General features: G+C 41.5%; 256 protein-coding genes, 1 tRNA gene, 3 riboswitches and 1 other annotated feature (2 of these 261 running past the window's edge). Of the genes, 41 read left to right on the forward strand and 216 right to left on the reverse strand.

Features of this window, described 5'->3' with window-relative positions; genetic code table 11:
• From MHB69_RS10240 to MHB69_RS10380, 29 genes are all read right to left on the reverse strand, one after another.
• Positions 1-384, reverse strand: the beginning of a protein-coding gene (locus MHB69_RS10240) for a tetratricopeptide repeat protein (protein ID WP_024428100.1). Its footprint begins 888 nt before the window's first position; only the first 384 of its 1,272 coding nucleotides appear in the window; its start codon is at positions 382-384; its stop codon lies beyond the left edge, outside the window.
• A gap of 280 nt (positions 385-664) precedes the next feature.
• Positions 665-1,951, reverse strand: a complete 1,287-nt coding sequence (gene aroA, locus MHB69_RS10245; RefSeq protein WP_070326545.1) for a 3-phosphoshikimate 1-carboxyvinyltransferase — start codon at positions 1,949-1,951, stop codon at positions 665-667.
• Positions 1,952-1,961: 10 nt separating this feature from the next.
• Positions 1,962-3,077 carry a prephenate dehydrogenase gene (locus tag MHB69_RS10250; protein WP_081124537.1) on the reverse strand — a complete coding sequence of 372 codons (1,116 nt, stop codon included), beginning with the start codon at positions 3,075-3,077 and terminating at the stop codon, positions 1,962-1,964.
• Between the two features lie 114 nt (positions 3,078-3,191).
• Positions 3,192-4,289 (reverse strand): histidinol-phosphate transaminase, encoded by a 1,098-nt coding sequence (gene hisC, locus MHB69_RS10255; protein WP_024428097.1) that lies wholly within the window; start codon positions 4,287-4,289, stop codon positions 3,192-3,194.
• Between the two features lie 11 nt (positions 4,290-4,300).
• Positions 4,301-5,104, reverse strand: coding sequence for a tryptophan synthase subunit alpha (trpA, locus tag MHB69_RS10260; RefSeq protein WP_065214687.1), 804 nt, complete (start codon positions 5,102-5,104; stop codon positions 4,301-4,303).
• Entirely contained in the window at positions 5,101-6,300 is a 1,200-nt protein-coding gene (trpB, locus tag MHB69_RS10265) for a tryptophan synthase subunit beta (RefSeq protein ID WP_034280432.1), read from the reverse strand. The genes trpA and trpB overlap by 4 nt, the downstream gene beginning before the upstream one ends.
• A complete protein-coding gene (locus MHB69_RS10270; protein ID WP_342495542.1) occupies positions 6,281-6,949 on the reverse strand; it encodes a phosphoribosylanthranilate isomerase in 669 nt (222 codons plus the stop codon). Before MHB69_RS10270 ends, trpB begins: the two co-directional genes overlap by 20 nt.
• A complete protein-coding gene (gene trpC / locus MHB69_RS10275) occupies positions 6,946-7,698 on the reverse strand; it encodes an indole-3-glycerol phosphate synthase TrpC (protein ID WP_122631042.1) in 753 nt (250 codons plus the stop codon). The genes MHB69_RS10270 and trpC overlap by 4 nt, the downstream gene beginning before the upstream one ends.
• Positions 7,691-8,713, reverse strand: a complete 1,023-nt coding sequence (gene trpD, locus MHB69_RS10280; protein ID WP_041109624.1) for an anthranilate phosphoribosyltransferase — start codon at positions 8,711-8,713, stop codon at positions 7,691-7,693. Before trpD ends, trpC begins: the two co-directional genes overlap by 8 nt.
• The gene (trpE, locus tag MHB69_RS10285) at positions 8,685-10,232 is read right to left on the reverse strand and encodes an anthranilate synthase component I (RefSeq protein ID WP_024428091.1); all 1,548 of its coding nucleotides are present in this window, start codon (positions 10,230-10,232) and stop codon (positions 8,685-8,687) included. The genes trpD and trpE overlap by 29 nt, the downstream gene beginning before the upstream one ends.
• Before the next feature lie 231 nt (positions 10,233-10,463).
• On the reverse strand, positions 10,464-10,847 hold the full coding sequence (aroH, locus tag MHB69_RS10290) for a chorismate mutase (RefSeq protein ID WP_024422804.1): 384 nt from the start codon (positions 10,845-10,847) through the stop codon (positions 10,464-10,466).
• Complete coding sequence (aroB, locus tag MHB69_RS10295) at positions 10,844-11,935, reverse strand: 3-dehydroquinate synthase (protein ID WP_342495543.1); 1,092 nt, start codon at positions 11,933-11,935, stop codon at positions 10,844-10,846. The genes aroH and aroB overlap by 4 nt, the downstream gene beginning before the upstream one ends.
• A complete protein-coding gene (gene aroC, locus MHB69_RS10300; protein ID WP_024422806.1) occupies positions 11,935-13,107 on the reverse strand; it encodes a chorismate synthase in 1,173 nt (390 codons plus the stop codon). The genes aroB and aroC overlap by 1 nt, the downstream gene beginning before the upstream one ends.
• A 73-nt stretch (positions 13,108-13,180) precedes the next feature.
• Positions 13,181-13,960, reverse strand: coding sequence for a protein-glutamate O-methyltransferase CheR (locus MHB69_RS10305; RefSeq protein ID WP_024422807.1), 780 nt, complete (start codon positions 13,958-13,960; stop codon positions 13,181-13,183).
• Between the two features lie 145 nt (positions 13,961-14,105).
• Positions 14,106-14,552 carry a nucleoside-diphosphate kinase gene (gene ndk, locus MHB69_RS10310; protein ID WP_024422808.1) on the reverse strand — a complete coding sequence of 149 codons (447 nt, stop codon included), beginning with the start codon at positions 14,550-14,552 and terminating at the stop codon, positions 14,106-14,108.
• Positions 14,553-14,681: 129 nt separating this feature from the next.
• Positions 14,682-15,644, reverse strand: coding sequence for a heptaprenyl diphosphate synthase component II (gene hepT, locus MHB69_RS10315; RefSeq protein ID WP_041085904.1), 963 nt, complete (start codon positions 15,642-15,644; stop codon positions 14,682-14,684).
• 24 nt (positions 15,645-15,668) lie between these two features.
• Positions 15,669-16,373, reverse strand: a complete 705-nt coding sequence (locus MHB69_RS10320; RefSeq protein ID WP_342495544.1) for a demethylmenaquinone methyltransferase — start codon at positions 16,371-16,373, stop codon at positions 15,669-15,671.
• 3 nt (positions 16,374-16,376) lie between these two features.
• Positions 16,377-17,144: a heptaprenyl diphosphate synthase component 1 gene (locus tag MHB69_RS10325; RefSeq protein WP_061109295.1), complete on the reverse strand. Its 768-nt coding sequence runs from the start codon at positions 17,142-17,144 to the stop codon at positions 16,377-16,379.
• A gap of 114 nt (positions 17,145-17,258) precedes the next feature.
• Complete coding sequence (gene mtrB, locus MHB69_RS10330; protein ID WP_008344541.1) at positions 17,259-17,489, reverse strand: trp RNA-binding attenuation protein MtrB; 231 nt, start codon at positions 17,487-17,489, stop codon at positions 17,259-17,261.
• A gap of 24 nt (positions 17,490-17,513) precedes the next feature.
• On the reverse strand, positions 17,514-18,083 hold the full coding sequence (gene folE / locus MHB69_RS10335; RefSeq protein WP_003215789.1) for a GTP cyclohydrolase I FolE: 570 nt from the start codon (positions 18,081-18,083) through the stop codon (positions 17,514-17,516).
• A 190-nt stretch (positions 18,084-18,273) separates the two neighbouring features.
• Positions 18,274-18,552 carry a non-specific DNA-binding protein Hbs gene (gene hbs / locus MHB69_RS10340; RefSeq protein ID WP_003215863.1) on the reverse strand — a complete coding sequence of 93 codons (279 nt, stop codon included), beginning with the start codon at positions 18,550-18,552 and terminating at the stop codon, positions 18,274-18,276.
• Between the two features lie 374 nt (positions 18,553-18,926).
• Entirely contained in the window at positions 18,927-20,405 is a 1,479-nt protein-coding gene (gene spoIVA, locus MHB69_RS10345; protein ID WP_008344534.1) for a stage IV sporulation protein A, read from the reverse strand.
• Between the two features lie 204 nt (positions 20,406-20,609).
• On the reverse strand, positions 20,610-21,335 hold the full coding sequence (locus MHB69_RS10350; RefSeq protein WP_041117833.1) for a hypothetical protein: 726 nt from the start codon (positions 21,333-21,335) through the stop codon (positions 20,610-20,612).
• A gap of 18 nt (positions 21,336-21,353) precedes the next feature.
• The gene (locus tag MHB69_RS10355) at positions 21,354-21,557 is read right to left on the reverse strand and encodes a DUF2768 domain-containing protein (RefSeq protein ID WP_041117835.1); all 204 of its coding nucleotides are present in this window, start codon (positions 21,555-21,557) and stop codon (positions 21,354-21,356) included.
• 266 nt (positions 21,558-21,823) lie between these two features.
• On the reverse strand, positions 21,824-22,861 hold the full coding sequence (locus tag MHB69_RS10360; protein WP_342495545.1) for an NAD(P)H-dependent glycerol-3-phosphate dehydrogenase: 1,038 nt from the start codon (positions 22,859-22,861) through the stop codon (positions 21,824-21,826).
• A 14-nt stretch (positions 22,862-22,875) separates the two neighbouring features.
• Positions 22,876-24,186, reverse strand: coding sequence for a ribosome biogenesis GTPase Der (der, locus tag MHB69_RS10365; protein WP_034280419.1), 1,311 nt, complete (start codon positions 24,184-24,186; stop codon positions 22,876-22,878).
• Positions 24,187-24,345: 159 nt separating this feature from the next.
• Positions 24,346-24,540: a hypothetical protein gene (locus MHB69_RS10370; protein ID WP_008344527.1), complete on the reverse strand. Its 195-nt coding sequence runs from the start codon at positions 24,538-24,540 to the stop codon at positions 24,346-24,348.
• A 6-nt stretch (positions 24,541-24,546) separates the two neighbouring features.
• Positions 24,547-25,431, reverse strand: a complete 885-nt coding sequence (locus MHB69_RS10375; RefSeq protein WP_024422816.1) for a YIEGIA family protein — start codon at positions 25,429-25,431, stop codon at positions 24,547-24,549.
• On the reverse strand, positions 25,428-25,970 hold the full coding sequence (locus MHB69_RS10380; RefSeq protein ID WP_254001354.1) for a hypothetical protein: 543 nt from the start codon (positions 25,968-25,970) through the stop codon (positions 25,428-25,430). Before MHB69_RS10380 ends, MHB69_RS10375 begins: the two co-directional genes overlap by 4 nt.
• A 180-nt stretch (positions 25,971-26,150) precedes the next feature.
• On the opposite strand from MHB69_RS10380, the gene MHB69_RS10385 reads away from it, so the two are divergent.
• Positions 26,151-26,282 (forward strand): YpzI family protein, encoded by a 132-nt coding sequence (locus MHB69_RS10385; RefSeq protein WP_064497540.1) that lies wholly within the window; start codon positions 26,151-26,153, stop codon positions 26,280-26,282.
• A 216-nt stretch (positions 26,283-26,498) separates the two neighbouring features.
• On the opposite strand, the gene fni is transcribed toward MHB69_RS10385, so the two are convergent.
• From fni to MHB69_RS10470, 17 genes are all read right to left on the reverse strand, one after another.
• Positions 26,499-27,554, reverse strand: coding sequence for a type 2 isopentenyl-diphosphate Delta-isomerase (fni, locus tag MHB69_RS10390; protein WP_120208147.1), 1,056 nt, complete (start codon positions 27,552-27,554; stop codon positions 26,499-26,501).
• 14 nt (positions 27,555-27,568) lie between these two features.
• Positions 27,569-28,720, reverse strand: coding sequence for a 30S ribosomal protein S1 (gene rpsA, locus MHB69_RS10395; RefSeq protein ID WP_024422818.1), 1,152 nt, complete (start codon positions 28,718-28,720; stop codon positions 27,569-27,571).
• Positions 28,721-28,943: 223 nt separating this feature from the next.
• Positions 28,944-29,621 carry a (d)CMP kinase gene (cmk, locus tag MHB69_RS10400; protein ID WP_024428083.1) on the reverse strand — a complete coding sequence of 226 codons (678 nt, stop codon included), beginning with the start codon at positions 29,619-29,621 and terminating at the stop codon, positions 28,944-28,946.
• Between the two features lie 71 nt (positions 29,622-29,692).
• A complete protein-coding gene (locus tag MHB69_RS10405) occupies positions 29,693-29,875 on the reverse strand; it encodes a DUF5359 family protein (protein ID WP_024422820.1) in 183 nt (60 codons plus the stop codon).
• Between the two features lie 63 nt (positions 29,876-29,938).
• The gene (locus MHB69_RS10410; protein WP_024422821.1) at positions 29,939-30,586 is read right to left on the reverse strand and encodes a flagellar brake domain-containing protein; all 648 of its coding nucleotides are present in this window, start codon (positions 30,584-30,586) and stop codon (positions 29,939-29,941) included.
• A 102-nt stretch (positions 30,587-30,688) separates the two neighbouring features.
• Entirely contained in the window at positions 30,689-32,038 is a 1,350-nt protein-coding gene (ypeB, locus tag MHB69_RS10415) for a germination protein YpeB (RefSeq protein WP_046311625.1), read from the reverse strand.
• Between the two features lie 16 nt (positions 32,039-32,054).
• On the reverse strand, positions 32,055-32,966 hold the full coding sequence (gene sleB / locus MHB69_RS10420; protein ID WP_101676905.1) for a spore cortex-lytic enzyme: 912 nt from the start codon (positions 32,964-32,966) through the stop codon (positions 32,055-32,057).
• A gap of 133 nt (positions 32,967-33,099) precedes the next feature.
• Positions 33,100-33,756, reverse strand: a complete 657-nt coding sequence (prsW, locus tag MHB69_RS10425) for a glutamic-type intramembrane protease PrsW (protein WP_024422824.1) — start codon at positions 33,754-33,756, stop codon at positions 33,100-33,102.
• 154 nt (positions 33,757-33,910) lie between these two features.
• Positions 33,911-34,882, reverse strand: coding sequence for a YpdA family putative bacillithiol disulfide reductase (locus MHB69_RS10430; protein ID WP_034280402.1), 972 nt, complete (start codon positions 34,880-34,882; stop codon positions 33,911-33,913).
• A 124-nt stretch (positions 34,883-35,006) separates the two neighbouring features.
• Complete coding sequence (locus MHB69_RS10435; RefSeq protein WP_007500982.1) at positions 35,007-36,281, reverse strand: Glu/Leu/Phe/Val dehydrogenase; 1,275 nt, start codon at positions 36,279-36,281, stop codon at positions 35,007-35,009.
• Between the two features lie 195 nt (positions 36,282-36,476).
• Complete coding sequence (locus MHB69_RS10440; protein WP_003215601.1) at positions 36,477-37,058, reverse strand: genetic competence negative regulator; 582 nt, start codon at positions 37,056-37,058, stop codon at positions 36,477-36,479.
• A gap of 165 nt (positions 37,059-37,223) precedes the next feature.
• Positions 37,224-38,012, reverse strand: a complete 789-nt coding sequence (locus tag MHB69_RS10445; RefSeq protein WP_034280400.1) for a metallophosphoesterase — start codon at positions 38,010-38,012, stop codon at positions 37,224-37,226.
• Positions 38,013-38,099: 87 nt separating this feature from the next.
• Positions 38,100-38,555 carry a DUF2663 family protein gene (locus tag MHB69_RS10450; protein WP_070326536.1) on the reverse strand — a complete coding sequence of 152 codons (456 nt, stop codon included), beginning with the start codon at positions 38,553-38,555 and terminating at the stop codon, positions 38,100-38,102.
• A 64-nt stretch (positions 38,556-38,619) separates the two neighbouring features.
• Complete coding sequence (locus MHB69_RS10455; protein WP_061109299.1) at positions 38,620-39,405, reverse strand: LysM peptidoglycan-binding domain-containing protein; 786 nt, start codon at positions 39,403-39,405, stop codon at positions 38,620-38,622.
• Positions 39,350-39,991, reverse strand: a complete 642-nt coding sequence (locus tag MHB69_RS10460) for a CPBP family intramembrane glutamic endopeptidase (protein WP_034280396.1) — start codon at positions 39,989-39,991, stop codon at positions 39,350-39,352. Before MHB69_RS10460 ends, MHB69_RS10455 begins: the two co-directional genes overlap by 56 nt.
• Positions 39,988-41,496, reverse strand: coding sequence for an ATP-dependent DNA helicase RecQ (locus tag MHB69_RS10465; protein ID WP_327827582.1), 1,509 nt, complete (start codon positions 41,494-41,496; stop codon positions 39,988-39,990). The genes MHB69_RS10460 and MHB69_RS10465 overlap by 4 nt, the downstream gene beginning before the upstream one ends.
• Positions 41,489-42,541: a helix-turn-helix domain-containing protein gene (locus MHB69_RS10470; RefSeq protein ID WP_342495546.1), complete on the reverse strand. Its 1,053-nt coding sequence runs from the start codon at positions 42,539-42,541 to the stop codon at positions 41,489-41,491. The genes MHB69_RS10465 and MHB69_RS10470 overlap by 8 nt, the downstream gene beginning before the upstream one ends.
• 267 nt (positions 42,542-42,808) lie before the next feature.
• Here MHB69_RS10470 and MHB69_RS10475 point away from each other — a divergent pair, with 267 nt between their 5' ends.
• Positions 42,809-43,057 carry a ferredoxin gene (locus MHB69_RS10475; protein WP_008361239.1) on the forward strand — a complete coding sequence of 83 codons (249 nt, stop codon included), beginning with the start codon at positions 42,809-42,811 and terminating at the stop codon, positions 43,055-43,057.
• A 232-nt stretch (positions 43,058-43,289) separates the two neighbouring features.
• Here the strand turns inward: MHB69_RS10475 and MHB69_RS10480 are convergent, their stop codons facing one another.
• Positions 43,290-43,871 carry an ECF transporter S component gene (locus MHB69_RS10480; protein WP_041109656.1) on the reverse strand — a complete coding sequence of 194 codons (582 nt, stop codon included), beginning with the start codon at positions 43,869-43,871 and terminating at the stop codon, positions 43,290-43,292.
• Positions 43,872-44,015: 144 nt separating this feature from the next.
• Positions 44,016-44,146, reverse strand: a riboswitch (FMN riboswitch).
• Positions 44,147-44,433: 287 nt separating this feature from the next.
• Between MHB69_RS10480 and serA the strand changes: the two genes are divergently transcribed.
• Entirely contained in the window at positions 44,434-46,008 is a 1,575-nt protein-coding gene (gene serA, locus MHB69_RS10485) for a phosphoglycerate dehydrogenase (RefSeq protein ID WP_342495547.1), read from the forward strand.
• 34 nt (positions 46,009-46,042) lie between these two features.
• Here the strand turns inward: serA and MHB69_RS10490 are convergent, their stop codons facing one another.
• The 15 genes from MHB69_RS10490 to MHB69_RS10560 all read right to left on the reverse strand — a co-directional run bounded on the left by MHB69_RS10490 (position 46,043) and on the right by MHB69_RS10560 (position 59,860).
• Positions 46,043-46,690, reverse strand: a complete 648-nt coding sequence (locus MHB69_RS10490; protein WP_214755536.1) for a M23 family metallopeptidase — start codon at positions 46,688-46,690, stop codon at positions 46,043-46,045.
• A 104-nt stretch (positions 46,691-46,794) separates the two neighbouring features.
• The gene (locus MHB69_RS10495) at positions 46,795-47,901 is read right to left on the reverse strand and encodes a sigma X negative regulator (RefSeq protein ID WP_327827583.1); all 1,107 of its coding nucleotides are present in this window, start codon (positions 47,899-47,901) and stop codon (positions 46,795-46,797) included.
• Positions 47,813-48,421 carry an RNA polymerase sigma factor SigX gene (gene sigX, locus MHB69_RS10500; protein ID WP_024422837.1) on the reverse strand — a complete coding sequence of 203 codons (609 nt, stop codon included), beginning with the start codon at positions 48,419-48,421 and terminating at the stop codon, positions 47,813-47,815. Before sigX ends, MHB69_RS10495 begins: the two co-directional genes overlap by 89 nt.
• Before the next feature lie 203 nt (positions 48,422-48,624).
• The gene (locus MHB69_RS10505; protein ID WP_046311653.1) at positions 48,625-50,406 is read right to left on the reverse strand and encodes an ATP-binding protein; all 1,782 of its coding nucleotides are present in this window, start codon (positions 50,404-50,406) and stop codon (positions 48,625-48,627) included.
• Positions 50,403-51,125, reverse strand: a complete 723-nt coding sequence (locus MHB69_RS10510) for a response regulator transcription factor (RefSeq protein ID WP_003215596.1) — start codon at positions 51,123-51,125, stop codon at positions 50,403-50,405. The genes MHB69_RS10505 and MHB69_RS10510 overlap by 4 nt, the downstream gene beginning before the upstream one ends.
• 85 nt (positions 51,126-51,210) lie before the next feature.
• Entirely contained in the window at positions 51,211-52,389 is a 1,179-nt protein-coding gene (ccsB, locus tag MHB69_RS10515; protein WP_024428071.1) for a c-type cytochrome biogenesis protein CcsB, read from the reverse strand.
• Positions 52,373-54,052, reverse strand: coding sequence for a cytochrome c biogenesis protein ResB (locus MHB69_RS10520; protein WP_034280384.1), 1,680 nt, complete (start codon positions 54,050-54,052; stop codon positions 52,373-52,375). The genes ccsB and MHB69_RS10520 overlap by 17 nt, the downstream gene beginning before the upstream one ends.
• A gap of 1 nt (position 54,053) precedes the next feature.
• Positions 54,054-54,584: a thiol-disulfide oxidoreductase ResA gene (locus MHB69_RS10525; RefSeq protein ID WP_041085967.1), complete on the reverse strand. Its 531-nt coding sequence runs from the start codon at positions 54,582-54,584 to the stop codon at positions 54,054-54,056.
• A 90-nt stretch (positions 54,585-54,674) separates the two neighbouring features.
• Positions 54,675-55,409, reverse strand: a complete 735-nt coding sequence (gene rluB, locus MHB69_RS10530; RefSeq protein WP_024422842.1) for a 23S rRNA pseudouridine(2605) synthase RluB — start codon at positions 55,407-55,409, stop codon at positions 54,675-54,677.
• A 135-nt stretch (positions 55,410-55,544) separates the two neighbouring features.
• Entirely contained in the window at positions 55,545-56,081 is a 537-nt protein-coding gene (locus tag MHB69_RS10535) for a spore maturation protein (RefSeq protein ID WP_024422843.1), read from the reverse strand.
• Positions 56,082-56,085: 4 nt separating this feature from the next.
• The gene (locus MHB69_RS10540) at positions 56,086-56,673 is read right to left on the reverse strand and encodes a nucleoside recognition domain-containing protein (RefSeq protein ID WP_034280382.1); all 588 of its coding nucleotides are present in this window, start codon (positions 56,671-56,673) and stop codon (positions 56,086-56,088) included.
• Complete coding sequence (locus MHB69_RS10545) at positions 56,661-57,812, reverse strand: D-alanyl-D-alanine carboxypeptidase family protein (protein ID WP_034280381.1); 1,152 nt, start codon at positions 57,810-57,812, stop codon at positions 56,661-56,663. Before MHB69_RS10545 ends, MHB69_RS10540 begins: the two co-directional genes overlap by 13 nt.
• 113 nt (positions 57,813-57,925) lie before the next feature.
• The gene (locus tag MHB69_RS10550; RefSeq protein ID WP_034280380.1) at positions 57,926-58,405 is read right to left on the reverse strand and encodes a YpuI family protein; all 480 of its coding nucleotides are present in this window, start codon (positions 58,403-58,405) and stop codon (positions 57,926-57,928) included.
• 113 nt (positions 58,406-58,518) lie between these two features.
• Positions 58,519-59,112 carry an SMC-Scp complex subunit ScpB gene (scpB, locus tag MHB69_RS10555; protein WP_342495548.1) on the reverse strand — a complete coding sequence of 198 codons (594 nt, stop codon included), beginning with the start codon at positions 59,110-59,112 and terminating at the stop codon, positions 58,519-58,521.
• Positions 59,102-59,860, reverse strand: coding sequence for a segregation/condensation protein A (locus MHB69_RS10560; protein ID WP_034280379.1), 759 nt, complete (start codon positions 59,858-59,860; stop codon positions 59,102-59,104). The genes scpB and MHB69_RS10560 overlap by 11 nt, the downstream gene beginning before the upstream one ends.
• Before the next feature lie 209 nt (positions 59,861-60,069).
• Here MHB69_RS10560 and MHB69_RS10565 point away from each other — a divergent pair, with 209 nt between their 5' ends.
• On the forward strand, positions 60,070-60,162 hold the full coding sequence (locus MHB69_RS10565; RefSeq protein ID WP_012010430.1) for a YjcZ family sporulation protein: 93 nt from the start codon (positions 60,070-60,072) through the stop codon (positions 60,160-60,162).
• A 90-nt stretch (positions 60,163-60,252) separates the two neighbouring features.
• A complete protein-coding gene (locus tag MHB69_RS10570; protein WP_024422849.1) occupies positions 60,253-60,777 on the forward strand; it encodes a DUF309 domain-containing protein in 525 nt (174 codons plus the stop codon).
• A gap of 24 nt (positions 60,778-60,801) precedes the next feature.
• Here MHB69_RS10570 and MHB69_RS10575 read toward each other — a convergent pair whose 3' ends face one another.
• The 7 genes from MHB69_RS10575 to MHB69_RS10605 form a co-directional block, all read right to left on the reverse strand.
• The gene (locus MHB69_RS10575) at positions 60,802-61,155 is read right to left on the reverse strand and encodes a GNAT family N-acetyltransferase (protein WP_211043279.1); all 354 of its coding nucleotides are present in this window, start codon (positions 61,153-61,155) and stop codon (positions 60,802-60,804) included.
• Between the two features lie 113 nt (positions 61,156-61,268).
• The gene (gene ribE, locus MHB69_RS10580) at positions 61,269-61,733 is read right to left on the reverse strand and encodes a 6,7-dimethyl-8-ribityllumazine synthase (RefSeq protein WP_029706184.1); all 465 of its coding nucleotides are present in this window, start codon (positions 61,731-61,733) and stop codon (positions 61,269-61,271) included.
• A gap of 26 nt (positions 61,734-61,759) precedes the next feature.
• Positions 61,760-62,386, reverse strand: coding sequence for a 3,4-dihydroxy-2-butanone-4-phosphate synthase (ribB, locus tag MHB69_RS10585; protein WP_080701153.1), 627 nt, complete (start codon positions 62,384-62,386; stop codon positions 61,760-61,762).
• Between the two features lie 11 nt (positions 62,387-62,397).
• Entirely contained in the window at positions 62,398-63,048 is a 651-nt protein-coding gene (ribE, locus tag MHB69_RS10590) for a riboflavin synthase (RefSeq protein WP_024422851.1), read from the reverse strand.
• Positions 63,049-63,301: 253 nt separating this feature from the next.
• Positions 63,302-63,443, reverse strand: a riboswitch (FMN riboswitch).
• A gap of 106 nt (positions 63,444-63,549) precedes the next feature.
• Positions 63,550-63,894 (reverse strand): hypothetical protein, encoded by a 345-nt coding sequence (locus MHB69_RS10595; RefSeq protein ID WP_342495549.1) that lies wholly within the window; start codon positions 63,892-63,894, stop codon positions 63,550-63,552.
• A gap of 229 nt (positions 63,895-64,123) precedes the next feature.
• Positions 64,124-64,360, reverse strand: coding sequence for a DUF2164 domain-containing protein (locus MHB69_RS10600; RefSeq protein ID WP_061109305.1), 237 nt, complete (start codon positions 64,358-64,360; stop codon positions 64,124-64,126).
• Positions 64,361-64,575: 215 nt separating this feature from the next.
• The gene (locus tag MHB69_RS10605) at positions 64,576-65,157 is read right to left on the reverse strand and encodes a TetR/AcrR family transcriptional regulator (protein WP_034280371.1); all 582 of its coding nucleotides are present in this window, start codon (positions 65,155-65,157) and stop codon (positions 64,576-64,578) included.
• A gap of 320 nt (positions 65,158-65,477) precedes the next feature.
• Here MHB69_RS10605 and MHB69_RS10610 point away from each other — a divergent pair, with 320 nt between their 5' ends.
• Positions 65,478-66,701 (forward strand): MFS transporter, encoded by a 1,224-nt coding sequence (locus tag MHB69_RS10610; RefSeq protein ID WP_342496233.1) that lies wholly within the window; start codon positions 65,478-65,480, stop codon positions 66,699-66,701.
• A gap of 30 nt (positions 66,702-66,731) precedes the next feature.
• On the opposite strand, the gene MHB69_RS10615 is transcribed toward MHB69_RS10610, so the two are convergent.
• Positions 66,732-67,169: a peptidylprolyl isomerase gene (locus tag MHB69_RS10615; RefSeq protein ID WP_008359679.1), complete on the reverse strand. Its 438-nt coding sequence runs from the start codon at positions 67,167-67,169 to the stop codon at positions 66,732-66,734.
• Between the two features lie 321 nt (positions 67,170-67,490).
• Between MHB69_RS10615 and MHB69_RS10620 the strand changes: the two genes are divergently transcribed.
• Positions 67,491-68,375 carry a DUF1002 domain-containing protein gene (locus MHB69_RS10620; protein ID WP_061109308.1) on the forward strand — a complete coding sequence of 295 codons (885 nt, stop codon included), beginning with the start codon at positions 67,491-67,493 and terminating at the stop codon, positions 68,373-68,375.
• Between the two features lie 38 nt (positions 68,376-68,413).
• On the opposite strand, the gene lysA is transcribed toward MHB69_RS10620, so the two are convergent.
• The 23 genes from lysA to MHB69_RS10735 all read right to left on the reverse strand — a co-directional run bounded on the left by lysA (position 68,414) and on the right by MHB69_RS10735 (position 86,369).
• Positions 68,414-69,739 carry a diaminopimelate decarboxylase gene (gene lysA, locus MHB69_RS10625; RefSeq protein ID WP_034280367.1) on the reverse strand — a complete coding sequence of 442 codons (1,326 nt, stop codon included), beginning with the start codon at positions 69,737-69,739 and terminating at the stop codon, positions 68,414-68,416.
• Between the two features lie 115 nt (positions 69,740-69,854).
• Positions 69,855-71,336: a spore germination protein gene (locus MHB69_RS10630; RefSeq protein WP_087975842.1), complete on the reverse strand. Its 1,482-nt coding sequence runs from the start codon at positions 71,334-71,336 to the stop codon at positions 69,855-69,857.
• Complete coding sequence (locus MHB69_RS10635; RefSeq protein WP_046311665.1) at positions 71,281-71,889, reverse strand: stage V sporulation protein AE; 609 nt, start codon at positions 71,887-71,889, stop codon at positions 71,281-71,283. Before MHB69_RS10635 ends, MHB69_RS10630 begins: the two co-directional genes overlap by 56 nt.
• Positions 71,890-71,895: 6 nt before the next feature.
• On the reverse strand, positions 71,896-72,246 hold the full coding sequence (spoVAE, locus tag MHB69_RS10640; RefSeq protein WP_024422860.1) for a stage V sporulation protein AE: 351 nt from the start codon (positions 72,244-72,246) through the stop codon (positions 71,896-71,898).
• Positions 72,246-73,262: a stage V sporulation protein AD gene (gene spoVAD, locus MHB69_RS10645; protein ID WP_034280361.1), complete on the reverse strand. Its 1,017-nt coding sequence runs from the start codon at positions 73,260-73,262 to the stop codon at positions 72,246-72,248. Before spoVAD ends, spoVAE begins: the two co-directional genes overlap by 1 nt.
• 12 nt (positions 73,263-73,274) lie before the next feature.
• Positions 73,275-73,727 carry a stage V sporulation protein AC gene (spoVAC, locus tag MHB69_RS10650; RefSeq protein WP_034280360.1) on the reverse strand — a complete coding sequence of 151 codons (453 nt, stop codon included), beginning with the start codon at positions 73,725-73,727 and terminating at the stop codon, positions 73,275-73,277.
• A gap of 20 nt (positions 73,728-73,747) precedes the next feature.
• The gene (locus MHB69_RS10655) at positions 73,748-74,164 is read right to left on the reverse strand and encodes a stage V sporulation protein AB (protein ID WP_034280358.1); all 417 of its coding nucleotides are present in this window, start codon (positions 74,162-74,164) and stop codon (positions 73,748-73,750) included.
• Complete coding sequence (locus MHB69_RS10660; protein WP_034280357.1) at positions 74,154-74,774, reverse strand: stage V sporulation protein AA; 621 nt, start codon at positions 74,772-74,774, stop codon at positions 74,154-74,156. Before MHB69_RS10660 ends, MHB69_RS10655 begins: the two co-directional genes overlap by 11 nt.
• Positions 74,775-74,888: 114 nt before the next feature.
• Positions 74,889-75,656 carry an RNA polymerase sporulation sigma factor SigF gene (gene sigF, locus MHB69_RS10665; RefSeq protein ID WP_024422864.1) on the reverse strand — a complete coding sequence of 256 codons (768 nt, stop codon included), beginning with the start codon at positions 75,654-75,656 and terminating at the stop codon, positions 74,889-74,891.
• Positions 75,657-75,669: 13 nt separating this feature from the next.
• Complete coding sequence (gene spoIIAB, locus MHB69_RS10670) at positions 75,670-76,110, reverse strand: anti-sigma F factor (RefSeq protein WP_024422865.1); 441 nt, start codon at positions 76,108-76,110, stop codon at positions 75,670-75,672.
• Positions 76,107-76,460 carry an anti-sigma F factor antagonist gene (gene spoIIAA / locus MHB69_RS10675; protein WP_024422866.1) on the reverse strand — a complete coding sequence of 118 codons (354 nt, stop codon included), beginning with the start codon at positions 76,458-76,460 and terminating at the stop codon, positions 76,107-76,109. Before spoIIAA ends, spoIIAB begins: the two co-directional genes overlap by 4 nt.
• A 161-nt stretch (positions 76,461-76,621) precedes the next feature.
• Positions 76,622-77,809, reverse strand: coding sequence for a D-alanyl-D-alanine carboxypeptidase family protein (locus MHB69_RS10680; RefSeq protein WP_034280356.1), 1,188 nt, complete (start codon positions 77,807-77,809; stop codon positions 76,622-76,624).
• Positions 77,810-77,935: 126 nt separating this feature from the next.
• The gene (locus MHB69_RS10685; RefSeq protein ID WP_342495550.1) at positions 77,936-78,748 is read right to left on the reverse strand and encodes a purine-nucleoside phosphorylase; all 813 of its coding nucleotides are present in this window, start codon (positions 78,746-78,748) and stop codon (positions 77,936-77,938) included.
• Between the two features lie 11 nt (positions 78,749-78,759).
• The gene (deoB, locus tag MHB69_RS10690) at positions 78,760-79,944 is read right to left on the reverse strand and encodes a phosphopentomutase (protein WP_041117869.1); all 1,185 of its coding nucleotides are present in this window, start codon (positions 79,942-79,944) and stop codon (positions 78,760-78,762) included.
• A 153-nt stretch (positions 79,945-80,097) separates the two neighbouring features.
• On the reverse strand, positions 80,098-80,988 hold the full coding sequence (gene xerD / locus MHB69_RS10695) for a site-specific tyrosine recombinase XerD (protein ID WP_254001359.1): 891 nt from the start codon (positions 80,986-80,988) through the stop codon (positions 80,098-80,100).
• 6 nt (positions 80,989-80,994) lie between these two features.
• Positions 80,995-81,222, reverse strand: coding sequence for a YqzK family protein (locus MHB69_RS10700; RefSeq protein WP_024428058.1), 228 nt, complete (start codon positions 81,220-81,222; stop codon positions 80,995-80,997).
• Positions 81,223-81,339: 117 nt separating this feature from the next.
• On the reverse strand, positions 81,340-81,792 hold the full coding sequence (gene fur, locus MHB69_RS10705) for a ferric iron uptake transcriptional regulator (RefSeq protein WP_003215577.1): 453 nt from the start codon (positions 81,790-81,792) through the stop codon (positions 81,340-81,342).
• 110 nt (positions 81,793-81,902) lie between these two features.
• Entirely contained in the window at positions 81,903-82,547 is a 645-nt protein-coding gene (gene spoIIM, locus MHB69_RS10710) for a stage II sporulation protein M (protein ID WP_024422873.1), read from the reverse strand.
• A 116-nt stretch (positions 82,548-82,663) separates the two neighbouring features.
• On the reverse strand, positions 82,664-83,794 hold the full coding sequence (locus MHB69_RS10715; RefSeq protein WP_081279475.1) for a S8 family peptidase: 1,131 nt from the start codon (positions 83,792-83,794) through the stop codon (positions 82,664-82,666).
• Positions 83,795-83,904: 110 nt separating this feature from the next.
• Entirely contained in the window at positions 83,905-84,126 is a 222-nt protein-coding gene (locus MHB69_RS10720) for a hypothetical protein (protein WP_034280349.1), read from the reverse strand.
• 68 nt (positions 84,127-84,194) lie between these two features.
• Positions 84,195-84,647, reverse strand: a complete 453-nt coding sequence (locus MHB69_RS10725) for a GNAT family N-acetyltransferase (RefSeq protein ID WP_305933700.1) — start codon at positions 84,645-84,647, stop codon at positions 84,195-84,197.
• Positions 84,634-85,815 carry a TIGR00375 family protein gene (locus MHB69_RS10730; RefSeq protein WP_144496201.1) on the reverse strand — a complete coding sequence of 394 codons (1,182 nt, stop codon included), beginning with the start codon at positions 85,813-85,815 and terminating at the stop codon, positions 84,634-84,636. Before MHB69_RS10730 ends, MHB69_RS10725 begins: the two co-directional genes overlap by 14 nt.
• A complete protein-coding gene (locus MHB69_RS10735) occupies positions 85,812-86,369 on the reverse strand; it encodes an NUDIX hydrolase (protein WP_070326527.1) in 558 nt (185 codons plus the stop codon). Before MHB69_RS10735 ends, MHB69_RS10730 begins: the two co-directional genes overlap by 4 nt.
• A gap of 168 nt (positions 86,370-86,537) precedes the next feature.
• Here MHB69_RS10735 and MHB69_RS10740 point away from each other — a divergent pair, with 168 nt between their 5' ends.
• Complete coding sequence (locus tag MHB69_RS10740) at positions 86,538-87,461, forward strand: aldo/keto reductase (protein WP_342495551.1); 924 nt, start codon at positions 86,538-86,540, stop codon at positions 87,459-87,461.
• A gap of 135 nt (positions 87,462-87,596) precedes the next feature.
• Here MHB69_RS10740 and MHB69_RS10745 read toward each other — a convergent pair whose 3' ends face one another.
• Positions 87,597-88,001 (reverse strand): antimicrobial peptide LCI, encoded by a 405-nt coding sequence (locus MHB69_RS10745; protein ID WP_338422732.1) that lies wholly within the window; start codon positions 87,999-88,001, stop codon positions 87,597-87,599.
• A gap of 184 nt (positions 88,002-88,185) precedes the next feature.
• Positions 88,186-88,410: a YqkE family protein gene (locus MHB69_RS10750; RefSeq protein ID WP_211043277.1), complete on the reverse strand. Its 225-nt coding sequence runs from the start codon at positions 88,408-88,410 to the stop codon at positions 88,186-88,188.
• Between the two features lie 123 nt (positions 88,411-88,533).
• Between MHB69_RS10750 and MHB69_RS10755 the strand changes: the two genes are divergently transcribed.
• Positions 88,534-89,460 (forward strand): alpha/beta hydrolase, encoded by a 927-nt coding sequence (locus MHB69_RS10755; protein WP_335371103.1) that lies wholly within the window; start codon positions 88,534-88,536, stop codon positions 89,458-89,460.
• Between the two features lie 26 nt (positions 89,461-89,486).
• Here the strand turns inward: MHB69_RS10755 and MHB69_RS10760 are convergent, their stop codons facing one another.
• From MHB69_RS10760 to MHB69_RS10780, 5 genes are all read right to left on the reverse strand, one after another.
• The gene (locus MHB69_RS10760; protein ID WP_070326525.1) at positions 89,487-90,749 is read right to left on the reverse strand and encodes a tetratricopeptide repeat protein; all 1,263 of its coding nucleotides are present in this window, start codon (positions 90,747-90,749) and stop codon (positions 89,487-89,489) included.
• A gap of 302 nt (positions 90,750-91,051) precedes the next feature.
• Positions 91,052-91,291 (reverse strand): YqkC family protein, encoded by a 240-nt coding sequence (locus tag MHB69_RS10765; RefSeq protein WP_176967015.1) that lies wholly within the window; start codon positions 91,289-91,291, stop codon positions 91,052-91,054.
• A 12-nt stretch (positions 91,292-91,303) separates the two neighbouring features.
• On the reverse strand, positions 91,304-91,630 hold the full coding sequence (locus tag MHB69_RS10770; RefSeq protein ID WP_024428050.1) for an iron-sulfur cluster biosynthesis family protein: 327 nt from the start codon (positions 91,628-91,630) through the stop codon (positions 91,304-91,306).
• Between the two features lie 79 nt (positions 91,631-91,709).
• Positions 91,710-92,684: a GNAT family N-acetyltransferase gene (locus MHB69_RS10775; RefSeq protein ID WP_034280332.1), complete on the reverse strand. Its 975-nt coding sequence runs from the start codon at positions 92,682-92,684 to the stop codon at positions 91,710-91,712.
• Positions 92,681-93,160 carry a GNAT family N-acetyltransferase gene (locus tag MHB69_RS10780; protein ID WP_176967014.1) on the reverse strand — a complete coding sequence of 160 codons (480 nt, stop codon included), beginning with the start codon at positions 93,158-93,160 and terminating at the stop codon, positions 92,681-92,683. Before MHB69_RS10780 ends, MHB69_RS10775 begins: the two co-directional genes overlap by 4 nt.
• Before the next feature lie 279 nt (positions 93,161-93,439).
• On the opposite strand from MHB69_RS10780, the gene MHB69_RS10785 reads away from it, so the two are divergent.
• The 4 genes from MHB69_RS10785 (at position 93,440) to MHB69_RS10800 (ending at position 97,070) form a co-directional block, all read left to right on the forward strand.
• Positions 93,440-93,889, forward strand: coding sequence for a YfmQ family protein (locus MHB69_RS10785; RefSeq protein ID WP_024422888.1), 450 nt, complete (start codon positions 93,440-93,442; stop codon positions 93,887-93,889).
• Between the two features lie 152 nt (positions 93,890-94,041).
• The gene (locus MHB69_RS10790) at positions 94,042-95,274 is read left to right on the forward strand and encodes a DNA polymerase IV (protein ID WP_061109317.1); all 1,233 of its coding nucleotides are present in this window, start codon (positions 94,042-94,044) and stop codon (positions 95,272-95,274) included.
• A gap of 15 nt (positions 95,275-95,289) precedes the next feature.
• Entirely contained in the window at positions 95,290-95,634 is a 345-nt protein-coding gene (locus MHB69_RS10795) for a YolD-like family protein (protein ID WP_176967013.1), read from the forward strand.
• Between the two features lie 200 nt (positions 95,635-95,834).
• Positions 95,835-97,070, forward strand: a complete 1,236-nt coding sequence (locus MHB69_RS10800; RefSeq protein WP_024428045.1) for an MFS transporter — start codon at positions 95,835-95,837, stop codon at positions 97,068-97,070.
• Positions 97,071-97,103: 33 nt separating this feature from the next.
• Here the strand turns inward: MHB69_RS10800 and coaA are convergent, their stop codons facing one another.
• Positions 97,104-98,063: a type I pantothenate kinase gene (coaA, locus tag MHB69_RS10805; RefSeq protein WP_024428044.1), complete on the reverse strand. Its 960-nt coding sequence runs from the start codon at positions 98,061-98,063 to the stop codon at positions 97,104-97,106.
• Positions 98,064-98,251: 188 nt separating this feature from the next.
• Here coaA and MHB69_RS10810 point away from each other — a divergent pair, with 188 nt between their 5' ends.
• Positions 98,252-99,580, forward strand: coding sequence for a CoA-disulfide reductase (locus MHB69_RS10810; RefSeq protein ID WP_061109319.1), 1,329 nt, complete (start codon positions 98,252-98,254; stop codon positions 99,578-99,580).
• A 63-nt stretch (positions 99,581-99,643) separates the two neighbouring features.
• Here the strand turns inward: MHB69_RS10810 and MHB69_RS10815 are convergent, their stop codons facing one another.
• Together MHB69_RS10815 and MHB69_RS10820 are read right to left on the reverse strand one after the other, a co-directional pair.
• A complete protein-coding gene (locus tag MHB69_RS10815; RefSeq protein ID WP_342495552.1) occupies positions 99,644-100,420 on the reverse strand; it encodes an SDR family oxidoreductase in 777 nt (258 codons plus the stop codon).
• Positions 100,421-100,432: 12 nt separating this feature from the next.
• A complete protein-coding gene (locus MHB69_RS10820) occupies positions 100,433-101,383 on the reverse strand; it encodes an MBL fold metallo-hydrolase (protein ID WP_211043270.1) in 951 nt (316 codons plus the stop codon).
• Positions 101,384-101,551: 168 nt separating this feature from the next.
• Positions 101,552-101,763, forward strand: a binding site (T-box leader).
• 41 nt (positions 101,764-101,804) lie between these two features.
• Here MHB69_RS10820 and proC point away from each other — a divergent pair.
• A complete protein-coding gene (proC, locus tag MHB69_RS10825; protein ID WP_065214657.1) occupies positions 101,805-102,632 on the forward strand; it encodes a pyrroline-5-carboxylate reductase in 828 nt (275 codons plus the stop codon).
• A 50-nt stretch (positions 102,633-102,682) separates the two neighbouring features.
• Here proC and MHB69_RS10830 read toward each other — a convergent pair whose 3' ends face one another.
• From MHB69_RS10830 to MHB69_RS10850, 5 genes are all read right to left on the reverse strand, one after another.
• Positions 102,683-102,826 (reverse strand): hypothetical protein, encoded by a 144-nt coding sequence (locus MHB69_RS10830; RefSeq protein ID WP_155267113.1) that lies wholly within the window; start codon positions 102,824-102,826, stop codon positions 102,683-102,685.
• Positions 102,827-102,838: 12 nt separating this feature from the next.
• A complete protein-coding gene (locus MHB69_RS10835) occupies positions 102,839-103,327 on the reverse strand; it encodes a DinB family protein (RefSeq protein ID WP_046311693.1) in 489 nt (162 codons plus the stop codon).
• Positions 103,328-103,346: 19 nt separating this feature from the next.
• On the reverse strand, positions 103,347-104,603 hold the full coding sequence (locus MHB69_RS10840) for an MFS transporter (protein ID WP_034280316.1): 1,257 nt from the start codon (positions 104,601-104,603) through the stop codon (positions 103,347-103,349).
• Positions 104,603-105,952 carry a radical SAM protein gene (locus MHB69_RS10845; protein WP_034280314.1) on the reverse strand — a complete coding sequence of 450 codons (1,350 nt, stop codon included), beginning with the start codon at positions 105,950-105,952 and terminating at the stop codon, positions 104,603-104,605. Before MHB69_RS10845 ends, MHB69_RS10840 begins: the two co-directional genes overlap by 1 nt.
• Before the next feature lie 364 nt (positions 105,953-106,316).
• Positions 106,317-107,933 (reverse strand): M20/M25/M40 family metallo-hydrolase, encoded by a 1,617-nt coding sequence (locus MHB69_RS10850; RefSeq protein WP_211043265.1) that lies wholly within the window; start codon positions 107,931-107,933, stop codon positions 106,317-106,319.
• Positions 107,934-108,073: 140 nt separating this feature from the next.
• Between MHB69_RS10850 and namA the strand changes: the two genes are divergently transcribed.
• Positions 108,074-109,090: an NADPH dehydrogenase NamA gene (gene namA / locus MHB69_RS10855; protein ID WP_081124558.1), complete on the forward strand. Its 1,017-nt coding sequence runs from the start codon at positions 108,074-108,076 to the stop codon at positions 109,088-109,090.
• Positions 109,091-109,210: 120 nt separating this feature from the next.
• A complete protein-coding gene (locus MHB69_RS10860) occupies positions 109,211-109,975 on the forward strand; it encodes an alpha/beta hydrolase (RefSeq protein ID WP_342495553.1) in 765 nt (254 codons plus the stop codon).
• A 46-nt stretch (positions 109,976-110,021) separates the two neighbouring features.
• Here the strand turns inward: MHB69_RS10860 and MHB69_RS10865 are convergent, their stop codons facing one another.
• Both MHB69_RS10865 and rnz read right to left on the reverse strand, forming a co-directional pair.
• Positions 110,022-111,329, reverse strand: a complete 1,308-nt coding sequence (locus tag MHB69_RS10865) for an aminotransferase class I/II-fold pyridoxal phosphate-dependent enzyme (RefSeq protein ID WP_342489515.1) — start codon at positions 111,327-111,329, stop codon at positions 110,022-110,024.
• A 139-nt stretch (positions 111,330-111,468) separates the two neighbouring features.
• The gene (gene rnz / locus MHB69_RS10870) at positions 111,469-112,398 is read right to left on the reverse strand and encodes a ribonuclease Z (protein ID WP_034280306.1); all 930 of its coding nucleotides are present in this window, start codon (positions 112,396-112,398) and stop codon (positions 111,469-111,471) included.
• A gap of 221 nt (positions 112,399-112,619) precedes the next feature.
• On the opposite strand from rnz, the gene zwf reads away from it, so the two are divergent.
• On the forward strand, positions 112,620-114,095 hold the full coding sequence (gene zwf, locus MHB69_RS10875; protein ID WP_034280304.1) for a glucose-6-phosphate dehydrogenase: 1,476 nt from the start codon (positions 112,620-112,622) through the stop codon (positions 114,093-114,095).
• A gap of 47 nt (positions 114,096-114,142) precedes the next feature.
• Here zwf and MHB69_RS10880 read toward each other — a convergent pair whose 3' ends face one another.
• From MHB69_RS10880 to MHB69_RS10925, 10 genes are all read right to left on the reverse strand, one after another.
• Positions 114,143-114,865: a GntR family transcriptional regulator gene (locus MHB69_RS10880; protein WP_034280302.1), complete on the reverse strand. Its 723-nt coding sequence runs from the start codon at positions 114,863-114,865 to the stop codon at positions 114,143-114,145.
• Positions 114,866-115,054: 189 nt separating this feature from the next.
• Positions 115,055-116,461: a glycoside hydrolase family 1 protein gene (locus tag MHB69_RS10885; RefSeq protein ID WP_034280300.1), complete on the reverse strand. Its 1,407-nt coding sequence runs from the start codon at positions 116,459-116,461 to the stop codon at positions 115,055-115,057.
• Positions 116,445-117,791: a PTS cellobiose transporter subunit IIC gene (gene celB, locus MHB69_RS10890; protein ID WP_034280299.1), complete on the reverse strand. Its 1,347-nt coding sequence runs from the start codon at positions 117,789-117,791 to the stop codon at positions 116,445-116,447. The genes MHB69_RS10885 and celB overlap by 17 nt, the downstream gene beginning before the upstream one ends.
• A 25-nt stretch (positions 117,792-117,816) precedes the next feature.
• Entirely contained in the window at positions 117,817-118,149 is a 333-nt protein-coding gene (locus MHB69_RS10895; protein ID WP_034280297.1) for a PTS lactose/cellobiose transporter subunit IIA, read from the reverse strand.
• Positions 118,150-118,152: 3 nt separating this feature from the next.
• Complete coding sequence (locus tag MHB69_RS10900; protein WP_024422905.1) at positions 118,153-118,464, reverse strand: PTS sugar transporter subunit IIB; 312 nt, start codon at positions 118,462-118,464, stop codon at positions 118,153-118,155.
• A 338-nt stretch (positions 118,465-118,802) separates the two neighbouring features.
• Positions 118,803-119,588: an SDR family oxidoreductase gene (locus tag MHB69_RS10905; RefSeq protein ID WP_034622353.1), complete on the reverse strand. Its 786-nt coding sequence runs from the start codon at positions 119,586-119,588 to the stop codon at positions 118,803-118,805.
• 12 nt (positions 119,589-119,600) lie between these two features.
• Entirely contained in the window at positions 119,601-120,452 is an 852-nt protein-coding gene (locus tag MHB69_RS10910; RefSeq protein WP_342496234.1) for a GRP family sugar transporter, read from the reverse strand.
• 116 nt (positions 120,453-120,568) lie between these two features.
• Complete coding sequence (gene gndA / locus MHB69_RS10915; protein WP_034280291.1) at positions 120,569-121,978, reverse strand: NADP-dependent phosphogluconate dehydrogenase; 1,410 nt, start codon at positions 121,976-121,978, stop codon at positions 120,569-120,571.
• A 98-nt stretch (positions 121,979-122,076) separates the two neighbouring features.
• Positions 122,077-123,321 (reverse strand): DNA polymerase IV, encoded by a 1,245-nt coding sequence (locus MHB69_RS10920; protein ID WP_034280775.1) that lies wholly within the window; start codon positions 123,319-123,321, stop codon positions 122,077-122,079.
• Positions 123,322-123,619: 298 nt separating this feature from the next.
• On the reverse strand, positions 123,620-124,612 hold the full coding sequence (locus tag MHB69_RS10925; protein WP_342495554.1) for a carbon-nitrogen hydrolase family protein: 993 nt from the start codon (positions 124,610-124,612) through the stop codon (positions 123,620-123,622).
• A gap of 180 nt (positions 124,613-124,792) precedes the next feature.
• Between MHB69_RS10925 and MHB69_RS10930 the strand changes: the two genes are divergently transcribed.
• Complete coding sequence (locus MHB69_RS10930) at positions 124,793-125,074, forward strand: hypothetical protein (RefSeq protein WP_024422910.1); 282 nt, start codon at positions 124,793-124,795, stop codon at positions 125,072-125,074.
• 66 nt (positions 125,075-125,140) lie between these two features.
• Entirely contained in the window at positions 125,141-125,920 is a 780-nt protein-coding gene (locus MHB69_RS10935; protein WP_046312291.1) for a membrane protein insertase YidC, read from the forward strand.
• Between the two features lie 36 nt (positions 125,921-125,956).
• On the opposite strand, the gene MHB69_RS10940 is transcribed toward MHB69_RS10935, so the two are convergent.
• From MHB69_RS10940 to mce, 4 genes are read right to left on the reverse strand one after another with little or no spacing between them, the layout of a single operon-like run.
• Positions 125,957-126,421: a chemotaxis protein CheW gene (locus MHB69_RS10940; protein WP_024422912.1), complete on the reverse strand. Its 465-nt coding sequence runs from the start codon at positions 126,419-126,421 to the stop codon at positions 125,957-125,959.
• Positions 126,422-126,435: 14 nt separating this feature from the next.
• Positions 126,436-127,557, reverse strand: coding sequence for a tripeptidase T (locus MHB69_RS10945; RefSeq protein ID WP_041117918.1), 1,122 nt, complete (start codon positions 127,555-127,557; stop codon positions 126,436-126,438).
• Positions 127,558-127,573: 16 nt separating this feature from the next.
• Positions 127,574-129,037: an acyl-CoA carboxylase subunit beta gene (locus MHB69_RS10950; RefSeq protein ID WP_342495555.1), complete on the reverse strand. Its 1,464-nt coding sequence runs from the start codon at positions 129,035-129,037 to the stop codon at positions 127,574-127,576.
• Positions 129,030-129,452 (reverse strand): methylmalonyl-CoA epimerase, encoded by a 423-nt coding sequence (mce, locus tag MHB69_RS10955; protein ID WP_342495556.1) that lies wholly within the window; start codon positions 129,450-129,452, stop codon positions 129,030-129,032. The genes MHB69_RS10950 and mce overlap by 8 nt, the downstream gene beginning before the upstream one ends.
• Before the next feature lie 101 nt (positions 129,453-129,553).
• Here mce and prli42 point away from each other — a divergent pair, with 101 nt between their 5' ends.
• Positions 129,554-129,646, forward strand: coding sequence for a stressosome-associated protein Prli42 (gene prli42, locus MHB69_RS10960; RefSeq protein WP_149126490.1), 93 nt, complete (start codon positions 129,554-129,556; stop codon positions 129,644-129,646).
• 38 nt (positions 129,647-129,684) lie between these two features.
• Here the strand turns inward: prli42 and MHB69_RS10965 are convergent, their stop codons facing one another.
• The 6 genes from MHB69_RS10965 to MHB69_RS10990 all read right to left on the reverse strand — a co-directional run bounded on the left by MHB69_RS10965 (position 129,685) and on the right by MHB69_RS10990 (position 134,203).
• A complete protein-coding gene (locus tag MHB69_RS10965) occupies positions 129,685-130,194 on the reverse strand; it encodes a L,D-transpeptidase (protein WP_342495557.1) in 510 nt (169 codons plus the stop codon).
• A gap of 52 nt (positions 130,195-130,246) precedes the next feature.
• Positions 130,247-131,200, reverse strand: a complete 954-nt coding sequence (locus MHB69_RS10970; RefSeq protein ID WP_024422917.1) for an aromatic acid exporter family protein — start codon at positions 131,198-131,200, stop codon at positions 130,247-130,249.
• Positions 131,201-131,319: 119 nt separating this feature from the next.
• The gene (locus MHB69_RS10975; RefSeq protein ID WP_041106813.1) at positions 131,320-132,042 is read right to left on the reverse strand and encodes an amino acid ABC transporter ATP-binding protein; all 723 of its coding nucleotides are present in this window, start codon (positions 132,040-132,042) and stop codon (positions 131,320-131,322) included.
• Positions 132,035-132,691, reverse strand: coding sequence for an amino acid ABC transporter permease (locus tag MHB69_RS10980; protein ID WP_024422919.1), 657 nt, complete (start codon positions 132,689-132,691; stop codon positions 132,035-132,037). Before MHB69_RS10980 ends, MHB69_RS10975 begins: the two co-directional genes overlap by 8 nt.
• A 114-nt stretch (positions 132,692-132,805) precedes the next feature.
• Positions 132,806-133,570 (reverse strand): transporter substrate-binding domain-containing protein, encoded by a 765-nt coding sequence (locus MHB69_RS10985; protein WP_024422920.1) that lies wholly within the window; start codon positions 133,568-133,570, stop codon positions 132,806-132,808.
• A 195-nt stretch (positions 133,571-133,765) separates the two neighbouring features.
• On the reverse strand, positions 133,766-134,203 hold the full coding sequence (locus MHB69_RS10990) for a BrxA/BrxB family bacilliredoxin (RefSeq protein ID WP_024428021.1): 438 nt from the start codon (positions 134,201-134,203) through the stop codon (positions 133,766-133,768).
• Between the two features lie 169 nt (positions 134,204-134,372).
• Here MHB69_RS10990 and MHB69_RS10995 point away from each other — a divergent pair, with 169 nt between their 5' ends.
• Entirely contained in the window at positions 134,373-135,266 is an 894-nt protein-coding gene (locus tag MHB69_RS10995) for a YegS/Rv2252/BmrU family lipid kinase (RefSeq protein ID WP_342495558.1), read from the forward strand.
• Positions 135,267-135,280: 14 nt separating this feature from the next.
• Here MHB69_RS10995 and MHB69_RS11000 read toward each other — a convergent pair whose 3' ends face one another.
• The 9 genes from MHB69_RS11000 to MHB69_RS11040 form a co-directional block, all read right to left on the reverse strand.
• The gene (locus MHB69_RS11000; RefSeq protein WP_024428019.1) at positions 135,281-135,574 is read right to left on the reverse strand and encodes a YesK-like family protein; all 294 of its coding nucleotides are present in this window, start codon (positions 135,572-135,574) and stop codon (positions 135,281-135,283) included.
• 66 nt (positions 135,575-135,640) lie between these two features.
• A complete protein-coding gene (locus MHB69_RS11005) occupies positions 135,641-136,897 on the reverse strand; it encodes a dihydrolipoamide acetyltransferase family protein (RefSeq protein ID WP_025093000.1) in 1,257 nt (418 codons plus the stop codon).
• Between the two features lie 19 nt (positions 136,898-136,916).
• Positions 136,917-137,900, reverse strand: a complete 984-nt coding sequence (locus tag MHB69_RS11010; RefSeq protein ID WP_024422925.1) for an alpha-ketoacid dehydrogenase subunit beta — start codon at positions 137,898-137,900, stop codon at positions 136,917-136,919.
• A gap of 12 nt (positions 137,901-137,912) precedes the next feature.
• Positions 137,913-138,905, reverse strand: a complete 993-nt coding sequence (locus MHB69_RS11015; protein ID WP_095408967.1) for a thiamine pyrophosphate-dependent dehydrogenase E1 component subunit alpha — start codon at positions 138,903-138,905, stop codon at positions 137,913-137,915.
• A 17-nt stretch (positions 138,906-138,922) separates the two neighbouring features.
• Positions 138,923-140,347, reverse strand: coding sequence for a dihydrolipoyl dehydrogenase (gene lpdA / locus MHB69_RS11020; protein WP_025092998.1), 1,425 nt, complete (start codon positions 140,345-140,347; stop codon positions 138,923-138,925).
• The gene (gene buk, locus MHB69_RS11025) at positions 140,337-141,464 is read right to left on the reverse strand and encodes a butyrate kinase (protein WP_095408968.1); all 1,128 of its coding nucleotides are present in this window, start codon (positions 141,462-141,464) and stop codon (positions 140,337-140,339) included. The genes lpdA and buk overlap by 11 nt, the downstream gene beginning before the upstream one ends.
• A gap of 27 nt (positions 141,465-141,491) precedes the next feature.
• A complete protein-coding gene (gene bcd, locus MHB69_RS11030) occupies positions 141,492-142,586 on the reverse strand; it encodes a branched-chain amino acid dehydrogenase (protein WP_003215658.1) in 1,095 nt (364 codons plus the stop codon).
• 26 nt (positions 142,587-142,612) lie between these two features.
• Positions 142,613-143,506, reverse strand: coding sequence for a phosphate butyryltransferase (yqiS, locus tag MHB69_RS11035; RefSeq protein WP_024422929.1), 894 nt, complete (start codon positions 143,504-143,506; stop codon positions 142,613-142,615).
• Between the two features lie 124 nt (positions 143,507-143,630).
• Positions 143,631-145,703: a sigma-54-dependent Fis family transcriptional regulator gene (locus MHB69_RS11040; RefSeq protein WP_024428014.1), complete on the reverse strand. Its 2,073-nt coding sequence runs from the start codon at positions 145,701-145,703 to the stop codon at positions 143,631-143,633.
• Positions 145,704-145,852: 149 nt separating this feature from the next.
• Here MHB69_RS11040 and MHB69_RS11045 point away from each other — a divergent pair, with 149 nt between their 5' ends.
• Positions 145,853-146,089 carry a DUF2627 domain-containing protein gene (locus MHB69_RS11045; protein WP_024422931.1) on the forward strand — a complete coding sequence of 79 codons (237 nt, stop codon included), beginning with the start codon at positions 145,853-145,855 and terminating at the stop codon, positions 146,087-146,089.
• A 36-nt stretch (positions 146,090-146,125) separates the two neighbouring features.
• Here MHB69_RS11045 and MHB69_RS11050 read toward each other — a convergent pair whose 3' ends face one another.
• From MHB69_RS11050 to MHB69_RS11190, 29 genes are all read right to left on the reverse strand, one after another.
• Positions 146,126-146,863 (reverse strand): glycerophosphodiester phosphodiesterase, encoded by a 738-nt coding sequence (locus tag MHB69_RS11050; RefSeq protein ID WP_024422932.1) that lies wholly within the window; start codon positions 146,861-146,863, stop codon positions 146,126-146,128.
• A 227-nt stretch (positions 146,864-147,090) separates the two neighbouring features.
• Positions 147,091-148,191 (reverse strand): Rap family tetratricopeptide repeat protein, encoded by a 1,101-nt coding sequence (locus MHB69_RS11055; protein WP_024422933.1) that lies wholly within the window; start codon positions 148,189-148,191, stop codon positions 147,091-147,093.
• Between the two features lie 456 nt (positions 148,192-148,647).
• On the reverse strand, positions 148,648-149,451 hold the full coding sequence (gene spo0A, locus MHB69_RS11060) for a sporulation transcription factor Spo0A (RefSeq protein WP_024422935.1): 804 nt from the start codon (positions 149,449-149,451) through the stop codon (positions 148,648-148,650).
• 284 nt (positions 149,452-149,735) lie between these two features.
• Positions 149,736-151,013, reverse strand: a complete 1,278-nt coding sequence (gene spoIVB / locus MHB69_RS11065) for a SpoIVB peptidase (RefSeq protein ID WP_342495559.1) — start codon at positions 151,011-151,013, stop codon at positions 149,736-149,738.
• Positions 151,014-151,213: 200 nt separating this feature from the next.
• The gene (gene recN / locus MHB69_RS11070; RefSeq protein ID WP_342495560.1) at positions 151,214-152,947 is read right to left on the reverse strand and encodes a DNA repair protein RecN; all 1,734 of its coding nucleotides are present in this window, start codon (positions 152,945-152,947) and stop codon (positions 151,214-151,216) included.
• 33 nt (positions 152,948-152,980) lie between these two features.
• Entirely contained in the window at positions 152,981-153,430 is a 450-nt protein-coding gene (gene argR / locus MHB69_RS11075) for a transcriptional regulator ArgR (protein WP_024422938.1), read from the reverse strand.
• 163 nt (positions 153,431-153,593) lie between these two features.
• Positions 153,594-154,448 carry a TlyA family RNA methyltransferase gene (locus MHB69_RS11080; RefSeq protein WP_034280266.1) on the reverse strand — a complete coding sequence of 285 codons (855 nt, stop codon included), beginning with the start codon at positions 154,446-154,448 and terminating at the stop codon, positions 153,594-153,596.
• The gene (gene dxs / locus MHB69_RS11085) at positions 154,445-156,346 is read right to left on the reverse strand and encodes a 1-deoxy-D-xylulose-5-phosphate synthase (RefSeq protein WP_034280265.1); all 1,902 of its coding nucleotides are present in this window, start codon (positions 156,344-156,346) and stop codon (positions 154,445-154,447) included. Before dxs ends, MHB69_RS11080 begins: the two co-directional genes overlap by 4 nt.
• A 150-nt stretch (positions 156,347-156,496) precedes the next feature.
• Positions 156,497-157,387: a polyprenyl synthetase family protein gene (locus MHB69_RS11090; RefSeq protein ID WP_061109341.1), complete on the reverse strand. Its 891-nt coding sequence runs from the start codon at positions 157,385-157,387 to the stop codon at positions 156,497-156,499.
• Positions 157,377-157,637, reverse strand: a complete 261-nt coding sequence (locus MHB69_RS11095; protein WP_003215880.1) for an exodeoxyribonuclease VII small subunit — start codon at positions 157,635-157,637, stop codon at positions 157,377-157,379. Before MHB69_RS11095 ends, MHB69_RS11090 begins: the two co-directional genes overlap by 11 nt.
• Positions 157,634-158,980, reverse strand: a complete 1,347-nt coding sequence (gene xseA / locus MHB69_RS11100) for an exodeoxyribonuclease VII large subunit (protein ID WP_065214641.1) — start codon at positions 158,978-158,980, stop codon at positions 157,634-157,636. The genes MHB69_RS11095 and xseA overlap by 4 nt, the downstream gene beginning before the upstream one ends.
• Positions 158,981-159,050: 70 nt before the next feature.
• A complete protein-coding gene (gene folD / locus MHB69_RS11105) occupies positions 159,051-159,902 on the reverse strand; it encodes a bifunctional methylenetetrahydrofolate dehydrogenase/methenyltetrahydrofolate cyclohydrolase FolD (RefSeq protein WP_024422943.1) in 852 nt (283 codons plus the stop codon).
• Positions 159,903-159,913: 11 nt separating this feature from the next.
• Entirely contained in the window at positions 159,914-160,309 is a 396-nt protein-coding gene (gene nusB, locus MHB69_RS11110; protein WP_012010530.1) for a transcription antitermination factor NusB, read from the reverse strand.
• 210 nt (positions 160,310-160,519) lie between these two features.
• The gene (locus MHB69_RS11115) at positions 160,520-160,927 is read right to left on the reverse strand and encodes an Asp23/Gls24 family envelope stress response protein (RefSeq protein WP_034280262.1); all 408 of its coding nucleotides are present in this window, start codon (positions 160,925-160,927) and stop codon (positions 160,520-160,522) included.
• Positions 160,928-160,952: 25 nt separating this feature from the next.
• Entirely contained in the window at positions 160,953-162,302 is a 1,350-nt protein-coding gene (accC, locus tag MHB69_RS11120; protein WP_024422945.1) for an acetyl-CoA carboxylase biotin carboxylase subunit, read from the reverse strand.
• 11 nt (positions 162,303-162,313) lie between these two features.
• Complete coding sequence (accB, locus tag MHB69_RS11125; protein ID WP_034280261.1) at positions 162,314-162,796, reverse strand: acetyl-CoA carboxylase biotin carboxyl carrier protein; 483 nt, start codon at positions 162,794-162,796, stop codon at positions 162,314-162,316.
• Positions 162,797-162,990: 194 nt separating this feature from the next.
• Complete coding sequence (locus MHB69_RS11130; protein ID WP_034280770.1) at positions 162,991-163,623, reverse strand: SpoIIIAH-like family protein; 633 nt, start codon at positions 163,621-163,623, stop codon at positions 162,991-162,993.
• Positions 163,623-164,294 carry a stage III sporulation protein AG gene (gene spoIIIAG / locus MHB69_RS11135; protein WP_034280258.1) on the reverse strand — a complete coding sequence of 224 codons (672 nt, stop codon included), beginning with the start codon at positions 164,292-164,294 and terminating at the stop codon, positions 163,623-163,625. The genes MHB69_RS11130 and spoIIIAG overlap by 1 nt, the downstream gene beginning before the upstream one ends.
• Positions 164,287-164,919, reverse strand: a complete 633-nt coding sequence (spoIIIAF, locus tag MHB69_RS11140; RefSeq protein ID WP_034280256.1) for a stage III sporulation protein AF — start codon at positions 164,917-164,919, stop codon at positions 164,287-164,289. The genes spoIIIAG and spoIIIAF overlap by 8 nt, the downstream gene beginning before the upstream one ends.
• 14 nt (positions 164,920-164,933) lie before the next feature.
• Positions 164,934-166,127, reverse strand: coding sequence for a stage III sporulation protein AE (gene spoIIIAE, locus MHB69_RS11145; RefSeq protein WP_061109344.1), 1,194 nt, complete (start codon positions 166,125-166,127; stop codon positions 164,934-164,936).
• Positions 166,128-166,146: 19 nt separating this feature from the next.
• Positions 166,147-166,560 carry a stage III sporulation protein AD gene (spoIIIAD, locus tag MHB69_RS11150; RefSeq protein ID WP_087978339.1) on the reverse strand — a complete coding sequence of 138 codons (414 nt, stop codon included), beginning with the start codon at positions 166,558-166,560 and terminating at the stop codon, positions 166,147-166,149.
• Positions 166,557-166,763: a stage III sporulation protein AC gene (gene spoIIIAC, locus MHB69_RS11155; RefSeq protein ID WP_003153142.1), complete on the reverse strand. Its 207-nt coding sequence runs from the start codon at positions 166,761-166,763 to the stop codon at positions 166,557-166,559. The genes spoIIIAD and spoIIIAC overlap by 4 nt, the downstream gene beginning before the upstream one ends.
• A gap of 19 nt (positions 166,764-166,782) precedes the next feature.
• Positions 166,783-167,298 carry a stage III sporulation protein SpoIIIAB gene (gene spoIIIAB, locus MHB69_RS11160; RefSeq protein ID WP_024428003.1) on the reverse strand — a complete coding sequence of 172 codons (516 nt, stop codon included), beginning with the start codon at positions 167,296-167,298 and terminating at the stop codon, positions 166,783-166,785.
• Positions 167,292-168,215, reverse strand: a complete 924-nt coding sequence (gene spoIIIAA / locus MHB69_RS11165; protein WP_342495561.1) for a stage III sporulation protein AA — start codon at positions 168,213-168,215, stop codon at positions 167,292-167,294. Before spoIIIAA ends, spoIIIAB begins: the two co-directional genes overlap by 7 nt.
• Before the next feature lie 66 nt (positions 168,216-168,281).
• Entirely contained in the window at positions 168,282-168,563 is a 282-nt protein-coding gene (locus tag MHB69_RS11170; protein WP_024422953.1) for a YqhV family protein, read from the reverse strand.
• A 170-nt stretch (positions 168,564-168,733) separates the two neighbouring features.
• Positions 168,734-169,291: an elongation factor P gene (gene efp / locus MHB69_RS11175; RefSeq protein WP_007501192.1), complete on the reverse strand. Its 558-nt coding sequence runs from the start codon at positions 169,289-169,291 to the stop codon at positions 168,734-168,736.
• A 25-nt stretch (positions 169,292-169,316) separates the two neighbouring features.
• Positions 169,317-170,378, reverse strand: a complete 1,062-nt coding sequence (locus MHB69_RS11180) for a Xaa-Pro peptidase family protein (RefSeq protein ID WP_342495562.1) — start codon at positions 170,376-170,378, stop codon at positions 169,317-169,319.
• Positions 170,375-170,818: a type II 3-dehydroquinate dehydratase gene (gene aroQ, locus MHB69_RS11185; RefSeq protein ID WP_034280247.1), complete on the reverse strand. Its 444-nt coding sequence runs from the start codon at positions 170,816-170,818 to the stop codon at positions 170,375-170,377. Before aroQ ends, MHB69_RS11180 begins: the two co-directional genes overlap by 4 nt.
• A 108-nt stretch (positions 170,819-170,926) precedes the next feature.
• On the reverse strand, positions 170,927-171,454 hold the full coding sequence (locus MHB69_RS11190; protein WP_034280245.1) for a YqhR family membrane protein: 528 nt from the start codon (positions 171,452-171,454) through the stop codon (positions 170,927-170,929).
• Between the two features lie 223 nt (positions 171,455-171,677).
• On the opposite strand from MHB69_RS11190, the gene MHB69_RS11195 reads away from it, so the two are divergent.
• A complete protein-coding gene (locus tag MHB69_RS11195; RefSeq protein WP_039179902.1) occupies positions 171,678-172,634 on the forward strand; it encodes a DUF1385 domain-containing protein in 957 nt (318 codons plus the stop codon).
• 38 nt (positions 172,635-172,672) lie between these two features.
• The gene (locus MHB69_RS11200; protein WP_034280242.1) at positions 172,673-173,068 is read left to right on the forward strand and encodes an SA1362 family protein; all 396 of its coding nucleotides are present in this window, start codon (positions 172,673-172,675) and stop codon (positions 173,066-173,068) included.
• On the opposite strand, the gene MHB69_RS11205 is transcribed toward MHB69_RS11200, so the two are convergent.
• The 3 genes from MHB69_RS11205 to MHB69_RS11215 all read right to left on the reverse strand — a co-directional run bounded on the left by MHB69_RS11205 (position 173,065) and on the right by MHB69_RS11215 (position 175,401).
• Positions 173,065-173,940: a patatin-like phospholipase family protein gene (locus tag MHB69_RS11205; protein WP_024422960.1), complete on the reverse strand. Its 876-nt coding sequence runs from the start codon at positions 173,938-173,940 to the stop codon at positions 173,065-173,067. The genes MHB69_RS11200 and MHB69_RS11205 overlap by 4 nt on opposite strands.
• A 104-nt stretch (positions 173,941-174,044) precedes the next feature.
• A complete protein-coding gene (mntR, locus tag MHB69_RS11210; RefSeq protein ID WP_024422961.1) occupies positions 174,045-174,479 on the reverse strand; it encodes a transcriptional regulator MntR in 435 nt (144 codons plus the stop codon).
• An 85-nt stretch (positions 174,480-174,564) separates the two neighbouring features.
• Complete coding sequence (locus tag MHB69_RS11215) at positions 174,565-175,401, reverse strand: biotin/lipoate A/B protein ligase family protein (RefSeq protein WP_065214638.1); 837 nt, start codon at positions 175,399-175,401, stop codon at positions 174,565-174,567.
• 219 nt (positions 175,402-175,620) lie between these two features.
• On the opposite strand from MHB69_RS11215, the gene MHB69_RS11220 reads away from it, so the two are divergent.
• Entirely contained in the window at positions 175,621-176,001 is a 381-nt protein-coding gene (locus MHB69_RS11220; protein ID WP_024422963.1) for a rhodanese-like domain-containing protein, read from the forward strand.
• A gap of 44 nt (positions 176,002-176,045) precedes the next feature.
• Here MHB69_RS11220 and gcvPB read toward each other — a convergent pair whose 3' ends face one another.
• The 3 genes from gcvPB to gcvT are packed head-to-tail and all read right to left on the reverse strand — an operon-like array spanning position 176,046 to position 179,959.
• On the reverse strand, positions 176,046-177,506 hold the full coding sequence (gene gcvPB, locus MHB69_RS11225) for an aminomethyl-transferring glycine dehydrogenase subunit GcvPB (RefSeq protein ID WP_034280236.1): 1,461 nt from the start codon (positions 177,504-177,506) through the stop codon (positions 176,046-176,048).
• A complete protein-coding gene (gene gcvPA / locus MHB69_RS11230; protein ID WP_061109346.1) occupies positions 177,499-178,845 on the reverse strand; it encodes an aminomethyl-transferring glycine dehydrogenase subunit GcvPA in 1,347 nt (448 codons plus the stop codon). Before gcvPA ends, gcvPB begins: the two co-directional genes overlap by 8 nt.
• A gap of 16 nt (positions 178,846-178,861) precedes the next feature.
• Entirely contained in the window at positions 178,862-179,959 is a 1,098-nt protein-coding gene (gcvT, locus tag MHB69_RS11235; protein ID WP_046311744.1) for a glycine cleavage system aminomethyltransferase GcvT, read from the reverse strand.
• Between the two features lie 201 nt (positions 179,960-180,160).
• Positions 180,161-180,267, reverse strand: a riboswitch (glycine riboswitch).
• A gap of 253 nt (positions 180,268-180,520) precedes the next feature.
• Here gcvT and MHB69_RS11240 point away from each other — a divergent pair.
• The 4 genes from MHB69_RS11240 to sinR all read left to right on the forward strand — a co-directional run bounded on the left by MHB69_RS11240 (position 180,521) and on the right by sinR (position 183,721).
• Entirely contained in the window at positions 180,521-182,191 is a 1,671-nt protein-coding gene (locus tag MHB69_RS11240; protein ID WP_034280230.1) for an SNF2-related protein, read from the forward strand.
• A gap of 14 nt (positions 182,192-182,205) precedes the next feature.
• Positions 182,206-183,003 carry a YqhG family protein gene (locus tag MHB69_RS11245; RefSeq protein WP_342495563.1) on the forward strand — a complete coding sequence of 266 codons (798 nt, stop codon included), beginning with the start codon at positions 182,206-182,208 and terminating at the stop codon, positions 183,001-183,003.
• A gap of 184 nt (positions 183,004-183,187) precedes the next feature.
• Positions 183,188-183,352, forward strand: a complete 165-nt coding sequence (locus MHB69_RS11250; protein ID WP_075623492.1) for an anti-repressor SinI family protein — start codon at positions 183,188-183,190, stop codon at positions 183,350-183,352.
• Positions 183,353-183,385: 33 nt separating this feature from the next.
• A complete protein-coding gene (gene sinR / locus MHB69_RS11255; protein ID WP_024422969.1) occupies positions 183,386-183,721 on the forward strand; it encodes a transcriptional regulator SinR in 336 nt (111 codons plus the stop codon).
• 67 nt (positions 183,722-183,788) lie between these two features.
• Here the strand turns inward: sinR and MHB69_RS11260 are convergent, their stop codons facing one another.
• The 3 genes from MHB69_RS11260 to tapA are packed head-to-tail and all read right to left on the reverse strand — an operon-like array spanning position 183,789 to position 185,799.
• Complete coding sequence (locus MHB69_RS11260; RefSeq protein ID WP_034280222.1) at positions 183,789-184,589, reverse strand: TasA family protein; 801 nt, start codon at positions 184,587-184,589, stop codon at positions 183,789-183,791.
• A gap of 57 nt (positions 184,590-184,646) precedes the next feature.
• On the reverse strand, positions 184,647-185,219 hold the full coding sequence (locus MHB69_RS11265; RefSeq protein WP_342495564.1) for a signal peptidase I: 573 nt from the start codon (positions 185,217-185,219) through the stop codon (positions 184,647-184,649).
• Positions 185,220-185,271: 52 nt separating this feature from the next.
• Complete coding sequence (gene tapA / locus MHB69_RS11270) at positions 185,272-185,799, reverse strand: amyloid fiber anchoring/assembly protein TapA (RefSeq protein WP_342495565.1); 528 nt, start codon at positions 185,797-185,799, stop codon at positions 185,272-185,274.
• Positions 185,800-186,098: 299 nt separating this feature from the next.
• On the opposite strand from tapA, the gene MHB69_RS11275 reads away from it, so the two are divergent.
• Positions 186,099-186,377, forward strand: coding sequence for a DUF3889 domain-containing protein (locus MHB69_RS11275; RefSeq protein ID WP_061109527.1), 279 nt, complete (start codon positions 186,099-186,101; stop codon positions 186,375-186,377).
• Positions 186,378-186,411: 34 nt separating this feature from the next.
• Here MHB69_RS11275 and MHB69_RS11280 read toward each other — a convergent pair whose 3' ends face one another.
• From MHB69_RS11280 to MHB69_RS11320, 9 genes are all read right to left on the reverse strand, one after another.
• Positions 186,412-186,606 (reverse strand): YqzE family protein, encoded by a 195-nt coding sequence (locus MHB69_RS11280; protein ID WP_024422974.1) that lies wholly within the window; start codon positions 186,604-186,606, stop codon positions 186,412-186,414.
• Between the two features lie 59 nt (positions 186,607-186,665).
• Positions 186,666-187,049 (reverse strand): competence type IV pilus minor pilin ComGG, encoded by a 384-nt coding sequence (comGG, locus tag MHB69_RS11285; RefSeq protein ID WP_211043251.1) that lies wholly within the window; start codon positions 187,047-187,049, stop codon positions 186,666-186,668.
• Positions 187,046-187,573 carry a competence type IV pilus minor pilin ComGF gene (comGF, locus tag MHB69_RS11290; RefSeq protein WP_342489525.1) on the reverse strand — a complete coding sequence of 176 codons (528 nt, stop codon included), beginning with the start codon at positions 187,571-187,573 and terminating at the stop codon, positions 187,046-187,048. The genes comGG and comGF overlap by 4 nt, the downstream gene beginning before the upstream one ends.
• Positions 187,485-187,799: a competence type IV pilus minor pilin ComGE gene (gene comGE, locus MHB69_RS11295; protein WP_264315972.1), complete on the reverse strand. Its 315-nt coding sequence runs from the start codon at positions 187,797-187,799 to the stop codon at positions 187,485-187,487. The genes comGF and comGE overlap by 89 nt, the downstream gene beginning before the upstream one ends.
• On the reverse strand, positions 187,783-188,229 hold the full coding sequence (gene comGD, locus MHB69_RS11300) for a competence type IV pilus minor pilin ComGD (protein ID WP_342495566.1): 447 nt from the start codon (positions 188,227-188,229) through the stop codon (positions 187,783-187,785). The genes comGE and comGD overlap by 17 nt, the downstream gene beginning before the upstream one ends.
• On the reverse strand, positions 188,222-188,515 hold the full coding sequence (gene comGC / locus MHB69_RS11305) for a competence type IV pilus major pilin ComGC (protein WP_024422977.1): 294 nt from the start codon (positions 188,513-188,515) through the stop codon (positions 188,222-188,224). Before comGC ends, comGD begins: the two co-directional genes overlap by 8 nt.
• A 16-nt stretch (positions 188,516-188,531) precedes the next feature.
• Complete coding sequence (gene comGB / locus MHB69_RS11310) at positions 188,532-189,572, reverse strand: competence type IV pilus assembly protein ComGB (protein WP_342495567.1); 1,041 nt, start codon at positions 189,570-189,572, stop codon at positions 188,532-188,534.
• Positions 189,553-190,623: a competence type IV pilus ATPase ComGA gene (gene comGA / locus MHB69_RS11315; RefSeq protein ID WP_041117979.1), complete on the reverse strand. Its 1,071-nt coding sequence runs from the start codon at positions 190,621-190,623 to the stop codon at positions 189,553-189,555. The genes comGB and comGA overlap by 20 nt, the downstream gene beginning before the upstream one ends.
• Before the next feature lie 177 nt (positions 190,624-190,800).
• Positions 190,801-191,676, reverse strand: a complete 876-nt coding sequence (locus MHB69_RS11320) for an STAS domain-containing protein (protein ID WP_024422979.1) — start codon at positions 191,674-191,676, stop codon at positions 190,801-190,803.
• A gap of 97 nt (positions 191,677-191,773) precedes the next feature.
• Here MHB69_RS11320 and MHB69_RS11325 point away from each other — a divergent pair.
• Positions 191,774-191,844: transfer RNA gene (locus MHB69_RS11325), tRNA-Gln, on the forward strand.
• Between the two features lie 55 nt (positions 191,845-191,899).
• Here the strand turns inward: MHB69_RS11325 and MHB69_RS11330 are convergent.
• Entirely contained in the window at positions 191,900-192,280 is a 381-nt protein-coding gene (locus MHB69_RS11330) for a Spx/MgsR family RNA polymerase-binding regulatory protein (RefSeq protein WP_007501232.1), read from the reverse strand.
• A 212-nt stretch (positions 192,281-192,492) separates the two neighbouring features.
• Here MHB69_RS11330 and MHB69_RS11335 point away from each other — a divergent pair, with 212 nt between their 5' ends.
• On the forward strand, positions 192,493-192,735 hold the full coding sequence (locus tag MHB69_RS11335; RefSeq protein ID WP_003217440.1) for a DUF2626 domain-containing protein: 243 nt from the start codon (positions 192,493-192,495) through the stop codon (positions 192,733-192,735).
• A 45-nt stretch (positions 192,736-192,780) separates the two neighbouring features.
• Here MHB69_RS11335 and MHB69_RS11340 read toward each other — a convergent pair whose 3' ends face one another.
• Positions 192,781-193,419, reverse strand: coding sequence for an MBL fold metallo-hydrolase (locus MHB69_RS11340; RefSeq protein ID WP_024422981.1), 639 nt, complete (start codon positions 193,417-193,419; stop codon positions 192,781-192,783).
• 157 nt (positions 193,420-193,576) lie between these two features.
• On the opposite strand from MHB69_RS11340, the gene MHB69_RS11345 reads away from it, so the two are divergent.
• Positions 193,577-193,750, forward strand: a complete 174-nt coding sequence (locus MHB69_RS11345) for a DUF2759 domain-containing protein (RefSeq protein WP_003217333.1) — start codon at positions 193,577-193,579, stop codon at positions 193,748-193,750.
• Positions 193,751-193,773: 23 nt separating this feature from the next.
• Here MHB69_RS11345 and MHB69_RS11350 read toward each other — a convergent pair whose 3' ends face one another.
• The 10 genes from MHB69_RS11350 to rpmG all read right to left on the reverse strand — a co-directional run bounded on the left by MHB69_RS11350 (position 193,774) and on the right by rpmG (position 203,413).
• Positions 193,774-194,088 (reverse strand): MTH1187 family thiamine-binding protein, encoded by a 315-nt coding sequence (locus MHB69_RS11350; protein WP_024427984.1) that lies wholly within the window; start codon positions 194,086-194,088, stop codon positions 193,774-193,776.
• A 76-nt stretch (positions 194,089-194,164) separates the two neighbouring features.
• Positions 194,165-195,418 carry an MFS transporter gene (locus MHB69_RS11355; protein ID WP_342495568.1) on the reverse strand — a complete coding sequence of 418 codons (1,254 nt, stop codon included), beginning with the start codon at positions 195,416-195,418 and terminating at the stop codon, positions 194,165-194,167.
• Between the two features lie 156 nt (positions 195,419-195,574).
• Positions 195,575-196,699, reverse strand: a complete 1,125-nt coding sequence (locus MHB69_RS11360; protein WP_065214633.1) for a M14 family zinc carboxypeptidase — start codon at positions 196,697-196,699, stop codon at positions 195,575-195,577.
• An 85-nt stretch (positions 196,700-196,784) separates the two neighbouring features.
• Positions 196,785-198,704 (reverse strand): LTA synthase family protein, encoded by a 1,920-nt coding sequence (locus tag MHB69_RS11365; RefSeq protein ID WP_342495569.1) that lies wholly within the window; start codon positions 198,702-198,704, stop codon positions 196,785-196,787.
• Positions 198,705-198,917: 213 nt separating this feature from the next.
• Complete coding sequence (locus MHB69_RS11370) at positions 198,918-199,871, reverse strand: ROK family glucokinase (RefSeq protein ID WP_342495570.1); 954 nt, start codon at positions 199,869-199,871, stop codon at positions 198,918-198,920.
• A 13-nt stretch (positions 199,872-199,884) separates the two neighbouring features.
• A complete protein-coding gene (locus tag MHB69_RS11375) occupies positions 199,885-200,088 on the reverse strand; it encodes a YqgQ family protein (RefSeq protein ID WP_008342322.1) in 204 nt (67 codons plus the stop codon).
• A gap of 70 nt (positions 200,089-200,158) precedes the next feature.
• A complete protein-coding gene (locus tag MHB69_RS11380; RefSeq protein ID WP_342495571.1) occupies positions 200,159-201,697 on the reverse strand; it encodes a rhomboid family intramembrane serine protease in 1,539 nt (512 codons plus the stop codon).
• An 86-nt stretch (positions 201,698-201,783) separates the two neighbouring features.
• Entirely contained in the window at positions 201,784-201,957 is a 174-nt protein-coding gene (locus MHB69_RS11385) for a hypothetical protein (protein WP_162176177.1), read from the reverse strand.
• A 697-nt stretch (positions 201,958-202,654) separates the two neighbouring features.
• A complete protein-coding gene (locus tag MHB69_RS11390; RefSeq protein WP_034280180.1) occupies positions 202,655-203,215 on the reverse strand; it encodes a 5-formyltetrahydrofolate cyclo-ligase in 561 nt (186 codons plus the stop codon).
• A gap of 48 nt (positions 203,216-203,263) precedes the next feature.
• Positions 203,264-203,413 carry a 50S ribosomal protein L33 gene (rpmG, locus tag MHB69_RS11395; RefSeq protein WP_008360061.1) on the reverse strand — a complete coding sequence of 50 codons (150 nt, stop codon included), beginning with the start codon at positions 203,411-203,413 and terminating at the stop codon, positions 203,264-203,266.
• A 413-nt stretch (positions 203,414-203,826) separates the two neighbouring features.
• Between rpmG and MHB69_RS11400 the strand changes: the two genes are divergently transcribed.
• Positions 203,827-204,174 (forward strand): hypothetical protein, encoded by a 348-nt coding sequence (locus tag MHB69_RS11400; RefSeq protein ID WP_024422989.1) that lies wholly within the window; start codon positions 203,827-203,829, stop codon positions 204,172-204,174.
• Positions 204,171-204,671 carry an endolytic transglycosylase MltG gene (locus tag MHB69_RS11405; RefSeq protein WP_024422990.1) on the forward strand — a complete coding sequence of 167 codons (501 nt, stop codon included), beginning with the start codon at positions 204,171-204,173 and terminating at the stop codon, positions 204,669-204,671. Before MHB69_RS11400 ends, MHB69_RS11405 begins: the two co-directional genes overlap by 4 nt.
• A 43-nt stretch (positions 204,672-204,714) precedes the next feature.
• On the opposite strand, the gene pstB (MHB69_RS11410) is transcribed toward MHB69_RS11405, so the two are convergent.
• The 9 genes from pstB (MHB69_RS11410) to MHB69_RS11450 all read right to left on the reverse strand — a co-directional run bounded on the left by pstB (MHB69_RS11410) (position 204,715) and on the right by MHB69_RS11450 (position 214,313).
• Entirely contained in the window at positions 204,715-205,497 is a 783-nt protein-coding gene (gene pstB, locus MHB69_RS11410) for a phosphate ABC transporter ATP-binding protein PstB (protein WP_034280173.1), read from the reverse strand.
• 15 nt (positions 205,498-205,512) lie between these two features.
• Positions 205,513-206,316 (reverse strand): phosphate ABC transporter ATP-binding protein PstB, encoded by an 804-nt coding sequence (gene pstB / locus MHB69_RS11415; RefSeq protein WP_170825867.1) that lies wholly within the window; start codon positions 206,314-206,316, stop codon positions 205,513-205,515.
• Between the two features lie 32 nt (positions 206,317-206,348).
• Positions 206,349-207,233, reverse strand: a complete 885-nt coding sequence (gene pstA, locus MHB69_RS11420; protein WP_046311778.1) for a phosphate ABC transporter permease PstA — start codon at positions 207,231-207,233, stop codon at positions 206,349-206,351.
• Positions 207,233-208,159, reverse strand: a complete 927-nt coding sequence (pstC, locus tag MHB69_RS11425) for a phosphate ABC transporter permease subunit PstC (RefSeq protein ID WP_024422994.1) — start codon at positions 208,157-208,159, stop codon at positions 207,233-207,235. The genes pstA and pstC overlap by 1 nt, the downstream gene beginning before the upstream one ends.
• A 79-nt stretch (positions 208,160-208,238) precedes the next feature.
• Positions 208,239-209,156 (reverse strand): phosphate ABC transporter substrate-binding protein, encoded by a 918-nt coding sequence (locus MHB69_RS11430; RefSeq protein ID WP_046311780.1) that lies wholly within the window; start codon positions 209,154-209,156, stop codon positions 208,239-208,241.
• Positions 209,157-209,369: 213 nt separating this feature from the next.
• Complete coding sequence (locus tag MHB69_RS11435) at positions 209,370-211,505, reverse strand: penicillin-binding protein 2 (RefSeq protein ID WP_024427976.1); 2,136 nt, start codon at positions 211,503-211,505, stop codon at positions 209,370-209,372.
• 122 nt (positions 211,506-211,627) lie between these two features.
• On the reverse strand, positions 211,628-212,914 hold the full coding sequence (locus MHB69_RS11440) for an MFS transporter (RefSeq protein WP_034280166.1): 1,287 nt from the start codon (positions 212,912-212,914) through the stop codon (positions 211,628-211,630).
• Between the two features lie 122 nt (positions 212,915-213,036).
• Positions 213,037-213,645 carry a superoxide dismutase SodA gene (gene sodA, locus MHB69_RS11445; protein WP_007501264.1) on the reverse strand — a complete coding sequence of 203 codons (609 nt, stop codon included), beginning with the start codon at positions 213,643-213,645 and terminating at the stop codon, positions 213,037-213,039.
• Between the two features lie 182 nt (positions 213,646-213,827).
• Complete coding sequence (locus MHB69_RS11450; protein WP_041117991.1) at positions 213,828-214,313, reverse strand: DUF456 domain-containing protein; 486 nt, start codon at positions 214,311-214,313, stop codon at positions 213,828-213,830.
• Between the two features lie 144 nt (positions 214,314-214,457).
• On the opposite strand from MHB69_RS11450, the gene MHB69_RS11455 reads away from it, so the two are divergent.
• Positions 214,458-215,216 (forward strand): DUF1189 domain-containing protein, encoded by a 759-nt coding sequence (locus MHB69_RS11455; protein WP_041117993.1) that lies wholly within the window; start codon positions 214,458-214,460, stop codon positions 215,214-215,216.
• A 72-nt stretch (positions 215,217-215,288) separates the two neighbouring features.
• On the opposite strand, the gene MHB69_RS11460 is transcribed toward MHB69_RS11455, so the two are convergent.
• Complete coding sequence (locus tag MHB69_RS11460; RefSeq protein ID WP_342495572.1) at positions 215,289-215,834, reverse strand: GNAT family protein; 546 nt, start codon at positions 215,832-215,834, stop codon at positions 215,289-215,291.
• Positions 215,835-216,034: 200 nt separating this feature from the next.
• Here MHB69_RS11460 and MHB69_RS11465 point away from each other — a divergent pair, with 200 nt between their 5' ends.
• Positions 216,035-216,337, forward strand: a complete 303-nt coding sequence (locus MHB69_RS11465; RefSeq protein WP_039180007.1) for a hypothetical protein — start codon at positions 216,035-216,037, stop codon at positions 216,335-216,337.
• 105 nt (positions 216,338-216,442) lie between these two features.
• A complete protein-coding gene (gene ispG / locus MHB69_RS11470) occupies positions 216,443-217,558 on the forward strand; it encodes a flavodoxin-dependent (E)-4-hydroxy-3-methylbut-2-enyl-diphosphate synthase (RefSeq protein ID WP_024423001.1) in 1,116 nt (371 codons plus the stop codon).
• A 43-nt stretch (positions 217,559-217,601) separates the two neighbouring features.
• On the opposite strand, the gene MHB69_RS11475 is transcribed toward ispG, so the two are convergent.
• The gene (locus tag MHB69_RS11475) at positions 217,602-217,964 is read right to left on the reverse strand and encodes a DUF308 domain-containing protein (protein ID WP_342495573.1); all 363 of its coding nucleotides are present in this window, start codon (positions 217,962-217,964) and stop codon (positions 217,602-217,604) included.
• 139 nt (positions 217,965-218,103) lie between these two features.
• On the opposite strand from MHB69_RS11475, the gene MHB69_RS11480 reads away from it, so the two are divergent.
• The gene (locus MHB69_RS11480) at positions 218,104-218,682 is read left to right on the forward strand and encodes a hypothetical protein (RefSeq protein ID WP_327827634.1); all 579 of its coding nucleotides are present in this window, start codon (positions 218,104-218,106) and stop codon (positions 218,680-218,682) included.
• A gap of 66 nt (positions 218,683-218,748) precedes the next feature.
• On the opposite strand, the gene MHB69_RS11485 is transcribed toward MHB69_RS11480, so the two are convergent.
• From MHB69_RS11485 to MHB69_RS11505, 5 genes are all read right to left on the reverse strand, one after another.
• Positions 218,749-219,666, reverse strand: a complete 918-nt coding sequence (locus MHB69_RS11485) for an ROK family protein (protein ID WP_342495574.1) — start codon at positions 219,664-219,666, stop codon at positions 218,749-218,751.
• Between the two features lie 121 nt (positions 219,667-219,787).
• Positions 219,788-220,216, reverse strand: a complete 429-nt coding sequence (locus MHB69_RS11490; protein ID WP_342495575.1) for a Fur family transcriptional regulator — start codon at positions 220,214-220,216, stop codon at positions 219,788-219,790.
• On the reverse strand, positions 220,194-221,054 hold the full coding sequence (locus MHB69_RS11495; protein WP_034280150.1) for a metal ABC transporter permease: 861 nt from the start codon (positions 221,052-221,054) through the stop codon (positions 220,194-220,196). Before MHB69_RS11495 ends, MHB69_RS11490 begins: the two co-directional genes overlap by 23 nt.
• The gene (locus MHB69_RS11500; RefSeq protein ID WP_024423006.1) at positions 221,054-221,830 is read right to left on the reverse strand and encodes a metal ABC transporter ATP-binding protein; all 777 of its coding nucleotides are present in this window, start codon (positions 221,828-221,830) and stop codon (positions 221,054-221,056) included. Before MHB69_RS11500 ends, MHB69_RS11495 begins: the two co-directional genes overlap by 1 nt.
• Positions 221,831-221,965: 135 nt before the next feature.
• On the reverse strand, positions 221,966-222,847 hold the full coding sequence (locus MHB69_RS11505; protein WP_024427967.1) for a YitT family protein: 882 nt from the start codon (positions 222,845-222,847) through the stop codon (positions 221,966-221,968).
• A gap of 140 nt (positions 222,848-222,987) precedes the next feature.
• Between MHB69_RS11505 and MHB69_RS11510 the strand changes: the two genes are divergently transcribed.
• The gene (locus MHB69_RS11510; RefSeq protein WP_024423008.1) at positions 222,988-223,242 is read left to right on the forward strand and encodes a DUF2624 domain-containing protein; all 255 of its coding nucleotides are present in this window, start codon (positions 222,988-222,990) and stop codon (positions 223,240-223,242) included.
• A 48-nt stretch (positions 223,243-223,290) separates the two neighbouring features.
• Here MHB69_RS11510 and MHB69_RS11515 read toward each other — a convergent pair whose 3' ends face one another.
• Positions 223,291-224,184: a deoxyribonuclease IV gene (locus MHB69_RS11515; RefSeq protein WP_041117997.1), complete on the reverse strand. Its 894-nt coding sequence runs from the start codon at positions 224,182-224,184 to the stop codon at positions 223,291-223,293.
• Between the two features lie 9 nt (positions 224,185-224,193).
• Positions 224,194-225,338, reverse strand: the 3' portion of a protein-coding gene (locus tag MHB69_RS11520; protein ID WP_034280145.1) for a DEAD/DEAH box helicase. The gene runs 175 nt beyond the window's last position; 1,145 of the gene's 1,320 nt are visible here — the last part of the coding sequence; the start codon falls outside the window, past its right edge; it ends in the stop codon at positions 224,194-224,196.

Consider the following 225,338-nt stretch of genomic DNA (forward strand, 5'->3'; position numbering starts at 1 on the left):
TTTCGCTTTTAAAAGCTTTTGTTCACTGACTTCAAATAGTCCTTGCATTTGATACAAATCTGCCATTAACAATAAACTCTCTGGGTACGCATCATCATCTTCAGGAATCGTTTCTAATACTGAAATCGCCTTCTCTTCTTCATCAGAGTCAATCAACAGCTCTGCATAAAAACACGTTAAACCTGTTTCCTCTGGATATAAATCATGTAAATCACTGATGAGATTCCGTGCTTTATCGATATCTCCCCAATCATAATATAATTGAGCCGCTTGCGCCTTTTCTTCATCATGCAAATGCTTCTCTGCTTGAGCAAGTGTTTGGAGTCCTTTTTCAGTCTCACCCGCCTCAACTAATTTTATTGCTTCTTGTAATGAACTATTCAAATCAAACCGTTCCTTTCTGTTTCCAAAAACCTAAACTATTGTTACTTCATATCATAATCGACAGGTACACATCCAGCAAATATGTTGCTCTTTTAAAATGAACCCATTTTTGTGTTTTAAAGACTGTTTTTCATTTCATCCTATACGAAACTGATGATTTGTAAACTGCAGACACTATTTTTATCGGACAAAATGTTTTTTTTCAAGGTTTCACCTTGAGACAAGCTATGCTATATTTCTGACAAATATGCAAAAGGAAAGAAAAAGCCTGAGGACCTCCTCAGACTGTTTTCGTTAAATATTCAATGTGTTCAAAGAAATTCGGGTATGAGACACGAACAGCATCTGTATCTTCAATCTCAATTGCTTGCTTTGTCACACATGCGGCAATTCCCAGCATCATACCGATACGGTGATCTCCGTAGCTTGAGACGACTGCGCCGCCTTGAAGCGTAGTTTTACCATGAATCTTCATACCATCATCTGTTGCTTCAATATCAGCACCGAGTTTTTTAAGTTCTGATACGACTGTATCAATTCGATTGGTTTCTTTAACTTTTAACTCAGCAGCATCTTTAATGATCGTTGTTCCTTCTGCTTGGGTCGCAAGAAGCGCAATAATCGGAATTTCATCGATGAGTCTTGAAATCATGTCACCAGAAATTTCAATCCCTTTTAATGATGAAGTAGAAATCGTTAAATCACCATACGGTTCTCCGCCTTTGGCATCTACTTCATTAATCTCAAGGTTTGCACCCATAAGTTTCAGCACATCAATAATACCTGTTCTCGTTTTGTTTAACCCGACATTTTTTAAGACAATCCGGCTGTTAGGAACGATTGATCCAGCTACAAGGAAAAATGCAGCTGAAGAGATGTCTCCTGGAACAAATATATCTGTTGCTGTTAATGTCTGGCCGCCTTCAATGGAAACACTTTGTTCATCTTCATCTAGTTTTACACCAAACATAGAGAGCATTCTTTCTGTATGATCTCTTGATTTATGAGGTTCAGTTAAAGTCGTTGTTCCCTCTGCTTGAAGTCCAGCTAAAAGGACAGCCGACTTAATTTGTGCACTTGCCACTGGAGACTCATAAGAGATTCCTTTTAAATGACCGCCACGAATAGACAGTGGTGTAAACTCGCCATTTGCTCTGCCGTCTATTTTGGCTCCTAGTTGTTTAAGCGGACCCGTCACCCGTCTCATTGGTCTTTTGGCAATACTCTCATCACCAATTAGTGTACTGTGAAACTCACAACCAGCTAATATTCCCAACATTAATCGAATGGTTGTACCAGAATTGCCAACATCGAGAATGTCAGACGGCTCCTTGAGCTCTTTCAGTCCTTTACCATGAATGACAACATCTGTCCCTTTTTGTTCAATTTCAACGCCCATCTTTCTAAAGCAATCAATCGTACTTAAACAGTCAGCTCCAGGAAGAAAGTTTTTCACTACTGTGGTCCCTTCAGCAATTGCACCAAACATCACTGATCTATGTGATATAGATTTATCACCTGGGATATGAATTTCTCCATTCATAGGAGCATTTTTATGAATTTTCATGTTTGTCACCTCAGTCAGCATAAAATGTATCGTAATTCGCTCTATTTTTTATACAGATTTCTGCACGCTTGCGGTCGTCATCTGTTTGAAAACTAATGCGTAAAATCCCATTAATGTCTTCCCGCGTCTCAATAATACGGATATTTGTAATACTAATGTTTTCACTTGCTAGATGCCCTGTAATCTCCGATATGACCCCAGGGTGATCCGGAACATCGACATACAGATCATAAAAAGCAGGAATGGCTCCTTTTTTCCTTAGAGGAAGTCCATCGCGATATTCCTTAGCATCTTGAAAATAAGAGAACAATCCTTCAGCATCTTCTTGCTCTACGAAGGTTTCAATGCGGTTAATTTCTTTTTTCCATTCATGGAATCGGTCTAAAATCTTGTGTTTATTGTGCAGCAGGATATCCCTCCACATTGCAGGATTGCTTGAAGCAATTCGTGTGATATCACGAAAGCCTCCAGCAGCAAACCGTTTAACAAGTGGGAATTGTTCTTCAAAATGATGTGCTTGATGCACAAGGCTGGCTGCAACAATATGAGGGAAATGGCTGATAACACTTGTCACAGCATCATGTTCTTCTGGTGTCATTTCGATGAAATGAGCATGTGTCCCCTTTAACAAATCCATCAACCGATCAACAGCTTGACGGTTTGTTTCCTTTGCAGGCGTTAAAATATAGAACGCATTTTCAAATAAAAAGTCTTTCGCTGCAATAACACCTGACTTATGAGAGCCTGCCATTGGATGTCCACCAATAAATTGGTACTGCTCAGGCAGCGCTTTTTCAGCAAAATGGACGACCTTTTGCTTTGTGCTGCCGACATCAGTGATTGTGAGCTCTCTTTCAATTCCAGAGTCTGCAATATCACTAAGCATCTTTATTGTTTGCTGGACAGGAGTTGCCAAAATAATGGTCGAAGATTCTTCTAAACCAGCCAAAAACGAATCAGCTGTTGCATCAATAATTCCCAGCTTTGTTGCAGCAACCATTTGTTCTTTGGAAACATCAAATCCTACAATTTTTTTATGAGGATGCTCTTTTTTAATTGAGAGTGCAATGGATCCCCCAATTAAACCGAGTCCAGCGATTAATATTGTTTCGTTTGCATCATTCATATTCATCACCTGATTTTTCGCGAAAATTAAACAACCTATTTCAACAGCTTATATGTATTGAGGTTGGTACAATGAAAGCCATATCCTGCCTTAGGATATGACTTTCTGGTTATGCTACGCACGAATGCCTTGCAGTAAATCGGCAAGTGTGCTTAGAATGTCTTCATTTTGCTCTTTTGTTCCGACGGTAATACGTAAAGAAGTCGGAAAACCAAGTGCTTTACCGGAACGAACAATGTAACCTTTTTTCAATAATGCATTGAACAATTCATCGGCATCTCTTTTAAAATCAATCAGCACAAAGTTTGTTTGAGATGGATAGATATATAGTCCAAAACGGTCAGCAAAATCTTGATATTGCTTGAGACCTGCTTCGTTTTTCTGTCTGCATGATTGTATGAAATCTTGATCTTTGATCGCTGCACGAGCAGCTGCCTGAGCGATACGGCTGGTATTAAACGGCTCTCTCGCTGGTTCAATGGCAGTAATCAGCTCTTCTGATGCAATTCCGTAGCCTACTCGAAGCGCTGCAAGTCCATATGCTTTAGAAAACGTTCGAAGTACAATGACATTTTGATAATTGTGTAATAAAGATAAACTGTTTGGAAAATCTTCCGCACGAACGTATTCAAAATACGCTTCATCTAGGACAACAAGCACGTGAGCTGGCACTTTATCTAAAAACGCCACAATCTCAGATTCTGACAAATGATTTCCTGTCGGGTTATTTGGATTACATACCCAGACAACCTTCGTGTTTTCATCGATCGCATCCAGCATGCCCTTCAGATCGTGAGCTCCTCCTTCTAAAAGAGGCACTTCTCGAATTTCAGCATGTTCAATCACTGCATTGTGACGGTATTGCGGAAAAGATGGAGATGGGATGACGGTATTTGTATGTTGGTCAAGGAATGCTCTCGCAATAATTTGCACAAGTTCATCTGAGCCATTCCCGAAAATTAATTGTTTTTCACTTACTTGAAGAAACTCAGCAAGCTCCGTTCTTAAACTTGCGCTGTATCCATCAGGATAAATCGCTAGATGTTCGAGCTCGGCTTGTATTGCCTCTCTTGCATGTACAGAACATCCAAAAGGGTTTTCATTTGAAGCCAATTTCACAATTTTGTCTAATTGATATTCTTTTTTGACCTCTTCAATTGGTTTCCCAGGTTGATACGGTTTTAGCTGTTTTAATTGATCTTTGATTTGCAAAATGTTTCACCTCATTTGAATGAATAGAGGGGACTAAATGTTTTTGCATATGTTTCAAATTCTCTTAAAGCCTCTTGACGTGTATCACTTGCCAGCAATTGTTCTTGAAGCTCTTCAATTTTTTTCACAAGTGCACTTCCGACAACAACACCGTCACTCAGTTTATTCATTGAGTCTACCTGCTCTCTTGTTGAGATGCCAAAACCGACAGCAACCGGTATGTGACTCAGCTGTTTCACTTGTTGAATAAAATCTGTAATTGACGCGTCAAAGGATTGCCTGACACCTGTTACACCAAGAGATGAAACACAATACACAAAACCTTCTGCCTGCTCTACAATGTTTACTAATCGTTCCTTGCTTGTTGGTGCAACGAGTGAAATATATGAAATGCCATGTGTTTGACAGTTCTTTTGCAGCTCGCTGCTCTCTTCAAACGGCAAGTCGGGTGTTAAGAGTCCCGAAATATGATTTTTGCGCAGTAAAGCGAAAAAGTATTCTGTGTCTAATTGTAACACAGGATTATAATACGTAAATAGAATTACAGGAATTTTTACTCCGTTTTTTTTCATCTTCCCTGCTAATTCTATCGCTTTTACGATATTCATGCCATGATTTAGAGCTCTTTTGGAGGCTCTTTGAATGACAGGACCGTCTGCTAATGGATCGGAATAAGGAACACCGAGTTCAATCGCATGTGCACCGGCTGCTTGAAGAGAGACAGCTAAATCAATCGTAATGTCTTCTGACGGATCTCCCGCTGTGATAAATGGGATAAATAATTTTTCACCTTGCTCTAATTGAAACGTGATCATTTTGTTTTTCCCTCACTTTCAAGCACGTTCATTAATGTATGCACATCCTTATCGCCTCTTCCTGACAGGCAGACAAGAACAATTTCATCTTCATTCATCGTCTTGCTTACCTCAAACGCCTTGGCTAACGCATGTGCAGTTTCAATTGCTGGAAGTATTCCTTCTTTTTCAGTCAGCAGTTTTAGGGCATCTAGTGCTTCTTGATCTGTTGCACTCACATATTGAACCCGCCCGCTCGCATGTAAATATGCGTGCTCTGGTCCAATTCCCGGATAATCTAAACCAGCGGAAATCGAATATGGCTCAATAATTTGGCCAAATTCGTCTTGGATTAAGTATGTCAAAGACCCGTGGATCACACCTTTGGTTCCTTTCGTGATGGTTGCAGCATGGAGCGGCGTATCGATTCCTTTTCCAGCTGCCTCTACACCAATGATATCTACCTCTTCATCTAAGAATGCCCGGTACATTCCAATGGCATTACTTCCGCCGCCAACACAGGCAATGACTTTATGAGGAAGCCTTCCTTCTTTTTCAAGCAGCTGCTCTTTTGCTTCATCACCAATCATCCGCTGGAACTCACTGACGATTTGAGGATACGGATGAGGGCCTACAACGGAGCCAATCATGTAAAAATGATCACTGCAGTGCTGAACCCAATAGCGGATAGCTTCGTTGGTTGCATCTTTTAGTGTGCCATTCCCGCTTGTGACAGGTATGACTTCAGCGCCAAGCAGCTTCATCCGAAAGACATTGAGTGATTGTCTTTCCACATCTTCTTTTCCCATAAATACCGTGCAGGATAACCCGAACTTTGCGGCCACCGTTGCAGCAGCTACTCCGTGCTGGCCCGCGCCTGTTTCCGCGATGATGTTTGATTTCCCCATTTTTTTCGCAAGCAGGGCCTGACCAAGCGCATTGTTAATTTTATGAGCACCCGTGTGGTTTAAATCTTCCCTTTTTAAATAGATCTTTGCGCCGCCGAGGTATGCTGATAATTGTTCAGCATATGTAAGCGCAGTTGGTCTGCCTGAATAGTTTCGAAGTAGTGATACATATTCTGCTTGAAAAGCAGGGTCTTCTTTTAATTCACGAAATGCCTGCTCGATTTCTGCAAGTGGCTGCATGAGCGTTTCCGGGACAAATTTCCCTCCGAATTCTCCGTATCTGCCAATCTCATTTGGATATGCGTACATCATTTAACATCCTTTCTTCGAGCGCTTCGATCTTAGCGCTGCTTTTCTTCCCGTTTTCTTCTATACCGCTTGAAAGATCGAGCGCTTCTGGACCATAGGCAAGGAGCTCTGCTACCGTTTCTGGTGTGATACCGCCTGCAATTATGCAAGTTTTCTCAAGCCGTTTTGCATGCTTAACGTATGCAGGCACCGCCTCCCAAGCAAAAGCTGTTCCAGAGCCGCCTCTCATCCCTTTTACTTTCGCATCAATGAGGAAGCCATCGACAACAGGCGCAAATGCCGTCATTTTTTCGAGCGTACTTGTGACATTGGGCTCGTGATGGAACACTTTCCAAACGACAACCCCTGTTTGATGTTTAATTTCTTTTGCGTCATCCAGTGTTTCATCTCCATGAAGCTGTACGATATCTAAAGGTATATGTTTTGTGATCTCACACACTTTTTCGATCTTTTCATTTACAAATACACCGGCAATTTTTTTCTCACACTTTGTTTGGATGAGCCATTGTTTCACTTGATCTGGCTGGACTTGTCTTTTACTTGGAGCAAAAATAAATCCAATGGCATCTGCGTGAGATTGCGCAATACATTCCACATCATCTTGTGATACTGCCCCGCAATATTTTACATAAGGCTTCATCCTGTTCATTCTCCAAACAATGTTTGAACGGCTTTTTCTTGTGATTGTTCTCTCATTAATGATTCTCCTACAAGAACTGCACCCGCTCCATGTTTCTTCACAAAGGCCAGATCATCAAATGTTTGAATACCGCTCTCACTCACTAGTAAAACATCTTTTGGAACAAGGGGTGCGATCTCTTTTGTTTGTTCGACTGTTGTTGTAAATGTATTTAAATTCCGGTTGTTCACTCCAATGATTTCAGGAGTGAACAACTTTAAAATATTTTCCAGTGTATCTGCTGCATGTACTTCGACAAGGACATCAAGGCCTTTCTCTTTCGCTTCAGCATAGAGCTCGTGCAGCTTTTGCGGCTCAAGTACTTCTCCAATTAATAAAATGGCATCTGCCCCTATACGTCTTGACTCTTCTACCTGTATGGAGTCAATGATGAAATCTTTTCTTAAAATTGGACGATCTACGTGTTTTTTAATGAGGGATAAGTATTCGTTTTTCCCTTGAAAGAACGGTTCATCCGTTAAAACAGATAAGCAATCAGCGTTTGATTTTTCGTAAGCTTTTGCTGTTTGTAAAGGATCAAAATTCGGTTGAATGATTCCTTTGGAAGGAGACGCTTTTTTCACCTCCGCAATTAGACCAATTGAGCGATGAGGATTCATGAGTGCTTCTTTAAATGATCGTCTTTCAAAGTGTCCATCTACTGGTAACTGCAATGTTTGGATATGTTCTTTTTTGCGGGCAATGATTTGATTAAGCATAGATCTCTTCCTCTCTCGTTTTTTGTTTTAAACGAGCCAATTGTTCTTTGGCTGCGCCGTTTTTAATCGTTTCAATCGCTTTTAATGTTCCGGCCATGAGGCTTTCTGACTTCCCTGCGACATATAAAGCGGCGCCAGCATTCAGGGCCGTAATATGAAGCGGCGCCCCTCCTGTTTGATGATTCAATATATTCTGAATCAATTTAGCACTCTCTTCCGGTGATTGGACCTGAATATCTGATAAGTATCCTTTTTGCAGCCCAAAGTCTTCTGGATTGAGTGTATATTCTGTCATGACATCTTTTTTGAGTTCAATCACATATGAATTTGCTGTAATCGTTAATTCATCCAGTCCATCTTCTCCGCAAACAAACAGCACATGTTCTGGCTCTAACGGTGCAAGGGCTTTTGCCATTAATTTTGCCTTTTCCTTTGAGTAGACACCGATGATTTGCTTTTTGGCTTGCATTGGGTGGCAAAGCGGTCCTAAGAGATTAAATACCGTCCGGAAGCCGAGCTGCTTGCGGACTGCGGCTACTTGTTTCATAGATGAATGATACAATGGTGCAAATAAAAAGCCCATGTTTTTCTCTTGTATTTGTCTTCTTGTTTCTTCTGGTGTGGATTGAATATGAATCCCAAGACACTCTAGTACATCGGCACTCCCGCTTTTAGAAGAAACTGATCGATTTCCGTGTTTGGCGATTTTGGCTCCAGCAGCGGAAGCGACAATGGCAGCGGCAGTTGATATATTAAAGGTGGAGAGTCCATCGCCTCCTGTGCCGCAAGTATCTACAACATCAAGCGCTCGTTCCATTGGTGCTGCATTTTGCCTCATGGCTTTCACGAAGCCTGTCATTTCTTCAGCCGTTTCTCCTCTATGCGCTAAAATCGAGAGACTTGCAGCGACTTCAGCATCTGTTAAAAAGCCGCTCATCATATCATGCATGAGTTTATTTGCTTCATTTTCTGATAGAAAGCCTCCATTAACAAGAGCTGATAGTCGGTGATTCATCCTGCACACTCTCCTTTTCTGAGAAAATATGTTCCGCAAGCTGAATGGCTTTCAGAAGTGCTCCTGCCTTATTACAAGTCTCTTCCCATTCATTTTCCGGGACAGAATCAGCCACAATGCCGGCGCCTGCTTGTATAGAAGCGGTCTGATTTTTGACGCTCATCGTACGAATCGTAATACAGGAGTCGATATTGCCGTCGAATCCAATATAAGCAATACAGCCGCCATACGTTTCCCTTGGCTCAGGCTCCATTTCATTTAATAATTGCATCGCTCTTATTTTCGGGGCACCTGTTAATGTGCCTGCTGGGAATGCGGACATGAGCGCATCAACTGGATGTGTATCCCGCTTTAGCTTTCCTGTCACAATGGAGATGATGTGCATGACATGTGAAAAATTCACTACTTTTGTAAAGGTAGGTACGGATACACTGCCGTATTCTGCCACACGGCCTACATCATTTCTGGCAAGATCCACTAACATGTAATGCTCGGCTTTTTCCTTTTCATCTTCAAGCAGCTCTCTTGCTAGTTCAGCATCCTCTTCTCTTGTTGTTCCTCGTTTTCTTGTGCCAGCAATAGGATGAATTTCTAAATGCCCATTTTTGGCATGGATTAATCGTTCTGGCGAGCTGCCGACTAAATCACGATCTTTTAATTTCATAAAATACATATAAGGCGATGGATTCACAATCCGAAGCACGCGGTATAACTCAAATGAACTCACTGATACAGGGATATCAAATCGCTGCGAGAGTACGCCTTGAAAAATGTCACCCGCTCGAATGTATTCTTTGATTTTTTCTACATCCTTTAAAAATTGCGCTTTTTCATAGGTTGACGTCACATGTTCAAAGGATGGCGGCTCATTCATATTCCCTGATAAAATCAGTTCTTTCATATCAACCTTTGAATGGAGCTTGTGAATCATCTGTTCAAGCTGTTTTTGATTTTCTTTGTAAGCTCGAATTTTTTCGTCTTCTGTTTCATGTCCGGCCAGCTGAGTGTATTGGATAAAATGAACATGATTTGTTTCATGGTCAAAGGCAATCATCGTTTGGCAGACAAATAATGTGCAATTTTCTGCCAGCGATGCGCTGCGGTGAGGCCTGACAGAAGGTTCAATGTTTGGGATCAGATCGTAGCTTAAGTACCCAACAGCCCCGCCTGTAAATGGGATATCAATATCTGGCGTTTTGATTTGATATTGCTCTTTCATCCAATCCAGCAGTTCTTTCAGCTCTTGCTTTTGCATGACTTCCTGCCCCGCAGCGTCACGTGCAACGTATTTGTTTTGGTCATCATGTAAGGTTAAAAATGGGTGCAATCCAATGAAGGAATATCTCGACCAGCTAGAAGACTCATCTTTGCTTTCTAGCAAATACACAATATCTTGTTTGAGTTTTTCAACAATTTGAATCGGTGAGAGCGTATCGACTGTAATGGTTTCAACAATTGGGATCGTTTTGTAGGACTCACTGTCCTTTAAAAATTGGGTCAGGTTTGATTGGGAATTCATAAGCACACTCCTTAAATGGGATTAAGGAGAATGAGGGGACATATAGAGGGTTTGTATGAGTATACGAAATAAGCCTAAAAGAGGGTTGCTCTTTTAGGCAGTATGATTAAATAGAAGTATCGTATCTCTGCTCAACTCTACTCATCTCAACTACCCTAGTCTCATTCTCATCTTCTCTAAGCTTGCAATGCCGTTTACACCTGTGTGTAAACTTCGGCTGTTCATATCGTATTATAATTCCTTGTTTTTTGTCAACTGTAAATCAGGGCGAAGCGTCACAGCTTCTTCCAAGTATACATGCTGTATGTCTTCCTGCTTTGTATCTGTCTGGACAGTCATTAAGACACGAATACATTGCTTTAAACCGCCATCAATGTCCAGTTCCTGCATGCAAGTAACCGGTACATATGTCCATCCTTCAAACTGACGAAGTGCTTTTGCCGGAAAAACGGAGTGAATATCTTGTGTAGCTGAAATCAAGATCTGCACGACACGTTCTGGATCTACTTGGTTTCTTGAAATGATCGCTTCTAACAGCTGTTTCGTTTTGTTTAACACTTCTGTTTCTGTATCTTCTATCACAGTTGTAGCCCCACGTATCCCGCGAAACATCATAGACATCCCTCCTCCCGTTTCCATTCTTCGAGCCAGTAGTGCAGCTCATCTTTTGTGAAAGACTGCAAGGTGACGTCTCCAACCTGTTTTAATAAAACAAATTGAACACTGCCGCCTCTTGCCTTTTTATCTCCAATCATCCGGTCAACAAAAGTTTTCGTGGAAATATCTTGTGTGACTTGTACAGGGAATCCAAGCTCTTTCATCCACTCTTTTAGTTCCAAACGATTAAGGCTGAGCCCCAGCTGCTTTTCGCTCACATACAGCGCAAACTGCATGCCGATTGCAATGGCATCTCCGTGCGTGATGGCGCCATATCCATACTCTGCTTCAATGGCATGCCCCAGTGTATGGCCTAAATTCAAAAATGCACGCACACCTTGTTCTTTTTCATCTTCTTGAACGATTGACGCTTTGACTTGAATGCCTTGATACAGCATATGTGCCAGCTCGCTTTTTGATAAATCCGTCAAAGAACGAATGGACATGAGTTCTGATAAAAATTCTTCACTTGAAATCAGTGCATGTTTGATGACTTCTGCAAAACCTGATCTTCGTTCAATTTGAGATAGTGTCTCAAGCATACTAGTATCATAGATTACAGCTTTCGGCTGATGAAACGCACCGATTAAATTTTTACCGAGCGGATGGTTGATCCCTGTTTTCCCGCCAACTGCACTATCATGTGCCAGCAGCGTCGTCGGCACTTGGATAAAATCAATGCCTCTCATATAAGTGGCAGCAGCAAAGCCAGCCAAATCTCCAATCACGCCGCCTCCCAGCGCAATGATGCAGGAGGAACGATCAAGCTGAAATTGAATGGCTTTCGTATGAATATGCTCAAATTCGGCAAAGGATTTCGACTGCTCTCCGCTCGGCACAACCACTTTGTTCACTGGCCACTTCTGCTGAAGTAAGTGAACCATCTCATCACCATAAATGGCATCAACAGCTGCATCTGTGACGATTAAGAGCTTCGTATAGGAATGCCCAGTGGAAGTTATCAAGTCGACGATATTGCGTTTAATCCCATCACCGATAAATACAGGATAAGTGGCTGAAGACGTCTTAACTTCCAGTGTTTTCATTAAAATTCCCTCTGAAGCTGGCGCATTTTCTCAACATTTTCTTTAATGCGGTCGATTTGGTCAAGGCCAAACTGCTCCACAACTGCATTGGCAATTTCCCATGCAACGACTGCTTCTGCAACAACACTTGCAGCAGGAACAGCACAGCTGTCAGATCGTTCAATACTTGCAGAGAAAGGTTCTTTTGTTTCAATGTCAACGCTTTGAAGCGGCTTATAAAGCGTTGGGATTGGTTTCATAACCCCTCTTACGACAATTGGCATACCCGTTGACATTCCGCCTTCAAGACCACCTAGGCGATTTGTTTTTCTCGTATAGCCCTTTTCTTCATCCCAGATGATTTCATCATGGACCTCACTGCCATTTTTAGAGGCTGCCTCGAAGCCAATACCGAATTCAACCCCTTTAAAAGCGTTGATACTAAGTACAGCGCCAGCAAGCTTGCTGTCCAATTTACGGTCGTAATGAACATAGCTGCCAACCCCAACGGGCATCCCTTCAACGATGACTTCAACAATTCCGCCAATTGAATCGCCGTTTTTCTTCGCTTCATCAATTGCATCCATCATTTTCTGACCTGCTTCACTGTCATAGCAGCGAACAGGTGATTCTTCTGTTACCTTCTGCAAATCTTCAATAGACTCATATGCTGTATGAGCTGCTTTTACTCCGCCAATTTCAAGAACGTGGCCAGCTACTTTAATCCCTAGATGCGCCAAGATTTGTTTGGCAACTGCGCCTGCTGCTACTCGAACAGTTGTTTCGCGGGCTGATGAGCGCTCTAATACGTTTCTCATATCACGGTGTCCATATTTGATCGCCCCATTTAAATCCGCATGTCCTGGTCTTGGACGGGAGATTTGACGTTTCATTTCACTTTCTTCTTCTTCCGTGATCGGCTCTGCCCCCATCACCTTTGTCCAATGCTTCCAGTCGTTGTTTTCAACAACAAGTGCGATTGGGGAACCTAATGTTCTCCCGTGGCGAACACCACTTAACACTTTCGCCTGGTCTTTTTCAATCTGCATTCTTCTTCCGCGGCCATGACCTTTTTGTCTTCTAGCCAATTCATAATTGATGTCATCCTGCTCTATGTAAAGTCCCGCTGGAACTCCTTCAATAATTGTGGTCAGTTGTGGACCATGTGATTCACCTGCTGTTAAGTACCTCATGACTCAATCTCCCTTCATCGCATTAACGCTTTTAAGTAAAAATATAATAACACACTTGCTACTAAAAAGTCAGCTACATACCCTTCTTTTGATAAAAGAAAGTATCAGCAGATGTCAGTCCAAACTTTTCTGGATGAAAAATTTGCTCTGTAGAACCAACAAATAATACGCCATTTTGTTTTAAACTGCTGCTCATTTTTAAGTAAATTTCTTCTTTTGCCTCTTCAGTAAAGTAAATCAGTACATTTCGGCAGACGATGAGGTCAAGCTGTTTTTCATATGGATCTGCTAAAAGGTTGTGCTTCTTAAATTGAATATGCTTTCGAACCTCATCCTTCACAGTGTAAAATGAAGAATCTTCTTTTGTGAAATATTTTTGCTTGATATGATCTGGCACCTCTTGCAGAGAGCGTTCATGATATCTGCCTTTTTGAGCTGACTGCAGAACTTTATCATCAATATCAGTTGCAATAATTTGGAAGTCTTTCACAAGAGGATGGCTTGACAGCAGCATGGAGAGTGTATATGGCTCCTCTCCTGTCGAACATGCTGCACTCCAAATCTTTAAGGTGCCGCCATTTTTCGAAAGCAGCGGCAGGATTTTTTGATCAAGTACTTCCCAGCGCTGATAGTTTCGGTAAAATTCTGACACATTAATCGTCATGCGGTCCATCGTCTCATCTAATAATGCTCTATCCTTTTCAAGCGCGGCCGCGAATGCTTCAAAATCTTTATATCCTTTTTTATCATAAAGTGATGTTAATCTCCGTTTCATTTGTGCTTCTTTATATAAATTTAGATCAACTCCGGTTAGTTTTTTCCATTTTCCAACAAATACTTGATATGGATCCATCAATGTCCTCTCCTGTCTCATCTATCTTTGTCCTAGTATAGCTGTTTTTATCGAAAATTTGTATCTTCTCATGCGAAATTTCGTGTAGAAAGTTCAATATAAAAAAAGCCAAAGTGCTCATTAGATGAACACCTTGGCTTGAATCTTAATAAATCCAGCTTGAGATGGTTTGATCCCAGCTTGTGAGTTCTTCTTGTTTGAAGAATAAGTTAATTTCTCTTTCAGCACTTTCTGGTGAGTCTGACCCATGGATAATGTTTTTCCCAACAGTCAATCCATAGTCTCCTCTTATTGTGCCTGGAAGCGCTTCCTTTGGATTTGTTTTGCCGATAATCTGTCTTGTCACGTCTACTACCTGTTCACCTTGCCATACCATTGCAAATACAGGTCCTGACGTAATAAAGTCAACCAATTCCCCGAAAAACGGTTTTTCTTTATGCTCTCCGTAATGGGTTTCTGCTACTTCCTTTGGAATACTCATTAGTTTTGCACCAACAAGCTGAAGCCCCTTTTTTTCGAATCTTGACACAATGTCACCGATTAATTGTCTTTCCACACCATCAGGTTTGACCATAAGAAATGTTTTGTCCATATACGTTTTCCACCCCGTCGTTATGTATGTATAGGCTTACATTGTTACAAAGTGATCGTATCATTTTTTTTTATAATAATCAATTTTTGACAAAAAATTTCACAAAAAAACCAATCAACATCACGTTGATTAGAATTTTCGTTTCCCAATATATTTTGCAATGGAGGCGAGTGACGTTCTCGCACGTCCTCGAGGAAGTTTGTCGAGCTGTTCAAAAGCTTTTTTCAAATACATTTCACTCACTCGAATCGAGCGGTCGATCGCATCTGTTTGTTTGAGGCTTTCAATGACAGGCTTCAGCTGCTTCTCCGTCGTTTCACTATTGATCAGCTTCAATTGACCTTCTAGTGTCGGATTTTTCAGTGCATATAAGACTGGGAGTGTGACATTCCCTTGTAAAAGGTCTCCTCCGACAGGCTTGCCCAGCTCTTCTTCAGTTGATGTGAAATCAAGGACATCATCAATGATTTGATAAGACATGCCGACATAGTATCCAAACCAATAGAGGGCTTTATGTGTTTTTTCATCTGTACCTGCTGCAATGGCGCCTAATTGACAGCTACCTGCAATGAGCAAGGCTGTTTTTCGTTTGATTCTTCTTAAATATGTACGGAGGTTTTGTTCCATATTATATTTATCTTTCACTTGCTCTATCTCACCAAGACAAAGCTCGACGACCATTTTTGACAAAATTTCATGTGCCATTGGGTGATTGATTTTTGTCATGTATTCAAGTGATCTCGCAAACATATAATCCCCTGTGTACATGGCAATTCTGTTATCCCATTTTGCCTTTATCGTTGGTTTTCCTCTTCTCAGCTCTGCATCATCAATAACATCATCGTGAACAAGTGATGCCATATGAATCAGCTCGAGGGCAACAGCAACATATTTAATTTTATTAATGTCATAGTCACCAAACATGCCTGAAAGGAGAACAAAAACGGGGCGGATTCGTTTTCCGCCCGCTTGCAGCAAATGAAGACCTGCTTCACTTAATAATGCATAATCAGAGCGAACGGTTTGTTCAAGCTCTTTTTCAATTATATCGATATCATGATTTAAAAAAGAGATCATTGCTTTTAATTTCATTATCTTCACCCAAATATCGTTTATTCAAAGCTTCTTTCCGATATGTGTTGCTGCTACACCGCCTGTAAATGGATGATACGAGACATCAGACAACCCGGCCTCTTCGAATAGAGCCGCCAGCTCTTTCATACCAGGGAACGTTTTGGCTGATTCTTGAAGCCATGAATACTCCTGATAACTTTTGGCAAACAGTTTACCAAAGAGCGGCATAATGTATTTGAAATAGATGTAGTAGCCCTGTTTAAAACCGATCATCTCAGGCTGTGAAGTCTCAAGACAGACGACCATTCCGCCAGGCTTCACTACTCTTGTCATTTCCTTTAACACCGTTAAATAATCAGGAACGTTTCTAAGTCCAAAACCAATGGTGACATAATCAAATGAGTTATCCTCAAAAGGAAGCTCCATCGCATTGCCATGAATCAATTCAATTTGTTTGTAGCCCCCAGTCTTCACCTTCGTTTCTCCAACACTCAGCATGTTTTTACTAAAATCAAGGCCTTTGACCTCGCCTTTTTCCCCAACAGCATCTGCAAGCGCAATTGTCCAATCGGCTGTCCCGCAGCATACATCTAATGCTTTAGACCCTTTTTGCACATTCATAAGTTTCATTGTTTTATCGCGCCATTTTTTATGCTGTTTAAAGCTGATGACAGAGTTCATTTGATCATAGTTTTTATAAATTTTTTCAAATACACCGTGTACTCGCTGTTCTTTTGATTGCTGCATGACTTACCCTTCTTCCACTTTCTGATGGTACGCAGGCTCATTTTTCATATGATCCAAGCGATTTAATAGCTCTTTTTGAACGACCGGAGATGACACAAGATGCTCCTTGATCGGTCGTTTGGCCTTTTCATAGCCTTCATTCTCAAAATTGTCAAAACATGAATAGGCGTCCGTATAACGATCGTTCAAAAAAAGTTTTAAATGTTTGTCATTTTCTGCTTGTTTCATGAAGCGTTTATAAACAAGAAAACGACTTGCAATCTCATTCCAATGCGTTAATTGAAAGTGCTCAGAAATCCTTTGGAAAAGCGCAGATTCAACTGTAGCTACACTTTTGTAAAAGTGCGCTGCATCTTGAATGGACCGGTCATACAGTCTAATTTTATGTTCATTGATCTCTTTGATCGCCGTAGCGAGCGTGCGGATCATATAAATGTCTTTCATGTCAGAGAGAAGAGAATAATAGAGACCACTGAAATAGTCTCCTGCCAGGATGGTCAGCTGACGATTTTTGAATTCGTCTTGCTTGATGGCTGCAGCAGTTGTGACTTCGTCATGGGTATCAAGGGCAATTTGCACAAGCATCGCCGTTAAAATATAATTTTCTTTTTTCTCTGCATCAATTTGAGCTTCTTCAAACATTGCATGAAAAAGAAGGAGCTTATCTTCATCGATGAGTGGTGCGCGTAAATGCTTCGCCAAATAAGGATGAGAAAGCTTTTTATTTAATTTTATATTTAGATTAGATAAAATTCCGTAGATGTCTTGCAAAGATATCACCCTTGTCCCAAAAATTACAGTTTCATATGTAGACCTGCACATTGTATAGAGATTTATTATACCATATCAGCTCTCACTTTTATGCTATCAAGTGCTACAAGTTCTTTATTTCTTTGCTTCGCTTTGAATTTCGCCGAAGCTTGTTTGAATGACAGCATCGCCTCTTACTTTGATCGCTGACGTATGCTCAGTAAATTGTGCAATGATCACTTCACCTTTATCGAGTTTCTCGGAATGGTGAAATCTTGTATCAGAGCCTCTTGTTAGGCCGATGACGTTTACACCATTATCAATGGCTTTAATCACCACAAAATCAGATGCTTTATTTTCACTCATTTTGTTCACCTTCCATCTATTGAATTAGTCGTTTTTAATAAAGGAAAGCACTTCTGCTCTTGCGGCTGCATCATTTGCAAATGTGCCGCGGACGGCTGAGGTCACTGTTTTAGCGCCTGGCTTTTTCACTCCGCGCATCGTCATACACATATGCTCTGCTTCAACGACAATCATCACGCCATGCGGATTAAGTGTTTCCACCATACTATCTGCAATCGTTGATGTAATGCGTTCCTGAAGCTGCGGGCGTTTTGCCACGGCTTCTACAGCTCTTGCCAGCTTACTAAGTCCCGTTACTTTTCCTCCGCGCGGAATATAAGCGACATGGGCTTTCCCGTAGAAAGGCACAAGGTGGTGTTCACACATTGAATGGAAAGCAATATCTTTTACAAGGACGAGTTCTTCGTGGTCTTCGCCAAAAATGGTTTTAAAATGTTCTTTTGGATCTTCATTTAATCCCGAGAACACTTCTTCATACATTTTTGCAACTCGTTTTGGGGTATCAAGAAGTCCTTCACGATCCGGATCTTCTCCGATTGCTTTTAATATATCGCGTACTGCGTGTTCGATTAATTCTTTATTTATTTCACTCATGTATTATATCCTCCAAAGGCGATTACATTTCATTCAGATTCTAGCACACTTCAGATCCTAAAAGCAAAGGAGAGCGTTCTAAAAGAACCTTTTGATTCAAAAGGAAAAGCCCCTTATGAAAGGGGCTTTTCTAGACCAGTGTGAAACTGTATATGTATAACTCCTTCAACAGGATCATTACACATAACGATTATTTACCTGCCACCGCGTCTTTAAGTGCTTTACCTGGTTTGAAAGCAGGTACTTTGCTTGCAGGGATTTCGATCTCTGCACCAGTTTGTGGGTTACGTCCTTTACGAGCTGAACGCTCACGTACTTCAAAGTTACCAAAACCAATAAGTTGGATTTTGTCACCATTTTTAAGTGCATCTAAAATTGTATCAAAAACAGAATCAACTGCTTTTGTCGCGTCTTTTTTAGATAACTCGCTTGCTTCAGCAACCGCGTTAATAAGTTCTGTCTTGTTCATGCCTTTCACCTCCTCCCAAAAATATGCATTCAGTAGATTGTTATCATTTCTTCACAATTCATCTTCTTTCTATACCCTTTTTCAGAAAAAAAGAGCGTCTAGAAAGCGTTATACATGGCTTTTCATTAGAAAACATCTCTTTGAAGGAATGTTTGTCCAACAAAGTGAAGATTTTCTGTAAGTAGATTAACACATATGAAATACCATATCAAGCATTTTAAAGGGAAGAATCCTTATTCGTCAAGGATTAAGGGCACTTTTGCGAACGAATATTCCTAATTTCAGCCTGAATCTGACTAATCTTTATACAATTGTCTTTTTATGACTCATTCTACACGCAAAAAAAAGACCCCATCAATGAGAGGTCTCACTTGCTATAAAATAATCGCGATCAAACCGCCTGATCCTTCGTTAATGATTCTTTCAAGCGTTTCCTTCAGCTTATATCTTGCGTTTTCCGGCATAAGAGACAGCTTCGCTTGAATGCCTTCTCTGACAAGGGAGCTGAGGGAGCGGCCAAATATATCTGAATTCCAAATCGAAAGCGGATCATCTTCAAAATCTTGCATTAAGTAGCGGACGAGCTCTTCACTTTGTTTTTCTGTTCCGATAATCGGTGCAAATTCACTCTCTACATCTACTTTGATCATATGAATAGATGGAGCGACCGCTTTTAATCTCACACCGAATCTTGATCCCTGCCTAATGATTTCTGGCTCATCTAAACTCATATCGGACAACGCTGGCGCTGCAATCCCGTAACCAGTCTGCTTCACCATTTTCAATGCGTCTGATACTTGATCATATTCTGTCTTAGCATGAGCAAAATCTTGCATCAGCTCTAGAAGATGGTCTTTTCCTCTAATTTCTACACCAACCACTTCTTTTAAAATATGATCATATAGATCATCTGGCGCATACAGGTCAATCTCTGCAATCCCCTGACCCATTTCAATTCCTGCTAAACCCGCTCTTTCGATAAAATCAAATTCACTGAATTGACCAACGACACGGTCGACATCTCTTAATCTTTTAATATCCTTTACAGTTTCCTTTACTGAATCCTGATAGCTTTCTCTCAGCCAGTGATCTTCTTTTAGCACCATCACCCAGCTTGGCAGGTTCACATTCACCTCTAGGACTGGGAATTCATATAATGCTTCACGAAGAACGCTGAGTACGTCTTGCTCTCTCATACTCTCTACGCTCATGGCGAGTACTGGAATATCATACTTTTGGCTAAGTTCCTGCCGGAGCGCTTCTGTTTCAGGATGATATGGCCTCACAGAGTTGATGACCATAATAAACGGCTTTCCAACCTCTTTGAGTTCATCAATCACACGTTCTTCAGATTCAATATAATCATGTCTTGGAATTTCTCCAATGGAACCATCTGTTGTAATCACTACACCTATTGTTGAATGCTCTTGAATGACCTTGCGTGTACCAATTTCCGCTGCTTCATGAAACGGAATTGGCTCTTCATACCACGGCGTATTGATCATTCTTGGGCCATTTTCATCTTCATACCCGCGCGCACCAGGGACAGTATATCCCACACAATCGACAAGTCTGATGTTGACATCAAGGCCGTCACTCACGTGAATTGATGCGGCTTGATTCGGTACAAATTTTGGCTCTGTGGTCATAATGGTTTTTCCTGCTGCGCTTTGCGGCAATTCATCCTGTGCTCTTGCACGATCTGCCTCATTATTGATATTCGGGAGCACCACGAGCTCCATAAACTTTTTAATAAACGTAGATTTCCCTGTACGAACAGCGCCAACGACTCCTAAATATATATCGCCTCCTGTTCGTTCAGCGATATCCTTGAAAATATCGACTTTTTCCAAGTGATCCCCTCCCGGACTTGCTATCCTCGTTTTCAAATGAAATACTCTATTCTTCAATCAAACTGTGCTTGAAAGGTGTCTGGACAATATATGTGTATGACGTTGTCCTATTTGAATATGACACCTTTTTGTTTTGAGAGTAAGTTTAGCCATAAAAAAACCTTTCTCCTCATTTATATGCAGAGGAAAAAGGTTCATTCTTGTTTATGACGTCTTTTTTTCTAAAAAGGCAGGCTCACCTTTTTTGTTGATGGTATATGGGACAGAAAACGCGGGTACAAACGGGGTTTCCTGCCAATATACATCCTGAATGTTTTCACCTGGTTTCAGCTTTTGCTTCGTATTCTTCAAAATATGAGCAAAATCACTGCGGTAGTCCACATAGATGTCACCGTTTGATGAAATCAGTAATGGGAGGGAATTCCCTGTCACAGGACTTATCACCGCAGGCGGCGATTTTAATCCTAGTTTTTTTTCATTTAACGTATATAAATTGGCTGATACGACTTTGCCGTATGGCGGATATGTATGTTCATCTTGATACACCTTGATTCTAAGCCGTAATTCATTGATGGTCTGCGTCATTTTGACATCAAGCAGTTTCACAGTGGGTTTCTTTTCGACGTCTGTGAGGACATAAATATATTCGCCCCCGCCTTCATAAGATGTAGACGGTACATCGTGTAAATATCTTGGTGACAAGCGCTTAAAGTCGATGACATATTTCTGATAAACCGGCGTGTCTGCTTCTTTTGTTTCTATAGGCAGAAGACCATTTGTTGCTTTTTGAAATTCCTCAATCGCTGTCTGTACACTTTGCAGCTGCTCTTCGTATGGCACCCGGTTCTCAGCTTTGCGATTTTCTGGATACAGACATCCTGTTAATAAAATAAGTGCTAACAGCGTGACACTGACTTTTGCTTTGATCATCACATTCTTCCTTTTTCTTTATTCATTAACCGGTCCGCTAATGACAACTAAAAACACAATGATACCTGATATCAGCATCAAGCTGTACGCAACGGTCGAGGCCGTTATTTTAAGAAATTTGCTTTTCAGCTTAAACCTGCTGAAATAAATGGTTACTACGGCTAAAAACATGAGCCCCATTGAACCAAGCGCAAACCACATCTTGATTAAAGCAAAACTCATCGTGCCTGTCCCCCTTCAAAACGAACGAATTGTAAGCGTTTATATTTCATTTTAAACCAAAAATAAGGTAAATATCAATCATTTTTCCAATCATTCAGAAAAAAGCGCATAAAAAAACTGAAGCAAAGAGGGGGACTCTGCTTCAGTCATTGGATCGACTATTTTCCTCATTCTGTAGAGGCAAAGCTCTATTCAAACTTCATTGCTATGTTATGCAAGTCTTCCCCTTCTTGCATCCTCTACATGCCTAAGTTCAGTCTTTCCTTTTATTTTGTTTGGTTTTCAAACATGTTCACAAGGTCTTCCATCTCATGTGTTTTCACACGTGCCATCAATGATTCTACAGCATCGTCAACCTTTTTCCCTTCAAACAGGACGCCGTAAAGAGCCTCTGTAATCGGCATGCTGACCTTGTATTCTTTTGAGAGCTGATAAGCGCCTTTTGTTGTGCGGACGCCTTCGACAACCATGCCCATTTTTTCAAGCACTTCTTCGAGCTTGTATCCTTTACCGAGTAAATTCCCGCAGCGCCAGTTACGCGAATGAACACTTGTACATGTCACGATCAAATCACCAATGCCTGTTAATCCGGCAAATGTAAGGGGATTCCCTCCCATTTTTGTGCCAAGACGTGCGATTTCAGCAAGTCCTCTAGTGATAAGCGCCGCTTTTGCATTGTCACCATATCCAAGTCCGTCTGTGATACCAGCCGCAAGAGCAATGATATTTTTCAATGCGCCGCCAATTTCCACCCCAATCACATCAGGGTTGGTGTACACTCTAAAATGATTGTTCATGAACAAATCTTGAACAAATTGAGCTGCTTCAATGTTTTCTGACGAGACAGTGACAGTTGTCGGATGACGCAGACCTACTTCTTCTGCATGACTCGGCCCTGATAGGACAACGACAGCCTCTCTTTTCTCAGATGGAACTTCTTGTTCAATCATTTGAGAAATTCTAAGAAGTGTATCTGGTTCAATTCCCTTACTGACATGGACAAATGGCACCTTCGATGAGATCAGCTCATTTGCCTGCTTCAATACCTCACGAATGGCCTTTGTTGGCACAGCGACAATTACCGCCTCTGTCCCCTCTAAAGCCTGCTTCATATCGGTTGTCGCCTGAATAGACGCTGGCAGTTCGACATTTGGCAAGTAATCATGATTTTCATGTTTCTCATTGATTTGATCAATGAGCTCTTGTCTATGTCCCCACATGTGTACATCATGATGATTATCAGCTAATACAAGCGCAAGTGCTGTTCCCCAGCTGCCTGCTCCAAGTACTGAAATTTTCTTCATCCTTCTCACCCTTTTTATTTTCTCGCTCTCGCAAATATTTTAATTGGTGTTCCTTCAAAACCAAATGCATCTCGAATGCGGTTTTCTAGGAAACGCTCATAAGAAAAGTGCATAAGCTCTGGATCGTTGACAAACACAACGAAGGACGGAGGCTTAATGGCCACCTGTGTTGCATAGTAAATCTTTAGGCGCTGTCCGTTATGGGTCGGCGTTGGATTCATCGCCACCGCATCCATGATGATATCATTTAAAATATTGGTTTGAACGCGCATTGCATGGTTTTCGCTTGCTGTGATAATGGACGGCATTAATGTATGAATTCTCTTTTTCGTAAGAGCTGACATAAACAAGACAGGTGCATAATCAAGGAATTGAAAATGTTCGCGGATGTTTTGCTCAAATTCCTTCATCGTGCGCTCATCTTTTTCAACAGCATCCCATTTGTTCACAATGATGACAACAGCTTTACCAGCTTCGTGTGCATAGCCCGCAATTCGTTTATCCTGCTCAATAATGCCTTCCTCGCCGTCAAGTACAACAGCGACAACATCAGAGCGGTCAATGGCTTTTAATGCACGAAGTACACTGTATTTCTCTGTTGTTTCATATACTTTCCCTTTTTTCCTCATACCTGCTGTATCGACAATGACAAAGTCACGCTGATTGTACGTAAACATCGTATCGACAGCATCTCTTGTTGTACCAGCAATGTTGCTGACAATGACGCGGTCTTCTCCGAGCATCGCATTCACTAAAGAAGATTTCCCTACATTCGGGCGGCCAATTAAGCAAAACTGAACAACTTCTTCAGCATATTGCGTATCCGGTAAGTTCTTAAAGTGTTCTGCCACTGCATCAAGCAGATCACCAAGACCTAATCCGTGCGTTCCAGAAATCGGAAACGGCTCGCCAAATCCGAGTGCATAAAAGTCATACACATCGCTTCTCATTTCAGGGTTGTCCAGTTTATTGACAGCAAGTACAACTGGCTTTTTCGTACGATATAAAATTTTTGCGACTTCTTCATCCGCAGATGTCACGCCATCTCGACCATTCACCATAAAGATAATGACATCCGCTTCATCCATTGCGATTTCTGCCTGATGGCGAATTTGCGCCAAGAATGGCTCATCTCCAATATCAATTCCACCAGTATCTATTAAATTAAAGTCATAATTTAACCATTCAGCAGAGCTATAGATTCGATCTCTTGTTACACCAGGTGTGTCTTCTACAATCGATATTCTTTCGCCTGCGATTCGATTAAAAATTGTAGATTTTCCAACGTTGGGCCTTCCAACAATGGCTACGACAGGTTTACCCATAGTACCCTTCCTTTCAATCCAGCCGCGATTCAATATGTTCATCATCATGTTTCAACCGGGATTTATAATTTTCATTCAGATTTATGAAATAAACCCTTCAAACATGAAGGGTTCAACTTATATATTATATCAATTTTTAATCAGACCACAATGAATAACTTAAAAATGTTTGACAATCAAGTAAAGATCTTCTCCAATGCCGTGTGCAATTCCATCTAAAATGGCCTCTAAATTCATGGCATACATGTCGAGCTCTTCTTTATTTTCACAGAAAAAAACCGCTGTTCCGCCAATGACCCGCTCTTTATTAGTTGTTGCCACAGCCAATATAAATTGTTCAATGGTGTTCGCCATGCCCTATTACCTCACTTTCTTTTTAATGAAATCTGTCGGCATTCTTATGGCATTTTCTAAAATAGGCACCTCTTCTAATACACGTACAGCCAAATCTTCACGCTGCCATTGCGGTAAAATGAACACACCAAGTGTACCGGTATTCAGATCACGTTTTGCGAGCGGACAGAGCGATGGTTCACCAGAATCGCGGTACACGCCAAGCACGTTTGATAAATCAAATAAAATGGCTTGCCGCTGTCCAAGGTTGGCAATCGTTGTAGCAGAGTTGAAATTTTTCGGCGTCAAAATAAAGCCCATCCCATGCTCTAAAATGAGTTTTTGCTTTTCAGGCAGCCCGATATTCATAATGTATATATCATTCACATAAAGCCCTGCCCCATCAAAGCGAAGTTCCCCTTTTTGAATGCTGACGATATCCTTTAATTGACTGCCTGACATTAATAGCTTTGCCATGAAAAAACAAAGAATACCGACTACTGTTCCAACAACAAGCGAGAAGAAAATACAGGCTGTCGTTGTAATAAGTGCAGTGAGAATGGCAATATAATTTCGACTTTCAAAGGCAATAGCAATGCCTTCTATATATGTACTGCCTCGTGAGACAAGCTCATACGAATCCATTTGGGTTAACGTATTTCTTTCCATATTTCGGACATCTCGAAATTGTGTGGCTGCCAAAGTGAGAAAGGTAATCGCTGTAAATTCCTCCTGAATTAGTGCAGGCATAATGATCGCACCTAATCCTGACGCAATAAAACCAAGTGCAATGTGAATCACTTGTCCATGAATATACGTTGGGTATTGCCGGTAATCCGTTCTTAACATGTAAAGTCTGGCCGCCATCCCAAAGATGACACCAATAATCACAGGAAACGTATAGTCTGTCATGTTGATTTTGCAGCCCCTTTTACTGATTTTCTTGATGAACGGGCGTTTAAGAGCTTTTCAAGCTGATCGACACCTAATAGGAAGACCGCTCCTTGTACAACGAAGGAAAGAAAAGAGAGATCTCCTAGGACAATTGATGATGTGAGGCGGTGAATCGTCAGCGCATAAAGGGCTTCGCCGAGACATACTGACATCATCCATAAGGTGATTCTTTCCGTTAACGGCTGTCCATATGTCATACACATTAAGATCAGCAGGATAAATACGACCCAATCCACCTTTATTATCGTGAACCAAACAGGGTCATATAATGCAAACATCATAAAAAAGGCATACGCGCTCACCATCGAGCCCAATTGCATGATTCTCATCATTCGGTAACTAGGCCTATATATGACGAAAGCAGCACATGCATATAAAAAAGTCATCAAGAATCCCGCATTGATGCTCATATCTAAAACGGATATCATGATATGACTGAATATAATATGGACAAGTACACAGATGCCCAGCACGCTGCGCCACAAACTTTTTTCCATGATAAATGTCACCATAATCCAAACGAACCATATAGACCAATAATAGTACAAAGCCTCCAACGCCTCATCACCTCAATTACATTATGGGAAAATCTCCAATTTTTAAACATGCGGATCGTTACCGGCTCTGTATGAAATAAACAAGAGGTGACACCCTAATAACCTGAGGAGGGATACATGATGGGAAAAGATAGACAGGAAAAACGTTTAAAGGCGTCAAAAAGAGTGGAATCTGACCGCGATCAATCCATTCATCATAAAGGTGCAACAGCATTAGAAGGTCCAGAAAGCGCTCGAAAAAGAAATCAATAAAAAAAGGCATGTGATGATCACATGCCTTAGATTTGTTGACAAAGGGCTAAAATGTTCTTTATTTTGGATCTTTGTCTTCTTTTCAGCGTGATAGAAAACCTTTGCAGCCCTAGGAAGGGCGAGTACCGGGGCGGAGCGAATTTGACATTCGTGAGCACCGGCACGCAGAATTGACACCGAATGCGAGGGTTTGTCTACGCGCTAAGGCATGTGATATCACATGCCTCTCTGACTATAGTACGTTGTGTCAACGCCTCTTTCTTTGAGCCAATGACTTGTTTCCCCTGAGATCACAACTTGAGCCTGTCTCAGTTCTTCAATCGTCTTCACGCCAAGCACTGTCATCATCATCTTGATATCTTCTTGAAGTTCCATGATATCTTCGATGAGGCCGCTTTCTCCTCCACTGGTCAATGATTTTAAGAAAAATCCAGCTAGACCAGCAGCAGATGCGCCAAGAGCCATTGATTTGGTTACATCAAGAGCATCTTGAATACCTCCGGAGGCTAAAATCGTTTGACTCTGAAAGGCTGTATGTACTTCAGCAAGACTCGCTGCAGTTGGAATTCCCCATTGATCAAAATAACGAAGTGCTTTTTGGCGTCGGAGATTTTCAATCTTGGAGAAGTTCGTTCCACCAAATCCGCCTACATCAACGGCTGCAACCCCAGCATGAAATAACTTTCCTGCCGTCTCCTTGCTCATGCCAAACCCGACTTCTTTTACAACAACAGGCACACCAACAGATTCAACGATCGCTGCAATCCGCTCAAGTGCCCCCCTGAAATCGCGATCGCCTTCAGGCATGACAATCTCTTGGATGACATTCAGATGAATTTGGAGCATATTCGCCTCGAGCATGTTGACTGCTTCTTGAGCTTGCTTCATTGTCGCTTCACTGCCTAAATTCGCAAATACAATTCCATCCGGATTGACTTTACGAACGACTTCATATGTTCGTCTTTCTTCTTTATCTTTCAGTGCAGCCATTTGTGATCCAACTGCTACTGGGATATTGGTCTCCTTCGCTGCGATCGATAAAGAGCGGTTGATCTCATAGGTGGATTCTCCGCCTCCGCCAGTCATTGCATTGATAAAAATTGGCGAACCGAAAGTCAGTCCGCCAATTGTCGTTTGTGTATCAATTTGTGATGTCGCAAGATCTGGTAAACTGGCGTGAACGAAGGAAACATCATCTAAACCTGTTGCTGCATGCTGGCCAGTGGACAACGCATGCTCAATATGCTGCTTCTTTCTTTCTGCTCGCGTCAATTTTGATCACCAAATTATTTTAGTTTATTGAGTTTATCGCCGATCAGGTCACCAAGCTGGAATCCGCTTGTGTTTTCTTCTTTCGCCTGATATTGACGATAATCTTCTTCGATTTGTTTTTCAGGATTTTCTTCTAAATCACGGATGCTTAGTGAAATGCGCTCTTCGTCTTCATTCACATCAAGCACTTTCACTTTCACAGTCTGCCCTTCTTCAAGGACTTCTTGCGGCGTGCCGATATGTTTATGAGAGATTTGGGAAATATGCACAAGTCCTTCTACACCTGGCAGAATTTCAACAAATGCACCAAAGCTCACAAGACGTTGAACGGTTCCTTCAAGCACATCACCTTGTTTTACCTTTTCACCAATTTGGCTCCAAGGTCCTGGTAATGTTTCTTTAATAGATAGTGAGATACGTTCGTTATCACGATCAACAGCAAGTACTTTGACCTTGACTTCCTGTCCTTCTTCTACTACGTCAGATGGCTTTTCAACATGCGCATGGGATAGTTGAGAAATGTGAACTAATCCGTCAATGCCGCCAATGTCAACAAATGCACCAAAATCAGTAAGCCGCTGCACTTTACCATCAATCACACTGCCTACTTCAAGCTTTTGCAGGAAGTCTTGCTTTTTGTCTAATTGCTCTTGCTCAACGACTGCACGGTGTGAGAGAATCACGCGGTTTTTTTCGCGGTCAAGTTCTACCACGACAAGTGAGAGTGTTTTCCCTTTGTAATCTGTGAAGTCTTCTACATAGTGTGCTTCTACAAGAGATGCAGGAATAAATCCGCGCACACCAATGTCAACGACAAGACCACCTTTTACAACGTCTTTTACTTCAGCTTCAAATACTTCTTTTGTTTCAAACTTTTTCTCTAGGTCTTCCCAAGCGCGGTCTGCATCAACAGCACGTTTAGATAAAATCAAAGCATCGTCTTCGACCTTTGTTACTTTAAGCTCTAACTCGTCGCCATCTTTCACGACATCTGATGCTTTTTCAACGTGAAGACTTGATAATTCACTGATTGGGATGATACCAGGTTGTTTCACATTGACGATATCTACATTAACATGCTTGTCCTCAACTTTAGAAACAATCCCTTTCACTACATCTCCAACCTCTGGTACCTGAACATCGATTTGATTCATTTCCTCTGTCATTTCGATAACCTCCTTGGTCCAAACCTACACAGCTTAGTTAAAACGACTGGGCGAATATGTGTCTTAAGCATGATGATTGCCAGCCGAATATGTATTATAGAAACATTCAAATCAATATAATTGCTTGAATGATCAATAAAAATAGTATTAGTATAAACTTCTAATAAAAGACCTTGTTTGTCAAGAGATAAACCTCTAACTTATAAAAGTTTTCTAAAATTTCTTACTGTTTCTCCACGCGGTCTGCTGCATCTAAAATTTTCCCTGCCACCTCTTGAATAGAAAGGGAAGTGGTGTCAATTTCAATGGCGTCATCCGCTTTCTTCAAAGGTGAAACTTCGCGCTCAGAATCAAGCTTATCGCGTCTTGCAATCTCTTCGATCAGCTGATCGTAATTGACATCGTAGCCTTTTTTCTGATTCTCTTCAAAGCGGCGTTTTGCTCTTTCTTCTACTGATGCAAGCAAGAAAATTTTCACTTCAGCATCTGGAAGTACATGAGTACCTATGTCTCTTCCGTCCATAACGACGCCGCCTCGTTTGCCAAGCTCTTGCTGCCTGCGGACCATTTCTTCCCGAACAGCTCTGTGCTTTGCAACAACCGATACCTGGTTGCTTACGCGGTCTGTGCGAATATCCTCTGTGACATCCGTATTGTTTAGATGGACTTTTTGACCCTCGTCTGTTGTTACTAGTTCAATGACCGTTTTTTTCAGTAATGAATCAAGTGCCTGTTCGTCTTCAAGGTCTACACCTTGATTGAGTGCCGCAAGTGTAATCGCGCGGTACATAGCACCTGTATCAATATAAATATATGATTTTTTGGCTGCGACAATTTTTGCCACAGTGCTTTTGCCTGCTGCTGCAGGACCGTCAATTGCTATAGATAATTTCTTTTTCATAATACCTCTCCTTGATTGAATCTCCCTTATGAATTGTAACACGATCACCGCTCAAACGGGGGAATTTTCTATCAATCCTTCTGCTTAAACGTTTCAATCCATTCTTCAATACTCATGTTATTCACACCCTCATACTGCACGACTTTTGACAAAAAAAGCTCTCCTTTCGTCAAATGAAGTGTAATCTGAACAGTTAGCAATAAAACAAGCTGAATGAGCACCACTTTCAATAACCATCTTTCCATTGTCTTCATACAAAAAGCCTCCACGCTAGATTCTTTCCTCTCTAGTATGGAAGCTTTTTACACCCTTTATTCTTATGCTTTTTTCACACGTGTTAAAAGCTGCTGCTGGAAGCAGTATTTCATGATGTGCTGCTGGTGATCATTTGTGATCTCTGAAAACTCCATGATCGCTCTTGTTTTGCCAGACTGTTCATCTTGATATACTCGATTCATCTCTGCAACCGCTTTTATTTTCACGGGCTCTTTTAGGGGAAGTTCAAACTCTGTGACCACTTCTCCATATTCTTTCAATGACACGCCCTCAGGAACAGAGATTGCTACGCCGCCAGCACTCATATTCACAATAAACGTTTCAAAGGCCTCTTCATCCGTTTGCATAATGGTGGCTTTGACCATCGTATCCACTCTCAGATATTCTCTTCGCTGAAGCCGAATCATTTCTTCTTTTGGCGGAATGGAAATAACAATCATCGGGATATCTTCTTTTCTTTTTCCGATGACTTCGCTTGTACATTTGTATGGAATTTGGTTTTCGTCAAAAAAGAAGACGGTGATTTCTGTTTGCTGGTTTAAGTAGATGGTGCGTCCCGTTTCTTTATCAGCTGGATAATTAATGCAAATATCATCGTTATTATTTTCCAAAACCTTCGATTTTGCTGTTTTCACTTCTTTGTTCTCATTGACATATTCAATTGTGATTGCATCCCCTATTTGTAACATTCCTCATCACTCTTTTCATCTGTGAAATCGTATCCTCTCCTATATTAAACCATGTCTAAAACAAAAGGAAAAGACTTATTAGCCTTTTCCTTGTTTCCTTTTCTATAGGTCTTTATATATAGGTTCTGCGTTTTTTAGTTTATCTACTCGTTCTTCTTTTCCAGTATCTGCATTAATGAACATGCGATACGTATCGTTTTTTATCGTTCCAAGGAACTCATAGCACAGAACTTCCTCTGACATATCATTTTGCACAATCGCTAAATGAGTATCTTCGATCTTTACATGCTGATTTAATGTTTTCTTCGCTTCTTTTTGCGAGATTTTAGGTGATTTAATGTCACGTGTTTTATGATTCGTTAAATAATCCTTCGCTGAAAACCCAACAACCTCACCATCGTCCAATGCGACTTTCATGCGTATGCTATCTGGATAAAGCAGAACATTTTTCTGAAGAGGAACATAGGTAAATACACCGATATTATCAAATTGTGCACTTTCATCTAAATGGAACGATTCTGTATCAAACCCTTGCTTCTTTAAAAAGCTGAGTGCTTTTTCTGATGCATCATTTAAACTGATTTTCTGTTTTTTCACGTCACGATTCTGAAGAAGGTAAACTGGGTGTCCTCCTTTTTCAGTTAAGTCTAAATAAAAGTTTGCATGGCTGTCTGGATCAGACATCGATAAGCTGTACACGTCGCGATTGGTTTTGCTGCCGCTTTTTCTCACTTTAAAATGTTGATTATGGTCAGGTGTGAATTGCTGTGCAATGCGGATCGCTTCTTTTTTTGAAATCTTATCGCCTTTTAAATGATTGTATCCTTGTGTTTCTTTTTCTGTGGACACATTTGTAGGACCAAGATCGACATCTGCAAATGCATCTGCATTTCTCTCGACTGTTTTCAGCCCGTCAATGATGGTGTTGTCGTTCTTTCGATCGCCGTCAGCGAGCGCCATTTCAACATCCATCCATTTTAAGTTTTTATTAAGTACGAGGTGCTGCACTTGTCTAAGTTCGTTTTGGATATCTGACGCTTGATTATATAGAGCTGTAATGGTTTTGTGTGTATCTTTATTTAATGGTTCATCTGATAAAGATTTGACTGATGATTTGTAGCTAAAGTCTCCGACATTCGCCAGAAATTCTTCCGTTTTATTAAAAGGCATCAATGTAAGCGGGAGCTGGCTGACATTGTTATGCGCTTCTGATGACATTCTCCATACATCTGCAAGTGCTGGTGAGATGGATGTTTGGCTGTTCATCGCAAGTGTTGCGCCCAGTTTGTCATGCAGCTGATCCACCTGATACGTTAAATCGTGGAAGGCTCTTTGGTAGTTGTTCTCAGCATGAAGCAGGACGGCGTCTTTTTCTTGATGTTCTTTATAGCCCCAGTAACCTGTTGAGATGACAGCAATTCCTAAAATAGCAATCAATATTCCTCTGATCATTTATTTACACCCCTTTTTATTCGCAGAATATATGTTTCCCGATTCGTTTAATTTGTGGTCTTCCCCAAATCCATGGACTTGTTGCTGTATCAGGATTAAAGTAATAGATGGCGCTTTCAGATGGATCCCAGCCATTGATTGCATCAAATACAGCTTTTTTTGCCGTTTCATCTGGCGTCATATAAAATTGCCCATCTGCTACAGCAGTAAACGCAAGCGGTTCAAAAATGACTCCTGCGATCGTATTTGGAAAGGTCGGATTGTTCAAGCGGTTTAAGATAACGGACGCGATGGCCACCTGTCCTTCATACGGCTCACCTCTTGCTTCACTGTAAACAGCTTGCGACAAGAGCTGAATGTCATTACTAGAAAAACCACCAGGCATGTTGGCTGCTGTTTGTTTTGGTGTTTGATTTCCCTGCTGGCTGCCTGACTGATTGCCGGACTTCCCAGATGATCCACTTTGACTTTTTTGATTTTCTTTTGTACCTTGGGCTGTCTTTTTTTGCGAGCTTTTTTGCGCAGGAGCCTTTGTTTGCTGATCAAGAGGCTTTCCGCCATAATGGGTAAACTGGTTCCCTTGCTGCAGCTGTTTTTGAACAAACTCTTTGTAGTATTTCGTCTTTTGAACTAATAAGTTTTTTGTTTTCTCACCTACAAGTCCATCGACCTTCTTCATGCCAAATTGGCTTTGAAAGTTGCGAACGGCCCAGTACGTCCCCCAGCCATAGACGCCATCGATTTTGCCATTGTAAAACCCATTGTATTGGAGCCGCGCTTGCAGCTCGACTACATCTTCTCCTGTTGCCCCGCGCTGGATGACTTGGCCGGTGAATGCTTCACTTTTACTGGCTGTCAAAAGTGAAGACGCAAGAAGAACGATTGAGAAGATAAGAACAATTTGTTTCATGAAACGAGCTTTATCCATATTTGATCCTCCTGTACTTTTGATGTTTGAATATATGTTTCTTCCGATCCCTATTTTTATACATTCAACACAGGAGAGAATTGGATGGAAAAGACAAAAAAACGCCCTATAAACAAATAGGACGTTTTCCAAATTAAATTTGCACCATTTTTACCGCACGGGCTTTTTTTGCTTTCCTTAAACCAAACCACCATAAAAAAATCATGAACGGCACCATGATATATCCCCAGTTTTTCATCCCTAATAGAATGAAATCATACAGGCCGTGAAACAGTACAGGGAGCGTTAAAGAAAGGATCAGCCATTTGCGCTGCTCTTTTTTATCAGAGAAGCGGGCTTTTCCGATATAAAATCCCATCACAACACCAAATAATGCGTGACTTGATACAGGTAATAAAGCACGGGTAAACGCATATTCGACCCCGTGGCCGACTAAGTAAAGGATATTTTCAAGTGTTGCAAAACCAAGTGAGACACTCGTTCCATACACAATTCCGTCATAGTGTTCGTCAAACTGGGCATGTGCATAAACGCTGACCATTAAAATAAACCATTTTAATGATTCTTCTAAAAAGCCCGACGTCACAAATGAAATCAAGATAGGATTTGTTGCAATATTTTCCTCTTGAAGGACATATTGAATAAACATGGTTGGAAACACAAGTATGACACCTAGCATAAAAGATCTGATGACCATGTGAACCGGCTCATTGTCGTACTGATCTTTCAAATAAAAATAACTTAAAAGTGCGATGCCGGGAGCTAAACCTGCTGAGATGATTGCGATCATAACCAGACCTCTTTCCCTACATTATCCTTCATTATCGTACCATGATTTACCCTTTTTTTATATGACTCGGGCCCATTTTTCTAAAAATACCTTTCTATATAATCCCAATTTATAAAAAAAGAACCGAACCCCTTTGAAGGATTCAGTTCTTTTTTTATCCGTTAATTCTTTTTTTGATTTCTTCTGCAATGAGTCCGCCATGAAATCTTCCATTTTCGATAAAAATTTCATTGGCATTATTTCCAGCTGCAATGACTCCTGCAATGAAAATGCCTTCAACATTCGTTTCCATCGTCTCTTCATCAAATGCTGGACGGCCTGATTCTTGGTCAATCGTGACACCCATTTTTTCTAAGAAAGAATGATCTGGGTGATAGCCAGTCATGGCAAATACATAGTCACTTTTCACTCGATCCGTTTGATTTTGCTGGTTTGTGAAGATCACATCTTCTTCTGTGATTTCTTTCACCTGCGCACCAAACTCCATTCGAATCGTTCCATTACGGACAAGCGCTTCAAACTCTGGTAAAATCCAAGGCTTGATGCTGGATGAATATTCAGTTCCTCTATACAGCACAGTGACTCTGCTTCCGCATTTCACAAGTTCTAACGCAGCATCAACACTGGAGTTCTTCCCGCCGATCACCGTCACATCTTTATCAAAATATGGATGTCCTTCTTTAAAATAGTGATATACGTGGGGAAGGTCTTCTCCTTTGACGTTCATATAGTTTGGATGATCATAGTAGCCAGTCGCAATGACGACGTAATCACATGCATAGTCGTCTTTTGATGTATTCACCGTAAAACGGCCATCTTGTTTCGTCACGGCGTTTACTTTTTCAAAAGCATGCACACGCAGTTTTTTTCGTCTGACGACCTCTCGGTAATAGGAAAGCGCCTGAATACGAACGGGCTTACGGTTTTCAGTAATAAAAGCAACATCACCGATTTCAAGCTTTTCACTTGTACTAAAAAAGGTTTGATGTGTTGGGTAATGATAAATACTGTTCACGACATTCCCCTTTTCAATCACAAGTGCATCAATCCCAATTTGCTTGAATGCAATGGCAGCTGATAACCCGCATGGGCCGCCTCCTATTATGATCGCTTTTTCTTGTTTCATTTGTTCCACTCCTGTCATTTCACTGCAATAACAATTGCTGGGCTGTTTGATTCTTTGTTCCATTCCATAAAAAAATCTCCTATTTAAGGATAGGAGATTTTAAGGCGCGATGCAAATCAGCCGCTTAAATCCAGCCTCTGAATCGAGAAGCTTCAGCCATTTTACGTACACCGACCATATATGCAGCAAGACGCATATCAATTCGGCGGTTTTGCGCCATTTCATAAATATTATTAAATGATTTCACCATCATATCTTCTAAACGAGTTTCAACTTCTTCTTCTGTCCAGTAGAACCCTTGGTTATTCTGAACCCATTCAAAGTAAGAAACAGTTACACCACCCGCACTCGCAAGTACGTCTGGAACAAGCAGTACACCACGATCTGAAAGAATTTTGGTTCCTTCCAGTGTCGTTGGGCCATTTGCTGCTTCTACGACAATTTTGGCTTTAATGTTTGCCGCATTATCTTCTGTGATTTGGTTTTCAATGGCTGCAGGTACTAGGATATCACAATCCAGCTCAAGCAGCTCTTGGTTTGTAATTGTATCGTTAAATAGTTTAGTGACGGTTCCAAAGCTGTCACGTCGGTCAAGCAAGTAGTCAATGTCTAGACCATCTTCATCGTATAATCCGCCGTACGCATCTGAAATTCCTACGATTTTTGCTCCAGCATCATACATGAATTTAGCTAAATAGCTTCCTGCATTTCCGAATCCCTGTACGACAACACGAGCCCCGTTAATGTCAATTCCTTTTTTCTTCGCCGCTTCTTTGATGCAGATCGTCACACCTTTTGCTGTTGCCGTATCACGTCCGTGTGATCCTCCAAGAACAATTGGTTTTCCTGTAATAAATCCCGGCGAGTTAAACTCATCAATTCTAGAATATTCATCCATCATCCATGCCATAATTTGAGAGTTCGTAAACACGTCTGGTGCTGGAACATCTTTTGTTGGTCCAACGATTTGACTGATGGCGCGAACATACCCGCGGCTTAGTTTTTCAAGCTCTCTGAATGACATTTCTCTTGGATCACAGATAATACCGCCTTTTCCTCCGCCATAAGGAAGATCCACAATTCCACATTTTAAACTCATCCAAATTGAAAGCGCTTTTACTTCTTTTTCCGTAACGTTCGGGTGGAAACGGATTCCGCCTTTTGTTGGACCGACAGCATCATTGTGCTGTGCGCGGTAACCAGTGAAAATTTTCACCGATCCATCATCCATACGTACTGGAATTTTGACCGTTAATAGACGAATTGGCTCCTTCAGCAATTCATACACTTCCTGCGGATACCCTAATTTGTCTAGCGCTTTATGTATGACGGTTTGAGTTGACTTTAAAACATCTAGCTTATCTTCTGCGTTATGAGCGGCGTTTTGATCGGCTGCCATTAAAATAAACCCCCTAGAAATCTTTCATGATCTACTGCTCCCTTTCAAGCAATAGTATACACCTTCGTACTGGTAAAGCAAAGGTAAAAAACGTTTTTTATCAAAATAAAATATCAGCGTTTATAAATATAAAAAGGATATAAAAAAATACTGTTGTTTCATCACAACAGTATTAAATATAATAGAAAAAAGTGATTAAAAATACATTTGGATCGTTTTCACTGCATCATCTTGCATGATCACTTTTCCGTATTCTTTTAGCCGATGGATCGTTAATGTCGTAGGAGAACCGAACTCCGCTAAAATGGAAATGACGGTATCAGCTGATAGTTCTTCAAAATCATCTAGGCTGAGAAAATATTGACCTTCATAATGGTAAACTGTACCCCCTAAAAGTCCAATACGACTTAAACTATGGGACAGTTGAATCACATCTTCAAATGAGGCAAATTGATAGAGTACATGATGACTCTCGTCGAGCTTGACTTGCATCTCAATGTAATCTTCATCAAACTCATCATCATCAGCATCATCTTGCTGACTCTTTGTGACAATGACGACCATCCCCTGCGCCTGAAGTGAAAATACTTCAACAGCAATCGGTCCACTCGCTTCAAAACCGAGCTCTTGATTCGCTTCGTTCATCATGTCTTTAAACAGCTGATGGACTTTGAACGAATCTTTCCAAAGGTCTTCTTTCGTAAGACCCCGGTCTGTCAGGTCATCTAGTGTGAGAAAAATTTTGATTTTATTATAATTCAGACGCTCCAGTCGCATAACGTTCCCTCCTGCCTCTTCTAAACACACATCATACTGTAGTATATGAGATGATGAGTCATAGGTTCTTAATTTTGTATTCAGTTTACACTGTGTCAAGACGGAAGACAAGCACGAAGCTACGCTTACGGTGACTTTTATGGAAAATATTGAGGGTGCCGCAAGTTAACGCGTTTTTAGAGGCATTAAATAGATCAGATGGGTTTCTGGTTCTGCTCCGAGACGCAAGGGAATTTTTGTTGTTCCGTAGCCATTACTAATGAGAAAGAACGCACCTTTGACCTGGCCTGTTCTTCCTTTTTCATACGGCCCAAATTTCCCAATTCGGATCTGTCCCCCATGCGTATGACCGCTCAGGACAAGATCGATTCCTTCTTCTTCACTCATCAAATGATGTACATCTGGATTGTGTGATAAGAGAATATTGACATCATCTTTCACAAACTCAGGCCGTATCGCTTCATAATCTGCTTTTTCAAGCCGAATATCATCAATTCCTCCGATTTTGATTCGCTGCCCTTCGAAATTCCATACAGCCGTTTCATTTTGCAAAGTCGTGACATCGTATGCATGAAGAATCTCTTTAAACCTTTGCTGGTGCAGCTCATGATCATTATTTCCCCAAACAAAATAAACCGGCGCAATTCTTGATAAACGTTTCACATTTTCTTCAATCCTTGCATAGGGTACACCTTTTTCTGCTAAATCTCCGCCAATCATAATCACATCTGGCTCTTCCTGTCTGATTTCTGCTAATAAAGTGTCACTGATGAGACGTCTGTGTGTATCAGAAATAAAGAAAATGACAGCAGGCCGGTCTGATTGAAGTGCTTCTATTGTAAAGTAATGCTTTTTGATGTTGTTTTGTTTTGCCGTTTTCACCATTTTTGCCGTTACACACACACCTGTTGTAACAGCCGCAATGGCGGCAGTAAATCCGATGGCATATTTCATCACAAATGGCTCCCTTACATATCTTTCTTTCATAAGACGCTTGAATGAAAAAAGACGTTTCAACTGTTAAACGTCTTTTTTTCTCATTTATTTACTTTCATAATAGAGATTAATGTCGTATTGCTTCTGCATATAGTGAAAAACCGTCTCGCGCTCTTTCCACTGATTTGATTGCGGCCATAAATCTGTGCTTTTTTGTATAATTTCACATCGAAGCCGATGATATTCATCCTCAGCCTTTTCTTCTTTTTTCTTGTAGTAATAAGAGGCGTAAAAAGCAAAGACTTCAGCCATGATCCAAAACAGAAAAACTTCATGACCAAGCAGTGTGGCAATCATGGCTTCCGGCTGAAGCGAGCCGCCTCCCGCATTTGCCGTGATCACAAAATAAAACAAAAGAATGGCCAGCGATAGAAGGGCTGTCCATTGCCATCTTTTGCACTGCTTGGCAAAGCCCTCATATTTATGCTTTCTTTTGATCAATGTTTCCATCATTTTCCGTGTCGGCTGATCCATATATCGGCTGATTGCGTGCAATGTCATCACATACACCCTGTCCCTTTTTTCTACATATGTATGTGCGTGCTTCTTCATTCATGTCAGGTGATTAGTTTTCTAGTGGAATATTCAGCACTTGACCACTATACACGCTGTTACCTTTCAAATGATTATAGGCTCTAATTTTCTCTTCACCCGAACGGTTTTTGTAATACTTCATTGAAATTCGATACAGGTTTTCCTCTGGACCAACGGTGTGCTGCACGACACGAACTGGTTTTTCTTCCTGCTTCTTTTTCTCTTCGGCCTCTTTTCGTTTTTTCTCTTCCTGTTGCTTTTGCAAGGCTAGCTGCTGCTGTTCACGCTTTTTGGCAGCTTCGGCTCTCGCGCGTTCTTTTTCTTTCGCTGCTTGTTCACGCTCTTCTTTCTCTTTAGCAGCTTTTTCTTTTTTCTGCTGTTCAGCTTTTTCTTTCGACCGCTGTTTTTCTTTCTCTTTCTTTTGCTTCTCATCATCAGACGCATCCGCTTTATCAACGCTTGAGTCATTTTTCGTTTCGACAAGTGCTGACGGGACTGGGTCTGTGTCAGCACTTGATGTAGAATCAATATTATATACATCTTGATTATTATTATGGTTGATTTCCTTTGATGTGTAGTAGATCAAAAGGAAGAACACTGTGACGACGATAATAGGAAAGATAATAGCAAGTGTTGTAAACAATGGATTACGCACCTTTTTCGTGCGCTGCTTTTTATATTCATGAAAATCTTCTCGTGTAGGAAAGTGAGAGTCATCTGAAGGCTGCACTTCTTCTTCAAAAATTTTCTCTGCATCATCGTCATGGATGTTTGTCAGCTGCTCCTTCTTTCTCTTCATTCTCGACATTTCTTCCATGTTCATCCCTCCCCCTATATTTCAAACGAATTTGACAAGCAAAGACTAAGTCAATGACAAAATGGGTCATGACAGGAACAAATAAATTCCCAGTCCACTCGTATAAAAGTCCTAAAAAAATACTAATAGAAACCACAAGGATAAACAAGAGTATTTTTGATAAGTAGCGAAAGTGAAGGAGCGCAAACACAATACTGGCAATCTCCAATCCAAATTGCTGCTGAACGATCCCTCGGAATAGAATTTCCTCTGAAAAGGCGATGAGCAGTGTTAACCAAACAATATGCGGGATGCTGCGATTTTTGAACATTTTTTCATTTAATCCGCCATCATCATACATATGAGCAGGAAACACCTTCATAACAATCGCATCCACAATAATCACAACCGCAGCGCCGCCAATTCCATAAGTCAGTATCCGCGCATCTTGGATCTCCCAAAGGGATGTAAAATCTGTCCAATGATTGAACATAAATATACCTAGTAAAAAAGAAATGATCAGCATCAGCAGCTGCGTGAAATACAGCTGTTCTACAACTTGTCGATCGGTTAATTTTTCGATGATTCGGCGATGTTGTTCAATCAATGCTGCGCCTCTTTTGTCAGATGAAACATATGGTCCAGCACGGTCTTCCAGTGTTTCATTTCATTCAGCTCCAATGGTTGATCTTTTTTTTCATAATCAGACAGGTCAAGTCCGCAAGAAGAGCAGCAGCTGCCAGAGGATGCGCTCTCCGTTTGATCAAGCTGTTCGTAAAAGTATGATAACAGAGATTGTCTAAAGCAGCTATGATCTGTGATCCGCTCCTTAAATTGCCACACTTTTCTCAGTTTTTCAGTTTGTCTGTCCTGCAATTTCTCTTTCAGTTTCATCAGGAGCACACGAGGCTCGTCAGACTGATACATCCTGTAATAATGGATCAGCATTCTTGCACGTGTCTCCTGAAGCCCTGATTCCATCAATTGTTCACGTAGTTTCTTTTCATCATTTGTCTGCATTTGTGTCAGCCTGGCTAAGAAAAAATCAATTTCTGGATCATCAAAGCCCTCTGCTTGTATTAAATGCTGTTGAATATCCGCGTCCTCTTCTGTATATAAAAGAATGCTCACACTATTTTTCCCGTCCCGTCCTGCTCTTCCAATTTCCTGCATAAATGCTTCAATAGACTGCGGCGGGCTCATATGAATAACAAATCGTATATCTGCTTTGTCAATTCCCATTCCAAAAGCACTTGTACAACAAATGAGGTCAAGCTGTCCGCTGATAAATTGCTGCTGAATAAGCATGCGGTCTCCTGCATCCATTCCGCCATGGTAATACTCTACACGCTGATGGGTTTTTTGTTTCATTATGAGCGCCATATCTTCTGTCATTTGCCGGGTCGGGCAATAAATCAGGCCAGGGCCTTGCAGGAATTCCACAAGCTCAATGGCCCGTTTCTCTTTTGCTTCTTTCGTTTCATGCGCTTCTTTGACTAATGCGATGTTTGGCCGGTTGACAGAATGGATATGAAAGTCTGGATGCTGCAATCTTAACGTTTGCACGGTATCTTTTAGCGTTTGTTTTGTTGCAGTTGCCGTGAGTGCTAAGGCGACAGGATGACCTAACGCTTCTCTCCATTCTCCCAGCTTGGAATATTCCGGACGGAAATCATGCCCCCATTCGGATATACAATGGGCTTCATCGACGACGAACAGACCAATATGCATCGATTTGAGCTGTTCTAGCAGCACCTCTGACATTAATGCCTCAGGCGCGACGAATAAAAATTTATATGATGGCAAATGCCGAATGATATGCCGTCTCTCCTGAAAAGATAATGTGCTGTTCAGTGCCGCCACTCGTTTTTCTCCGCGCATTTTCATTCGTTCGACTTGGTCCTCCATAAGCGATAACAGCGGCGAAATAATGAGAACTAATCCTTCAGTCATATAGCCGGGAATTTGATAGCAGATGGATTTCCCTCCGCCAGTAGGCAGCATGGCAACCGTATCTTTCTGATTCAGTACACTTTGAATAATGTCCTCTTGACCTGCTTTAAATGAGTCGTAACCAAAATATCGCATGAGCGTCTGATGAAGCTTATCCATTTGCTTTCACCATCCTTGTCAGAGCCAATCTTATTTGAAAATAAGTAAATGGATGTTCGAGTTTTTCTTTAATCAGCTTCATTTTATTTGTTTGAAGCTCCCTGGCTACTGCATGAATGGCCTGCTGCTCTTCTTCGCTCACATACGGCTCTATTGAGAAGCTCGGTTCATGTATGGACAGCTCGACAATATGGTCTTCGATCGTTGCCTTTTTTAATGAACGAATGTGAGCAATCTGATCAATATCATAGCCTTTTTGCACAAGCTCGAGCGTTTTATGGGTAGAGGTTGTTAGCACGCGTTTGAATTCAAGGTCACCTATGAGCTGCTGCATGACCTGCGCTTCACCTTTTTGGGCAGCATGAATAAAATAATGGAGGACATTCCAAAAAAGCAGGTACACATACCACACATCTTCTTTTAGCCACTCTGCCATTTGCTGATACGTACGCCCAATTCTTTCATTTGAGGTCAATGAATAAACAAATATCAGCGCCTCTTGATCACTTATACGGCTAAGGAGCTTTTCGAGTTCATGATGCAGCTCTTCCGAAAGCTTATTCTTCTCGTGATGCTGTTTTAAGAAGGATTTCGTCCAGCTTTGTACAGATACATCTCTTTGTATTGGGACATATTGATGCGATCCAGCCAGATGGTGAGACAGCACTTGTACAAGTAACGAGAGCCTCATCCATAGCACCTTTGCTTTATCATGATATTTGGCACCATGAAAATAAGCGGGCATCGGTTTTTCTGAGAAATACTGGTTTAGCATATGCTGTCCTGCATCTGTAACAGTGAATGTCTCCCCTGTTTTTTTGATGTAGTGCTTTTCGTCAAGTTTTATAGTAGAGCGATTCAGCTGATTCCTCGTAAACCCCGGGTAACAGCCGAAATACTTTGAAAGCTGAAACAAACTGGCATCCTGTATGGTTTGTGATGATTTTTTTCCTTTAAAAAGATGGTAGACAGCACTTATGGAGCGTTCGCCGTTCAATTTATATACGCTGTCCATTAACATGACATCCAAATAATGAAGAGTCATTCGCCAAAGCACCTGTCTTCCTGACAAAATTCGAATATTTTCTCCCTTTATTTTAACAGATTTCATAGAAGAAGAAATGTTTAAACTCAATTTGTGGGGGAAAGTTATGAACAAACCCTTATGTGATAAGCATTCTCAATCACTTTACAGTTGAAATGTGAAATTAAAATCATTACAATAAGGTTTGAGGAAATTGTTTTTTATCGGTGAAACTAAAAAGGTTAGACCATTTGTTCCATCGAACAATCTGGGAGGTATTTTTTTAACATGGCAAAATATACAATTGTAGACAAAGACACATGTATTGCTTGCGGCGCATGCGGTGCAGCTGCTCCAGACATTTATGATTATGATGATGAAGGCATTGCATTTGTTACGCTTGATGACAACCAAGGGACTGTAGAAGTTCCAGAAGTGCTTGAAGAAGATATGCTTGATGCATTTGAAGGATGTCCAACAGATTCAATCAAAGTTGCGGACGAATCTTTCGATGGTGACCCGCTTAAGCACGAATAGTATAAAAGCCCCTTATGCAGGGGCTTTCAGCATGTAAACAAACCCTCGCATTCGGTGTCAGGTCTGCGCTCCAGTGCTCACGAATATTCAATTCGCTCCGCTCCGGTACTCGTCCTTCCTAGACTGCAAAGGTTTTCTATCACGCTGAAATGAAGACAAAGAGCTAAAATAAAGATCATTTTAGCTCTTTGTCAACAATCTAAAAGCCCCTTATGCAGGGGCTTTTTTTATATTAACTATTTTGAAGTCGGCGTTTATTTTCAAACCAAGGACGCATTTTCACAAAAATGAGGCTAAACACGATGGTAATGATGATTCCTTTAATAAAGTTAAATGGTAAGATCCCTGCTGTAATGGTCGTCTTGAGCGCATGATCGGATAGTTCTGGCGCGTTTAAGAACCATGTGTAAGCTGGCAGGAATAAGAAGTAATTTAAAATACTCATCATCACAGTCATAAGCAATGTACCCGCGATCATAGACCATGCCATCCCTTTTGCTGATTTGATTTTTTTGAACATAAAGGCGACTGGCAAGATAAATAATGTGCCTGCAATGAAGTTCGCTACTTGCCCAACAGGAACACCGGACATACTGCCTTGAATGAGGTAATGCAGTACATTTTTTAATGCCTCAACAGCAATCCCTGCACCCGGTCCATAAATTAAAATCGCAATAATCGCCGGGATATCACTGAAATCAATTTTCAAATACGCTGGAAGACCCGGGAAAGGAAAATCCAATAAAATTAACACAAACGAAATACTGCTGAGCATACTGGTAACAACTAAACGCTTTACTTTACTTTGATTCAATATTCTCTCTCCTTTTCGATCAAATCTTTCGAAAAGAGGATTGTTCCATTTTAGCCACAAAAAAACCGCCCTTGAAAACAGGAGCGGGGAAATTGGGCTAGACAAATAAACGTGTGAACATCAATGTTTTCAACGTTTACGAACCTCCATCTTCTCCCATCCAGACTATACTGTCGGCTTCGGAATCACACCGAATCCTGCCAAAAAGGCTCGCGGGCTTAGAGACTATGCTCATCACCGCCGGTAGGGAATTACACCCTGCCCCGAAGATTGATCATTATTCAATTCGACATCATTATATATGATATATGAGCATTTGTACAGATAAAAATCCTGAGCAAATTCATCAGTTTTAAGAAATCGTAAAAAACACAAAAATTATAATGACAAATGCGCAAAAATTGGTTATCTTTTGTTTAAAGGTGTTCATTCTTTATAAAGACACAAAGAAATGTTCGTGTTTTCTTTTTCACTTTACTGCTTTAATTTGATTGACACAGTGAAAAGGAATATGGTAAATTATCAGATATTTATGACGTTTATTTTAGGAGGAAATCTTACGATGTTTCGAGTATTAGTCTCAGATAAGATGAGCAATGATGGTCTTCTACCACTTTTAGAATCAGATTTTGTTGAAATTGTCCAAAAAAATGTAGCAGAAGCAGAAGATGAATTACACACGTTTGATGCCTTACTTGTCAGAAGTGCCACGAAAGTAACGAAAGAGCTTTATGAAAAAATGACTTCATTAAAAATTGTCGGCCGTGCCGGTGTGGGAGTAGACAATATTGACATTGATGAAGCGACCAAGCATGGCGTCATTGTAATCAATGCACCAAACGGTAATACGATCTCGACAGCTGAGCATACGTTTGCTATGATTTCATCACTTATGCGTCATATTCCGCAGGCCAATATTTCTGTCAAATCAAAAGAATGGAACAGAGGTGCTTATGTTGGTGCTGAGCTTTACGGAAAAGCTCTTGGGATTGTCGGCTTAGGCAGAATCGGAAGTGAAATCGCCCAGCGTGCAAGAGCATTTGGCATGACAGTCAACGTGTTTGACCCATTTCTCACAAAGGAACGTGCAGAAAAAATTGGCGTCAATGCGAAATCACTTGATGAAGTACTCGAAGTATCAGATATTATTACTGTACATACGCCATTAACAAAAGAAACACGAGGACTTCTCAATAAAGAAACGATTGCAAAAACGAAAAAAGGTGTTCGCCTTGTAAACTGTGCGCGCGGCGGCATTATTGACGAAGCTGACCTTCTTGAGGCACTTGAAAGCGGCCATGTGGCAGGAGCTGCACTCGATGTATTCGAGGTAGAACCGCCAACTGATAATCCGCTTGTGGATCATCCACACGTCATTGCAACTCCGCATCTTGGTGCCTCTACAAAAGAAGCACAATTAAATGTAGCGGCGCAAGTATCTGAAGAAGTCCTTCAATTTGCAAAAGGCCTTCCTGTCATGTCATCTATTAATCTACCAGCGATGACAAAAGACGAGTTCAAAAAGATTCAGCCTTATCATCAATTTGCAGGAAAACTTGGACGTCTTGTCTCTCAATCCATGAGAGAACCTGTAAAAGAAGTAGGCATTTCTTATGAAGGCTCTATTTCAAAACTCGAAACATCCTTTATCACAAAAAGTCTTCTGTCAGGCTTTTTAAAAGAGCGTGTTGATTCGACTGTGAATGAAGTAAATGCTGGAATGGTCGCAAAAGAACGAGGCATTAGCTTTAGTGAAAAAATTTCTTCCAGCGAATCTGGTTACGAAAACAGTATTTCTATTGAAGTCAAAGGTGATCTTTCAACCTTTACTCTAAAAGCGACTTACATCCCGCATCTAGGGGAGCGCGTTGTTTCTATTAATGGTTTTAATATTGATTTTTATCCAGATGGACACCTTGTCTATATCCAGCATACAGATGCACCTGGTGTGATTGGAAAGGTTGGACAGATTTTAGGCGACCATGATGTCAACATCGCCACAATGCAGGTGGGACGTAAAGAAAAAGGCGGCGAAGCCATTATGATGCTTTCTTTCGACAAGCATCTAGAGGACGAAATTGTGAAAAAATTAACTGAAGTGCAGGATATTCTTTCTGTCCGCCTGATTGATCTATAAAAACAGTGATAAACCTCATGCAAAAGCATGAGGTTTATTTTGTTGAAACCATTAAACGGTCTCCTGTTCGAATGAGATGAGTCGTCAGCTCATTGATCTTTTTCAATTGTTCCACAGTCATTTCATGCGCCTTTGCTATCGACCAAAGGGTATCCCCTTGTTTAATGACATATGTATTTTTTTCATGTCCATTTACATGAAGAGCCGGCTCTTGGAAACGTTCCACAGCAATCATTTTGAGCGGATCTACCGCATCCTTTTTGCTGACTGACCAATTGCCACGATGTACTTCAAAATGCAAATGAGTGCCTCTGGAGGCTCCTGTGTTGCCAATTATGCCAATCGGCTGTCCCGCTTGTACATGGTCACCCTTTTTCACAAAACGCTCGTGTAAATGAGCATAGACGGTTTCGTATCCATTTGGATGCTGAATAAATACAACTTCTCCATATGTAGCCGATACATATGAACGCGTGACCACACCTTCACTTGCAGCAAAAATGGATTCTCCTTCTGGCGCAGCTATATCTAATCCCTTATGCGAGCCGCCCCTTGTCCCAAACAAGTCAGTGACTTCTCCTTTCACTGGTTCCACCCATTCGTTTGTCCTCTGCGCATGGGCAAATGGCGCTAAGATCAAGAGCAAAAAACAGCTGGCACCTATGAAGCAATACCTTTTCATCAGTGACTCCCCTTTTTTGAGGTTCTTTTCATGACAGCTTAGTATACAGCAAGAAGACCCTTTTCTATACATCAAAAAAGAACGCAATGAAATGCTTGCGTCCTTTAACGATCTTTTATGACAACTGGATTCGGCAGGGCCGGTACCTCTATTGGTTCATTTAATTCATATGGTCCTACTTGATCTGTTCCTTCATATTGAATGGTGACATCTGTAAAACCAAAATCTTTCGCTGTGAGCAGCAGACCTTCAATGAGTAGAGTATGATCAATTGAGTCCGATAATTGTGCTGATGCTCCAAACGTGATGGTTACATGCTTACCTTTTGATGTCACTTCTTTAATGGGTTCTTCTTTAATTAATGGTTCAAGTCCAGAATCACTCGTGCGTTTCATGGCCTCTACAGCTTCTTCATAAGAAGAATAATGTGTTTTGGAGGGCACCAAAAAAGTCCCGCTCTTATTTTCTAACACGTAATAAGCTTTCTTCGTTTGTTTATCAATTGATATTGCGCCAATGCTGCTAGCCCCTAATTGAAGATGAGAGCCTTTGACTGATTTGACTTCCACTTGTTTATACCTGCTCCATTTGAGCGTTTCTTTTACCATATCTTTAAATCGATTGGCTTCCTTTATCGTATCAAGGGACAAATCATTTTTTAACTGAAAAACAAGTGTATTCCCATTTTCACGAAGGTCCACCATCTCAAGATAAGATTGAAGTGGCTTTGTCATTTCAGGCAGCTGCACCTGTTCATATGTGTTCATCATTTCCTGCAAATGGTCATGTTCATTCTCTTTTTCAATACTAATGGGAACCACTTGAGACGTCGATTCATCTATGTATGCAACCGTCATATACTTTTGCTTGTCTTCATGAGAAACAACGTGTGTGGTACCATTTGCCTGTTTGACGGGCTCTAATGTGGCATTTGCCTGTCCTTTGTCAGCACTTGAGTCCATTTTTATCTGTTTATGCTGTTCTTGAGCAGCCGGCTGAAATAAATGAGGAGAAATTAAAAACGCCATAAATAAAACCACAACGGTTGCCACCGCTGGACCGATCCATTTGACACTTTTCTTTTTCTTCCCGCTTGCCATCAGCACCTGCTGGTATATCTGCTTAGATGAACGGTTGTCCTCCACCTTTGGAAGCTGACTTAGTAACACCTTGATTCGTTCTTCGCTCCAATCGGACCTGTTCGTTTTCATTCACTAGCTCCTCCTTCAAAAGCTCCATATGTTTTCGGAGCACTTTCAGGCCTCGGTGCTGCGTTGTTTTGACTTTGCTTTCCGAGAACTTTAGCGCCTTTGCCGTCTCCATGATTGAGTAGCCCTGGATAAACCTTAAAATGATGACAGCTCTTTGATCAATCGTGCAGTGATCAAGCGCGGCATAAATTTCTTTAGTATTTTCATCCTGTACAGCCAGTTCGTCTGGGAGCAAGTCTGGGTCTTTTACATCCTGCTTATCCCAATCAAACGTGCCGAGTACCCGTTGTCTAATGGTTTGCTGCTTGCGAAACCAGTCAATCGCCACATGCCTTGCAATTGAAAACAGCCATGTTTTCTCGCTGCTTCTTCCTTCAAAAGTTTTATATGAGTGAAGTACCCGAATGTAAACCTCCTGTACGAGATCCTCTGCCTGATTTTTATCTTTAACCATATAAAATAAAAACTGGTACAAATCTTGATGGTACGAATCATATATTTTTTGAAAGGTTTCATGCATAGGAAACCCCTCCGTTCACTTATTTTTGTCGAGTGACTCTTATAAAACGTTACATTACAACTTTATGACAAATATATTACAAGTTCGACAGTTTGGAAAGGGCTTTTTGTTTAACTTCTCCTTAAAAATTTTAAAATAGAAAAAACACTTCATTTTCTTTACGAAAAGAAGTGTTTCTCATGTAACAAGATTCTTCGTCAAGATTAGACGAGTTCCTGCTTTTTTCTCGGAATATAGAATGTGAAGTGTGTACCTGCCCCCGCTTTGCTGTGAGCATGTATAGAGCCTTGATGCGCCTCGATGATGTTCTTCACAATCGCAAGGCCAAGTCCAGTACCAGAACGCCCTCTCGTCCTTGCTTTATCGGCTTTATAAAAGCGTTCGAAAATAAAGGGCAGATCCTCTTCCGGAATTCCGCTCCCCGAATCTTTTACATCCATTTTCAGTCCGTTCTCCACCGATTGAACCGAGAAGTGAACCTCGCCGCCCTCTGGTGTATGACGAATAGCATTATCAATGAGATTCGTAAACACTTGCTCAATCTTATCTGGATCGAATACAAAGTGCGGTTCATCCACTTGAATATCATACGTAAGGTCGATTTGTTTTTCTTTCGCAATCCCGAGAAACTTACGGAAGATCTTCTCTGTCAGCTCTTCCGTATCTGTTGATTCAAGATTCAGTGTAATATGACCTGCTTCCATTCTCGCTAGATCTAGAAGGTCATTCACAAGACGTCCCATTCGAAGTGATTCATCATAGATAATTTGCGCAATCTCTTTCTTTTCCTCTTCTGATCCCGCAATATCATCTACAATTGCCTCACTGTACCCTTGCAGCATGGCAATTGGTGTACGAAGTTCATGACTGACATTGGCAATGAAGTCTTTTCTCAGTTTATCAAGTCTTCGTTCCTCCGTCATATCACGAAGGACTGCAACTGCTCCCCTGACATCCTGCTGATTATACAGCGGAGACATAAGAAGAACCCAGGTACGCCCTTGCAGCGTAACTTCGATCATTTGCTCTTTTTCTGTGCTGACAGCTGTATGAAATAGCTCGCGCGCTTCTGGCGGCAGTTCATCTCCATCCTTGATCTTCATATTTTGCTCGTAATACCATGCCTGCAAAAATCGTTCTGCGGGAGGATTTGTCATCAAAATCGTTCCATCAATATTGATGGTGATGACGCCATCAGCCATACTGCTTAAAATATTAGATAAATGTTCTTTTTCTTGATTTAAGGCTGTGATATGGAATTTAAGCTGCTTCCCCATTTGATTAAAGGCGATTGCCAGTTCTCCAATTTCATCTTGCGTTAAAATAGGAATCTTTGTATCAAATTTCCCTTTCGCCAAATCTTGTGCACCCTCTCTCATCTTTCTGAGAGGATAGGTGACACGTGTTGACAAGAAGAAAGCGAATATAGTGGTCAGTACAATCGCAATGCCGGCGGCTAAAAAGATGTAGCGTGTCGTATGTTTCGTTGTTTGTTCTACAGCGAGGAGTGATTGAGAAAGAAAGACCATGCCTTTTTTTCCGTTCGCCTCATATGGAACACCGACTACAATCCGTTCATCTTTTCGATTGCCTGCATCAGGTTCTGCACGTTTACTGATTTTTTTACGATCTTTCAGTGCTTGATTTAAATCGTTGTCCGCTTCAATTTGTTTCTTTGTAATTGCAGGAAGCTTCCCGTCTTTTTCAGACGAATACCACTCTAGCCCGTCCTCTTGGATGATCGCAATACTCGTCAATTTGTCAGCGAGTTCTGATGTAATCGACCTCGCAAGCGATTGATCCTCATGGCTTTCTAAAATGACCGCTACTTTGTTTGCCATTTGTGTTAAATCAGATTTTGCTTCTTCTACATGATAATTCTCAATGAACTCTAAAAGAAGCACAGTTAAAATAGATAAAACGATCAAGACGAGGAAAAGAATGGTTAACCATAGCTTTCCTACAACACTTTTCCACAGTTTCATTCAGCGCCGACCTCAAATTTGTACCCGACACCCCATACAGTTACGATTTTTTTCGCTGCTTCTGGTGACACTTTATTCAGTTTTTCACGAAGTCGTTTGACATGAGTATCAACTGTTCGTAAGTCTCCAAAGAATTCATATTGCCATACTTCTTTTAGCAGCTTTTCTCTGTCATAGACCTTATCTGGTGTTTTTGCAAGGAAATATAAAAGCTCATATTCCTTCGGCGTGAGGCTGACTTCTTTGCCATCAGCCGTCACTCTATGTGCATCATGGTCAATAGAAAGATGAGAAAACACAAGAACATCCTTTGTTGTTGTCCCAGTATTCAAATAAGACGTTTGAGACGATCTTCTGAGCAATGCCTTTACGCGTAAAACCACTTCACGCGGGCTGAAAGGTTTGACGATGTAGTCATCCGTTCCTGCCTCAAATCCTTGAACACGGTTGGCTTCTTCTCCTTTTGCCGTCAGCATAATGATTGGAGTCGCTTTTTTATCTCGAATTTGATTACACACTTCGATTCCATCTGTACCAGGCATCATTAAATCGAGCAAAATGAGGTCGTAATCGGTTTGAAGCCCTTTTTGAATCGCTTCATCTCCATTTTCCGCTTCATCGATTTCATAATTTTCACGTTCTAAATACATTTTTAAAAGGCGGCGAATTCTTGCCTCATCATCTACGACTAATATTTTCGTTTGAGTTGTGTGTTCCATTAGACAGTCCTCCTGCTTTCTCCGTTGTTACATTCATTTTAACAAAAAGCCGAATTGAATCATAAAAGTTGGCTTTTCCTTGTGATTATGCGTAAGAATGAAGCCCCGCAATGACAAGGTTAACAAAGATGAGATTAAACATAATAATGGCGAAGCCGATCACAGCAAGCCATGCGGACTTTTCACCATGCCAGCCTCGCGACAAGCGAAGATGAAGATAGGCAGCATAAAAGAGAAACGTAATCAATGCCCATACTTCCTTCGGGTCCCAGCCCCAAAACCTAGTCCATGCAATTTGCGCCCAGATCATGGCAAAGATCAGCCCGCCTAACGCAAATACAGGGAAACCAATCGAAACAGCCCTATACCCAATTTCATCGACTAAATCTAGGTTCACCTGTTTCACTAACGGTTGAAGCAGTGCGCTCAGTCGTTTGCGAATGATCAATCGAATGAGTCCGTATATAATCAGCCCTACGCCAAATGACCATAACACTGTATTGACCTTTCTACCTGAAAAAACAGGCGGCAGCTCAACAAACGGTTCCAAACGATCTTCCGTCACAAGCTCCCCTTTATGAGGTCCGACAAGAGCTGGGAGCTCATAGACCATCTCACTTTTTTCTTTATTTTTATCAATCCAATTAAATGTTGCTTCATATCCTGTCATTCTAAAGATAGACGTAACAGCGATAAATGCAAGTGTGACCACAATCATAAACATGACAAGCTCTAAACCAAACGTCTTCTTCCCTGGCTTTGTTTGATCCACATGCTTTAGTAGAAAGATGACACCTGCCACAAAGCTGATGGCTAAAATGGCTTGGCCAAGTGCTGCTGTTGTCACGTGAATATAAAGCCAATTACTTTGAAGTGAAGGAATCAGCGGTGAAATATCTGATGGGAACATACTTGCATAGGCAATAATCAATAAAGCGATTGGAAGTGTAAATAAACCAAGTACAGACACTTGATACACAAAATATAAAATGATGAATGCAAGCACCAGCATCATGCCAAAAGCCGTTGTGAACTCAAACAAATTACTGACAGGTGCATGACCAGATGCGATCCATCTTGAAATAAAATAGCCCAACTGGCTCAAAAAACCGATGATGGTAAGCGTAATGCCAATGAGTGCCGCCTTATTTCTGCGCGGTCCTTCTTCTTTCTTTTTTCCCTTAATGGCACCACCAAAAAAAGGAACTGCCGCTAAATAAAATAGAAAAGCTGCAAATAACAGATTTTCACTGACTGCCGCCATCTAATCCTTCCCCCTTGCTTTTGCTGATACTTGTTGTATCAGGCAGTTCTTTTTGATCAACTGGCTGTTTGATGCCACTGCCGTGCAGTAACACACCAAGATCGGACTTTAAGCCGAACCAGTTTTTGTTTGTATGTCCTGCCACCAATACTTTTCCATCCTTTGCCGACAGCCAGATTCTTCTATGCTGCCAATACATCCCCTGCACGACACCGATCATGAAGATGATTCCGCCTACTATGAGCACGCCAAGTGTTAAATCCTTTCTCACTGTTAACCCTGTGACGTTTTTCGTTTCGACCCGATCAAACTTCATTTTATATAGATTGTTATCAGAACCCTCTACTGTCTCTTGAATGGCGACAAAGCTTTTTTCACCTTTAGGTTTTTCAGGAGAAATCATTTCAAACACGAAAGCAGGATTATTCGGATTCCTTGTTTTCGTACTTGGCGTTCCATCATCGTCAAAATAAAAATCAGGCAGATAGCTCATCACCTTGACTTTGTAACCGCTACCAAGATCATATTCTGACTTAGGCTCCAGCAGATTAATCTTCACTGTACCGAAAGATTTTTCTGTATCTTTACGAATCAGCTGAAAGACCATTTGATCGAGTTCATTTTGTTTAAAATCCACTTGATATAATGAGAAATTGTCAAACTTGAGCGGTTCATTCACTTTGATATCGTGTTCTGTTACCTGCTTCAGCTTGGGCTTTTCACCAAATACAACTTCTCCTTCACGTTTGTATAAAATGGCATCCGTTTTATAGCTTTTCACCACTTGACCATCGCCAGCTTTTTCAATGGCATTCTCAAACACTTCTTTTTCATTTCCAGTTTCATAGCGATCAATTGAAAACGCATTATTTTTCAAGAAGTATTGACCATCCGTACCTGGAATTGGTGCAGTTTCCCCTTCTCTGACCCAAAGCGTTTCATCCACGTACATGCCCGGGACAAACCGGAGCATCGCTCCAATGAGAAAGATGATTAGTCCAATGTGATTGACGTAAGGTCCCCAGCGTGAAAAACGTCCTTTTTCGGCTAAAATATGCCCATTTTCTTCTCGCACGCGGTAACGCTTTTGTTTCATTGCTCTTATGATGCCTTCATATGTATGCTGATCTAATGTTTTGTCTGTCTCGCTAAACAGACGCTGTCTTCTCATAAAGCCTTCTTTTTTGATAACCCCTTGGTTTTTGAGTGCACGATAAAGAGGAATAACGCGATCGAGACTGCAAATGACAAGGGAGATTCCGATTGATGCGACAAGAGCTAAAAACCACCAAGAATTATAAAGATCATGGAATCCAAGTGTGTAATACAGCTTGCCAAACGATCCATATTGCTCTTCATAATACGTGGAAGCAGATGCACCTGGCGGAATAAATCGCTCCTGCGGAAAAATCGTTCCAAGCGAAGAAGCGAGCAGTGTAATGACAATCAGCCACACACCCACTTTAACGGAAGAAAAAAAGTTCCATACTTTATCAACAATCGTTTTGTTGTATGTTTGCGAGCGTCTTGCACTGCCGTCATATCTCATATCAAGCAGCTTTGAAGAGTTTTTCTCTTTAGCCGCAATGGGATTCCCGCATGATTCACATAGAACAGTACCGATTGGATTAATATGTCCACACTCGCACTTTACCTCTTTCATTCTATGACCCCTTTGGTTTAATCAAATTCATATATTCATAGACATTACGTTCTGTCATCGTTCCCTTTATGACTTTGATTACCTTGCCTTCAGGATTGATTAAAAATGTGGTTGGCAGCGGCGTAATATCATATGCCTCTGTCACTTGACGATCTTTGTCCATGGCAACAGGAAAATTCACGCCATAGGATTCCATAAAATTTTTCACGGCAATCTTGGATTCCGCAACATTGACTGCAACAATTTCCACACCGCGATCCTTGAACACTTCATATTGATTCGCCATATAAGGAAATTCTTGTTTACACGGTCCACACCATGTACCCCAAAAATTAAGAAAGACACCTTTGCCTTTTAAGTCCTTTAACTCAATCCGATCCCCATCGACAGATTGAAGGACAAAGTTTGGCGCAATAGATCCTTCTTTGACTCGATCCTGTTTGGCAAATACTGAGTTATACATTGTATAACATAGTGCCGCAAGCATCACGAGGAGAATGCCCGTCCGTATGAAAAACCGTCTTTTTTTCATCTGAAGTACCCCTTCCCCATAGACATTCAGGTAAATTATAGCATTCTCCTTCTTTTGATGCTTCTTCATTTTTTGAAGTTTATGTGAAAATTAAAAAGCGCTTTTCCCATGATCGGCAATTGCTCTCAGGCGCTTTACTTCATGCGGAGACAATTCTCTGCGGTCTCCTGGTCTCATACCTTCAATATGAAGGAACGAATATTGCTCCCTTTTTAGCTTTAACACATCATGTCCAATCGCTTCAAACATGCGGCGCACCTGTCTGTTTCTGCCTTCGTGAATGGTTAATTGAACAATACAAGTTTGCTTTCGTTTATCAATAGAAAGCATTTTCGCACGAGCAGGTGCTGTTTTTTTATGATCTAACATGATCCCTTTTTCTAGCTTTCTAAGCAGTTCCTTTGAAGGAATGCCTTTTAGCTTCGCTGCATACGTTTTATCAATTTCGTATTTCGGGTGCATGAGCTTATGGGCAAATTCCCCATCATTTGTAATCAAAATCAAACCGCTCGTATCATAATCTAACCGGCCGATTGGATAAAGACGCTGCGGGACATCATCAAAGAAATCTGTGACGACCTTGCGTCCTTTATCATCCTCGGCAGCCGAAATGACGCCGCGCGGTTTATAAAGCATAAAGTAAACCGGTTCTTCTCTTTCAAGCTTTAATCCATTGACTTCAATTTTATCTGAAGAGCCCACCTTCACTCCGAGCTCTGTCACTGTTTGACCATTAACGGTAACTCGTCCTTCTTTAATTAATTCTTCAGCCTTTCGTCTTGAAGCGACGCCGGCATGTGCAATTACTTTCTGTAAACGTTCCATTTGTCTTTCACCTCATGTACTATCTTACTTGCTTGACTTAAAACAAACAAGCATTCGTGGAAAAATAAGCGTTTCGTCTGTCTAATTTCAGCTAAAAAGCGATTTTCCATCCATGAAATACAAAAAAGCGCCTGATTAGGCGCCGCTAAATAACAAACTGACGATAATGACAGATGCAATGACACCAATGAGATCTGCTAACAAACCTACTTTCAGCGCATCTCCCATTTTTTTAATCCCAACTGCTCCAAAATAGACCGTTAAAATGTAAAGGGTGGTGTCTGTTGACCCTTGCATGACAGCTGCAAGCTGGCCAATAAAAGAATCTGGACCATATGTCGCTATCAAGTCTGATGTCATTCCAAGTGCAGCCGTTCCTGATATCGGACGAATAAACGCAAGCGGCACCACTTCTGGCGGGAAACCAATCGCTGTAAAGACTGGTTTTAATAGTCCCATAACAAAATCAAGCGCACCTGACGCACGGAATATCGTAATGGCTACAAGCATACCGACTAAATAGGGAATGATTGAAAAGGCAATTTGAATGCCCTCTTTTCCTCCCTCCACAAATGTTTCATAGGTTGGTACCTTTTTAATGGTTCCAGCAATCAAAATTCCTGCGATGATCAGTGGTATCAAAGCAAGTGACAGCCAGTTAATAAATGCCACAAGATCACCCCCGCCTGCTTCTGCGATAGTGGAAATAACGATCGATGATAATTGCACCGATTCCTGAAATGAGTGTTGCTAAAATGGTTGGCCCTACAATGTCTGTTGGCTGATCTGCCCCATAGGTCATTCTTATTGCAATGACGGTTGTTGGCACAAGTGTGATAGAGGATGTGTTGACCGCTAGAAATGTAATCATAGAACGGCTTGCTTCATTTTTCCCGCCGTTTAATGATTTCATCTGCTCCATCGCCTTAATTCCAAGCGGTGTAGCGGCATTCCCGAGACCAAAGAAATTCGCCATGAGATTGGACAAAATATACCCCATTGCAGGATGATTAGGCGGAATATCCGGGAATAGCTTTGAAATAAAGGGCCGGCACAATTTACTAAAGAAATTTAACAGCCCTGCCTCTTCGGCAATCTTCATAAGCCCGAGCCAAAAAACGAGGACACTAATTAAACCAATTGAAATAGTAACCGCTTCTTTTGAGCCTTTAAATACAGCCTCGTTCACTTCCTGCATCGTTCCATTAAACATCGCATAGACAAGACCGATGACAGTGAGAAATACCCAAATTAGATTGACCATGAAGATCCGCCTATAGATGTCTGAAAGACAGACTTAAACATTTCTTGGAAACTTTTTTGAGGCATGCGGTTTCGTTTATTTTCATAAAAAATCGGTAATTGCTCGATCACCTGTCCATCTAATAAAATCGTCATTTTTCCGACAACATCTGGGATGGTTTCGGCGTTTTTTTTCCATTTCTTTTTTGGAGCGAGCATTTCCGTTTCAATTTTCACAAGTTTTTTTTCATCTTCATTTAAAAAATAGTCCACATCACGCTTGATAAACGCTTTTTTTTCGTAAAAGGTCCCTTTTAACGAAGCAAGCCTTCCTTTTTCAGCAAGCACATACGTTTTATAGTGATCAAATGCATATTCAAACATAGAGATATGATCCTTCCAGTCGTCCGGCGCATTAATGGTCACAGCGATCAGCTCGGCATCACCTTTTGCAGCGGTGGAGACAAGTGTTCGTTTTGCAAGCTTTGTATATCCTGTTTTCCCTCCAGTGGAATATTCGTATAAACCGGTGAGCAGCTTGTTTTTATTTTTCCAATAGCCTTCCATTGTCTTCGCTTTATAGAAAGTTGTACCGGCAATTTTTTGATATTGTTTATGCTTCATTGCGTATTTTGTTAGGATCGCCATGTCATAGGCTGATGAATAATGATTTTTATGATCATCGAGTCCGTGCGGATTTTGAAAATTCGTATTCTCCATTCCTAGTTCAGCCGCCTTTTGATTCATCATAAAAATAAAGCCTTCTAAGCTGCCGCCAACATGCTCTGCAATGGCAACAGCTGCATCATTTCCAGAACGCAGCATGAGCCCGTATGTCAAATCTTCTAAGCTCACCTTCTGCCCTTCCTTTAAATAAATGGATGACCCCTCTGCCCCAATCGCACGTTTTGATACTTTAACGGTATCTTTCATTTTTCCTGATTCAATGGCTAATACAGCCGTCATGATTTTTGTAATACTGGCGATTCTTCTTTTTTCGTGCTCGTCCTTTCCAAATAGGACTCTGCCTGACTGTCCATCTATTAAAATGGCGCTTCTTGCACTCACTGATAATGAAATGTCTGCTTTGGCATGTGAAGAAAAAGGCAGTAAGAGTGTAAATAGAAGAAGGACTGCTGTTCCAATTTTTAAATAGGGCATGTTCATTCACGTCCTTGTCCGTTTTGTACAAGTGTATGCTCAGCTGAAAAAGTTATGATGCCTCGTCCATAAAAAAAAGCGCCTCTACATGTAGAGGCGCTTCTTCAAGTTGCTTATACCATTTTCACTTGCTGATGAGATGCCGTATATTCCAGCTCTTCTCTCATCGCTAAAAAGTCTTTTTCTAATGAAGAAAATAATTGTTTCATATCAGCGGATACTTCATGGTGAAAGACAATGCTGCTTTTTCCTGTATAGGCCGATCGGCTGTCTTCATACCATGTATCCTTTTTTGGCGTGAAAAATTCTTCAATGCATTGATGATAAATACGGTGAAGCATCTGCTGTGCGGCCTGCTGCGGGAATGTCTGCTGCTGGCCCATTTTCCTGCAAACTGCTGCTGCATCCTCGCTGTACACTGCAAGCTTCCGTAATGTACTCAATATGTCACAATAATAGGCTTCCGCTTCGGGGTTTAATCGTTTCAAGCTTGATAAGGTGGCTTCGTTCAGAAAACCATTCATTTCAATTGCAACCTTTGATAAAAAGACGCCTGCTTGATCAACTTGAGCCTTTACATTCATATGTGCCATTTGTTTCGTGTTTACCTTCCCCTCATGGCTTTGACACCATTTTATCTGTCATCAAAAGATTTTAGACCTAAAATCTTTTTTATATTTTATCATACATTTTTCCTTCTTTTGAACTATTTTATGTCTTCAAATGTTTGATTGAAGTTTTCAAAAAATAGATCAGCCTCTTCTTGTACCCCGTCTGCTTCCACATTTTCTGGAAGCGGCGGTAATTCATCTAAGGCTTTTAAGCCAAATTGCTCTAAAAAGGTAGGGGTTGTCCCATAAAGAATCGCTCGTCCCGGACCATCGGCACGTCCTACTTCACAGAGCAGTGCTTTGGCTACTAAGCTATGAAGTACCCGCTCTGATTTGACTCCTCTAATCTCCTCTACCTCACTGCGTGTAATCGGCTGTTTATAAGAAACAATGGCAAGCACCTCCAGCGCTGCCTGCGACAAACCCTTGGATGGTGTCTCGACTAATTTTTTTAAATACATGCTGTATTCTTTTTTCGTCAGCAGCATATATGAATCTGCATATTCAATGAGCTCAATCCCTCGTTCTTGTTTTTGATATTCTTCCTTTACGGAAGACATAATGTCGAGTAATACCGACTCATCTACTTCAAGAACAGACATGAGCTGTTTTCTTGTTAAGCCTTCGTCACCTGCTACATACAGCAGCGCTTCTAAGATGGCTTTCCAATTCACGATATCAAGCGTCATGAATCGTTTCACTCCCTATGATATAAATGTCTTCAAAGTTCCCTTCCTGCTCTAGCAAGATTTGATGACTTTTCATCAATTCGAGAACAGCAAGAAACGTCACGACAAGGTGCTCCTTTTGATCATGTTGAAATAGAGTCATGAAATTGGTCCGCTTTTTTGTTTTTCTTAAATGGTTCATAATCTCATTCATTTTGTCTTCAATCGGGATTTCTTGTCTTGTAATCTTTGATGGTGCTGGTTTCGTTATTTTCTTTCGATTTAATACCTTTTGGAACGCACCTAACATATCATACACCGTTACGTGTAAATTTGTGTCCTTCGCTTCTGATTCTTTTGCAAATTCGCTTAAATCACTCGGTGGTTTTGTAAAGGCATTTTGCCTTTCTTCTTCGCGTTCCTTTAGTTCTTGTGCTGCATTTTTATACTTGCGGTATTCAATCAATTTGCCAATCAGCTCTTCTCGAGGATCTTCTTCCTCTTCGAGCAGGTCTTCATCAAACAGCTCTTCCTCTTGTTTTGGAAGAAGCATTCTGCTTTTAATACTCAGGAGGGTTGCAGCCATGACCAAATATTCGCTCGCAACATCGAGCTCAAGCTCCCTCATCGTATGGACATATAATAAATACTGCTCCGTAATTTTAGCGACGGGAATATCATAAATATCAATTTCCAACCGGTTAATTAAATGTAAAAGCAAGTCCAAAGGACCCTCGAACGAATCTATTTTCACCTGATATTCCAGCATCTTTTTCTCACCATTTCTACTGTCTTCTAAGTACCGTTTCACCGGCTAACCTTTAGTATAAGACAGGATAAAGCTCTCGTCCAATATAATTTCGGCCATAATGCCTTAGGCAAATCAAGAAAAACAGTGGATCCGCCCATACCAATAAGGGCATTTATACATAGAATACCATTGTAATCAGAACTGATGAAAAAGGAGGCCGTATCATTATGGGAGATGGCTATAACTTCGGTGGAGGATTCGCGCTTATTGTCGTGCTTTTCATCTTGCTGATCATCGTTGGCGCGGCTTGGGTTTATTAAAGAAACAGAGCGTCCTTTTCACTAAAGGGACGCTCTTTCTTCTTTTCTTTTCGATATGTTAGACTGAGAGTGGAAAAGGAGATGACCGCTGTGTATCCTGAAGCGTACGTGGCTTTTTTACACGAATTTCATACGACAAGAGATTATTTTGAGTGTCATGAAATTTTGGAAGAATATTGGAAAGAAGATCCCCCTGAGCAGCGCAAAGAATATTGGGTCGGGCTCATTCAGCTCGCTGTTGCCTTGTATCATCAAAGACGGGGAAATGGAAAAGGAGCAAAACGGCTCATTTCTAACAGTCTTCATTTGTTAGAAGCAAACCGTTCAGTATTATCGAATCTCGGTCTGGATGATGAGGCATTTCTGATGCTTCTGAGAACGCTGAAAAAGAAAATGGATGAAGATATGCCCTATGAGAGTGTGATGCTGCCGATCAAAGATGAAGCACTTCTTTCTTTATGCCAAGAAATGGCCCAAAAAGAAGGACTGCTCTTTGGACAGGAAAGCAACTTATCCCATACATTTTTAATCGAAAAACATAGACTCCGTGACCGGACAGAAGTTTTGCTTGAACGAAAAAAGCAGATTGAACGTAAAAAAAGCAGAGGACTGTAGCCTCTGCTTTTACATGTGTGATATTTAATTTGATTCGCTGTGACACTTATGAAAGAAGCCTTGCGTTAATTCATTTGGAATGAGTGTTTTGGTTTTAAATATTTCTTCCACGGCTAAAACCATTTCCTTGCCGATTCCTTGATCACGATGGGATGGATTCACACTAATATGCTCAATTTTTACTTGGTCGTCTGTTTTGAGCACACCAATAGCACCTACAATATCCTCGCCATCTTTCCATAGGAACAGCTGCCGATCTTCATCCATTTCATATGACTTCATCGTCTGCTGAAGCTGTTTGACGTCTTTCTCACCCGGCATAAAGGACAGAAGTCCCATGGCAATTTTTTCAAAAGACCTCTTGTAACGAATTAACATATATACCCCTCAATATTCAAATTATCCTAATTTCCAGCAAATGTCTTATGATTCATTTGCTCATCACACATTATAAACATTTTTATACCGTTTTTAAACTCTTTTTCACTAAATTAAGAGAACGTTCGATTGAGATTCGCCATTTCAATAGCAGCAGCAGCCGATTCGCTGCCTTTATTTCCTGCTTTTGTACCAGCTCTTTCAATGGCTTGTTCAATAGATTCTGTTGTGAGTACACCAAAGATAATCGGTACCCCTGTTGACATAGCACTCTGAGCAATTCCTTTAGCAGCTTCATTACAAACGTAATCATAGTGAGTCGTTGCGCCTCTGATCACGGTTCCAAGTGTGATGACTGCATCATATTTTTTGGTTTCTGCTAATTTTTTTGCCATGTACGGGATTTCAAAAGCGCCTGGTACCCACACAACATCGATATCATCACCATTTGCTCCGTGTCTGAGTAATGTATCTTCTGCTCCATCTAACAGTTTACTTGTAATAAAATCATTGAATCTCGCTACAACGATTGCAAATTTTAGTCCTTCTGCTACTACATGACCTTGTATTGTATTCATATGTTGATCATCCTTTTTTGTGATTTTTATTTTGTTTCAATAGCGGCTGTTCGATTGTTGTTTAAATATGTCTGTAATGCTTCGATTGTCAGCATCTTTAAATCATGCTGTTTTTGGATCTCCTTTAGTTCAGGGACGCGCGCCATTGATCCATCTGCATTCATAATTTCACATATGACACCCGCTGGCTCTGAGCCTGCCAGTTTAGCAAGATCAACCGCCGCCTCTGTATGACCCGGTCTTTCTAGTACGCCGCCCTCTTTTGCAATAAGCGGAAAAACATGTCCTGGACGGGCAAATTCGTCTGGTTTTGCGTCTTTATTTAACATGGCCAGCATGGTCGTGGAGCGCTCAAAAGCACTAATACCAGTTGTCGTTGTCACATGGTCGATGCTTACTGTAAATGCTGTATGGTGTGCATCCGTATTATGTTCAACCATTGGATGCAGATTCAGGTGTTTTGCGATCGACGCATGGACTGGCGTACAAATGAGGCCTCTTCCATGTAAAGCCATGAAGTTAATCACCTCAGGTGTGGCATGCTCAGCAAGTGCCACAAAGTCTCCTTCATTTTCTCTGTCTTCATCATCCACTACGATAATGATTTCTCCTTGTTTAAGGGCATTTACTGCCTCATCAACGGAATGATACATACAATCGCCTCCTAGAATCCGTGCTCTTTTAGAAATGATGGGGTCAATCGAGATGGCTGTTTTTCGCTCTGCTCTTTTGTTAAAAAGCGATAAATGTATTTACCGATCATGTCACACTCTATATTCACGATATCCCCCATAGATTTAGTCGGGAAAATAGTTCCTTCAAGCGTGTGAGGAATAATAGAGACTGTGACATGTGAATCTCGCAAATCGAAAATGGTCAAGCTGACACCATCTATTGCGATCGAACCCTTTTGGGTGAGCATATCTGTGAGGGTCTTGTTCATCTTTAAATCATAGTAAATGGCATTACTCTTCTTTTCTATCCGGGTAATGACAGCCGTTCCATCAACATGGCCTGAGACAAAGTGGCCGCCAAATCGTCCATTTGAGGACATGGCTCGCTCTAAATTTACTGGACTGCCTTTTGTCAGCTGATCCAGCGATGTGGCTTTGACCGTCTCTGGCATCACATCTGCCGCGAACTGTTCTTTTGTGAAGCTAGTGACTGTGAGACATACTCCATTAATGGCGATACTGTCTCCGAGGTGAACATCTTCCAGCACACGGCTGCATGTAATGACAATTTCCATGGCATCTGCTGACTTTTTACTTAATGACTGAACGGTGCCAACTTCTTCAATTATCCCCGTAAACATGTGATCCTCCCTTTCGTTTCATTTGTATTTCTCACTTTTAAAAAAAGCGATGTTAGGGACATGTGATCGATTGAGCACCTTCGTCGCTTTTTATGGTCCATACAAGGTAGATGAGGGATCACCTAATAAACACTGCATGCAGTCTATTAACGACAAAATCATACAGAAAGCCCCGGAAAAAATTCCGGGGCTGTGGTTTTTTTGCATCAGAAATAAGACTATGATCAACAAATATTTTTCGTTCATAGCTTTCTTTATCCTTCTCCCATCCAGACTTTCACTGTCGGCTTCAGCTTTTCACTGAATCAACCGTTAATAAATTAACGGGTCACGGGCTGTAAAGCATTTGCTTTATTACCGTCGGTCGGGATTTTCACCCTGCCCCGAAGGATACAATCGATATTTAGCTGTCCTTAGGGGCTATTATAGCGATCCTTGTTGTCAAATGCAACAATCAAGATTTCTTCACAAAAAAAGCCTCCTTATAGGAAAGGAGACATGTTAATTGACGACTTTTACAACTTTTATCAGCCCATCTATTCTTTTTTCATTACTAAAGTAGGCTTTAATACGATCTCCTTTTTTCAGAACGGCCACATCATCTTCAAATTTCTTACCATTAAAAATGATTTTTGTGCCATTCTTCGCTTGACCGTAATATTCATCTCCATCAATTTTCGTAATGGTATATTCATAGATGGTGTAATCTTTATCATTATTTGTTAAGCTTTCGCCAATAGCTGTTGGCACATCTTCAATTTTCATGCCATTCATGTATAAATAACCTGCGCCTAAACAAAGCAGTAAAACAAATAAGATCGCAATTTTTAATTTAATTTTCCCCATATTTAGAACCTCCATCATCTGCACTTCGCCTATTTGTATGTTTTATTCCTTCTTTTATTGAAATAAAACCAAAAAAGCTGATTTTCATTAATGGTTACTTATATAACGATTCAGATGGCCCTTTGGTTCCACCTCTTAATCATTACATATGATACGAATATGCGTTCTTTATTAAGGGGGTCTTTTTCCTATTTATTAGTTCGTAACACACCATACTGCAAGCTTTTCATTATATTCTTTTTTCGAGTGCGAATAAGTCTTCCTCTAACAATTGTGACCGCTGAACAGCGATGCTGCGGCTGTCGCGAACCCCTTGATTATAGTAGTAGCTTCCAAGGTTTTTTGTGATAAATTCTAGTATATTAATGGCTGCTAATTCACCAATCTCTTCTTCTCGTTCTTCGGCAAAATAACGCTGAATAGCCATCGTCATTTGATTTCTCTCTTCTTTTGTGAGTGGTTTCAAAGTCTCCCCTTCTTTCTTTTCGCTTTCTACATTTGCATTCTGGATGTGCTGGAGCCCGCGCGAATACGAATGTTTGTTCTCTTATCATATCATAAAAACATATTCTGTGCATGACTGCCCTATAAGAAAAAGCGTATTTTGATGTAATGGATCAAATACGCTTTCACTATGCTGTATGATTTTTTCACGGAAGCTGTCATAGCGTGTTGTCCATTTTATTTTAAAATGGATAGGATCGTCGCTACAGAATGATCTACAAATGAACGCTCTGGACGTGACTTCATGAGGACGGTAAGCCCGATGAAAGAAACGACCAGCGTCTGTGCTAAGGCTTTAGCATTCAAGCTGCTTTCAAGCTCACCCGAGCGAATACCTTGCACAATCTTTTCTTCAAATATGACCGAAAGATACATCTGATGCTCTCTTGTCAGAATTTCAAATTTCTCTTCGTGTGGAGCAAGTTCCACTATCGTATTAATGCAAAAACAGCCTTTACTCGGGCCATCCCTGTATTCCTCTTCCACTACATCTGTAAATAATGTATGAAATGCTTCCTTTACAGATTGATTGTTTTGAAGTTTTGTTCGAATACGGGCTGCATGCTGCTTTGTATATTTGCGTAAGGCAGCCTCAAATAACTCCTCTTTATCTCCAAAGGCTGAGTATAAGCTTGGCCGCTGTATTCCCATTTTTGCAGTCAAATCGCTTAACGTTGTAGCTCTATATCCCTTTTCCCAAAAAAGCACCATTGCATCATCCAACGCTTTTTCCTCATCAAACTCACGCTGTCGAACCATCATCAATTCCTCTTTTCAATAATAAAATCATTTCACCAAAACAATTATTCATTTATTTATTTGTAAGGATATCATTTTCTTTTTTATTACCAATCAGTACATTATAATTTTATTTTATTCATGTAAAATTGTCAAAATACCTTTTTACTTTCAAAATTAACTTAGAATAACTGGATTAAACTCTTGACTTTAAAACATTTTGTTGGTTATCCTTAACAGAAATCAATTTATACTTATCGGTATATTATACTTCTTAGTATAAAAAGGAGAGGATGCAATGAATGGTTAAAGATAAAATGACTCCAAGAGATCATCCTGATATGAAAACGGCTCATTTTCGAATAAAGCCTGGATCAAAAATGACTCACTATATGGCACTACTTTTTGCAGCATCGTGCGGGATGGCTGTTGCAAACATATACTTCGCACAACCGTTATTAGATTCACTGGCAGACGAGTTCGGTATCACGTATTCATCCATCGGTATTGTCATTACGATTACTCAGCTTTGTTATGCAGCGGGGCTGCTACTGATAGTACCACTTGGTGATCTGTTGAATCGACGCCGGCTCATCATTGGTCAGATGCTTTTATCTGTGCTTGCCCTCATTCTAGTCGGCATTGCTCCTATCATCGCCGTCCTATTTCTAGGATTAGCAGTGGTCGGACTGCTCGCTGTAGTCACTCAGGTACTCATTGCGTTTGCAGCAAGTTGGGCTGCTCCAGAAGAGCGCGGCCGGATAGTCGGCTTGGTGCAAAGTGGAATTGTAATCGGTATTCTTCTCGCCCGGACCTTTGCCGGTGTATTAACCGATTTTGCTGGCTGGAGGTTTGTTTATCTTGTTTCTGCCGTCATCATGCTTATCCTGACTGGCGTATTGTTCCGAGTGCTCCCGCATGATGACAGCAAAAGAGAATCATTATCCTATGCTGATCTGCTTCGTTCAATGTTTACATTGTTTATACAAGAACGAATTCTCCGCATCCGTGGGATTCTGGCTCTTCTGATTTTTATTGTCTTTGGTACGTTATGGACTTCACTCGTGCTGCCTCTCAGTACAGCGCCATACTCTCTTTCACATACTGCTATTGGCGCATTTGGTCTTGCTGGGGCAGCCGGAGCGTTAGGAGCTGCTCGGGCTGGCAGCCTTGCTGATCGAGGTTTTGGACAGTTCACAACCGGTATAGCCCTTGTCCTCTTATTCATTTCATGGTTTTTCATCAGTTTGACTGAATATTCACTTATTGCATTAGTCATTGGCATTATTATTCTTGACCTATCTGTGCAGGCAGTACATGTGACCAATCAGAGTATGATTTTTACAGTACGGCCTGAGGCGAGAAGCCGGCTTACTGCCGCTTACATGATTTTTTACTCCATCGGAAGTGCGACCGGTTCAATTGTTTCAACCAGCATATACGCAGCCTATGGCTGGAGCGGAGTATGTCTTTTTGGTGCCTCTATCAGCGCTTTAGCCATTTTGTATTGGCTCATCACCTACCGCATAACGAAACAAATCACGGTAGAATCAGAAACAAAATAAAAAAACACCGCAATTAAGCGGTGTTTTAGATTAAGCATCTACAACTTCAACTTTTTCCATGCCTTGGCCTTGCTCCATATCAAGTACAGCCTCGATACCAGATGTTACCTTGCCAAAAACAGTGTGAACACCGTTTAAGTGCGGCTGCGGGTCATGTACGATAAAGAATTGGCTGCCGCCTGTGTCTTTACCAGCATGCGCCATTGATAATGAACCTCTTTCGTGCTGATGTGGATTTCCTTCTGTTTCACATTTAATTGTGTAACCAGGACCACCCGTTCCATTACCGTTTGGGTCGCCGCCTTGGCTGACGAAACCTGGAATCACGCGGTGGAATTTCAATCCATCGTAGAAGCCTTCATTCGCTAATTTTTCAAAGTTTGCTACTGTACCTGGAGCAGCCTCTGGGTAAAGTTCAAACTCAATTTTCTTTCCATTCGTTAATTGTATGTATCCTTTTTTCGCCATTTTTCACATTCTCCTTTCAGGTTAAACAACGCTCATTATAGCACATTTTCGGTGATGTTAAACATCCCCTGCTCTTCGATTGTCATTTACCTCTTAACTGATGATTGATAAAATAGGGTTGCTTGATTCTTTTTTCCTAATAAAATGATATTTGACTAAATGACATGTCTTCATTTATTGGAAAAGGAACACATCTTAAAAAGAAAATTGAAACGTCGAGCCAATTTGTTACGTCTATATGATGGAGTGCACTTCATCACGTGTACTCAAAAGATGAGTTTCTCTTGAAAGAGGAACGCTTTCGACTTGAAGGAGGTCAACATGTTTAAAAAAATGATGCTTGGTATGATGGCAGCGCTCCTTTTCCTAATTGGTGCGCCAAAAGTCAGCTTAGCGGATGCAGCTGTCGGCGATGTCATCGTCACACTCGGGCAAGACCTAACACCGGCTGATCGCCAGAAGGTGCTTGACGAGTTGAACCCACCTGAAAATGCGACAAAAATTGAAGTAACCAATAAAGAAGAGCACGAATATTTAGGAAAGTATATCCCTCGTTCTTCTATCGGGACGAGAGCATTATCATCTTCATCGATCACCATTGAAAAATCAGGTACTGGTCTGACTGTGGATACACACAACATCAAGACCATTACAGATGAGATGTATTTAAATGCTTTAATGACAGCAGGTGTCAAAGATGCCAAGGTTGTCGTGACTGCTCCATTTGAAGTATCTGGTACAGCCGCACTGACGGGCTTACTAAAAGCGTATGAGGTGTCAAGCGACAAAGCCATTCCAGAAGATGTGAAGCAGGTGGCAAACGAAGAGCTTGTGACAACTTCTAAATTGGGTGACTCTATCGGAAAAGACAACGCTTCTGCCCTTATTGCAAAAATCAAAGATGACATTGCAAAAAATGGTGTTCCTAAAACCACAAAAGAAGTAGAAGAAAAAGTGGATCAGGCTGCTTCTGAATTGAACTTAAATCTGACGCAGGATCAAAAAGATCAGCTTGTCTCGCTATTTGATAAAATGAAAAACATCAATATCGATTGGAATCAAGTAGGATCTCAAATTGATAAAGCAAAAGACAAGATTACTAAATTCATAGAATCGGATGAAGGGAAAAACCTTCTTCAAAAGATTTGGGATTTCTTTGTCTCCATTTGGAACGCGATCGTTTCTGTATTCACTGGAGGAAAATAATTCATGAAAAAAAGCTGCCTGAACACCAGGCGGCTTTTTTAAGTAGATGATTTCACTTTTGATTGATACGGTAAATCAAGTTTGACAATGTCCTCATATGTTTCACGCTCAACCACAAGCTGCGCTTCCCCGTCTTCTACAAACACAACAGCTGGGCGCGGGATACGGTTATAGTTGTTTGACATACTATAGCCGTAAGCTCCGGTACAAAAGACAGCTAATAAATCCCCTTGTGATAATTCTGGCAGATCGATATCCCAAATGAGCATATCTCCACTTTCACAGCATTTACCGGCAATTGAAACCGTTTGATCATGCGTTTGGCTCATTTTGTTGGCACTTGCGGCTTCATATTTCGCTTGATATAAAGCTGGACGAATGTTATCACTCATTCCGCCATCTATCGCCACATAATCGCGGATGCCAGGTACATGTTTTGATGATCCGATCGTATAAAGAGTCGTCCCTGCATCTCCAACAAGAGAACGGCCTGGTTCTATCCAAATCTCTGGCATATCAAACTCATAGCGGGCAACGTTCTCTTTCACAGCTTGGATAATTTTCTCGACATATTCTGTTGCAGGAAGTGGTTCATCCTCTTCTGTATAACGAATCCCAAAACCGCCGCCTAAGTTTAATACTGTAGAAATAAAACCAAATGATTCTCTCCATTCATCCAGCTTCAAAAAGATTTTATCTGCTGCAAGGACAAAACCAGCCGTATCAAAAATTTGTGAACCGATATGACAATGAACACCTAAAAGCTCGATCACTTCTGAACCAAGCACTTGTTTCACCGCTTCATCTGCTTGTCCATTGTGAAGATCAAAGCCAAATTTTGAATCCTCTTGACCTGTCGTAATGTAATCATGCGTATGCGCTTCGACACCAGGCGTGATGCGGAGCAATACTTTGACTTTTTTTGACAGCTCTTGACCAAGCTGTTCAATGAGCTTCATTTCATAGAAATTATCCACAACAATACAGCCGATCCCATGCTCTAAAGCCATTTTTAATTCTTCTCTGCTTTTATTATTGCCATGGAAATGAATTTTTTCTACTGGGAATCCAGCGCAAATGGCTGTGTGAAGCTCACCGCCTGATACGACATCAAGAGATAATCCTTCTTCTTTGGCAAGCTGAAACATGGCGATGGAGGAAAATGCTTTACTCGCATATGCTACCTGCGCCGTTAATTCTTCTTCTATAAACGCTTTTTGAAAGCTTTTTGCGCGCTCCCGTATTAAAGCCACATCATATACATAAAGTGGTGTCCCATACGTTTCAGCTAAAGAAACAGCATCAACACCACCAATTTCTAAATGACCGAGTTCATTTTGTCTGCAAGTGCCGTGTAAATACAATGTCATTCCCTCTTTCTCCGCTTCGGCTGAAAAAAGGCAGCTGCGTGAGCTGCCTTTTGCCGTGTCTCAAAGTTAAAAATACAATATCACAATCTTCAGCCACTTTCAATGAGCGTTAAGAATTTGGCGGAATTTTTGATCTGTTTTGAGGGTGAACGATGCTCGGCCTTACTTTTGAGCCAGGAACAGACGTCCGAATTAGCACTTGCCACAAAGCCTTTCCATTAAAAGGAATGAACGGCCACATATAAGGCGTCTGCAATGAACGAATGGATGTTAAATAAATGATTAACAACGTAAAACCAATGATGAGTCCATTCAGCTTAAAGATCGCTACTAGTGCTAGGATGATGAGCCTTACAATCTTATTGGCGACACTCAGTTCATAGCTTGGCGTTGTAAAGGTACCGATCGCTGCCAGCGAGACGTATAAGATGACCTCTGGTGTAAATAAACCAACATCAATGGCGATTTGTCCAATTAAAACAGCCGCGATCAGCCCCATGGCGGTCGACAATGCGGTTGGCGTATGAATCGCAGCCATCCTTAAAAATTCCACCCCGAAATCAGCAAGAAATACTTGGAGAATCACAGGGATATGAGAAGGTTTGTTAAATCCAATATAGCTTAAATTGTCTGGCAGGAGATTTGGTTCGAGGATAAAAAGAAACCAAATCGGCAAAAGAAAGGTAGAACATAAAATGCCTAAAAAGCGTACCCATCTTAAGAATGTACCAACGGCAGGTGCCTGGCGGTATTCTTCTGCATGCTGAACGTGGTGAAAAATAGTGGTTGGTGTAATGATGACACTAGGGGATGTATCCGTAATGATGATGACATGCCCTTCTAATATGTGGTTAGCGGCGACATCTGGACGCTCGGTGTAACGCACTAGCGGAAAGGGATTATATCCTTGCTTAATAATAAATTCTTCAATCGTTTTATCAGACATCGTCAGCCCATCGACTTTGATTCCTGATACTTCTTTTTCTATAATATCTACTAAGTCAGGGTCTGCAATATCTTCAATATAGCAAACACAGACATCCGCTTTTGAACGTTCGCCTACTTTGAGCATTTTGTATCGCAGCTTTTCATCCCGTACTCTTCTTCGAATCAGCGCTGTGTTTACAATAATGTTTTCAACAAATCCGTCCCTTGCTCCCCGGACCACCTTTTCTGTATCCGGCTCCTCAGGCATTCTGCCAGGATAGCTTCTAACATCAATGATAAAGGCGTAGTTTTCACCTTCTACAACGACTGCTACAAGCCCAGACAGTACTTGATCCACTGCTTCATCCAGCGTTTCTACCTTGGACACCTGCTGATTGACAAGGCGGTTCTCGACTACATGTGCAAGATCATCTGATTCAGGTTCGTTGTCATTGATTTCGATTAGCTCTTTTAATAAGTAGATGACATACTGTGTATCACACAATCCGTTTACATAGTAAAGCTGGATTTCCTGATCGTGTATATAAATTTTCCGAACACCAAGGTCGAAGCTGAGACCCATCCCGACATTTTCCTTGAAGTAATCTTCATTTTTCTTCGGGTCTCGGTACACGTTTACCTTGTCTTTCTTCATGGTAACCACTCCTTTCTAGTATTAATTCCACTGCTTTCATCGTGATTGGAGATCCCTTGCTCAGATCATCTTTTCGTCCCATCTTGCCAATATCTCCAATCCCGACAACTAACGGAAGGTTGAGGGAATCAAGGCAATACACTGTATCCCCGCTCATTTTATGGGGCTCCATTTCGGGAAGACCGTGTTTGTCGACACCATATTCTGTCAGTTCACCTTCCCGGTCAATCGAGACATGAACCTTTGTCCATTCTGCTTGATGCGTCTTGGATGCAACTGCGATCGCACCAATAACTTCGATTTCAGGGTGGCGCGCCACATGTTTCATCGCCGTCTCCCCTGTTCCTTCACCTGTCAGACCAGAATCATCAAACATCACAAAGACTGGATCATACGGCGTTTTTAAAATCATCTGAACAAGTTCAGGTCCTGTCCGTTTGCTTGGATTTCCTTTTGAACTGGAAATACATCGTCCGCCGACGTTTTTAGCAGCAAGCTCTATGGTTTTGGCAGCATATATATCTCCGTCTGTCACTAAAATGACTTTCCGTCTTTGCCCCATATTCGGTTATCCTTTCGGTTTAAAGATAAGTGCGACAATAAATGAGAATAAAATCGCAGCTGATATTCCAGCAGAGGTTAATTCAAAAATACCGATACCGATGCCGATGAATCCATGTACATCTGCCTGATGCATTGCCCCATGAAGCAAGCTATGACCAAAGCTGACGATTGGTACGGTTGCACCCGCACCTGCAAATTCAATAAATTTATCATAAATACCGAATCCATCTAAAATGGTACCCGCTACAACAAAAGTAGTCATGACATGTGCAGGCGTGAGTTTAAGTACGTCTAGTAAAAGCTGGCCAATGACGCAAATAAGTCCGCCTGCCACAAAAGCGATAAGATAATCCATTAGCTCTCTCCTCCTGCACGCTCAAATACGACACCGTGCGCAATGGTTGGAATGGTCTCTTTTTGCTGAACCATCATCGGGCTGAGTAACGCCCCGGTTGCCACAACAAGTACTCTTTGCAAATTCCCTGCTTTCATTTCTTGAAAAATATGACTAAATGTCACAATAGCTGAACAAGCACAGCCGCTGCCTCCAGCGAATACGTTTTGGTCGGGTGTATAGATAATTAAACCGCAATCATCGTGCTTTCGCCCAAGCTGAATGCCGTCTTCTTTCAGAAGATCCTTTAAGATCGGTGAACCAATGCCTGATAAATCACCAGTTAAAATCAGATCGTAATCATCTACTGTTCTTCCTAAGTCTTCTAAATGCTGCTTGATGGTGTCTGCCGCTGCCGGTGCCATGGCCGATCCCATATCAAATGGATCTGTAATGCCAAGATCCATGACCCTGCCTACTGTTGCGCTTGTAATTTGAATGTCAGAGATTTCTTGGCTGATAATAACGGCTCCGCTTCCTGTCACTGTACTTGTTGCTGTATCGGGCTTTTGTCCGCCGTATTCTGTCGGATTACGAAATTGGCGTTCTGCCGTCGCATTATGGCTGCTTGTCGCTGCAATGGCTCTATTTGCAAAACCGCCATCAATGAGCGCTGACGCAATGGCAACCGATTCCATTGAAGTCGAGCATGCCCCAAACAAGCAAAGAAACGGGATCTTCAGCTCTCTTGCCACATAGTTTGCAGTGACGTTCTGATTGAGTAAATCTCCAGCCAGCAACAGGTCAATATCGCTTTTTTGCAAATTTGCTTTTGATAAAGCGGTTGATATCGCATCATCCATGAGCTTCCTTTCAGCCATTTCCCAATTCTTTTGATCACAGTGCATTTCATCGTACGTTTTATCAATTAAATGGCCAATCGGGCCTTCTTTTTCTTTCGGTCCTGCAGCAGTTCCTTCTGCATTGACATAAAGCTTGTGCTCAAATACCCAAGATTGTTTACCTGTTAGTTTCACCTTTCATTCCTCCTACGAAAACATCTTTTCAAAGACGTATCGAATGATCCCTACGACATATGCGGAAACGACACCAAACACAATGACGTTCCCAGCGAGTTTAAACATATTTGTGGCAACACCTAAAACAAGCCCTTCACTTTTATGCTCAAGGGCAGCACTTGTCATACTGTTAGCAAAACCTGTCACTGGTACGGCCGATCCGGCTCCAGCAAACTGGCCGATTCTATCGTAAATACCGATACCCGTTAATAGAGAAGAAATTAAAATGAGGGTTGCCACCGTCGGATTCCCTGCTGTCTTTTCGTTAAAATCAAAAAAATGGATATAGAAATTTTGCAGCCCCTCACCTATCAGACAGATTAAGCCGCCAACTAAAAACGCCTTGATGCAGTTGATGACATAAGGAGGTTTGGGCTGATACGTTTTTACCTTAGATGGATAGTTCTCTTTTAAACTCGACACGTGTTGTTCCCTCCAATTTCTTAAATATAAATAAGCCAATGAAATAGTGAACCAAATACCTTTCCTAAGACGATGGCCATGAGCAGCAAAACAATTTTCCCGTCCATTCCAATTCTTTTCGTTAATATAGGAAGTACATTTAATACTTCAGTGAGTGCAGCTGCAAGCATGCCGACAAAGATACCTGATAAAAGACCGACCGGCAGTGCCAGCCATTTGGTTAAATGCAGATGTATTTGACTTAAGGTGGCCCAGCCGCCAACGACTGCACCGCTAATGACAGCCGCCTCGTACCCTTGTATGAAGCGCTGCGTTTTGGTTAATTGCATTAAGCGGGGAATGATGCCAAGCACTGTAAGAAATGCCACAAATCCTGCTCCAACCGTTAAACCGCCGCCAAGTCCAACGAGTACGACAAAAAGCCATTTACCGATCATGGATATCTTTCAATGTTTCTTTATTTTCGTTGAGTGCGACGTAATGATCGAGATCAAGCTGATATTTAAACATTTCCACCTCGAGCGGACTTGGTTCTTCATTTAAACGCTTTTTAAATACATGATTGAAAAACAAAATCATGCCAAAGCCGAGTCCAAAGCTATATGGAATTTGTAATAAATACGGATGCTCAACCGTTTTTCCAGTGATCATTTCATATAGACGGATATGAACGAGCCTCATACTGACATCCTCGTGGAAATTCATAATGGCAAGGGCCGCTCCGACAAATAATAAGAGCCATACAAACACAAATAAAACGGGAGAAAGCTGGCGTTTGCCTGTATCAATTTCAACAATAGCTTCAGAGCCGCCGACGGTTTGAATGTCGATATCCGGCCACGTTTTTTTGATCGTTTTGACGACATGCATGATATCAAGTACGACGATGTGACGATCCTTTTTGCTGACATGATACACCGGCATTTTGCTAAGCTTTTGCACAGCAAACTCATCACCAGTGATTTGGGCGATATCCTCTAAATAAATGAGCTGATCAATACCAGTTTTGATTCGATGGCGCAGCCGAATAAAGATTTGTCCGTCCATCCAAGTCACTTCCTATACGATGGGTTAAAAATAGTATGTGGTGAAAAATGGTTCTCATACTGATAGAACTTGATTTACCGGTAATTACCACACAAAAAAAGCCAGCCGAATTGGCTAGCTGTCTTTTTGATCCATTTGCATTTGGATTTGTTTTAAAATTTTCTTTTCAAGCCGTGAGACTTGTACTTGTGAAATGCCAAGTCTTTCTGCAACCTCAGATTGTGTCTGATCTTTATAATACCTTAAATACACAATGAGTTTTTCCCGTTCTTCTAATTCCTTGATCGCTTCTTTCAGTGCGATTTTGTCAAACCATCTTTCCTCAGAATGATCAGCAATTTGATCAAGCAATGTAATCGGATCCCCATCATTTTCATACACCGTTTCATGAATGGATGATGGGGAGCGCACCGCTTCTTGGGCGAGGACGACATCCTCTGGTGTGATATCAAGATATTCAGCAATTTCCTGAACGGTCGGCATTCTTCCATGAGACTTAGACAATTCATCCCTTGCCCGCCGAATTTTATTTCCGAGTTCCTTTAGTGACCGGCTGACTTTGACCGTTCCATCATCCCGAATGAATCGTTGAATTTCACCAATGATCATGGGAACGGCGTACGTTGAAAACTTTACATCATATGACAAATCAAATTTATCAACAGATTTCAGCAGTCCAATACAGCCAATCTGAAACAGATCATCTGGTTCATATCCCCTATTTAAAAAGCGCTGAACAACGGACCAAACAAGACGCATGTTTTTTTCTACGAGGAGGTCTCTTGCTTGCTGATCACCGTCTTGGCTTTTTTTGATGAGCTCTTTGACTTCATCATTTGACAGCTGGGCTTTTTTAGCTTGCTTTTTTACCTCCACATCCATATGAGCAGCTCCTTTAATTACAAAGCGCTTTGCTTTTTGATAGATGCTTTGTTAAACGAATGGTCGTGCCCATTTCTGGTGATGAGTCCACCATGACATCATCCATAAAATTCTCCATGATGGTAAAGCCCATTCCAGAGCGCTCTAAGTCTGGTTTTGTTGTAAAAAGCGGCTGTCTTGCTTCCTCAAGATCTGTAATACCCATACCTTCGTCACGGATGGTGAGGTAAACGACATGGTCATCAAGTGTGACATGAATATGCACCTTGCCATCTGGATTCCCATCATAGCCATGGATGATGGAGTTTGTCACTGCCTCAGATACAACGGTCTTGATTTCTGTTAATTCATCTAAAGTCGGATCAAGCTGGGCGATAAATGCCGCGACTGTCACCCTCGCAAACGATTCATTTTGGCTTAATGCCGAAAAAGTCAGGTTCATTTCATTTCTCATGATGCCACCCCCAATGTTTGCAAAGCCGTTTGCTCAGAAGGCTCCATCCGAATGATTTTAAACAAACCAGACATATCAAATAACCGGTTCACCGCTGGCGAGATGGCACAGACGACCATTTCCCCGCCAAGCTGCTTAATTTCTTTATATCTTCCTAAAATCACTCCGAGTCCAGAGCTGTCCATAAACGATAAATCAGCCAGATTCAGCACAATGTGGCGAATGTCCTCTGTTTCCAAATAATTCGTCACCTTTTGTCTCAATGTTTCTGCGGAGTGATGATCGAGCTCTCCTGTTAACCGAATGCAAAGTACGCTCTCTTTTACTTGAAAATCAATACCAAGGCTCATTTTTTTATTCCTCCTTGCTCTAATTTCGGATAAAGAATGTTTCTCTTTTATATGAAGTAAATCCTTCACCATGACAAAACTAGTGACCATTCGTCACATTTAGATGTTCTTTTCTTTTCCTCATAGCAAAAAGACTGCCAATTACAGCAGCCTTTCGCCTTTTATTTCCATTTCACAAAATCAGCCATTGCTCGTTTGAAGAAAGTCCAAACGCCTGCCTTTTCCATTCCTTCTTTTGCTTCTACAGGGCTTTCATGCAGCACTTTTCCGTCTTTTTTCAAGACGATCGTACCAAGTTCCGTTCCTTTTGAAAATGGAGCTTTGACATCATGAGACAATTTGATTTCTTTTTTGATCTGATCCACATTTTCGCCTTTTTTCGTTAAAAGGGATATCGGTTCAGAAGTAACGAGCTGAATGTTTTTCTTTTTCCCTTTGCTCACTTTGACCTCCGCCACATCTTGCCCTCTTTTGTAAAGCGGATGAGTCGTATATTGACTAAATGCGTAATCTAACATTTTGACTACCTGAGCATTTCTGTCTTTCGGAGTGCTTGCGCCGAAGACAACCGCAATGACGCGCATGTTGCCTTTTTTAGCAGATGCAGTTAAACAGTATTTCGCTTCACCTGTAAAACCGGTTTTCACCCCATCGACCCCTGGATAAAATTTAATCAGACGGTTTGTGTTGACAAGCCAGAATTTTTTATCTGTGTTTTGCCGTAAATAGTCTTCGTAGACACCTGTGAATTTGGTGATTTGTTCATATTTCAACAGCTCTTTTGCCATTTTTGCCATATCGTGAGCTGTGCTGTAATGGTCTTTTTCAGGAAGTCCTGTTGGGTTTTGAAAGACCGTTGAGGTGAGGCCAAGCTCTTTCGCCCTTTTGTTCATCTGCTCAACGAACTGTTCTTCAGATCCTGCAATATGCTCTGCCATGGCAACTGAAGCATCATTTCCTGACGCAATCGCAATGCCTTTCAGCATTTCTTTCACGGTCATTTCTTCTCCTGGTTCAAGGAAGATTTGTGAGCCTCCCATGGACGCTGCATAGTCGCTCGTTCTGACCTTGTCTGTCATTTTTAGTTTACCCTGATCAATGGCTTCCATGATGAGAAGCATCGTCATGATTTTGGTCATACTTGCGGGTGCAAGCTTTTCATCGCTGTTTTTATTGTAAAGCACCTTTCCAGTGTCTCGTTCTATTAAGATCGCTGATTTGGCTTCGTGTGCCAATTCTGATGTTTGTTTTTCTCCTGGTTTTTCAATCTTTTCTTTTGCTATCGCTGATGGTGAAACCATTGAGATAAGGATCATTAAAATAAACAATGCACATATATGACGTTTCAAGTGGCAGACCTCCATTATCGTAATCCTTTCTATTTTTTCCTCATACAGGCTGTTTTATTCAGAGATCGTATGATTGCAAATAAAAAAAGCCTTCTGCTTGGGTAGCAGAAGGCTTCTGGACACATGCTATGAAAGTTGTTTGACAATGTCTTTTACTAAATCAAGAAAACTTGCTTTCACTTTTTCCGTTACTTCGATCACTTCATCATGAGACAGCGGCTGATCCAAAATACCAGATGCCGCATTGGAAATGCATGAAATGCCAAGTACTTTGATTCCTGCATGACGCGCAACAATGACTTCTGGAACAGTCGACATTCCGACCGCATCTGCTCCAAGTGTTCTTAAGAAACGAACTTCAGCAGGTGTTTCATATGAAGGCCCTGTCATCCCTGCATAAACCCCTTGCTGTACAGATATACCTAAACACTTGGCTGTTTCTTCTGCAAGTGCCAATAGTTCTTTATCGTACGGTGCAGACATATCAGGGAAGCGAACGCCTTGACTGTCATTTGGGCCAATTAATGGATTGGTTCCCATCATATTGATATGATCTGTGATCAGCATGAGATCTCCTGGGCGGAATGACGTATTCACACCGCCGGCTGCATTTGTGACAATGCATGTGTCAATGCCAATTTCTTTCATCACACGGACAGGAAACGTCACTTGCTTCATATCATATCCTTCATAGAAATGAAAACGTCCTTGCATAGCGCAAACGACAGTGCCTTTCAGCGTTCCGATCACGAGCTGCCCTGCATGTCCCTCTACTGTTGAAACAGGGAATCCAGGAATATCTTCATATTTTATTTTGATTGGATTTTCAATCTCATCTGCTAAAATGCCAAGTCCTGATCCTAAAATGAGCCCAACTGTTGGTACATATGTCGATGCTTGTTTAATGTATGCCGCCGCTTCTGAAAACTGTGCTCCCACGAAATTTCCCCCTATTTGAGTTTAGATAAAAAGCTTGTTCCGTATTTTGGCATCGTTGTCTTGAAATTATCTGCAACGGTTGCCCCAAGATCAGCAAACGTTTTTGCTGTTGGCAGTTCATTTGCTTCCTGATGCTTTTTGCTGTAAGCAATGAGCGGAACATATTCTCTTGTATGATCTGTTCCGTGATGAACTGGGTCATTACCATGATCTGCTGTGATCACAAGAAGGTCATCCTCTTTCAACAGGTCAAACACTTCAGGAAGACGTGCATCAAATTCCTCTAGTGCTTTTCCATAACCCTCTGGATCTCTTCTATGTCCGTAAAGAGCGTCAAAATCAACAAGGTTTAAAAAGCTGAGTCCTGTAAAGTCTGTTTTAAGTGTATCGACCAGCTTGTCCATTCCATCCATGTTTGATTTTGTTCTAAGAGATGATGTGATACCCTCGCCGTCATAAATATCAGAGATTTTTCCGATCGCAATGACATCGAGTCCATCATCTTTCAGTTCATTCATGACTGTACGGTCAAATGGTTTTAACGCATAGTCATGACGGTTTGGCGTTCTAACAAATGCGCCAGGCTCTCCGACAAACGGACGAGCGATAATCCGTCCAACCATATATTTTTCATCTAATGTAAGTTCACGGGCAATTTCACAAATACGGTAAAGCTCATCTAATGGCACAACTTCTTCGTGCGCAGCAATTTGCAGCACAGAATCCGCAGATGTATAAACGATTAAATCACCTGTTTTCATGTGCTCTTCGCCAAGCTCATCTAAAATTTCCGTACCAGACGCAGGTTTATTTCCAATAATACCTCGGCCTGTTTTTTCTTTTAGTTCATTTAATAGTTCATCTGGGAATCCTTCTGGAAAGACTTTGAACGGTGTGTCTATGTAAAGACCCATGATTTCCCAGTGTCCTGTCATTGTGTCTTTACCGTTTGATGCTTCTTGCATTTTTCCATAATACGCAAGCGGTTTTTCATCCGCTGGAATTCCTTTGATTTCTTTAATATGACTCAGCCCAAGCTTCGCCATATTCGGCATATGAAGCCCGTTCATTTTTTCAGCAATATGTCCAAGTGTATCTGCACCTACATCATTAAAATCAGCAGCATCTGGTGCTTCCCCAATTCCTACTGAATCCATGACGACGAGGAAAATGCGTTTATACTGATAATCAGGCATTAAAAAGCGCCTCCTTCAATATTCTTGTCTTTTGACCTTACAAACAGTGAGAGGTCAGACATCTCAAGTATAAACCGTTTACAAGCCAGTTGACAACCATAAACGGTGTAAACATGAAAAAGCATGACACCCGTTCACTGTGTCATGCTTTACTTATGCCCTTGGATGGAATTTGTGATACACATCTTTCAGTCTTGTTTTCGTCACATGTGTATAAATTTGTGTTGTTGAGATATCGGCATGTCCGAGCATTTCCTGTACAGCTCTTAAGTCCGCACCGTTTTCAAGCAGGTGTGTAGCAAATGAATGTCTGAGCGTATGAGGCGTCAGTTCCTTTTGAATCCCTGCTTCGATGGCTCGTTTTTTCAAGTTCTTCCAGAAGCCTTGACGCGACATTTTTTTCCCATGATGATTGAGAAATAGGGCATCGGACGGCTGTTTTTTTAACAGCTTGCTTCTTCCCTTTTCGATATATTCTTCAATTGCGCTTGCAGCAGCTTCACCTATTGGCACAATACGCTCTTTTCTTCCTTTTCCAAAACAGCGGACAAAGCCCATTGTGAGGTGAACATCGGCAAGGGTCAGATCCAGCATTTCACTGACGCGAATCCCCGTTGCATATAAGAGCTCAAGCATTGCTTTGTCTCGGTAGTCAAAGGGAGTGTGCTGATTTGGTGTATCAAGCAGCTTTTCGACCTCCCCTAATGATAAAACTTTCGGTAAAGTCCGCTCTGTTTTTTGCGTTTCAATGTTCCATGACGGGTCATTCGTTGTCACTTTTTCCCGAAGCAGAAATTGATGAAAGGAACGGATCGATGATAGATGCCGTACAGACGTTTTACTCGATTTCCCTTCCTCTTTTAGCTGCTTTAAATAATGAATGATATGCAGACGCGTGACATCGCGAATATCCGTCAGCTGTTCATGTGTCATTAAAAAAGACAAGTAGTTCTGTAAATCTCTTTTATAAGAAACAATGGTATTTTCAGAGAGTCCTCTCTCTACGGTCATAAAATGAATAAAGTCGGATAATTGATCGTTCAATGATTTCTACTCCCCGTTTTGATAAAAATAAATCAATCGGTCTTGCCAATTGTCTTGGTTCGGCTGATCCATTTCCATCACTTTAATTGCTGCACCCTCTGGTTTATCATAACGATGGTAGCTTTCATATTCTGAATTTATCCATATCATAGCATAATAGAACAGGACGGTAAAACCAGTGAACAAGATAAATACTTTGATCACTTCACCTGTTGTTTTGAGCCATTTTCGCATAAACTTCAAGTCCTTTCTCACCTTCTCATTACTTCAGCATATGCCAGGTGGGACAAGGAATATACAGCGAAAATGCAAAAAACCTCTTCATCTTAAATGAAAAGGTTCCAATTCGGATTATTTGCCGGATTCATCATCATGACACCGGTGGCAAATACCATGGAATGTCAATCTATGATCCTTAATTTTAAATTTCCAGTCACGTTCAATAATCTCTTCGACATCTTCTAATAAATCATCTTCTATCTCATCGACTGTTCCGCATTCCATGCAGACAAGATGATGATGGAAGTGAGCGGCTCCTTCTTTGCGAAGATCATATCGCGAAACGCCGTCTCCAAAGTTAATTTTATCAACAACTTTCAGTTCAGTGAGCAATTCTAACGTCCGATAAACAGTAGCAAGACCAATTTCAGGAGACTTCTCTTTTACGAGGAGGTATACATCTTCTGCACTTAAATGGTCTTCTTCATTCTCAAGCAGTACTCTTACTGTGGCTTCACGCTGTGGCGTGAGCTTGTAGCTGGAAGAATGAAGCTGTTTCTTAATTCGATCAATCCTATTTTCCATTGACTTTCCCTCCTACGCCACATTACTTGATCATTATATCAAATGATGTGCTGAGAGCCAACTATAATCATTTTAAATTGATAAATAAATTGATTATTAATTAATAACAATTATAAAAGAACACCTGCCAGCTTTTTCATCAGCATGAATGATATGTACGATTCAAAAAAAGACGACAGTGCAGCAAGCGCTAAAATCATCAGCAGAACAGATGCATACCGGCCAAACCACTGGACGGGTGCTTGACTGATGGTTTTTTTCATGAAGAGCTGTCCAATGAGACGGATGGAAAACGCAATTGCACAAGTGCCAATCACTAAATAGGCTGGAATGAGCAAAATGTTTTGCGGAAGCACCGATACAAACGAGAGAAAAAATCCACTCAGCCCCATTTGATTCACGAGAAAACCAACAGTAAACCCAACAACAATTCCTTTTAAAAAGATCATAAGAAAGATAAGCGGCAGACCAACGATGGAGATTCCCAGAATCCACATAAGGCCTAAATATTTCATATGATGCAGAAAGCTTTGTAAAAACATTTCTTTTGATTCTGCTGCTTTCTCATTTGTCAGCTGACCAAAAAATTGATTTAAATAATAGAATAAATCCTCTTTCTGGCTGAATGTCATGCTATTGACAATGATGGCCCCGAAAATCACACCCATTAAAAAGAGTACAGAGACAAATAAATAAATCGAGAGATGATCTTTTACGTGCTGAAGAAGATGCTCCTTCCAAGACTTTTTCCGCATGTGTCTTCCTCCCAAATAGTAAGGTTACTAGATTCTATGAGAGAGATTACGAAACATGACAGTTTTATCGAAAGAAAAAAGAGAAAGCAGCCTGCTCACTGCTTTCTCTTTTTCATTTATCGTGCGGCTTTTTGTACGTTCACAAGCCCGGCACCGTAATAAAAAGGTTCTCCAAGCTTTGTCGCCGTTTTTGACAGTCTCTCGCGTACTTCATCGTTTGTCAGATTCGGATGTTTTGATAGAATGACAGCCGCAGCGCCCGCTACATGCGGTGATGCCATTGACGTTCCGCTCATGTAGCCATATTCGTTATGAGGAATGGTGCTCAGCGTTGAAACGCCTGGTGCTGAGACTTCCAGTTCTTCGCCAACAGATGAATCAAAAGCTCTTTGCTTTTTTTGGTCAACAGAGGCAACCGCCATCACGGAGCTGTATTTAGCCGGATAGTCAATCGTATTGAGAGAGCCATAGCTTCCTTCATTCCCTGCAGAAGCCACAATGAGAATCCCTTTATCATACGCTCGATCTACCGCTTCTTTCAGCGCCTCAGATTCACTTGCTCCCCCCATACTAATATTGATGACATCCATGTCATTCTCAATGGCCCATTCAATCCCTTTTATGATCCAGCTATAGTAGCCGTCACCATTTTCATCTGCCACCTTGACAGCATAGATAGAAGCTTTTGGTGCAACACCCACGACACCTACCTTATTATCTAATGCTGCAATTGTGCCTGCCACATGCGTTCCATGTTTATGCGGATCAACAAACGGATCAGACTCTGCCGGTACAAAGCTCACCCCGCCGGTGACATGTAAATCCTCATGTTTGCCGTCGATGCCGCTGTCAAGAACGGCTACTTTGACATTCTGTCCAGCGTATCCATGTTTATGTACCTTTTGTGCTTTGATGCTTTTGACGCCGTATGGAATCGTTTGAGCGCTTGTTTTTGCTTTTTGGTCTTCCTCGATAAAGGTCACTTCTTTTGCTTCATTCAGTTTCTTTTTCGAAGTCTCATTCAGCGACACTTTCATCATATCTATTTGCTCTATTGATTCTTTCACATGCCCGCCAGCTTCTTCTACAAGCTGTTTTTGTGTTTTGTCTTGAACGGAAGAAGAAAAGCCGATCATGTACTCTTTTTTTGTTTGCTCCTTTGCAGAAATATCTGACGCGCCAAACATGACGGATGTCACAAGCACACTTGCCATACAAAGCCCTGCTCCAAATGACTTGACGTTCACGATACTCACTCTCCCTTTCGTTTCTTTTTGTCATTTAACTACATATTTAGACAAAAAGAAACGACCGTTTGTCCTATTTTTTAAATTTTTCCATTTATTTGATCTAGTTGTCACAAAAAAGCAAAATAAAAATGCTTATGATCCTCTTGATAGTGATCATAAGCATTTCGTCCTTTATGTTTCTTCATCATATGCTGCAAGGCTTCCTGTTTTGTTTTTGTCTTCCTTTCGTGTGTGCTAAAATGCGGCATGTTTCCTCTCGACAGTTCTGGATTTCGGCTCTGCTGCCTTTGGATATGCTCTCGTTTTTTCTTTGCTTTGCTTTTTCCCATTTGGCAAAACCCCTTTCGTTGACGTTATGATACACGATGTTACATAAAAAAGATAGACGTAAAAACGTCTATCTTTCTGTTTTCACCATATCAAGATGCGGAATCCCATCTTCATCATAAACATCTGAGACAGCCTTGAAACCAAATGATTCGTAAAATGACTTCAGGTAGCCTTGCGCCTGTATTTTGACACTTGTTTCACCTAGTTCACTAAGCTTTTCCAAAGCCTTGATGAGCAGCAGCTTTCCATAGCCTTTTTTCCGCCCGGCCTGCGTCACAAGCACGCGGCCGATGGACGCCTCCTTGTACATGATCCCGTTTTGGAAAATTCGGCAATAAGCCACAATCGTGCCGTTCTCTTTTGCGATGAGATGAAGCGCATCTTGGTCCCGGTGATCAATTTCAGGGTAAGGGCATGTTTGTTCTACAACAAACACGTTGACTCTTTCCATAAGAATCAAGTAAAGATCCTCTTTTGACAATTGTTCAAACGTTTGACATGTCCATTTAATGTGACTCATGATTGATATCCACCTTACCGTACACTCCGCCTCCACCAGCGATCAGTTCGACTTCGCCCTTCCTTGCTTTGATGATGTAGCCCGCTGTCTTTTCTGGCAGAACGGCTTTTAGTTCTTGTTCTGTTGCTTGATGTAGAATATTCATCTCTGTGTGAAACACGGCTTTTAGCTTCTCCAGCGTTTTAGGTCCAACACCCGGAATAAACTGAAGCGGGAGCTGATGAACATAAGGAGGTCTCGTTCCTTTTTCACTTTCTTGGTCAGCAAGCTCTTTTAAACGTTCACTTACTCCTTTTGTCATCCGTGTATGTCCGCATACATGGCACTTTTCTTGATCTGGTGCGTGAGGTCTAACCCCGCATTTCTCGCAGGTCGTATGATAATACTTCCCAAGCCGCGGAGCAAGTCCATAATTTCCTGTGACGGCTCTGCCATCTTTTTCTTCAAGGGCTAGCTTGAATTCGGCAAAAGAGGCATGATCCATTTTGATTTTTGTATATTCCCGCGCGATTTTTCCTAAAGAATGAGCATCTGAATTCGTTAAAAAAGGATAACGGTTCAGCTCACTCAGCTGGGACGCCATTGACGTATCGCAGCTAAGACCAAGCTCAACAGCATCAATAAGGTCAGGATCAAATACTTCCGTTAAAGAAGTGTTGACCCCTTTGCCGTATAGACTTTTATGAGGCGTGAATATATGAGCAGGAATAAACAATCCTCCCAGCTCCTTAACCTTGCGCTGAAGTGTTTTCCCATCAACATAGAGGCGCTGTGAACTCAAATGCACATTTTTCATATGAAGCGAAAGCCATGCGGAAAACTCAGACATTTTGTGTAGTGTGGGCATAAATGCCAGCACATGAATCGGACCCTTTGAATGGTCATCATTGATTTCTAATTCACTGCCTAAAAGCAGCACTGTCTGTCCAAATGATAAACCGCCGTCATTTAGTTCCGTGTACCTGCCTTCCTCTACACCTTCTATTAATTCTTCTAGGACTTCTGGAGATTGTGCATCAATCACACCAATCATCCCCATCCCTTTACTTTCTGCTGCTTCAATAAGAATTTGGTCAATTGTCAGTGACCTTGCACCTGTAATTTTGACAGCTCTGCCTGTTCTTGTTCTGCCAATATGGATATGGATGTCTGCAAAAAATTCCTTCATTTTGTTGACTCAAGTACCTCTTGCAGTTGTAAGTACTGAATGGCATAGGCTGTTTTTGCATCATAAATATGCTGCTTTTCAATGAGGTGCAGAGCTTCTTCTAATGAAACTTCCATTACTTCGACAAATTCATCTTCATCCAGCTCTCTTTTTTCTTCAAGCGGAACTAGCTGATCTGCTAGATAGATGTGAACAATTTCATCTGCAAAACCAGGTGATGTATAAAAGGCCGTCAGCTTTTGAAGCTGCTGGGTTGTATATCCTGTTTCTTCTTCCAATTCTCTTAATGCTGTATGTGCCGGCTCTTCCCCTTTTTCTAGTTTTCCGGCCGGAATTTCAACGATGGCTCTCTCTAGTGCTTTACGGTATTGTTTGACCAAGATGATTTTATTTTCGTCTGTACGTGCAATGACGGCTACTGCACCAGGATGTTTAATGATTTCGCGTTTGCCTTGTTTTCCGTTAGGCAATTCTACATCTTCAATAACCAAATCAATGATTTTTCCGTTGTATAATTCTTTCGACGATAATGTTTTTTCTTCAAAGTCCTTCAATTTTGTCAGCTCCTCGTTCTACTTTCACTTTTTACTTCATTTATTTTAACATAGATGATTTAAGAGAAGCGAAAAGCGAAACGCTTGCTTCAATACGCCATTTGAAATCACCTAGCTTGAATTCCTGATTTTTTTCACTTAATGTGAAGGGATAGGAGTGTGATGGAATTGAAAAAAAGACGAATTGGCACCTCAGATCTCTTAGTGAGCGAGGCGGCACTAGGATGCATGTCTCTTGGGACGGAAAAAGAAAAAGCGCTCTCTTTATTAGATGAGGCCATTGATCTCGGAATTAACTATCTGGATACAGCCGATTTATATGATTTTGGGACAAATGAGGAAATTGTCGGGGAAGCCATTAAAAACAGACGTCAGGATTTGATTTTGGCGACAAAAGGCGGCAACCGCTTTGAAAAAGGCAAACCAGGCTGGGACTGGGACCCTTCAAAAGCGTACATAAAGGAAGCAGTAAAACAAAGCCTCAAGCGGCTTCAAACAGATTATATTGATTTATATCAATTGCACGGAGGCACGATTGATGACCCCATTGATGAAACGATTGAGGCTTTTGAAGAATTGGTAGAGGAAGGCGTAATTCGCTATTATGGCATTTCATCTATCCGTCCAAATGTCATTAAAGAATATGCCAAAAAGTCCAATATCGTAAGCGTGATGATGCAATATAGTTTACTCGACCGCCGCCCAGAAGAATGGTTCTCTCTACTTGAAGAACAAAGCATTAGTGTCGTCGCAAGAGGTCCTTTAGCGAAAGGATTATTAACTGAAAAGCCACTTTCTCAAGCAAGTGCAGCGATTCAAAAAAACGGCTATCTTCAATATTCATTTGAAGAGCTTCAGCAGATCATTCCTTCTTTAAAGAAAGTCGCTTATGACCTATCACTCACTGAACTGTCCATTCAGTATATACTAAAACATTCTACGGTCAGTTCCGTTGTATTTGGTGCAAGCTCAGTGGATCAGTTAAAAGAAAATATAGCAGCAGCAAATGCACGTACATTAAGTGACCAAGAAGTCAAAGCATTAACTTACTATACAAAACCATCTGTGTATGAAACGCACCGGTTCAAATAACAAAAAAGATCACATGATGTGATCTCTCAGATTGTAGAAAAACTCATGTTTTTCTACAATCTTTTTATTTTAGCGTATGTATGATGCTAGTGTTTCTCTATTAAAAATGAAGAGGGGCTAAAAGCCCCGTTGTCCTTATCTTGCACTTTCATAATATGCATAATTTCCAGATTTGCCTTTAAGATAAAATGTAGTACCAAAGCGACTGAAACTATTTGCAAAAGAACCATTATCTGAATACATACATAGTCGATTACTTGCGCCTTTAAAAGGGGTTACAGAACAATCAACAATTGAAGTAGCCTTTGTACTTAAATCCGCATTCGTTAAATCATTTGTAGCAAGAGCTTGTCCAGAAACAGGTAAAAGCAATCCTAAAGATAAAGCGACTCCAGCCATTGTTTTTCTCAATTTCATGTGAATCATCTCCATTCCCAAATTTTGTAATACACCTTCATTATAAGGAGAATGATCCTCTATCAAAAGGGTATTAATAACCATATTTTCAATAAAAAGGAATTTAAATAATTCAATACTCACCTTTTTACTTCTATCTTAAACACAAGTTATGGGATTTCGTTTCGTTTGACTGTAAATATCATACTGTCACGATTCTGAAATGAAGTGATGTGAAGGGGGAAGAAGTGCTTTTCTTTTTAAACACTTCTATGTTTCTGCTGTGGATCTATCTTAAGAAAAAAAGAGAGCATCATCGCCCTCTTTTTTAGCTTTTATACTTTCTCCAGTCTAAATGGCTTTCATCTAGCAGCTCTGAAAAACTTTTGTTTTTTTCTTTTTCTTTCTGCTGCCGAAGGAGGTCTTTTCGTTTTTGTTCTTCTCTTTTTTCTGTCTCGACGGCAAGGTTTTTCTTCATTTGAAGAAGCTGCTGTTTGACATCATCGTTTATGCCGTCCTTTAATTTTGCTTGATCTTGTTTGGTCTTTTTCATTGTGCCTCTCTCCTTTTGACTTAGTGTATCATCCGTTTTATTTTCTGAGCAAGAGGCACGCCAATCTCCCAAGATGTGGTATGATCGTCATAGAAAAAACTCCGGAAAGGAAGAATCGGCTAGATGAAGAAATGGATCGCTATATTTGCCTTCATATTATGTCCACTCGCTGCAATTGGTATTTTTTTCACCAATAAAATGATGTATATTCGAAAATTAACGGATAAAGAGCTCATCAAACGAGAATCAGATGGAGGCCATTATCACCACGAGGAATTTCAACAGCTTAAAAAAGAGAAAGTGTGTATTCCTTCAGCATTTGGTTATGATCTCCATGGCTATTTTGTGCCGTATCCCCATACAACACGAACAATCGTCCTTTGCCACGGTGTTACAGTCAGTTTGATTAACTCCGTTAAGTATATGAAATTATTCCAAAAGCTCGGATGGAATGTGATGCTTTATGATCATAGAAGACATGGAATGAGCGGCGGGAAAACCACAAGTTATGGATATTATGAAAAAGAAGATCTAGCAAAGATCGTAAAGTGGCTCAGACAAAAACTCGGAGAAAGTGCCATCATTGGGATACACGGAGAATCAATGGGTGCAGTCACGACCTTGTTATATGCTGCAAAGCCGGAAGCAAACGCCAATTTTTACATAACAGACTGCCCTTTTGCTTCTTTTGAGGACCAGCTTCTTTATCGATTAAAAACAGATTTTCGCCTTTCAGGAAAATGGATTCTTCCACTAAGTGATCAAGTGTTAAAATGGCGGGACGGATACCGCATCCGGCAAGTTTCCCCTCTTGATGTGATCGATCAGGTGAAAGAACCTGTACTTTTTATTCATAGCCGCCATGACGACTATATCCCCTGTGAGCAAAGTCAGCAGTTATATACTCGAAAAAAGGGTGACAAACAGTTATTTATTGCGCCACACGGTGCGCATGCAATGTCTTTTAGCGAAAATAAGGAAGCTTATGAGCAAGAAATTCAAGCATTTCTTCAAAGATTTGAATTGAATGAAAATAAAAGAGGAGAATGAACAGCAGTTCGTCCCCTCTTTTTGAGCTAACTTATGCGATAGTCACCACTGTTGTATGGTGTCTGCCCGCAAGCTCCATATGGCTCTCTTCCGATTGCTGCTGACTCATGACCGATAATCCTGCAGTTGCTGCCAATAAAAGAACTATCAAACTCGTTTTCATATAAATGACCCCCATTTTGGATTTTTGATATGGCTTGAATTTTCCTTTCGTAAAACCGGGTAGATACTTCAAACAGTCCAAGCTCATTGTAATAATGAGCCGCATCAAGTGCCAATTCCTCAATATCTGGGTATAAGCGCTTGTCCTCGAGCAGGTCTAATGTATCGTCTATGATTGTTATGTCTGCATCAACGTACAATGCTTTTAAGAATTGAAATTTGCAGATGTAAATTTCATCTTCTAATTCACAGGCCTTTATAATACCTTGTTGATAGAGGGTTAATGACTCTTCTATTTGTTTTTGTTTAAACAGGATTTGTGTCAGCATAAATAGTGGGTCTAGAGAGCGATTAAGATGGGTTAAATTCTCCTTTTCAAACACTTCAATAGAGTCTTTCAGATAACGCCTTGCTTCCGCAAGATCGTTCATTTGATAATAACAGTTACCTAAGTTGAAAAGGGCCGAACCTATGACTCGAGGGTTTCCAATTGAGCGTGCTCGCTTTAGAGCATTTTTAAAGTAGGGCAATGCATGTTCATAGCATTTCAAATCATCATAGTTTGCACCAATGACAAATTCACAGTGGATGATTCTCAGCGTGTACGTTCTGTAGGCAGAATACGTATCTAACGCTTGCAAGGCATAGTGCATCGAAAAGTGGGTTTGTTTCATGTGGTAGTAAATTTCTGCTAATTTAAAGTAAAATTCTGCTCTTTCTATATCATCTGATATGAGATTGAGCTTTTTTTCTGCTGAGCGGTAATAAGCAATGGCACTTAAATAGTTTCTCTGTTCAAATTCAAACATTCCTGTGAAAAAATGAACATAGTATTCAAGCATATCCGTTAATTTCGTTTGTGAATGTTCAATCGTTTCTAGCAAATTCTTAATCTCTTCATCATTCGAGGCTTTCTTTGCCGGTTCAAAATATTCAAGCATCACCTTGTGGCGAAAATCCATCAGCTGGTAAAACAATAACAAGTTTTGATCCTGCTCCATCTCCAGGATTTCCTGCTCGATCTCCGCCTTCAGCTTCTCTGCTTTCATCACATGAAATCCGCAAATCTGCCTATACCATTCGTTTATTTTGATTCCAACCTGAGGCGATGACAGCTTGAGCTTCAATTCACTTTAGCACCTCCCTTCTCATATACGATACATGTTGTATTCTATCACATTTCCTCGAATGGAAGAAATATGAAATGTCATTTTTCGCAAAGTTTTCGGTATCCCGCAATTAACGCTGCAAATGCCTATTTTTCGGCATTTACAGCCATTATTTTTTTATTTCCAGCTTGCTCATTTTGTCGAATTGTTTGTTAAAAAACGGCTTTTTCCGTTCCCAAAAGCTCATTTTCCGGATTAGACAGCCATGCGGTGTGATGAGATGATGAACGCACGAAAAAAACCCTTCCGAAAAAGGGCTTTTATAATATATCTGTTACTTGGTCCATATTCTCTTTGATCCAATTGACAGCTAAATCGAGCGTTGGAAATTCTTCTGTTTCAAATGTGACTTCATCTTGAAGAAGCCAAACGTCCTTTTTCACCGAATCCATTCCACCTATTGACCAGTGCAAAAGGCTATAGGGATGATTGTTATTTAAAAACGACACCCATGTTTTATTTTGTGCCGTATTTTGTATTGCTTTTAGCTTTTGATCCACTACATTTCCACCTTACTTTACAAGTATACCCATTCTCGGGCTGAGTATTTGTTGAGGACTTTTCAACATGAGTGTGTTGGCTTTTTCGTTAAAATCAATCGTCATTTCCTCGTCAAAAAAGACCTTTTGTGCTGTGTGTATGTACAGCTTAAAGAGCTGATTATGCTTGAGTTCTTCCCATTCGCCTGTTCTTTCGCCTGTGAGCCAAATCATTGGGACACCGCTTACCGCACAGCCGCACCCATCTGAATCATATCGAAGGAGCAGTTCTTTTGTTTCATGCCCTGCTTGTTGTTTTGTAAGGAACGCTGCTGCTGGTTCTGTTATATGAATATACATGCCGAACATCCTTTTTTCGTTGATTGTTACATTGTAACATATCAGTCATCAATTAAACATGTTCACGCCCTGTCAGCTCTTATGTCTGATCATTTGTCTTTAACTGGTCTGACCAATTGTACGCTTCTTGTTCAATTTCTTTAATGAGCTCATCTTTTCCTTTGATATAACTTGCCATATCTTCAGGATAGGCTTTTGCCAATTGACGCTTTTTATCTGCATAGACTTTGGCACGGTCAGGTGCAGCTTTTAAATAATCTCGGAACACCAAATGCCTTTTTACATCATCATGTCCGGCTTCATAGGCGTGAACGTGATGTGTTCGGTTCAAGCCGCCTTTTCTAAAAAAACGTCTTCCCTTGAGTCCATTTTCTCCGAGCGGTTCATATCCAAGCTGGCGAAACAGATGGTTACACTCATCTAAGCTGCTGATATGCTTCACCTCTAGCAAGATATCAATAATTGGCTTAGCCGCCATTCCTATGACTGACGTACTGCCAATATGGTGGCCATATACCCAGTTGTCGCCAACTATCTTTTTCAGCTTGTCATGCTCATCTTGAAATTGTTTTGGCCAGCTCGATTGGTATTCAATCACTTCCACCTTTCGAAGCATCAAACGTTCCATCTTTGTTAACATCAGATTGTTTTCCACCTGCAAACGGGCCTTCTGTTTAAACCCTAATTTTTCATAAAGCTTGATTGCTGGTGTATTTGCCTCTGCTGTTGTGAGCTCGATTGTTTTTTGATGCTGGATAATGGATTGCAGGAGCGCTGTCCCGATTCCTTGATTGACATGATGTGGGTGCACAGCTAACCGGCTGAGGATGATCCGATCGTCATGTAGTTCATATGAAGCGATCCCTAACAAATGCCCCTCTTTTTCAAATCCTATGAAAATCTCATCTGTTTCTATTATGTCTTTAACCGTTTCTTTTAAGGGCGGTAAATCTTGATAGCCAATTTGTTCTGCCTCCCGCTGATATGCGGCTAATTGTATATGTAACAGCTCTTTTGCTATTTCTTTATTTTTTTGATCCAGTCTGATGATCATGCTTTCGCCTCCAGCTTTTTCACAAATAGCACCCGGTCTTCATGAATGCCGTCGTAATCTGAAAAAACTGAAATGCCATCCACTGTTTTATCTCCCTTTTCTATCTGAAAACCGAGCTTTGTATGGTAAGCAATCGAGACTTTATTGACAGGAGCTGTGATGGCCTTAATCGTCGTTCTTCCTTCCTTTTCAGCCGCTTCATAAAACGCTTGATAGAGAATTTTGCCAATCTTTAATTTCCGGTGGTCTGGATGTACCCCGACAAAGTGAATATACGCTTCATCTGAATGTGATTGCGATAAAAAACCGACTAAAAAGCCGATCAGTTCACCTTTTTCAACAACAACAAAACTTGTTTGCTGAAAATGTTCGAAAAATAGCTTTGGCAATTTTGCGCGCAAATCTCTGCCTCCCCACCAGCTTTGAATGACGGATGTGACCGCATAAAAATCTGACAGCTTTACTTGACGTATCATGATGACCTCGCCCCTTTTCATTTTTAGCTGTACCGCTCTTTTTTCACAAAAAATCAACTGTTTCAATAGTCTACCTATCTGATCAATTGTTTGTAAAGGTGATGTATCAGCCTTTTTTCCTTTCAGCTTTGTTGGTTCTTCGTTCTTTCGCTGTCATCTCCTTTTAAATCTTCACACTTATTTCAAAAAGTTCACTTTTTGTGCGAAAGTTTTATTCTTTTGTTATGTTAAGATGAATCATATAGGAAATGGAACAAACGTTTATTGGAGATGATGATATTGGTTTGGATTGTTACTTCACTTGTTGTGTTTAGTCTTTTAAAGCTGCTTGTCACTTCGCTGCCTTCGGGTGTTGTTGAACGCCTTTTTAGTCGTTATGCGGTGCATGCAAAAGTAACAAGTGATCAAACAACGATGACGTTTCAAGGACGTCCACTCGATGATCAGCAAACATCTGAAATTATTCAACATTTTAATGATGCGATCTTTATTGAACGCTACTATATTTACCCTGGTGACGAAGAGCGTTTTCTTCATCCACAGGAAGGACCGGCGCCGCTTACCATGCAAACAAAGCTTGGCAAGCATGATGTAACCCTTTATCTGTATCATTACGATGACCACGTGGATGTGGTGCGGCAGTTTACCCATAAGCCTAAGAAAAAACTAACGGCCTATCGTTTGCGTTCTGAGCCGCTCCAAACATCCAACAACTTGGCACATGCTTAAAATGACTCATTTTACCCAGATGAGACGAAGTGGAGACACTTCGTCTTTTTTGTATGGATTTACACTCTTCTCTTTGAATGATTTACCAGTATCAATTTCACCTTCTGGCGGTTAAAATGTATACAGAACATACGTTCTAAGAGGTGAAAATCATGAATGAACGAGCCATTCTGCTTGTGGATATGCAGTCGTTTTATGCGTCAGTCGAAAAAGTGGAGGCTCCCCATTTGAAGGATGTGCCGCTCATCGTTTCAGGAGATCCCGAGCGGCGGAGCGGGGTCGTACTTGCGGCCTGCCCGCTCGCTAAAAAACGGGGCGTACAAAATGCATCAAGATTATGGGAAGCAAAGGAGAAATGCCCTGAAGCCGTCGTTGTACGTCCACGTATGCAGCGCTACCTTGATGTCTCTGTCATGATGACAGAACTGCTTGAACAATACACAGATCTTGTCGAACCCTATTCAATTGATGAACAGTTTCTCGATATTACGGGGAGTGTGACACTACTCGGTTCACCCCGCGAGATCGCTCAAAATATACAAACGACCATTATGAACCAGACGGGCATTTACGCACGTGTTGGTATTGGTCCTAATAAAGTGCTCGCTAAAATGGCCTGTGACCATTTTGCTAAAAAAAACACATCTGGCATCTATGAACTTCGTGCAGACCGGGTTGCGGCTGATTTATGGCCGCTTCCGATTGGAAAATTATTTGGTGTCGGCAAACGGATGGAGCACCACTTAAAACGAATGGGCATCAGTACCATCGGGACACTTGCTGCTTATCCGTTAGACCGGCTAAAAAAACGCTGGGGAATCAACGGGGAGCTTCTGCAGCGAACTGCTTTAGGCCACGACCCTTCCCCGGTCACTCTTCACACACATGATCAGCAAAAAGCGGTTGGGCATCATATGACCCTTCCCCATGATTATGCGTCCTTTGAGGACATCAAAGTCGCCCTTCTTGAATTGAGTGAAGAAGTGGCAAGACGTGCGCGCTTTAAGCATTATGTTGGGCAAACGGTGTCTGTTGGCGTAAGAGGTGCTGATTTTTCTCATCCGACTGGATTTCATAGACAAATCAAGCTCCATTCACCCACACAGTATGGGACAGATATTGCAGAAGCAGCTATTCAGCTATGCCAGCAGCACTGGGACGGCCAGCCCATTCGCAGTGTAGGTATTACTCTCTCGCAGCTGCAGCCTGACAGCCAATATCAGCTGAGTTTATTTGATCACCATTTTAAAAAAGACAGACTCAGCAAAGTATTTGATGCGATCCATATGAAGTATGGACCTGCTGCACTCTTGCACGCCTCGTCACTAACAAGCGCAGGGCAGGCGTATCACCGCGCCGAAAAAATTGGTGGACATTACAAATAACGGAGGCGAACAGCCATGAATCCCAATAAATTAACACCTGGATACAACCTCATGTGGGAATCAAGCCGAATGATGCTCCCAGAGCACCGTGAACAGCTGCTTGCTCAAAAACGGAAGAAAAAAGAATACACGCCTCCTCCGCTGAGTACTGATCAGCTAGAGGAAATGAATTTTTTGATCACACAGTCGATTACAGAGGACCAAGCGATTTGCGTGACATATGCCGCAGCAGGTATGAAACAGCAGTTTTGGGGCTGGGTGAAAACCATTCATTATGAAACCCAGCGCATAAAAATCGTCAATGATGAAGATGTTCTCCACCTGTCCTTGCAGCAAATTGTCGCGATTGATCTTGATTAAATGGTCTTTAAGTGACCATACGAATCAGAAGATCTAAAAGACATAGAAGCATCGGCAGAAAAAAACATGCTCTCCAAATTTGCGAGCTATTTGGGGCTCCTCTGTCCTATGGCGGATGTCTCCTCCATCAAATTGTGTATTTAATTTGCACAATTTTTCATGTATGATTGGAACATCTTAACACTCAGGGGAGAAACAGCATGAAAAATAACTTACGTACTTTACATCCACTTAGTTGGACGATCATCATCGGCACCATATTCGGCCGAATGGCGACGTCCATGAGCATTCCTTTTTTGGCCGTTTATTTGACACAAGTCAAAGGGGCTTCAGCTTCTTCAGCTGGGTTAATCATTGCCGTCAGCTCCCTTATTGGGATCGTGGCGAGTTTTTACGGCGGCTATGTTTCTGACCGAATCGGCAGGAAAAAGGTCATGCTTCTATCCATCTTCGGCTGGACACTTGTCTTTGTTGGCTTTGCGTTTGCAGATGCCATTTGGGTCTTCTTTCTCATGAACGCTTTAAATGGACTGTGCCGGGCACTGTTTGAACCGACGTCTAAGGCACTCTTATCCGATGTCACCCCATCAAGTATTCGGTTGTTTGTTTTTAATTTACGGTATACGGCCATTAATATCGGGGTGATCTTCGGCCCGCTGCTTGGCTTATATCTAGGATCATCGAAAACAACATTTCCATTTCTTGTCGCTGCCTTCATTTATTTGTTATATGGATTAACACTGGCCTGGCAATTTCAGAAGCATCCAGTTGCTGCTCCAGAAAGTACGAAACAAATCAGCGTCAAAAAAGCCCTTTCCATTATCCAAAAAGATACGGTCTTTAGCATCATCCTCATCGGCGTTACCTTATGTTCGTTCGGGTATTCGCATTTAAGCTCAACGCTGCCTCAATACTTATCAGCGTCACCTATGATTGAGGATGGTCCTAAACTGTTTGGATATCTTTTATCTTTAAATGCAGTGGTTGTCATTGTTGTACAATATCCGCTCATCATGATTGCGAAGCGCTACTCCACCATTTTGTCGCTGACCACCGGGAATATTCTTCTTGCCGGCAGTTTGTTTGCCATTGCTTTTTCACAGAGTCTCGGCATGCTTGCTTTCATCATTGTCGTGTTTACGATTGGGGAGGTTCTGCTGTTTGCGATGATGGATCTTTTTGTAGACAATATTGCAAAGCCTGAAGTGAAGGGATCGTACTTTGGGGCGATGGGATTTTCTCAGCTCGGCAGCGTCATCGGACCATTTGTCGGCGGACTGTGCATTGACTATTTTGGCGCAGCCCATCCCCTCTCCATTTTTACGGTCTTGTCAATGATCACCATCGCAGGCGTTCCATTTTTACTCATTGGATATTACCGTCTAAAAAAGCGATCGGCAGCAGCCATAGCTGTTAAAGTAAGTGGAGATCATTAAAAAAACCGCTCTTTCGTTTGAGCGGTTTTTTCTTTATACCCGGCGGATGGCGATCTCTTCCACCTTGTGCTGATCCCCTTTTTTCAAAATGAGATCAGCCCGATATTTTGTCGGTAAAATATTTTGATATAAATTTGGGCGGTTCACGGTATTCCAAATGGTGCTTGCCATTTGATCTGCCTCTTCATCCGTCAAATCTTTATATTGATGAAAGAAGGATTCAGGGTCTTGGAAGGCTGTTTCCCTGAGCAAACGAAATCGTTCTTTATACCATGATTGAATTTGCGTTTCAGCGGCGTCTACATAAATCGAAAAATCAAAGAAATCTGATACAAACACACGCGGTTCATCCTTCAGATCATCCAGCGCTGGTGATTGGAGCACATTGATTCCTTCAATAATGACAATATCCGCATCCTCTACTGTTTCATACACCCCTTCTAGCCGGTCATAGGTCAGATGCGAATATACCGGGGCATGCACAGTTTGTTTACCTGATTTTAATTCATTCAAAAAAGACAGCAGGGCTTTGACATCATAGCTTTCCGGGAAGCCCTTCTTTTCCATCAGCCCTCGATCCTTTAATTCTTTTTGAGGATATAAAAAGCCATCTGTTGTCACAAGACTCACCTTCAGCCCATCTCCAAGCCTCGATAAAAGCGTTTCAATGATACGAGCCGTTGTGCTTTTCCCGACAGCTACACTTCCAGCAATCCCAATTAAAAAGGGAATTTTGGCATGGTGCGGGTAGTTTAAAAAGGCATTCACATGCTGGTTTTTTTGTTTTTCTGCAAAGACATGTAATGTCAAAAAACGAATAAGCGGTATGTAAATATCTCGAACTTCTTCCAGCGATAAATAGTCATTTAACCCTTGCAGCGCTCTCGCTTCCTCTTCTGAAACAGATACCGGCATATATTCTCCAAGAGCTGCCCAAGCCTCTCTCGTATGGCGCGTGTATAGCGTATTAAAATCTAGTCTCGTGTCACTCAAAGTCTTTCCCACCAATCTTCACTAAACTCGTAACCCAAAAAGACGATAATCCGATTGTAGCTTAAAATGAAGGCGCTGTCTTTATTTTTCAACGAAAGTTTACTTCTTTTGCAAAAAAAAGCATTAAAAAAAGGAATATGAGGGTAAATAAGAGTATTCAGTACGATAGATAGAAGGGAGCAAACCAAATGAAATATGTGATGATTGGCGGAGACGCAGCAGGAATGAGCTGCGCTATGCAAATATATAGAGAGGATCCAGATGCACACATTGTTGCTTTTGAAAAAGGAGAGATTTTCTCATATGGACAGTGCGGACTCCCCTATTTGATCGGCGGTCTCATTGATCATCACAGAAAGCTGATCGCACGCAGTGCTGAAACCTTTCGCGAGAAATATGGAATTGACGCCAGATGCTTACACGAAGTGACCTCTATTGACCCAGAGCAAAAAACAGTGTCGGGTCATCATACGAAAACAAAAGAACCCTTTACAGAAAGCTATGACCGCCTCTTAATTGCGACAGGAGCAAGCCCTGTCACACTGGATTTAGACAGTCAGCCATTAGAAGGCGTACACGTATTAAAAACCATCCCGCATGCGCTGTCCATTTTAGACCATTTAAAAAAGGACGTCACACATGTCACGATCATTGGCGGTGGATATATCGGTCTTGAAATGGCTGAAAATTTAAAAGCGCTCGGAAAAAACGTACATATCATTCAGCGGGGAGCAGCACTCGGCCCGGGCTTTGACTCCGATATGGCAAAACACCTTAAAGAAGAGGCTGACGCCAAGGGCATTCACGTATCGCTCGGAGAAACGGTACAGCAATTAGAAGGCAAGTCACATGTCACAGCTGTTATCACAGACAAACAAACCATTCAAACAGATATGGTCATCATGGCCATCGGTGTCACTCCGCAAACCTCCTTTTTACATCATACCGGAATCAAGCGTCTTCAAAATGGCGCTATTGCAGTAAATGAATACATGCAAACCAATATAAAAGACATTTATGCTGCCGGTGATTGCGCAGCAACCTATCACCGCATCAAAAAATCACTGGATTATATTCCGCTTGGCACAACTGCGAATAAACAAGGGAGAATCGCAGGATTTCATATGACAGGAACAAACCGGGCATTTCAAGGCGTGACTGGAACAGCCGTCATGAAATTTATGGACGTGACAGCGGGACGAACAGGCTTATCAGAAAAAGAAGCAAAAGAGGCAGACATTCCTTTCTCCGTCATCACCATTGATAGTACAGATCACGCGAAGTATTACCCAGAAGCGCAGAAAATGAAAGTGAAACTGATTTACAGAAGCGATGACCATACCTTGCTTGGTGCCCAAATCATCGGCAGAAACGGTGTAGATAAACGGATCGATATCGTGGCGGCTGCCCTTTACCAAGAGCTGACCATAACAGATCTTGAAGATTTAGATATTAGCTATGCACCGCCTTTTAACAGTGTATGGGACCCGCTTCAGCAAGCGGCAAGACGGATATAGAAAGTGTCACAATGAAGCCTTACCTCAAAAAAAGAAACCAGTTCAAAACCGGTTTCTTTTTTGTTACTTTTTCATCATCGCTTTTCGTGCTGCTTTTTCAAATAAAAATGGGAATAACTGATACAATTTGCTGCCAGCGTTCATCCAGCCGGGCAGATTAATCTCTCTCTTTTTCGTCATCATGGCAGATACGACCTTCCCTGCCACCTTGTCCGCACTCAGCATCATAAAATCAACGTTCTTCACATATTCACCGCTGCGGTCAGCGATGGTAAAGAAGTCTGTGGCAATTGGTCCTGGGTTGACTGTCGTCACGTGAATGCCTGAGTCTGCCAGCTCCATTCTGAGGCTGTTTGAAAATCCAAGAACGGCATGCTTTGATGCGGAATAAATAGCTGATTTGGGTGTCGCAATCTTTCCTGCCTGGGACGCGATATTGATAATATGTCCCTGCCCTCTTTGCTTCATCTCAGGGATGACCTTTTTCGTGCAGGCGATTAAGCCAAACACATTCACCTCAAACATCGACACCATTTCCTCTATGGAGGCATCTTCGACAAGATCGAATACGCCGAAGCCGGCATTGTTGACCAAAATATCGACCGGCCCCACTTCTTCATACACGCGATCAATGTCCTCAAGCTGGCTGACATCAAGCTGAGCGATGTGACACACCCCGCCAGCACTCATAATTTTTTCTTTCACACTAGTAAGCTTTTCCACTCGTCTTGCTGAAATAATGACCTCTGCGCCTTCTTCTGCTGCCAAGTACGCCATTTTTTCACCAATGCCCCCAGATGCGCCAGTAATCCAAATCCTTTTTCCTGTCAATCGCCCCATGCATTTCACTCCTTAGTTTGCTCTGTAATAGACGATTCCGTCTTTTTGCATTTCTTTAATTTGCCCAGCCTCTAAGAGCACATCCAGCTGACCGACTGTCTCAGACATCGTTAAAAACAAGGCCTCTTCATACATCACAGGAAATAGCTTGCGGCAAAGATGAAAGGCCGTCATTTCTTTTTGTTTAAGCAGCTGATACATCGTATTTGCTCGTTTCTCTTGTTTCTTAAATCTTTCTTCAATCAACTCATGGTGGGACGTGATGAGCTGACCGTGTCCTGGATAAATCGTCTTGATTGGCAGACGCAATAACCGATTGAGTGATGCTTTATATTGAAGCAGTGATTTTTGACGTTCCTCGCCTTCATACGGTGCTTCCATTAACGGATTTGAAGAAATGGTTGTCAAAAGCAGGTCGCCGCCAATAAAATTCCCCGTTCTTTCATCTAAAAAAGAAAGATGAGATTGTGCGTGTCCGGGTGTTTCCATCACAAAGAAGTGTTCATGCCCGCTTAAACGATCACCTTCTTTTATGACCTCATCTACATGTGAAGTACAAGAATATGTATAAGATTGCTTCACCATTTTTTCACACTCATTTTGCCGAAGCGGGACACCTAACTGCTGAAAAAAAGGAATCATAAAGTCCACTTGGCGCTGCTTAAACACTGGATCCTGACTAATATACGGCTCATTTAGCTGGTGTCCGATCACACGGACATGAGGTTTCATCAGATTTAACAGACCGACATGATCTGCATGATGATGGGTCAGCACCACTTGATCAATATCGTCTATCGATAAACGATGTTCCTTTAATTGCGTGACAAAAGCATGCTCTGCCTCTTCTGTCATCGGACCGCAATCTACTAAGGTGACGGCCTCTCCTTTTAATACATATGCATGCACATCCCCAACGGCAAACGGCGTCGGGATGGATAATTGAATGATGTTTTCTTTCACTTTTATACGTCATCTCCTGCTTTTTGACTCATGATTGTGGGTACTTAAGCCTTCATACTTCATTGTATCTTGCAAAAGGCAGACTGTCATGCGGTTTAGATGGGCAATTTTTTAAACTGCCCTATTGACATAAACTTGTCCATCGTTGCATAATGAACAACAAATATATGATGCGCGATGATAAGGATTAGTAAGCAAAATAACGATGCAAGAGAGTGAGGTCCGCCGGCTGAAAGACTTCACCATCCTCTTATTTGCTGAACCTGCCCTTTGAGCTGTTAGGCAAACCTAAACGTTTCCCGCGTTAAGGGACTAGAGCTGAGTATGCAGGTTTGCATGCTAATTGAGGGTGGTACCGCGAAAAACCTTTCGTCCTTTTCAGGCGAGAGGTTTTTTTATTTTCTACAAGGAGGAGCAGCTTATGAGTAAAATTGGATTTATCGGTGCAGGCTCAATGGCAGAGTCTATGATCAAAGGTTTATTAAAAAGCGGAATGATGTCGAATGAAGATATCATTGTTACAAACAAAACGAATGAAAAACGATTAGAAGAATTACAGGTACGTTATGGGGTCAAAACGGATTTCGCTCGGTCCTTTATTTATGAAGAAGCGGATATTCTCGTTTTTGCCTTAAAACCGAAGGATGCAGAAAGCGGAATTTCTGAAGTCCAGCCTCATTTACATGGACAGCTGATCATTTCTATTTTAGCTGGTATTTCCATTGAAACGATTCAACACTATGCTGGCGGAAAGACAGCAGTCGTTCGTGCGATGCCAAATACATCAGCGGCGATTCAGCAGTCAGCAACAGGTATTGCCGTAAGTCATGAAGTGACAGAGGAGCAAAAGAAAAAAGCAGTCGAGCTGTTTGAAACAATCGGGCATGTCACAGTATTAGATGAATCGCAGCTAAATGCTGTGACAGCCATCGCAGGCAGCGGCCCAGCCTTCATTTATCATTTGATTGAAGGAATGGAGCGAGGAGCTTCGGAACTTGGAATGGACCAAGCAACTGCGAAATTACTCATTTGCCAAATGATTGCAGGCGCCGCCAATATGCTTCAAGACAGCGGAAAAGAGCCTGCCCAACTGCGCAAAGAAATTACAAGTGAAGGCGGTACAACAGAAGCCGGCCTGAACACACTGGCTGCCTATCAATTTGAAGAGGCCGTTGTCGATTGTGTCAAAACAGCCACTAAACGTGCAGCAGAATTAAACGAAATGTTTTCAGCAAGCACGTATAAATGAAATTGAAAAGCACCTGTTTTGATGACAGGTGCTTTTTCACATATGACCCTCTATTTTTTCTCGCTGGCCACTGGGTGTGAATTGCGTGATTCACACTTCGGTTCTTTCTGTTCTTTACTAGAAATGGCTTGTTCTAATAAAGAATCACGTGCCTGATAAAAATTCACATCAACTAATAATTCTTGATGCTTCACTTTAGCACCTCCTCATGTAGATGATTCACTCATTGACATGATGGCTTTGATTTGATCCAGATGATGTTGTTCATGTAAAGCGATAGTTTCAGCTAATATTTGGACGGTCATCACTCCTTCTTCCGGATGCAGGCCTGATTGTTCCCAAATATCTTTTTCTAATAGCCGAAGAGTGTTGTTTCTTCTCTCTTTCATCCGTTTGATCAATGCTTTGATATCGTCAGCGTTATACCATTCATACGCTCTTTCTTTCACGTATATTTCAGGATCATACGATTGAAAGGGCGTGTGATCATCTGATATCGCTTGCTCTATCCGCTCTGACCAGACTTCTTCTGTGTCATACAAATGCCCGGCGAGCTGCTTAATTGACCACTTCCCCTCCCCCAAAGATTGATCCAGTGTGTAATCATCACAAGCCTTCACTATTTTCTCTAGTTCACTCATACTTTCCTGAAGCGATGTGATGATGTCTGTTTTTGTTAATTTCCCAGTTTCCATTACGCAATCAACGTCTCCTTTACAGTGAATGCATTTCTACTTTTGATTTATCTTGATGCTTTCCTTTTAGTAGCAGTAAGCTGTTCATCAAACCTGCTACTATCACAAGCCCTGCCATCCCTATAGCGATGACATGTATAGGAATCAAATCTCCGATAAATGCCATGAGGATAAACCCACTAATATAAAATATGCGTGATAATGCAAGACCTGCTGAAAACACACGGGCTCTTAAATGACTGCTTGCATATGTCATAATATTAGTAGAATACAAAACTTCGATTGGGCTATATAATAGATTGGCTAATAAAACAACAATCAAAAATCCAATAAAAGTCGTTTGTTGATACGACAATGCATGTAATATCGCAAGCAATATAACCGCTAATGTAGACCACCTTTTATAAAATTGAAAGGAGAATTTCACTTTTTTGAAGTACGCTGCAAGTGTAAGTCCACCGATAATTTGCCCTAGTCCACTAATTGTATGACCAAGCCCCAAGCCAAAATTCCCTTCTCTTGCCACTTCTAAAATATACAGACTAAATAAAACATAAACGATGCTTAAAGCAAACTCTCTTGACATCAATATCCATATGGCGCTTTGAATTTTGGGTGATCCCTTGATTTCTTTAATTCCTTCTTTAAAACTTTGAACATATGACACATACTCTTTTTTTTCAGACGCTTCTTTCGCTTTAATTGGAATTAACAGCATAGCTGATAATAAAAATGTCAGCGCATCTACTAAATAAATTGTGGAAATTGACCAAATTTCTGTCACCAACCCGCCTAATCCTGTCGCAATGAGCATCGATGCGCTAAAAGATGTGGCCAGTATACTATTCCCCTTAGAAAGCTGCTCCTTATCAAGGATTTCAGGTATCATAGATGAACGAGCAGGCAGATATATACCAGAGAAAGCACCATTTAACGCTAATAATAAATAAAGGATAAACGGTGTAACATTCATTGTGACAACTAAAACAAACCCCAGTCCAATGATAAAACGTGCCACATCTGCGAATATCACAACTTTTTTGTAAGAAAACTTATCTATAATTGGGCTCAAAAGCATGGATGTTAAAATGAGAGGGAGCATGGAACAAATAAATAGAATGCTTAGATGGGTCGCTTTCCCAGTAAGTTCATAAATTAAACCAATCGTCGCTATCGTTCTAAACCAATCTCCAAAAGCAGATAAGTTTTGCCCAATAAAGAAACAGACAAAATTTTGATCTTTGAATAGCGATGTCGTTTCTTTCTTTGAAATCATTAGAGGAGCACCTCAGTCGACTCGTACCAACCTAACTCTTTTTGCATAAACTCCACGGCTTGATCATAATTTTCTCTCTCTTTTTCTGGGATAAGATCAACTAAGATCGCTGGATACCATGGCTTCGCTTCTTCTTTGATTACAAAATATTGCTCCGCTTCTTCAACTACTCCTTTCATTATGAGCAGTTGTAGTTTACGATAGATTTCCTCACGCTTTGGCATTCGATTGAGATGCGTTTTTTCTATTTTCATTGTTTTAGGGAAGAAGACGAGTCTTCTATCAAAAGCATGATATTCTCTAGATTTAACAATAGGTAATTCTTGATTCGTCAGGCTTTCGATATACTTTTGCGTATTTCCTTCATTTGACCATATCATGCCTTGCATGTAGGAGATCGCTCCTGTTCCCAAACCAATATATTGATCTTCATATCCCCCGTAAATCACTTCGCCATATTGAAAACGTTTATTCTGATGCTCTGGAGCCATAAACGTATACACATAATTTTGATGCCAGCCATTCTTTTTTAAATGACGATATAATGTATCACTAAACTCAAATTTTTCTTTAGGATTTGGCGGCATTGGCACCTTGCCTTTGTTAATTTTTGATAACCATCCCTTCGAACAAGCAATATATTCTAGTGGATACGTATCAATACTTGTGCTTCCTAATGACATCACTCCATTTATGTCCTCTATCATCTCTTCTTTCGTTTGTCCAGGCAGCTGATAAAGCAAATCAATGTTATAAGATTGGAAATGACGTTTCATTAAGTCCACAGTCTGAGAGATTTGATCAAAACTAGCCGTTAAGTTGAACATTTTCCGATAGTGTTCATTTAATGTTTGGACACCAAAGCTCCCTCTGTTGGCTCCACCTTCAGCCATAGCAGCCACTCTTTCTGGTGTAGCTGTTTTTGCTTCACATTCAAATGTCCATTCATAATCAGCAGATAATGAGAAATTTTCTTTTATAGCGGTCGAAAGTCGATAGATTAGTTCTGGGGGCATTATGGAAGGAGTACCTCCACCAACGAACACCACATCAAACGTCATTTTTTGGATATTAGGGGATTGGGATAAGATACGCATCTCATTGATTAAAGCATCTATATACTTTCCGATAATGGGCTCATATTTCGTAGATTTAATAAAAGGACAAAACGAACAGATCGTATCGCAGAAAGGGATATGTAAATATAAAGCGTTTTTCCCTTTTTGAAATGTTCGTTCTTTCTGAATGAATTCTGTCACACGAGATTGTGCTCCTTCTTGGCTCGCTTGGCCAAAAAAAGGATAAAGAAAATTCCATAAAGACGGATGCTCATCATAATAACTTTTCATATTTGACAATTCTCTCACCCAACTCTCGTCTATTTTTATCCCACATACAAATTCACAGAGAAGCTAAGAAAATCACTTCTCTGTGAAACACTCTTTACAGTAAGTATTGATTCTATTCATTAGATTGCAATCCACTCGTTACGCTTCATTTTCATCACCTCCTTTCAATTAGATAAATTGTAACTTAATTACATAATTGATTATAATAGACTTTTCTGAATATTTCAATCATTTTCACTATTTTTTGTAAGGACTATTGTTTTATATACAATTTACGTATGAAACTTTTGGTATAACCATGAAAATATAGACTGAACATTCACAACCAAAAGCCCTATCATTAAGATAGGGCTCTTCATTACATCTACTTACTTTTCTCTAATAAAGCATGAATCGTTGATTCTAATAATTCTGGCAAAATGCCAAAAGAGAACGGGACGTGCAGCCGCTCTGTCCATTTGTGCGGGTCCTTTCCTAGTGGACCTACGTTGATGACTGGAACGTAAAGGGCTTCCTTTTCTCCTTGCGGTAAAGAATAGCCTTTTTGGTAAAGCGGCATATTGGTTGTATAATGACCTACTTCCTGCTTTTCGAGCTGTAAGTAACTTAAATCAGACAATCCCGGGAAATATTTCACTTCCTCTACTTCAAGTCCATATACCTCTTTTGCCTCTTTTTGAATCTTCTTGAATGTCTTCTGAATATGCGTATCTTCTGTTGAGGACACCGAAGGGTAAAATGGCGGACTATAAAATAGAACAATCAGCGGTCCTTCTTCCTTACATAGTGTCGTCAGCTCCGAGACAATTTTCGTTGAAAAATCACGATCTCCAAGTTCACCTCGGTTGGCGAATGCATAGTTGACAATGCGCTCGACTTCCTGTTCACCAGAGCGATCTGCGGCTTTTTGATACAGCTCGTGATATGTGAGAACCGTCACCTGAGTGTCTATTGGTGTAAAGTGTTTAAAGCGCCGAAAGTCAGCTGTTTTCTGCCGAAGATTTGCCTCGATTTGGTCTGCTGCTTGTTTCGCAGTTTCATAGAGAAGTCCGTGCAGTTCTTCACTTGAACGTTTCATCATGAGCACATTAAATAAAGATACGGCTGTGTGAGGTGTTTGAACGGAATAGGCTTCTTTCAAATCCTTTTGCATTAAGTTCGTTGGAGGCGGCGTTACTTCACCATCTACTTCCTCACAATAGTCACTATTGAGCTCTAACAGCCGGTTTAGTTCAGATACCATAAAATTCGCATTTAAGCCTGAGAAAGGCTCTCCTACATGCGTTTCGATCCCTTTACAGAAAAATCCGGCTAATACCTTTCCTATACTGCCTGTATACATATAATGATGTTCATCCCCTGGATACTTTTCAAACATCGGCTCACTGTTTAAACACGCGGTATAGTCAAGATCATATTTTTCTTTAAGCTCTTTTAGCTTCGGCACAGCCTCAAGCATTCCTTGTGAATTTACTTCCTCATCAGGAACTGTGACGAGCAGGACATTTCCATCAAATGTTTCTGTCATCGCTCTTTCCAGCATAGAAAGCTGTACGGTGAGACCTGCTTTCATATCCATGGCCCCTCTTCCAAACAGCCAGTCGCCTGAAGCAAGGTCCTCTCTTGCCCTCTTTGGAAGAAGCTCACTTTTTTGCGAAAAGGAAGTCATTAACTCTTCAGGCTTGCATGCCATGTTTTGAAATTCGCCGTAATCTTCTGTATCGACTACATCAAAGTGACTAAGAAGCAGCACGGTACGCTGCAGCGTACTTCGCTTCACAAGTGCCGTTAAATAATACCGGCCATCTTTCATCGGATGCAAAGCCAAATGATCAGGGTTCTGCTCAAAATAAGGCCGCTCCCTCAGCAAATAATATAAATATTCCGCTAACGCGACTTCTCCTGTTGTACCTGATATGCTTTCATACTGCATAAGAGCTGTCAGGAGCTCCTTTAGTTCACTCTCTTTTTGCCATTTCATCCGTTCTCCCCCTTTGATGTCTCTATCTCTCCATTATACAAAAACGTGTATAAAAGCTATATTCTTTGAGCACCTTTTATGACGAAAGTTTGAATGGCTGTTATAATCGGCTATACAATTCCATGAGGAGGCGAAGGTATTTGGAAACAAAACTCTTTTCACCTTGGACATTAAAAGGTGTTACACTGAAAAACCGCATCGTGATGTCCCCGATGTGTATGTATTCATCCTATGACCGTGATGGGAAATTACAGCCTTTCCACTTCACACATTATATTTCCCGTGCACAAGGTCAGGCTGGTCTCATCATGGTGGAAGCCAGTGCTGTATCTCCCGAGGGAAGAATTAGTGATCAAGACCTCGGGATTTGGAGCGATGAGCACATTGAAGGTTTCGCTTCATTAAACGAACAAATCAAAGCATACGGAACGAAGACAGCCATCCAGCTAGCCCATGCAGGACGTAAGGCTGAACTTGATGGAGACATTCTTGCACCATCAAGCATCCCATTTGATGAAACATCTAAAACCCCTGTCGAGATGTCTGTTGACCAAATCAAAGATACCGTTCAGGCGTTTCAGGATGCAGCTGTACGGGCAAAAAAAGCGGGTTTTGACATCATTGAAATTCATGGTGCACATGGCTATTTGATCAATGAATTTCTTTCACCGCTGGCGAACCACCGAACAGACGACTATGGCGGTTCACCAGAGAACCGTTATCGTTTCTTAAGAGAAGTCGTAGATGCAGTCAATACCGTATGGGACGGACCTTTATTTGTCCGTGTGTCGGCTTCTGATTACACGACAAAAGGACTTGATATTGCAGATTATATTGGGATTGCCACTTGGCTCAAAGAGCAAGGTGTCGACTTAATCGATGTCAGCTCAGGTGCTGTCGTACAGGCGAAAATCAATACATTCCCCGGCTACCAAGTCACATTCGCAGAGAAAATAAAAGAAGGTGCCGGCATTCAAACAGCTGCTGTCGGTCTCATCACATCTGGTGTACAGGCAGAGGAGATTTTACAAAATCAGCGTGCGGATTTGATCTTTATTGGCAGAGAGTTTTTACGGGATCCATACTTCCCAAAAACAGCTGCTCAAGAACTCCGTACATCCATCGAAAGCCCGCGTCAATATGATCGCGCTTGGTAAAAGCTCTTAGGAAAAAAGGTGTCTATTTTTCGAAATAGGCATCTTTTTTGTTTTTAAGAGAAACATATCTGCCTTTTGTGCCGTCTTTTAGCTAAAGAACTGCTTAGAGGAGATGGAAGAATGAATTCGGTAATGATTGAAAAAATGTATCATATAGATGGACACCACTTTTATACAAAACATCGTCAAGGCAAAAGGCAAGCCACGATTATCTTTGAAGCAGGCTACGGCATTTCTAGTGATACGTGGTCGAATTTGGCACGTGATATTGACCCAGAGCTTGGGGTTTTCTTATACGACCGTTTAGGAACTGGAAAGAGCAGTGAGAGTGGTGAAGGAAGAACCTTGCATGACCTCGCTGATGATTTAGATGCGCTGCTGAAAGAAGCCAATATTCAGCCGCCATTTCTTATTGTCGCTCACTCATTTGGCTCTCTTGTCAGCCGGTTATGGGCAAGCCGCAGAGGAGATGATGTCATTGGCATGGTGCTGTTAGACCCAGCAAGCGAGGAGCAAGAGCAGATGATCCTGCCGCTTTTATCAAAGGAAGAACGCACTTCATATATGGCGCAGTTTACAGCAGAATGTACGCATGAGGACTTTCAGCAAATGTTAAGCACAATGAAAGAGGAGCAAACTCATTTTGGAATGATGCCGCTTCTTGTCATTTCATCAGGTAAGAGCCGATTGTTTCACCCAGCTCATGAAGCTTGGCTCAGACTTCATAAACGCATGCTGTCTTTGTCATCCCAAAGCGGATGGATTCAGGCGCAAAACAGCTCGCACTATATTCATCATGATGAACCGCATATTGTACAGCTTGCTATCTATGATGTATGGTGCGCAGCCAAACAACCTGTCTCCTATTACCAAACTGCTAATTAAAATAAAAAACTCCTTGACCCGTTATGAGTCAAGGAGTTTCTTCTATTTATGCCGTTGGAGCAGATTGACTTTTTTGAGAAAGCAGCTTTTCAATGCTGACAAGCTGAACACATAATGTAAAGATGTCAATCGCTTGCTCTAGTTCTTCAAGAGCCGGGAATGTTGGTGCAATGCGAATGTTGCGATCAAGCGGATCTTTTCCATATGGATATGTTGCACCTGCACCTGTCATTGTGACACCTGCTTCTTTTGCTTTTTGCACAACAGCTTTTGCACAATGATCAAGTGTATTTAAACTAATGAAATATCCGCCATTTGGCTTGTGCCATTCAGCGATGTCTTTCCCGCCAAGTTTTTCGTCAAGAATGGAAAGAACGAGGTCAAATTTTGGCTTAATGATCGCCGCATGCTTTTTCATATGTTCCTTCAAACCTTCTGGATTTTGGAAGAAACGAAGATGTCTTAGTTGATTGATTTTGTCTGGTCCGATCGTTTGAATCGATAATTGCTTTTGAGTGAAGCTCACATTGTCAGGGCTAGACGCCATCAGTGCAACACCTGAGCCTGGGAATGTAATTTTAGACGTAGACGCAAACATAAACACACGGTTCGGGTATCCTGCCTCTTCAATTGCTTGAAAAATATCTTTTAACGTATCAGGTGTATCCGTTAGATGGTGGACTGCATATGCATCATCCCAAAAAATGCGGAAGTCGTCTGCTTTTGTTTTCATTGAAGCTAGGCGGTCAACGACTTCATCTGAATACGTAATGCCGTCTGGATTGCTATATTTCGGTACACACCAAATGCCTTTAATCGCTTCATCTTCTGCGACCAATTTTTCTACCTGATCCATATCAGGTCCATCAGCCTTCATATCGACCGTGATCATCTCTATGTTAAATAGCTCACAAATGGCAAAATGACGGTCATACCCTGGGCTTGGTGCAAGGAATTTTACCTTTGGCAGCTCTCCCCAAGGAGTTTTGCTGTCACATACGCCGTGAGTCATCGCACGTGCAATGGTATCATGCATCATATTCAGGCTAGAATTACCGCCGATGATGATTTGTTCTGGCTTTAAATTGAGTACTTCTGCAAAAAATGTCTTCGTTTCAGGAAGGCCTGTCAAGCCGCCATAGTTTCGCACATCTGTGCCATCTTCAGCTGTCATTGCATCCTTTGATGTCACAACATCGAGCATGCCCATAGACAAATCGAGCTGTTTTGGTGAAGGCTTCCCTCTAGACATGTCTAAGTGCAAGTTTTTACTTTTGTAAGTTTCATACTCATTTTGTAGTGCCACATATAGGTCATTCAATTCTGCTTCACTTAATGCTGTAAAACCGCTCATCTTTGATTGTGCCTCCCGTATTCTTCATAGTTTAATTCGTCATTTGTTTTTTCTTCACCATTTTACCACTACCTGAAAAAGAGCGTCATCATAAATATCAAAAAAATCACACAACTTTTTTTGACGATTCATCCAATTTTTACAGGGTGCGTTCAATGGGGAAAGAAGAGAAATCATGTGCAGCTTCTGTCAGCGGGAATATATCGCGGGCTTCTTTCAACAGTTGTTTCAGTGCCTCTTCTCCTTGGTAACGTGCACTTATATGGGTCAAAATGAGCCTTTTTGCGCCCGCTTCCTGTGCTGTTTTCGCTGCTTGTTCTGTTGTACTGTGATAATAATTGTAGGCTAAATCTGCATCTTCTTTACCGAATGTTGCTTCATGGACTAACACGTCCGCATTTTTGGCAAGCCTTGTTATATTCTCGCACAAACGGGTATCTCCTGAAAATGCAACGATTCTCCCTTTTTTAGGGGGTTCCAAATAATCGGTTCCATCAATGGTTCTTCCATCTTCGAGTGTCACGGTTTCCCCATTTTTCAACTTCTGATACAAAGGTCCAGGTTTTACACCGATTTCTTTTAGGTCTTCGGCTTTTAATGAACCAGGCATATCTTTTTCCACAACCCGATAGCCGTAAGCTGGAATCCCGTGAGAGACTCTTCTTGCTTCTACTTGAAAGGTATCATCTTCAAAGACGATCCCTTCATCTATTTCTATGATATGCAGCGGATATGTCAAATGCGTTTGTGTAGCTGAAAGTGCTGCATTCACAAAGGCCTTGATGCCCTTTGGTCCATAGATCGTCAATTCATCCTCCCCGCCTTGAAAGGATCTGCTGCCAAGGAGTCCCGGAAGACCATATACATGATCACCGTGCATATGTGTGATAAATATTTTCTCGATCTTTCTCGGTTTAATCGTTGTATGTAAGATTTGATGCTGCGTTGCTTCTCCGCAATCAAAAAGCCACACTGCATTTCTTTCTTCTAAAAGCTTTAGCGCTGTGCAAGTGACGTTTCTTGTTTTTGCAGGTATGCCTGCACCTGTTCCTAAAAAGAGCAGTTCCATTACTTTTCCTCCTAAAGCCGGTATACAATATCTTCATTCATATAGAATACATGAAGACAAGGTAAATGTGAATTCAGCGGAATTATTGAAAAAAGTGAAACGAGAGCAGAAAAAGTCGAATCAAATGTTTGCTTTACGAACAATGAAGCTTTAAAATAAAGAAAATGTACATACATTCTCGGTTTTTACAACAATGCTACGAATAAAGTGAGGTACTTCTCGTGAATACAGAAACTAACAACCCTAAAGCAGTCATTGTCATTTTTGGCGCAACAGGAGACCTTGCCAAACGCAAGCTCTACCCTTCTATACATAGACTTTACCATAGCGGAAAGCTAGGTGATCAATTCGCTGTTGTCGGAGTTGGACGCCGCCCGTGGTCTCATGAGGACCTCAGAGCTGTGGTAAAGGAATCTGTTTCTTCTGATGATGCAGAAGCGAAAACAGAGGAATTCATTTCACATTTCTATTATCACGATTTTGACGTATCAAGCCCTGCTTCCTATCAATCGCTAAACACGCTTTTAACAGGCCTTGAAGATACGTACAGTATCCCAAATAACCGCATGTTCTATTTAGCTATGGCACCAGAATTTTTCGGAACGATTGCGAAGTTCCTAAAGAGTGAGGGCGTATCAGAAACAACCGGCTGGTCACGACTTGTCATTGAAAAGCCATTTGGGCACGATCTGCCAAGTGCCAAAACATTAAATGAAGAAATTCGTGATGCATTCACAGAAGATCAAATTTATCGTATTGACCACTACCTTGGTAAACAAATGGTTCAAAACATTGAAGTCATCCGCTTTGCAAATGCCATCTTTGAACCACTTTGGACAAACCGCTATATTTCAAACATTCAAATTACATCCAGTGAATCCTTAGGGGTTGAAGACCGGGCTCGATATTACGAAAATTCTGGTGCACTAAGAGATATGGTCCAAAACCATATGCTTCAAATGGTTGCCCTTTTAGCAATGGAGCCGCCAATTAAACTGAATACAGAGGAAATCCGCAGCGAAAAACGGAAAGCACTGCGCGCTCTTCGTCCTTTCTCTAAAGATGAGGTCGATCAATTCTTTGTCCGCGGTCAGTATGATACTGGTACGATGAATGGCAATGTCGTTCCTTCTTATCTGGAAGAGCAAAATGTTGACCCGAACTCAAACACAGAAACATTTGTGGCAGGGAAACTGCTGATTGATAACTTTAGATGGGCCGGGGTGCCATTTTACATTCGAACAGGAAAACGGTTAGAAAAGAAATCTACTCAAATCGTGGTTCAATTTAAAGACATTCCAATGAACCTGTACTATGGAAACGGAAATGCCATGCATCCAAACTTACTCGTCATTCATATTCAGCCAGATGAAGGCATCACCCTTCACTTAAATGCTCGCAAGCTGGATGGCGGCACATATGCGAAACCGATTAAGCTTGACTACCAAACAAACTATAACGACATCATGAATACACCAGAAGCATATGAAAAGCTGATTCATGACTGCTTGCTAGGCGATGCGACAAACTTTGCTCACTGGGACGAGGTGGCACTTTCTTGGAACTTTGTTGATCCGATTTCTGAGAAATGGGCAGAAAGCAAAACATTAAAACCAAACTATCCTGCTGGTTCTATGGGACCGAAAGAAGCTGATGAGCTTCTAGAAAAAGATGGATACCATTGGTGGAATATATAAAATCATATGAAAAAAGAGCAGTCTCCCTTGGGGGTTCTGCTCTTTTTTTAACGTCCTGTTTTTGTTATTTCAACCGTTGAAAAGTCAAATTTATCATAGCGATGATGGCTAAATGAATATTCAAACGGCTGCCCTGCGTTTAAATAAGCAACCTGCTCGACTTCAAGCACAGGATCTGTGGGGTCACACCCTAAATACTGCTGATCCAGCTGATCTGATTTAGCCGCTCTAATTTTCTTGTGCGCTCCTGCTATTTTTAAATGAAGCTGATTTGAAATGTAGCCATAGATAGAACCCAGTAGAACTTTTTCATCTATGCCCTTAATGAGATTAACAGGCATAAACGTTTTTTCTAATACATAAGGCTCTTCATCCACAAGACGGAGCCGGATGATATCATAAATAGGTGTGGTTGAGTCAATAGATAAGTGGGCTGCCACCTCTTCGCTTGGAAAATGGACATCAAAATGAATGATTTGAGTCGTGACGTTTTTATCTGCCATGACCTTTGTGAACCCTTTATTTTCATGGCCTGATACATTGATTGCCCCTTGATTGAGCGCTGCCTTTACAATAAATGTACCGTGGCCTCTTTTTCTAAAGAGCAGGCCTTCTGCAACGAGAAGATCGAGCGCACGTTTCATTGTCATTCTGCTGCATTGAAATTCGGCGGCAAGCGAGTTTTCATCTGGAATGGGTTGATCTTCTGGATAATATGCTGTTCCTATTCGTTTTCTGATTTCTTCTGAAATGAGTTCATACTTCTTCATCTCACACCACCAACTGACTTGTTTTTTCATAGCGCTTTATTCTAGAAGGAAATATGGCGTTTTTTAGCCTTCCTCTCATTTTACACTAAGGGATGTGAGCTTAAAAGGTGCCAGCCATTTTTGTTTCATCCACTTCCCGTCACATAAGAAAAATACCTGCTCTTTTCAAGGAAAGAGCAAGTATTTTGATTAAAAACCGTTATTCTTTGAAACGGATTGAAACCAGTATCCGCTTTTCTTAATCGTTCGTTTCCCGTCTTTTTGAAGATCGACTGAGACAAATCCATAACGATTTTTATATGCATTCGACCAGGACCAGTTGTCCATAAAGGTCCATAGATGATAGCCTTTCACATTGCTTCCTTCTTGAATAGCTCGATGAACCCATTTGAGATGCTCAGAAATAAAGTCAATGCGGTAATCGTCATGAATCATTCCTTCTTCATCCTTAAACCGCTCTTCTCCTTCGACACCCATGCCATTTTCAGAAATAAAACATTCAATATTATCATAGTCTGTTTGGACTTTTTTCAATATGTCATAAATGCCCTTTTCATAGATTTCCCAGCCTCGATACACATTCATTTTTCTTCCCGGCATCTCAAAAGAATCAAAATAATGGTTCGGCATAAATGGTGCTTGAGGGTGCGGCATATGCTCTTTCGCTTTCACTCTTCTTGGCTGATAATAGTTGATGCCAAGAAGATCAATCGTATTCTCTCGAATGAGCTCAAGGTCCCCTTCTTCCATACTTGGCATAAAGCCTTCTTTCTTTAAGACTTCTACTAGCTTTTCCGGGAAATGCCCCTTCACCGCAGGATCTAAGAAGGAACGGTTAAAGAAAGCATCGGCCATCTCTGCTGCTTCTACATCGCGCGGATGCTGGCTTCGCGGGTACGAAGGAGTCAGGTTTAGGATGATGCCAATCTTACCGCCTTGCTGCAGCTTTTTATAAGCCGCAATCGCCTTCGCATTTGATAAAAGTTCATGAAAACCGACCTGTACAGCCTTTTGGAAATCGACTTCGTTTGGATAATGAAAGCTATACATATATCCGCCTTCTACAGGCACAATCGGTTCGTTATGGGTAAACCATTTTTTCACCCGGTCACCAAATAATTGGAAGCATAATGCCGCATAGCTGACATAGTCGTCGACCACCTGTCTGTTCACCCAGCCGCCCTTCTCCTGAAGCGCCATTGGCATATCGAAATGGTATAGGTTCACAAATGGCTCGATATCATGTGCAATGAGTTCATTGATCACATCATTGTAAAAAGACACCGCTTCTTCATTGACGGCACCTGTTCCTTCAGGTAAGAGGCGTGACCATGAAATCGACAGCCGAAATGAATTGTGGCCAATTTCTTTCATGAGACGGATATCCTCTTTATATTTTCGATAAAATTGAGATGTCACGTCCGGCCCTACGCCATCAAAAAAACGAGTCGGCTCTTGTTCAAACCAATGATCCCAAATGTTCGGTCCCTTTCCATCGCCGGGGACGCTCCCTTCTGTTTGCGTCGCAGAAGCAGAAGATCCCCACCAGAAACCTTCTGGGAATGTATATGATTGCTTGTTAGTTTCCATCGACATGTATTGAGTCTCCTTCGCCTTTGATATTTGCTGCCTTCGTTTTTTCTGTTGTCGTTATTTTTTCATTTTTCACATTCATACGGTCAATAAATTTCAGGAACGGGAACCAAATGACAAACACAATCATCAGGTTAAACAGCTGAAGCAGACCGCCCGCTAGTGAATTTGTTGCCATCATTCCGCTAATAAAGATCGGTACTGTCCATGGGATATTCACGCCTGTCGGCGGCGGTACAATGCCTGATGCCATCGCAAAATAAGTAATACATGTAATGACCATTGGCGCCAAAATCCACGGAATGAGAATAAGCGGATTCATGACAATCGGTAAACCGAAGATAATCGGTTCATTGACGTTAAATAATCCTGGTCCTAAGCCAAGCTTGGCTACTTGTTTTAATTGCTTACTTTTCAGGAAAATTAAAATCGTAAACACAACAGCAAGCGTCATACCGGTTCCACCCATTCCAACCGTATAAATTTCAATAAACTGCTTGCTGATGATATTAGGAACCTCACCTGTTTTTGTATAGCTTTCTAGGTTTTGTATGGACAATGTATTCCAAATCGGATCCATGACAGAGTTGATAATAATTTGGCCATGGAGCCCAAAGAACCAAAGAATTTGTATAAAGAAAACAGCGATCAACGTCGGAATGATACCGCTTCCAAGACCGACAAGCGGCGCCTGAATGGCATGATAAATCAAATCATGCATATTTGTTTTGAAGCCTTGTGTAATGATGATATTAATGAACAAAAAGGTTGTAAGTGTCAAAGTAGCCGGGATCAGTGCAGCAAAAGACTTGGAAACAGCTGGCGGAACCCCTTGCGGCATATTGATCACAAATTTCTTCTGGACAAAATAACGATAAATTTCAGCAGACAAAAAGCCTGTGATCATTCCTAGGAACATTCCCTTTGCACCTAAACGATCAACTGGGATAACGCCTGCAATCGTTGCACCGCCTTCTTGTTCTAGTAAAAACGGAGTTAGAAGCAAGAAAGAGGCTAAAGCAATCACGCCGCCAAAGACAGCTTCTACATCATAGCTTTTTGATAAATAGTAGCCGATCCCAAATACAACAAACACACTCATAATGCTGATGGTCGCACTCGGTGCGATATTCAGTGCAGACTGGACGCCTTCCAGTACGGTTTTACTCATGATTTTATCTAAAAATGGCAAATTCATCAGCACAACCATAATGGAACCAAAGATGGTGAGCGGGAACGCAAGCATAAAGGCATCACGTAAAACGCCTAAATAGCGGTTGTTGTTCAATCTCCCAGCAATCGGAACCAAAATGGCACTTATTTTATCAAACATTGGTTTCCCCCCTTGTTTACACCCTTTATTGTTTAAGCGATTGGAATATCGGCAGGAGCTCTCCCACAAGCTCCTTGATGGTAATGGTCGACATTAAGTGATCTTCAGCGTGCATGAGCAGTAAGGAAAAGGATGCCCTTTCTCCGCCTGCCTCTTTCTGCACGAGTTGAAAATGGATGTCATGTGCAAGCCGTAAATCTTCTTCCGCTTCTTTCATAAGATCAAAAGCTTCTTCTTCTAGACCTTCTCGATATTGTTTTAGAGCCTGAAGCAATTTGCTGCGTGCATTCCCGCTGTGTAAGATCAATTGAAAGCTCACTTGTTCCTCCGTGAGCCCTTCGAGTGTTTTCTTTTCCATCCTTTAAGATTCCCCCATCAATGTAAGTGCCTGTTCATACGCTTTTTGTCCATCGGCAAGCCCGTATGCCTGCATATCAATGACCTCTACCTCAATCCCGTATTTTGTTGCTTCTTTTTGGAGGTCTCCTTTTAAAAAGCTCATTTGCGGTCCGATTAACACAACATCTGCATTCGCCATTTCTTTTTTTGCTTGATCTTGACCAACTGCCCAAATTTCTGCTTCGTCCCCAATTGAATCGGCATGTGCTTTCATCTTTGTCACTAGTAAACTCGTAGACATTCCCGAACTGCATGCTAATAAAATACGTTTCATTTCTCTCACCCCATTGTTGTAATAAAAGCGCTTCCAATTAATATTATATATTTTTATTTTTAAATGTCTAGACATTTAATTTCATTTGTCTGTATTTAATATAAAAAAAGAGCGTATTGTACGCTCGTTCAGATTGTTGACAAAGGGCTAAAATGCTTGATTTTAGCCCTTTGTCTTCTTTTCAGCCTGATAGAAAACCTTTGCAGCCCTAGGAAGGACGAGCACAGGAGCGGAGCGAATTTGACATTCGTGAGCACCGGAGCGCAGACCTGACACCGAATGCGAGGGTTTGTCTACACGCTGAAAGAGCGTATTTTACGCTCTTTGTCTTCATTGTCTTATCCTTTTCCTGCCTGGAACCCAGGATACTTTGTCATGCCGCCGTCTACATATAACGTCAGGCCTGTGACATAGCTCGCCTCTTTTGATGCCAGCCAGACAGCACATGCTGCCACTTCTTCTGGCTTTCCAATATAACCGATTGGAATCAGCTCAATCACGCCTTTTTTCAATGCTGGATCATCGAATTTCTCCGCATTAATCGGGGTATCAATGGCGCCAGGTGCAATGCTGTTTACACGGATTTTTTTAGGGGCATATTCAAGCGCCAATGTTTCTGTCAAAAGCTTTGCCCCTCCTTTACTGGCTGCATAATGCACGAAATGAGGCCAAGGAATTTGCTGATGAACCGACGACATATTAATGATCGAACCTTCTATCCCATGATCTGTCATATACTTCAGTGCATCACGGCACCCTAGAAACATGCCTGTTAAATTGGTAGACATCACTTTGTTCCAATTATCCAGCGTCATTTCGGTAGAAGGTACTTCATTTTCAATGCCTGCGTTATTGATCATCACATCAAGACTGCCAAATGTATCAACAGCTTTATCAATCATCGCCTGCATATCCTCTTCCTTTGATACGTCTCCCTTGATTTTCACAGCCTGTCCGCCATGTTTTTGAATTTCTGCAATGGTATCATCCGGATTTTCTTTATCGGAGAAGTAATTGATCACCACATTGGCTTTTTCTTGTCCAAATCGGCGGGCCATCGCTTGACCAATCCCTGTACCTGCACCTGTAATCAGAACTGTTTTTCCTTCTAAATCTGGATACATTCGTGTAACCTCCTATTTTGTAAAGCCTAGCAGTACACCGCCTGCAATAATCATCAAGCAGCCTGCAATGACAAAGCTTTTTCTAGATGCTTTCTCTTTTAATAAGTAAATGCCGCCTAGTGTTGAGATAACAATCCCTGTTTGTGACATCGAAAAGCTTACGGCTACGCCGATTAATGGAATGGCCAAAAGCAGACCAAGATTTCCTGTTGACCAAACAAGACCGGCAATGATATTTCTAAACGTATATTTACTAAATGGGTCCTGCTTTAAACTAATCGCTAAGGATGAAAGCAGCATGCCGACGGATTGCGGGACAAGTGCAGACCAGCCATCAATATCAAACCATCTTAAAATGACGACATATCCGACGTAGCCAACGGTTGAGATGAGCAGAATAATAATCCCTTTTTTAAAATTGCCTCTGCCATCCCCCCCGCCGCCATTCTTTTTTTGACCGAGCGATGTCATCACAACACCTGCAATAATCAGTAAAATGGCGCAAGAACCAATGAGTATGACCGTCATCGTCTGCCATTCTTTGAAGACCATGACACCAAATAGCGTTGTGCTCACAAGCTGCATGCCCGTTGATAAAGGAACCGCTTTAGATACACCGAGAAAAGCAACACTTGAAAGCTGATTCATTTGTCCAATACTCCAGAAGATGCCTGAAATGACGGAAACCGCAAAAATAAGCGGTGTCAGCTCTGGCATTTTGATGAGAAACGCTGCAATCGAAAATAAAAATGCGCCGAGCGTAATGCCGAGGGTTTGCTGATACGCATTCCCGCCTAGTTTGACACTGATGAGAACAATACTTCCCCAAAATATCGCTGGGAGAAGTGCATATAAAATGCCCACTTCTATCCCTACTTTCTTGTCTTTTTTACATAGCATCCCTCTTTTTCACATTTTTAGCCGAAAAGATACAAACAAAAAAACCTTACCAAAGGTAAGGTTTTTCAGTCGTTCTCTATTTATTTCATCCATTCAGTATGGAATACGCCTTCTTTATCTGTGCGCTCATACGTATGTGCACCGAAATAGTCACGCTGTGCTTGAATTAAATTCGCTGGAAGGACAGCTGTGCGATAGCTATCAAAGTAAGCAAGTGCACTTGAGAATGAAGGAACAGGAACTCCTTGTTCCACTGCAAGTGAAATGACTTTACGAAGTGATGACTGATAGTTTTGAGCAATATCCTTAAAGTATGGATCAAGCAATAGGTTTTTCAGTTCAGGATTACGGTCATATGCTTCTTTAATTTGTTGTAAGAAGGCTGCACGAATGATACATCCGCCGCGGAAGATCATCGCAATTTCACCGTATTTTAAATCCCAGTTATATTCATCAGACGCTGCTTTCATTTGCGCAAAGCCTTGTGCGTAAGAGCAGATTTTACTCATGAATAGGGCTTTTCTAACCGCTTCGATCAGCTCTTGTTTATTCTCAGCTGATTGCGCTGGCTCAGGACCTTCGATCAATTGACTTGCTTCCACACGCTCATCTTTCATTGCAGAAATGTAGCGCGCAAAAACAGACTCAGTAATGATTGGAAGCGGGACACCTAGATCAAGTGAGCTTTTGCTTGTCCATTTTCCAGTTCCTTTTTGACCAGCTTTATCTAAGATCACATCCACAAGCGGCTGGTTTGTTTCTTCATCCACTTTTGTGAAAATGTCAGCTGTAATTTCGATTAAATAGCTGTCAAGCTCGCCCTTATTCCACTCTGAGAATACTTCATGAAGCTCCGCTGCTGACAAACCAGCAACATGCTTCAAGATAAAGTATGATTCAGAGATCAATTGCATATCTCCGTACTCGATACCGTTATGAACCATTTTGACATAATGTCCTGCTCCATCTGGGCCGATATACGTTGTACAAGGCTCGCCATCTACTTTCGCAGAGATCGCTTCTAAGATTGGTTTCACTAGCTCATGCGCTTCTTTTTGACCGCCTGGCATGATGGAAGGGCCTTTTAGCGCGCCTTCTTCACCGCCGGAAACACCTGTACCAATGAAGTGAATACCACTCTCTGCAAGCTCTTGGTTACGTCTTTGTGTATCCTTGTAATATGTATTTCCACCATCAATTAAAATGTCACCTTTCTCTAGGTGAGGAAGTAATGATTGAATGGTTGCATCTGTTGCTGCACCAGCTTTTACCATTAAAAGAATTTTACGCGGTGTTTCAAGCGACTGAACAAATTCTTCGATGCTGTATGTGCCAACAACGTTTTTTCCTTCTGCTTCTTGAAGAAACTCTTCTGTTTTGCTGCTAGATCTGTTATAAACGGATACGGAGAAACCGCGGCTTTCAATATTGAGGGCAAGGTTTTTCCCCATAACGGCTAGTCCAACCACACCGATTTGTTGTTTTGACATAATTCTGACGTCCCTTCTAACACACTATATTGATTACTGCTGAAATGATGTACCCTTTGAAATTACCACAACATCACCTCTTTTATCAAGTTTTCAGGCTAGTCATTTCCTCTTTCGTCCTGAAAAAAATCTTTATTAAAACTTGTCCCGCTTGTTTTGCTCTCTTTTTCCTTAATGGTGATCCCTCTTTGCACCAATGACTTTCCATATTTTTCTTTCAGTCCATCTAAAATGGTTTGGAGGGGCTCTTCTTTTGCATCTTCTGTATATGAAAATAAATCAAGCTGTTTAACAGCTGCTTTTCGTTCGACAAGGTCTGTCCCCGTCACACCTAAGAGCCTCACTGGCTGGTCATTCCAATGTTTAAGGAATAACTGCTTTGCCGCTTCAAATATATCTTCCTTTCGATCCGTTGGATTCGTGAGCATGACACTTCGCGTGATATTTTTCCAGCTTGCATACCGAATCATGATGAGCAGACGATTTGCCATCACTTCTTTTCTCCTTAACCTTGCACTCACAGATTGTGACAGCTTATCAATTAACGTGACAAGTTCATCTGAATCATCCGAATCATGAGGCAGAGTGGATGAATTGCCGACGGATTTAAATTCGTATATTCTTTCTGGGTCCACGATGCCGTCATGTTCACCATTCGCCTTTTGCTTTAATCTCGGTCCATTAATGCCAAGCAATTCTTTTAGCGTATACTCATTCGCTTTCGCTAAGTCTTCAATAGTATGAATTCCGATTTTTTTTAATTTATCTGCCGTTTTTTGTCCAACCCCATGCATGTCACCAGCAGGGAGCGGCCAGAGCATATTCGGAACATCTCGTTTACGCAATATGGTGATGCCCATTGGCTTTTTCCAATTAGACGCCATTTTCGCTAAAAATTTATTCGGTGCAATGCCGATACTTGAAGGTAGCATCAGCTCCTCTACAAGCCTTGTTTGAATATCATGAGCCGTTTTTACCGCATGCTCGGCATATGGTGTATGCGTTAAATCAATATAGCCCTCATCAATCGATACAGGTTCAACTAAATCACTGTATTCTCTTAGTATTGTAAACATCTCTTGTGAGGAGCTGCGGTATCGGTCAAAGTTCGGTGTGCGGACAATGAGTCCCGGACATAGCCGCTTCGCCTCCCATAAGGGCATCGGGGGCTTCACACCTAGTGCTCTTGCCTCGTAGCTGCACGTCACAACAATCCCTTTACGCTCTTTTGCATTTCCGCTGATGGCTAAAGGTTTCCCCCGCAAAGAAGGATCATACGCCATTTCTACATTGGCATAAAAAGCATTCATGTCTATATGAAAAATAATATTTGACATTGGCATAACCCCATTTTCTTGTCTACCTGTATTTTGATCAGCTGTTTCCTCATATATCAAACATGATGGATCCCTTTTATGCTCAATTATACATTGATTTATTTCATCTTTCCTCAAAAAAACCTTCTCTAAAAAAGAGAAGGTTCCAGATTGTTGACAAAGGGCTAAATTGATCTTGATTTTAGCCCTTTGTCTTCTTTTCAGCGTGATCAAAAACCTTGGCAGCCCTAGGAAGGACGAGCATCGGAGCGCAGGACTGACACCGAATGCGAGGGTTTGTCTGCGCGCTGGGTTTCACGTTCATTTACACTTTTTCTTCAAGTATACCATGTTGATATTGAATGTCCTCATATGTGAATACTTCATTTTTTTGATGATATAATTGTTTCACAACCGGAGTGGGCTGTTGATTAAAATTCATACTCAAACTTTGATTGGAGTAGTGTCCAGCCGGATCAATATAATACTTGTAATCAATGACTCTTTCTACATCAATTTCAGCGTAAGCAATTCCCTCTGTTTCAGCTGGAACCATATCACTGATCGGTTCCCCATCCGGCCCGTAAATGCACGTATGCCCGCTCTTAAATGTTTCAAAGTAATCTCTTTGCTCCTGCGTTAAGCAAATCATCTCTTTCATTTCTTCCGTATATATAGATGAAGTCATCAGCACAAATGTCTGTGTCGCGATGGCATAATATCTGCTTGAAATTTCATCGTCAAAATAACCTGGCCAAGAGGCTACATGTACCTGCTCATTTTGGGCATTCATCGCCATAAGATCAAGTGGAACTTGATGCTCCCAGCACATTAATCCGCCAAGGTTTCCAATGTCAGTTTGAAACACCGGCATCATACTTCCACTTCCGTCCCCCCAAATGAGTCTTTCTGCTACAGAAGCTCTCATTTTCCGATGTTTTCCAATTAAATCCCCATTCGGATTAAACCAAAGCTGAGCTAAATAGAGAGAGCCGCCATCTTTTTCACTGCATGATATACAAACGTACGTTTCATTTCTTTTTGCTGCCTCACTGATTTTTTGAATGGCTAAGCTAGGGATTTCAACTGCATTTTTATATAATTCATGATAGAACTTTCTCGTGTATTCTGGATGACCAATAAAAGCAAACCAAGGATAACCAGGTAAAAATGCTTCTGGGAATGCCACAAGCTTTGCACCATTTGAAGCTGCCTCGTCGATCAGATCACATGATTTCTCAACGGTTGCTTCCAAATTTAAATAGACAGGTGCTGCTTGTACCGCAGCTGCTCGAAACTTTGGGTAAATACTTGTCATATTCAAAACCTCCATTTCTTTTCATCCCCCTCATTATAGGATAGGAAATATGAAGTTTGGATGACATTTACTATTTTATACAAAATAAGGAATTTTATTTAATATAGAAAACACGTGGTTCTGTTAGACATTTAACCATGTGTATAGTACACTGTGAGTAATGAAATGGATGTGATAATCATGATTATTGATACATTCAATGAAGTCTTTTTCCTTGTTGAATTCTTTACGATTATTCTTCCAGCGCTGACGGCCATCGGCATTGCGTTTTTACTAAAAGACTGCCGTATGAACGAACACCTTGGTGGACATCGTTTGGAAGAGTTGGACGCATCTTGCTTGAATCGAACAGACTTTCTGTTTATCATATATGATCGCATTACAACTTGGATTAGTAAAGTCATTCGAATGAAAAGATCATCTAATGATGATGAAGACCATTCGCTTCCTCTCACTAATTAAATTTTTTAATCATGAGGAGGAAACGAATTGAAACGTTTATTGACTGTTTTTACGACTTTATGTTTGATGATGATTGCGTCACCTGCATTTGCAGCGAGTGCGCAAACGAATACGAGCTCTGATGGGTTTTTCCATCATTATTTTGTTCAGCCTTTTTCTGAGCTGATCATTTGGCTTGCGAACTTTTTCCATGATGATTATGGTTTATCCATTATGTTTGTCACCTTGATTGTCCGCCTGCTGATTTTCCCGCTTTTTGCGAATCAATTTAAGAAGCAAAGAGTCATGCAGGAAAAAATGGCACTGGTGAAACCTCAGATTGACCAAATACAAAGCAAATTGAAGAAAACGAAAGATCCTGAAAAACAAAAAGAACTGCAAATGGAAATGATGAAAGTATATAAAGAGAACAATGTGAACCCGCTGGCAATGGGCTGTCTGCCTATGCTGATTCAAATTCCAATTGTTCTTGGCTTTTACTCAGCAATCCGCTCAACACCTGAGATCGCAACTCATACGTTCTTATGGTTTAACTTAGGACAAACCGATTTATTGGTGGCAGTCTTTGCAGGGGCTATGTATTTCTTGCAATTTTATGTCACGCAAAAATATGCGAAGCAATCAGGCACCCAGACAGAGGCTGCGCTGAAGCAAGCGAAAGTAATGGGCATGATTTTCCCAATCATGATGCTGTTTCTTTCAATTAATGCACCCGCTGCTCTTCCTTTATACTGGATGACAAGCGGACTACTACTCACGATACAAACAATTATTTTAAATGTCATGTACCAAAAATCAAAAACGAAAGCTGCGGCTAACGAACAAGCCAAACCAGCTGCTGAATAAAAATAAACCCCTTATCTTTAGATAAGGGGCTTTTCATTATGCCAACTCTTCTTTCAACCGGTCTGGCAATTGATCGAGGTCCTCAATTTTCCCAAGGAACTTATTTGGGTCCACTTGTAAAATCATTTTGTTTTCTCTCTCCACAACGCCGAAGAAATATTCAGAGGCCTTCGTGTTCATATGAAATGGCTTGATCTCGCTCTGCTCGATATCGATGATATCTTTTGCATCTGAGACAAGACAGCCAATCATTTGATCGTTAACTTCAAATAACAGCACCTTTGACTGCTCGTTCACATCAAGAGGCTTTCCGTGAAGCATCACGCCTGTATCACTGACAGGAATGACCTCTCCTCTTAATGACATCAGGCCTTTAATTTCTTTTGGAAGATTCGATACTTCTTGTAAGTAAGGGACCTTTTCAATCGAACGAATATGCTCTACACTGATGCCAAACTCCTCTTGTCCCACCTGAAAAATAATAATCTTTTGCGTGCTCACAGAGTCTCCTGCCTTTACGATGGATTTGTCGTTTCTTCGATAATGGCGAGAACCATTTCAGCTGTTTTGACTAATTCTTCAATCGGCATTTTCTCATTTTTCGTATGAATATCTTCATATCCAACAGCTAGGTTGACAGTTGGGACGCCGTTGCCTGCAATGACGTTTGCATCACTGCCTCCGCCGCTCGTCTGCAGTTCTGAAGGACGGCCAATTTTTGCTGCCGCTTTTTTCGCCACTTCTACGACTTGATCGCCGTGTGAGAATTTGAAGCCTGGATACATGATGTCAATTTGTACATCGGCACTTCCGCCCATTTCTTTAGCGGTTTTTTCAAAGGCTTCTTTCATCTTCGCTACTTGAGCTTCCATTTTTGCTGGTTCTAAAGAGCGTGCTTCCGCCAAAATATCGACTTGATCGCACACAATATTCGTTTGTGTTCCGCCTTCAAAACGGCCGATATTCGCCGTTGTTTCTTCATCAATACGGCCAAGCGGCATGCTGGCAATTGCTTTTGATGCAATGGTAATCGCAGACACACCTTTTTCCGGCGCGACACCTGCGTGAGCAGTTTTTCCGTAAATCGTTGCGCGTACTTTTGCCTGTGTTGGTGCAGCTACGATAATCGTACCAACCTTGCCATCTGAATCAAGGGCATAGCCGTATTTCGCTGTCATCAAATTCGGATCTAACGCTTTTGCTCCAACAAGTCCTGATTCTTCACCTGCTGTGATCACAAATTCAATTGTTCCATGCGGTAAATTTTTCTCTTTCAGCACGCGGATCGCCTCAAACATAGCAGCAAGTCCTGTTTTATCGTCAGCGCCAAGAATGGTTGTTCCATCTGTTTTCACATAGCCGTCCTCAATGACTGGTTTTACGCCATTCCCCGGTACAACTGTATCCATATGAGAAGTGAAATAAATCGTATCTGCCTCTTGATTTCCTTCTAATGTGCAGACAAGGTTGCCTGCGCCGTGGCCTGTTACCGCTTTTGAATCGTCTTCAACCACTTTTAGACCAAGCTGCGAGAATTTTTCTTTTAGGACTTCAACAATTTTCTCTTCGTGTTTTGTTTCTGAATCAATCTGAACTAATTCTAAAAATTCGTCTAGTAAGCGTTTTTCATTGATCATAATGATGCTCCTCCTCTTATAGCGGCATGTTGCCATGCTTTTTTAACGGTCTATCTTCTTCCTTACTGCGAAGCACATCAAATGAGCGGATCAATCGCTCTCTCGTTTCAGCCGGCATGAAAATATCGTCTATCAGACCTGCCTGAGCCGCTTTCCATACACTTGGTTTGTTCTCAGTCTCGCGCGAAGCAGGATGAACGATTTCGTCTGCGAACGTTTTCCCCATGACATCAATTTCGGCCTCTGGCCATGCATAAACAAAGTCAGCGCCTAAGCCCTTGCTATTCATCGCGACATATGCACCGCCAAACGCCTTTCTTAAAATCACAGTGATTTTTGGAACGGTTGCTTCAGCGTACGCATATAAAAGCTTTGCACCGTGGCGGATAATTCCCGCATGCTCGGCTTTCTCCCCTGGTAAAAAACCAGGAACGTCCACAAGGGTTAAGATCGGAATATGAAATGCATCGCAAAATCGAATAAACCTGGCCGCTTTATCGGCCGCGTCAAGATCAAGGCTGCCTGCCAGCACCTTTGGCTGATTGGCAACAACACCAATGGAAGCTCCTTGTAGTCTGGCAAAACCAGTGACAATATTTTTTGAGAAACAAGGCTGCGTTTCAAAGAATGAGTCTGGATCGGTTATCGCTGTCACCACTTGTTTGACATCATAGGTGCGTGATGGATCCTTTGGCAAAATGCTGCCTGGATCAGCGGTATCTTGCTTTCGTGCTTCAGCCTGCATGACAGCCTGTTGTTTCGTTGGTATGTACGTTAAAAGAGTTCGAACCGCTTTTAACACGTCCTTCTCATCTTCCCCAGTATAGTGCACATTTCCGCTTGTCTGATGCTGAACACTTGCACCGCCAAGACGGTCAGGACAGACCGTTTCTCCTGTTGCCTTTTCTATTACTTTCGGACCAGTTAAAAACATATGAGCTGTTTGCTCTGTCATGAAGACAAAATCAGTCAATGCAGGAGAATAGACTGCACCTCCAGCACATGAACCTAAAATAACAGATATTTGCGGGATTAGACCAGAGTACAGCACATTCCGTTTAAAAATCTGTCCGTATCCTTCTAATGATACCACACCCTCTTGAATTCTCGCACCACCTGAGTCTTTTAGACCGATGACCGGCATCTGATTTTTAGCTGCCAGATCCATTAAAGAGGCTATTTTTTTCGCATGCATTTCGCCTAAAGAGCCCCCATATACGGTTGCATCTTGTGCATAAACACAGACAGGCTTACCATGAATGAGTCCCGTTCCAATGACGACACCGTCACCAACATGCTCTGACAGACCGCCTGTTGCAAATGACTGAATTTCCATCAGGCTGCCCTCGTCAAGAAGTTCATGCAGCCGCTCTCGAACCGTCAGCTTTCCTTTGCTTCTGTGAGCGGCTGCTCGTTTTTCGCCGCCGCCCATTAACGCTTTATTCCGCCATTCAGTCAAGTCATTGAACGATTCATTCATCGCAATGTTTCTCTCCTTTCAAGGACCCGCACAATTCAAATAACACACCTGACGTTTCTTTAGGTGAAATAAAGGCAATCTGCTTTCCGCCGGCGCCCATCTGTGCTGTTTTTTGGAGAAGCTGCACGCCAAGGTGATCGAGACGGCTAAGATCCATTTGAATGTCATCTGACTTTAACGCAATATGATGGAGCCCCTCTCCTCTTTTTGTTAAAAAGGTATGTAGTTTACTGCGGGCTGAGATGGGCTCAATTAATTCAATGTGCAGATCATCAAGTAAAGCGAAGGACGCTTTAATCTCCTGCTCAGGAATCTCTTGTATGTCTGAAAAATGCCAGTTAAATAGCTGATGAAGCGTTTGAGATGTTTCTTTAATAGAAAAGACGGCAATGGCAATATGATCGATTTGGTTCATCCGTTCACTTCCTTTGCTGATCACTTGTCGCATATGAAAAAACCAGATAAAATAAAGACAAGTGCGCTTGTCGCAAAAATCTTCGGTTATAGGGGTGCGATATGTCTCAAAAATTCATGAAATTTATGGTATTGCTTATGATTAGCCTGCTGTTAGTTTCTTCACTTTTAGCAGGAGCAGCAGCCTTTTTATAAGGTTTGAATAAAAGCAGACAAGCAGGTGATTCGCGATATCAACGAATGGCCTGTTTGTCTTTGGCAAGCTTTTCAAAAGAATCGCTTGAGGTTGTAATCCATACCTTTGTACCAATTGGAAGCTGATCAAACAATCGCTCTACATCTTGATTATGAAGCCTTACACAGCCTGCTGTGATAAATTTCCCAATCGAAGTTTCGTCACTCGTTCCGTGAATTCCGTAGGTTCTGCCATCTGTTCCTCGTGCATCGAATCCAATCCATCTTCGCCCAAGAGGATTATTTTTTGCACCCCCTTCAATATTCTTTCTTCTATAATAGGGGTCTTTCGCTTTGATCATAATCGTGAATTCACCTTCTGGCGTTAAATCCGCTGTTTTTCCTGTTGAAGCAGAATATACTTTTTGGATTTCTCCTTGATTAATGAAGGCAAGTTCATTCGTTTGTTTATTAATAATGACAAACGGGTCACCTGGCAGCGGGTTTTGTCCAAGCGGCCAGATTGGTGAAAGGGACATGGTCAGTACGGTATAAAATAAAAGACGCATAGGCTCCTCCTTTTTCATTAGATTGACCAATGAAGGAGGAACTCATGCGTCTCTATTCTTTCATCCCTTTAAAATAGCTTTTCAGCACTAAATATTGTTCCATTTCACCGAGGAAATGAAAGAGTGCCGCTCTTGCCTCAAATTCTTCTCTTGTTTGCGGGAGCGGAAGTGCATCGAACTCTTCTTTCATATCAATGAGACGTCTTAAAAACTTATGCGCTGTGTTCCCTGGGTGAATATGTTCGCGTAAGTCTCTAATGTATTCTGCAATGATTTGTCCATGCTCCGTTGTGACGGAAATCGACGTAATTTTAGGCAGCACACGCTCAATGATTTCAAATTGCTTTTGTCTCATGTTGAAGTAATGGTAATACAGGTTTTCATGTCTTAATACATGGTTTTCAACATCACGATATGCAAGAGCTTTCGCTTCTTTGATCAATTGATGTGTCTCTGGTATTTCTTTTCCTGTCCAGTCTTGTTTCCCTGTCATTAAGTATTGCTCGATTTCCTCAAAGATTTTAGCAAAGTTGGCTTCAATTTGTTCGCTGTAGCGTTTGAGCTTTTTATCAACACTTGGCATATAGAGGTTCATAATCAGCGCTACCCCTACACCAATGGTAATCAGCAGCAGTTCATTCCAAATGAGATGCAGGGTAATCCCGCCAGACATGTATAAATGGAGGATAATGACTGAACTTGTGACAATCCCTTCTTTAATTCGAAGCAGAACCGTTGTCGGAATAAAGACAAGCAGCATCAAACCGATCACAAAAGGATGATACCCAATCAGATCGAAAAATAAATAAGAAAATAAAATAGCAAGACTGCATGCTGCAAAGCGGGCTCCCGATGCTAACAGGGATCTTTTCTTTGTCACCTGAATACACAGGATCGTAATAATCCCGGCAGCTGAATAATTTTGCAAGCCAAGCAATTGTGCAATATAAATAGCGATCGCTGTTCCTAATGCTGTTTTCAGCGTTCGGTAGCCGATTTTAAACATGATGTGATTCACTCTTTTCTGTCTTGTTTCCATTCACTTTTGTGAAATGATGAACTTTTTTTACTTTCCCCATTATAATCAAAAAAAGAAGGAGATGTTAAGTCTCCTTCTCTTTTTCTTTATAATATTTTTTGTAAGAAGTCTTGCGCACGCTGTGAAGACGGTGATTCAAAAAATTGTACAGGGTTTGCATCCTCTACAATTTTCCCATCATCCATAAAGATCACGCGGTCAGCCACTTCTTTTGCAAAGCCCATTTCATGTGTGACGATGACGAGTGTCATTCCAGATTGAGCCAGTTCTTTCATGACCTCTAATACTTCCTTGACCATTTCTGGATCTAGGGCTGACGTTGGTTCGTCAAACAGCATAATGTCTGGTGTCATCGCAAGCGCACGCGCAATCGCTACACGCTGCTTTTGACCGCCTGACAGACGGTTCGGGAAATCATCTTTTTTCTCTAAAAGCCCTACCTTTTTGAGCAGGTCTTCAGCTTGTTTGATGCTGTCTTCCTTCGATTGATTCTTCACATTCATTGGCGCATACGTGATATTTTCCAGCACCGTTTTATGCGGGAAGAGATGGAAATGCTGAAACACCATTCCGATGTTCTCACGCACTTTTAGTGCATTCGTTTTTGGATTGGTGATTTCGGTGTCCTTAATCGTAATGACACCAGAAGTCGGCTTTTCAAGTAAATTCATGCAGCGGAGGAACGTCGATTTTCCTGAACCAGATGGTCCAATAACCGCAACAACTTCCCCTTCTTTAATGGTGGTGTCGATCCCCTTTAAAACTTCGTTTTTACCAAAAGATTTTGTGAGTTTCTCTATTTTAATCATTTGATTTTAACTTCCTTTCCACCGATTTGCCGACAAAGGTGAGAACAAGCACGATGACATAATAGATAAGACCCGCAAAAATAAGCGGTTCAAGATAATTATACGTGACGGCCCCTGCTTGATAGGCTCGTCTCATGACATCACCCAGTCCGATGACTGTTACAATCGCTGATTCTTTTGTCAGTGTAATCGTCTCATTCACAAGTGCAGGTGAAATATTTTTAAACGCCTGCGGAAGCAATAAGTCCTTCATCATTTTAGCATAAGGGATGCCTAAAGCAACGGCTGCTTCTTTTTGACCTTTATCAATGGCATTAATACCCGCACGAATAATTTCAGATACGTATGCCGCCGAGTTGAGTGAAAATGCCGCTACAGCAGCCCAGTATTGGTCGATTTGAAACCCAAGAAGCTGAGGCAGACCAAAATAAATAATGAGCAATTGAAGCACAAGCGGTGTGCCTCGGAAAATTGACGTATAAAAATCTGCAAGCCAAATGAGCGGTTTAAACACACTAATTTTACAAAGCGTTAATAAAATTCCTAAGATAAATCCAAGTAAAAGGGATACCACTACTATAGAAAGCGTGACCTTAAGTCCTTCTAGAATAAAGGGCATCTGAGGTATTACATCTTTAAAATCAAACATGACATTCTCCTTTTTTCTGCCTTCATACAAAACAGGAAAAAAGTTCAACATGAGTTGAACTTTTCAGCGCTTTTCTACTTGATTTTCTGGAATGACGCTGATCCTTTTCCTGACTTACTTTTCATCAGCAAACCATTTTTTAATTAATTTATCAAGTTCGCCATTATCTTTCATTTCTTTTAATGATTTATTAAATTTCGCTGTTAAGTCGCTGTTTTTCTTGAATGCAATGGCTGAACCTTCGTTTGAGCTGTTCAATCCAAATGCTTGGAAGTCTTTTTCCTTTTTTAAGTAACCAGCAGCTACTTTATCTTCAATAATTGCTGCATCAAAACGGCCTGCTTTAATCTCTTGAATGATATCAGAAATTTTATTACGGTCTTCAACTGTTAGGTTATATTTCTTTTGCAGTCCATTCGCTTCATCCTGTTGAATAGAACCTAATTGAACGCCGACTGTTTTGTCTTTTAAATCTTTCTCTGCCTTAATACCGCTAGATTTCTTTGATACAACCAAGTTTTTAGCATTGTAATAAACATCAGAGAAATCAACTTGCTTTTTACGTTTTTCTGTAGGTGTCATTCCTGCAAGGACAATATCAGCTTTGTTTGTTTTAAGAGCTGATACAAGGCTAGCAAAGTCCATATCTTGAATTTCTAGCTTGTAGCCGTTCTTTTTCGCTAGTGCTGTTGCAAGATCTACATCAAAACCGACAATTTTATCTCCGTCTTTTGATTCAAATGGCGGATAATCTGCTGATGTCGCCATCACGAGTGTCTTGTCATCTCCTGATGCGTTTGAATTATTAGAAGAAGTTCCGCATGCTGCGAGTGCAGCTGCAAGACCAGCTGTCATAAGTAATAATAACCACTTTTTCATATGATGATGCCTCCCAGTATTTAAAATCATGTATTGATTTGAATATTTATTCACTATAATGTATTTTAAACACTTTCTTTTTAAGATGCAATAGTATTTTGCTAAAATTATTTTGATTCTATTGTCTTATAAAACAAAAAGCAGACCGATCTAAAGACCGGACTGCTTTATATTTATTCATTCAAACGTCATATGTTAGATTTCTTCGCAATGCTCATCAAAAGCGGCTTGTAGTTTTGAAACGACTTCCATTGGCTCGTGCCCTTCAATTTCATGACGCTCGACCATTTTGATGATTTTTCCATCTTTTAATAAGGCGAAAGATGGTGAAGATGGCGGGAAGCCTTCAAAGTATTCACGCGCTCTTGCTGTTGCCTCTTTGTCCTGCCCAGCAAACACTGTCAGCAATTGATCTGGACGCTTATCGTAATGAACAGAATAGCCGGCAGCTGGTCTTGCAATACCGCCTGCACAGCCGCATACTGAATTCACCATGACAAGTGCCGTTCCTTTTTTAGTCAGTGCTTCGTCTACTTCTTCAGCTGATGTGAGCTCAGTGTAGCCTGCCTGCTTAATTTCTTCTCTCGCTTGTTTCACAATATCATTCATAAATAAATTAAAATCAATATTCATGTTCGTCCACTCCTTTTGCGTACCAAAACCATTTTAACTCCATCATATCAAGGAAAACGCCTGCGGGCAAATGTGTTGTCTTTTCCTCCGCCTCTTTTTCCAAACATCGTTTATGAGCTTTCAAATTGGGGAAAAGTGATGATAAAGAGATGAAAGGGAGAACTGCGTGATGGCACAATTCAAAAAAGCGATGCTCATTTATAATGGAAATGCCGGACAAAAAAACATGGAAAAAACACTCGGTCAAACAGTGCCTCTTCTTTCTCTACATATTGATGAACTCATTTTGAAACCAACAAAGCAGCCAAATGATGCTTATGATTTCTGCCGTCAAATTGATGAAACGGTGGAATTGCTCATCATATTAGGCGGAGACGGTACCGTGCATGAATGCATGAACGGTATTGGAGGTTTAGAAAAAAGGCCCGCTGTAGCGATATTACCAGGCGGGACATGCAACGATTTTTCTAGAACACTAGGTATTCCTCAACAAATGCAGAAAGCCGCTCAAATGATTGTAGACGGCAAAGAGAAAAAGGTCGACTTAATCAAAGCAGAAGATCGATACGTGTTAAACTTTTGGGGAATTGGGCTGATCGCAGACACGTCCAACAATATTAACGACAAGGAAAAAGCCGTACTCGGCAAAATCAGCTACTTCACAAGTGCGCTGCGCACCTTGCAGCAAACAGATCCTTTTCACGTACGTATTGAGACAGAAGAGGAAAGCTGGGATGAGGAAGCTGTCATCGTTCTTGTCATGAATGGACATTTTATCGGTACAAATAGAATTGATTTGCCTCATGCAGCCATTGATGATGGAAAAGCAGAAATCTTAATTTGCAGAAATACGAGTTTCTCTGCTTTAAAAGAAATCTTCTCAATGAACCGGGAAGAGCTGGAGGATTTCACCGGCGATCTGTCTCTCATTCAAGCGTCCTGTATTCATATCCACACAAAAGAGGAAATGGATGCTGATACAGATGGTGAGGTTTATATGACGGCCCCTTCTTCTTTAGAAGTGTTAAAACAGCATTTGACCTTTATTGTTCCAGAAGAATAAAAAAATGCCCGACATCATTTTGATTCGGGCGTTTTTTTGATATATCGTCTGTATAAATATTCAAGTGCATATCCGAGAAGCGTCCCGGCGAGAAGTGATATTCCTAAAAAGCTATTGGCTGCTCCTTTAAATCCGCCGACAATCAGCAGACAGTACACGATTTGAATGATTGAAACGATCGATATGATAAGCAGTAATCGTTCAGGATGATTGCGTGATTTAGAAATGTACCGCAGAAAAGCGAAGGCAATCGCTGTGATAAACATGAGACCAATCGTTAGAAAAGCAAAAAAATCTAGTCCAGACATATCATCGCTCCTTTCTCCTAGATGTGGAAATCCCCCTCTCATGCCGGGAGGGGGAAAATTGTTGTTTTAATAAACAGATGTCTGCTCGTCAATGCCTTCAAGGATTTGTTTAATTCGCTGAAGGAATCTGCCGCATACAAGCCCATCTAGTACTCTGTGATCTAATGAAAGACAAAGATTGACCATGTCTCTTGCCGCAATCATTCCGTTTACTATCATTGGACGCTTCACGATCGATTCTACTTGTAAAATCGCCGCTTGCGGATAATTAATGATTCCCATTGATTGTACCGAACCAAATGATCCCGTGTTGTTGACAGTGAAGGTACCGCCTTCCATATCACTTTGCTTAAGCGTTCCTTGTCTCACCTTAGACGCCAGCTCATGAATTTCTTTGGCGATGCCCTTAATGGTCTTTTCATCCGCATCCTTAATGACTGGAACAAAAAGCGCGTCATCTGTAGCGACAGCAATCGAAACATTGATTGCTTTCTTTTGCACAATTTTATCTCCGGCCCACATGCTGTTCATTTCAGGGAATTCCTTTAAGGCCTGAGCCACTGCTTTGACAAAGAATGCAAAGAACGTCAAGTTAAAGCCTTCTTTTGCTTTAAACTGATCCTTCAGCTGATTTCTTCTTGTCACTAGATTTGTCACATCGACTTCCATCATCGTCCATGCATGCGGAATTTCATGTTTGCTTCTCAGCATATTGGCCGCAATTGCCTGACGGATCGGCGTGACTGGCAGCTCAACATCACCAGGCATAGAAGGGACGGCAGGTGCCGCTTTTGCTTGAGATGGCTGCGCAGGCTCCGGTTGAACGGCACGTTCATTGACAGGTGCTGTCTTCTCTTTAACGCCGCCGTTTTCAATGAGCTGCAGCAAATCTTTTCTAGTGATTCGGCCGCCTGCTCCTGTACCTTGAACAGCGGCTAAATCAATGCTATGCTCATCTGCTAAACGAAGAACGGCTGGAGAATAACGTTTCTTTTGACTTTGATTCTCATTTGTTTGATCTGCTTCAGGCGCTTCGCTTTGCTCAGGTGCTGCTTCTTCTTTCTCGCTCTGCTGCTCGCTTCCTTCTATCTCAATTTCACAGAACACTTCTCCTACTTGCAGCGTTTCGCCTTCCTCAGCCGATAGCTTTGTAATCGTTCCTGTAAAAGATGACGGAACTTCTGCATTCACTTTATCTGTCATGACTTCCGCAATCGGATCGTATTTATTCACATGATCGCCAGGTGAAACGAGCCATTTGCTAATGGTTCCTTCTGTTACACTTTCACCTAGCTGAGGCATTTTCATTTGTTCAATTGCCACTTTGAAACCCTCCTCTTTCTTAAAACGCCGCCAGCTCTCTCATTTCAGCTTCTACCTTATCCGGATTGACCATGAAGAATTTCTCCATTGTCGGCGCATAAGGCATTGCTGGAATATCTGGTCCAGCAAGACGTTTGATTGGTGCGTCTAAATCAAATAAGCAATGCTCCGAAATGATCGCTGCAACCTCACTCATGATGCTGCCTTCTTTTGTATCTTCCGTTAAGAGAAGCACTTTCCCTGTTTTAGAAGCCGCTTCTATAATCGCTTCCTGATCAAGCGGGTACACTGTTCTCAAATCGAGAATATGAGCGGAAATGCCGTCTTTTGCAAGGCGGTCTGCTGCTTGCAGCGCAAAATGGACACAAAGGCCATATGTAATGACCGTGATATCATCGCCTTCACGCTTCACATCTGCTTTTCCAATCGGAAGAGTGTAATCCTCTTCAGGCACTTCTCCTTTAATAAGGCGGTATGCACGTTTATGTTCAAAGAACAATACAGGATCTGGATCACGCACTGCAGCCTTTAAAAGACCTTTGACATCATAAGGTGTAGAAGGCATCACAATCTTCAAACCAGGCTGGTTAGCAAAAATAGCTTCGACCGATTGTGAATGATAAAGTGCCCCGTGTACTCCGCCCCCATAAGGTGCGCGGATGACCATTGGACAGCTCCAATCATTATTTGAACGGTATCTAATTTTTGCAGCCTCTGAAATGATTTGGTTGATTGCAGGCATAATGAAATCCGCAAATTGCATTTCTGCAATTGGGCGCATTCCATACATCGCTGCCCCAATACCTACACCCGCAATGGCTGATTCTGCAAGAGGTGTATCCATGACGCGCGCTTCTCCAAATTGCTCGTAAAGACCCGCTGTCGCTTTAAATACGCCGCCTTTTTTCCCGACATCCTCTCCGAGCACAAACACTTTCGGATCTCGTTCCATTTCTTCTTTCATCGCCAGTGTAATAGCGTCTATATATGACATAACAGGCATTTTTCTTCCCCCTTACTCCGCATACACGTAACGAAGTGCGCTTTCTGCCTCAGCATAAGCTGCGTTTTCCGCTTCATCAGTAGCTTCGTTTACGATTTGCATGATTTCTTTTGTCATCTCTTCTTTCATTTCAGAAGTCATGACGTTTCCTTCGGTTAAATACGTTTCATATTGGATGAGCGGATCTTTCTTTCTTGCTTCGAGCACTTCTTCTTTTTCTCGATAGCTTGAATCATCGTCATCACTTGAATGCGCAGTTAAACGGTAAGAGATTGTTTCAATCAATGTCGGGCCTTCGCCTCTAGCCGCACGGTCTCTTGCTTCTTTGACAGCGGCATATACTTCAAGCGGATCATTTCCATCTACAGTGACACCAGGCATCCCATATCCAACCGCACGATCTGAAATGCGTTCACAGGCTACTTGTTTGTCATATGGCACGGAAATCGCATACTTATTGTTTTCACACATGAAAATAACAGGCAGTTTATGAACAGCAGCAAAGTTTGCGCCTTCGTGGAAATCACCTTGGTTTGATGAGCCTTCACCGAACGTGACAAAGCTGACAAAGTTTTTCTGCTCTAATCGTCCAGCAAGGGCAATTCCCACCGCGTGAGGAACCTGCGTTGTTACAGGTGAAGATCCGGTCACAATTCGATTTGCTCTTTGCCCAAAATGCCCCGGCATTTGTCTTCCGCCTGAGTTTGGATCGTCTTGTTTTGCGAAACCAGACATCATTAAATCTTTTGCTGTCATCCCAAAAGCAAGGACAACCCCCATATCACGATAGTAAGGTAAGACGTAATCTTCTTCTCTATTAAGAGCAAATGCAGCGCCGACTTGCTGCGCTTCCTGCCCTTGACAAGAAATAACGAATGGAATTTTCCCGGAACGGTTTAAAAGCCACATCCGTTCATCGATTTTTCTTGCTAGAAGCATTGTTCTGTATATATCAATTGCTTGTTCATCTGATAATCCTAATTCCTGATGACGCATGTTACTCATCATGTTTCCCTCCTTGATTAAAAATGGATCGCCTTCCCGTCAACAGCAAGGGCTGCCTCGCCAATCGCCTCTGATAAGGTCGGATGCGGGTGTATCGTCTGCCCCACTTCCCACGGGGTTGCATCAAGTACTTTGGCTAATCCAGCTTCAGATATCATATCTGTTACATGAGGACCAATCATATGAATTCCTAAAATATCATCTGTCTTTTGATCGGCAATGATTTTGACGAATCCATCAGACTCCCCGTACACAAGTGCTTTTCCAATTGCCATAAATGGAAATTTCCCTATTTTGACTTCAAAGCCCTGCTCTTTTGCCGCCTGTTCAGTGAGTCCAACACTAGCGGTTTCTGGGTGAGAGTAAACACATTTAGATACGAGCGTTTCATCGAGCGGCTTTGGATCTTTCCCAGCCATATGTTCTACAGCAATCATCCCTTCGTGAGAAGCGACATGTGCCAGTTGAAGCCCGCCAATGACATCTCCTATTGCGTAAATATGTGATTCTTTCGTTTGATAATGTTCATTTACGACAATGCCTTGTTTTTCGGTTTGGATGTCCGTGTTTTCAAGACCTATGCCTTCGATATTAGGTACTCTGCCGACTGAAAGAAGGAGTTTTTCCGCTTCAAAGGTCTGAATGTCTCCATCCTTTTCCGCTTGAATTGTCACGAGATTTTCCTGCTTTTCTACGCTATCTGGCAGTACCTTCGCATTAGTCACAAAAGTGATGCCTTTTTTAGATAATAGCTTTTCCATTTCTTTAGAAATGTCATGATCCTCTGTTGGCAAAATGCGGTCTGCAAACTCAAGCACAGTGACGTTCACACCAAAATCATTGAGCATGGAAGCCCACTCGATTCCGATCACTCCGCCCCCCACAATTAGCATTGACTGCGGAAGCTCTGGCAGTTCAAGTGCATCATCTGAAGTGAGGATGTGTGTTCCATCTGCTTCAAGCCCTGGCAGCACACGCGGTCTTGATCCTGTCGCGATGATGACCTGCTTTGGAATGAGCATTTCATTTTCCTCTCCATTTGCCATTTCTACGGAGATCGTTCCTGGCATTGGCGAAAAGATAGATGGGCCAAGAATACGGCCGATTCCTTCATATACATCAATTTTTCCTTGTTTCATTAAATGTTTGACGCCGCCTGCTAGTTTTTCGACGATCTCTGTTTTTCTTTTCTGCACGTTGGCAAATTGCAAGGCAACGCCTCCTGCCTCAACACCAAAATCAGCTGCGCGTTTGACGGTTTGATAAACTTCTGCACTTCTGAGCAGCGCTTTAGACGGGATGCAGCCTTTATGAAGACATGTTCCGCCGAGCTTTTCTTTTTCTACAACTGCTGTTTTCAATCCAAGCTGTGAGGCACGGATGGCCGCTACATAGCCGCCTGTGCCTCCACCAAGAATGACGAGGTCATATTCAGTTGCCATGACTTGTCACTCCTTTCTTTTCCTGTTGATCATTTGGGTATTCTTTCGGTGATTCTTCTTCTTTTAAAATACGAAGGGCACCTTCTGCTAACGATTGCAGCTCATTTTCACCTGGAAACACGACAACATCTGAAATCCAGTCAATATAGCCGCGAATACTTGACGTAATTTGTTTGCTGTATGCAAGTCCGCCTGTTAATACAATGACGTCAACTGCTCCTTTTAAGACAGCGCTAGCCGCACCAATTTCCTTGGCAATCTGATAGCACATTGCTTCATAAATGAGCGCCGCCCGCTCATCACCCGCTTCAATCATGCGTTCCACTTTCACAGCGTCTGTCGTGCCAAGATAGCCCGCAAGCCCGCCTTCACCAATAATGCGTTTGAGCATTTCTTCTTGGGTATACTCCCCCGAAAAACAAAGATTCACAAGATCACCTGTCGGCAAGGTTCCCGCACGCTCTGGGCTGAAAGGACCTTCGCCATGCAGACCGTTATTCACATCGATGACTTTTCCTTTTTCATGAACACCAATGGTGATACCGCCGCCCATATGAGTAATAATCATGTTCAAATCTTCGTAACTTTCTCCAAAAGAAGCCGCTGTTTTTCTTGCGACCGCTTTTTGATTTAATGCATGAAAAATGCTTTTTCTTTCGATCGTTGGCAGCCCTGAAATACGAGCAATTGGTTTTAGTTCATCCACTACAACTGGATCGACAATAAAAGCCGGGATATTCAGGCCAAGTGCAATTTCTCTCGCGATGATTCCACCGAGATTGGATGCGTGCTGGCCGGCATATCCTTCTTTCAGGTCTTCCACCATTTGCTCATTGACTTCATATGTGCCTCCTTCAATCGGACGAAGGAGACCGCCGCGCGCACAGACTGCATCAAACTTTGAGATATTCATCCCCTGTTCATGCAGTGTTTTCAAAATGGTTTCTTTACGGAATGAAAATTGATCAATGATATGAGGAAACTGCTTTAATTCCTCATCTGTATGTCTAAGTGTCGTTTCAAAAATAGAACGTTCATTATGAAACACACCGATTTTTGTTGAAGTAGAGCCAGGATTAATCGTGAGAATACGCCATTCTTTTGTCAGCAAAAACAAAACCTCCGTTTCAACTCATTCTTCAAATTAGCGACGGCTTAAAATATGTTGACCATTTTGCAAGAATTGACTTCTTGATTTGCGCATTCTTTCAATTCGCTCTTCAGCCAATCGGTCTGCCGCTTTATAAGTTGGAATGGCATCACGGTTTGAAATTTCAATCACACGTTCAATATTTTGATAAATGCCTTCGACTTTTTTCATCGCACGATCTGCATTATAGCCATAAAGCTCATCAGCCACGTTAATCACACCGCCTGCATTGATCACATAGTCAGGAGCATATACAATTCCCATCTCATGGATAAGGTCTCCGTGATGCGTTTCTCTTAGCTGGTTATTTGCAGCACCTGCAATCACCTTTGCTTTTAACTTAGGAATGGTCACATCGTTAATGGTTGCACCAAGTGCGCACGGTGCATAAATATCACATGCTTGATCGTAAATATCGTCAGGGTCGACTGCTTTTGCCCCAAAGTCTTCAACAGCACGTTTGACAGAGTCTTTGTTGATATCTGTGACAATGAGCTGCGCGCCTTCTTCATGCAGATGTTTACACAAGTTGTAAGCGACATTTCCTACGCCTTGGACGGCAATTGTTTTTCCTTCTAATGAATCGGTCCCAAATGCAGCTTTGGCAGCGGCTTTCATCCCTTTGTATACACCGTAAGCTGTGACGGGAGACGGATTTCCAGAAGAACCAAATGCAGGAGAGATCCCTGTGACAAAATCGGTTTCTTCATGAATGAGATCCATGTCTTCTACCGTTGTACCGACATCTTCTGCTGTAATATAGCGGCCATTCAGCCCTTGAATATAACGTCCAAATGCACGGAACATTTCTTCATTTTTGTCTTTTCTCGGATCACCGATGATGACCGTTTTTCCGCCGCCAAGATTAAGTCCTGCTGCCGCGTTTTTATAAGTCATTCCTCTAGCTAGACGCAGTGCATCCTCAATGGCTGCTTCTTCGTTTTCATACGTCCACATTCTCGTTCCGCCTAGTGCCGGCCCAAGTGTTGTATCATGAATCGCAATAATGGCTTTTAAGCCAGACTGCTCATCCTGACAAAATACAAGCTGTTCATAATCGTATCGTTCCATATATTTAAAAAGTTCCATCGTGTTATTCCTCCTATTACTTCCGCTTAATTTGATGTACAGATGGCAAGCGCAATTGAATAAAGCTTACTTTCGGCTGAATCAGACCGGCTTGTTAAAGCAATCGGCGCCTTCGCTCCTGCCACCACAGCTCCCACCTTCGCATGTGCAAAGTAGATGAGAGATTTATAAAGAATGTTTCCTGCCTCAATTGTTGGCACAAGCAAAATATCTGCATGGCCGGCTACATCACTTGTAATATTTTTATGAGAAGCTGCCGTTTGAGAAATGGCATTATCTAAAGCAAGAGGCCCATCAATCAGGCATCCAGAAATTTGCCCCCGCCGATTCATTTGCGCAAGACTTGCCGCAGTCAAAGTTGAATCCATTGCCGGATTCACGACCTCGACCGCAGAGAGCACTGCAACCTTTGGCATGTCGTTTCCGACAGCTTGTGCTACTTGAACAGAGTTGATCGTAATCTCTTTCAGCATATTTAAATCGGGCGCGATGTTCATCGCAGAATCCGTGACATAAATAAAGCGGTCAAAGCCCGGTACTTCAAATGCCGCAACATGTGATAGGACACTTGTCGTCCTGAGCCCATATTCTTTATTCAGTACCGCTTTTAAAAGAACGGCTGTCGGGACATGCCCCTTCATCAAAATATCTGCATGCTTCTCGCTCACTGCCTGAACGGCAATTTTGGCAGATTCTTCGGGAGAATCTGAATGAATAATATCTATCCAGTCCTCATTGATTTCATGCTGCTTCACTAGCTCCTTCAGGTTGCGTTTGTTCCCAACCAGGAGAAAGCGAGCGACCTTTCGCTTAATTGCCATCTTGATGGCATGAAGCACTTCTTCGTCTTCTGCATGAGCCACAGCCGCCGTTTTGTTCTGCAGCTGGGCGGCTTTCATAATCAGATCGTCAAGCTTCATATATGCCCACCTTTCCTTGTGCTCGGTTCATGTTTTATATGCAAGTTCCGTGCCAGTTTGAAATGCAGTGAATATGAGGCAATTCGCATGACATTCGTGCAATCTTTTGCAGGTTACATGCATTTTATTGCATGCTATCTTTTGCAAGTTGATATTTGTCCATTTTATAGTAAAGGTTCCGAATGCTGATCCCTAACGTTTTCGCTGTTTTCGTGCGATTGAATTGATGCTTTTCAAGGGTTTGTTTAATCAGCTGCGCTTCAAATGCCTCAACAGCATCCGAAAGCGTCTCTCCCTCAAATTGACTGACAGTCAGTTCCTGCTGCTCTTTTTCTTCCTGATCTTCTGACTCCATGAAAGAAATATGCCCTTCATCAATCCATTCTTCTTGCGGGTTCAAAAAGATCATGGCTCGTCCAAGTACATTTTCAAGCTCTCTTACGTTTCCTGGCCACTTATATGATCGCAGTCTATTAAGTGCCTGTTCCGTTAACCCGCTCACGTTCCGTCCATAGTCTAAATTGATCTTTTGGATGAGACGTTTGCTTAACGAGTCAATATCCTCAAGGCGCTGCCTTAGCGGCGGGATGGAGATCGGGTATCTGTTCATTCGATAATATAAATCTTCTCTGAACTTTCCTTCCGCCATCGCTTTTTCAATATTGACATTTGTCGCCGTGATCACACGAACATCGACCGGTATAGCCTTTGTTCCGCCTACCCTTACTATTTCTTTCTCCTGCATCACACGAAGCAGCTTCGCCTGTGTACTTGGCGTCATTTCGCCAATTTCATCTAAAAAAATGCTGCCTTGATTCGCCTCTTCAAACAGCCCTTTTTTCCCGCCTCGCCTTGCACCAGAAAATGCTCCTTCTTCATAGCCAAAAAGCTCTGACTCTAAAAGGGTCTCAGATAAGGCTGCACAGTTGACCCGTACAAAGCGATTATATTTCCGGTCACTTTCATTATGAATGGCGTGCGCAAACAGCTCTTTTCCAGTACCTGATTCTCCCCGGAGTAAAATGGTGGCTGGCGTTTTCGCCCCTAGCTTCGCCTGCTCTAGCGCCACAAGCATTTGCTCACTCTCTCCAATGATATCTTCAAATGTGTACTTTGCTTCAAGTGTACGGATGAGCTGCCTTGCTTTATTTAATTCATTTGTGAGTGATTGAATTTCTGATACGTCATGAATGACCCCAACACTGCCTTTTAAAATGCCATCAACAATGACTGGCGCTACGTTGACAATCACATCTTTTTTATTCGGTCCGACTTTCATTCTGACGCCTCGAACGGGTCTCCTTGTTTCAAGTACCTTCAAATGCATGCTTTCTCCTTCAGAAATATCTGCACCTGCTGGTTTCCCCACAACTTCCTTATCTGTTAATCCAGTCATTTTCGTATAAGCCCGGTTGATTAAGATGCCTTTTCCCTGCTCATCAACAACTGATATGGCTTCATCCGACGATTGAATGATCGCCTCCAGCATCGTTCGCACTTCTTTAAGATTGGTTACTTCCTCCGCAAGCTCAACGGCATCTGTAATATCTTTAAAGATGGATAAAGCACCTAGCATTCTCCCCGCGTCATCAATAATTGGCAAACGCGTTGTAACAATTTGTATTTGCTGATTCAAAAATTGTTTTTGATTAAATTCTGGCTCTCTCGATCTTAAAATGTCGGGAAGCTTTGTATTTGGGATCACTTCTCGTATATGACGGCCAATCGCATCTTTTTGCGAACATCCAACCATTTTGGCCGCTGATCGATTAAACAGGACGACTTCTTCATTCATGTTTATAAAAATCATCCCGTCGTTCGTTGCATTAAAAATGCGGTCATGCTTATAGGTTTGTTCCTTTAATATTTGGATCAGCTGCTGTTTTTCTGACATTAATTCTGATATCACGTAAGCCATTGAACTTGGAACAATGACTGCGTGCTCTGGCTTTTTTTCAATCAGTTCTTTCAGCACTGCTGAACTGCCTGTTGTTTCAATGATGATATCAATGTCATCTTTTATGTATTCTTTCCAATCCGTTGTCGTGTCAATTCCATTCTTTTTCGCTTCTACCATCCCCGGTGCCTCAAGATCAAGGTCGGCGATCGCAATGATTTGAATCATATTTGTTTTCAGCAATGTTTCAAGCAATGCTGATCCACCCTGTCCTGCACCGACAATCAAGACTCTCTGCATCCCGTTACCCCTTTATATGAAAAAATTTGCACACCATATTTTTCCGTTGCAAAAAATTGCACAACTCTTATATTACCACGTTTTCCTTTCTTGACAAAATATTTTTTGAATTAGACAATGGAAGTAAATGACGTTTAAGGGGACATTTAATGGGGAGAATACTTGCACTAGTGATTATTTTAATACCTGGCGCGCTTGCAGCACTTGGGATTAAGCTGCTGCGTGACACTGTTTTCGGCATCATCATTGCACCATTTCCATATTTATGGCTGCAAGGAATTGCAGGGTTGTTATTTTTAGGGGGAGGTCTTTATGTAGTGGCTGGCTTTATTTTATATAGAGACCGTAAACGAAATAAAGTGACTGCTCGCTTTAAGCAGAGATAAAACGTGAAAAAAGACCCGCTGATTTTGAGCAGGTCTTTATTTCATTTCTTCTCTTATTTTCACGGCTCGGTCAGGAAAATCAGTAAAAATGCCATCGACACCTAAGGAAAACATGTTTTTCATTTGCTTTTCACTATTTACTGTAAACGGCCTGATCACTTGCTGAGATGCATGGAGAGCTGCCACAACCTCTTTGGTCACGCCGGCACCCTTGATATTTGGATGGTAGCCCCTTGCTGGTACTGTTTTTATATACATCTCCGGCTGATGAATCACATCCATTGTGAGAACCGCAAGTTCAACATGCGGCATCAGTTTGTGAAAAAGAGCTAAACTGCCGTGATGAAACGATGAAACAAGTACACGGTCTTCTATTTGAAAATGCTCGATTTGTTTTTTTACTTTCTCTTCGATACCCGGATATCGATAAATGGAGTTTTTTAGTTCAATATTGATGATCAATGATGATTGCTGCGTCACTAGCTCTAATACTTCCTCCAAAAGAGGAATGGATACAGCACCGGTTTCTTCGTAGAAAGAATGACTCGCATCTCCCGCTTTTAATTCTTCATATGTATGGTCTTTCACTAAACCTTTCATGTTCGTTGTTCTGTTCAGTTTCTCATCGTGAATGACAGCAAGTCTGCCGTCTTTCGTCAGCTGAACATCCAGCTCAATTCCGTCAGCTCCCGAATGGAGTGCATGCTCGAAGGCTATCATGGTGTTTTCAGGATAAATGCCTTTAAAGCCTCTGTGTGCAAAAATTTTCGTCATAGGTCACCTCTAAATATGATGCTTCCTTACATTATGACGTGTCTTTTTTCGTTTTTCCAGTTTTGAGCGCATAAAAAAACCTCTTCTGATTCATACGAAGAGGTTGACAGATAAATTCGATCACGTAATCGCTCTGATGGCTTGCTCTGTCGTCTCTGCGTCAAGAGCAAAAAGGGAAGAAACAACTGCGACTGCTGTAACAACGGTTACACCTAACAACAACTTTTTCATAAGATAACCTCCACTTTCTTTTGAAGTATTTGTGCATCGAATTTCTTTTCAAGAAAACGAATGGCATTTTGATAATCATTTCGTTCCTTGAAGTATTTCGATATTTGTTCAGACAAATCCTCAAGCTCCACATATAATCTATTTTTTTCTATGTAGTCTAATTTTTCTGAGAATACGTCTGCTGCCCCACTATTCTCGCACATCAAATCTAAAATTTCAAATTTTACTATATATTCATTATTTTGGATATCGCAACTATACAAAATACCCTCTTTAATATATTCCCTCGCCTCTTGATCTCCTAAATGAACCAAAGCATTGGCCAGAACATATAAAGATTGGATGTAATAATGGCTATTGTCACGGTGAATTTGAATGCCCATTCCTTTTTTGGCATAATGTGCGCTTTTTTCATAATCATGCTTTGCATAATAAAGAACCGCTAAATTGTGATAGCATTTCCCAATCAGCACTTCATTGTTAATGCGCTTACTTTTCTCAAGTGCTTCTTTATACTTTTTCTCTGCTTCATCGAATTGGAACAAATCAATGCAATTACTTGCATGTAAAATTAAGCTGTCAATCGCCTGCGCTGTGTACTCTTCATGCGCTTTGAATGTATCGATGGCTTTTTTAATATGATTAATGGATATGAAATTTTGTTTCAGTTCGTAATAGATCGAAGCAACCTTATGGTGAAAAGTTCCTACTTCCAGGTCTTCATTCACACGTTTTAGCCGCTGTTCTGCAATTTTGTAAAAGCTAATGGCTTCATCATACTTTTTCACATATGCAGCATATTGGCCTTTGTAAAAGTAAAAATAAAAATTAATAATGTCATCTGCCTTCTCATCGAGCGTTCCGACACTTTTCATAATTTGATTGGCTTTTTCTATATTTCCAAGTAACATTTCATGTCTGCCGTCAACAAGCTGATAATAAAGGAGAACTTCACGGTCTTCATCTGTATTTTTTAGCAAATTCTGAATTTTCTCTTTATAGACAGCAGATTTTTCTAAGTCATTCTGAGAAATGACCCTCGTCCACTTGCTAATTTCGTTCGCTACCTCAGCAGAGTGGATTTTCAGCTTTCCCATAACCTCACCCTCTTCTTTTCATTATTATAGCATAGTAAAAGAATGTGAAAATTATTAAATTCGACAATGGGAATATTCAGTTCAAATGGCACAATCTCTAAGAAGCCAGTGACTTTAAAACGCCAACCAATCAGGTCAATAGAAATAGAACTTTCGATCTCGTTTGCTTAAATTACCAAATCCATAAGACCTTTTCCTCTCATCCTTTTTCTTACGAATGAGCGTTTTCTTCTTCTATTTTGAAGAATTCATGATCGATTGGCGCAGCTGATTACCACTACTTTATGTCTTTTTTATTTTTTTCATGCTTTATTTTTCATTTTATTCTGAAAATAAAGCAGCCCGTTTGTCCAATTTAAACATTAAGATGATTTTATCAACCTAACCAATTTTTGACAACATGTTTCAAAATAAAAAAACGTCTCAATGAAGAAACGTTTTTTCATGAAAAAGATACTAGCTTGCTCTATGCTCTAAACGCAGACGATCAGCTACCATGGCAATAAATTCTGAATTGGTTGGTTTTGCTTTTGACATGCTGACAGTATAACCAAAGAGTGAGGAAATGGAATCAATGTTTCCTCTGCTCCATGCGACTTCAATGGCATGACGAATCGCTCGTTCTACCCTGCTGGCAGTCGTGTTAAATTTCTTTGCAATGTCTGGGTACAACACTTTAGTGATGCTTCCGAGAAGCTCAATGTCATTGTACACCATAGAAATTGCTTCTCTTAAGTATAAATAGCCTTTAATATGAGCGGGCACGCCAATCTCATGAATAATGGTCGTAATGCTCGCATCTAAGTTTTTACGTTTCGGTTCAGGTTTGTTACGAAGAACACTGTTTTGGATTGATGAAGAGCGATGGGTAACTTGTGTGCCGTTTCCACTGACTTGACGAATATGACCTACTAGGTTTTCCATATCAAATGGCTTTAAAATGAAATAGGATGCGCCCAAATCAACTGCTTTTTTCGTGACATCTTCTTGTCCAAATGCCGTTAGCATAATCACACTTGGCTGTTTTGTCATTTCATTGTTTTCACGGAGGCGTTCTAGTACAGCAAGACCGTCTAAATGAGGCATAATAATGTCTAAGAGGAGAACGTCGGGCTCTTTATCTTTAAATAATGTCAGGCATTCCTGACCATTATACGCCACGCCAAGTACTTCCATATCTTCCTGTCCCTCAATATACTCTGTCAAAAGGCCAACAAGCTCTCGATTGTCATCAGCTACACACACTTTAATTTTCTCCACGTTCTTTCCTCCCCAATGTCGATTCCTTTAGTCTTTTGCATTTCTCTTCTGAGTGTTCAATTCGACAAAACCATGCTATCCCCTTTAAAAAACTTTAATTTTCCGAATAATAGAGCATTATCTAGCTTTTTCTACGTTTTTCTTAACGAATCGACGATTATTGCAATTTGACAACATGCTTTTTTCCATTTTGTCGAAAAATCTCTTTTTCCTTATTTTATAACATGATGGAAGAGAAAGAAAGGGTAGAAAAAAACTGCCGGAAGATTCGCGGCAGTTTTTGATCAGCTTGCTTTTTTGTTTTTTTGATAAAGGTCGATTCCTGCTTCTGACAGCATCCATTCAATGTGTACGCCGTACCCGCTAGTCGGATCATTGACGAATACGTGTGTGACAGCTCCAATGACTTTGCCATTTTGGATGATGGGGCTTCCGCTCATTCCTTGGACGATTCCGCCCGTTTTGCTTAAGAGCCTCTCATCTGTTACCTTCAATACCATTCCTTTAGTTGCTGGGAATTTCTGCGGTGTTGTGCTGACGATTTTAATATCAAACTTCTCCACTTTATCATGATCCACAACGGTTAAAATTTCTGCTGGGCCTTCTTTTACTTCATTTGATAAAGCGACTGGAAGTGGTTTATCTGCTACATGATTTTCAAGCTTTTCGGTTAACGTACCAAAGATACCAAAAGGGCTGTTGCGGGAGATATCTCCTATTGTTTTTCTTTCGGAAGAGAATCTCGCCAATTTTTCTCCAGGATTGCCTCCTGTGCCTTTTTCAATCGATGTCACGGTTGATCTAACAATTTCACCATTGTCGACAACAATTGGTTTTTTTGTATCCATGTCAGAAATCACATGCCCAAGGGCACCATATTTTTTAGATGAAGGTTCAAAAAAGGTCATCGTGCCGATTCCTGCTGCAGAATCACGAATGTAAAGACCAATTCGATAGATGTCTTCACTTGCATCTTTTGCGGGTGTTAATGTTGTTTGAAAGGTTTTATGATCTCTCTTTATGAGCAAACGAAGCGTTTCACCCGTTTTCCCTGCTTTCTGAATAAATGGGGTGAGGTCATTCATTTTCTCCATTTTTTGACCATTGATTTCAATGATCATATCCCCTGATTGAATGCCTGCGGCTTCACCTGGTGATTTTTTGCCGTCTGCTGTTGTGATTTGATGAAAACCTACAACGAGAACTCCTACAGAGTGGAGCTTGACGCCAATGGATTGACCTCCAGGAATGACTTTTAATTCAGGGAGAACGTCAACTTTTGTTTTCTTAATAGGAAATCCTTTAAAATCATAAACAATTTCGGCTTTTCCCGCCTTTTGTCCTGTAATATCCAGCTGATTCTTTTTCTCTGAAAGGCTAAAGGCTGGTGAAGAAGCATTGGCTGACGCTTCAATCGATGTGTCAATTGAGTGCTTCTGTTTTTCAAATACAGCAACATTTGTTGGAATGCTGATGTATTCCTTCACTATGCTCATAAACCCTGTACTTATTAAAGAAACAAGGAGAATCACACCAATGGCTTTTCTCATCTTTTCGGGCATTCATTTTTCACTCTCCTCGCTCCTTACCCACACCAGAACACTCATGTTTTGGCTACATCTTTACTTTTGCCTTCTTCGAGAGGATTTATAACCGGCAGCTTTAGAAAATGATTGGATAAATTGATAAAAGAAAAAGACGATTTTATGGGTATATACGCCGGCTTTTACACAACATATAAAAAAGGCAGCTGATGATTCAGCTACCCTGTTGTTTTGACATCATTTGCTTGGTGCAATAGTTCTTTTGCATGCTGTTTTGTCAGCTCAGTCACTTCCACACCGGCAATCATCCGGCCAATTTCACTCACTTTTTCTTCATGACTTAATGGTTTGACACTCGTCAGTGTTCTGCCCGCTTTCGAGCGTTTCGAAATGAAGAGATGTGTGTCAGCCATTGCGGCTACTTGAGGCAGATGTGTAATACAGAGCACTTGTGATCCAGACGCAACTTTGTAAATTTTCTCAGCAATGGCTTGTGCCACTCTGCCGCTGACGCCTGTATCAACTTCATCGAAAATAATGGATGTGACGTCTTGTTTAGCTGAGAAAATACTCTTCACAGCGAGCATGACACGTGAAATTTCTCCACCTGAGGCTACTTTCGATAAAGATTTCATCGGTTCGCCTGTATTTGTAGAAATGACAAATTGTGCTTGGTCGATTCCATTTTTCCCGAGCTGCACAGGTTTTCCGTCTAATAGCGGACAATCGGTGCTGCCAAATGGCGCATATCGAACAGAAAAAGCTGTGTCAAATGATGACTTCTCCATATACAAATCCTTGAGCTCTGTTTGGATTTGCTTCGCTAGCTTTTTGGCCCATTTTTTACGCAGCTCCGAAACATTAAGTGCTTCGAGCAGGGCGTCACGGCTCATCGCATCTAATTTATTTTTGAGCGTCTGCAGATGGCTGTCTCGATTTTGGATTTGATCTATTTCTTCTTCAATCTTCGCCGCATACTCCAAAATTTCCTCAACGGTTGTGCCGTATTTTCGTTTTAGCTGCTTCATTTCATTCAGCCTGGATTCAATAAAATCAAGACGAGCCGGATCGAATTCTAATTGATCCAGCATGCTTCGCATTTGGAAGGTTGAATCCTCTAATATGTAGTAGGAGTTCGACACTTGTTCAGATAGCTTTTTCAAATCATCGTTGATCTCAGACACCTGCTCAAGCTCACTTGAGGACATACCAACCCAATCTAGTCCTCCTTGCTCATTACGCAGAGCGTTATACGCGTTTTGGAGTGAGGAATAGATTTTTTCGTAGTTGCTGATTTGATGACGCTCTTCCTGAAGCTTCTCATCTTCTCCCGGCTCTAATTGTGCCGCCTCAATCTCCTCTAGCTGAAATTGCAGTAAATCTAAGCGGTGCACCATTTCCTGCTCATTCTCAGACAGCTGCCTTAGCTTTTGGGCCGTCTTCATATATTGATCATATGCTTCTTGATACTGCATGAGAGCCGGTGCAATGTCTTCTGCTCCAAATTGATCGAGCAAATGCAGATGATTTTCATCTTCCATGAGCAGCTGATTATCGTGCTGTCCATGTATATCAAGCAAAAGCCGGCCTACTTCCCGTAAAAGTGAGATGGTGACAAGCTTTCCATTAATCCGGCAAATGCTTTTCCCGCTGTTATTAATATCACGGCGGAGGATCATCATTTCATCTGATGCGTCAATTCCCTGCTCTTCGCATAGAGCAAATACAGGGTGATCGGCTGGTACAAGAAAAAGCCCTTCCAGCTCTGCCTTTTTTTCACCGTAGCGGACAAATTCAGAGGACCCTCTTCCTCCCACGAGAAGTGAGACAGCGTCAATCATGATGGATTTTCCGGCACCTGTTTCCCCCGTTAGAACCGTGAGTCCTTTTTCAAATGAAACCGTTAACTCTTCAATGATTGCAAAGTTTTTAATGGTTAGTTCTGCTAACACTCATTTGACACCTCTTTTAGTAAACCTGATTCTTTATAGAAGCTCTAAAATTTTGCTCGAAACTGTCTCTGTATCATCTGGGGTGCGGCAAATGATTAAAATCGTATCATCCCCGCAAATCGTTCCCATAATTTCTTCCCAATCTAAATTATCCATTAAAGCACCAATCGCCTGAGCATTACCCGGCATTGTTTTCAGAACAATCAAATGACTGGCAGCATCCATTTTAATAAATGCATCCATTAGGGACCGCTTCAGCTTTGACAGCGGATTAAACCGCTGATCCGCAGGAAGACTGTATTTATATGTTCCATTGTTCGTCGGAACTTTCACTAAATGTAATTCTTTAATATCTCTAGAAACGGTCGCTTGTGTGATGTTATATCCATCGGCTTTCAAAATATCGACCAATTCATCTTGTGTTTCGATTTCTTGGCTCGCAATGATTTCTCTAATTTTAATATGCCTTTGACCTTTATTCATATTTGACCCCCCTAGGCGTTTTATTCTCAGTTTGTCTTTACGTTCTATGTTATATGATGCACAGTTCAAAAAACAAGCATTACGTGAGATACGGCCAATTCTTGTCTTTTGACCATGTAAAAAGGAATAATAGCGAGCTATTATTCCTTTTGTTTCAATGATTTCATGTGTCAGCCGGCTCAGGGCTGTTTTTCTTTTCTTTCAATACAGAATGGGCTTCCTTCACGACCTTCTCAAGTTGTGAAGCAGGAAGTGCCGCATTTTCTTCTTGATCAGGATGAAGCACTAAATGAAGCAGAAATTCAATATTTCCATCTCCACCAGTGATAGGCGAAAATGATACATCCTTTACATCATAACCTTCTTTTGCAGCAAATTGATTCATCTCTTCTAGTACACCAAGGTGGACAGAGGGCTCACGCACGATGCCTTTTTTCCCAACAAGCTCTCTGCCTGCTTCAAATTGAGGCTTGACGAGCGCAATACAGTCACCACCCGGCACAAGAATATGCTTTAAAGCCGGCAGAATGAGTTTGAGTGAGATAAAAGATACATCAATCGATGCCACTTCTGGCAACCCTTCAGTAAAATCAGCTGGGACGGAATGGCGGAAATTGGTGCGCTCCATGACGATGACCCTGTCATCCTGCCTTAATTTCCACGCAAGCTGATTGTAGCCAACGTCTACAGCATATGATTTGACTGCTCCATTTTGAAGAGCACAATCTGTAAATCCGCCTGTTGATGAGCCAATATCAATCAGCAATTTCCCTTCAACTGTCAGATCAAATTCTTTTAGCGCTTTTTCAAGTTTTAACCCGCCGCGGCTTACGTATTTGAGAGGGTTCCCCTTCACTGTAAGCGGCGTATCACGAGCAATTTTCTCTCCTGGTTTATCCAAACGGTTTTCATTTGAGTAAACGATCCCTGCCATGATGGCACGCTTTGCTTTCTCTCTTGTTTCCATTAGTCCTTGTTCGACTAATAAAACGTCAAGTCGTTCTTTCTTTGATGTCATGATCCAATTCCTTTTCTTGGTGCTGCTGGAAGCAGGTCACGTAAAGTCTCAGCAACATGTGCTTTCGTCAGTCCAATTTCTTCAAGCAGGGCATCAACACTTCCATGCTCAATAAATTGATCTGGGATACCCATGCGTTCTACTTTGATATGTGATGCTTTCTTGTCGTGTAGATATTCTAATACGCTGCTGCCAAACCCGCCTTGGAGCACAGCTTCTTCAATCGTTAAAATCGGAATCCCTTCAGAAAGAATGTCGTTTAGCATCGCTTCATCAAGCGGTTTAATAAACCGAGCGTTGACGACACGAATTGATTTCCCTTCTTTTTGAAGTTCCTCAGCTGCTTGCAGCGCCATTTTAATCGTCGTACCGAATGTTAAGATGACGGCATCCTTCCCTGGGCGAAGAACCTCCCAAGATCCAATCGGAATGGTTTTGAGCTGTTCATCCATTTTCACACCAAGCCCATTTCCGCGCGGGAAACGCATGGCAATTGGACCGTCATCATACTGAATGGCTGTATTGACCATGTGCTGGCCTTCATTTTCATCCTTCGGCATCATGAGCACCATATTCGGCATATGACGCATGAAGGCAATATCAAACACACCTTGATGCGTTTCTCCATCAGCACCGACAAGACCCGCACGGTCAATTCCGATAAAAACATTGAGGTTTTGGCGGCAAATATCATGCAGCACTTGATCATAAGCTCTTTGCAGGAACGTTGAATAAATCGCTAAAAATGGCTTCATATCCTGCGTCGCAAGCCCAGCTGCCATTGTGGCTGCATGCTGCTCAGCGATCCCTACATCAAACATTCGCTCAGGAAATTCCTTTGCAAAGCCTTCAAGTTTTGAGCCAACAGGCATCGCAGGCGTGATGGCAACAATACGCTCATCTTTCCGCGCCAGCTTTCTGACTGTTTCACTGACGAGACCACTCCATGACGGTGCAGCAGCTGCTGGTTTTACAAAATCACCTGTATCAATTTTGTATGGACCTGTGCCGTGCCATGTCCCAATTTTATCGGATTCTGCCGGCTGATAGCCTTTTCCTTTTTTCGTGATGACATGCAGCAGAACAGGACCTTTTGTTTTCTTTGCATATTCAAGGTTTTCAAAAAGATCTTCATAAGAATGTCCATCAACAGGACCTAAGTATGTGAATCCCATTTCCTCAAAAAACATGCCAGACACTAGTAAATACTTGAGGCTGTCTTTAATACGCTCTGCTGTGGCAGCAAGCTTTCCGCCTACAGCTGGGATCCGCTTGAATAAATATTCGAGCTCGTCCTTTACCCATTGGTACTTGCCTGCTGTGCGCAGTCTGCCAAGCATGGTGTGAATTGCACCGACGTTTGGTGCAATACTCATTTCATTATCGTTTAAGATGACGATCATATCTTTCTTTTCATCACCGATATGATTCAGAGCTTCAAGCGCCATACCTCCGGTTAATGCACCGTCTCCGATAATCGGCAGGATATATTCATCTGTCCCTTTAATATCCCGCGCCGCCGCCATCCCCATCGCGCCAGATAATGATGTTGAGCTGTGGCCTGTTTCCCAAACATCATGCTCACTTTCATTTCGTTTAGGAAAACCGCAAAGTCCTTTATATTGACGAAGTGTATCAAACTCCGCCCCTCTACCAGTTAACAGCTTGTGAACATAAGACTGATGTCCAACATCCCAAAGGAATTTGTCTTTCGGGCTGTCAAATACTTTATGAAGGGCAACCGTGAGTTCAACGACACCCAGGTTCGGACCGATATGCCCGCCAGAGTTAGCCAAGGACTCAATTAAAAACATGCGAATGTCAGCACTAAGCTCCTCTAATTCTGCATTTGACATTCCTTTTAGAAACGTTGGATTTTTTATTGATAAAAGATCCAATCAGGATCAACTCGCTTTCAACAAAATTTCTATCTACATATATAATGCCTTATTCCTATGAAAACCAAGCGGGAATAAGAGTTGTCTCATCATGATAAACTGTTTACAGTTTACCACAATTGCTCGAAGACCCTCAAATCTAGGCTGTTTTTAATGATCTCTTGAGGCGATCAGATCACATAACTCATGCAGCAATTGCTGCTCTAATTCAAGATTTGAGACAATTTCTTTTGCACGTGTGATGTGCTCGTGCAGCTTTTCTTTTGCTCCTGAAAGCGTTAATAAAGAAGGATATGTCGACTTTTCATTCGCTGTATCAGAGCCGACCCGTTTTCCTATTTTTTCTTCGCTACCTTCGAGGTCTAAAATGTCATCACGGATTTGAAAAGCAATGCCAATATGATAGCTGAACTCTCTTAGTTTTTCGATATCGTCATCTGATGCTCCTGCCAGCATTGCACCTGCTGTGACGCTGAATGTGAGAAGCTTTCCTGTTTTCCGGGCATGAATGGATTCTAGTTCAGCAAGCGGGACTTGTTTTTGCTCTGCTTCCATGTCATCAAATTGACCGCCAACCATTCCTAGTGCACCTGCTGACCGCACAAGCTCATCTACGATTCTGAGCTTTTGGTCAGGAGAGACGCTGCTAGATAGCTGAGATGTAATCAGGCGAAAGCTTTCCGTTAAAAGTGCATCACCAGCGAGAACCGCGGTTGCTTCCCCGTATACTTTATGGTTGGTCGGCTTTCCTCTGCGAAGGTCATCATCGTCCATGCAAGGAAGGTCGTCATGTATCAATGAATACGTATGAATCATTTCTACAGCACAGCCAACCGGTATGCCATCTTCTTCGTTTTTTCCGTAAGCATGTAATAAAGCAAGAACGAGAACAGGGCGAAGTCTTTTCCCTCCAGCTTCAAGAGAGTAAAGCATCGAAGATTTTAGTTCTTCTGGAATCTTCAATTCCTGAACATATGTAAATAAATACTCTTCAATGGCCTGTTTTCGTGTTGTTAAAAAATCCTGCAAATTACTTGTCACCAGCATCTGCCTCCTTCACCGAGAAAGGAGCCAGCTCACCGTCCTCTTTTAAAATGAAATCCATCTGCTTTTCAACGTGCTGTAATTTTTCATGACAAAGCTTTGAAAGTGTCATGCCTTCTTGAAAATAATGAATGGCTTGCTCAAGTGGTACATCTCCTTCTTCGAGCTTTCCAACGATCTCCTCAAGACCTTTCATCGCTTCTTCAAATGTCATTTGTTCTTCTTTTTGTTTATTTGATTCTGTCATGATGATTGCCCCTCCTTCTCAATAACCTCACAAATCAGCCGTCCATCTTTCATGGTGATAGCCAGCTGATCTTTCGTATCGACTTGGTTTACACTTTTAATCAGTTCATCGTCTTTATAAGCTAAACTATAGCCTCTTTCCATCACTTGAAGTGGATTTAATGCATTTAGTTTACCAAGAACAGATTGGAACTGCGAATGAATTGTTTTCATTTGCACATTCATGCTGCGGATGAGCTGTTCTGTTTCATTGGCGTGGCGTTTTTTCGCCTGAAGCAGCTGCTCTTTTGGATGAAGCGGCTTCAGCCTGTATGTCTGGCGGTCTAGTTGACTGCGTTTTTGTTCAATTTGTCTCGTCAGCTGTTTTTGAAAACGGTCAAATACCAAATCGAATTGCTGCTCTTTTTGCTCCTGCAAACGTTTTGGAAAACGGAAGGCATAAGAGGATTGCAGCGCCACAAGACGGTCTTTCGCTTGTGAAGTTCGATTCTTTACGGCCCTTGTAAGCCGAATATCGATGGATTTGATTCGTTCTATTAAATCGGCTGTGCTTGGAACAGCGAGCTCGGCTGCTCCTGTTGGTGTTGGTGCTCTCATGTCTGCAGTGAAATCACTGATCGTAAAGTCCGTTTCGTGCCCTACTGCAGAAATGATTGGAATGTCTGATGCGAAGATCGCTCTTGCGACAGCTTCTTCATTAAAGGCCCAAAGTTCTTCGATCGAACCGCCTCCTCTTCCGACAATCAAGACATCACAGAGCTGTTTTTCATTTGCTTCCTTGATCCGCTCTACGATTGAACGAATGGCATTTTCACCTTGAACAAGCGCCGGAAGCACAATGATTTTCGCCTGCTGATAGCGCCGGTTAATCGTTGTGATGACATCTCGAACAGCCGCTCCTGTTGGTGATGTAATGACACCAACAACCTCTGGATATTCAGGAATTGATTTTTTATAGCGCGCATCAAATAAGCCTTCACTTGCCAGCTTTTTCTTCAGCTCTTCATAAGCGAGATGAAGAGCACCAACACCATCAGGCTGCATTTCTTTTGCATATAATTGATAGTTGCCGCTTGGTTCATAGACTTGAATCCCGCCGCGTACAAACACTTTCATTCCGCTCTTTGGTGAAAAAGGCAGCTTTGCTGCGGAACGCTGAAACATGACAGCTTGCATGCGTGCGTTTTCGTCTTTTAAGGTGAAGTAAACATGACCTCTTGAATGAATCTTCACATTGGATAACTCACCTTTGATCCAAATATCTTCTAAATGCGGATCAACATCAAATTTTCTTTTTATGTATTTTGTAAGGGCTGTGACCGTCACAAAGGCTTTTTCACTCATGACGTATTCCTCCTCTTCAAAAACGCACATTCATCCACCGGCAGCATGCAGGTGGATGAATGGATAAAGCTTATGCTAATGTACGTTTTGCTGATTTAACCGTATTGTGTGCAAGCATGGTAATCGTCATTGGACCGACTCCGCCAGGGACTGGTGTGATATAAGAAGCTTTTTCTTTCGCTTCTTCAAAATCAACATCCCCAACAAGCTTCCCAGTATCTAAACGATTGACTCCTACATCGATGACAATTGCGCCTTCTTTGATTTGGTCAGCTTTAATAAAGTTTGCTCGACCGACGGCAACAACTAAAATGTCCGCTTTTAACGTATGTTCTGAAATATTCGCCGTTCTTGAATGGCAGTAAGTAACCGTTGCATTTTCGTTTAACAGCAATTGTCCAACTGGTTTGCCGACAATATTGCTGCGCCCTACAACAACCACTTCTTTTCCAGAAAGACTGACACCCGTTTTGTTCAGTAATTCAACAATGCCTGCTGGTGTACAAGGTAGGAATGTATCTTCTCCAAGCAGCATTTTCCCGATATTTAATGGATGGAAACCATCTACATCTTTCTCAGGTGAAATACGTTCAATGACGGCTTTTTCAGAAATATGTTTTGGCAGTGGAAGTTGAACAAGAATCCCGTGGAATTGATCGTTCGCATTGTACTGATCAATCAGCTGAAGCAATTCTTCTTCTGTTAAAGAAGCATCTAAATGATCAAGCTGAAAGTGCATGCCCATTGCTTCTGCTGCTTTTTTCTTCCCGCGTACGTAAGAAAGTGAGGCCGGATCATCACCGATTAGAATAACGGCAAGACCAGGTGTGACTCCTTTTTGTTTTAGCTCTTCTACTTCTTTTGCTAATTGTTCACGTTTTTCTTTTGCTGTTTCTTTCCCATCGATGATTGTTGCTGTCATGTCGAATCCTCCTATTGCTGCTTTAGGTCGTTTTTAATGTTCGAAAGTACACCATTTACAAATTTCGGTGCTTTATCATCGCCGAATAATTTGGCGAGTTCAATCGCTTCATTCATTGAGACACTAACTGGGATGTCTTCTTGATACACCATCTCGTACACAGACAGCCTTAAAATGGCTCTGTCTACGTTTGCAATACGGTCGAGTTTCCAATTCACTAGATGCTGTGAGATCATGTCATCAAGCTTGTCCTTTTGTTCAAGCACACCGAAAACCAGTTCCTCGAAAAAAGGATCTGATTCTTGTTCATCCAGCGCATGTGTAATGGCCTCTTTCGGATCAATATTGCTCACATCAATTTGAAATAATGTTTGTAGCGCCTTTTCTCTTGCAGTTCTTCTTTTCATTATTTACTCCTTTAACCACTTTATCCGCTTGTCGTTAAGCCATACAGAGATCATAACATATTTTGACCGTGGTCGCACCAAGATCCATGCGAGCTGTGACGAAAAACGAATCAAACAACGTGTGACGTTATCAATATTCGGAAATTACTCAAAAATGGGCTTTAAAAAACCAAAGAGGCAATGCCTCCTTGGTTTCACTTGAACCCTTTTTTACATTTCTTGATCTACTTCAGCCTCAGGTGCTTTTGTATCAAATTGAATGCCAACGACATGAATGTTAATTTCATTAATTGTTAAGGCAGTCATGTTCAAAAGGGTTTGACGGATATTTTCTTGTACAGCAGTGGATACCTTTGGAATGGATAGGCCAAATTCAACCACACAATACACATCGATTGTGATGCCTTCATCAGAGACATCTACTTTTACACCTTTACGGTGATTTTTCTTACCAAAGCGTTCTGCTACATCAGCAGCGAAATTGCCGCGCATTTCGGCAATTCCTTCGACTTCTGAAGCGGCGATCCCAGCAATGACTTCAATCACTTCTGGTGCAATTTGCACTTTTCCCAATTGATCTTCATCAAGGTTCATTTCAAGCAAATTGTTTTCTGACACGATCATTCACCTCCGAAAGCTGTGATTATTTCATGATTTGGTATGTTTCTAAAAACTTCGTATTAAAGTTACCGCTCACAAATGTTTCATGCTCGAGCAATCTAAGGTGGAATGGAATCGTTGTGTAGACTCCTTCAATGACGAATTCTTGAAGCGCCCGTTTCATTTTTGCAATCGCTTCTTCTCTTGTCTTACCATATGTGATCACTTTTGCAATCATGCTGTCATAATATGGCGGAATCACATAGCCCGGATAAGCGGCAGAATCAACTCGTACACCTAAACCGCCTGGCGGAAGATACATTTTAATTTCTCCAGCTGAAGGCATGAAGTTTTTCTCTGGGTTCTCTGCATTGATGCGGCATTCGATCGCCCAGCCTTCATATACGACATCTTCTTGTGTAAGTGAAAGCTTCTCACCTGATGCAACCTTGATCTGTTCTTTGATCAAGTCTACACCTGTGACCATTTCTGTCACAGGATGCTCTACTTGAATACGAGTATTCATTTCCATGAAGTAGAACTTCTCTTCATTATAATCATAAATGAATTCGACTGTTCCAGCACCTGTATATTCAACAGCTTCTGCTGCTTTTACGGCTGCTTCACCCATTTGCTCACGGATGTCTGCATTTAGTGCTGGTGATGGCGTTTCTTCAAGAAGCTTTTGCATTCTTCTTTGGATCGAGCAATCACGCTCTCCTAAATGAATCGTATTGCCATGCTGATCTGCAAGCACTTGAATTTCCACATGTCTAAAGTCTTCAATGAACTTTTCTAAATAGACACCAGGGTTCCCAAAGTTTTGCGCCGCTTCCTGCTGCGTGATGGTGACTCCGTTAATAAGCTCTTCTTCTGTACGAGCCACGCGGATTCCTTTACCGCCTCCGCCTGCAGTTGCTTTAATAATCACAGGATACCCAATACTAGCTGCTGTTGAAACAGCATCATCAAGATCTTTTACAATTCCTTGAGAACCAGGGACGATCGGAACGCCTGCATTCTTCATTGTTTCTCGCGCGACATCTTTCGTTCCCATTTTGGAAATCGCTGACGCAGTTGGTCCAACAAAGATCACATTACATTCCTCGCAAAGCTCTGCAAAGTCTGCATTTTCTGCTAAAAAGCCGTATCCTGGATGGATGGCATCTGTTCCTGTTAATTTTGCTACGCTGACAATATTTGTGACATTTAAATAACTATCTTTAGAAGCAGTCGGTCCGATGCAATATGCTTCATCAGCCATTTGTACATGCAGCGCATCACGATCCGCTTCAGAAAATACCGCAACAGTTTCAATTCCAAGCTCTTTACAAGCGCGGATAATTCTAACTGCGATTTCTCCTCTGTTTGCAATTAATAGCTTTTTAATCATGATCGTACTCCTTACTCTGCTTTCACTAGAAAGAGGGGTTGTCCGAATTCTACAAGCTGACCGTTTTCAGCTAATACTTCGACGATTTCACCTTTTACTTCTGCTTCGATTTCATTAAACAGTTTCATCGCTTCCACGATACATACAACAGTGTTTTCCTTCACCTTGGAACCTGTTGTCACGTATGGATCTGCTTCTGGTGAAGAGGAAGCATAAAATGTGCCAACCATTGGGGATGTGATTTTATGCAGATTTTCAGACGCAGCTGCCTCTTGTGCAGGGGCTTCGGTCTGAGCTGGAGCTTGTGCTGTAGGAGCTTGTTGAGCTGGAGCTGCTTGGACAGGAGCCACTGGTGCTTGTGCCGCAACTTGCTGAACGACTTCTTTATTTTTCTTCAGTTTGATTTTTGCACCTTCGTTTTCGTACGTAAACTCATCGATAGTAGAGTCGTCAATTAATTTAATCAGTTCATGAATTTCTTCGATTTTTAACATGGATTTGCACCCCTATGTATGGATTTATCTTTTTATTATAGGCTAGTACTAAAAGTACATACTATAACCATCTTACAGGAGGATTTCGATGAATTCAACTACTATTGTGGCGAAGCGCCTCGCGAAAGCACCTTGGAGAGGGCGTCAAGCCGCATCAAAAAACGCCCTTTTCCGCAAAGGGCGCCAGTTCTTTTTTATTGATTAGTGGGCTCAAAAGTGACAGCTACGTTATCAAGACCTCTCATTTCTTTTGTGACCATATCAATAATATCGGCCGCTTGAGATTTTGATTTTTTATCAGAACGAACCGTGATACTCACTTTATCTCCTTCAGCACTTACGAGCGCGTCTTTATAGCCTTTTGTTTTGATCAAGGTCTCAAGCTGACGCTCAGTTCCTTCTGCTTCACTGAGCGCTGTCATTTGATCGTATGCTTCACTTTTTTCTTGGGCTGTTGCATCGTCACTGGAGACAATTTCGTTGTATTCTTCGCGCTGCTTGCTTCGTTTATCTTCAAGCTCTAGTCTGTATGTTGTAAAAAGCTCATCGTCTGTTTGCTCTGACACAGCCTTTCCTTCTTCACCGCTTGTTTCGATATCCTCTTGTTTGCCGTTTGTTTCTTTGTCAGTGGATTTCTTATCAGCACCTTTTTCCGTTCCTTTATCCGTCCCTTTTTCTGTTTCAACCTTTTTCTCTTCAGTGCCTTTTGATTTCGTATCTTCTACTGTCACTGCATTTTCACCCTGTGGAGACATGATATAGTACACACTTAATACGACAACTAAACTTAGCATCGTTAATAGCCAAACCGTTTGTTTTTTTAACATCATTCCGAATCCTCCTTGATTTTTTTAGGGGCAACAGCCACTCTATGGCTCGGTACATCAAGCACTCGTGTAACCGCTTCAATGATGGTTTTCTTTATTTGAACGTTGTCTACTCCTTGAGCAACAACGAGGACACCTCGGATTTCTGGTTTTTTCGTTTGAACAACGACTGGTGTTTCTTCATTGCCATTTTTAATGATGACGACTTCTTCTTCCTTTGTTTGATCGGTGACACTTCGCACGCCGCCTTCTTTATCTGTTTCCTCGGTCGTTGTACTTTTATTGGATTTGTTTTTTTCAAACACTTTTAAAGACGTTGCATCTACATTGACCACGATTGATACATCCTCAACGCCGATAATGGTCTCTAAAATTTCTTTCAGCTGATTTTCGTATTCTCGCTCCACGTCCTCAATTGAATTCTTTGGTTTACCTGAGGACGCCGGTTTGAATACCTCCTGCTCTTCTGAGGATGTTTTTTTAGAAGCAGGAACCGCAGCTTGTTGTTTGCTTGATGGCGGTGACAAGATCTGACTGACTAACATGAAAGATACGCCGATAATGAATACAAGCAGCAAGTAATGGTGCTTCGTTAATTTGGGTTTCCCTTCACCTTTTTCAGGCGGCTGGAAGAATGATTTCAGCTTTTGTTTCCAGTCCTTGTTATTCATGATCTGCTGCGTCACCTCCCTCAATGTTCAGCGCGATGTGCTCAGGACTCGTATTCCAAACATCAGCAAGTGTCTCTTTCACCCTCGTGATCTCTTTGCTAGAAGATCCAGCGCTTTCCTCCTTTTGCTTGGAGAGATCAATGTCCACCTTTGCCACCGTTTCTACAGCATCACCTGTGAGCGGGGAAAGAACTGCTTTGATGCGAAATTGATCCGCCTCCATATTCTGATCCAGATGCTCCTCATCAGCCAGCACTTCTACGTGTTTCATTTCATAGCTCTCCTTCTCCAGTGGCTCCTTTGCGCTTTTTTCTAGTTGGACAGCCATTTGCTTTAAAATATATGCACGCTGAGAGGCTTGTATTTCTTTTTTTTCTAAATTCATCTGATTTTTTATTTCTTCTGACTGCGCTTCTTCCTTCCCTTTCATCAATTCTGAAAAAATTTGATCAGGATCTGCTCGAAATAAAGCAAAAATCGGATTGAGCATGACCACGATGAGCAGCAGGCTGACGACCATTTTTGCATACTTTTGCATGCTCGAATTGGGAAGCAGAAGATCAATAACAATCGCAAATAAGATAAAGAGAATAATACTTGTGATCCATTCCGTGAGAAAACTCAAAAGGTGTCCCCTCCTTACTTCATCATCATGGTCAGGTTACCCGCAGTAATGATGACGGTAATGCTTAAAAAGAACATGAGCGACACAACAGCAAGTGCGGCAAATATATACAGCACACTTTTTGAAATGACATCAAGACAGCTGATGATGGGTCCGCCTCCTAACGGCTGAAGGATGGCAGCAGCAAGCTTATAGATAAGGGCTAACGAAAGTACTTTAATCGCCGGGAAAGCGGCAATTGAAATCAAAATGGCAACTCCAACTAGTCCGACTGTATTTTTGAGTAAAACAGAGGCGCTGATCACGGTATCGGTCGCATCTGTAAACATTCTGCCTAGGACAGGGATGAAGTTTCCGGTAATGAATTTGGCTGTACGAAGAGCGATTCCATCCGTAACGGCCGCAGATGCACCCTGAACGGAAATGACGCCGAGAAAAACGGTTAAAAAAACGGCAAGCCCGCCAATTGCCACATTTCTTAACAGCTGGGCAAGCTGGGTGACCTTGTATTGTTCGGTCAGCGTACTGATAATGCTCAATATTGCAGATAAAAAGATCAGCGGGAGAACGACATACTGAATGAAAACACCGCTCGTGTTCATTAAAAATAAAATAACGGGATGAAAGAATCCGGCTGAGACAAGCCCGCCTGATGAAGCAATAAGCGCTAGTAAAAGAGGAATAAGAGCAAGAATAAAACTGGTCATCGTTTGAATGGCTTCTGTGGCATAAGAAATCGCCACATGAAAGCTGTTTAGTGCAATAATAATCAGCACCATATAAACAAGAGCATATGCGACTTTGCTGACGGTGCTTTGTTCAAAGGCATTTTGTAAAAGCTGCAAAAGCGAACAAAAGATGGTGAGTAAAATCAGAGTACCTAGGAGCTTTCCGTTTGCAATGACCTCGTGAAACAGATAATGTACAAAGGCTTTCAGCCATGTTTGGGGAGACAGCTCTTTATCGCCGTCAATCATTTCCTTCACTGTGCCCTTTTGGCTTTCTGGCAAAAAGCCGCCATACTCGTCCAAAATGGTTTCCCAAAAGTCACTGATGGAATGAAGCTCAAGTGCATCAGCCTGTCCATTCGCCACTTCCTGTGCTGCTGGCTGTTCATTAGATAAAGGTTCTTTTTCTTCTGCTCCTGCATGCGGAGCAATCAGCCAAAAGAAAAGCATCAATCCCATTACAGCGGTCACCTGCTTCATTGTCATCACCTCTTTTCATTTACGTCATGGACGGGATCATTCCTAAGATCGTCTCAATGATGACAGTTAAAATCGGGACTGCCATCACCAAGATGAGGATCTTGCCGCCTAGCTCTATTTTGGATGCAATGGCGCCTTGTCCAGCATCCTTTGTCAGCTGAGCGCCAAATTCCGCAATATAGGCAATGCCAATAATCTTCAATATGGTTTCAACATACTTCATATTGACGCCCGCACTTGCTGCAATTTTTTCAATCATCGAGATAATGGCATAGATTTGATCAATTAAATAAAGAAAAATCACACATCCGGTAAACACAACAAGCATAAAGGCGAAGGTTGGCTTTTGTTCTTTGACGATTAATGCTAAAAAAGTAGCGATTAAACCAAGTCCAACAATTTGTATGATTTCGATTTGTAAGCCCTCCCCTATCCTTGAAATAGAAATACGGCTTTAATCTTTTTAAACAAATCGTCTACAATGGTTGCCACCATAAACAAAATGTAGATAAACCCAAGCAGCGTCACCCATTGAGCGTACTCTTTCTTCCCCATTTGGTCTAAAATCGTATGGAGAAAGGCCACGACGATGCCTACTCCGGCAATTTGAAAAATGACGTTTACATCAACGCCCATGCTCTCGACTCCCTTCCTCTCACATCAATAAAAGAATCAGTAGTAATCCGCTTAAAAATCCGAGGCTTCTGACCATTTTTTCATTTTTCGCTTGGGCGATTTCAGCTTCTTTCTCCTCTGATTCCAAATGACCTAAAGCAAGCTTGATATACTTTTGCTGAGAAGTGACATCATGCTGGCCAAGTGTTTCTCCAAAGTGTTTCAGCGCCTCATATTCGCCTTTTTTCAATACGGTTTTTTTCCAAACATCCTCAAGACTTTCGTTCCACGCATGACGTGCAGAAAAGGTCCCCACTTTCAGCTTTTCTGCAAATTGTTCAAACAGCTGATTCACAGGTGGACCTACCTGCGCTGCAATTTGCTCTGCCGCCCGTGCTAAAGGGGTTTGACCATACATAATTTCAGCTTCAAGAGACTGGAGAGCAAACCGCAGCTGCCGAATTTGTTTAGGTCTGTCGCTATATCGTTTGGCAAACTCGAATCCTCCCCATGTCGTGGCCGCGACAATGAAAATAGCGCCAATGAGCTTTAACATACGTCCACTCCCCGCCTCCATTTCATCTCTTTGCCGTCCCCGGCGTACATCCGCCCGATCGTGCCAGGCCCATTGTTTCGATTTAATTCAACATATCGTTCAAACACACGAAGCTCCCATAACGGTTTAAATGAAGGTCGTTTATATACATCTTCAAGTGAATAGCCATGAGCTGAGACGATGATGCTGACTCCGGCATGAATCGCTTCTAAAAGTGCCTCTACATCCTCACTTTTTCCGATTTCATCGACAATCATGACCTCTGGGCTCATAGACCGAATCATCATCATCAACCCTTCAGCCTTTGGACACGCATCGAGTACATCAATCCGGTGGCCAAAATGGTGCTGCGGCACCCCTCTGATACATCCAGCGATTTCAGAACGCTCATCAATAATGCCTGTTTTTCTAGGAGGGATTGTCTTTGTGCCGGTACTAGCAAGACGTGCTATATCCCGGAGCAGTGTGGTTTTCCCCGTTTGCGGGGGACCGATGATGAGTGTATTGTGCCAGTGCTCTTCATATAAATAAGGAAGAAAAGGAAGCGCAATTCCGATTTTTTCTTTGGCAATGCGGATATTAAATGAAGAGATATCTCTTAACCCTTTGACGAATCCGTTTTCAACGATCACCTTTCCTGCAAGTCCCACCCGGTGTCCGCCAGATATGGTGATATAGCCCTGTTTTAGCTCTTCCTCAAGTGTGTACATGCTGTAATTGCTCAGCCTGCCTAATAGCTGAGACGCATCTTCCCAGGTGGTGTGATAAGAAAGGAAACGTGGTTTTCCTCCCTGCATCAATTCGATAGGACGATCCGTGCGAATGCGGATTTCTTCTATTTGCGCCCATTCTGCCTCTTTCAGCAGCCTGAGTTCTTGTCCAATCGAGTGCGGGAGAATATCCAACAAACTCCGCAACGAATTCCCCTCCTTTTTTTCTTCTCTAAAATGTATGATGTGAGCCGTTAATTATGCCAAGCCGTTTCACTTATAGATCCCAACAAGAATAAACACGACACCAATGAAAATGAACACGAGCTTTGCATAGGATAGCTGCCCGGCAATTTGATAGATTCCAATCGTCATCGTGATAATAAAAATGAGCGGCCCGATGATTGCCAATATACTATTGATGACTACCGCTTTCCGTACATCATTTGTGATTAAAATAAGGATGGCTGCCGTCAGTTCAATGGCGGCGGATAAGAATCTCATGCCTGCCATTGCAGCGACTGACGGGTGTAGACCTGGGAGAAATTGTTTCATATAGAACCTCCAGCTTTTTTTACACTATATGCTTGACCAGCTGGAAGTAGTCTTGTTTTTCAGGAAGGAAGAGAGATGAATGAGAGAATTGAGAGAAGGCCTGTCTTGAGGAGTCATTTTTCCAATAAAAAAAGACTGTAAACACGAGGTTTACAGTCTTTTTTCGTTCATTACGCTCTTGAAACGTATGAGCCGTCAGATGTATTAATCACTAGTTTATCTCCTTGGTTCACAAAGAAAGGAACGTTGACGATTAAACCAGTTTCAGTTTTTGCAGGTTTTGAGCCGCCTGATGTTGTGTCACCTTTAATACCAGGCTCTGTTTCTACTACTTCTAGTTCTACTGTGTTTGGAAGTTCTACTCCAAGTGTTTCATCACCGTACATCACGATTTGAACAGACATATTTTCAAGCAAATATTTCAGCTCATCTTTAATTTGTGCTTCACTTAGTTCAAGCTGTTCATAAGAACTTGTATCCATGAAGACGTGCTGATCGCCATTTGCATACAAGTATTGCATTGTTTTTGTTTCGATTTGTGCTTTCGCTACTTTTTCGCCTGCGCGGAATGTTTTTTCTTGAATGGCACCTGTACGCAGGTTACGCAGTTTCGAACGAACAAACGCTGCGCCTTTCCCTGGTTTTACGTGCTGAAAATCCACTACTCTCCAAATACCGCCGTCCACTTCAATTGTCAGGCCAGTACGAAAATCGTTTACTGAAATCATTTTGTCATCCTCCTACATTTCACCATCATAATATGATAAGTTCTTTCGGTGAGTGGGTCAATCGTTTATTGCCGTCAGCTGTCAGGACAATATCATCCTCAATTCTCACGCCGCCGACATCTGGCAAGTAAATCCCCGGCTCAACTGTGACGACCATTCCCTCTTCTAAGACGACCTCTGATCGTGAGGAAAGGCCTGGCGCTTCATGTACTTCCATACCTAGCCCGTGCCCGGTTGAATGCCCGAAGTATTGACCATAGCCATACTTTTCAATGATGTCTCGTGTGATGCGATCAGCTTCTTTTCCTGTTAAGCCTGGCTTGATTCTATCCACACCAACGTTTTCTGCTTCTAATACGATATGATAAATTTCCTTTAGCTTGTCGCTTGGTGTTCCGACTGCAATCGTTCTTGTCATATCAGAACAATAGCCTTTATAGTAAGCACCGAAATCGAGTGTCACTAAATCACCAGATTCAATCACCTTTTCACTCGCTCTTCCGTGAGGCAGGCTTGAACGAACACCTGAGGCTACTATCATATCGAATGAAGATCCTTCAGCACCTTCTTTTCTCATGAAAAATTCAAGCTCGTTCATGACAGCAATTTCCGTCAGGCCCGGCTTGATGTAAGTGAGAATATGATCAAAGGCGTGATCTGCAATCTTCGCAGCTTCCTCTAATATCTTAATCTCTTCACTAGACTTAATCAAGCGCAACTTTTCAACTGATTCAGAGACTGGAACAAGCTCTATACCGCCTGCTTTGGCTGCGTACTGCTGGTACGTGGCAAATGTCATATGGTTTTGTTCGAACCCAAGGCGTTTCACTCCAAATTCCTTTGCCGTTTGAGCAGCCGTTTCCACAATGTTTCCTTTATGTTCAATGATGTCATAGCCTTTGACTTGATCCTTCGCTTGCTCTGTATAGCGGAAGTCCGTGATAAAAGCTGCCCGGTCCTTTGAAACGACAGCAAGACCGGCTGATCCGGTAAAGCTGGTCATATATTGTAAATTAAAACTGCTTGTAATGACAAGGCCATCGATCTCTAATTCACTTAAAAGTGTTCTTAGTTTTTCAAGTTTCATGATACTGCTCCCCCTTCACTGACTAAATAACGAATCGCCAATTTATACCCTTCTAAGCCAAGCCCAACGATTTGCCCTTGGCATACTGGAGCAAGTACAGAATGATGACGGAATTCCTCTCTCTTATGAACATTTGAGATATGTACTTCAATGACTGATAAAGAAATACTTGCAATGGCATCTCTCAGCGCATAGCTGTAGTGGGTAAATGCACCCGGGTTAAACACGACACCATCGTACTGATCTTCTGCTTCATGGAGCGCATCAATCAAATCCCCTTCGTGATTTGATTGAAAGAACGTTAATTGGATGTTTGCTCGTTCTGCAAACTGGAACAAATCCGTCTCTAAATCTGTCAGCGTCTTACTTCCATAAACAGCAGGCTCTCTTTTGCCAAGCCTATTTAAATTGGGTCCATTTAGTACAAGAAAATGAGGCATATGACCACTCCTTCACCCTAATTCAATCTATATCAAGATCTGTTTCTTTTTCCTTAGAAACCTTTCGTTTCCAAAAATATTTTATCATATGAATAGGTGATTTACACTTTATTCTGTCTTTTTCCCGAGTGCCCTCGCAAGCTTCTGACTCGTCAATTCATTATATTCAAACGAAATGCTGTACCCGACAAACATGCCGTATAAAATATATAGGCAAAATGTCGTGACAATGGTGCTTTGCTGCAACTCTTGTACTTGCTTTACATCTGGGAAAATGGGATTAAATACGTAAAAAACGAGCAGCCATAAAAGCCCGCCATATACTAAACCCATCCAAAAGCCTTTGATCCTTTTTAAAAGCCCAAAATAAATAAAGGCGGCTCCAATCGATAAAATTCCTAACAGCACAATACTGATAAAAGTACCAAGTCCTCCCTTTTTCCATTCTCCAAGTACAAATGGCTGAAGCAGCATATTGGGACTCACCTCTGAAAAATGAAACACATGGGTCAGAAACCCGATAAAGCCCCAAAAAACACCGCCGACAAAGCCTGTAGCAGCCGCTCTTGCCACAAGTGATGTCGTTTGCACGGACTGATTTTTTTCTTCTTGGTTTTTCTTTTCATCACGTTTCATTTGTGAACACCTCCAGCAAGTAGTATGTCCAAAATGTCATGAAAAAAAAGGATTTCCATGCGTGAGTGTAAAATTTTTAAAACAGGGTATACTGGCTAAAAAGAGGTAGATAGAATTCTAGTAGATAATCGACCTGTGAGCTAGTGATTTCCCCTCATTTCCTGTACAATAAAGGTATAAGGAAATGCATGTAAATTACAGGAAACAGGCAGGTTGATGAAATATGTCCAATCAAACAAAACCTCCAGCTTATGGAGGGCAGGCAGTTGTCGAAGGTGTCATGTTCGGTGGTAAGAAGAACTATGTGACAGCGATTCGGCGAAAGGACCAGTCCATTGAGTTTTTGAAGCTTCCCCGGACCTCCAATAAACGAACCGCCTTTCTCAAGAAAATCCCCTTTGTCAGGGGTGTTGCTGCACTTGTTGAAGCAAGCGCAAACGGCAGTAAGCACTTAAACTTCTCCAGTGAGCGATATGACTTAGATCCTTCTGAAGATCATACTCTTGAAAAAGAACAAAAAGGCTCGAAATTATCCATGATCTTCGGCATTGCTGTGATCGGAGTTCTCTCTCTACTCTTTAGTAAATTTGTCTTTACCCTGGTACCTGTCTTTTTAGCAGAGCTTGTGCGCCCCATCTTTTCAGGGAATTTCGCACAAATCGCAGTGGAAACATTCTTCAAATTGGTCCTTTTATTAGGCTATATTTACTTTATTTCCATGACCCCTTTAATTAAAAGAGTATTTCAATATCATGGGGCAGAACATAAAGTCATAAACTGCTATGAACAGAACCTTGACATCACAGTGGAAAATGTCCAAAAGCAATCCCGCCTGCATTATCGATGCGGCAGCAGCTTTATTTTATTCACTGTCATTGTCGGGATGTTCGTCTATTTACTCGTACCGACAGATCCTTTATGGGTGAGAGTTCTGAACCGCTTGGCACTTATTCCGGTTGTTCTGGGCATTTCATTTGAAGTGCTTCAGCTCACGAACAAACTCCGAGAAGTGCCTGTGCTTAAAGTGCTTGGCTATCCTGGCCTTTGGCTGCAATTGCTCACAACAAAAGAACCTTCTGACGATCAAGTCGAGGTAGCCATTGCAAGTTTTAATGAACTTCTTCGTTTAGAGGAAGCGTCACTGAAACAAGCGTCAGATTCTGCTCATCAAGTGATCTAACTTATAAATCCGGTAAATTCCTTCGGAGGTGGACAGTTATGAATCGCCGAGTACATCCTGCTTTTACCATTATTTTCGCTTTAGGTGTTTTGGGGTTTGTGTACTTACTCACAACGAACCCAGGCAGACTTTTTACCATGCTGCTGTCTGTTGTGATCGTTGGAGCGGCTCTATTTTTCCTATTTAGATGGCTGATGAATCGAAGAACTGGAACAGAGGGTAATCTTTATCGTAAAGCAGTCAAACAATCAAAACGTCGCTACCAGCAGCCTAAACCAAAAACGAAAAGCCAGATGAAAAATCGGGTCACTCATCTGCGAAGCGTGCCGACTGACCACAAGTCTAAGCCCGTCCTTCTCAAAAAGAAAAGCCAAACACATTTGACTGTGATTGAAGGCAAGAAAAACAAAAAGAAGAATCGCGCCTTATTTTAAAATGTCCAGCTTTTTAAAAATTGCTCGGCCTTCTGTCTGCCTAGATCGACGAGCGCCTTTTTCTTTTCTGTCATGAGTTGAAAATCAGTGGCAATGACGTGTTCTACAGGAATAAAAATAATATGACGTTCGTGTTTTGTGGCGATATGTCTTTCGTCATGAGCACCACGCATCGTTTCAAAAAGAGCGCCAAACAGTTCAAACGCATTGCGGATGGAGTGTTGAGGGCGTTCTTTTTCGTTTGGCGTTAATGTGACACCGACGAACGGTCTTTTTTTCTCTTCAGCAAACAGCCAAATTGGAAAATTGCTCAGCACTCCTCCATCTACAATGGTACAAATGCCTTTTGAAGACTTCAGTTTGACAGGTTCGAAAAAATACGGCAGGCTGCAGCTCATTCGAATGGCCCTCGCAACGGAAAACCGCTCTGGATTTAAGCCGTATGAAGGAAGGTCGTCTGGCAGCACAAGGATTTTTCCATTCGTTAAATCGGACGCAACGATTTTCAGCGAATCTTTTTTGAGGTCTCCAAACACGGTGACCCCTTTTCGTTTTAGCACATCGGTCAGCCATTTTTCCAGCCGGTCTCCTTTATAAAGACCGAGACGCCAGTAAATGGATACCCACCTGAGCATTTTAAACGGGATGAATTGACATCTCCTATCAAGCAATTGATGCTCATCCATTTCGTCTAAAAGCGTGCGAATTTCCTGGCTTGTAAAACCTGCTGCGATGAGTGAAGCAATGATTGCTCCAGCACTTGTACCAGCAAGACGGACAAATTGAAATCCTCTCGCTTCAAGCGCTTCATAGGCACCTGCAAGCGCTGCCCCCTTAATGCCTCCACCTGAGAACACACCATCTATCTTCATCAAGGAGCCCCCTTTGATTTCACGCTAATAATAGTGTAGGAGCTTTTGCTTTCAATTAGAACTTTAATCAAAAAGGACACCCATGCTGAGGGTGTCCTTTTTGATTAAGATTCTTGATTTGTTTGTTCGTTTTTCTTTTGAATCGCTTTCAGCTGAACAGATCGCTCATCGTTTTCTTCAAAAAATTGAACGAGATCGCCGATGCGGTCAATGCTGTTCCAGCTGAGATGATGTTCAATGCCTTCTACATCATCATAAATTTTCTCTTCATCTACACCAATGATTCTTAAAAATTGCTCTAGCAGTTCATGTCTGTATACGAGACGTTTTCCAATTTTTTTGCCTTTCGGGGTTAAAATTAGACCACGATACTTCTCATAAATGAGGTATTCATCTTTATCTAGCTTCTGAACCATTTTTGTTACAGAGGAGGGATGGACAGCGAGTGCTTCTGCAATATCAGAGACTCTGGCATATCCTTTATCTTCTATCAGCATATAAATTTGTTCAATGTAATCTTCCATACTAGGTGTAGTCATAAAACCCCTCCATAATGCACCTTTACTTAATAATCAACCCAATTCTACACCATCGTTCATTAAAAAACAAGGAGTGTCCTTCGGCTTAACGCTTGTAATTCCAATCATCTGAGGCATATTTCGTTTTTGCGAGATGATGGACAAACGCTAATTCTTCATCTGTCAGCTCATAAGGTTCAAGCTCAATATTTAATCCTTTTTCAAACCCTCTTTTAAACGCAGCACGCGCATCGTCTATTGTACATGTTCGGCCTGAGATTTCATTGATGGCAACCGCTTTGTTTTTAAAGCTTCGCTGCATCCGCTCTCTCACCCGGTCGTTTGGATAAAGGAACAAATCGAACAATTTGTCCTCATCAAGATCAATTAAAATAGATCCATGCTGGAGAATGACACCTTTTTGTCTCGTCTGAGCACTGCCCGCTACCTTTCTGCCTTCTACAACAAGCTCGTACCAAGAAGGGGCATCAAAGCATACAGATGATCTTGGGTTCTTTAAGCTTTCCTTTTCTTTATCTGTACGAGGAATGGCAAAATACGCATCGAGTCCCAGCTCTTTAAAGCCCTCTAAAATGCCTTCTGAAATAACGCGGTACGCCTCTGTCACCGTCGCTGGCATTTCTGGATGTTCCTCTGACACAATCACGCTGTAGGTCAGCTCCTGGTCATGAAGTACTCCCCGTCCTCCGGTTGGTCTGCGGACAAATCCAAGACCATATCGCTTGACGGCTTCTAGGTTGATTTCTTTTTCAACGTTCTGAAAATACCCAACAGATAATGTCGCCGGATCCCATCCATAAAAGCGGATAACAGGCGGGATGAGCTTCTCGCTATGCCAATAAAGCAAGGCTTCGTCCATTGCCATGTTAAAGGCAGGGTCTTGGTTTCCTGAATCAATGAAACACCATTTCTCTTTTTGCATATAAAATCCCTTCTCTTTTACGTAGTCAATGTTAGATGATGGTGGTGACCACCGGTTTTCTCTCTTCATCAGTCTATCAAATAGGGACGGAATTGAAAATAATTCTTACCATTTATGATGACAAGTTTCTTATGCTTTACTATAATAGTATTTGTCTAAAACGTACCATCAGACAGGCTACTGTGCTGATGCTCAAGAAGGAGTCGAGTTGTATTGTCAATATTCAACTATATCGTCCTCTCACTTTGTGGACTTTTCGTTCTTTATTCCATCGGCAGCTACATTTATCAGCAGCGCATTATGAAAACGCTGACGGAAGAAGAATTTATTAAAGGTTACCGCAAAGCCCAGCTCATTGATGTGAGAGAGCCAAATGAGTTTGAAGGCGGACATATTTTAGGGGCAAGAAATATCCCCCTTTCCCAGCTAAAGCAGCGCAAAAACGAAATACGTCCTGACAAGCCTGTTTATCTCTATTGTCAAAATAATTTCAGAAGCGGAAAAGCAGCCCAAACTTTACGTAAAAATGGCTGCCGTGAGATTTATAATTTAAAAGGCGGCTTTAAAAAATGGGGCGGCCGCATTAAAACGAAGAACTAACTAAAAAGACTCTGGGAGCATGATTCCCCCTGAGTCTTTTTTCTTTATTTTCTTTCAAAAACGAGAACTGGATTCCGTGCGGCCTTTGTTTCATCCATACGTTTGACAACCGTTGTATGCGGCGCTTCCTGCACCACTTCAGGATTCTCTTCTGCTTCTTTCGCTATCTGAATCATTGCTTCGATGAATGCATCAAGTGTTTCTTTTGATTCTGTTTCAGTCGGTTCAATCATGATACATTCCTCTACATTGAGCGGGAAGTAGATCGTTGGCGGATGATAGCCGAAATCAAGTAATCGTTTGGCAATATCCAGTGTCCGCACACCTAATTTTTTCTGACGTTTACCTGAAAGAACAAATTCATGCTTACAGTGACGATCAAACGGCAAATCATAATGAGCACTTAAGCGGCGCATCATATAGTTCGCATTTAACACGGCATTATCGGTTACAGCCTTTAAACCGTCTGGCCCCATAGAGCGGATGTACGCATAAGCTCTGACGTTAATGCCAAAGTTGCCATAGAATGGCTTCACGCGCCCAATTGATTCTGGACGGTCATGATCAAAGTAAAAACGGCCTTCCTTCTTCACAAGCACTGGCTTTGGCAAATAAGGAATTAATTCCTTTTTAACGCCAACAGGACCTGAGCCAGGACCTCCGCCTCCGTGCGGGCCTGTAAAGGTTTTATGAAGATTTAAGTGGACAACATCAAATCCCATATCTCCTGGTCTTGCTCTGCTTAAAACAGCGTTCAAGTTGGCTCCGTCATAATAAAGCTTACCGCCAGCTCCGTGAACGATTTCAGCCATTTCTAAAATATTTTCTTCAAAGAGGCCGAGTGTATTCGGGTTTGTAAGCATTAAAGCAGCTGTTTCTTCATTAACAACGCGGCGTAAATCTTCTAAATCAACAAGCCCGTTTTCGTCAGATGCGACGGTAATGGTTTCAAATCCAGCGACTGTCGCAGATGCCGGGTTCGTTCCATGAGCAGAATCAGGCACAATGACTTTTGTACGCTGATGATCTCCCCTTGCTTCATGATACGCACGGATCATCATGAGTCCCGTCCACTCGCCATGTGCTCCTGCCGCAGGCTGTAATGTCACAGCGTCCATTCCCGTAATTTCTTCAAGATGTTCACCTAGATCGTATAGTAATTCTAATGCACCTTGCACAGTGTCTGCCTCTTGTAGCGGATGAACCTGTGAGAACCCTGCAAGCCGTGCAACCTTTTCATTAATCTTTGGATTATATTTCATCGTGCATGAGCCAAGAGGATAAAATCCGGAATCGACCCCATGATTGCGTCTTGATAATGCTGTATAATGACGCATAATATCAAGCTCAGATACTTCAGGAAGCTCAGCTTCCTCATCACGGATGTACGTCTCATCAAATAAAGACGGGATCTCCTGTTCAGGTACATCTAAATCAGGCAGGCTGTACCCAATTCTTCCTTCTTTAGATAATTCAAAAATAAGCGGCTGATCTTGTTTATTCATGGCGATCCCCCAATTCCTTGATAAACGTATCAATTTCTTCTTTTGTTCTTAGCTCTGTCACGGCTACAAGCATGTGCTGCTGAAGCTCTGGGTAGTCTAGCCCCAAGTCGTAGCCGCCGATGATTCCTTTTTCAAGCAATCGTTTATTGGCTTCTTTCACAGGCTCCTGTAGCTTGATCACAAATTCATTAAAATGAGCTCCTTCTACATCCGCCTGCAGTCCATATTTTTCTGCCTGCGTCTTGGCATAATGGGCTTTTTGCACGTTTTGATAGGCGATATCTTTTATGCCTGTTTTCCCTAGTGCCGTCATGGCAACAGAAGCAGCTAATGCATTTAATGCTTGGTTTGAGCAAATATTTGACGTCGCTTTATCTCTTCGAATGTGCTGTTCACGCGCTTGAAGAGTCAGGACAAATCCACGAACACCATTTTCATCTTCTGTCTGCCCGACTAAACGACCTGGCACTTTTCTCATCAACTTTTTCGTCACGGCGAAATATCCGCAGTGAGGTCCGCCAAATGCAGCCGGGATGCCGAACGGCTGCGCATCACCAACGACAATATCTGCCCCGAGTTTTCCAGGAGGCGTCAATAGTCCGAGTGCGAGGGGATTGCTAGAGACAATGAACAGGCTTTTTCCTTTATGTGCAATGGGTTCAATGTCTTTTAACGGCTCGACTACACCAAAAAAGTTTGGATATTGCACGAGAACTGCTGCTGTATCATCGCAGACCGTCTTTTCCAATGCAGCTAGATCTGTCTGCCCTTTTTTCGCAGGCACTTCAACAACTTCAATGTTTTGTCCTTTGGCGTATGTTTTCAGCACCGCTCTTGATTCAGGGTGAACCGTTTCAGAAACAATCACTTTTTTCTTCTTTGTATGTCCCGCAGCGAGCATTGCCGCTTCAGCAAGTGCCGTCCCGCCATCATACATCGAGGAGTTGGCAAGATCCATACCGGTCAGCTCAGCAATCATTGTTTGAAATTCAAAGATCGCTTGCAATTCACCTTGCGAAATCTCCGGCTGATAAGGTGTATACGCTGTATAAAATTCAGAGCGTGAGATCACATGATCGACAATGACAGGCTGGTAATGATCATATACACCTGCACCAAGAAACGATGCATAGGAAACTGTATCCTTATTCTTTGCAGCTAGTCGGGATAATTCCCTGACAAGCGCTGTTTCAGATGCGGCTTCTTTGATGTTGTATGCTCCTTTGAATCTAACTTTCTCTGGGATATCTGAAAAAAGCTCATCAATCGACTGAACGCCGATGACATCCAGCATTTCTTTTTGATCTTGCTCTGTTTGCGGCAAATACCTGTGCTTCATCCTCTATTCCCCCTCGTTATTTGGCTCTTTTATAAAATGGTGTTGCGACGATTTTGGCTTTTAGACGTTTTTTGCGAACTTGTACTTCCACCTCTGCCCCAAGCTCTGCCACTGAGGTTTCGATCAAAGCAAGCCCGACATTTTTCTTTAATGTTGGGGATTGAGTGCCCGTTGTCACAATCCCAACCTGCTTTTCTCCTGAAAAGACTGGATAATCTGTACGCGGTATCCCTTTATCGATCATTTCAATGCCGACAAGCTTTCGTTTCAGCCCCTCTTCTTTTTGTTTTTTAAGTGCAGCTTTTCCGATAAAATCAGCTTCTTTATCCGTTTTGACAGCAAAACCAATGCCGCCTTCTAATGGAGAGATATCCTTTGTCAGCTCCTGGCCGTAAAGCGGAAGTCTTGCTTCAAATCTCAAGGTGTCACGTGCACCGAGTCCGCATGGAATGAGTCCTTTTGGCTGCCCCGCTTCTAATAAAGCTGACCAAAGGTGGACCGCATCTTCTGACTGGCAGTAGATTTCAAAGCCGTCTTCCCCTGTGTAGCCTGTTCTGGAAACGAGCACTTCTTTATTTGCGACCTCAGCTTTTGATAAAAACGTAAATGGCTTAAGCGATGTCACCTCTTCATCTGCCACCTCTTTGATGATGTCAGCTGCAAGAGGTCCTTGAAGCGCTAGCAAGGCGGTTTGATCAGAAATATTTTTGATCAATACATCATCCTTCTCTTGGTGCTTCAATAGCCAATCCACATCTTTATCGATATTTGATGCATTGATGACAAGTAAATAGTGATTCTTTTCTTTTTGGTAGACGAGCAGGTCATCTACCGTTCCGCCATCTTCATAACACATGGCTGTATATAGTGCCTTACCGTCTGTCAGCTTAGACACATCATTGGTTAATAACCTTTGTAAAAATGGAAGGGCATCTTGACCTTTGACGTCCACCTCACCCATGTGAGACACATCAAAAAGCCCTGCTTTTGTTCGAACAGCTTCATGTTCTTCTTTAATGGAAGAAAATTGGACAGGTAATTCCCAGCCCCCGAAGTCAATGGTTTTTGCGCCAAACGTTTCATACGCATGAAAAAGCGGTGTTCGTTTCAACATCAATCGTTTCCCCCTTTTTTCTTACAGTGCAAATGCAAGCTGAATTTTCAGAAAAAAATCACAGCAAAAAAGGACAGAGCGCTCCCTTTTATCAAAAAGAAGTCTCTGTCCTTGCACCTGAAAGTTTACAGCACAATATCCTTGTGCGTTTTCCCCTTTGGTGGTTTGCTAAAACTCTTAAGCAAACACTCTCCAGAGTTGCGTCCGGTAAGAGTACTTTTGCCTGAGAGATTCACTGAATCATTCAGCTTGCTCCTTCGGCGCCTGCCAGTGCAAAATAACCGCCAAGTCTCTCCCCATACCATCATCCGCTCATATTTTTCACATTTATTGGACATACTATCAAAATGGGTGACTTATTTTCTAGATCACTTATCAACATCCTACCATTAGAAATGGATGAAGAGCAACAGAAAAATCATTAACATTTTTAAAACAACCTTTCGATATCGTTCGCTTTTATTCATATATCTAGTCTTTTAGAGACCTCTTAAAAAATGAAGCGTTTAAAAACAGAACAATTTTATCAGACCCTACTAGAAAGAAAGGCAGGCGACCACATTGAATATTCAAACGATTTTTGATCAGGAATGGGCAAATGAATTTCAGCAGCGGCTTTCAGCAGACGGCCCCTGGGCGAACTGGGATATGTATCGTTTAGCGACGCAGGTTCAAAAAGTCACAGCCATTGATTCATTCGAGGGGCTGCAAGCTCCCGCGCACCTGCCTGCATTCACACCTTTAAAGCACCAGCTCGAAGTAGCCAGAAGAGTCGTAGAAGAAATGAATGGGAAAGCCATTCTAGCAGATGAAGTGGGACTTGGAAAAACCGTAGAAGCAGGACTCATTATCAAAGAATACATGATTCGTGGACTTGCCAAAAAGATTCTCATTCTCGTCCCCGCCTCCCTTGTGTCTCAGTGGGTACAGGAGCTGCGGACGAAATTTTATATTGATGCTGTTGAACAAAAAAAGAGCTATGTGTGGGAGCAGTGTGACGTTGTGGTTTCCTCCATTGACACCGCCAAAAGACAGCCGCATCGAGACACGATTTTATCGATTGCGTACGATATGGTCATTATCGATGAAGCACACAAACTGAAAAACAATAAAACGAAAAACTATGAATTTGTGAGAAACCTGAATAAGAAGTTCTGCCTGCTGCTGACAGCGACACCTATTCAAAACCGGATCGGAGAAATATTTAATCTCGTTTCCCTTCTGAAGCCAGGCCACCTAGGAAATGAACATCAATTTAAAGATCTCTTTGCCAAAAAGGACTTGCAGCTTGAAGACCATGACCGATTAAAACAGCTCGTCAATAAAGTGATGATTCGAAACCGAAGACAAGACACAGGCATCGAGTGGACAAAACGGCATGTCAAAACGATTTCCATTGATTTCTCTCCGACAGAACAAGCATTGTATGATGAAATCTGCAAGCTGAAAGAGAATCCGTCTTATACAAAGCATATGTTTTCCATTATGACCTTGGAACGAGAATGCTGTTCAAGCCGTGAAGCGGTTTATATGACGATTAAAAAAATGCAGGAAGAAGAAAAGCATATTCTCGGATCTTCTGCTATAACGCAAATTATGGAGAAAATCAATCAAGTGGAGCAAAACTCAAAGGCGCTTGAAGTGGTCAAACTCATTCAGCAGTTAAATGAGAAGGTCATTATTTTCACCGAATACCGCGCCACACAAATTTATTTACAATGGTTTCTACAGCAAAATGGCATCAGCTCTGTGCCATTTCGGGGCGGCTTTAAGCGGGGCAAAAAAGATTGGATGAAAGATTTATTCAGAGAACGGGCGCAAGTGTTAATTGCGACAGAAGCTGGCGGCGAAGGGATCAACCTTCAGTTTTGTAACCAAATCATCAACTACGACCTCCCGTGGAACCCGATGCGTTTAGAACAGAGAATTGGACGTATCCACCGCCTTGGCCAAGAGCGGGATGTGCACATTTACAATATGTCAACAAACGGAACAGTTGAAGAGCATATTTTAAAGCTTTTATATGAGAAAATTCAGCTGTTTGAAAACGTCATAGGCGATTTAGATGATATTTTAACGAGAATTGATATTGAAGATGTCGAAACAAAGTTGCATCAAATCCTCTTCCAGCATGAATCAGGCGGAGACATGAAAAAGAAATTAACCCAGTTTGCTTCTTATTTAACTGAAGCACAAACACCACTTTTAGAAAAAAGACAGCAGGGCTCATAAAGGAGAGTTGATCAATGGAGCAGCATGACATTCACACCTTTCTTCTCCGTTTTTTCAAGGCGAATCAATGCAGCATATTAGAAGAAAGTGCAGGACATATGACCGTACAGCTGACAATCGAAATGGATAAATTAATTATGAACCGTCCTTTTTATTGGCACTGGCTTGAAAAAACTGGCGGTGTACCTGAACCGCGGCAGTTGACATTCATCACAGATCAAAAAAAAGCGGGTGATACGACCAGTGGTGAATTTATCCATTTCGGCTCCCCACGGTTATTTCAAATATTTGAGGCGGTCAAAGAGCAGGGCCGTTTTATCCGGCTTTATGAACGAGTCAGCCCGCTCACGAACAACCAGATCGCCCTTGAGCCATGGCTTGGTCTCAATGTAAAAATCTCTTATCTGGCAGACCGGAAGAAGGATAAGCTTTTATCATTAGGCCTTCATCTCATTCGCGGAGAAGTCATTGAACAATTTCAAGAGAAGCTGGAAGCTCGTGAGCTGTCATCTCAAATTCCCGATTATTGCTTTACGATGAGTACAATGATTAAGCCAGAAAGCGGAATCAAACGGCTCTACAGCCTCATGGAGCGTTATGCCCATGAAGAGCCAGATGACTGGGCAGTGCGAGCCGTTCAAAAATGGAAGGAAGACTCCGAACTTTTAAACCAATTTTATGAAGGGACTTCAGACAAATCTGTAGAATATGAAATAGAAAGACAAGCACTTAAAACTTTATATGAACCAAAAATCAGTCTTACGATTGAAAATGGCGGACTTTTTTACTTACAGCAAAAAAGAGGAGGTTGACTCATGGTCCCCCTCCCCTTTTATGTGACATACAATTTTCGATCAGTCTAAAGCAAAGTTTGTCTGTTTGTATTGGGCGGAAACATGACGCAAGCAAACTATGAGGTCTTACCACCTATGTCTTTCCATTTCATGCGTTAAGTGCCTGAAATACATGATTCAGTATTTTAGGAGGGGTATTTGTATGGAAAAGAAAACGAACAAATTAGACAGTGAATGGATTCAATTATTACGCGAAGCTCGCAAGGCAGGACTAACAGTTGAAGAAGTCCGTCATTTCCTCAAATCAAATGAAAAGTCCTCTGAGTCTCCCCCTCTGGTAAGAAGTCATTCTATCAAACCTTTCTGAATGTGCTATAATATCGAAAGGAAGGTGATGACATTGATTGGCCAGCGTATTAAACAATACCGCAATGAAAAAGGCTACTCACTATCAGAACTGGCCGAAAAGGCTGGGGTAGCGAAGTCTTATTTAAGCTCAATAGAAAGAAACTTGCAAACAAACCCCTCCATTCAATTTCTTGAAAAAGTCTCCGCTGTTCTGGACGTCTCGGTTCATACACTTTTAAACGAAAAAGATGAAACCGAATACGATGGTCAATTAGATAGTGAATGGGAAAAACTAGTTCGAGATGCAATGACATCAGGGGTTTCGAAAAAGCAATTTCGTGAATTTTTAGATTATCAAATCTGGAGAAAAAAGCAAGAAGAGGAGTAAAGCGCACGTTTTAGCGCATACTCCTCCAATTGCTATGCAGACCTTGATATCAGCCTAAAGACTGGCTTTATTTTTTATCTTCGCTGTGTGCTTTTTCGTTTTCTTTCACGTAGCCTTTTTCATCCGTATGCTTTTTTGGATTGATCGTTAAACCATTCCACTGAGTCGCTTCGAAGGAAAGATCAATTTGAATCGCATCGCCTTGGTATTTATTTTGGATATAGTGACCAGCTTTATCCTTCGTCTGGTCATTGATAAATTCAATGATCATTTCCACTTTATCGTAATCAAACGGATTCTTTGGAATGCCGTCATACTCTGGAGCCACTGTTCCATCAACAGTTGCTACATTAATTTTCCCACTTTCATGTAAAAACTTCTCATCGACGGCATGACGAAGCTTTTCAAATGCGGTCTGATCCTGTTTTGACGTTAATTGATGCAAGTCAAGCAGGTTTGCATGGTCTAAAATAATATTTTTCGGATAACCATTTCCACCTTCGGCTCCAACCGTAAGAACACTCACCTGAAACTGGCTGAGAAATTCTTCAGCTGTATTTTTACCGCCATTCTTCGCGGAAGATCCATCTGTAAACTGGCTATAATCAAGACTCATCAGCACTTGGTTTATCGCTAATGATCCCTTATTATCAAAATGAAATTCTTTCTTGATCCGATCACCAGGTTTTAAGTTCGCAAGGTTGATGGCGCCGGAGTTCTCTTTAGCAGATAAATCCAGCTCTCCTGTTGAGTAGACCGCGTTTGCCTTTTCAATATCATTAAACGCCGCCCATGTTCCCCCGCCAATTAATGCAAGACCTAAAGCCCCTGATAATACACCTAAACGAATTGATTTCTTCATTGCCATGAATAATAAACCCCCTAATTTATTGTTTTATTGAAACCTGATTAGGTTACAAACGATTTAAGCTTGTTCCTCTTTCATATGTACATCAGCCGTGTGTCTACGATGTTTCGCTGCGCCCACAAAATGAATGGTTGAATAAACGAGCAGCATGACACCTGGTATGATAAGGAGTAAAGCAGTTCCAGCAGATGTCCCTGCATATGAAAGAAGCTTACCCGCATAAGGAATGTTCACTCCCATATACTGCGCAGTTACCTGATCCGCTTTTACCAGCGTGCCGTCCTGAGACATATTGTTGTCACCCTTCGTCTCAAACGCTTTATATGCACCCTTTCCCTTCACCCCAACAATTCGGTGGGTCACAAAGGACTGATCCTGCTTTGTTTGAAACGTAATAATATCTCCTTTTTTGAGCGTCTCAGGTGAGGCGACCTGTTTTACGACAATTAGAGACCCAGCTGAAAATTCTGGTTCCATCGAACCTGATAATACTTGCTTCAATTGATAACCGAAGATCTGAGGTTCTCCTCCTGTTGTTCTTGATGACAACACGACAATAATAGAGGCTATCATCACCGTGAACACCATCACATAAAGAATACTCCCAGACATCTTCATCCATTTTTTCATAACCCCTTCTCCCCTTCGCCTATCATTTTTTCCCTTTAAAAGACAGCTCCATTCAGGACGCCTTTTCTTGACACTTTGAGAGCACCATCGGTTTCGACCAAAAGTACGCCTGATCAGATGCGTCAAACCCTTTAGGATAATAGATTTTAAATGCATAGCTTCCATTTGTTTTTGCTTTATCTGTCGTGACAGTCGCTGTTTCTTGCGACAACAGGGACTTTATGGAGCCCTTTTCAAGAATATGACCATCTTGTAATGGCTTCTGATCATTTCCTATTTTATGTAATTCCCACTTCCATTCAGAGTACGCAATAGGCTGTCCACTATTTTTTAGTGTCATGCTCAGTTTTTGAGGTGCGCAGACTGTTCCTTCGATCATCGTTTGATCGATAAGCTCCAATTGACTTTGATCCCATTTTTTAGGCTGACAATGCTGATCTGTCTGTTCAAAATTTCCACATGTTTTCATGACAAAGTTTTTGTGCTCGACATCGTTAAAAGAAGCATTTGTTGGTGTCATGATGGAAGACGTCAAAATCAAACAAATGGCACAAAAGAGTACAAAGAGCGACTGTTTCATTCATTCCTTCAACTCCTTGAACTTTTGTTCTTTAAAAAGAACGATTATATACAGTATAAGGAAATACCTATAAAACCCAAAACGTCAAATTAGTCCATTTTGTTCTTAAACAAGAACCATTACGAGAAAATTCTCCCATTTTCTCATTTTTTCACCATATTCAATATTTTTTTGTGTGACATTTGTACTTCTTAAAACTTACATAAAAATGTAGGATTTGGTCAGGATATGAAGAGGTGAGGTGATGTTAAGTGCAATATGGAAAAATCATAATCATGCTCAGTTTACTGCTGAGTCCTATGATGCTAGAGTTCAAACCCGTTGATGCGAGAGGTTTGACTGCCGCCGCAGATCAATGGGAAACGCGGGCAGTCAAAGAAGCAAAAAAAAGATACCCGCTAACGCAAGTATTATTTAAACAAAAAGTATGGGACCGCCACCGCGATAAGGAATCTGTGAAGCAGTATCATATTACGTTAAAAGACCATACAAAGGAATTTGGGGTGTTTGTCACCATTTCCTATAATCCTTACTCAAATAAGGTGAATAAAGTGATTGTTGTGGAGGAATACAGCTAAAACGGCATAGAAAAACCGCCTGCTGGGCGGCTTTTTACTTTCGTCGATGGCGCTGGCGTTTTTTAAGCATCATGGATAAGCCAAACGGCAGAACCCCAAATAAACGCTGTGAAAACGGCGGTTTCGTTTCTATTTTTTCTTGTTTGTGTTCCTTCCGTTCGTCACGTGGTGTATTCATATATTTAATGATTTCCTGCGTCATATATTTTACATAGTCATTTGTTTTCAAGCACTTTCACCTCTTCTTCCTTCAAGTCTTACCAGGAAGAGGATGATTTTATACACTGGCTAATCAGGATTTGCCCATCTCATGATTTCACCGGTCTTCCAATCCAGCATCAGTTCACGCTCATCGGATAAACCATCTTTTGTTTTCACCTTCACCAAAACAAGGACAAGCTTTTTCTTAAGATCGCATTTCATCCGCTTCAATGTCACACGGCCTTCTTCAGTATCAATATGGGTTTTCTGTTTCGCACAAATACGTTCTACTGTGCTGGCAGCTTCACTCACACCCACCCTAAAAAGCTGCTGTTTTTTATAAAAAGAAATCGTCAGCTCTGCACTTTTCAGTTCTTTTTGAAACCCCATCGTTATCGACCCTAGGATCAAGAGAAAAAATAAAATCGCCGAAAGTACATGCGGATAGATAAACCCTTCCTCTCTTTTCACGATTTACGAACCACTCCTTTATATGTGAAAAAAACGGCTTCATACACTTTACCAGATCCATCTGTGACTTTAAGAATCGCTCTATGCTGACTCGTTCTCACGTGAAATTGTTTCACCTTGTGCAATAAAGGAAGATGTCCAGCCTGATCCGTTCGTTTTCGAAGCATTTCTTGGTATGGCTCAATTGTTACCACTCGCCCTTGATCGGAAATATACTCTAACACTTTTCCTCCTTTCACTGATTTCACAGCATCGGCACGACTTAATTCCTCTTCTAATTGCAGGACAGTCTGTTTCCACTCCATTTGGGAAAATCCGTTGATGTCTTCAAATGGACGAGCTTTCTCAGCTGCTGAAAAGATCAGCCCACAGCCAAAAGAAAGAAATAGAAATAGCTGCAGCTGCCACAAAGCTTGTAAAAGGGTAAAAGCTTTGTCATCGCTCCACATGCCGAAAGCATATGGTCTCTTTTTTTTGTACTTTGTATGAAACACATCCCTTCTGTTTACGCCAATTGAAAACATATATGATCTCGCCTCTCTTCTTTTTGATGGAAGATGTTGTCCCATTTATGAACGCTTCATTCATCTGTTCATGTAAAACCTGATATGCATCAAGCTTGGCTCTCACTTCCTTTTTCCCCATCATGAGTTTTTCATAGGCTGGCATGAGCACTAGGGCAGCAAATAGAAAGAGATGACAGGCAAACAGCGTCTCAAACGTACTAAATCCTCTATTGTTTTTGAACATGAATTCGCCCGCTTCCTAAATAAATCGTCAGTTTATACGATTGACTGCCAAATTCGACAATGAGAGATCCACCGCTGCTTGGATGTCCCTTTGCATTAAAATAGATACCTTGCGAGAATGTAGAAGTTTTGATGCTGCCCTTTTTATGCTGATAAGAAGCAATGACTTCGTTACTCTTTTGATCTATTACCTGATAAGATACATGCGGCGGATGAATCCCAACATGTACACGTGTTTTTTTGATAAATGCAGTATATGATGCCAATTGAAGATCTTGTTTCATGAGGTTTACTTGTCTTTTGGCTTCAGCGCTCTCTATTATATTTGGGATTTTCCCTCCCATAATCGACAATACAATCGATAAAACAAGTAAGATCATCAGCTGTTCAATCAGGGTAAAACCCTTCTCATGTAAAAATAATTTATTCATGCTTCACGTTGCCGTTTTGAATGACAATCGCTTTTCCATTAGGACAAGTTAATCCTTTTTTGACATAACCTTCTTTTTCTAATTCAGCTAAAGATGGCGTCTTCCCATCATGCTCCAATTCATATGCCATCACTTGTGTGCTGACCATTGATTTAAGCCCTTCACAGCCCTTTGCCTGAATAGCTTGGTGATGACGTGTAATATTCGGTATGGTAATGAGTAAAAGAATGGATATTACAAGCATGACTATTAACATTTCTAACAGGGTAAATCCTTTATCATTCATGACTCTGTCCTCCTTCTTACACTTGCTCCATTAGTTGATACATTGGTAAAAGAATAGATAAATACACGATGAGTATAAGAAGTGCTGTTACCCCATAAATAACCGGCTGCAGCCAAGAAATCCATTTTTCAATTTTTAGCTCTGCATTCTCTAATAGAAATTGGCTGTACGTGTACATTTCTCTCGCAAGCATTCCACTGGCTTCACCATGCTTGATGATGGCTGCAAAATGTTTTTCGAAGAAAGGAGACACGCTTACTTGATGGGCCATGCTTTCTCCTTTTCTTAACTCTTCCATCATTTGTTCACCTATTTCTTGAAGAAAAGGCAGGTAGCTTTGCTGTTTAAAAGCTTGCAAACCTTCGTACATCGATAACCCAGCCTGAAGCAGTCCGCTGAGCTGAAGAGAAAAAAGGTACGTATGCATCAGCTGCATCCCTTTATATAAAAAAGGCAGCTTGCTCATCACCCTCAATTTCTCAAGGGTCGACTTTTTCCTAAAAAAAACAGCATAATATCCAATAAGACAGATACACAGACAACTAGTGATGAGCAGAAAAGCATGAAGGAATTGAAATAGTCCAAACATCCCTTGAATCAGCCAAGACATGCGGGTATCCATCGATGAGTACAAAACAGAAAATTGAGGAATGATCATTTGCTGAACGAGTACCAGCACGACCAAAACCGTGAAGATGAGGAAAAGCGGGTAACGTAACATACGTTTAAACATGTCTAACTGTTTGATTTTTTTCTCTAAAAAACGGGCGCTTTGTTCTAAAGCACGGGCTAGACTGCCATGCTTCTCAGAAAAACATAGTATAGCGATGACTTCCCTCTGAAAATGGAGTCTCTCCAGCACTACATAAAAAGGCTCGCCTTCGTGCAGCCACTGAATACCTAGCTTTAATTGCTGCCGCTGTTGTTTTGATAACTGGATATTCACCATCACCAATGCCTCAATCAATGTATATCCAGCCTGAATTAATTGAGCCAGTTTTGATAGGCATTCAGCTTGATCCTTTTTAGACCATACTTTAGAGGCTCGCTTCTTCATAAACCCAGCGATGGTAAGTGTTTTTTGATAAATAGCCGAGTGCCACTCCTTTACGAATTAATCTTTGCAGTGTTTCATATGACGAGTGAGCATATTCTCCTTTAGCCTCCTTGATACACTCACCAAGCTCTTTTCCGAACAGCAGCTCAAATACATTTGTTCGTCTGATCGGTCGATTTAATTTACAGTAAAGCTGACATCTTTCTCCGCAAAAAGGACAGGTGAGCTCGATTAATCGCTGGGCAGCAATCGCAACCATTGTTTGTTCAAGTTCATTCATCGTCACACCAAATTCAAGCATACGATAAAGGGCTCCTTTTGCATTTTTTGCATGGAGCGTACTCAATACTAAATGGCCTGTCAGTGCTGCTCTAATCGCCGTTCTGGCCGTTTCAGCATCTCTTATTTCTCCTAGCACAATCACATCTGGATCATGTCTTAAAATAGCGCGTAATCCAGCGGCATACGTGATGCCGGCTTTTTCATTCACTTGAACCTGCAGCACTTCTTCATTCCTTGTTTCGACAGGATCTTCAAGGGTAATAATATTTCGGTTAAAATTCTTTTTTGCAAACTGAATCAATGAATATAGTGTTGTTGTTTTCCCTGAATTTGTTGGCCCAGTAAATAAAATGAGTCCATGCGAGTGGTTTAAAAAGGATAATAATCTGGCTGAGGCTTTCGGAAATAATGATAGATGTTTTATTTTCGGAACATGATCCTGCGGTAAAATTCTAATCACTAAGCTCTCATCATTCACTGTCGGCAAGGTAGACATCCGAATAAACACTTGACCGTTTCTTAGCATCACAGCTAGTGAGCCATTTTGCGGCCTCCTTTTTTCCCCGATATCCATAGAAGATAAAAACTTAAAATGTGCAATAAGCCTCTCTCCGCTTTTTTTATCAATGGTTCGCTGCTGGATTAAATCTGAATCAACACGAAATGACACCGAAGCTTCCTTTTCTTTTGGCACAATATGCACATCAGAAGCCCTCATGCGGCATGCTTCTTCTAGCAGCTCTTGCCTTAAATATTCAATCCCATACAAGTGGATCACTCCTTTCTCTGATCACATTGTAGAATGGCGGAACGTGAATGACAAAAGAGCAATTTATGATTTTCATGACTAATCAATGATGAAAACCCTCAACTCACGATGCATTACATCATTTTTTAGAAAAGAGCATATAAAAAAACCTGACTTTTACAAGTACAGGTTTTTTGGTCATGATGTGGCTTCTTGCGGCTGCTCTTCAAAGATACGAAATCCTCTTTTTTCTAACGCTTTTGCAAGGCTATGCTCAGTATTTACTTTTGAGAAATCAATGCCCAGTTTCACTACAGTTTGAGCGATCTCTGGGCGGATGCCTGAAATAATCGTCTCAATTCCTAGCAGCTTCGCACTATCGACCACTTTAAACAGCTGATAAGCCACCATCGTATCAACAACGGGAACACCAGAAATATCAATAAATAAGTGTGTTAGACGCAGTCTTGAAGCCTGTTCTAGTACGGACTCCAGAATGATTTTGGCCCGGTACGTATCGATTTCCCCAATCAGCGGCAAAATCCCAATTTCCTTTGATACTGGAATAACTGGGGCACTTAGCTCTTGAATCATTTCTCTTTGTGCATTCAGCTGACTAAGTGTCACGCGGTCATATTCTTCTGATAAACGCTCAATCATGTCATCAAATGTGGCGTGAAAGTGCTGATTCCACTGACACACATCTTGCAGCGTCACTTCAAGCTCTGTTTCTTGGGTGAATGTCTCAATTCTCGAACAGAAAATGTGGCGGAAAATCTTAAACTGTCCAATGATTTCATATAACGGCACCTCGTGCACTGCTCGATCACGTGCAATATCAACAGACCACTTTTTCAAATGGTTTTCTACTTTGTCAGACAGTGTCACAAGCGTGGCTGCAATGGTTTGAATAAACGCTGTGTTCTGTTCCTTCAGCTTCTTTTCCGTTTCCTCTGAAGCATGTTTAGAATATAATGAGCCTTCTTCTGTTCTTGTTTTTAGCCATTCTTCGGTCATGACAGGGGCTTCTTTTAGTATAAATTCGTATAATTGCTTTGATTTTTCATTTTTCATTTATTTCTTTCGCTCCTTTTTCACTAAAACTCGTGACATACAACTTTTATGTATAAATGACCGCAGATGGTGAACAATAACATTACACGTTTGATATTGGGCTATAGCCAAGTGGTAAGGCAATGGACTTTGACTCCGTGATCGTTGGTTCGAACCCAGCTAGCCCAGTTCAGCACAAAAACGAAGACGGCTGAAGCTTGTTTCAGCTGATCTTCGTTTTTTATTAGGATACCGATTGATGAATCGCTTTCTTCTTTGATATTTTCATGAGTTCTCCGGGATTATAGCCGACCACTAATTTATTCCCATCAATGATGATTGGTCTCCGGAGCAGCTTTGGTTTTTCAATGAGAAGCTGTAAGACCTCGTTTACTTTTAAGTCATTAATATTTAAATTTAAGCTTTTAAAAGCCTGACTTCGTGTGGCTAAAATTTCATCCATTCCCTCTGTTGTTAAAGAAAGAATCTTTTTTAATTCATCTAGTGTTGGCGTTTCTCTGAAAAGGTGACGCTCTTTAAAATCAATTTGATTCGCCTTTAACCAATGTTTTGTTTTGCGGCAAGACGTGCAGCTCGGGTATGAATAAAAAGTAATGTCACTCATTAGTCTTCCTCCTTAGGTCGTTAACCTTTTCTCTTATGGAGTAAGTACCCTCATGTTTTTCGGCATAAACACTTTTTCATCATTTTTTCAAAAAAATTTTTTCTGCATTCAAAATAAATTGTTCACATGATGTCAAAAATGTAAATGTTTACATAACAAGTGATGATCAGCTATAATATGAATCAAAGGGGTTTTTAAGGGGAGGGAAAGAAATGAATCGCATGTTCCGCGTTCTTGGCTTTTGGACGGGTATTTTTGCTGTCATGTTCTATTTAGGACATATGAAAGATGCATCGCTGCTATTCTTCGGTCAAACCGTTCTTTTTGTATTTTTATCCTACTTGAATTTATCCGAAAGAATGTATATTTACATTTTCGGAGCGTACTTGACGATTTTCTTTGCCGGATTTACATATTATTCGATTTTCATCATGGTTCCCGGTACCGGACATTAATTGAAAAAAGCATCTCTATAAAAAGAGATGCTTTTTTTCATACGTTTAAAGAGAAAATCCATTAATAAACGGATTTTGCTCCTGCTCCGTCAGCACAGTCGTTTCCCCGCCATGTCCGCTTAAAACAAGAGTTGATTCTGGCAATGACAATAATTTTTGATGGATTGATTGTAGCAGCACTTCCTGACTGCCGCCTACTAAATCTGTTCTCCCGATGCCGCCTTCAAATAGCGTGTCACCAGAAATAACAAAGCCCTCTTCCGCCGAATAGTAAGACACACTGCCTGGTGAATGCCCTGGTGTATGGAACATTTCTAATGTAAACGACCCAATTTGAAGCGTTCCTTCTGACGTAATCAATTTTTCAGCTTCTTTGACCGTAATTCCATTCCCAATCAATCGAGCTGAACCGTTTAATTCAGCGTTCGTGAGCCATTCTTTTTCATTTTCGTGTACATACAGCGGCACTCCCCACTCTTCGCGCACCTCATCTGCCGCGCCAATATGATCAAAATGAGCATGTGTCAATAAGACAGCAAGCGGTGTGAGCTGTTTTTCTTTTACATAGGAAATCAGTTTTTGCGCTTCACCGCCTGGATCAAAAATTAAGCATTCTCCCTGTTCATTTTTCCAAATATATGCGTTCGCTTGTACATAGCCTAGTGGCATTCTTCTCCAATTCATTTTCATCACCTACTTTATTCATTCTTTTTTATTATGAAGGCTATTCAATAAAAATTCAAACAATCGTCAACTGGAATCTACTCGACAAGCTTTATGAAAACGGTTAAAATGAAAAGAAAGGAAATCAAGGGGATTGATGACAAAGGGGGACTTTCACATGATGCTCGTCATTATTTTTGGTCTAGTCACGATTTTAGCTGCGCTCGGCATCTATCGCTCACTAAAAAAAGTGAACGTACTTGCCATCGCTTTTGCAGGCGCTACATTTTTGGTTTTTGGATGGTTCACTGTCATGACCATCATCTATAGCGGTTATCCAACTGCACATTAAAAGCCTGCTTATAGCAGGCTTTTTTATTGATTTAAATGCTTATTCACGCTTTCTAATTTGCTTGTAAGTGTTGTGGTTTGATCCCGTCTGTCATCGATGCGAATATTGGTCGCTACTCGGTGCAATCCCTTTTCAAAAGGGGCTTCATGAATGCGCTGAATGACCTCAAATAAAACGGATAATTCGCCTTCAATTAACGTATTCATCGGTGTTAATTGATATTTGATTTTCCCTTCTTGTTGAAAGCCTTCTAAAATTCTTTGTACATCTGCTACATAAGCACTGACACTTGGTGTTTCAGTGCCTATCGGAATGATGGTGACGTCTGCTATAGCCATCGTTTTTCCCCTTTCAATTAAATTCTCATGTTTTCTCGTCCTCATTGTAACCTATCCTCATTCAATCATGCCATGCTTACGTTGCGTTTACGGCAGGTTTGTCTCGTTCTATCGTCAAATCCGCTCTCTCTACCTTCCCGATCTTTGTAAACAGAAGCAGGCATATACCTGAAGCAGCTTCAATGATGCCGCCGGCCGCAATGACATACCCAGATCCAAATATTGTTGCCATATAGCCGCCAAGGAGGGCGCCTAACGGAATCATTAAGTAGGAAATCATGTTGATGATCGCATACACTTGCGGCTGATCCTCTGCCTTTACTGACAATTGAATCATCGTATGTTCGGGTACGTTAACTGCACTAATTGCTGCTCCTAAAGCAAAAGCTGATATAAACACAAGAGGCAACAATGCGTTCATACCTGTGATGAAGAAGGCGATTCCATCAACGATCCCAGCGCCTATAAACAGCAATCCATACCGATTCACTTTTATCTTTGTCAAAACAAACCCCATCAAAAATGCGCCTAGTGCAGTTGTGACTTTGATGAATGAATAGACGACCGGTCCACTATGTAAGTCTTCTGTTAAATAAATAACAGACAATGCTTCCCATGGTGCCGCAGCAAAGTTTGAGCAGACACAAAAAATCGCTAATGGAAACAAAATATGGTGGCTTCTAACAAGTGAAAAACCTCGAATTAATCTTTTGCCGTAAGATAATCCTTTTTTGGCTTTATCGATGATGACGTCTGTTTGATATGAAATCAAGAACACCAATAAAGCGGACAAAAGGTAAAGAGGAATGATCACAAGCATTGTATAACCTACGCCTGCAAATGCAATCATGACACCACAAATCGTGACCGTCACAAGTCTTACTACATGACTTGCTGATTGGATGGTTGCATTCGCTTTTTGTATGAGGTCCTCATGGACAAGCTTTGGAATAATCGATACAGATGCCGGTTCATAGGAACCTCCTGTCGCCGAATGCAGCAGCATACAGCCAATGATGAGGACTAATGGTGTGAAACCATAAAAGTAACTAACCACAATTACAAGGATAATCGCTGCTCTTGTTAAATCAGCAAAGCACATCCAGAATTTCAATTGATGCGGCTTCATCATGGGCGTAATAAATGGCCCAACAATCGCTTGAGGGACAAAGCTGACCGCAATAAAAAAAGCTGTCCCTATGGCCCCTTTCCCTCCTAGTACTAAAAGCCACAAGATGGTGTTGAAAGATAAACTATCAGCCGTAATTTTGCACATTTTAGAAACAAATAAATAAGTAAAATTTCTTTTCCACAGGCTTTGCGCACTCAATAGTCGACATCTCCCTAAATCATATCCTTTTTTTTACATCCATATCTTTCACAATAGCTTACAAGGAGACCTTCGTCAATTGCTTCAACATTGTTTTTATTGACCATAAGCAATTGATTGTTTCTCAGAATATGAAAAAGCACCAGACAGGTGCTTTTAACACTTACACGCTTCCCACAAAAGCCGCTTTGTTTTTTCATAGATCGAATCAAATTGAACCATGGAAAGAGGATTTTTCCCTAGACCAAGCTCGACTGTATAGCCCTCATTATGAAATTGATAAATAAACCAATCGCGATAACCTGCATAGCTGTCGAGATATTGGATCGGTTTGTAGCCGCTCACTTGTTCGAATCGTTTGACCGTTTCTTTTGAGATGGCTGGCTCATGGCCAAGAAAACCCCAATAGATCTCTTCTCCTTGTGTATGAAGGGCGATCAGCCGGTCAAATCGTTTTCGCAACGCAAGATTTGCCATCGCTTTCGCTTCTGGTTCTGTTAATGGCTCGCGCCCAGGATAATCCCGGTAGGACGGTGCTTTCGCCTGATGACGATAGTACTCGATCTCCCAATAAGCAGGGAACTGATTGTTTAAATCCACCCCTCGAATATTTGCTTTCCATTCCCGGTAATCGGAATATCCACCGTTTAGCAGAGTGAATTCTTCACGATGAAGACCTAGTGACTCCGGTCCATTACGTACCAAATCGACTCCATCTGGATTAACCATTGGCACGATGGATAAAGCGGTGGTCTGCAGGATATGAACCGCTTCATAATGTCTTGCCTGCACTGGGTCAGACGCTGCTAAGCAAAGCGATTTCAGCCATTTTAATAAAACAGACGTCGTGATCCATTCATTTGCATGAAATGAGGCATTGAGATGAATAGAATGTAAATGCTGAACAGGCTCTGTTCGGATCTCATAAATAGGTGTATCAAGCACTGAATGGCCAATAACGCTAATATGAAGAAAAGGAAATACGGCTTTCAAGCGGCTCAGCTCTTCTTCTAATTGAGCGCTATCATATTCAAATGTTCCATTGATCCAATCATCGGATTGCTGCAGTCTGTAAGGTGCAATAAATCTCTGCACATCACCTATCGAATCAAATACATGGACTCCTTCTGGAAGTCTATATCCTGGTAAAAGAAGCTCATCAGTGCTTGTTTGATTTGATAAATGAAAAGCCGCTTTTCCTATGCCAAGCTGCTTTGCCACAGCATCCCTCCCCGCTTCATCCAGCTGCCATTCAATTTTTCCAAACGACGTTGTCTTCATTTACATCCCTCCTCTCATACTATATGAGCCGGAAGGCAAAAAAAGAAAACCCCTGCTTCTAAAATAGCAGAGGTTTTTTCATCTATTAGGACGCCTTTTTCAGCTCCGTTTCACCTTCTTTTTTGGATGGTGAATGGTCCGGGCTGTTTCGATCATAAAATCTAAGGAGATCCCCGTAGATGATTTGATCAGAGAACTGAAGCTCCTGCTTCGCCTTCTCTTCATAAGACTGACACACGTTTTTATCATCTACTGGCTCGCCTGTTTCTTTATTGTAGCAAACACCATCTGTAAAAATGCTGTCCTTCGTAATAAAGCTTCCATCACGGAGTACTGTAAAGTCATTCTTATCTTTCGATAAAAGGTCATGACCAAATTGAATTTGTTTACTTGTATCAATCCCTAGAAGATTGAGTACAGTTGGACGGATATCGACCTGACCGCCTACCGTATCAATTTCTTTTGGATGTTGATCCGTCACCCCTGGAATGTGTACAACAAACGGGACTTTTTGAAGCTGTACTTCTTCAAATGGCGTAATCTCTTTATTTAAAAATTGTCCCATGGCTTCGTTATGGTTTTCAGAAATTCCGTAGTGATCCCCATACAAAACAAAAATGGAGTTATCGTATAACCCAGCTTCCTTCATCTTTTTAAAGAAAAGCTTAAGGGCTTCATCTTGATAACGCACTGTAGGGAAGTACTTGTTCAGCGTTTTGCTCTTTGAATCATATTCATCAATGAGCTTATCTTCTTCATCTAAATCAAAAGGGAAATGGTTCGTTAATGTAATCAATCTCGTATAGAAAGGCTGCGGGATCGATTTCATTAATTCAGCGGACTGCTCAAAGAACGGACCATCTTTCAGTCCCCAGCCAACTGAGTTTTCTTCATTCACATCAAATGATTTAATATCAAAGAACTTATCGTAGCCAAAGCTATCGTAGATAAGGTCACGGTTCCAGAAGCTTTTGTTATTCGCATGAATAACAGAAGAGTGGTAGCCCTCATCCTTTAACAGCTCAGGTGTCGCTGTAAACTCATTGCTTGGATTTGTGAAGAACACAGCCCCTCTTCCAAGTGGATAAAGAGAATTATCTACAATAAACTCTGAATCAGATGTTTTCCCTTGACCTGTTTGGTGATAGAAATTAGTAAAGTTATAGCTCTTCTTGATCAATTTGTTTAAAAACGGAGTAATTTCTTTCCCGTTTAATTTTTCATTGATCACGAAACTCTGTGTAGATTCAAGTGATACAAGAATGACATTTCGTCCTTTTGCTTGACCAAATGTCTTTTCATTACGGTCCGTTTGATTTGCGCTTACATAGTTTTCAATTTCAGTTAAGCTATTACTGTCAGCAAGAGCTCGTTGGGCGGACTGCTTCGATTGCAATACCCCATCATAAATATGGAAGTTATATAAGCTGATATTTTTCACCAGCATCTCACGGTCAAATGAGCGAGTAAGGAGTTCTGGTCGTTCTGTTTCAGCTAAACCAAGGTTAAAGAAGAATGTAGCTGCCACAAATAAGTAATAGGCCGCTCGTTCTTTTCGTGAAATTGTGACATCTGTTCTAAAGGAAGGCTGTTTTTTATAGAGCCAAATTAAAATGATGATATCAACAAACATCAGTAAATCGACTGGTTCAATTAATGAGGTAATACTTGACCCGAGGTCACCCATATTGTTTGTTTGAAATAGGACGGGGATGGTTAGAAAATCACTATAGAATCGATAAAACACAATGTTGGCTAACAAAACGAATGTTAGGATAAAGCTTGTCACGATGATATATCGATTGCGGTTTTTTTCTTTGAAAAATAAACCGATACCGAAGATAAACAAGAGAAAGCTAAGCGGATTAATAAACAGGATAAACTCCTGCATGAAATTTTCAATTTTAATATTGAAGCTAGATTTATAGATAACATAGGTTTTGACCCACATCAGCAATGTCGCAATCAGTAAAAATGAAATCGCCTTTAATCTATTCTTTCGCATTGTAACCTCCTTATGCTAAGCGCGCACCCAGGCTCTGGATATACCCTAATTATTGGTGCTTCTAGAAAAATAACTAAAGTATATCTTATCCTGTATATGATGGAAAATCAATGTCTTTTTCCTCATGACAAACTTATGAATATGCTAAACATCCAATTTCATGCCTATCTATCGCTTTTTTTAATAAAAATGACATCATTATGACTTTTTTGTTCAAGACAGCCATTTGGTTTTTGCCATCCATGCCCCGCCGATAACACCCGCATCGTTTCCGAGGGATGCAATTACCACTTCAACATCGTCAGCGCAAGGCGGGAAAGCATGTTGTTTCACAATGCGCTCTACTTTACTGCGAAGAAGCTCACCTGCTTTTGAAACACCGCCGCCAATCACAATTTTTGTTGGGTTTAAAGCACTAGCAAGATTCGCTAGGACAAGTCCAAGATGTGTCGTCACTTCTTCTACGACACGCATTGCAAGATCATCTCCGTTTTCTGCCGCTTCAAATACATTCTTTGCCGATAGCGAAGCGAGCTTGCCAAGTGAAGATGTATGCTGCTCGGTTTCTAATTTATCCTTTGCAATCCGGACGATGCCAGTTGCAGATGCGATCGTTTCAATACAGCCTGTTCTTCCGCAATTACACTGTGCACCTTGAAATGGAACAGCACAAATATGGCCAATTTCTCCGCCAGCTCCTGTTTCCCCTTGAACAACTTCACCGTTGACGATGATGCCGCCGCCAACCCCTGTTCCAAGTGTGACCATCAGGATATTTTTTGCGCCATCGCCTGCCCCCTTCCACATTTCACCGAGTGCAGCAATATTCGCATCATTTTCAATGACAGATGGAAGTCCCGTCTCTGCCTCTAGGTGATCTTTCAAGGGGTAGTTTGTCCAGCCCAGATTCGTTGTTTTATAGACGATGCCAGATACTTTATCTACAGGTCCAGGCGCACCCATTCCGATCCCAATAAGTGCTGATTTCGGCATACTGATCTCAACCAGTTTATGGTCAATTGATTTGGCAATATCGACTGTGATCGTCTGCCCGGATTTATCCGTAGGAATCTCCCACTTATGCTGAATTTCACCATATAGATTAATGAACGCAAGCTTAATTGTCGTACCGCCAAGATCAATACCTACAAACCAATCCCCTGTCATATGCCCTCCACCTTCACATTGTTTTTCGATTTAATTTGGCTAGCTCCATTTGAAGAATCGTCATTGCGTTTGACCATTCGGTCCGGTCAATGATGCCTGATGTATACATTTCCTTCAATTCGTCTGCCATAAATTCTAATTCTACTTCACGATCTCCGAAATACACATAATTTCCAAATCTCATAAGCAGCTGCTGTACATCATATAACGTTTTCATTGTTTCCACCATTTCTTCTCATTAACAGTTAGGATAAGCGTATTCATAAATGCGCTTTCAGTCAAGTCATTCAACGTGTTTGACTATTTTCGATATATTGTTTCAGCTTTAAAAATTGATCATTTTGAGGATCTTGTTTTAACGCTTTCGCTAATAGATCCTCTGCTTTCGCTGTCTCTCCTTTTTCTACGTATAAAAGCGATAAATGATACAGTTTATTTGGATCATCTGGATCTTTTTCAAGCGACTTTTGTAAAAATTGAATAGCCTTATCAAGTCGGCCCTGCTGCGCTTCCGATAGTGCATAGATATGAAGTGCCTCAGCTGATGCATCTTTATTGTGCACATATTCCTCTAGTCGTTCACTTGCTTCGCTGTACTTTTTCTCATCAAATAAACTCGCTGCCTCACTTGCTGCCGCTGCTTCCTTTTGATTGTCAGAATGAAACCCTGTATACAATCCAAAACCGCCAATAAAGAGCAGAGCAGCACTCGCAAGAAGCATTTTGACAGGCTGGATCTGTTTAGGCAGACGGACAGCTAATGCGGTGAAAAAACCGCCAACCAGGCCGCCAAGATGCCCTGCGTTATCAATACCTGATACAGTGAAGCCTATTCCTAGGTTAATGAGGATAATGACAATAATATTTGTCCCCATCGTCCGAAAGAAAAGCTTTCGATTTGAGATGGCTAAATATAACAGTGCGCCTAAGCAGCCAAAGATCGCGCCGGATGCGCCGGCTGCAATTGCCGTATTAAACACAAAGCTCGCTATGGAGCCAAAAATGCCGGAAATGAAATAGATGAGCAAAAATCTTCCCGATCCATAAATTCTCTCAACAGCCGCTCCAACGGACCAAAGAGCAAAAGTATTAAAGAGTAAGTGCGTCAAGCCAATATGTAAAAACATTGGTGTCATCAGGCGCCACCATTCACCCTCTAAGATCAGCACATTATTTTTAGCACCAAATGCTGTTAAAGTTGCGGTATTGGTACTTCCGCCTGACAGCTCAAGTAAAAGAAACATCACCACTTGGACAGCGATCAGCAAGTAGGTAAAAATGGGTCTGCCATTTTGAAACACGGCCCGTTCTCGTTCTCGCTGCTTTTCCTGATCATCAAATGCCTGAAGCACGTTCCTTTTCAGCTGCATGGCATCCTCAGCTGTGTCTTTCTTCGCTTCTTCTACATTTACTGCAAGCGATGTATTCAGCCATTTTTGCAGTTCGTTTACATCGTTTTGAAGCGTGTCTGCATTGAGTAACACAGGAGTAACTGTCACCTTATTCTCTTTTTGCGGCTGACCGTTTAGGTCTTCCCAATCATCTACTGGAACATCAGTTGTAAATTGCAGCTGCAGGAGATGAAGAGATCGTTTACGCATAGCTTCTCTCAGCTGATTGATCCGATATGTTTGCTCCTCGATATCTCGAACGATCTCCTGCCTGAAATTCACATCTTTTCTATATAGACGGATGAGATCATAACCTGAGTTTCGTGGTGCTTCAAAAAATATTTCATCTTCTGGGTACGGACTTTGAATCATCTCGTATCCTTTTTGTCTTAGTTCATCAACAACTCGCCAAAATAAACTATCTATGACATTCATACATTCGCGCTCCATTTTTTACATTATTATAGCAAGAATCGTTCTTATCCGCATTTCTAAACAAAAAAATCCCGGCTTTTGCGGGATTAGAATGCTTGGCGAATAAATTTCGTCCGAAAATATGGGATTTTCATCAGCCATTTAATCAAAAAGTGCCGGACTTGATTTTGGCCTAAAACCAAATTCATGAGCCGATAACGATTTTGCACGAGAACGAATGCAAATAGTGTGAACACAATGCTCCAAATCATTTTATTCATCCATATTCCCTCCTATGTTCGTATCGTGGCTTAAATAGTATTTGTTTATGCATGAACCATCGTTTTTATCGCTTAAAAGGTTCATTTCATAAGCAGGCCTTCACAATCTAATCCCTTGCTCTTTTGATTGAATATAATAGACCTCTCCGCACTCTGATTGATCATAAGAAACGTCAAATTGATGAAGGTCGATTAGTCCCCATGAAAGTATGAGGCAGCTTACAATTCTGCTCTAACTCCTCCACCTTGTGCGGAAAGTAACTGTCGTATGAATTTGGTGTATAAACATATACAGCGTCTAAACAGGGTCATGTTCGTGAATACAAATCCAAGTTTGGTATGGCTTTTCAAAGCCTTCTAGCTGTTTTAGCAGCCTATAATATAAAGCGATATGAGCTTTGATATGCTCTCTTCTTATTTTTAAGCTATTTCCCCCGACTCCAAAAAAATCAAGGTGCGTATGCCAAAAATAAAACCATGAATCACGATCAAGTTTTAAGTCACAAGTATTTACTTCCTCCCACATATGACTTGAAGTATCTTTTCTTTCCGCGAAATTTTTTCAAAACATATCCCCCGTCAGCTAAAATGCCTTTTAATGAAGAATGTTGATCGCTATCTTTCTTGTGACTTTTGATCACAAACAAGACCTTCGCTCAACACAAAAAGCCCGTTCTTACGTATAAGCAGCGGACTTTTATTTTGGATATATGGTACCTTTCTCACTGACCATGATTGAGACCGGGATGTCGTGCGTTTCAGCCGGAATATGCTCAGTTTGCTGTACTGTCAAGCAAAGGGCAAGCGTTTCGCCGTGATAGTCAGCTAAGTAGCGGTCATAATAGCCGCCCCCATATCCGATACGGTAGCCTTGTCGATCGAAGCACACACCAGGCACAATGATCAAATCGATTGATTCTTTAGATGCAGCAGCCGACGCCAGAGGGTCTGGCTCTATTAGCCCAAAGTAACGGGATATCATTTTCGTTTCCGGTGTATATTCATAAAACGTCATCTCTTTTGTTTCCGGAAAACAGGTGGGTACACATACTGTTTTCCCCTCCTGCCATGCTTTTTCAATTAGAGGCATTGTTGGTACCTCTTTTCCTCTAGACATGGTGAGTGCAATCGTATCCGCTTGTTTCCATGCTGACAGTTGAAACAAGTGCTCATGAAGTAAAGCGGTGCTTCGCTTGAATTCCTCGGCACTCATCTGGTCCAGCTTGGCTAATGTTTGAAGACGAAGCTCTTTTTTCACACAGATCATCTCCCATCATAAAAAAACAGCAGGAAAATTCCCTGCTGCTTACTTTGTTTCACGATGTAAAGTTTGTTTTTTATCACGTGAGCAATACTTTTTGAATTCAACGCGATCTGGATTGTTTCGCTTATTCTTTTTAGTAATATAGTTACGCTCACCGCATTCAGTGCAAGCTAGAGTAATATTTACGCGCATGTTTTTCCCTCCAAACTAAAATCAATTCACATTCAGACCTAACTATAATACCACTTCTAGCTTAGGAATGCTAGAATGTTTTTTCACCAATTTGAATTTCAGTCAATCCCGTCCGCGTTCTGATCCATATCACAAGGTCATTTCATGAAAAATGGCCTGCTCCCCTATAAAACCTCAATCTTTGTCGTACTGTATACATGAGGAACCCTCTTTTATTTTGACAGCGAGCAAGATTTTCATACTCGTTTTTCATATAAAAAGAAAAAAGATGAAAAAAAGGTGATTTTTTCAGCAATTCCTTTTGAAACTAGCTTTTTTATGGTATAAAAAAGAAGGGTCAAAAACTGTCTGAAACAATCATGAAAGCCTTTTATGGCTTTCAGCATTAAAATATGAATAAAAGGTGATGAAACATGGAAATTGCAATTATCGGATTGCTTGTTGTCAGTATCGTACTGATCGCATTCTCATATTTTCAAAGAGAGCCGATTAAAGAAGTCGAGCAGGAACTTGAAACACTTCAACTATCTGCAATGCAAGAAATCTATAAACTGAAAAAGAAAATGAAGGTTCTTGAAGAAGAATTGCTTGAAACAAACATTGTCGTCCGCAAACATTCAGAAATTGATCCATCTATCGCAAGACAAATCATTTCAAAGCATCAAAACGGCATGTCTCCTGAGGCCATTGCGCGCGCTGAGCATGTATCTGTAGATGAGGTCAACATGATCATTAAAGACAACGAGAAGGTGCTTGTATGACGAAAAAAAGCATCCAAACGTTTGCGGCAGGTATGATTCTTGCAACTGGTGTTCTGGCGATCGTTTTTTTCCTCACTGGAAAAGATGAAGCGGCGGCTGATACAACCACAAAAGAAACGCTCGCAGCGAAAGTAACAGACACTGATGTGAAAAACTATTTAGACTCTAAAAAAGAAGTCTCCGTCAGCCGTGAAACATATCAGCAGCTTCTTGATTATAAAGAAAAAGCACTGAAGGCAAATGAAGACGGCGATTCTAAAAATGATAAAGAAACATCAGACAAGCCTAAAGGCAAATCGGTCAAATTTGTTATTAAAAACGGGATGAGCACAAGTGATGTTTCAGACATGCTTGAAAAGGACGGAATCATCAACTCGTCTAAAGATTTTAATGATTACGTGATTGACGCCGGCTACCATAAAGAAATTCGTGCAGGCAAGTTCAATTTAAAAACAGGGATGACGTTTAAACAAATCGTCAAAGCCTTAACAAAATAACAACAAAAACCCCCTGGCGGCGCTGACCTCCAGGGGGTTTTTGTTATCCAAATCGACCAGATATATAATCATTTGTTCTTTGATCATTTGGCTCAGAGAACATCACATTCGTATCATTGACCTCAACAAGCTCTCCCATTAAAAAGAAGGCTGTTCTATCTGATACCCTCGCCGCTTGCTGCATGTTATGCGTCACAATGGCAATCGTGTATTTCTCTTTTAATTTCATAATCAATTCTTCAATCTTTAATGTTGAGACAGGATCAAGCGCTGATGTTGGTTCATCCATTAGTAAAATATCTGGGCTTGTGGCAATAGCTCTTGCGATACAAAGACGCTGCTGCTGACCGCCGGAAAGACCTAATGCAGGCGCACTTAAACGATCTTTCACTTCATCCCAAAGGGCAACATCACGAAGCGCTTTTTCAGCGATTTCTTTCAATTGCTGCTTGCTCTTCACGCCATGAATTCTTGGTCCGTAGACGACATTATCAAAGATTGACTGAGGGAATGGGTTCCCTTTTTGAAAGACCATCCCGACGTTTTTACGCAGTTCCACTAGATCAACGCGGCCTTTTAAAATATTGTCGCCGTTATACATCATATCTCCAGTGATTTTCACACCTGGCACTGTTTTGACCATAAGATTTAAGGTCTTGATAAACGTTGACTTCCCGCAGCCGGACGGACCGATAATTGCTGTGACTTCATGCTCTCTAATGTCTAAATCAATATGCTTCAGTGCGTGATGCTGTCCGTACCAAAGGTTCATATCATTCACACGAAACACTTCTTTTTTGGCTGTTTCAGTAGCTATTGCATTCATCAAAATCCACCCGCCTTATCCAAATCGACCATTGATATAGTCTTCTGTTTTTTGCTGCGCAGGACGTGTAAAGATACGTTCAGTGGCATCATATTCTACTAGATCACCGTTCAGGAAAAAAGCTGTATGATCAGATACACGCAACGCTTGCTGCATGTTGTGTGTCACAATGACGATCGAATAATCATTTTTCAACTCTGATAATAACTCTTCAATTTTTGCATTTGAAATCGGGTCTAGGGCAGAAGCGGGTTCATCTAATAAAAGAACGCTGGGCTTCATCGCAAGTGTACGCGCAATACAAAGGCGCTGCTGCTGACCACCGGATAATGACAAAGCCGAGCGGTGCAGACGATCTTTGACCTCATCCCAAAGCGCTGCTTTTGTTAAGCTTTCCTCTACCGCATCATCAAGCACTGATTTTCTTTTTTCCCCCGCATACTTTAACGCATGGGTAATGTTATTGTAGATCGATTTAGGAAATGGGTTTGGTTTTTGGAAAACCATGCCGATTTCTCTTCGTAAATTCACCACATTAATGCGGTCATCCAAAATATTGAGCCCTTCGTACATGATCGCCCCTTCACTTCTCGCACCTGGGATCAAGTCGTTCATGCGGTTAATGCTGCGTAAAAAGGTTGATTTCCCGCAGCCAGATGGGCCGATTAATGCGGTAATTGCGTTCTTCTCAATTTCAAATGAAATGTGATTGACTGCTCTTTTTTCACCATAATAAATGCTTAAATCCTGCACCTGTAAAATCTGTTCCGCTTGAAGTGGAGCCTTTTTTGCTGCAATCTCTTTTTTTTCTGCTAGCATTTGAACCATATCCCCTTCACACCTCTCTCACATTATTTTGACGTAAGCTTTTTATGAATAAATGAACCAAGCCATCTAGCTGCTAAGTTGAATACTAAAACTGAAAGCACAAGTACGGCTGATGCACCATTTGCAATGGCCTCTGCATCTGGAATGATTCCTTGTGTATTGACGTTCCATATATGAACGGCTAATGTTTCTGCCGGTCTAAAAACATTCAGCGGTGACGTATCAGAAAATGGACTCCAGTTTGTAAAATCAAGACGCGGTGTGGTGAGGCCTGCTGTGAAAAGAAGCGCTGCTGCCTCCCCGAAGACTCTTCCTGATGCTAAAATCGCACCGGTAATAATAGAAGGAATCGCTCCTGGAATCAGGACCGTCTTCACTGTATGCCATTTCGTCACACCAAGCGCTAGTGATGCTTCCTTTTGATCCTTCGGTACAGAGCGAAGCGCGTCTTCTGTCACCCTCACCATCACTGGCAGGTTAAACACCGTGAGCGCAAGAGCTCCTCCGATGATCGTATAGCCCCAGCCTGTTAAATTGACAAACATGAGTAAACCAAACATACCAATGACAATAGAAGGAAGTGAAGACAGCACTTCAATACATGTGCGAATAAAATCAGTGACTTTGTTTTGAGGCGCATATTCAGCCATGTACACTCCGCCGCCGACACCAAGTGGTACTGTGATCAGCATTGTAATAAACAAAATGTAAAACGAGTTAAACAGCTGATCCCTAATACCGCCGCCAGAGCCAATTGCACTTGAGCGGGTTGTCAAAAAGTCGAAATTTAATTCTTTTGCACCGTTGAAGATGATATAAGAAAACAAACCAACTAGGATCGCCGTAATAATGGCAGCACATAATCCAAAAACAAACGTGGCAAAACGATCGGTCATTTTGCTATTCATTAAATCTTCCTCCTAGACGACAAGTATCTGATAATGAGTATGAACATAAACGATACAACTAGAAGGACAAGCCCCATTGACCAAAGTGTATTGTTTTCAACACTTCCATACGTTGTGTGACCCATGTTTAACGTAATAATGGTTGTTAATGTACCAGCTGTATCCATAATGCTCTCTGGTAAATTACGCGTGTTTCCAATGACCATCTGAACGGCAAGGGCTTCTCCAAATGCTCTTGCCATCCCAAGAACGACTGCTGTCATTAATGTTGGAAGAGCTGCCGGTACAAGTACACGTCTAATCGTTTGCCATCTTGTAGCGCCAAGTGCATACGATCCCTCACGTAAGCTTTTTGGAAGGGAAGCCATAGCATCAGTTGCAATGGATGTAACGGTTGGCAGAATCATAATAGACAGGACAATCGTTCCTGCTAACACGCTATGCCCTGAGCCGCTTGACTTGAAATGTCCGATAAACGGCACCAATACTGTAAGACCTATGAATCCGTAAACAACGGATGGAATCCCTACAAGCAATTCAATGACTGGCTGGAGAATTTTCCGGCCCCATGCAGGTGCAATTTCTGTCATAAAGATCGCTCCTGCGATGCCTAGCGGCGCTGCAATAAGTGCCGATAGAAGCGTGACGGCGATCGATCCAAAAATAAAAGGAAATGCGCCGTACTCCGGGTTTTCTGCTGTTGGGTTCCAATTGATACTGGTTAAGAACTCAATTGGGCTTACACCATTTACGATGAAAGATTGTAAACCCTTAATGCCAAGGAAGATGGTGATGGCGATGGATACTGCAATCATTAAGAATGCGCAGAATTTCACCAAAATACTTCCTCTTACTTCATCCATTTGCCTATTTTTCTTCGAGCTGATCAGCCGATCGCTCGCTTCTGTATGTTCTATCTGCTTCATCTTTTTCTACACTCCTATGAATGTCATAAAAGGAAAAGTGAAATGCTCCACTTTTCCTTCATCAGCAATTCAAGACCTCTTACTTATCTGATTGTTTGCCTGTTGCGTCTCTTTCTACTTTCATATTAGAGACTGAGATGTAGCCTTGGTCTTTGACGATTTCTTTTTGTACTTCGTCACTCATAAGGTAATCTAAGAATTGTTTTGTTAGACCTTCCGGCTCACCTTTTGTATAAGAGTGCTCGTATGCCCAAATTGTATATTTACCGCTTTCTACATTGCTTTCTTCTGGTTTCACACCATCAATGCTGAGCGGTGTAATTTTGTCATCTGTTAAATAAGAGAATGCTAGGTATCCAATCGCACCTGGTGTTTCTGCAATCAGCTTTTTCACTGTGTTTGAAGAATCTTCTGTGATTCCTTCTGCAGGTGTTGCACCATCAAGTGCATATTTCACAAATGTGGCACGAGTTCCTGAAGAATCAGGTCTGTTGACAAGCGTGATTTTTTGGTCTTTCCCGCCAAGCTCTTTCCAGTTTTTGATTTTACCAGTGAAGATTTTTTTCAATTCGTCCTTTGTGATGTCTTTGACACCCACTTCAGGGTTTACAGCTGCGGCCATTCCAACAACTGCTACTTTGTGGTCTTTTAAAGCTTTTGCGTCGATTCCGTCTTTCTCTTCAGCGAATACATCTGAGTTCCCAATTTGCACAGATCCTTCTGAAACTTGAGAAAGTCCTGTTCCTGAACCGCCGGCTTGTACTTGAATATCGGCTTTTGGATGTTTATCCATGAATTTTTCTGCTGCCGCAAGAACTAAAGGCTGCATCGCAGATGATCCTGAGATGGTAATGGAACCTGATGCCTCATCTTTGTTTGAAGCATTTCCTTTACTGTCTTTTGAATCTCCGCTTGAGCTGCTGTTTCCGCATGCTGTGACGAATGCTAACAATGCGATAGTAAGGAAAGTAAGCAGCCATAATTTGTTCTTTTTCATTTCAAGAATACCCCCTGAATAATTTGTCCTACGAGTAATACATTAAAGGTTCTTTATTAATTTCGTTTAAATGGAATGTTAAGGTTTTGTAAATGTCGAAGTTTTGTAGAGAAATTGCGGCGTTTTTATGAATTTTGTCAATTTATATCGAAATTTTTGAAGAAAACGTAAAAAAACGCCCACAAAAAGTGAGCGTTTTTACCTATGAAAGGTCTAGTTATTTGTTTCTGCTTCATTTTCAATTTTGTTTTTGTTTTTCGCCTGTGTATCATTGCTTTCCTGTTTTGATTTCAGTTCAAAGTACTTATCTAATACTTGTTCACCAATATCATTTGTAATTGGATAGCGCTGGTTGTAGTCTTGATACACCCATGGCACGACAACGGAAATGGCCACTTCTGGATTGTCAGCAGGCGCATACGCAACAAGAGTTGTGTTATACGTCGGTGTACCGCGCTTGCTTTTAATTGGACCGTCATAGAATGATTGAGCGGTTCCTGTTTTGCCAGCTGGATTATACTTTTTGTTGCCAAAGTTTGAATAGGCTGTCCCTCTTGGGTTCTGCATCACAAGCTTGAAGCCTTGCTGGACACGCTTGATTTCATCACTTGTCATGTCTAGCTTATTCAATACATCCGGTTTGACGGATTCCGTTACAGCTCCAATGCCTCGCTGCGGATCTGGCTCTCTCACTTCTTTAACAAGCTGCGGACGTAAACGGTACCCGCCATTTGCAATGGTTGAAACGTATTGCGCCATTTGCAGCGGTGTAAACGTATCATACTGTCCAATCGCATAGTCAAGTAAGAGCCCCGATTGTGTAGACGTTCCTCTGTAGCCCGTTGCTTCGTTTGGCAGGTCAATACCTGTTTTGACGCCAAGACCAAATTTACTGAAATTGTAGCGGAACGTATCAAATGCTTTCGGATCAATTGGGAGCGCCTGATTCTTACGATATTCGCTTTTCCCAATGGCGATTGCGGTTTTGAACATATATACGTTTGATGAACGCTCTAGTGCTGTTAAATCATTAATGAGTCCCATATTTTGATAGGATTTCTTTGGCGGCGACTGGGCGATATAGAGAGGTTCATCGTATTGGGTACTTCCAATATGAATAGCACCTGTTTTATATCCAGTCAGTACAGTGGCCCCTTTTACGGCTGATCCCATCGCATATGAGGATGTCATTGTTCCTAATGCGTAGTCATCGAATTTGTATTTTCCGTTTTTGTTTGAAATCTGCTTACCCGCAACAGAGAGAACCTCTCCATTTCTCGGGTCCATCATGACAACAAATGCGCGGTCAAGAAGCTCAGTTCCCCCTCTTTGTTTCGCACTTCTCAAGTTCTTTTCAATAATTTTTTCAACCGCTTTTTGCAGCTGAATATCAATTGTAAGCACAAGGTCTTTCCCGCTCTTACCTTCTGTTAACACTTTAGAGCTTGTGACATTGCCCTGTTTATCAGTTGTACTCTGTTCTTTTTCCTTTTGGCCCTGCAGGACATCTTCATATTGATATTCGAGATAGCTTTTTCCTACACGGTCATTTCGGCTGTAGCCGAGTGATAGATAATGCTCAAGAAGTGACTGCGGAAGACCTTCATCACTCGAAGACACACTGCCGAGCATACTGCGGAGCAGTCCTTTATACGGATAGCTGCGTGACCAGTCTGTCGTCACATCAACACCTGGCAGCTCGTCCAAATGCTCAGAGACGTAAGCAATTTCGCTTGGCTTTACATCTTCATTTTTAATAAATTGAGGTGTAAGTGCATAGCCTCCATCCATCTGCCTTTTAATGGCAAGCACTTGTAAATCTTTTTTCGTCAGTTGATTTAATTCCTTGTCTGTGATGCGTTTTAGCTGAAGCTCATATAGTTTATCATCAGAGACCTTATCGTCACCCTTTAATTCTGATTCTTTTTGAACAAGCTTTTTCGCTTCATTCGGATGCGTTAAGATCCAGAAATCTTTTTTGTCACGATCTGTGATTTTTTTCGTACTCACATGAATCATATCCGCTAATTTTGATGCCACTTTGAGCCGCTCTTCTTGTGAAGTCGTCGAGGTTCTCGTATATGTAATGGCATTCAGCGCTTTATTGCTGACAATCGTATTGTAGTTTCGATCATAAATTTTTCCGCGCGGAGCAGATGAGCTGACATTCACATCCTCTTGTTTTTCTGCCTGCTTTTTATAATCTTCTCCATTGACAATTTGCACAAACCCGAGTCTAACGACAACGCCGGTAAAAATAATAAAGGCAGCTAAAAATAATAAATTCAGCCGGATCGGAAGTGTTTTGCGCCCTTCCTTCGCGTCTTTTTTGTTTTTCTTGTTTCTCATCACATCACCTTTTCTATCAAGAAAGAAATGGCACCCCTTTTTGTGTATAAAAGGTGCCATCATCATTTTAGCGGTTTTTCTATCATTTATCTAGAAATTTGATGTTCCATTGGTAAGAAATTTTACCTTTCTCCCTTAATAAGGTTCGTTTGAGAAACTGGCTTTTGACCGTCAGCCTCTTTCATATCAGCTGTTTTTTCTTTCAAATGAATATCTTTTACAAAGTAATAAATGAGGGTGTGCCCCGCTCCGAGCACAACAAGTGATGCAGGGATTCCGAGCTCATCACCTAGTAAGGTGACAGACAGCAGGAACAAAACAATCGAACAAATACGGCCGGCATTTAAAAATAGCTCTCTGACCACAATATATTCAATTCGGGCCTTTCTGGCGTACCTTGCATGGCCGATGACATCATATGTTAAGGATACATAAGGAACAAGCAGGAGCGGATATCCTATTGCAATGGCTACCGCATACATCAGAAGTGATACATAGGACAAGTGGAAAACGATTAAAAACAAGGCGCCGTATAAAATCAGCCCGCCAAGCATGATGGCCTTCTTCCGCCACTTTTTCTTAATCAAACGTGTAGCGAAGAAATAAGTAAAAAAGGCAACACCTGAATTCACTAAACCAAACGTCCCGAGAGCAAGCTCACTGTTTGTTGCAATAAACACAAAGACACTGATTAAGAAGACAAAGACCCCTTCACGAAGCCCTTGAAAAAAGTGAGCTGTTGTAATCCTACGCCAATTCTCATCTGCATGACGTTCTTTCCAAATTTGTTTGATCATAAATTTGCCTTTTGACTGCCTTCTTTTGAGGAAAAAGCTCATCACAACCGCTAGTGAAAACAAAAAGAGCGATAATGTGAAAATGACGGTGTAGCCTGTATCATCCGTTAACTGAGAAATGACAATTCCCGCAATGAGCGGACCGATCATGCCGGCAGTTGAGGAAAGCACCCCAAGAAATCCATTAAAGAAATCTCTTGTTTCAGGCTCAGTGATCTCAAAGGTGAGTACGTTAAAAGCAAGCCAGTAAAAACCATAGCCGATCCCAAGGACACTTCCCAATAAAACTAGCCGTGCGGCCGCTTGTTCTCCTGCCATTAAGACAATTAAATAAAAAGCGGCTAAAAAGATGACACCGAAACGAAGGACAAACGCCCGGTCTATTTTTTTTGCGAGCCGGCCAGCGAATAAAAATGTAATGGGCTGAAGCACCACAATGGCCAAATTATAAATCGCAAGATCTGTGAATTTCCCGGACTGTTTCCATAAGTACACATTTACAAACGTATTCGAAAGCGCAATGGCAAGTGCGTATAACCCGCCAATCGTGAGGAGGAGCAATAAATCTTTTGTAACATCCATGTCCCCGAACATTTTCTTTAATCTGCTCATACCATTCATTCTCCTTTTCTACACAATAGTCTGTCTCATCAAAAGGCAGATATGTAAAAAAAGGAGGGAAAATATAAAAAGACCTGCTTCTCTAAAGAGCAGGTCTTTTCAAATCAAATGATTTATTTAGCTTCGCTGTAAAGGCGAGCTACTTCATCCCAGTTCACAACATTCCAGAATGCTGAAATGTAATCAGGACGACGGTTTTGGTAGTTTAGGTAGTAAGCATGCTCCCAAACGTCTAGTCCTAGAATTGGCGTTTTTCCTTCAGTTAAAGGAGAATCTTGGTTTGGCGTGCTTGTGATTTCAAGTTTTCCGTTGTTCACAACAAGCCATGCCCAACCAGAACCAAAGCGTCCTGCAGCTGCTGCAGCGAAATCAGATTTGAATTTTTCAAATCCGCCTAATTCTTTTTCGATTGCATCTGCAAGTTCACCAGTTGGTGCGCCGCCACCGTTTGGTGAAAGAAGCGTCCAGAATAATGAGTGGTTCGCATGTCCTCCGCCATTGTTACGTACAGCTGTACGAATGTTTTCAGGCACTGAGTTTAAGTTAGCCACTAGCTCTTCAATTGATTGATCTTCAAGAGCTGATACACCTTCGATTGCTTTGTTTAAGTTTGTTACGTATGTGTTGTGGTGTTTAGTGTGGTGAATCGTCATTGTTTCCTTGTCGATATGTGGTTCTAATGCATCGTAAGCATATGGTAATTCTGGAAGTTTAAAAGCCATGGTTAAATTCCTCCTTAAAATGTATGTACTGAAATGCTTCCTTTGTAAGTCAGCAATTCACCCTACTCAAAGAGTATCAAAAGAAACAGCTTGTTTCAACGTTATTGCTCATGTTCTGAAACATTTCAGTGTTTATTTTGTATTTAGCCCTTTTGAAAAAGTTTTAAACACCCTTTTTCAACTTAGCGAAGGACATAAAATAAAAAGATGCCAAGCATCAGCGCTTGAATCAATCCTTTTGCAAAAACACCTGATACAAATCCAATTAATGAGCCTAATCCGACTTTCACACTCGTCTTCAGATCTTTTTGATGAACAAGGAGCTCTGCAACGACACTCCCGAGAAATGGACCAATAATAATTCCTGCAATGGGTATCACAAAAGGACCAGCTAATAACCCAATGGTGCTTCCCCAAATAGCTGCCTTGCTGCCGCCAAAGCGCTTTACCCCAATCAGGTTTGAGACATAATCTGCCGCAAATAAGACGGCAGTAAACATGGCTTGAATAAGCCAGAACGTCAGTGTAAGCGGCTCGAAGCTAAAGAAGAAACCATATAGAATAAATCCGAGAACCATAAAGACTACACTCGGGATAATTGGATAAACCAGTCCAACAAACGCAATGATAAATGCACAGCCAATCAGTATCCAATACAAAATGTCCAAGACCCTGCCGCCTCCTTTTATATGCTGTATACATTATGCCTCATTCCTTCTATCTTAACCAGTGATAAAGGCCATACTTGTACTTGATGGATAGACATTGATACAATATGAGAAATAGAAAAGAATGTAGGAAGTGAATGGGTATTGAACGTATTTAATCTATTGTTAAAAGGAATTTATTCACCAAAAGATATTGCTAAAGCACGCTTTACAGGGATCGGTAAAGCAATTTTATTCATTTTTATCCTTTCAATCATCGCAGCAGTTCCTCAGGGCTATCATATGAGCCAAGAGATCTCGAATGCGATGTCAGGATTTCAGCATGTGATCAAAAAAGATTTACCCGACTTTTCAATTGAAAAAGGAAAACTTCAAGCGGATCAAAGTGCACCAATAGAAAAAGAAGAAAACGGCATCACGATCATCTTTGATCCTGCTGAAAAAATAAAAGCAAGTGAGCTTGAATCAAAGCAAACGGCCATCGCTTTATTAAAGGAAAAAGCAGTGATTGCCATTGATGGGCAAATGACAGATATCCCCTACCAGCTTCTTGGCGGAACGCTGACAAAAGATGAACTCGCCCGCGTCACAAATCAGAACCAAGCGATTATCATCCCTGTGATCTGTGTACTGCTATATCTATCAACTGCGGCTCTCATGTTTATCAGCGCAACATTCCTTGCGATGCTTGGTACATTTATTAAACGAATGCAGCAAAAAGAGCTGTCCTTCCAAATGCTTTGGAAGCTCTCCGCTTATTCACTCACATTAACAACGGTCTTTTTCGCCATTATGAGTGCATTAAACACGCCTGTTGCAAACTCATTTTTATTAAATTGGGTCATTAACTTTATCTTTTTATATCTTGTTGTTAAAGAAATTCCTGCAAAAAAAAGCAAATGATCCACCCAACAAGGATTTGTCTACACAATGAAAGCTCCCCCGTCTTGGAGGAGCTTTTTATGTATGTTCATGCTAGGACTCATCTGGATGGATGATCGCAAACAAATAGTGATCCTCCCATATTCCATTAATCTTTACTTTTTTACGATTTAGTCCCTCATGTTCAAAACCTGTCTTTTCAAGTACACGAATGGAACCCTTATTACTCGGCTTTACTCCAGCCTCAATACGATGGAGATTCAACTCAAAAAAGGCATAGTCAATGATTAAGCGAATGGCTTCTGTCATATATCCATTTCCGCCCTGCCTTTGATCGAGTACATACCCGAGCCAAGCTCCTTCTATCGGACCTCTTACGACAGAACTTAATGAGATCGTCCCAATTAAAGCATCGGTTTCATTTAAGAAAATACCGTGCATGTAAGATTCATCTTGTACACTTCTTTGCCTACTCCGCTGAATTCGCTCAATTTGGCGAGTTAACGTGAAGAAATCATCTTTGACCAAAGGTGTAAATTCCTGAAAATATGAGCGGTTCTCAAGCTCTAATGTTAACAGTGATTCTGCATCATTTTCTGTTAGTGTTCTCACATATATATGCTGACTAACCTTCTTCATAAAATCCCCCCATTATTATTTTATCATACTGGCCATATGAGGTTGCTCTCCTATTTACTACACCAACGACCCAAGAAGTTTTTATTACAAGACATACTAGGACTAACTAGAACCATCCTTTCCAGCTTTTCTCCTCTTTTTGGTTCTATCATTTCAGGACATGCATAGACTGAAGTAAACTCTTAAAAGCGGTGAGTAAAATGCGGCGAATTCTTTTTTTACTAATCAGTTTGTTTGTCCTCTTTATTATCTTTTTTGATTTGAAAAATGGAACCATTCCTGTTGAGGAAAACCCAGCCGTTCCAGCAAGTGCCCTTCAAACAGCTGAGAAAAAGACATATAAGAACGTCACTGTAAAACAAGGTGAAACGGTCCTCTCCATCGTACATACAAGCAAGCCGCTTGATGACGTCATTAAAGATTTCGAGGAGCTGAATCAAGGTGTGAAAGCGAACGAAATCAGGGCAGGCAGCACATATAAGTTTCCTGTCTACAAGAGATAAAACGTTAATTCCTTGTCATTCATACAAAGAGACTGTTACAATATGAACTGTAAAACACGACGTACACGGCAAAGGATTGCTTGTACACTAAGGAGCGATTGACAAGTGAGTGAAGTCACACATCGTACTAAAACGCGTCCCGTCAAAGTGGGACCTTTAACTATAGGTGGAAATAATGAGGTTGTCATTCAAAGTATGGCAACAACCAAAACACATGATGTCGAAGCGACAGTCGCTGAAATTAAACGTTTAGAAGAGGCAGGCTGTCAAATCGTGCGTGTCGCATGTCCAGATGAGCGTGCAGCAAATGCAATTGCGGACATTAAAAAGCAAATTAACATCCCGCTTGTTGTGGATATTCATTTTGACTATAAGCTTGCCCTGAAAGCGATTGAAGCAGGCGCAGACAAAATCCGAATCAATCCAGGAAACATCGGAAGAAGAGAAAAAGTCGAAGCGGTTGTCAAAGCAGCAAAAGAAAAAGGCATTCCAATCCGTATTGGCGTAAACGCTGGTTCATTAGAGAAAAAAATTCTTGATAAATACGGCTACCCAACAGCAGATGGTATGGTCGAAAGTGCACTGCATCACATTAAAATTTTAGAAGACCTAGACTTTCATGACATCATCGTCAGTATGAAAGCATCTGATGTAAACCTTGCAATTGAAGCATACGAAAAAGCCGCTAAAGCCTTTGATTATCCTCTTCACCTTGGGATTACAGAATCAGGTACGTTATTTGCAGGTACAGTCAAAAGTGCAGCTGGACTTGGCGCTATTTTGAATATGGGAATTGGGAACACACTCCGCATTTCATTAAGTGCTGACCCAGTTGAAGAAGTAAAAGTAGCACGTGAATTGTTGAAATCATTTGGTCTTGCATCAAATGCAGCAACACTGATCTCCTGCCCAACTTGTGGACGAATTGAAATTGACCTCATCAGCATTGCAAATGAAGTCGAAGAATATATTTCTAAAATCAAAGCACCGATTAAAGTAGCAGTTCTCGGCTGCGCTGTTAACGGTCCAGGTGAAGCACGTGAAGCGGACATCGGAATCGCAGGCGCTAGAGGCGAAGGCTTATTGTTCCGTAAAGGTGAAATTGTTCGTAAAGTACCGGAAGAAACAATGGTCGAAGAACTGAAAAAAGAAATTGATAAAATCGCTGAAGAACATTATGCGAAAATGGAAGCTGAAAAAGAAAAACAAGCGAATGCCTAACAAAAAACGCCTGACTGTGACGTCAGGCGTTTTTCTGTTCTTGTTAAAAGAACGGGGTGATAAATATGCCTAGGATGACGGAAACAATTCCGATCCCAATTGACCACGCGCCAAGCGCATGTGCTCCTTTTCTTCGTGCAATATAACCAACGACGATTGCCGCTACCCCTAATAGCACCGGCAAGACAAATAATGAGATAATCGCAATCGCGAGTGCTGTATAGCCTATCCCTTTACTGCCTGAATTGTCACCTGCATGGTCACGTCCTCGTCTATCTTCTCGATCTCTTGAAGCTTGATATGGCTCTGCAATTTCAGCAGCTGTTTCCTCTAAATAGCCATCATCATTACTAAAGTGTGTGTCGATTTCACGATCATTTCTTCTGAAATCCTCGTCTCTTTCCATGATCAATTCCCCCTTTTGGTTAATAGAAAGGAGCTTTTTTAGTATGAGCAAAAATGTCTGTTTCATGATTGCTAAAACTTGCTGGAATTGTGAATTGATTATGTTACACTTTAAGAGTATAAAAATGAGGAGTGTGGGCATGTTACGTTTAGGAATTGATATTGATGGTACAGTGACGGCGCAGGACACCTTTGTTCCCTACTTAAATGAGTCGTTCCAATGTGCCATGACACTAGAAGATATGACAGAGTATGATTTGACGAAGCTTTTAAAGATTTCTCAAGAAGAATTTTGGGGCTGGATGGATCAGCACGAGCCTCTTATTTATAAACAGGCAGAGCCTGCTGAGGGTGCAAAAGAGATCCTCGAACAAATGAAGCAGCAGCACAGATTGATTTATATTACCGCAAGAAGGCAGCAGCATTCGGATATCACCTACAAGTGGTTTCAAGAACATGACGTACACTATGATGCTATTGAGCTGGTTGGCGGTCATCATAAGCTGGAAGCCGTTCAAAAGCACAAAATTGATGTATTTTTTGAAGACCATCATGGCAATGCCACAATGATTGCAAAAGAAGCTGACATCCCGGTTATCCTTTTTAACTCCCCTTATAATCAAATGCCCGTTGACGACAGGATTATTCGCGTGAACAACTGGCAGGAAGCGTCTCAATGGATCAAACAATACGAACAGCGTCTGCAAACTGCTTATTAATGTAACTGAGCGAGCACCGAAGCGGAACAAACACGAGGATTTGTCTACACGCTGAAGCCGATACATTTAATGTATCGGCTTTTTTAATGGAGCAAGCTGCCCTTCTTTCATGAGGAAATGGTAAAGTGCCCCCTTCATGCCTGCCTGATTCAAGTAGCAGCAAGTTTCCAGCTTCACCTGAATGTTCTTCCATGCATGCAGTGTATGTAAATGTTTTTCAATGTTTTGTAATAAATCTGGTCTTGCACTTACGCCTCCGCCAATGAGGATTTTCTCCGGGTTAAGAACAGTCGCTACATTGTAAACGCCAATGGCTATTCGCTTGTACCATTGATCCACCAGCTTCTCAATGGCCGGATCATGCTTCGCCTTTTCAAAAATTTCTTGACCGTCTATTTGAGTACTTTGCGGTATTCCTTGCTTTTCTTTATAGCTCCGAATTAATCCAGCCGTTGAAGCGCTGCTGTTAAGAGTTGTAAACTGGCCATTTTCTGTCTCTGTCAGCATCATGCCGAATTCACCACCGCGGAATGATGCACCGCGCACAAGCTGACCATTAGCAAAAATACCCCCGCCGACACCAGTGCCAATTGTCATACAAATAAAGCTGTCACAATCTTTCGCATGACCGCTGTATTTTTCTGCGAGAGCTGCACAGTTCGCATCATTTTCCACTTCTACACGAAGAGACGTTTTCTCTTCTAAAAGTGCTTTTACATTTTGACCATTTAAGGCGATGATGGCACCTGCAAATTCTGTATAACCTGAATCACTGTCCACAAAGCCTGGTAGACTGATGGCGATACCGCTGACATTCGTCATCCTTTGATATTCCTTGACCACATCTGCCATGGCTTCTAAAAACGGTTCAAGCTGCCGGCAGTTCGTCTGATAGTCACCGCTAGAGACCAGCTTTCCATCCTGATCCATTAATCCATGTTTCGTTCTCGTCCCGCCTACATCAAACACGACATAATAGGCCACACTTTTACCCCTCCCTTTACTTCAAAATGTAGTACCTTGATCTCATTTTAATGAAACAGCCTCCCTTTGTAAAACGTTTTCAAAAGAGAAAACAAAAAAGCCAGCTCCATGGCTGGCTTCCTCATGAGTGAACTTCCTTCGGTTCGCAGGAAGGACACATTCCATATATTTCAAACTTATGTCCGCTAATATGATAATCCTCTAAATCGGCGTCGAGCTTGTCCATAGGGCAGGCATCAATCTCTTTTGTTTTCCCGCATGTAAGACAAATAAAGTGATGGTGATGATGGGAAAATGAACATTTAAAACGGAATAGTTTCTCCCCTGACAATTCTGTTGTTTCTAATATTCCAAGGTCTTCATATAGTGACAAATTTCGATAAATCGTATCAAAGCTGAGACCAGGGTAGTCTTCACTTAGTGCCGTCAGCACATTTTTAGCCGTCAAGTATTTATCAGAATCAGAAAACAATTGAAGCATGTCTTCACGTTTGCTTGTATATTTGTAGCCTTTTTCCTTTAATAAATCAAGCGCTTCTTGTACGTTCATGTTGATTCCCCCTTCTGAATTTCCCAATACTAATACACCCGATTAAAATCAAGATAGACAGCATCACAATGGTTCCGCCTGGCGCTAAATCAAGATAATAGCTTAAAATCAATCCGGCCAATACAGACAATTCACCAAATAAGATCGAAAGGAAAATTGCCTGTTTGAATCCTTTGGCAATGCGGATACTTGCCGCAACAGGAAGCGTCATGAGCGCCGACACAAGCAGTGTACCGACGATACGCATCGATGCCGCAATGACAAGTGCAACGACTAAGATAAAAATAAAATGAATCCATTTTGCTGAAATACCAGAAGCCTTTGCATGCTCTTCATCAAAAGAAAGCAGAAACAATTCTTTATATAAAAGCACAACAACTAACACAACAACGAGTGAGATCCCTACAATAATCCAAAGATCAAGTCTTGAAACCGCACTGACACTTCCGAATAAATAACTAAACAAATCTGTATTAAAGCCATTCGCTAGTGAAATGAAGATGACGGAGATCCCAATACCCCCTGATAAAATAATAGGAATGGCAAGCTCCTGATAATGCTTATACACTGAGCGCAGGCGTTCAATAAACAATGAACCCGCAACAGAAAAAGCCATCCCTAAGTAGAGCGGGCTTACCCCTGTCAAAAGGCCAAACTTTTTATCAAGAAATAGACTTGCGGCAATACCGGCAAGTGATACGTGACTGAGGGCATCTGCAATAAGCGAGAGCCTTCTTACGACAATAAATACACCAAGTAAGGGCGCAATAAAACCAATCAGTATACCTGCGATAAACGCATTTTGTAAAAATTCATAATGAAAAAATGGAAATAGCATTATTCATGTCCCCCATGATGGTGATGGTCGTGATGAATCACTTGAATGTCATGCCCGTAAAATTGCGATAGCGCCTGATCATCCATTGAATCAAACGCTTCTGCATCCCCGTGGAAATGCAGTGTCTGATTTAAACAAGCCACATGGGTGACTTTATCAGAAACGGTGCCAACGTCGTGTGTGACGAGAATTAAAGACATTCCTTTTTCTTTGTTCAATGTTTCGAGCAGCTGATAAAAGCCTTCTACTGTCCGCTGGTCTACTCCAACCGTGGGCTCATCCAAAATGAGCAGCTTCGGCTGGCTGACAAGCGCACGGGCAATAAATGCACGCTGCTGCTGTCCGCCAGAAAGCTCACCGATGTTTTGATGCTTTAAATCTTGTATGCCAACTGAGCGAATGGCATCTTCTACTTGCCATTTATCCTGCTTGCTCATTCGTTTAAACAAACCAATTTTCGCGGTCAGTCCGCTTGCGACGACCTCATATACAGAAGCAGGGAAACCCGTATTAAAGCTATTCGCCTTTTGAGAAACAAATCCAATTTGATCCCAGTCTCTAAATTTTGAAACAGGCGTGCCAAATAGCTTTAATTCACCTTGCTGCGGTTTAATGAGCCCAAGCAGGCATTTTAATAAGGTTGTTTTACCAGAACCATTCGGTCCAACAAGTGCTAGAAAGTTTCCTTCCTCTACTGTTAAATGAATGTGATCAATGACATTTCGCTGTCCATACGAGTACGAAATGTCCTTCATTTCAATAATTGGCTTTGCCATGAATCTTTCCACCTTTAATCAATATAAAAAGAATGATTACGATTTATACAACAAAAAGAAAATGGCTTTTGCCATTTTCTCTGTCCATACATACATTTCATTATATAAAAGAAAGATAAAAAAGTAAAATAAAAGCTAATGAATGGCTGTTTTGAACTTACCGCCTTTTGTTTCATGCGTATCCATAATCGTGATAAATGCTTGATCATCAATTTCAAAAACAATGGATTTCAGCTTTGTAATTTCAAGCCTTGTGACAACGGCGTAGATGACATCTTTTTCTTCATCTGTATAGCCGCCTTTTCCTCTCAGCTTTGTCGTTCCCCTGCCGAGTCGATGCAGAATCGCATCTGAAATTTCATCATAATAGTCTGATACGATAATCACAGCTTTTGTTTCATCAAGCCCTTGAATAACAGCATCAATTGTTTTCATTGCCAAATAATATGTCATGACAGAATACATAGCCTGCTCTGGTCCGAAAACAAAGCCTGCCCAAATAAAAATGAACACATTGACGATCATGACAAACTCACCGACGGAGAAAGGAATTTTTTTCGTCAGAAGAATTCCCAAGATCTCTGTTCCATCCATTGAACCTCCATTACGGATGACAAGTCCAACACCAAATCCAAGTAATAGCCCTCCAAATACAGTGGCTAAGATCGGCTGTGTTGTAAATGCCTCCACATGATGAAGTGAAGATTCAATCACGGCTAAGCTGACAATCCCAATCACAGTGGAAATCAGAAAGGTTTTCCCAATATGCTTGTATCCTGATATCATAAATGGAATATTTAAAATGACAACAATCGTCGCAAAATTTATAAACGGGTTATCTGTAAAGAGATAATCCAAAATAAGCGAAATGCCGATGATGCCTCCATCAATAATATTGTTTGGCACTAAAAATAATTCAATGCTGACTGCTGCACATGCAGCTCCTACTAGAATCAGAAAAATTCTCAAAATAAAATGAGGCACTGATTCCTTTCTATGCTGTTTACTATTTGCCATACGTTCTCCCTTCTACACATGTTAAATTTTCAATGAACATTTTATTCACTTTACTATTTTATCATTTCACAGAATAAAATAAAATTTTTTGCACATTTTCCGTTTTCGCCCATACATTGTTACAGAGGGGAGGAATGGAATTGATTTTAATTCAAAAAATTGTCCTGCAGCGGCTCAATCAGATCACAGCAAACGATCTGTTAAGGTATGCGAAACAGTACGGCGTCAGTTTAACGTCTCATCAAGCTGCTGAGGTTGCCAAACTCATGAACGGGAAAAACATCAATATTTTTAATGACTCAGAGCGTAACCGGCTTCTTAAGCAAGTGGAAGCGATTACTTCTAAACAGACAGCACAGACTGTGAATGATTTGTTTAACCAGTTTACAAGTTAAGCAAAAAAGGGCCGCATTTAGCGGCACCTCAACATGTTGCATCCTTTTTTACTGACCCGTAATTTTATCTAGTAAGCCTTCATCAAATTGCTTTTCTTTCAGCATCGCAATTTCGAATTTGTAAGGTGGTTTTTTGTTCTTTTTATCTTCACCTACATAAGGCGTTTCTAGAATTTTCGGCACATCTTGAAGCTGCGGATGATGCACAATATAGCTCAGTGCATCGAAACCAATTTCACCAAAACCGATATTTTCATGTCGGTCTTTTCTTGCGCCTTGTACGTTTTTACTGTCATTAATATGAAGAACTTTGATTCGGTCAATACCGACGATTCGGTCAAATTCTTCTAATACACCATCAAAGTCACTCACAATCGGGTAACCAGCATCATGCGTGTGACACGTATCAAAGCAGACAGAAAGAGCTTCGTTATGTGTCACTCCGTCGATAATTTGGGCAAGCTCTTCAAAGCTTCTTCCGCACTCTGATCCTTTTCCTGCCATTGTTTCAAGTGCAATTTGAACCTCTTGACCTTTTACAATGACTTCGTTTAAACCTTCAATGATTTTTTGAATCCCTGCTTCTGCCCCTGCTCCGACATGCGCACCAGGGTGGAGAACAATTTGTCTTGCTCCCAGCGCTTTTGTACGCTCAATCTCAGATCGAAGAAAGTCTACACCAAGCTCAAATGTCGCTGGATTCACTGTATTTCCAATATTGATAATATACGGAGCATGCACGACGATATCCGTCATGCCATGCTCTTTCATATGCGCTTGTCCAGCTTCAATATTCAGGTCTTCAATTTTTTTGCGGCGCGTATTTTGCGGTGCACCTGTATAAATCATAAACGTATTCGAACCATAAGAGGCAGCTTCCTCACTCGCTGCAAGAAGCATATGTTTTCCGCTCATGGATACATGTGAACCAATCTTTAACAATGTTTCCCCCTACTTTCCATTACGCTTTGACTTTCTACGTTCCTGTCTTTTGATTTTATCCATCTCACGTGTCATTTTCTTTTTATATCCAGGTTTGACGGCTTTCGGTTTTCTCACAAGACGTTTTGCTTTTTCTTCAATTTCATTCGGGGCTTTTTTACGTCTTTGACGCTTCAGACGGTCATCTGCATCCCGCCATTCGCCATGAACAATGGTTTTGTTTTCAAACACAACGCCCATTTTTTCAATTTGAATGAGTGCATCCTCATCAGCCAGCTCATAAATGGTCATGGCAATTCCAGATGAACCCGCACGAGCTGTTCTTCCAACACGGTGCACATAAAAATCAAGATCAGATGGAAGTTCATAGTTAATCACGTGGCTGACGCCTTTAATGTCAATCCCGCGTGCTGCAAGATCAGATGCCACAATATAAGTGAACTCCAAATCTTCAATTTGTTTCATGACTTTTTTACGTTCGCGCGGCGTTAATCCGCCATGGAGCACACCGATTTTCATTCCTTTTTCTTGTAAGAATGCTGCGATTTCATCAACAGTTGTTTTTGTATTGGCAAAAATGATTCCTAAATAAGGCTGTACATTCGTCACCATTTCATGGAGCAATTTTAATTTATCACGCTGTTTAGACGGAACTAAAATATGCTGAATGTTTTCTGCTGTAATCCGTTTTGGTTCAACATGCGCATACTTTGGATTGTCCATATATTTTTTCAGGAAAGGCTTTAGTTTTTCTGGAATGGTTGCAGAGAACACAAGCATTTGCAGCTGTTCTGGCATTTGTGCACCAATACGGTCCACATCTTCTAAAAATCCCATATCCAGCATTAAATCAGCTTCATCAATAACAAGAGAGGTCGCTTTATAAACATTCAGCGCCTGCTCATGAATGAGGTCAGCAATACGTCCAGGTGTACCGACCACCAAATGCGGCTGGTTTTTTAGCTTTTGAATTGATTTCTGCTTGTCCGTTCCGCCAATGTAAAGCTTTGCTTTGATCTCTTCTTCTGGAGAAGCATTCTTTAAAATCGTTTGAGCTTCTTTGAAAATTTGATTGGCTAATTCTCTTGTAGGTGCAGTAATCACTACTTGTACCTGTTCTTTGCTTGGATCAATTGAATGAATCAGCGGCAGTA

The organism is Bacillus sp. FSL K6-0994 (genome assembly GCF_038630815.1).
GTDB classification, from domain to species: Bacteria; Bacillota; Bacilli; order Bacillales; family Bacillaceae; genus Bacillus; species Bacillus safensis.

What these genes read in the sequence shown, in the direction of transcription:
- aroA (WP_070326545.1), bottom strand. Translation starts at nt 1,951, where the DNA reads ATGAAAATTCATAAAAATGCTCCTATGAATGGAGAAATTCATATCCCA.
- MHB69_RS10250 (WP_081124537.1), bottom strand. Translation starts at nt 3,077, where the DNA reads ATGAATGATGCAAACGAAACAATATTAATCGCTGGACTCGGTTTAATT.
- trpA (WP_065214687.1), bottom strand. Translation starts at nt 5,104, where the DNA reads ATGATCACGTTTCAATTAGAGCAAGGTGAAAAATTATTTATCCCATTT.
- trpB (WP_034280432.1), bottom strand. Translation starts at nt 6,300, where the DNA reads ATGTACGCATATCCAAATGAGATTGGCAGATACGGAGAATTCGGAGGG.
- MHB69_RS10270 (WP_342495542.1), bottom strand. Translation starts at nt 6,949, where the DNA reads ATGAACAGGATGAAGCCTTATGTAAAATATTGCGGGGCAGTATCACAA.
- trpC (WP_122631042.1), bottom strand. Translation starts at nt 7,698, where the DNA reads ATGCTTAATCAAATCATTGCCCGCAAAAAAGAACATATCCAAACATTG.
- trpD (WP_041109624.1), bottom strand. Translation starts at nt 8,713, where the DNA reads ATGAATCACCGACTATCAGCTCTTGTTAATGGAGGCTTTCTATCAGAA.
- trpE (WP_024428091.1), bottom strand. Translation starts at nt 10,232, where the DNA reads ATGAATTCCCAATCAAACCTGACCCAATTTTTAAAGGACAGTGAGTCC.
- aroH (WP_024422804.1), bottom strand. Translation starts at nt 10,847, where the DNA reads ATGATGTTTCGCGGGATACGTGGGGCTACAACTGTGATAGAAGATACA.
- aroB (WP_342495543.1), bottom strand. Translation starts at nt 11,935, where the DNA reads ATGAAAACACTGGAAGTTAAGACGTCTTCAGCCACTTATCCTGTATTT.
- aroC (WP_024422806.1), bottom strand. Translation starts at nt 13,107, where the DNA reads ATGAGGTACTTAACAGCAGGTGAATCACATGGTCCACAACTGACCACA.
- MHB69_RS10305 (WP_024422807.1), bottom strand. Translation starts at nt 13,960, where the DNA reads ATGGATCCATATCAAGTATTTGTTGGAAAATGGAAAAAACTAACCGGA.
- ndk (WP_024422808.1), bottom strand. Translation starts at nt 14,552, where the DNA reads ATGGACAAAACATTTCTTATGGTCAAACCTGATGGTGTGGAAAGACAA.
- hepT (WP_041085904.1), bottom strand. Translation starts at nt 15,644, where the DNA reads ATGAAATTAAAAGCAATGATCTCTTTTTTAAATCATGATATCGATATA.
- MHB69_RS10320 (WP_342495544.1), bottom strand. Translation starts at nt 16,373, where the DNA reads ATGCAGCAATCAAAAGAACAGCGAGTACACGGTGTATTTGAAAAAATT.
- mtrB (WP_008344541.1), bottom strand. Translation starts at nt 17,489, where the DNA reads ATGAGTGAAAATAAAGCATCTGATTTTGTGGTGATTAAAGCCATTGAT.
- folE (WP_003215789.1), bottom strand. Translation starts at nt 18,083, where the DNA reads ATGAGTGAAATAAATAAAGAATTAATCGAACACGCAGTACGCGATATA.
- hbs (WP_003215863.1), bottom strand. Translation starts at nt 18,552, where the DNA reads ATGAACAAGACAGAACTTATTAACGCGGTTGCTGAAGCAAGCGAGTTA.
- MHB69_RS10350 (WP_041117833.1), bottom strand. Translation starts at nt 21,335, where the DNA reads ATGATCAAAGCAAAAGTCAGTGTCACGCTGTTAGCACTTATTTTATTA.
- MHB69_RS10355 (WP_041117835.1), bottom strand. Translation starts at nt 21,557, where the DNA reads ATGAGTTTTGCTTTAATCAAGATGTGGTTTGCGCTTGGTTCAATGGGG.
- MHB69_RS10360 (WP_342495545.1), bottom strand. Translation starts at nt 22,861, where the DNA reads ATGAAGAAAATTTCAGTACTTGGAGCAGGCAGCTGGGGAACAGCACTT.
- der (WP_034280419.1), bottom strand. Translation starts at nt 24,186, where the DNA reads ATGGGTAAACCTGTCGTAGCCATTGTTGGAAGGCCCAACGTTGGAAAA.
- MHB69_RS10370 (WP_008344527.1), bottom strand. Translation starts at nt 24,540, where the DNA reads ATGGCGAACACCATTGAACAATTTATATTGGCTGTGGCAACAACTAAT.
- MHB69_RS10375 (WP_024422816.1), bottom strand. Translation starts at nt 25,431, where the DNA reads ATGACAGACTATACGTTTCCTGTGATTATTGGTGTCATCTTTGGGATG.
- MHB69_RS10380 (WP_254001354.1), bottom strand. Translation starts at nt 25,970, where the DNA reads ATGGAAAAAAGTTTGTGGCGCAGCGTGCTGGGCATCTGTGTACTTGTC.
- MHB69_RS10385 (WP_064497540.1), top strand. Translation starts at nt 26,151, where the DNA reads ATGGGAAAAGATAGACAGGAAAAACGTTTAAAGGCGTCAAAAAGAGTG.
- rpsA (WP_024422818.1), bottom strand. Translation starts at nt 28,720, where the DNA reads ATGACAGAGGAAATGAATCAAATCGATGTTCAGGTACCAGAGGTTGGA.
- cmk (WP_024428083.1), bottom strand. Translation starts at nt 29,621, where the DNA reads ATGAAAAAGAAATTATCTATAGCAATTGACGGTCCTGCAGCAGCAGGC.
- MHB69_RS10405 (WP_024422820.1), bottom strand. Translation starts at nt 29,875, where the DNA reads ATGAAGACAATGGAAAGATGGTTATTGAAAGTGGTGCTCATTCAGCTT.
- MHB69_RS10410 (WP_024422821.1), bottom strand. Translation starts at nt 30,586, where the DNA reads ATGTTACAAATAGGGGATGCAATCACAATTGAATATGTCAATGAGAAC.
- ypeB (WP_046311625.1), bottom strand. Translation starts at nt 32,038, where the DNA reads ATGATCAGAGGAATATTGATTGCTATTTTAGGAATTGCTGTCATCTCA.
- sleB (WP_101676905.1), bottom strand. Translation starts at nt 32,966, where the DNA reads ATGGATAAAGCTCGTTTCATGAAACAAATTGTTCTTATCTTCTCAATC.
- prsW (WP_024422824.1), bottom strand. Translation starts at nt 33,756, where the DNA reads ATGATCGCAATCATCTCAGCAGGTTTAGCTCCCGGCATCGCACTTTTA.
- MHB69_RS10430 (WP_034280402.1), bottom strand. Translation starts at nt 34,882, where the DNA reads ATGAAACAAGAAAAAGCGATCATAATAGGAGGCGGCCCATGCGGGTTA.
- MHB69_RS10435 (WP_007500982.1), bottom strand. Translation starts at nt 36,281, where the DNA reads ATGGCAGCCGATCAAAACGCCGCTCATAACGCAGAAGATAAGCTAGAT.
- MHB69_RS10440 (WP_003215601.1), bottom strand. Translation starts at nt 37,058, where the DNA reads ATGCGACTGGAGCGTCTGAATTATAATAAAATCAAAATTTTTCTCACA.
- MHB69_RS10445 (WP_034280400.1), bottom strand. Translation starts at nt 38,012, where the DNA reads ATGAAATATGCCATCGGATTTACTGCCGCCATTGCGGCTGTTACAACA.
- MHB69_RS10450 (WP_070326536.1), bottom strand. Translation starts at nt 38,555, where the DNA reads ATGACATTGCACGCAATCAGCCGATATATGGATCAGCCGACACGGAAA.
- MHB69_RS10455 (WP_061109299.1), bottom strand. Translation starts at nt 39,405, where the DNA reads ATGGAAGAAATGTCGAGAATGAAGAGAAAGAAGGAGCAGCTGACAAAC.
- MHB69_RS10465 (WP_327827582.1), bottom strand. Translation starts at nt 41,496, where the DNA reads ATGGATAAGCTTCATCAGACGCTCATGCGATATTTTGGTTACGACTCA.
- MHB69_RS10470 (WP_342495546.1), bottom strand. Translation starts at nt 42,541, where the DNA reads ATGACTCTTCATTATTTGGATGTCATGTTAATGGACAGCGTATATAAA.
- MHB69_RS10475 (WP_008361239.1), top strand. Translation starts at nt 42,809, where the DNA reads ATGGCAAAATATACAATTGTAGACAAAGACACATGTATTGCTTGCGGC.
- serA (WP_342495547.1), top strand. Translation starts at nt 44,434, where the DNA reads ATGTTTCGAGTATTAGTCTCAGATAAGATGAGCAATGATGGTCTTCTA.
- MHB69_RS10490 (WP_214755536.1), bottom strand. Translation starts at nt 46,690, where the DNA reads ATGAAAAGGTATTGCTTCATAGGTGCCAGCTGTTTTTTGCTCTTGATC.
- MHB69_RS10495 (WP_327827583.1), bottom strand. Translation starts at nt 47,901, where the DNA reads ATGAAAACGAACAGGTCCGATTGGAGCGAAGAACGAATCAAGGTGTTA.
- sigX (WP_024422837.1), bottom strand. Translation starts at nt 48,421, where the DNA reads ATGCATGAAACCTTTCAAAAAATATATGATTCGTACCATCAAGATTTG.
- MHB69_RS10505 (WP_046311653.1), bottom strand. Translation starts at nt 50,406, where the DNA reads ATGAAACTGTGGAAAAGTGTTGTAGGAAAGCTATGGTTAACCATTCTT.
- MHB69_RS10510 (WP_003215596.1), bottom strand. Translation starts at nt 51,125, where the DNA reads ATGGAACACACAACTCAAACGAAAATATTAGTCGTAGATGATGAGGCA.
- ccsB (WP_024428071.1), bottom strand. Translation starts at nt 52,389, where the DNA reads ATGGCGGCAGTCAGTGAAAATCTGTTATTTGCAGCTTTTCTATTTTAT.
- MHB69_RS10520 (WP_034280384.1), bottom strand. Translation starts at nt 54,052, where the DNA reads ATGAAAGAGGTAAAGTGCGAGTGTGGACATATTAATCCAATCGGTACT.
- MHB69_RS10525 (WP_041085967.1), bottom strand. Translation starts at nt 54,584, where the DNA reads ATGAAAAAAAGACGGTTTTTCATACGGACGGGCATTCTCCTCGTGATG.
- rluB (WP_024422842.1), bottom strand. Translation starts at nt 55,409, where the DNA reads ATGGAACGTTTACAGAAAGTAATTGCACATGCCGGCGTCGCTTCAAGA.
- MHB69_RS10540 (WP_034280382.1), bottom strand. Translation starts at nt 56,673, where the DNA reads ATGGTCAATCTAATTTGGGTATTTCTCACTGTCATCGGTCTTGTCTAT.
- MHB69_RS10545 (WP_034280381.1), bottom strand. Translation starts at nt 57,812, where the DNA reads ATGCCCTATTTAAAAATTGGAACAGCAGTCCTTCTTCTATTTACACTC.
- MHB69_RS10550 (WP_034280380.1), bottom strand. Translation starts at nt 58,405, where the DNA reads ATGGCACATATGAATGTAAAGGCTCAAGTTGATCAAGCAGGCGTCTTT.
- scpB (WP_342495548.1), bottom strand. Translation starts at nt 59,112, where the DNA reads ATGACGCTTGATATCGTGAATTGGAAAGCCATCTTAGAAGCGCTGCTG.
- MHB69_RS10560 (WP_034280379.1), bottom strand. Translation starts at nt 59,860, where the DNA reads ATGCTGGAATATCAGGTGAAAATAGATTCGTTCGAGGGTCCTTTGGAC.
- MHB69_RS10565 (WP_012010430.1), top strand. Translation starts at nt 60,070, where the DNA reads ATGGGAGATGGCTATAACTTCGGTGGAGGATTCGCGCTTATTGTCGTG.
- MHB69_RS10575 (WP_211043279.1), bottom strand. Translation starts at nt 61,155, where the DNA reads ATGTTAATTCGTTACAAGAGGTCTTTTGAAAAAATTGCCATGGGACTT.
- ribE (WP_029706184.1), bottom strand. Translation starts at nt 61,733, where the DNA reads ATGAATACAATACAAGGTCATGTAGTAGCAGAAGGACTAAAATTTGCA.
- ribB (WP_080701153.1), bottom strand. Translation starts at nt 62,386, where the DNA reads ATGTATCATTCCGTTGATGAGGCAGTAAATGCCCTTAAACAAGGAGAA.
- ribE (WP_024422851.1), bottom strand. Translation starts at nt 63,048, where the DNA reads ATGTTTACGGGGATAATTGAAGAAGTTGGCACCGTTCAGTCATTAAGT.
- MHB69_RS10595 (WP_342495549.1), bottom strand. Translation starts at nt 63,894, where the DNA reads ATGGGGAAAATTAAATTAAAAATTGCGATCTTATTTGTTTTACTGCTT.
- MHB69_RS10605 (WP_034280371.1), bottom strand. Translation starts at nt 65,157, where the DNA reads ATGGTTCGACAGCGTGAGTTTGATGAGGAAAAAGCGTTGGATGATGCA.
- MHB69_RS10610 (WP_342496233.1), top strand. Translation starts at nt 65,478, where the DNA reads ATGAAAACGGCTCATTTTCGAATAAAGCCTGGATCAAAAATGACTCAC.
- MHB69_RS10615 (WP_008359679.1), bottom strand. Translation starts at nt 67,169, where the DNA reads ATGGCGAAAAAAGGATACATACAATTAACGAATGGAAAGAAAATTGAG.
- MHB69_RS10620 (WP_061109308.1), top strand. Translation starts at nt 67,491, where the DNA reads ATGTTTAAAAAAATGATGCTTGGTATGATGGCAGCGCTCCTTTTCCTA.
- MHB69_RS10635 (WP_046311665.1), bottom strand. Translation starts at nt 71,889, where the DNA reads ATGGGGCAAAGACGGAAAGTCATTTTAGTGACAGACGGAGATATATAT.
- spoVAE (WP_024422860.1), bottom strand. Translation starts at nt 72,246, where the DNA reads ATGGATTATCTTATCGCTTTTGTGGCAGGCGGACTTATTTGCGTCATT.
- MHB69_RS10655 (WP_034280358.1), bottom strand. Translation starts at nt 74,164, where the DNA reads ATGATCGGTAAATGGCTTTTTGTCGTACTCGTTGGACTTGGCGGCGGT.
- MHB69_RS10660 (WP_034280357.1), bottom strand. Translation starts at nt 74,774, where the DNA reads ATGGACGGACAAATCTTTATTCGGCTGCGCCATCGAATCAAAACTGGT.
- sigF (WP_024422864.1), bottom strand. Translation starts at nt 75,656, where the DNA reads ATGGATGTGGAGGTAAAAAAGCAAGCTAAAAAAGCCCAGCTGTCAAAT.
- spoIIAB (WP_024422865.1), bottom strand. Translation starts at nt 76,110, where the DNA reads ATGAGAAATGAAATGAACCTGACTTTTTCGGCATTAAGCCAAAATGAA.
- spoIIAA (WP_024422866.1), bottom strand. Translation starts at nt 76,460, where the DNA reads ATGAGCCTTGGTATTGATTTTCAAGTAAAAGAGAGCGTACTTTGCATT.
- deoB (WP_041117869.1), bottom strand. Translation starts at nt 79,944, where the DNA reads ATGCCTGATTATCAGTATAAACGCATTTTCCTCGTCGTCATGGATTCA.
- MHB69_RS10700 (WP_024428058.1), bottom strand. Translation starts at nt 81,222, where the DNA reads ATGCGAAAATGGCTCAAAACAACAGGTGAAGTGATCAAAGTATTTATC.
- fur (WP_003215577.1), bottom strand. Translation starts at nt 81,792, where the DNA reads ATGGAAAATAGGATTGATCGAATTAAGAAACAGCTTCATTCTTCCAGC.
- spoIIM (WP_024422873.1), bottom strand. Translation starts at nt 82,547, where the DNA reads ATGCGGAAAAAGTCTTGGAAGGAGCATCTTCTTCAGCACGTAAAAGAT.
- MHB69_RS10720 (WP_034280349.1), bottom strand. Translation starts at nt 84,126, where the DNA reads ATGGGAAAAAGCAAAGCAAAGAAAAAACGAGAGCATATCCAAAGGCAG.
- MHB69_RS10725 (WP_305933700.1), bottom strand. Translation starts at nt 84,647, where the DNA reads ATGAGTCACATTAAATGGACATGTCAAACGTTTGAACAATTGTCAAAA.
- MHB69_RS10730 (WP_144496201.1), bottom strand. Translation starts at nt 85,815, where the DNA reads ATGAAGGAATTTTTTGCAGACATCCATATCCATATTGGCAGAACAAGA.
- MHB69_RS10750 (WP_211043277.1), bottom strand. Translation starts at nt 88,410, where the DNA reads ATGAAAAAGACCAAACAAGATCAAGCAAAATTAAAGGACGGCATAAAC.
- MHB69_RS10755 (WP_335371103.1), top strand. Translation starts at nt 88,534, where the DNA reads ATGAAGAAATGGATCGCTATATTTGCCTTCATATTATGTCCACTCGCT.
- MHB69_RS10770 (WP_024428050.1), bottom strand. Translation starts at nt 91,630, where the DNA reads ATGTATATTCATATAACAGAACCAGCAGCAGCGTTCCTTACAAAACAA.
- MHB69_RS10775 (WP_034280332.1), bottom strand. Translation starts at nt 92,684, where the DNA reads ATGATCATCAGACTGGATCAAAAAAATAAAGAAATAGCAAAAGAGCTG.
- MHB69_RS10780 (WP_176967014.1), bottom strand. Translation starts at nt 93,160, where the DNA reads ATGATACGTCAAGTAAAGCTGTCAGATTTTTATGCGGTCACATCCGTC.
- MHB69_RS10790 (WP_061109317.1), top strand. Translation starts at nt 94,042, where the DNA reads ATGAATGAACGAGCCATTCTGCTTGTGGATATGCAGTCGTTTTATGCG.
- MHB69_RS10795 (WP_176967013.1), top strand. Translation starts at nt 95,290, where the DNA reads ATGAATCCCAATAAATTAACACCTGGATACAACCTCATGTGGGAATCA.
- MHB69_RS10800 (WP_024428045.1), top strand. Translation starts at nt 95,835, where the DNA reads ATGAAAAATAACTTACGTACTTTACATCCACTTAGTTGGACGATCATC.
- MHB69_RS10810 (WP_061109319.1), top strand. Translation starts at nt 98,252, where the DNA reads ATGAAATATGTGATGATTGGCGGAGACGCAGCAGGAATGAGCTGCGCT.
- MHB69_RS10815 (WP_342495552.1), bottom strand. Translation starts at nt 100,420, where the DNA reads ATGGGGCGATTGACAGGAAAAAGGATTTGGATTACTGGCGCATCTGGG.
- proC (WP_065214657.1), top strand. Translation starts at nt 101,805, where the DNA reads ATGAGTAAAATTGGATTTATCGGTGCAGGCTCAATGGCAGAGTCTATG.
- MHB69_RS10835 (WP_046311693.1), bottom strand. Translation starts at nt 103,327, where the DNA reads ATGGAAACTGGGAAATTAACAAAAACAGACATCATCACATCGCTTCAG.
- MHB69_RS10840 (WP_034280316.1), bottom strand. Translation starts at nt 104,603, where the DNA reads ATGATTTCAAAGAAAGAAACGACATCGCTATTCAAAGATCAAAATTTT.
- MHB69_RS10845 (WP_034280314.1), bottom strand. Translation starts at nt 105,952, where the DNA reads ATGAAAAGTTATTATGATGAGCATCCGTCTTTATGGAATTTTCTTTAT.
- MHB69_RS10850 (WP_211043265.1), bottom strand. Translation starts at nt 107,933, where the DNA reads ATGAAATGGCAAAAAGAGAGTGAACTAAAGGAGCTCCTGACAGCTCTT.
- MHB69_RS10860 (WP_342495553.1), top strand. Translation starts at nt 109,211, where the DNA reads ATGAATTCGGTAATGATTGAAAAAATGTATCATATAGATGGACACCAC.
- MHB69_RS10865 (WP_342489515.1), bottom strand. Translation starts at nt 111,329, where the DNA reads ATGAGCGGTTTTACAGCATTAAGTGAAGCAGAATTGAATGACCTATAT.
- rnz (WP_034280306.1), bottom strand. Translation starts at nt 112,398, where the DNA reads ATGGAACTGCTCTTTTTAGGAACAGGTGCAGGCATACCTGCAAAAACA.
- MHB69_RS10880 (WP_034280302.1), bottom strand. Translation starts at nt 114,865, where the DNA reads ATGAAGAAGTATGAACTCATTTCAGAAGAAATCAGAAAACGAATAGGA.
- MHB69_RS10885 (WP_034280300.1), bottom strand. Translation starts at nt 116,461, where the DNA reads ATGTCGATGGAAACTAACAAGCAATCATATACATTCCCAGAAGGTTTC.
- celB (WP_034280299.1), bottom strand. Translation starts at nt 117,791, where the DNA reads ATGTTTGATAAAATAAGTGCCATTTTGGTTCCGATTGCTGGGAGATTG.
- MHB69_RS10895 (WP_034280297.1), bottom strand. Translation starts at nt 118,149, where the DNA reads ATGGAAAAGAAAACACTCGAAGGGCTCACGGAGGAACAAGTGAGCTTT.
- MHB69_RS10900 (WP_024422905.1), bottom strand. Translation starts at nt 118,464, where the DNA reads ATGAAACGTATTTTATTAGCATGCAGTTCGGGAATGTCTACGAGTTTA.
- MHB69_RS10905 (WP_034622353.1), bottom strand. Translation starts at nt 119,588, where the DNA reads ATGTATCCAGATTTAGAAGGAAAAACAGTTCTGATTACAGGTGCAGGT.
- gndA (WP_034280291.1), bottom strand. Translation starts at nt 121,978, where the DNA reads ATGTCAAAACAACAAATCGGTGTGGTTGGACTAGCCGTTATGGGGAAA.
- MHB69_RS10920 (WP_034280775.1), bottom strand. Translation starts at nt 123,321, where the DNA reads ATGCCAATGTCAAATATTATTTTTCATATAGACATGAATGCTTTTTAT.
- MHB69_RS10925 (WP_342495554.1), bottom strand. Translation starts at nt 124,612, where the DNA reads ATGACAAGTATTTACCCAAAGTTTCGAGCAGCTGCGGTACAAGCAGCA.
- MHB69_RS10930 (WP_024422910.1), top strand. Translation starts at nt 124,793, where the DNA reads ATGATTATTGATACATTCAATGAAGTCTTTTTCCTTGTTGAATTCTTT.
- MHB69_RS10935 (WP_046312291.1), top strand. Translation starts at nt 125,141, where the DNA reads ATGATGATTGCGTCACCTGCATTTGCAGCGAGTGCGCAAACGAATACG.
- MHB69_RS10945 (WP_041117918.1), bottom strand. Translation starts at nt 127,557, where the DNA reads ATGATCAATGAAAAACGCTTACTAGACGAATTTTTAGAATTAGTTCAG.
- MHB69_RS10950 (WP_342495555.1), bottom strand. Translation starts at nt 129,037, where the DNA reads ATGAATGAATCGTTCAATGACTTGACTGAATGGCGGAATAAAGCGTTA.
- mce (WP_342495556.1), bottom strand. Translation starts at nt 129,452, where the DNA reads ATGAACCAAATCGATCATATTGCCATTGCCGTCTTTTCTATTAAAGAA.
- prli42 (WP_149126490.1), top strand. Translation starts at nt 129,554, where the DNA reads ATGTCTCAAAAATTCATGAAATTTATGGTATTGCTTATGATTAGCCTG.
- MHB69_RS10965 (WP_342495557.1), bottom strand. Translation starts at nt 130,194, where the DNA reads ATGCGTCTTTTATTTTATACCGTACTGACCATGTCCCTTTCACCAATC.
- MHB69_RS10970 (WP_024422917.1), bottom strand. Translation starts at nt 131,200, where the DNA reads ATGTTTAAAATCGGCTACCGAACGCTGAAAACAGCATTAGGAACAGCG.
- MHB69_RS10975 (WP_041106813.1), bottom strand. Translation starts at nt 132,042, where the DNA reads ATGATTAAAATAGAGAAACTCACAAAATCTTTTGGTAAAAACGAAGTT.
- MHB69_RS10980 (WP_024422919.1), bottom strand. Translation starts at nt 132,691, where the DNA reads ATGTTTGATTTTAAAGATGTAATACCTCAGATGCCCTTTATTCTAGAA.
- MHB69_RS10985 (WP_024422920.1), bottom strand. Translation starts at nt 133,570, where the DNA reads ATGAAAAAGTGGTTATTATTACTTATGACAGCTGGTCTTGCAGCTGCA.
- MHB69_RS10990 (WP_024428021.1), bottom strand. Translation starts at nt 134,203, where the DNA reads ATGAATATTGATTTTAATTTATTTATGAATGATATTGTGAAACAAGCG.
- MHB69_RS10995 (WP_342495558.1), top strand. Translation starts at nt 134,373, where the DNA reads ATGGCACAATTCAAAAAAGCGATGCTCATTTATAATGGAAATGCCGGA.
- MHB69_RS11000 (WP_024428019.1), bottom strand. Translation starts at nt 135,574, where the DNA reads ATGTCTGGACTAGATTTTTTTGCTTTTCTAACGATTGGTCTCATGTTT.
- MHB69_RS11010 (WP_024422925.1), bottom strand. Translation starts at nt 137,900, where the DNA reads ATGCCTGTTATGTCATATATAGACGCTATTACACTGGCGATGAAAGAA.
- MHB69_RS11015 (WP_095408967.1), bottom strand. Translation starts at nt 138,905, where the DNA reads ATGAGTAACATGCGTCATCAGGAATTAGGATTATCAGATGAACAAGCA.
- lpdA (WP_025092998.1), bottom strand. Translation starts at nt 140,347, where the DNA reads ATGGCAACTGAATATGACCTCGTCATTCTTGGTGGAGGCACAGGCGGC.
- bcd (WP_003215658.1), bottom strand. Translation starts at nt 142,586, where the DNA reads ATGGAACTTTTTAAATATATGGAACGATACGATTATGAACAGCTTGTA.
- yqiS (WP_024422929.1), bottom strand. Translation starts at nt 143,506, where the DNA reads ATGAAGCTTGACGATCTGATTATGAAAGCCGCCCAGCTGCAGAACAAA.
- MHB69_RS11040 (WP_024428014.1), bottom strand. Translation starts at nt 145,703, where the DNA reads ATGCAGAGAGTCTTGATTGTCGGTGCAGGACAGGGTGGATCAGCATTG.
- MHB69_RS11045 (WP_024422931.1), top strand. Translation starts at nt 145,853, where the DNA reads ATGGGGAGAATACTTGCACTAGTGATTATTTTAATACCTGGCGCGCTT.
- MHB69_RS11050 (WP_024422932.1), bottom strand. Translation starts at nt 146,863, where the DNA reads ATGACGAAAATTTTTGCACACAGAGGCTTTAAAGGCATTTATCCTGAA.
- MHB69_RS11055 (WP_024422933.1), bottom strand. Translation starts at nt 148,191, where the DNA reads ATGGGAAAGCTGAAAATCCACTCTGCTGAGGTAGCGAACGAAATTAGC.
- spoIVB (WP_342495559.1), bottom strand. Translation starts at nt 151,013, where the DNA reads ATGCCCGAAAAGATGAGAAAAGCCATTGGTGTGATTCTCCTTGTTTCT.
- argR (WP_024422938.1), bottom strand. Translation starts at nt 153,430, where the DNA reads ATGAATAAAGGTCAAAGGCATATTAAAATTAGAGAAATCATTGCGAGC.
- MHB69_RS11080 (WP_034280266.1), bottom strand. Translation starts at nt 154,448, where the DNA reads ATGACATCAAAGAAAGAACGACTTGACGTTTTATTAGTCGAACAAGGA.
- MHB69_RS11095 (WP_003215880.1), bottom strand. Translation starts at nt 157,637, where the DNA reads ATGACAGAATCAAATAAACAAAAAGAAGAACAAATGACATTTGAAGAA.
- xseA (WP_065214641.1), bottom strand. Translation starts at nt 158,980, where the DNA reads ATGAGTGAAAAAGCCTTTGTGACGGTCACAGCCCTTACAAAATACATA.
- folD (WP_024422943.1), bottom strand. Translation starts at nt 159,902, where the DNA reads ATGACAGCAACAATCATCGATGGGAAAGAAACAGCAAAAGAAAAACGT.
- nusB (WP_012010530.1), bottom strand. Translation starts at nt 160,309, where the DNA reads ATGAAAAGAAGAACTGCAAGAGAAAAGGCGCTACAAACATTATTTCAA.
- accC (WP_024422945.1), bottom strand. Translation starts at nt 162,302, where the DNA reads ATGATTAAAAAGCTATTAATTGCAAACAGAGGAGAAATCGCAGTTAGA.
- accB (WP_034280261.1), bottom strand. Translation starts at nt 162,796, where the DNA reads ATGTTAAAAATCGAAGAAATTCATGAACTGATTAAATTAATTGACGAC.
- MHB69_RS11130 (WP_034280770.1), bottom strand. Translation starts at nt 163,623, where the DNA reads ATGTTAAAAAAACAAACGGTTTGGCTATTAACGATGCTAAGTTTAGTT.
- spoIIIAG (WP_034280258.1), bottom strand. Translation starts at nt 164,294, where the DNA reads ATGAATAACAAGGACTGGAAACAAAAGCTGAAATCATTCTTCCAGCCG.
- spoIIIAE (WP_061109344.1), bottom strand. Translation starts at nt 166,127, where the DNA reads ATGAAGCAGGTGACCGCTGTAATGGGATTGATGCTTTTCTTTTGGCTG.
- spoIIIAC (WP_003153142.1), bottom strand. Translation starts at nt 166,763, where the DNA reads ATGGGCGTTGATGTAAACGTCATTTTTCAAATTGCCGGAGTAGGCATC.
- spoIIIAB (WP_024428003.1), bottom strand. Translation starts at nt 167,298, where the DNA reads ATGTTAAAGCTCATTGGCGCTATTTTCATTGTCGCGGCCACGACATGG.
- MHB69_RS11170 (WP_024422953.1), bottom strand. Translation starts at nt 168,563, where the DNA reads ATGAAACAATTTCTCCCAGGTCTACACCCGTCAGTCGCTGCAATGGCA.
- efp (WP_007501192.1), bottom strand. Translation starts at nt 169,291, where the DNA reads ATGATTTCAGTAAACGATTTTCGTACTGGCCTGACAATTGAAGTGGAC.
- MHB69_RS11180 (WP_342495562.1), bottom strand. Translation starts at nt 170,378, where the DNA reads ATGAAACTTGAAAAACTAAGAACACTTTTAAGTGAATTAGAGATCGAT.
- aroQ (WP_034280247.1), bottom strand. Translation starts at nt 170,818, where the DNA reads ATGCCTCATTTTCTTGTACTAAATGGACCCAATTTAAATAGGCTTGGC.
- MHB69_RS11190 (WP_034280245.1), bottom strand. Translation starts at nt 171,454, where the DNA reads ATGAAACGTGATGAAAAGAAAAACCAAGAAGAAAAAAATCAGTCCGTG.
- MHB69_RS11195 (WP_039179902.1), top strand. Translation starts at nt 171,678, where the DNA reads ATGTCCAATCAAACAAAACCTCCAGCTTATGGAGGGCAGGCAGTTGTC.
- MHB69_RS11200 (WP_034280242.1), top strand. Translation starts at nt 172,673, where the DNA reads ATGAATCGCCGAGTACATCCTGCTTTTACCATTATTTTCGCTTTAGGT.
- MHB69_RS11205 (WP_024422960.1), bottom strand. Translation starts at nt 173,940, where the DNA reads ATGAAGATAGATGGTGTGTTCTCAGGTGGAGGCATTAAGGGGGCAGCG.
- mntR (WP_024422961.1), bottom strand. Translation starts at nt 174,479, where the DNA reads ATGACTACACCTAGTATGGAAGATTACATTGAACAAATTTATATGCTG.
- MHB69_RS11215 (WP_065214638.1), bottom strand. Translation starts at nt 175,401, where the DNA reads ATGCAAAAAGAGAAATGGTGTTTCATTGATTCAGGAAACCAAGACCCT.
- gcvPB (WP_034280236.1), bottom strand. Translation starts at nt 177,506, where the DNA reads ATGAATAAACAAGATCAGCCGCTTATTTTTGAATTATCTAAAGAAGGA.
- gcvPA (WP_061109346.1), bottom strand. Translation starts at nt 178,845, where the DNA reads ATGAAGCACAGGTATTTGCCGCAAACAGAGCAAGATCAAAAAGAAATG.
- gcvT (WP_046311744.1), bottom strand. Translation starts at nt 179,959, where the DNA reads ATGTTGAAACGAACACCGCTTTTTCATGCGTATGAAACGTTTGGCGCA.
- MHB69_RS11245 (WP_342495563.1), top strand. Translation starts at nt 182,206, where the DNA reads ATGGAGCAGCATGACATTCACACCTTTCTTCTCCGTTTTTTCAAGGCG.
- MHB69_RS11250 (WP_075623492.1), top strand. Translation starts at nt 183,188, where the DNA reads ATGGAAAAGAAAACGAACAAATTAGACAGTGAATGGATTCAATTATTA.
- MHB69_RS11260 (WP_034280222.1), bottom strand. Translation starts at nt 184,589, where the DNA reads ATGGCAATGAAGAAATCAATTCGTTTAGGTGTATTATCAGGGGCTTTA.
- MHB69_RS11265 (WP_342495564.1), bottom strand. Translation starts at nt 185,219, where the DNA reads ATGAAAAAATGGATGAAGATGTCTGGGAGTATTCTTTATGTGATGGTG.
- tapA (WP_342495565.1), bottom strand. Translation starts at nt 185,799, where the DNA reads ATGAAACAGTCGCTCTTTGTACTCTTTTGTGCCATTTGTTTGATTTTG.
- MHB69_RS11275 (WP_061109527.1), top strand. Translation starts at nt 186,099, where the DNA reads ATGATGCTAGAGTTCAAACCCGTTGATGCGAGAGGTTTGACTGCCGCC.
- comGF (WP_342489525.1), bottom strand. Translation starts at nt 187,573, where the DNA reads ATGTTTTCAATTGGCGTAAACAGAAGGGATGTGTTTCATACAAAGTAC.
- comGE (WP_264315972.1), bottom strand. Translation starts at nt 187,799, where the DNA reads ATGTTCAAAAACAATAGAGGATTTAGTACGTTTGAGACGCTGTTTGCC.
- comGD (WP_342495566.1), bottom strand. Translation starts at nt 188,229, where the DNA reads ATGAATAAATTATTTTTACATGAGAAGGGTTTTACCCTGATTGAACAG.
- comGC (WP_024422977.1), bottom strand. Translation starts at nt 188,515, where the DNA reads ATGAATGATAAAGGATTTACCCTGTTAGAAATGTTAATAGTCATGCTT.
- comGB (WP_342495567.1), bottom strand. Translation starts at nt 189,572, where the DNA reads ATGAAGAAGCGAGCCTCTAAAGTATGGTCTAAAAAGGATCAAGCTGAA.
- MHB69_RS11320 (WP_024422979.1), bottom strand. Translation starts at nt 191,676, where the DNA reads ATGAAAAATGAAAAATCAAAGCAATTATACGAATTTATACTAAAAGAA.
- MHB69_RS11330 (WP_007501232.1), bottom strand. Translation starts at nt 192,280, where the DNA reads ATGAGTGACATTACTTTTTATTCATACCCGAGCTGCACGTCTTGCCGC.
- MHB69_RS11335 (WP_003217440.1), top strand. Translation starts at nt 192,493, where the DNA reads ATGAATCGCATGTTCCGCGTTCTTGGCTTTTGGACGGGTATTTTTGCT.
- MHB69_RS11340 (WP_024422981.1), bottom strand. Translation starts at nt 193,419, where the DNA reads ATGAATTGGAGAAGAATGCCACTAGGCTATGTACAAGCGAACGCATAT.
- MHB69_RS11345 (WP_003217333.1), top strand. Translation starts at nt 193,577, where the DNA reads ATGATGCTCGTCATTATTTTTGGTCTAGTCACGATTTTAGCTGCGCTC.
- MHB69_RS11350 (WP_024427984.1), bottom strand. Translation starts at nt 194,088, where the DNA reads ATGGCTATAGCAGACGTCACCATCATTCCGATAGGCACTGAAACACCA.
- MHB69_RS11360 (WP_065214633.1), bottom strand. Translation starts at nt 196,699, where the DNA reads ATGAAGACAACGTCGTTTGGAAAAATTGAATGGCAGCTGGATGAAGCG.
- MHB69_RS11365 (WP_342495569.1), bottom strand. Translation starts at nt 198,704, where the DNA reads ATGCGAAAGAATAGATTAAAGGCGATTTCATTTTTACTGATTGCGACA.
- MHB69_RS11370 (WP_342495570.1), bottom strand. Translation starts at nt 199,871, where the DNA reads ATGACAGGGGATTGGTTTGTAGGTATTGATCTTGGCGGTACGACAATT.
- MHB69_RS11375 (WP_008342322.1), bottom strand. Translation starts at nt 200,088, where the DNA reads ATGAAAACGTTATATGATGTACAGCAGCTGCTTATGAGATTTGGAAAT.
- MHB69_RS11380 (WP_342495571.1), bottom strand. Translation starts at nt 201,697, where the DNA reads ATGAATGTCATAGATAGTTTATTTTGGCGAGTTGTTGATGAACTAAGA.
- MHB69_RS11385 (WP_162176177.1), bottom strand. Translation starts at nt 201,957, where the DNA reads ATGAATAAAATGATTTGGAGCATTGTGTTCACACTATTTGCATTCGTT.
- rpmG (WP_008360061.1), bottom strand. Translation starts at nt 203,413, where the DNA reads ATGCGCGTAAATATTACTCTAGCTTGCACTGAATGCGGTGAGCGTAAC.
- MHB69_RS11400 (WP_024422989.1), top strand. Translation starts at nt 203,827, where the DNA reads ATGGAAATTGCAATTATCGGATTGCTTGTTGTCAGTATCGTACTGATC.
- MHB69_RS11405 (WP_024422990.1), top strand. Translation starts at nt 204,171, where the DNA reads ATGACGAAAAAAAGCATCCAAACGTTTGCGGCAGGTATGATTCTTGCA.
- pstB (WP_034280173.1), bottom strand. Translation starts at nt 205,497, where the DNA reads ATGAATGCAATAGCTACTGAAACAGCCAAAAAAGAAGTGTTTCGTGTG.
- pstB (WP_170825867.1), bottom strand. Translation starts at nt 206,316, where the DNA reads ATGCTAGCAGAAAAAAAAGAGATTGCAGCAAAAAAGGCTCCACTTCAA.
- pstA (WP_046311778.1), bottom strand. Translation starts at nt 207,233, where the DNA reads ATGAATAGCAAAATGACCGATCGTTTTGCCACGTTTGTTTTTGGATTA.
- pstC (WP_024422994.1), bottom strand. Translation starts at nt 208,159, where the DNA reads ATGAAGCAGATAGAACATACAGAAGCGAGCGATCGGCTGATCAGCTCG.
- MHB69_RS11430 (WP_046311780.1), bottom strand. Translation starts at nt 209,156, where the DNA reads ATGAAAAAGAACAAATTATGGCTGCTTACTTTCCTTACTATCGCATTG.
- MHB69_RS11435 (WP_024427976.1), bottom strand. Translation starts at nt 211,505, where the DNA reads ATGAGAAACAAGAAAAACAAAAAAGACGCGAAGGAAGGGCGCAAAACA.
- MHB69_RS11440 (WP_034280166.1), bottom strand. Translation starts at nt 212,914, where the DNA reads ATGAGCAGATTAAAGAAAATGTTCGGGGACATGGATGTTACAAAAGAT.
- sodA (WP_007501264.1), bottom strand. Translation starts at nt 213,645, where the DNA reads ATGGCTTTTAAACTTCCAGAATTACCATATGCTTACGATGCATTAGAA.
- MHB69_RS11460 (WP_342495572.1), bottom strand. Translation starts at nt 215,834, where the DNA reads ATGAAGAAGGTTAGTCAGCATATATATGTGAGAACACTAACAGAAAAT.
- MHB69_RS11465 (WP_039180007.1), top strand. Translation starts at nt 216,035, where the DNA reads ATGCGGCGAATTCTTTTTTTACTAATCAGTTTGTTTGTCCTCTTTATT.
- MHB69_RS11475 (WP_342495573.1), bottom strand. Translation starts at nt 217,964, where the DNA reads ATGGAAAGAGACGAGGATTTCAGAAGAAATGATCGTGAAATCGACACA.
- MHB69_RS11480 (WP_327827634.1), top strand. Translation starts at nt 218,104, where the DNA reads ATGTTACGTTTAGGAATTGATATTGATGGTACAGTGACGGCGCAGGAC.
- MHB69_RS11490 (WP_342495575.1), bottom strand. Translation starts at nt 220,216, where the DNA reads ATGAACGTACAAGAAGCGCTTGATTTATTAAAGGAAAAAGGCTACAAA.
- MHB69_RS11495 (WP_034280150.1), bottom strand. Translation starts at nt 221,054, where the DNA reads ATGCTATTTCCATTTTTTCATTATGAATTTTTACAAAATGCGTTTATC.
- MHB69_RS11500 (WP_024423006.1), bottom strand. Translation starts at nt 221,830, where the DNA reads ATGGCAAAGCCAATTATTGAAATGAAGGACATTTCGTACTCGTATGGA.
- MHB69_RS11505 (WP_024427967.1), bottom strand. Translation starts at nt 222,847, where the DNA reads ATGGCAAATAGTAAACAGCATAGAAAGGAATCAGTGCCTCATTTTATT.